The sequence below is a fragment of the Micromonospora sp. WMMD998 genome (assembly GCF_029581235.1).
GTDB lineage: Bacteria > Actinomycetota > Actinomycetes > Mycobacteriales > Micromonosporaceae > Micromonospora.
The window spans coordinates 4,575,993-4,806,678 of record NZ_CP120740.1; the positions used below are offsets into that span (position 1 = coordinate 4,575,993).

General features: G+C 73.0%; 180 protein-coding genes and 3 pseudogenes (2 of these 183 only partly in view). 77 read left to right on the forward strand and 106 right to left on the reverse strand.

The genetic code is table 11. The features are described from left to right. Window positions 1-328, forward strand: partial view of a ricin-type beta-trefoil lectin domain protein gene (locus tag O7619_RS20915; RefSeq protein WP_282282902.1) — the final stretch only. Its footprint begins 1,307 nt before the window's first position; the window shows 328 of its 1,635 coding nt (coding positions 1,308-1,635); its start codon lies beyond the left edge, outside the window; its stop codon occupies window positions 326-328. A gap of 50 nt (window positions 329-378) precedes the next feature. Here O7619_RS20915 and mmsB read toward each other — a convergent pair whose 3' ends face one another. From mmsB to O7619_RS20940, 5 genes are all read right to left on the reverse strand, one after another. Continuing rightward, window positions 379-1,629 (reverse strand): multiple monosaccharide ABC transporter permease, encoded by a 1,251-nt coding sequence (mmsB, locus tag O7619_RS20920; RefSeq protein WP_282282903.1) that lies wholly within the window; start codon window positions 1,627-1,629, stop codon window positions 379-381. Next, a complete protein-coding gene (gene mmsA / locus O7619_RS20925) occupies window positions 1,626-3,164 on the reverse strand; it encodes a multiple monosaccharide ABC transporter ATP-binding protein (protein WP_282282904.1) in 1,539 nt (512 codons plus the stop codon). The genes mmsB and mmsA overlap by 4 nt, the downstream gene beginning before the upstream one ends. An 82-nt stretch (window positions 3,165-3,246) precedes the next feature. Beyond that, complete coding sequence (gene chvE, locus O7619_RS20930) at window positions 3,247-4,386, reverse strand: multiple monosaccharide ABC transporter substrate-binding protein (protein ID WP_282282905.1); 1,140 nt, start codon at window positions 4,384-4,386, stop codon at window positions 3,247-3,249. A gap of 201 nt (window positions 4,387-4,587) precedes the next feature. Beyond that, window positions 4,588-5,931, reverse strand: coding sequence for a PHB depolymerase family esterase (locus O7619_RS20935; protein WP_282282906.1), 1,344 nt, complete (start codon window positions 5,929-5,931; stop codon window positions 4,588-4,590). A 79-nt stretch (window positions 5,932-6,010) separates the two neighbouring features. Beyond that, entirely contained in the window at window positions 6,011-7,387 is a 1,377-nt protein-coding gene (locus O7619_RS20940) for an endo-1,4-beta-xylanase (RefSeq protein ID WP_282282907.1), read from the reverse strand. Window positions 7,388-7,609: 222 nt separating this feature from the next. Between O7619_RS20940 and O7619_RS20945 the strand changes: the two genes are divergently transcribed. From O7619_RS20945 to O7619_RS20970, 6 genes are all read left to right on the forward strand, one after another. Next, entirely contained in the window at window positions 7,610-8,542 is a 933-nt protein-coding gene (locus O7619_RS20945) for an STM4015 family protein (RefSeq protein WP_282282908.1), read from the forward strand. Between the two features lie 42 nt (window positions 8,543-8,584). Further along, complete coding sequence (locus tag O7619_RS20950; protein ID WP_282282909.1) at window positions 8,585-9,664, forward strand: STM4014 family protein; 1,080 nt, start codon at window positions 8,585-8,587, stop codon at window positions 9,662-9,664. Next, on the forward strand, window positions 9,652-10,455 hold the full coding sequence (locus O7619_RS20955) for an STM4013/SEN3800 family hydrolase (protein ID WP_282282910.1): 804 nt from the start codon (window positions 9,652-9,654) through the stop codon (window positions 10,453-10,455). Before O7619_RS20950 ends, O7619_RS20955 begins: the two co-directional genes overlap by 13 nt. Next, a complete protein-coding gene (locus O7619_RS20960) occupies window positions 10,452-11,777 on the forward strand; it encodes an STM4012 family radical SAM protein (RefSeq protein ID WP_282282911.1) in 1,326 nt (441 codons plus the stop codon). The genes O7619_RS20955 and O7619_RS20960 overlap by 4 nt, the downstream gene beginning before the upstream one ends. Further along, a complete protein-coding gene (locus O7619_RS20965; protein ID WP_282282912.1) occupies window positions 11,774-12,643 on the forward strand; it encodes an STM4011 family radical SAM protein in 870 nt (289 codons plus the stop codon). The genes O7619_RS20960 and O7619_RS20965 overlap by 4 nt, the downstream gene beginning before the upstream one ends. A 262-nt stretch (window positions 12,644-12,905) precedes the next feature. Beyond that, window positions 12,906-14,360 (forward strand): arabinofuranosidase catalytic domain-containing protein, encoded by a 1,455-nt coding sequence (locus tag O7619_RS20970; RefSeq protein ID WP_282282913.1) that lies wholly within the window; start codon window positions 12,906-12,908, stop codon window positions 14,358-14,360. Between the two features lie 59 nt (window positions 14,361-14,419). Here the strand turns inward: O7619_RS20970 and rph are convergent, their stop codons facing one another. Next, a complete protein-coding gene (gene rph, locus O7619_RS20975) occupies window positions 14,420-17,017 on the reverse strand; it encodes a rifamycin-inactivating phosphotransferase (RefSeq protein WP_282282915.1) in 2,598 nt (865 codons plus the stop codon). Window positions 17,018-17,240: 223 nt separating this feature from the next. Between rph and O7619_RS20980 the strand changes: the two genes are divergently transcribed. From O7619_RS20980 to O7619_RS21015, 8 genes are all read left to right on the forward strand, one after another. After that, window positions 17,241-18,344 carry a DUF4037 domain-containing protein gene (locus tag O7619_RS20980; RefSeq protein ID WP_282282916.1) on the forward strand — a complete coding sequence of 368 codons (1,104 nt, stop codon included), beginning with the start codon at window positions 17,241-17,243 and terminating at the stop codon, window positions 18,342-18,344. A gap of 153 nt (window positions 18,345-18,497) precedes the next feature. After that, window positions 18,498-22,652, forward strand: a complete 4,155-nt coding sequence (locus tag O7619_RS20985) for a SpoIIE family protein phosphatase (protein ID WP_282282917.1) — start codon at window positions 18,498-18,500, stop codon at window positions 22,650-22,652. After that, window positions 22,649-22,948, forward strand: a complete 300-nt coding sequence (locus tag O7619_RS20990; RefSeq protein WP_282282919.1) for an STAS domain-containing protein — start codon at window positions 22,649-22,651, stop codon at window positions 22,946-22,948. Before O7619_RS20985 ends, O7619_RS20990 begins: the two co-directional genes overlap by 4 nt. Window positions 22,949-23,140: 192 nt before the next feature. After that, the gene (locus O7619_RS20995; RefSeq protein WP_282282921.1) at window positions 23,141-24,304 is read left to right on the forward strand and encodes a sugar ABC transporter substrate-binding protein; all 1,164 of its coding nucleotides are present in this window, start codon (window positions 23,141-23,143) and stop codon (window positions 24,302-24,304) included. Then, window positions 24,301-25,842 carry a sugar ABC transporter ATP-binding protein gene (locus tag O7619_RS21000; RefSeq protein WP_282282922.1) on the forward strand — a complete coding sequence of 514 codons (1,542 nt, stop codon included), beginning with the start codon at window positions 24,301-24,303 and terminating at the stop codon, window positions 25,840-25,842. The genes O7619_RS20995 and O7619_RS21000 overlap by 4 nt, the downstream gene beginning before the upstream one ends. Continuing rightward, window positions 25,835-26,881 (forward strand): ABC transporter permease, encoded by a 1,047-nt coding sequence (locus O7619_RS21005; protein WP_282282923.1) that lies wholly within the window; start codon window positions 25,835-25,837, stop codon window positions 26,879-26,881. Before O7619_RS21000 ends, O7619_RS21005 begins: the two co-directional genes overlap by 8 nt. Before the next feature lie 25 nt (window positions 26,882-26,906). Beyond that, complete coding sequence (locus O7619_RS21010; protein ID WP_282282924.1) at window positions 26,907-28,220, forward strand: enolase C-terminal domain-like protein; 1,314 nt, start codon at window positions 26,907-26,909, stop codon at window positions 28,218-28,220. Beyond that, window positions 28,190-29,071 (forward strand): amidohydrolase family protein, encoded by an 882-nt coding sequence (locus O7619_RS21015; RefSeq protein WP_282282925.1) that lies wholly within the window; start codon window positions 28,190-28,192, stop codon window positions 29,069-29,071. The genes O7619_RS21010 and O7619_RS21015 overlap by 31 nt, the downstream gene beginning before the upstream one ends. A 17-nt stretch (window positions 29,072-29,088) precedes the next feature. Here the strand turns inward: O7619_RS21015 and O7619_RS21020 are convergent, their stop codons facing one another. Beyond that, the gene (locus O7619_RS21020; RefSeq protein ID WP_282282927.1) at window positions 29,089-29,784 is read right to left on the reverse strand and encodes a FadR/GntR family transcriptional regulator; all 696 of its coding nucleotides are present in this window, start codon (window positions 29,782-29,784) and stop codon (window positions 29,089-29,091) included. A 134-nt stretch (window positions 29,785-29,918) separates the two neighbouring features. On the opposite strand from O7619_RS21020, the gene O7619_RS21025 reads away from it, so the two are divergent. From O7619_RS21025 to O7619_RS21050, 6 genes are all read left to right on the forward strand, one after another. After that, on the forward strand, window positions 29,919-30,866 hold the full coding sequence (locus tag O7619_RS21025; RefSeq protein WP_282282929.1) for an aldo/keto reductase: 948 nt from the start codon (window positions 29,919-29,921) through the stop codon (window positions 30,864-30,866). 33 nt (window positions 30,867-30,899) lie between these two features. After that, on the forward strand, window positions 30,900-31,925 hold the full coding sequence (locus O7619_RS21030; RefSeq protein WP_282282930.1) for an alcohol dehydrogenase catalytic domain-containing protein: 1,026 nt from the start codon (window positions 30,900-30,902) through the stop codon (window positions 31,923-31,925). Continuing rightward, a complete protein-coding gene (locus tag O7619_RS21035; protein ID WP_282282931.1) occupies window positions 31,922-32,680 on the forward strand; it encodes an SDR family oxidoreductase in 759 nt (252 codons plus the stop codon). Before O7619_RS21030 ends, O7619_RS21035 begins: the two co-directional genes overlap by 4 nt. Before the next feature lie 64 nt (window positions 32,681-32,744). Next, window positions 32,745-33,572, forward strand: a complete 828-nt coding sequence (locus tag O7619_RS21040) for a hypothetical protein (RefSeq protein ID WP_282282932.1) — start codon at window positions 32,745-32,747, stop codon at window positions 33,570-33,572. A gap of 8 nt (window positions 33,573-33,580) precedes the next feature. Next, window positions 33,581-34,063, forward strand: coding sequence for a hypothetical protein (locus O7619_RS21045; RefSeq protein ID WP_282282933.1), 483 nt, complete (start codon window positions 33,581-33,583; stop codon window positions 34,061-34,063). Window positions 34,064-34,140: 77 nt separating this feature from the next. After that, complete coding sequence (locus O7619_RS21050) at window positions 34,141-35,352, forward strand: MFS transporter (protein WP_282282934.1); 1,212 nt, start codon at window positions 34,141-34,143, stop codon at window positions 35,350-35,352. Between the two features lie 59 nt (window positions 35,353-35,411). On the opposite strand, the gene O7619_RS21055 is transcribed toward O7619_RS21050, so the two are convergent. Together O7619_RS21055 and O7619_RS21060 are read right to left on the reverse strand one after the other, a co-directional pair. Continuing rightward, complete coding sequence (locus tag O7619_RS21055; protein WP_282282936.1) at window positions 35,412-37,601, reverse strand: carbohydrate-binding module family 20 domain-containing protein; 2,190 nt, start codon at window positions 37,599-37,601, stop codon at window positions 35,412-35,414. A gap of 184 nt (window positions 37,602-37,785) precedes the next feature. After that, the gene (locus O7619_RS21060; RefSeq protein WP_282282937.1) at window positions 37,786-38,568 is read right to left on the reverse strand and encodes a methyltransferase domain-containing protein; all 783 of its coding nucleotides are present in this window, start codon (window positions 38,566-38,568) and stop codon (window positions 37,786-37,788) included. A 48-nt stretch (window positions 38,569-38,616) separates the two neighbouring features. Between O7619_RS21060 and O7619_RS21065 the strand changes: the two genes are divergently transcribed. Beyond that, on the forward strand, window positions 38,617-39,180 hold the full coding sequence (locus O7619_RS21065; protein ID WP_282282938.1) for a GNAT family N-acetyltransferase: 564 nt from the start codon (window positions 38,617-38,619) through the stop codon (window positions 39,178-39,180). A 62-nt stretch (window positions 39,181-39,242) separates the two neighbouring features. On the opposite strand, the gene katG is transcribed toward O7619_RS21065, so the two are convergent. The 4 genes from katG to O7619_RS21085 form a co-directional block, all read right to left on the reverse strand. Next, window positions 39,243-41,519: a catalase/peroxidase HPI gene (gene katG / locus O7619_RS21070; RefSeq protein ID WP_282282940.1), complete on the reverse strand. Its 2,277-nt coding sequence runs from the start codon at window positions 41,517-41,519 to the stop codon at window positions 39,243-39,245. Window positions 41,520-41,562: 43 nt separating this feature from the next. Continuing rightward, complete coding sequence (locus O7619_RS21075) at window positions 41,563-41,991, reverse strand: Fur family transcriptional regulator (RefSeq protein WP_282282941.1); 429 nt, start codon at window positions 41,989-41,991, stop codon at window positions 41,563-41,565. Between the two features lie 119 nt (window positions 41,992-42,110). Further along, window positions 42,111-43,118, reverse strand: a complete 1,008-nt coding sequence (locus tag O7619_RS21080; RefSeq protein ID WP_282282942.1) for a glycoside hydrolase family 11 protein — start codon at window positions 43,116-43,118, stop codon at window positions 42,111-42,113. Between the two features lie 337 nt (window positions 43,119-43,455). Continuing rightward, on the reverse strand, window positions 43,456-44,316 hold the full coding sequence (locus O7619_RS21085) for an SDR family oxidoreductase (RefSeq protein WP_282282943.1): 861 nt from the start codon (window positions 44,314-44,316) through the stop codon (window positions 43,456-43,458). Window positions 44,317-44,410: 94 nt separating this feature from the next. Here O7619_RS21085 and O7619_RS21090 point away from each other — a divergent pair, with 94 nt between their 5' ends. Beyond that, window positions 44,411-45,130, forward strand: coding sequence for a TetR/AcrR family transcriptional regulator (locus O7619_RS21090; protein ID WP_282282944.1), 720 nt, complete (start codon window positions 44,411-44,413; stop codon window positions 45,128-45,130). A gap of 39 nt (window positions 45,131-45,169) precedes the next feature. Here O7619_RS21090 and O7619_RS21095 read toward each other — a convergent pair whose 3' ends face one another. After that, window positions 45,170-46,168: a PaaX family transcriptional regulator C-terminal domain-containing protein gene (locus tag O7619_RS21095; RefSeq protein WP_282282946.1), complete on the reverse strand. Its 999-nt coding sequence runs from the start codon at window positions 46,166-46,168 to the stop codon at window positions 45,170-45,172. Window positions 46,169-46,355: 187 nt separating this feature from the next. On the opposite strand from O7619_RS21095, the gene O7619_RS21100 reads away from it, so the two are divergent. Then, complete coding sequence (locus O7619_RS21100) at window positions 46,356-47,729, forward strand: PHB depolymerase family esterase (protein ID WP_282282947.1); 1,374 nt, start codon at window positions 46,356-46,358, stop codon at window positions 47,727-47,729. 102 nt (window positions 47,730-47,831) lie between these two features. Here the strand turns inward: O7619_RS21100 and O7619_RS21105 are convergent, their stop codons facing one another. Next, window positions 47,832-48,809 carry an aldo/keto reductase gene (locus O7619_RS21105; RefSeq protein ID WP_282282948.1) on the reverse strand — a complete coding sequence of 326 codons (978 nt, stop codon included), beginning with the start codon at window positions 48,807-48,809 and terminating at the stop codon, window positions 47,832-47,834. 276 nt (window positions 48,810-49,085) lie between these two features. On the opposite strand from O7619_RS21105, the gene O7619_RS21110 reads away from it, so the two are divergent. Beyond that, complete coding sequence (locus tag O7619_RS21110) at window positions 49,086-49,883, forward strand: helix-turn-helix transcriptional regulator (RefSeq protein ID WP_282282949.1); 798 nt, start codon at window positions 49,086-49,088, stop codon at window positions 49,881-49,883. After that, window positions 49,880-50,071: a DUF397 domain-containing protein gene (locus O7619_RS21115; RefSeq protein WP_282288890.1), complete on the forward strand. Its 192-nt coding sequence runs from the start codon at window positions 49,880-49,882 to the stop codon at window positions 50,069-50,071. The genes O7619_RS21110 and O7619_RS21115 overlap by 4 nt, the downstream gene beginning before the upstream one ends. Window positions 50,072-50,222: 151 nt before the next feature. Here the strand turns inward: O7619_RS21115 and O7619_RS21120 are convergent, their stop codons facing one another. From O7619_RS21120 to O7619_RS21140, 5 genes are all read right to left on the reverse strand, one after another. Continuing rightward, complete coding sequence (locus O7619_RS21120) at window positions 50,223-50,702, reverse strand: hypothetical protein (RefSeq protein WP_282282950.1); 480 nt, start codon at window positions 50,700-50,702, stop codon at window positions 50,223-50,225. 182 nt (window positions 50,703-50,884) lie between these two features. After that, window positions 50,885-52,537, reverse strand: a complete 1,653-nt coding sequence (locus O7619_RS21125; protein ID WP_282282951.1) for a class I adenylate-forming enzyme family protein — start codon at window positions 52,535-52,537, stop codon at window positions 50,885-50,887. An 80-nt stretch (window positions 52,538-52,617) separates the two neighbouring features. Next, entirely contained in the window at window positions 52,618-53,382 is a 765-nt protein-coding gene (locus O7619_RS21130) for an ABC transporter permease (RefSeq protein WP_282282952.1), read from the reverse strand. A 2-nt stretch (window positions 53,383-53,384) separates the two neighbouring features. Further along, window positions 53,385-54,362 (reverse strand): ATP-binding cassette domain-containing protein, encoded by a 978-nt coding sequence (locus O7619_RS21135; RefSeq protein ID WP_282282954.1) that lies wholly within the window; start codon window positions 54,360-54,362, stop codon window positions 53,385-53,387. 61 nt (window positions 54,363-54,423) lie between these two features. Further along, the gene (locus O7619_RS21140; RefSeq protein WP_282282956.1) at window positions 54,424-55,614 is read right to left on the reverse strand and encodes a glycosyltransferase; all 1,191 of its coding nucleotides are present in this window, start codon (window positions 55,612-55,614) and stop codon (window positions 54,424-54,426) included. Between the two features lie 32 nt (window positions 55,615-55,646). Here O7619_RS21140 and O7619_RS21145 point away from each other — a divergent pair, with 32 nt between their 5' ends. The 6 genes from O7619_RS21145 (at window position 55,647) to O7619_RS21170 (ending at window position 63,463) form a co-directional block, all read left to right on the forward strand. Continuing rightward, window positions 55,647-56,585, forward strand: a complete 939-nt coding sequence (locus O7619_RS21145; protein WP_282282957.1) for a 3-oxoacyl-[acyl-carrier-protein] synthase III C-terminal domain-containing protein — start codon at window positions 55,647-55,649, stop codon at window positions 56,583-56,585. A gap of 175 nt (window positions 56,586-56,760) precedes the next feature. After that, window positions 56,761-57,411, forward strand: coding sequence for a hypothetical protein (locus tag O7619_RS21150; RefSeq protein WP_282282958.1), 651 nt, complete (start codon window positions 56,761-56,763; stop codon window positions 57,409-57,411). A gap of 40 nt (window positions 57,412-57,451) precedes the next feature. Next, window positions 57,452-57,940, forward strand: a complete 489-nt coding sequence (locus O7619_RS21155; RefSeq protein ID WP_282282960.1) for a GNAT family N-acetyltransferase — start codon at window positions 57,452-57,454, stop codon at window positions 57,938-57,940. A 12-nt stretch (window positions 57,941-57,952) separates the two neighbouring features. Then, window positions 57,953-58,294, forward strand: coding sequence for an MmcQ/YjbR family DNA-binding protein (locus O7619_RS21160; RefSeq protein ID WP_282282961.1), 342 nt, complete (start codon window positions 57,953-57,955; stop codon window positions 58,292-58,294). Between the two features lie 159 nt (window positions 58,295-58,453). Next, window positions 58,454-59,221: a hypothetical protein gene (locus O7619_RS21165; RefSeq protein ID WP_282282962.1), complete on the forward strand. Its 768-nt coding sequence runs from the start codon at window positions 58,454-58,456 to the stop codon at window positions 59,219-59,221. A 657-nt stretch (window positions 59,222-59,878) separates the two neighbouring features. Continuing rightward, window positions 59,879-63,463, forward strand: coding sequence for a tetratricopeptide repeat protein (locus tag O7619_RS21170; protein ID WP_282282963.1), 3,585 nt, complete (start codon window positions 59,879-59,881; stop codon window positions 63,461-63,463). Between the two features lie 69 nt (window positions 63,464-63,532). On the opposite strand, the gene O7619_RS21175 is transcribed toward O7619_RS21170, so the two are convergent. The 8 genes from O7619_RS21175 to O7619_RS21210 form a co-directional block, all read right to left on the reverse strand. Then, on the reverse strand, window positions 63,533-64,447 hold the full coding sequence (locus O7619_RS21175; RefSeq protein ID WP_282282964.1) for an AEC family transporter: 915 nt from the start codon (window positions 64,445-64,447) through the stop codon (window positions 63,533-63,535). Window positions 64,448-64,483: 36 nt separating this feature from the next. After that, window positions 64,484-65,047 (reverse strand): dihydrofolate reductase family protein, encoded by a 564-nt coding sequence (locus tag O7619_RS21180; RefSeq protein ID WP_282282965.1) that lies wholly within the window; start codon window positions 65,045-65,047, stop codon window positions 64,484-64,486. 96 nt (window positions 65,048-65,143) lie between these two features. Continuing rightward, entirely contained in the window at window positions 65,144-66,160 is a 1,017-nt protein-coding gene (locus O7619_RS21185) for an aminotransferase class I/II-fold pyridoxal phosphate-dependent enzyme (protein WP_282282966.1), read from the reverse strand. A 6-nt stretch (window positions 66,161-66,166) separates the two neighbouring features. Continuing rightward, complete coding sequence (locus O7619_RS21190) at window positions 66,167-67,435, reverse strand: NAD(P)/FAD-dependent oxidoreductase (RefSeq protein ID WP_282282967.1); 1,269 nt, start codon at window positions 67,433-67,435, stop codon at window positions 66,167-66,169. Continuing rightward, window positions 67,432-69,132, reverse strand: a complete 1,701-nt coding sequence (locus O7619_RS21195) for a prenyltransferase/squalene oxidase repeat-containing protein (protein WP_282282968.1) — start codon at window positions 69,130-69,132, stop codon at window positions 67,432-67,434. The genes O7619_RS21190 and O7619_RS21195 overlap by 4 nt, the downstream gene beginning before the upstream one ends. Continuing rightward, a complete protein-coding gene (locus O7619_RS21200) occupies window positions 69,129-70,157 on the reverse strand; it encodes a UbiA family prenyltransferase (RefSeq protein ID WP_282282969.1) in 1,029 nt (342 codons plus the stop codon). Before O7619_RS21200 ends, O7619_RS21195 begins: the two co-directional genes overlap by 4 nt. Next, window positions 70,154-71,173 (reverse strand): polyprenyl synthetase family protein, encoded by a 1,020-nt coding sequence (locus O7619_RS21205; RefSeq protein WP_282282970.1) that lies wholly within the window; start codon window positions 71,171-71,173, stop codon window positions 70,154-70,156. The genes O7619_RS21200 and O7619_RS21205 overlap by 4 nt, the downstream gene beginning before the upstream one ends. 210 nt (window positions 71,174-71,383) lie before the next feature. Then, on the reverse strand, window positions 71,384-72,394 hold the full coding sequence (locus O7619_RS21210) for a methyltransferase (RefSeq protein WP_282282971.1): 1,011 nt from the start codon (window positions 72,392-72,394) through the stop codon (window positions 71,384-71,386). Window positions 72,395-72,531: 137 nt separating this feature from the next. Between O7619_RS21210 and O7619_RS21215 the strand changes: the two genes are divergently transcribed. Further along, complete coding sequence (locus tag O7619_RS21215) at window positions 72,532-73,395, forward strand: TauD/TfdA family dioxygenase (protein ID WP_282282972.1); 864 nt, start codon at window positions 72,532-72,534, stop codon at window positions 73,393-73,395. 9 nt (window positions 73,396-73,404) lie between these two features. Here O7619_RS21215 and O7619_RS21220 read toward each other — a convergent pair whose 3' ends face one another. After that, window positions 73,405-74,595, reverse strand: coding sequence for a cytochrome P450 (locus tag O7619_RS21220; RefSeq protein WP_282282974.1), 1,191 nt, complete (start codon window positions 74,593-74,595; stop codon window positions 73,405-73,407). 126 nt (window positions 74,596-74,721) lie between these two features. Here O7619_RS21220 and O7619_RS21225 point away from each other — a divergent pair, with 126 nt between their 5' ends. Beyond that, on the forward strand, window positions 74,722-75,897 hold the full coding sequence (locus O7619_RS21225; protein ID WP_282282976.1) for a nucleotide disphospho-sugar-binding domain-containing protein: 1,176 nt from the start codon (window positions 74,722-74,724) through the stop codon (window positions 75,895-75,897). A 20-nt stretch (window positions 75,898-75,917) separates the two neighbouring features. Next, window positions 75,918-77,120 (forward strand): cytochrome P450, encoded by a 1,203-nt coding sequence (locus tag O7619_RS21230; protein WP_282282978.1) that lies wholly within the window; start codon window positions 75,918-75,920, stop codon window positions 77,118-77,120. Window positions 77,121-77,154: 34 nt separating this feature from the next. On the opposite strand, the gene O7619_RS21235 is transcribed toward O7619_RS21230, so the two are convergent. Continuing rightward, window positions 77,155-78,564 (reverse strand): condensation domain-containing protein, encoded by a 1,410-nt coding sequence (locus O7619_RS21235; RefSeq protein WP_282282980.1) that lies wholly within the window; start codon window positions 78,562-78,564, stop codon window positions 77,155-77,157. Window positions 78,565-78,630: 66 nt separating this feature from the next. On the opposite strand from O7619_RS21235, the gene O7619_RS21240 reads away from it, so the two are divergent. From O7619_RS21240 to O7619_RS21250, 3 genes are read left to right on the forward strand one after another with little or no spacing between them, the layout of a single operon-like run. Beyond that, a complete protein-coding gene (locus O7619_RS21240; protein ID WP_282282982.1) occupies window positions 78,631-79,368 on the forward strand; it encodes a 4'-phosphopantetheinyl transferase superfamily protein in 738 nt (245 codons plus the stop codon). Continuing rightward, complete coding sequence (locus tag O7619_RS21245; RefSeq protein ID WP_282282984.1) at window positions 79,362-79,643, forward strand: phosphopantetheine-binding protein; 282 nt, start codon at window positions 79,362-79,364, stop codon at window positions 79,641-79,643. Before O7619_RS21240 ends, O7619_RS21245 begins: the two co-directional genes overlap by 7 nt. A 2-nt stretch (window positions 79,644-79,645) precedes the next feature. Beyond that, a complete protein-coding gene (locus O7619_RS21250; protein ID WP_282282986.1) occupies window positions 79,646-80,956 on the forward strand; it encodes a glycosyltransferase in 1,311 nt (436 codons plus the stop codon). 82 nt (window positions 80,957-81,038) lie between these two features. On the opposite strand, the gene O7619_RS21255 is transcribed toward O7619_RS21250, so the two are convergent. The 6 genes from O7619_RS21255 to O7619_RS21280 form a co-directional block, all read right to left on the reverse strand. Beyond that, window positions 81,039-82,289 (reverse strand): beta-ketoacyl-[acyl-carrier-protein] synthase family protein, encoded by a 1,251-nt coding sequence (locus O7619_RS21255; protein WP_282282987.1) that lies wholly within the window; start codon window positions 82,287-82,289, stop codon window positions 81,039-81,041. A 14-nt stretch (window positions 82,290-82,303) separates the two neighbouring features. Beyond that, a complete protein-coding gene (locus O7619_RS21260; protein WP_282282988.1) occupies window positions 82,304-82,564 on the reverse strand; it encodes an acyl carrier protein in 261 nt (86 codons plus the stop codon). 39 nt (window positions 82,565-82,603) lie between these two features. Next, window positions 82,604-83,878: a cytochrome P450 gene (locus tag O7619_RS21265; protein ID WP_282282989.1), complete on the reverse strand. Its 1,275-nt coding sequence runs from the start codon at window positions 83,876-83,878 to the stop codon at window positions 82,604-82,606. Between the two features lie 106 nt (window positions 83,879-83,984). Then, window positions 83,985-84,764, reverse strand: coding sequence for an endonuclease/exonuclease/phosphatase family protein (locus O7619_RS21270; RefSeq protein ID WP_282282990.1), 780 nt, complete (start codon window positions 84,762-84,764; stop codon window positions 83,985-83,987). A gap of 175 nt (window positions 84,765-84,939) precedes the next feature. Continuing rightward, entirely contained in the window at window positions 84,940-87,423 is a 2,484-nt protein-coding gene (locus O7619_RS21275) for an FtsX-like permease family protein (RefSeq protein WP_282282991.1), read from the reverse strand. Further along, the gene (locus O7619_RS21280; protein WP_282282992.1) at window positions 87,420-88,166 is read right to left on the reverse strand and encodes an ABC transporter ATP-binding protein; all 747 of its coding nucleotides are present in this window, start codon (window positions 88,164-88,166) and stop codon (window positions 87,420-87,422) included. The genes O7619_RS21275 and O7619_RS21280 overlap by 4 nt, the downstream gene beginning before the upstream one ends. Window positions 88,167-88,394: 228 nt before the next feature. Between O7619_RS21280 and O7619_RS21285 the strand changes: the two genes are divergently transcribed. Then, a complete protein-coding gene (locus O7619_RS21285) occupies window positions 88,395-88,613 on the forward strand; it encodes a hypothetical protein (RefSeq protein WP_282282994.1) in 219 nt (72 codons plus the stop codon). A 7-nt stretch (window positions 88,614-88,620) separates the two neighbouring features. Here the strand turns inward: O7619_RS21285 and O7619_RS21290 are convergent, their stop codons facing one another. Together O7619_RS21290 and O7619_RS21295 are read right to left on the reverse strand one after the other, a co-directional pair. Continuing rightward, complete coding sequence (locus O7619_RS21290; RefSeq protein WP_282282995.1) at window positions 88,621-89,562, reverse strand: acyltransferase domain-containing protein; 942 nt, start codon at window positions 89,560-89,562, stop codon at window positions 88,621-88,623. 48 nt (window positions 89,563-89,610) lie between these two features. Then, window positions 89,611-90,819 (reverse strand): ROK family transcriptional regulator, encoded by a 1,209-nt coding sequence (locus O7619_RS21295; RefSeq protein WP_282282997.1) that lies wholly within the window; start codon window positions 90,817-90,819, stop codon window positions 89,611-89,613. Between the two features lie 186 nt (window positions 90,820-91,005). Here O7619_RS21295 and O7619_RS21300 point away from each other — a divergent pair, with 186 nt between their 5' ends. Then, window positions 91,006-92,310 (forward strand): hypothetical protein, encoded by a 1,305-nt coding sequence (locus O7619_RS21300; protein WP_282282999.1) that lies wholly within the window; start codon window positions 91,006-91,008, stop codon window positions 92,308-92,310. 72 nt (window positions 92,311-92,382) lie between these two features. Here O7619_RS21300 and O7619_RS21305 read toward each other — a convergent pair whose 3' ends face one another. Then, window positions 92,383-93,420, reverse strand: a complete 1,038-nt coding sequence (locus O7619_RS21305; RefSeq protein WP_282283000.1) for an acetylxylan esterase — start codon at window positions 93,418-93,420, stop codon at window positions 92,383-92,385. 70 nt (window positions 93,421-93,490) lie between these two features. On the opposite strand from O7619_RS21305, the gene O7619_RS21310 reads away from it, so the two are divergent. The 6 genes from O7619_RS21310 to O7619_RS21335 are packed head-to-tail and all read left to right on the forward strand — an operon-like array spanning window position 93,491 to window position 101,414. Continuing rightward, the gene (locus tag O7619_RS21310; protein ID WP_282283002.1) at window positions 93,491-94,480 is read left to right on the forward strand and encodes an ABC transporter permease subunit; all 990 of its coding nucleotides are present in this window, start codon (window positions 93,491-93,493) and stop codon (window positions 94,478-94,480) included. Continuing rightward, window positions 94,477-95,403 carry a carbohydrate ABC transporter permease gene (locus tag O7619_RS21315; protein WP_282283003.1) on the forward strand — a complete coding sequence of 309 codons (927 nt, stop codon included), beginning with the start codon at window positions 94,477-94,479 and terminating at the stop codon, window positions 95,401-95,403. The genes O7619_RS21310 and O7619_RS21315 overlap by 4 nt, the downstream gene beginning before the upstream one ends. 44 nt (window positions 95,404-95,447) lie before the next feature. Then, window positions 95,448-97,082 (forward strand): extracellular solute-binding protein, encoded by a 1,635-nt coding sequence (locus tag O7619_RS21320; RefSeq protein ID WP_282283004.1) that lies wholly within the window; start codon window positions 95,448-95,450, stop codon window positions 97,080-97,082. Then, window positions 97,082-98,629 (forward strand): xylan 1,4-beta-xylosidase, encoded by a 1,548-nt coding sequence (locus O7619_RS21325; RefSeq protein ID WP_282283005.1) that lies wholly within the window; start codon window positions 97,082-97,084, stop codon window positions 98,627-98,629. The genes O7619_RS21320 and O7619_RS21325 overlap by 1 nt, the downstream gene beginning before the upstream one ends. Then, window positions 98,626-99,315, forward strand: a complete 690-nt coding sequence (locus O7619_RS21330; RefSeq protein ID WP_282283006.1) for a DUF624 domain-containing protein — start codon at window positions 98,626-98,628, stop codon at window positions 99,313-99,315. Before O7619_RS21325 ends, O7619_RS21330 begins: the two co-directional genes overlap by 4 nt. Continuing rightward, on the forward strand, window positions 99,312-101,414 hold the full coding sequence (locus tag O7619_RS21335; protein ID WP_282283007.1) for an alpha-glucuronidase: 2,103 nt from the start codon (window positions 99,312-99,314) through the stop codon (window positions 101,412-101,414). The genes O7619_RS21330 and O7619_RS21335 overlap by 4 nt, the downstream gene beginning before the upstream one ends. A 12-nt stretch (window positions 101,415-101,426) precedes the next feature. On the opposite strand, the gene manD is transcribed toward O7619_RS21335, so the two are convergent. Both manD and O7619_RS21345 read right to left on the reverse strand, forming a co-directional pair. Beyond that, window positions 101,427-102,635 carry a D-mannonate dehydratase ManD gene (gene manD, locus O7619_RS21340; protein ID WP_282283008.1) on the reverse strand — a complete coding sequence of 403 codons (1,209 nt, stop codon included), beginning with the start codon at window positions 102,633-102,635 and terminating at the stop codon, window positions 101,427-101,429. 93 nt (window positions 102,636-102,728) lie between these two features. Next, window positions 102,729-104,387, reverse strand: a complete 1,659-nt coding sequence (locus O7619_RS21345) for a cellulose binding domain-containing protein (RefSeq protein WP_282283009.1) — start codon at window positions 104,385-104,387, stop codon at window positions 102,729-102,731. Window positions 104,388-104,644: 257 nt separating this feature from the next. Here O7619_RS21345 and O7619_RS21350 point away from each other — a divergent pair, with 257 nt between their 5' ends. Next, window positions 104,645-106,195, forward strand: coding sequence for a glycoside hydrolase family 43 protein (locus O7619_RS21350; protein ID WP_282283010.1), 1,551 nt, complete (start codon window positions 104,645-104,647; stop codon window positions 106,193-106,195). Window positions 106,196-106,237: 42 nt separating this feature from the next. Here O7619_RS21350 and O7619_RS21355 read toward each other — a convergent pair whose 3' ends face one another. Beyond that, window positions 106,238-106,408: a hypothetical protein gene (locus O7619_RS21355; RefSeq protein WP_281588344.1), complete on the reverse strand. Its 171-nt coding sequence runs from the start codon at window positions 106,406-106,408 to the stop codon at window positions 106,238-106,240. 107 nt (window positions 106,409-106,515) lie between these two features. Here O7619_RS21355 and O7619_RS21360 point away from each other — a divergent pair, with 107 nt between their 5' ends. The 3 genes from O7619_RS21360 to O7619_RS21370 all read left to right on the forward strand — a co-directional run bounded on the left by O7619_RS21360 (window position 106,516) and on the right by O7619_RS21370 (window position 110,600). Continuing rightward, window positions 106,516-106,884, forward strand: coding sequence for an SCP2 sterol-binding domain-containing protein (locus O7619_RS21360; protein ID WP_282283011.1), 369 nt, complete (start codon window positions 106,516-106,518; stop codon window positions 106,882-106,884). Window positions 106,885-106,889: 5 nt separating this feature from the next. Further along, a complete protein-coding gene (locus O7619_RS21365; RefSeq protein WP_282288891.1) occupies window positions 106,890-108,944 on the forward strand; it encodes a glycogen debranching N-terminal domain-containing protein in 2,055 nt (684 codons plus the stop codon). A 69-nt stretch (window positions 108,945-109,013) separates the two neighbouring features. Further along, the gene (locus O7619_RS21370; RefSeq protein WP_282283012.1) at window positions 109,014-110,600 is read left to right on the forward strand and encodes a beta-1,3-glucanase family protein; all 1,587 of its coding nucleotides are present in this window, start codon (window positions 109,014-109,016) and stop codon (window positions 110,598-110,600) included. A gap of 54 nt (window positions 110,601-110,654) precedes the next feature. Here the strand turns inward: O7619_RS21370 and O7619_RS21375 are convergent, their stop codons facing one another. The 5 genes from O7619_RS21375 to O7619_RS21395 all read right to left on the reverse strand — a co-directional run bounded on the left by O7619_RS21375 (window position 110,655) and on the right by O7619_RS21395 (window position 116,296). Further along, window positions 110,655-111,878 (reverse strand): multidrug effflux MFS transporter, encoded by a 1,224-nt coding sequence (locus tag O7619_RS21375; RefSeq protein ID WP_282288892.1) that lies wholly within the window; start codon window positions 111,876-111,878, stop codon window positions 110,655-110,657. Between the two features lie 174 nt (window positions 111,879-112,052). Further along, the gene (locus O7619_RS21380) at window positions 112,053-113,198 is read right to left on the reverse strand and encodes a serine hydrolase domain-containing protein (protein ID WP_282283013.1); all 1,146 of its coding nucleotides are present in this window, start codon (window positions 113,196-113,198) and stop codon (window positions 112,053-112,055) included. Window positions 113,199-113,202: 4 nt separating this feature from the next. Beyond that, window positions 113,203-114,030 (reverse strand): carbohydrate ABC transporter permease, encoded by an 828-nt coding sequence (locus O7619_RS21385; RefSeq protein WP_281588313.1) that lies wholly within the window; start codon window positions 114,028-114,030, stop codon window positions 113,203-113,205. Beyond that, window positions 114,027-114,944 (reverse strand): sugar ABC transporter permease, encoded by a 918-nt coding sequence (locus O7619_RS21390; RefSeq protein ID WP_282283014.1) that lies wholly within the window; start codon window positions 114,942-114,944, stop codon window positions 114,027-114,029. Before O7619_RS21390 ends, O7619_RS21385 begins: the two co-directional genes overlap by 4 nt. After that, entirely contained in the window at window positions 114,941-116,296 is a 1,356-nt protein-coding gene (locus O7619_RS21395; protein WP_282283015.1) for an extracellular solute-binding protein, read from the reverse strand. Before O7619_RS21395 ends, O7619_RS21390 begins: the two co-directional genes overlap by 4 nt. A gap of 211 nt (window positions 116,297-116,507) precedes the next feature. Here O7619_RS21395 and O7619_RS21400 point away from each other — a divergent pair, with 211 nt between their 5' ends. Then, entirely contained in the window at window positions 116,508-117,533 is a 1,026-nt protein-coding gene (locus O7619_RS21400) for a LacI family DNA-binding transcriptional regulator (RefSeq protein WP_282283016.1), read from the forward strand. A gap of 77 nt (window positions 117,534-117,610) precedes the next feature. Further along, window positions 117,611-118,537, forward strand: coding sequence for a glycoside hydrolase family 68 protein (locus O7619_RS21405; RefSeq protein ID WP_282283017.1), 927 nt, complete (start codon window positions 117,611-117,613; stop codon window positions 118,535-118,537). Here the strand turns inward: O7619_RS21405 and O7619_RS21410 are convergent. Genes O7619_RS21410 through O7619_RS21445 form a run of 8 tightly spaced genes read right to left on the reverse strand, consistent with a single transcriptional unit; the run spans window position 118,527 to window position 124,730 of the window. After that, window positions 118,527-119,348: an IclR family transcriptional regulator C-terminal domain-containing protein gene (locus tag O7619_RS21410; protein ID WP_282283018.1), complete on the reverse strand. Its 822-nt coding sequence runs from the start codon at window positions 119,346-119,348 to the stop codon at window positions 118,527-118,529. The two genes, O7619_RS21405 and O7619_RS21410, sit on opposite strands and share 11 nt — an antisense overlap. Further along, the gene (pcaC, locus tag O7619_RS21415; protein WP_282283019.1) at window positions 119,345-119,725 is read right to left on the reverse strand and encodes a 4-carboxymuconolactone decarboxylase; all 381 of its coding nucleotides are present in this window, start codon (window positions 119,723-119,725) and stop codon (window positions 119,345-119,347) included. The genes O7619_RS21410 and pcaC overlap by 4 nt, the downstream gene beginning before the upstream one ends. After that, entirely contained in the window at window positions 119,722-120,501 is a 780-nt protein-coding gene (gene pcaD / locus O7619_RS21420; RefSeq protein ID WP_282283021.1) for a 3-oxoadipate enol-lactonase, read from the reverse strand. Before pcaD ends, pcaC begins: the two co-directional genes overlap by 4 nt. After that, a complete protein-coding gene (gene pcaB, locus O7619_RS21425) occupies window positions 120,498-121,838 on the reverse strand; it encodes a 3-carboxy-cis,cis-muconate cycloisomerase (protein ID WP_282283022.1) in 1,341 nt (446 codons plus the stop codon). The genes pcaD and pcaB overlap by 4 nt, the downstream gene beginning before the upstream one ends. Next, window positions 121,813-122,385: a protocatechuate 3,4-dioxygenase subunit alpha gene (gene pcaG / locus O7619_RS21430; protein WP_282283023.1), complete on the reverse strand. Its 573-nt coding sequence runs from the start codon at window positions 122,383-122,385 to the stop codon at window positions 121,813-121,815. The genes pcaB and pcaG overlap by 26 nt, the downstream gene beginning before the upstream one ends. After that, window positions 122,378-123,130: a protocatechuate 3,4-dioxygenase subunit beta gene (gene pcaH / locus O7619_RS21435; protein ID WP_282283024.1), complete on the reverse strand. Its 753-nt coding sequence runs from the start codon at window positions 123,128-123,130 to the stop codon at window positions 122,378-122,380. The genes pcaG and pcaH overlap by 8 nt, the downstream gene beginning before the upstream one ends. Next, window positions 123,127-123,888, reverse strand: coding sequence for a CoA-transferase (locus tag O7619_RS21440; protein ID WP_348774383.1), 762 nt, complete (start codon window positions 123,886-123,888; stop codon window positions 123,127-123,129). Before O7619_RS21440 ends, pcaH begins: the two co-directional genes overlap by 4 nt. 26 nt (window positions 123,889-123,914) lie before the next feature. After that, window positions 123,915-124,730, reverse strand: coding sequence for a CoA-transferase (locus O7619_RS21445; protein WP_282283027.1), 816 nt, complete (start codon window positions 124,728-124,730; stop codon window positions 123,915-123,917). Between the two features lie 202 nt (window positions 124,731-124,932). Between O7619_RS21445 and O7619_RS21450 the strand changes: the two genes are divergently transcribed. From O7619_RS21450 to O7619_RS21475, 6 genes are all read left to right on the forward strand, one after another. Beyond that, a complete protein-coding gene (locus O7619_RS21450) occupies window positions 124,933-126,105 on the forward strand; it encodes a 4-hydroxybenzoate 3-monooxygenase (RefSeq protein WP_282283028.1) in 1,173 nt (390 codons plus the stop codon). A 165-nt stretch (window positions 126,106-126,270) separates the two neighbouring features. Then, complete coding sequence (locus O7619_RS21455) at window positions 126,271-127,245, forward strand: ABC transporter substrate-binding protein (RefSeq protein WP_282283029.1); 975 nt, start codon at window positions 126,271-126,273, stop codon at window positions 127,243-127,245. Window positions 127,246-127,250: 5 nt separating this feature from the next. Next, window positions 127,251-128,051 carry an ABC transporter permease gene (locus O7619_RS21460; RefSeq protein ID WP_282283030.1) on the forward strand — a complete coding sequence of 267 codons (801 nt, stop codon included), beginning with the start codon at window positions 127,251-127,253 and terminating at the stop codon, window positions 128,049-128,051. Continuing rightward, window positions 128,048-128,872: an ABC transporter permease gene (locus tag O7619_RS21465; protein WP_282283031.1), complete on the forward strand. Its 825-nt coding sequence runs from the start codon at window positions 128,048-128,050 to the stop codon at window positions 128,870-128,872. Before O7619_RS21460 ends, O7619_RS21465 begins: the two co-directional genes overlap by 4 nt. Beyond that, window positions 128,865-129,677 carry an ABC transporter ATP-binding protein gene (locus O7619_RS21470; RefSeq protein WP_282283032.1) on the forward strand — a complete coding sequence of 271 codons (813 nt, stop codon included), beginning with the start codon at window positions 128,865-128,867 and terminating at the stop codon, window positions 129,675-129,677. The genes O7619_RS21465 and O7619_RS21470 overlap by 8 nt, the downstream gene beginning before the upstream one ends. A gap of 38 nt (window positions 129,678-129,715) precedes the next feature. Then, on the forward strand, window positions 129,716-130,603 hold the full coding sequence (locus O7619_RS21475; RefSeq protein WP_282283033.1) for a PaaX family transcriptional regulator C-terminal domain-containing protein: 888 nt from the start codon (window positions 129,716-129,718) through the stop codon (window positions 130,601-130,603). Here O7619_RS21475 and O7619_RS21480 read toward each other — a convergent pair. From O7619_RS21480 to O7619_RS21515, 8 genes are all read right to left on the reverse strand, one after another. Further along, a complete protein-coding gene (locus O7619_RS21480) occupies window positions 130,527-132,050 on the reverse strand; it encodes a long-chain fatty acid--CoA ligase (protein ID WP_282283035.1) in 1,524 nt (507 codons plus the stop codon). The genes O7619_RS21475 and O7619_RS21480 overlap by 77 nt on opposite strands. A gap of 13 nt (window positions 132,051-132,063) precedes the next feature. Beyond that, window positions 132,064-132,516 (reverse strand): MaoC family dehydratase, encoded by a 453-nt coding sequence (locus tag O7619_RS21485; protein WP_282283036.1) that lies wholly within the window; start codon window positions 132,514-132,516, stop codon window positions 132,064-132,066. Between the two features lie 17 nt (window positions 132,517-132,533). Continuing rightward, complete coding sequence (locus O7619_RS21490) at window positions 132,534-133,415, reverse strand: amidohydrolase family protein (RefSeq protein WP_282283038.1); 882 nt, start codon at window positions 133,413-133,415, stop codon at window positions 132,534-132,536. Between the two features lie 37 nt (window positions 133,416-133,452). Beyond that, window positions 133,453-134,379 carry an SDR family NAD(P)-dependent oxidoreductase gene (locus O7619_RS21495; protein WP_282283040.1) on the reverse strand — a complete coding sequence of 309 codons (927 nt, stop codon included), beginning with the start codon at window positions 134,377-134,379 and terminating at the stop codon, window positions 133,453-133,455. Window positions 134,380-134,479: 100 nt separating this feature from the next. Then, window positions 134,480-135,250 carry an IclR family transcriptional regulator gene (locus tag O7619_RS21500; RefSeq protein ID WP_282283041.1) on the reverse strand — a complete coding sequence of 257 codons (771 nt, stop codon included), beginning with the start codon at window positions 135,248-135,250 and terminating at the stop codon, window positions 134,480-134,482. Between the two features lie 30 nt (window positions 135,251-135,280). Further along, a complete protein-coding gene (locus O7619_RS21505; RefSeq protein WP_282283042.1) occupies window positions 135,281-136,234 on the reverse strand; it encodes a PDR/VanB family oxidoreductase in 954 nt (317 codons plus the stop codon). After that, complete coding sequence (locus tag O7619_RS21510) at window positions 136,231-136,437, reverse strand: hypothetical protein (protein WP_282283043.1); 207 nt, start codon at window positions 136,435-136,437, stop codon at window positions 136,231-136,233. The genes O7619_RS21505 and O7619_RS21510 overlap by 4 nt, the downstream gene beginning before the upstream one ends. Then, window positions 136,434-137,477: an aromatic ring-hydroxylating dioxygenase subunit alpha gene (locus O7619_RS21515; protein ID WP_282283044.1), complete on the reverse strand. Its 1,044-nt coding sequence runs from the start codon at window positions 137,475-137,477 to the stop codon at window positions 136,434-136,436. Before O7619_RS21515 ends, O7619_RS21510 begins: the two co-directional genes overlap by 4 nt. A gap of 129 nt (window positions 137,478-137,606) precedes the next feature. On the opposite strand from O7619_RS21515, the gene O7619_RS21520 reads away from it, so the two are divergent. Beyond that, window positions 137,607-138,206, forward strand: coding sequence for a TetR/AcrR family transcriptional regulator (locus tag O7619_RS21520; RefSeq protein WP_282283045.1), 600 nt, complete (start codon window positions 137,607-137,609; stop codon window positions 138,204-138,206). A gap of 13 nt (window positions 138,207-138,219) precedes the next feature. Beyond that, window positions 138,220-138,882, forward strand: a complete 663-nt coding sequence (locus tag O7619_RS21525; protein ID WP_282283046.1) for a lysophospholipid acyltransferase family protein — start codon at window positions 138,220-138,222, stop codon at window positions 138,880-138,882. Window positions 138,883-138,894: 12 nt separating this feature from the next. Here O7619_RS21525 and O7619_RS21530 read toward each other — a convergent pair whose 3' ends face one another. From O7619_RS21530 to O7619_RS21575, 10 genes are all read right to left on the reverse strand, one after another. Then, a complete protein-coding gene (locus O7619_RS21530; protein ID WP_282283047.1) occupies window positions 138,895-140,190 on the reverse strand; it encodes an MFS transporter in 1,296 nt (431 codons plus the stop codon). Then, window positions 140,187-141,452 (reverse strand): lysine 2,3-aminomutase, encoded by a 1,266-nt coding sequence (locus tag O7619_RS21535; protein WP_282283048.1) that lies wholly within the window; start codon window positions 141,450-141,452, stop codon window positions 140,187-140,189. The genes O7619_RS21530 and O7619_RS21535 overlap by 4 nt, the downstream gene beginning before the upstream one ends. 97 nt (window positions 141,453-141,549) lie before the next feature. Continuing rightward, the gene (locus O7619_RS21540) at window positions 141,550-141,762 is read right to left on the reverse strand and encodes an MbtH family NRPS accessory protein (protein ID WP_282283049.1); all 213 of its coding nucleotides are present in this window, start codon (window positions 141,760-141,762) and stop codon (window positions 141,550-141,552) included. A gap of 90 nt (window positions 141,763-141,852) precedes the next feature. Continuing rightward, window positions 141,853-143,073 (reverse strand): cytochrome P450, encoded by a 1,221-nt coding sequence (locus tag O7619_RS21545; RefSeq protein ID WP_282283050.1) that lies wholly within the window; start codon window positions 143,071-143,073, stop codon window positions 141,853-141,855. Continuing rightward, window positions 143,070-150,284 (reverse strand): non-ribosomal peptide synthetase, encoded by a 7,215-nt coding sequence (locus O7619_RS21550; RefSeq protein ID WP_282283051.1) that lies wholly within the window; start codon window positions 150,282-150,284, stop codon window positions 143,070-143,072. The genes O7619_RS21545 and O7619_RS21550 overlap by 4 nt, the downstream gene beginning before the upstream one ends. Further along, complete coding sequence (locus tag O7619_RS21555; protein WP_282283053.1) at window positions 150,281-158,170, reverse strand: non-ribosomal peptide synthetase; 7,890 nt, start codon at window positions 158,168-158,170, stop codon at window positions 150,281-150,283. Before O7619_RS21555 ends, O7619_RS21550 begins: the two co-directional genes overlap by 4 nt. After that, complete coding sequence (locus tag O7619_RS21560) at window positions 158,167-164,424, reverse strand: non-ribosomal peptide synthetase (RefSeq protein WP_282283054.1); 6,258 nt, start codon at window positions 164,422-164,424, stop codon at window positions 158,167-158,169. The genes O7619_RS21555 and O7619_RS21560 overlap by 4 nt, the downstream gene beginning before the upstream one ends. A gap of 669 nt (window positions 164,425-165,093) precedes the next feature. Next, window positions 165,094-166,299, reverse strand: a complete 1,206-nt coding sequence (locus tag O7619_RS21565) for a CoA transferase (protein WP_282283055.1) — start codon at window positions 166,297-166,299, stop codon at window positions 165,094-165,096. Window positions 166,300-166,301: 2 nt separating this feature from the next. Next, on the reverse strand, window positions 166,302-167,771 hold the full coding sequence (locus tag O7619_RS21570) for a dihydroorotase family protein (protein ID WP_282283056.1): 1,470 nt from the start codon (window positions 167,769-167,771) through the stop codon (window positions 166,302-166,304). Window positions 167,772-167,788: 17 nt separating this feature from the next. Beyond that, on the reverse strand, window positions 167,789-169,174 hold the full coding sequence (locus tag O7619_RS21575; RefSeq protein ID WP_282283057.1) for an FAD-binding protein: 1,386 nt from the start codon (window positions 169,172-169,174) through the stop codon (window positions 167,789-167,791). 383 nt (window positions 169,175-169,557) lie between these two features. On the opposite strand from O7619_RS21575, the gene O7619_RS21580 reads away from it, so the two are divergent. Both O7619_RS21580 and O7619_RS21585 read left to right on the forward strand, forming a co-directional pair. Further along, complete coding sequence (locus O7619_RS21580; RefSeq protein WP_282283058.1) at window positions 169,558-170,400, forward strand: aldolase/citrate lyase family protein; 843 nt, start codon at window positions 169,558-169,560, stop codon at window positions 170,398-170,400. 292 nt (window positions 170,401-170,692) lie between these two features. Beyond that, window positions 170,693-171,940 carry a PP2C family protein-serine/threonine phosphatase gene (locus O7619_RS21585; protein ID WP_282283059.1) on the forward strand — a complete coding sequence of 416 codons (1,248 nt, stop codon included), beginning with the start codon at window positions 170,693-170,695 and terminating at the stop codon, window positions 171,938-171,940. Here O7619_RS21585 and O7619_RS21590 read toward each other — a convergent pair. After that, the gene (locus tag O7619_RS21590) at window positions 171,916-172,989 is read right to left on the reverse strand and encodes a LacI family DNA-binding transcriptional regulator (RefSeq protein ID WP_282283060.1); all 1,074 of its coding nucleotides are present in this window, start codon (window positions 172,987-172,989) and stop codon (window positions 171,916-171,918) included. The two genes, O7619_RS21585 and O7619_RS21590, sit on opposite strands and share 25 nt — an antisense overlap. Window positions 172,990-173,434: 445 nt before the next feature. Between O7619_RS21590 and O7619_RS21595 the strand changes: the two genes are divergently transcribed. The 4 genes from O7619_RS21595 (at window position 173,435) to O7619_RS21610 (ending at window position 179,385) form a co-directional block, all read left to right on the forward strand. After that, window positions 173,435-175,507: a cellulase family glycosylhydrolase gene (locus tag O7619_RS21595; protein ID WP_282283062.1), complete on the forward strand. Its 2,073-nt coding sequence runs from the start codon at window positions 173,435-173,437 to the stop codon at window positions 175,505-175,507. Between the two features lie 114 nt (window positions 175,508-175,621). Further along, window positions 175,622-176,878: an ROK family transcriptional regulator gene (locus O7619_RS21600; protein ID WP_282283063.1), complete on the forward strand. Its 1,257-nt coding sequence runs from the start codon at window positions 175,622-175,624 to the stop codon at window positions 176,876-176,878. Between the two features lie 20 nt (window positions 176,879-176,898). Further along, window positions 176,899-177,750, forward strand: a complete 852-nt coding sequence (locus O7619_RS21605; protein ID WP_282283065.1) for a substrate-binding domain-containing protein — start codon at window positions 176,899-176,901, stop codon at window positions 177,748-177,750. Window positions 177,751-177,834: 84 nt separating this feature from the next. After that, window positions 177,835-179,385, forward strand: a complete 1,551-nt coding sequence (locus tag O7619_RS21610) for a cellulase family glycosylhydrolase (RefSeq protein WP_282283067.1) — start codon at window positions 177,835-177,837, stop codon at window positions 179,383-179,385. A gap of 56 nt (window positions 179,386-179,441) precedes the next feature. On the opposite strand, the gene O7619_RS21615 is transcribed toward O7619_RS21610, so the two are convergent. Both O7619_RS21615 and O7619_RS21620 read right to left on the reverse strand, forming a co-directional pair. Further along, window positions 179,442-180,539 (reverse strand): glycosyl hydrolase 53 family protein, encoded by a 1,098-nt coding sequence (locus O7619_RS21615; protein WP_282288893.1) that lies wholly within the window; start codon window positions 180,537-180,539, stop codon window positions 179,442-179,444. A gap of 47 nt (window positions 180,540-180,586) precedes the next feature. Then, window positions 180,587-181,777, reverse strand: coding sequence for a cellulose binding domain-containing protein (locus O7619_RS21620; protein WP_282283069.1), 1,191 nt, complete (start codon window positions 181,775-181,777; stop codon window positions 180,587-180,589). A 144-nt stretch (window positions 181,778-181,921) separates the two neighbouring features. Between O7619_RS21620 and O7619_RS21625 the strand changes: the two genes are divergently transcribed. After that, on the forward strand, window positions 181,922-186,148 hold the full coding sequence (locus tag O7619_RS21625; RefSeq protein ID WP_282283070.1) for an FG-GAP-like repeat-containing protein: 4,227 nt from the start codon (window positions 181,922-181,924) through the stop codon (window positions 186,146-186,148). A gap of 51 nt (window positions 186,149-186,199) precedes the next feature. On the opposite strand, the gene O7619_RS21630 is transcribed toward O7619_RS21625, so the two are convergent. Continuing rightward, window positions 186,200-186,973 carry a hypothetical protein gene (locus O7619_RS21630; protein WP_282283071.1) on the reverse strand — a complete coding sequence of 258 codons (774 nt, stop codon included), beginning with the start codon at window positions 186,971-186,973 and terminating at the stop codon, window positions 186,200-186,202. A 104-nt stretch (window positions 186,974-187,077) separates the two neighbouring features. Further along, the gene (locus O7619_RS21635; RefSeq protein ID WP_282283073.1) at window positions 187,078-188,544 is read right to left on the reverse strand and encodes an endo-1,4-beta-xylanase; all 1,467 of its coding nucleotides are present in this window, start codon (window positions 188,542-188,544) and stop codon (window positions 187,078-187,080) included. A gap of 801 nt (window positions 188,545-189,345) precedes the next feature. Between O7619_RS21635 and O7619_RS21640 the strand changes: the two genes are divergently transcribed. The 6 genes and pseudogenes from O7619_RS21640 to O7619_RS30170 all read left to right on the forward strand — a co-directional run. After that, the gene (locus tag O7619_RS21640) at window positions 189,346-189,687 is read left to right on the forward strand and encodes a hypothetical protein (RefSeq protein WP_282283074.1); all 342 of its coding nucleotides are present in this window, start codon (window positions 189,346-189,348) and stop codon (window positions 189,685-189,687) included. A gap of 127 nt (window positions 189,688-189,814) precedes the next feature. Continuing rightward, the gene (locus O7619_RS21645) at window positions 189,815-190,000 is read left to right on the forward strand and encodes a sigma factor (protein ID WP_282283075.1); all 186 of its coding nucleotides are present in this window, start codon (window positions 189,815-189,817) and stop codon (window positions 189,998-190,000) included. 130 nt (window positions 190,001-190,130) lie between these two features. Continuing rightward, a pseudogene (locus O7619_RS21650) lies at window positions 190,131-191,023 on the forward strand (IS5 family transposase). A 418-nt stretch (window positions 191,024-191,441) separates the two neighbouring features. Next, entirely contained in the window at window positions 191,442-192,392 is a 951-nt protein-coding gene (locus O7619_RS21655; protein ID WP_282283077.1) for a hypothetical protein, read from the forward strand. A 67-nt stretch (window positions 192,393-192,459) separates the two neighbouring features. Beyond that, the gene (locus O7619_RS21660) at window positions 192,460-193,026 is read left to right on the forward strand and encodes a hypothetical protein (RefSeq protein ID WP_282283079.1); all 567 of its coding nucleotides are present in this window, start codon (window positions 192,460-192,462) and stop codon (window positions 193,024-193,026) included. Between the two features lie 119 nt (window positions 193,027-193,145). After that, window positions 193,146-193,542, forward strand: a pseudogene (locus O7619_RS30170) (TniB family NTP-binding protein); the annotation flags it as partial. An 89-nt stretch (window positions 193,543-193,631) separates the two neighbouring features. Here O7619_RS30170 and O7619_RS21675 read toward each other — a convergent pair. Both O7619_RS21675 and O7619_RS21680 read right to left on the reverse strand, forming a co-directional pair. Next, the gene (locus O7619_RS21675; RefSeq protein WP_282283083.1) at window positions 193,632-193,865 is read right to left on the reverse strand and encodes an NmrA family transcriptional regulator; all 234 of its coding nucleotides are present in this window, start codon (window positions 193,863-193,865) and stop codon (window positions 193,632-193,634) included. Window positions 193,866-193,984: 119 nt separating this feature from the next. Further along, complete coding sequence (locus tag O7619_RS21680) at window positions 193,985-194,821, reverse strand: methyltransferase domain-containing protein (RefSeq protein WP_282283084.1); 837 nt, start codon at window positions 194,819-194,821, stop codon at window positions 193,985-193,987. Window positions 194,822-194,960: 139 nt separating this feature from the next. On the opposite strand from O7619_RS21680, the gene O7619_RS21685 reads away from it, so the two are divergent. Continuing rightward, window positions 194,961-195,590 carry an XRE family transcriptional regulator gene (locus tag O7619_RS21685; RefSeq protein ID WP_282288894.1) on the forward strand — a complete coding sequence of 210 codons (630 nt, stop codon included), beginning with the start codon at window positions 194,961-194,963 and terminating at the stop codon, window positions 195,588-195,590. 67 nt (window positions 195,591-195,657) lie between these two features. Here O7619_RS21685 and O7619_RS21690 read toward each other — a convergent pair whose 3' ends face one another. The 13 genes from O7619_RS21690 to O7619_RS21750 are packed head-to-tail and all read right to left on the reverse strand — an operon-like array spanning window position 195,658 to window position 211,734. After that, complete coding sequence (locus tag O7619_RS21690; RefSeq protein WP_282283085.1) at window positions 195,658-196,746, reverse strand: alpha/beta hydrolase; 1,089 nt, start codon at window positions 196,744-196,746, stop codon at window positions 195,658-195,660. Window positions 196,747-196,751: 5 nt separating this feature from the next. After that, window positions 196,752-197,750, reverse strand: coding sequence for an LLM class flavin-dependent oxidoreductase (locus O7619_RS21695; RefSeq protein ID WP_282283086.1), 999 nt, complete (start codon window positions 197,748-197,750; stop codon window positions 196,752-196,754). Further along, window positions 197,747-198,076: a TIGR04076 family protein gene (locus O7619_RS21700; RefSeq protein ID WP_282283087.1), complete on the reverse strand. Its 330-nt coding sequence runs from the start codon at window positions 198,074-198,076 to the stop codon at window positions 197,747-197,749. Before O7619_RS21700 ends, O7619_RS21695 begins: the two co-directional genes overlap by 4 nt. Further along, window positions 198,073-199,077, reverse strand: a complete 1,005-nt coding sequence (locus tag O7619_RS21705; protein ID WP_282283089.1) for an NADPH:quinone oxidoreductase family protein — start codon at window positions 199,075-199,077, stop codon at window positions 198,073-198,075. Before O7619_RS21705 ends, O7619_RS21700 begins: the two co-directional genes overlap by 4 nt. Continuing rightward, window positions 199,074-199,487 (reverse strand): nuclear transport factor 2 family protein, encoded by a 414-nt coding sequence (locus tag O7619_RS21710; protein WP_282283091.1) that lies wholly within the window; start codon window positions 199,485-199,487, stop codon window positions 199,074-199,076. Before O7619_RS21710 ends, O7619_RS21705 begins: the two co-directional genes overlap by 4 nt. Next, a complete protein-coding gene (locus O7619_RS21715) occupies window positions 199,484-200,749 on the reverse strand; it encodes an amidohydrolase family protein (protein ID WP_282283093.1) in 1,266 nt (421 codons plus the stop codon). Before O7619_RS21715 ends, O7619_RS21710 begins: the two co-directional genes overlap by 4 nt. Next, the gene (locus tag O7619_RS21720; RefSeq protein ID WP_282283094.1) at window positions 200,746-202,416 is read right to left on the reverse strand and encodes a hydantoinase B/oxoprolinase family protein; all 1,671 of its coding nucleotides are present in this window, start codon (window positions 202,414-202,416) and stop codon (window positions 200,746-200,748) included. Before O7619_RS21720 ends, O7619_RS21715 begins: the two co-directional genes overlap by 4 nt. After that, a complete protein-coding gene (locus tag O7619_RS21725; RefSeq protein WP_282283095.1) occupies window positions 202,409-204,097 on the reverse strand; it encodes a hydantoinase B/oxoprolinase family protein in 1,689 nt (562 codons plus the stop codon). The genes O7619_RS21720 and O7619_RS21725 overlap by 8 nt, the downstream gene beginning before the upstream one ends. Beyond that, on the reverse strand, window positions 204,094-206,145 hold the full coding sequence (locus O7619_RS21730) for a hydantoinase/oxoprolinase family protein (RefSeq protein ID WP_282283096.1): 2,052 nt from the start codon (window positions 206,143-206,145) through the stop codon (window positions 204,094-204,096). Before O7619_RS21730 ends, O7619_RS21725 begins: the two co-directional genes overlap by 4 nt. Then, complete coding sequence (locus O7619_RS21735) at window positions 206,142-208,163, reverse strand: dipeptide ABC transporter ATP-binding protein (RefSeq protein ID WP_282288895.1); 2,022 nt, start codon at window positions 208,161-208,163, stop codon at window positions 206,142-206,144. The genes O7619_RS21730 and O7619_RS21735 overlap by 4 nt, the downstream gene beginning before the upstream one ends. 2 nt (window positions 208,164-208,165) lie before the next feature. Continuing rightward, window positions 208,166-209,053 (reverse strand): ABC transporter permease, encoded by an 888-nt coding sequence (locus O7619_RS21740; protein WP_282283097.1) that lies wholly within the window; start codon window positions 209,051-209,053, stop codon window positions 208,166-208,168. Then, a complete protein-coding gene (locus O7619_RS21745) occupies window positions 209,053-210,063 on the reverse strand; it encodes an ABC transporter permease (RefSeq protein ID WP_282283099.1) in 1,011 nt (336 codons plus the stop codon). Before O7619_RS21745 ends, O7619_RS21740 begins: the two co-directional genes overlap by 1 nt. Window positions 210,064-210,078: 15 nt before the next feature. Continuing rightward, window positions 210,079-211,734, reverse strand: coding sequence for an ABC transporter substrate-binding protein (locus O7619_RS21750; protein WP_282283100.1), 1,656 nt, complete (start codon window positions 211,732-211,734; stop codon window positions 210,079-210,081). Between the two features lie 373 nt (window positions 211,735-212,107). Between O7619_RS21750 and O7619_RS21755 the strand changes: the two genes are divergently transcribed. Further along, entirely contained in the window at window positions 212,108-213,340 is a 1,233-nt protein-coding gene (locus tag O7619_RS21755) for a cellulose binding domain-containing protein (RefSeq protein WP_282283101.1), read from the forward strand. Between the two features lie 81 nt (window positions 213,341-213,421). On the opposite strand, the gene zwf is transcribed toward O7619_RS21755, so the two are convergent. The 3 genes from zwf to O7619_RS21770 all read right to left on the reverse strand — a co-directional run bounded on the left by zwf (window position 213,422) and on the right by O7619_RS21770 (window position 217,371). After that, the gene (gene zwf, locus O7619_RS21760; RefSeq protein WP_282283102.1) at window positions 213,422-214,915 is read right to left on the reverse strand and encodes a glucose-6-phosphate dehydrogenase; all 1,494 of its coding nucleotides are present in this window, start codon (window positions 214,913-214,915) and stop codon (window positions 213,422-213,424) included. A 263-nt stretch (window positions 214,916-215,178) separates the two neighbouring features. Beyond that, window positions 215,179-216,018 (reverse strand): SAM-dependent methyltransferase, encoded by an 840-nt coding sequence (locus O7619_RS21765; protein ID WP_282283103.1) that lies wholly within the window; start codon window positions 216,016-216,018, stop codon window positions 215,179-215,181. 348 nt (window positions 216,019-216,366) lie between these two features. Beyond that, a complete protein-coding gene (locus O7619_RS21770) occupies window positions 216,367-217,371 on the reverse strand; it encodes a LacI family DNA-binding transcriptional regulator (RefSeq protein ID WP_282283104.1) in 1,005 nt (334 codons plus the stop codon). Window positions 217,372-217,556: 185 nt separating this feature from the next. Between O7619_RS21770 and O7619_RS21775 the strand changes: the two genes are divergently transcribed. Beyond that, complete coding sequence (locus O7619_RS21775; protein ID WP_282283105.1) at window positions 217,557-219,911, forward strand: AbfB domain-containing protein; 2,355 nt, start codon at window positions 217,557-217,559, stop codon at window positions 219,909-219,911. A 156-nt stretch (window positions 219,912-220,067) separates the two neighbouring features. Beyond that, on the forward strand, window positions 220,068-221,603 hold the full coding sequence (locus tag O7619_RS21780; protein ID WP_282283106.1) for a ricin-type beta-trefoil lectin domain protein: 1,536 nt from the start codon (window positions 220,068-220,070) through the stop codon (window positions 221,601-221,603). 118 nt (window positions 221,604-221,721) lie between these two features. On the opposite strand, the pseudogene O7619_RS30175 reads toward O7619_RS21780, so the two are convergent. The 10 genes and pseudogenes from O7619_RS30175 to O7619_RS21825 form a co-directional block, all read right to left on the reverse strand. Continuing rightward, window positions 221,722-221,891: pseudogene (locus O7619_RS30175) on the reverse strand (chitinase); the annotation flags it as partial. 5 nt (window positions 221,892-221,896) lie between these two features. Then, window positions 221,897-222,301 carry a nuclear transport factor 2 family protein gene (locus tag O7619_RS21785; RefSeq protein ID WP_282283107.1) on the reverse strand — a complete coding sequence of 135 codons (405 nt, stop codon included), beginning with the start codon at window positions 222,299-222,301 and terminating at the stop codon, window positions 221,897-221,899. A gap of 375 nt (window positions 222,302-222,676) precedes the next feature. Further along, on the reverse strand, window positions 222,677-223,855 hold the full coding sequence (locus tag O7619_RS21790) for a glycosyl hydrolase family 18 protein (RefSeq protein WP_282283108.1): 1,179 nt from the start codon (window positions 223,853-223,855) through the stop codon (window positions 222,677-222,679). Between the two features lie 19 nt (window positions 223,856-223,874). Then, window positions 223,875-225,143, reverse strand: coding sequence for a glycosyl hydrolase family 18 protein (locus tag O7619_RS21795; RefSeq protein WP_282283109.1), 1,269 nt, complete (start codon window positions 225,141-225,143; stop codon window positions 223,875-223,877). 152 nt (window positions 225,144-225,295) lie between these two features. Next, window positions 225,296-226,015 (reverse strand): tyrosine-protein phosphatase, encoded by a 720-nt coding sequence (locus O7619_RS21800; protein ID WP_282283110.1) that lies wholly within the window; start codon window positions 226,013-226,015, stop codon window positions 225,296-225,298. After that, window positions 226,012-227,088 (reverse strand): acyl-CoA dehydrogenase family protein, encoded by a 1,077-nt coding sequence (locus tag O7619_RS21805; protein WP_282283111.1) that lies wholly within the window; start codon window positions 227,086-227,088, stop codon window positions 226,012-226,014. Before O7619_RS21805 ends, O7619_RS21800 begins: the two co-directional genes overlap by 4 nt. Continuing rightward, complete coding sequence (locus O7619_RS21810; protein ID WP_282283112.1) at window positions 227,085-227,684, reverse strand: nitroreductase family protein; 600 nt, start codon at window positions 227,682-227,684, stop codon at window positions 227,085-227,087. Before O7619_RS21810 ends, O7619_RS21805 begins: the two co-directional genes overlap by 4 nt. 3 nt (window positions 227,685-227,687) lie before the next feature. Beyond that, complete coding sequence (locus O7619_RS21815) at window positions 227,688-228,446, reverse strand: ABC transporter ATP-binding protein (RefSeq protein ID WP_282283113.1); 759 nt, start codon at window positions 228,444-228,446, stop codon at window positions 227,688-227,690. Continuing rightward, window positions 228,443-229,447 (reverse strand): ABC transporter ATP-binding protein, encoded by a 1,005-nt coding sequence (locus O7619_RS21820; RefSeq protein ID WP_282283114.1) that lies wholly within the window; start codon window positions 229,445-229,447, stop codon window positions 228,443-228,445. Before O7619_RS21820 ends, O7619_RS21815 begins: the two co-directional genes overlap by 4 nt. After that, window positions 229,444-230,686 carry the 3' portion of an ABC transporter substrate-binding protein gene (locus tag O7619_RS21825; protein ID WP_282283115.1) on the reverse strand. Its footprint extends 290 nt past the window's final position, so 1,243 of the gene's 1,533 nt are visible here — the last part of the coding sequence; its start codon lies off the right edge, out of view — the gene reads right to left on this strand; it ends in the stop codon at window positions 229,444-229,446. Before O7619_RS21825 ends, O7619_RS21820 begins: the two co-directional genes overlap by 4 nt.

Below are 230,686 nucleotides of genomic sequence, written 5' to 3' on the forward strand. Positions count from 1 at the left end.
CGGCGGCACCGCGAACGGCACCGGCACGCTGATCTGGGACTGCCACGGCAACTCCAACCAGCAGTTCACCGCCAGCGGGCAGACGCTCCAGGTGCTGGGCAAGTGCCTCGACGTGCCGACCAGCGCGACCAACGGCACCCGGGTGCAGATCTGGGACTGCAACGGCGGCACCAACCAGCAGTGGACGTTCAACGGCAACGGCACGGTGAGCAACGTGCGGTTCCCGTCCCTGTGCCTGGACGTCGACGGCGCCGCCAGCGCCAACGGCACCCGGGTGATCCTCTGGACCTGTCACGGCAACACCAACCAGCGGTGGAGCCGGGCGTGACCGTGCGGCCGGCCGGACGGCTTCCCCGCCGTCCGGCCGGCCGGCCGGGCTCAGCGGCTGCCCGCGGCGCGGCGCTTGTTCCAGATGTCGAACGCCACCGCGGCGAGGAGCACCAGGCCCTTCACCACCGACTGGATGGACTGGTCCACGCCCATGAGCTGCATGCCGTTGCTCATCACCGCCATGATCAGGCCACCGACCATCGCGCCGACGACGGTGCCGACCCCACCGGTGACCGCCGCGCCGCCGATGAAGGCCGCCGCGATCGCGTCCAGCTCGAACATGTTGCCGGCCGCCGGCTGGGCCCCGTTGGAGCGGGACGAGTAGATCACCCCGGCCACCGCGGAGAGGAAGCCCATGTTGACGAAGACCCAGAAGTTGACCGTCTTGACCCGCACGCCGGACAGCGTCGCCGCCGGCAGGTTGCCGCCGATCGCGTAGACCTGACGACCGAAGACCGTGCGGCGGGTGAGCAGGCCGTAGATGAGCACCAGCACGGCCAGGATGATCAGCACGATCGGCAGGCCACGCGCGTGGGCGAGCTGCCACGCGAACCACATGACGACGGCGCCGACCACCACCACCCGGACGACGAACAGCGGGAACGACTCCACCGGCTGCTCGTGGCGGATCCGGGCCAGCCGGGTCCGGTAGACGCTCGCGGCGTACCCGACCACCGCGAAGACACCGATCAGCAGCGTGAAGGCGTCGAAGCCCTGCCCACCGAGGAGCCCGTTGAGGAACCCGGCGGCGACCCGCTGGTATTCGGACGGGAACGGCGACAGCGAGATGTTGTCAAGCACCCGCAGGGTCAGGCCGCGGAACAACAACATGCCGGCCAGGGTGACGATGAAGGCCGGGATCCCGGCGTACGCGACCCAGAGGCCGTGCCAGGCCCCGACCGCGACGCCCACGGCGAGGGCGGCGAGGACGCCGACCCACCAGGGCATGCCCTCGCGGATCACCAGCACGGCCGAGACCGCCCCGGTGAGCGCCACCACCGATCCGACGGACAGGTCGATGTGCCCGCCGATGATCACGATGACCATGCCGATCGCGAGCACCAGGATGTAGGAGTACTGCAGGACGATGTTGGTGAGGTTGCCGGGGCTGAGCGAGACGCCGTCGGTGAGGATCGCGAACAGCGCGACGATCACCACGAGGGCGATGTAGATGCCGCTCTGGCGCAGGTTGCCGAGGATCAGCGTCCGCGGGTCGCTGGTCCCGGTGTGCAGGGTGGCGCCCGCACCGGCGTCGGGCGCGGTGGCCTTCGGCGAGGCGGAGGGCTTCGTGCTGGTCATCCGACGAGATCCCTGTCCTTGGTCATGAGTTCCATCAGGTTCTCCTGGGTGGCCTCGCCCACCGGCAACTCCCCGGTGATCCGACCGGCCGCCAGGGTGTAGATGCGGTCGCACATGCCGAGCAGCTCGGGCAGCTCGGAGGAGATGATGACGACGGCCTTCCCGGCCGCCACCAGGCGGTTGACGATCGTGTAGATCTCGAACTTCGCGCCGACGTCGATGCCCCGGGTCGGCTCGTCGAGGATCAGCACGTCCGGGTCGGTGAACAGCCACTTCGCCAGCACGACCTTCTGCTGGTTGCCGCCGGAGAGCTTGCCCACCACGGACATGACGGTCGGCGCCTTGATGTTCATGTCACGCCGGCCCCGCTCGGCGACCTTGATCTCCTCGTTGCCGTCGATCCAGCCGTTGCGCGCGAGCTTGCCCAACGCCGCGGCCGAGATGTTGCCCCGCACGTCGTCGATCAGGTTGAGGCCGTAGTGCTTGCGGTCCTCGGTGGCGTACGCGATGCCGTTGGCGATCGCCTCGGCCACCGTCCTGGTCCGCACCTCGCGGCCGTTGACGAAGATCCGGCCGGAGATGTCCCGCCCGTACGCGCGACCGAACACGCTCATCGCCAGCTCGGTGCGGCCGGCGCCCATCAACCCGGCGATGCCGACCACCTCGCCGGCGCGGACCGAGAGCGAGGCCCGGTCGACCACCAGCCGGTCCTGGGTCGGATGGCGCACCGTCCAGTCCTCGATCCGCAGCACCTCGGCGCCGGGTGTGGACGTGCGGGTCGGGTAGAACGCGGCGAGGTCGCGGCCGACCATGCCCCGGATGATCCGCTCCTGGGTCGCCGTGCCGTCGCTCATGTCGAGCGTCTCGACCGTCCGGCCGTCCCGGATCACCGTGGTCGAGTCCGCGATCGCGGTGATCTCACCGAGCTTGTGGGAGATCATGATGCAGGTGATGCCCTGGTCCCGCAGCCGGCGCAGCAGGTCCAGCAGGTGCGCCGAGTCGACCTCGTTCAGCGCGGCGGTCGGCTCGTCCAGGATGAGCAGCCGCACCTTCTTGGACAGCGCCTTGGCGATCTCCACCAACTGCTGCTTGCCCACGCCGAGCTGGATGACCGGGGTCAACGGGTTCTCGTCCAGCCCGACCGAGCGCAGCAACGCCGCGGCCTCCGCGTTGGTCCGGTGCCAGTCGATCAGCCCACTGCGCCCGCGGCGCTCGTTGCCGAGGAAGATGTTCTCCGCGATCGACAGGTACGGCACCAGCGCCAGCTCCTGGTGGATGATGACGACGCCCCGGGACTCGCTGTCCCGGATGCCCCGGAACTCGACCGGCTTGCCGTCGAGGACGATCTCGCCGTCGTAGCTGCCGGCCGGGTACACCCCGGACAGCACCTTCATCAGGGTGGACTTGCCGGCGCCGTTCTCGCCGCAGATCGCGTGGATCTCGCCGCGCCGGACGGCGAGCGAGACGTCCTGGAGCGCGGCCACTCCGGGAAAGGTCTTCGTGATGTTCCGCATTTCGAGGATGTGATCGCTCATGGAAACCGTCCTGCTCGGGGCCGTCGCGTCGGTACGCCGGTGGACCCGGTGACGCGCTGCGCCACCGGGTCCACCCGGCGGATCAGCCGGCCCGTCCGGCGGCGACCTCCTCGGCGGTCAGGTAGCCGGAATCGATCAGCGCCGACTTGATGTCCTCCTTGTAGACGGTCTGCACCGGCAGCAGGAACGCGGGCACGACCTTGACCCCGTTGTCGTACGCCTTGGTGTCGTTCGCCTTCGGCTCCTCCTTCTTGAGGAACGCCTCGGCGGCGACCACTGCCTGCTCGGCCAGCAGGCGGGTGTCCTTGAAGACGGTCGAGCTCTGGACGCCGTCGTTGATGAGCTTGACCGACGCGACCTCGGCGTCCTGGCCGGTGATCACCGGCATCTTCTTGGCCCCGCCGCGGTAGCCGGCGTTCTGCAGGGCGGTGATGATGCCCCGGGACAGTCCGTCGAACGGCGACAACACCCCGTCGACCTTGGTGCCGTCGTTGTAGCTGGAGGTGAGCAGGTCCTCCATCCGCTTCTGCGCGGTCTCCTGCTGCCAGCGCAGGATCGCCACCTGCTCGATCTTCGTCTGGCCGGACTTCACCTTCAGCGTGCCGGCGTCGAAGTACGGCTTCAGCGTGTCCATCGCGCCGTTGAAGAAGAAGTGCGCGTTGTTGTCGTCGAGCGAGCCGGCGAACAGCTCCACGTTGAACGGGCCGGTCGCGCTGCCCTTCGAGCCGTCCTTGTTCTGCAGCCCGAGACCGACCAGGAGCGCGTTGGCCTGCGCCACGCCGACCTTGTAGTTGTCGAAGCTGACGTAGAAGTCGACGTTCGGGCTGTTGCGGATGAGCCGGTCGTAGGAGATGACCGGGATCTTCGCCGCCGCGGCGGCCTGGAGCTGACCGGTGAGCGCGGTGCCGTCGATCGGGGCGATCACCAGCACGTCCGCGCCCTGGGTGATCATCTGGTCGATCTGCTGCGACTGGGTGGGAATCTCGTCCCCGGCGTACTGCAGCTCGACCTTGTAGCCCTTCGCCTGGAGCTTCTCCTTCACCGAGTTGCCGTCGGCGATCCACCGTTCCGAGGTCTGGGTCGGCATCGACACGCCGATCGTCAGGTCGCTGGGCTTGGCCGAGCTCTTGTCCTCGCCGCCACCCGCGCCCTCACCGCTGCATGCGGCCAGGCTGACGGCGATCGCGACGCCGCCGAGCGCGGCCAGAAATCGTCTGCGCACGAGCTTTCCTCTCCCCTACGTACTCCACGAACCGCACAGGTATTCCTCCCGGGGAGTGTTAACGCTCACAAGTTGCACCGTCAACCGATCGGGCGAAACGCGCATGTCTCGTTCTCGTAACAAGACCACCGTGCGGAGGAGAGGAGAGCCGGGGGCGGCGCGACAACGGGTCGTCACGCCGCCCCCGGGTGGGCCGGGGATTCAGGAAGCCGCGCAGGTGGGCGTGAGGCCCGACGCGGTGCCGTTGCCCTGGAACCCGAACTCGGTGCTCTGGCCGGCGCCGAGCTGGCCGTTGTAGTCCACGTTCGCGAACCGCACCGTGCCGGTGCTGCCACTGGCCGTCGCGCTCCACGTGTTGGTCACACTGGCACCGCCCGGCAGCGTCAAGCTCACCGTCCAGCCCCGGGTGCCACCGGAACCGGCCGTCACCTTGACCGAAACCACGAAACCACCGGGCCACGAGTTCACCGACACCGACGCCGAACAACCACCCGTGCTCGGCGGCGGCGACGTCGTACTCGGCGGCGGCGTGGTCGGACTCGGCGGCGGAGTCGTCGGGCTCGGCGGCGGCGTGGTCGGACTCGGCGGCGGGGTGGTCGGGCTCGGCGGCGGCGTGGTCGCGCCGGTGCCGTCGAAGCCGAGGAACCGCACCGCCTGGGCGGCGTCGAACGGGATCGAGTGGCCGTAGCCCTGGAAGCTGATCGCCTCCACCGGCGGCATGCCACCGGTCGAGCCGTATCGGGTCCGGGTGGCGCTGGCCTGCGGGTAGTCGGTCATGCTCGGGGTCTGGGACACGCCCAGCACGTTCGTCCACTGCTTGATCTGCTCGCCGAAGTTGACGTAGCTGAGCGTGGTGTCCGTGGTGCCGTGCCAGATCTGCATCCGCGGACGCCGGCCGGTGTAGCCCGGATAGGCGTTGCGGACCAGGTCGCCCCACTGCTGCGGGGTCTTGGTGATCCGCCCGCCGGAGCAGTCGCTGTTCCACTCCGAGCCGTTGGTGGTGGCGAAGCAGCCGAACGGCACACCCGACGAGCTGACCCCGGCGTGGAACACGTCCGGGTACAGGCCCGCCATCACGTTGGTCATCATCGCGCCGGACGAAGCGCCGGCGACACCGACCCGGTCCGGGTCGACCGGGTAGCGGCCCTTGACATAGTCGATCATCGACTTGAGACCGACCGGGTCGCTGCCGCCACCGCGCCGCAGCGCCTGCGGCGACGACACGTCCCAGCACTTGCTGCTGCGGGTCACCGACGGGTAGATCACGATGAACCCGTAGCGGTCGGCCAGCGGGCTGTAGCCGGAACCGCTGTGCATCGCCGGACCGCTGCCGGTGCAGTAGTGCAGGACCAGCAGCAGGGCCGGCCGGGACGGGAGCCGGTCCGGCACGTACAGGTGCATCTGAAGGTTCGTCGGGTTGGTGCCGAAGTTGGTGACCTGGGTGAGCGCGGCGGCGGACGCCGGGCCGGCGGCGGTGACGACGGCGACCGCCGTCGTCAGGGCCGTCGCCAGCACGGCCGCGAGTAGCGCGATCTTCGCTCTCATCGGCGGTTCCTCCATGGTGGGGGTACGGACGGAGGCCGCCGGCCCGGCCCACGTGACGTGGGCCGGGCCGGCGGGCGGATCAGCTGGCGGAGCAGGTGGGCGTGAGGCCCGACGCGCTGCCGTTGCCCTGGAACCCGAACTCGGTGCTCTGGCCGGCGCCGAGCTGGCCGTTGTAGTCCACGTTCGCGAACCGCACCGTGCCGGTGCTGCCACTGGCCGTCGCGCTCCACGTGTTGGTCACACTGGCACCGCCCGGCAGCGTCAAGCTCACCGTCCAGCCCCGGGTGCCACCGGAACCGGCCGTCACCTTGACCGAAACCACGAAACCACCGGGCCACGAGTTCACCGACACCGACGCCGAACAACCACCCGTGCTCGGCGGCGGCGACGTCGTACTCGGCGGCGGCGTGGTGTTGTTCGGCGGCGGGGAGGTCGTGTTCGGCGGCGGCGTGCTGGTCCCGCCCGCGTTGAGCGCGTTCAGCACCGACGTGTACGCGGCCTTCTTGTTGCCACTGCAGTCGAAGAGCAGCGCGTTGTCCGAGCCGCGCCACGAGTCGCAGTCCCGCACGCCCCACACGGTGATGCCGGCGCAGCGTGACACCGCCAGGCAGGACCGGGTGACCGTGCCGAAGATGTTGGCCTGGTTGCCGCCGGACATCACGTCCAGCTCGGTGATCTGCACCTCCACGCCGAGGTCGGCGAAGCGCTGGAGGTTGGCCTGGTAGTCACCCGGGATCGTGGTGCCCAGGTGCGACTGGAAGCCGACGCAGTCGATCGGCACGCCACGGGACTTGAAGTCCCGCACCATGTTGTAGACGCCCGTCGACTTCGCGTTGATGCCGTCGGTGTTGTAGTCGTTGTAGCAGAGCTTCGCGCCCGGGTCGGCGGCCCGCGCGGCCCGGAACGCCGCCTCGATCCAGTCGTTGCCGGTGCGCTGGAGGTTGGAGTCGCGACGCCCGCCGCTGCCGCCGTCGGCGAACGCCTCGTTCACCACGTCCCAGGCGTAGATCTGGCCACGGAAGTGGGTGGCCACCTGGGTGACGTGGTTGATCGCCGCGTTACGCAACGCGGAGCCGGACAGACCCTGCGCCCAGCCCGGCTGCTGCTGGTGCCAGAGCAGGGCGTGGCCGCGGACGCTCATCCCGTTCGCCCGGGCGTGGCTGACCAGCCGGTCGCCGCCGGAGTAGTTGAACCGCCCCTGCTGGGGCTCGGTGGCGTCCCACTTCATCTCGTTCTCGGCCACCACGGAGTTGAACTCACGGTTCAGCACCGTCACGTACGTGTTGTCGGACAGCTTGTTGGTGGCGACCGCCGCGCCGAAGTAGCGGCCCTTCTCAGCCGCCGACGCACGCAGGGTGGTGCCGGCGCTGGCGGTGGGCGCCAGCGCCACCGCCATGCCGGCGGCGAGCACCCCGGCCAGCAGGCCGGTGGACAGCAGGGCTCTCGTGGGTCTCATGCAGGATTCCTCTTCCGGGTTACAGCGGTGGTGATGCGACCAGCGCGGCTCGCCCGGAGAGCCTGTGCTGCGGATGCCCTGCCATCGACTGTGAGCGATAACATGCCCCGCGTCAAGTCCGGCGGAGCATCCGAGTACGCCCGCCGGCGGTCGACCGACCGTCGTGTCGGGGCAGCCTGTTACGGTTCCGCCGCCCTTGCCGCTGCCGCACCGGAGGTTGGTGTGATCAACTCTCACGTCTCGTCGTTCGCCGGGTTGCCGGTGCTGCCGTTCACCCCGGGGGCCCCGCTGCCGGCGGATCCGTCCGCCGTGGCCTGGCGTCTGGAGGTCGAGGAGTTCGACGCCGATCCGGCCGAGTTCGCCGGCCTGCTCGCCGCCATGCTGAACGAGGTGCCGGCGGAGGCGGTACGGGCCGTGGTGGTGGGCGAGTGGGGCGAGGCGTACGAACGCCCGTTGCCGGTGGACCTGCTTGTCGACGCGGCGCGGCGGTGGACCGGGCTGCGGGCGCTGTTCCTCGCCGACCTCGTCGCCGAGCAGTGCGAGATCTCCTGGCTCACCCACGGCGACGTCACCCCGCTGCTGGCGGCCTGCCCGGCGTTGGAGGTGCTGGGCATCCGCGGCGCCCAGGGCCTGCGGCTGGAGCCGGTCCGGCACACCGGGCTGCGCGAGCTGCGCATCGAGTCGGGCGGCCTGCCGGGCGCGGTGGTGCGCGCGGTCGGGGAATGCGACCTGCCGGCGCTGCACCGGCTCGACCTGTGGCTCGGCGTCGCCGACTACGGCGGTGACGCCACCGTCGACGACCTGGCGACGGTGCTGGCTGGCGACCGGCTCCCGGCGCTGCGGCACCTCGCGCTGTGCAACGCCGAGCACGCCGACGCGATCGCCGCGGCGGTGGCCGACGCGCCGGTCGTCGACCGGTTGGAGGTCCTCGACCTGTCCATGGGCGTGCTGGGCGACGCCGGCGCGGCGGCGCTGCTGGCCGGTCGGCCGCTGACCCACCTGCGCCGGCTCGACCTGCACCACCACTTCCTCTCCGACGAGGTGGCCGCATCGGTGGTCGCCGCGCTGCCGGGCGTCGAGGTGGACGTCACCGACCCGCAGACCGCCGACAAGCACGACGGCCGGTTCTACTACTTCACCGCGGTCGGGGAATGACCGCCGCCGGCCGCTGCCCGCGCGAGCGGAAACGGCTGTGACATGCGGCTGACCGTCGTGGGTAACCCCGCCAACCGGCGGGTGGCGATGTTCACCCGGGCGGTGCGCGGCGCGGGCCTGCCCGCCCCCGACGTGCTTCCCTGGGCCGACGTGCTGACCGGGGCCGCGCCCCCGCCGGCCGGCGCGGTGGTCCGGGTGGACTCGGCGGGCGAGGACCCGACGGTCGACCGGTTGCTACGGGGTGCGCCCACCGCCGCCCGCCACGGTGAGCTGGTCGGTCTCGCCGACGCGTACGCCGGTCTGGTCGCCGGCCTCGCCCGGGTCGCCGCCGGCGGCGCGGAGCTGCTCAACGCGCCGGCGGACGTCGCGACGCTGTGCGACAAGCGACGCTGCCACGCGGTGCTGTCGGCGGCCGGCGTACCGGTGCCGGCCGCGCTGCCGCCGGTCACCGGCTACGCCGCGCTGCGCGAGGCGATGGCCGCCGCCGGCTGGCCCCGGGTGTTCGTCAAGCCGGCGCACGGCTCGTCGGCCGCCGGGGTGCTCGCGCTGGCGGTCGGCCCGCGCGGCGTGCGGGCCGACACCACGGTCGAGCCCACCCCGGACGGGCTGTTCAACTCGCTGCGGGTGCGCCGCCTCACCGACGAGTCGACGGTCGCCGCGATCGTCGACCGGTTGGCGCCGGACGGGCTGCACGTCGAGCGGTGGCTGCCCAAGGCCGGTCTGCGCGACCGGGTGGTCGACGTGCGGGTGCTCGTGGTCGCCGGCCGACCCACGCACGCGGTGGTCCGCGCCGCCCGGGGGCCGCTGACCAACCTGCACCTCGGCAACGCGCGCGGCGACCTCACCGAGCTGCGGGCGGCGGCGGGGCCGGCGGCCTGGTCCGCGGCGATGGAGACCTGCGAGCGGGTGGCCGCCTGCTTCCCCGGCTCGCTGCACGTCGGTGTCGACCTGATGTTCCGCACCGGGTGGCGCCGGCACGCCGTCGCCGAGGCCAACGCGTTCGGCGACCTGCTGCCCGGCGTGGTCGCCGACGGCCGGGACAGCTACGCCGAGCAGGTGCACGCGCTGACGAGCGGCCGGTGGCGGCGGTGGCGGGCGGAGGTGGCCGGGTGCGCGGCCTGATCGGCAGCCACGACCTGCTCCTGGTCACGCTCGACACGTTGCGCTACGACGTGGCGGCCGAGCTGGCCGCGGCGGGGCGCACGCCACGGTTGGCGCGGGCGCTGCCCGGCGGCCGGTGGGAACGGCGACACACCCCCGCGAGCTTCACCTACGCCGCCCACCACGCCTTCTTCGCCGGTTTCCTGCCCACCCCGACCGCGCCGGGGCGGCACGAGCGGCGGTACGCGGCGGCGTTTCCCGGCAGCGAGACCGCCGGCCCCGACACGTGGGTGTTCGACGCGGCGGACCTGCCGACCGCGCTCGCCGGCGCCGGCTACCACACGCTCTGCCTGGGCGGGGTGGGCTTCTTCAACCGGCGCAGCCCGCTGGGGTCGGCGCTGCCCGACCTGTTCGCCGAGGCGCACTGGGAGCCGGAGTTCGGGGTCACGTCCCCCACCTGCCTGGACGCGCAGCTCGACCGGCTGGCTGAGGTGCTGGCCCGGCTGCCGGCCGGTCGGCCGCTGTTCACCTTCCTCAACGTCGCCGCCCTGCACCAGCCCAACCGGCATCACCTGCCCGGCGCCGAAGCCGACAGCCGGGCCACCCACGCCGCCGCGCTGGAATACGTCGACGGGCGCGTCGACCGGCTGTTCCGCCTGGTGACCGGCCGGGGCCGCCCGGTGTTCACGATCGTCTGCTCCGACCACGGCACCGCGTACGGGGAGGACGGCCACACCGGTCACCGGATCGGCCACGACGTGGTGTGGACCGTCCCCTACGCCGACTTCGTCCTGCACCCGGGAGCATGGTGACAAGCACCGATGAGAGCCTCGACGGCTCCGCCTACCAGCAGTACCTCTACGCCTACCCGCACAAGACCTCCTACCGGCCGCTGCGTCCCCGGCCCCGGCTGGCCGACGTGTGGCGAGCCGAGGCACGCGAGGCGCTCTTCCTCTACCTGCACGTGCCGTTCTGCGAGATGCGGTGCGGCTTCTGCAACCTGTTCACCCGCGCCAACGCGCCGGCCGAGCAGGTCACCGCCTATCTGCGGCAGCTCCGCCGGCAGGCCGGGCAGGTCGCCGAGGCGCTCGGCGGCGACGCCGGGTTCGCGCGCGCGGCGTTCGGCGGCGGCACCCCCACCTACCTCACCGCCGACGAGTTGACCGAGCTGTTCGCCATCGCCACCGGCCCGCTCGGCGCCGGCCTGCCGGGCGTACCGCTGTCGGTCGAGACGTCGCCGGCCACCGCGACCCCGGACCGGCTCGCGGTGCTCGCCGCGCACGGCACCACCCGGGTGAGCATCGGCGTGCAGAGCTTCCTCGAGGTGGAGGCGCGCGCCGCCGGCCGGCCGCAGCGCCGGGTCGAGGTGGAGGCGGCGCTGGCGGCGATCCGCGCGGCCCGGGTCCCGGTGCTCAACATCGACCTGATCTACGGCATCGACGGGCAGACCGCCGACACGTGGCGGCAGAGCCTGGACGCGGCGCTGGCCTGGCGCCCGGAGGAGTTGTTCCTCTACCCGCTCTACGTCCGGCCGCTGACCGGCCTGGGGCGACGTGCGCACGCCCGCGCCGACTGGGACGCCGAGCGGCTGGCGCTCTACCGGCAGGCGGTGGAGACGCTCGGCGCGGCCGGCTACCGGCAGGAGTCGATGCGTCAGTTCCGCCGCGCCGACGCGCCGACGCCGGACGGCCCGGGCTACCGCTGCCAGGACGACGGCATGGTCGGCCTGGGCTGCGGCGCCCGCTCCTACACCACCGCGCTGCACTACTCCTTCGACTACGCGGTGAGCGTCACGCAGGTCCGCGCGGTGCTCGACGACTACCTCGCCCGCCCCACCGAGGATTTCGCGCACGCCGAGTTCGGGTTCCGCCTCGACGGCGCGGAGCAGCGTCGCCGCTGGCTGTTGACCTCGCTGCTGCGCGCCGAGGGCGTCGACGCCGGCGCCTACCGGGCCCGTTTCGGCCGTCCGCCGTCCGACGACTTCCCGCAGCTCGGCCGGCTCGTCGAGCGGGGCTGGGCCACCGACGGGGGGCTGCGGCTCACCGCCGCCGGGCTGGCCCGCTCCGACGCCGTCGGCCCGTGGCTCACCTCCGCCGAGGTGCGGCACGCGATGACCGGGTACGCGCTGCGGTGAACCTGTCGATCCTCTACCGGGGGCCGTTGGCGAGCTGCAACTACGACTGCCCGTACTGCCCGTTCGCCAAGCGGCGCGATCCGCCGGAGCTGCTGCGCGCCGACCGGACGGCGCTGGCCCGCTTCACCGACTGGGTCGCCGCGACCACGGACGTCCGGTTGTCGGTGCTGTTCACGCCCTGGGGCGAGGCGCTGACCCGCGGGTGGTACCGGGACGCGATGGTGTCGCTGTCCCACCTGCCGCACGTCGACCGGGTGGTGGTGCAGACCAACCTGGCGGCCCGGGTCGACTGGCTGGCCGACGCCGACGCCGGCGCGGCGGCGTTGTGGACGACCTACCATCCCGGGCAGGTCGACCGGGCGCGGTTCCTGCGTCGCTGCGCGCGCCTGACCGAGTTGGGCATCCGCTACTCGGTCGGGGTCGTCGGCCTGCCGGAGCACCTCGACGAGGCGCGGGCGCTGCGCGCCGCGTTGCCGCCCGCCGTCTACCTGTGGGTCAACGCGGCCGAGGGGCGCCGCTACACCGCCGCCGAGGAGGCGGTGTGGACCATCCTGGACCCGCACTTCGGGCACAGCGTCCGCCCGCACCTGTCCCTCGGGCAGCCCTGCCACGCCGGCGAGACGGCCGTCTCGGTGCTCGGCGACGGCACGGTCCGGCGCTGCCACTTCATCCCCGAGCCCATCGGCAACCTCTACGACGGGTCGTGGCGGGCCGCTTTGCGGCCACGGGCGTGCGGCAACGCGATCTGCGACTGCCACATCGGATATGTCCACCTCAAGCCGCTCGGCCTCCGCGACGTCTTCGCCGGCGGGGTGCTGGAGCGCATCCCGGCCGCCTGGCCGCCGCCGGCCGAGGCACCGCGCTGACCGGCGCGACGCACCGTTGACATCCACGCAATGTTAACGCAAACATAGACGGGTGCGCCTCCCAGGGAGGCCATCGGGAGCTTGCCACCTCGCACCACCGCCGGTCCAGGGCAGACCGGCGCCGTTCGACGCGCATGGCTGAAGGGCCGCCGGGATCGACACCCGGCCGCTCCCGGAGCGCGATCCACATCGGACGACGCATGTGAGCGTTAAACCGTGGTCAGCCGGGCGTGCCGTCCCCCTCACGGACCGGGAGGTCCCCGTGCCACTCACCAGCCGTTCCCGCCGACGCTGGGCGTCGATCGTCGCCGCCGCCGCGCTCACCCTCACCGCCGGCCTCACCGGCACCCAGCTCGCGTCCGCCGCCGCGGCCGGCTGCTCCGTCACCTACACGGTGTCCTCGTCCTGGCCCGGCGGCTTCGGCGCCAACGTCACCGTCACCAACCTCGGCGACCCGGTCAGCAACTGGCGTCTGACCTGGACCTTCACCGCCGGGCAGACCGTCACCCAATACTGGAACACCGCGCTGACCCAGACCGGCGCCGCCGTCACCGCCGCCAACGTCTCCTACAACGGCGCGATCCCCACCGGCGGCAGCACCACCTTCGGCTTCAACGGCGCAGCCACCGGCAGCAACCCCATCCCCACCAGCTTCGCCCTCAACGGCACCACCTGCACCGGCGGCGTCAGCACCCCACCGACGACCGCGCCACCGACAAGCACCCCGCCCACGACGCCACCACCCACCACCCCGCCGCCGACCACGAACGGCCCCTGCGACATCTACGCCGCCGGTGGCACGCCCTGCGTCGCCGCGCACAGCACCACCCGCGCGCTCTTCGGCGCCTACAGCGGCCGGCTCTACCAGGTACGCCGCTCCTCCGACAACGCCACCCGCGACATCGCCACGGTCAGCGCCGGCGGACCCGCCAACGCCGCCGCGCAGGACTCCTTCTGCGCCAACACCACATGCGTCATCACCTGGATCTACGACCAGACGACCCGGGGCAACAACCTCGGCTACCAGGGCTCCGGCGGCATCGGGGGCGCGGTCCAGCCCGCCGTGGCGAACCGCGAGTCGGTCACGGTCGGCGGGGCCAAGGCGTACTCGCTGTTCATCCCCGGCAACAGCAGCTACTGGCGGGACGGCCGGGCCACCGGCATCCCCACCGGCAGCGCGCCCGAGGGCATGTACATGGTCACCAGCGGCACCCACGTCAACAGCGGCTGCTGCTTCGACTACGGCAACAGCGAGACCACCCGGCGCGCCGACGGGGCCGGGGCGATGGACGCGATCAACTTCAGCACCAGTTGCTGGTTCGGCGGCTGCTCCGGCAACGGACCCTGGGTGCAGGCCGACCTGGAATGGGGTCTCTACCCCGGCGGCAGCCAGTCCTGGAACCCCAACCAACGCGCCTTCACCAGCAAGTTCGTCACCGCCACGCTGAAGAACAACGGCACCAGCCGGTTCGCCATCAAGGGCAGCAACGCCCAGTCCGGCAGCCTCTACACGCTCTACGACGGGTCGCTGCCCCGCGGCTACAGCCCGATGAAGAAGCAGGGCGCGATCATCCTGGGCAGCGGCGGCGACTGCTGCATCGACAACCGCAACCAGAGCGTCGGCACCTTCTACGAGGGAGCCATGGTGGCCGGCTATCCCTCGGACGCGACCGAGAACGCCGTCCAGGCCAACGTCGTGGCCGCCGGCTACCGCTGAGCCGACCCGGCCGCCGTCTCCCGGGCGGGGGCGGCGGCGGCCGGGTCCTTCCGGACGGCTCAGGGCAGGAGTTCGACGTACCCGCCGGAGCCGTGCACCCGGATCCGCCGGCCGTCCCGGATCAGCCGGGTGGCGCCCGGCACGTTCACGACGGCCGGCAGGCCGTACTCCCGGGCGATCACCGCGCCGTGGGTCATCTGGCCGCCCACCTCCGTCACCAGTCCGGCCACCGCGACGAACAGCGGCGTCCAACTGGGGTCGGTGTGGGTCGTGACGAGGATGTCGCCCGGGTCCAGGTCGGCCCGGGCCAGGTCCAGCACGACCCGGGCCCGCCCCTCGACCGTCCCGTGCGAGACCGGCAGGCCGACCAGGGCGCCGCTCGGCACGTCGCCGCGGCGGTACGCGCCGGTGAGCGCCTCGCCGTCGGAGGTGAGCACGCGGGGTGGCGTCAGCGCCTGGTGTGCCCGGAACGTGTCCGCGCGCTCACGGATCAGCCGCCGGTCCACCCGCCGCGTGCGCACGGCCTCGCGGAACTCCGGGAAGGTCAGGAAGAAGACGTCCTCCCGGTCGGCCAGCACCCCGGCCCGCACCAACGTGTCGGCCTCCGCCATCAGCGCCTGCTTGTAGACGAGGTAGCGGCTCACGATGCCGTACTTCGGGTACTCCCGGTAACCGATGAAGGTCCGGACCCGGTCGATCATCCGCCGGGCACGCTCGGCCTTGTCCGCCCCGTCCGGCAGCGCCCGCAGTCGCGTCAGCACCTCCCGGGCCTTCCGCTCCGCCGCCTGCCGGCCCTGCTCGAAGCGCCGGGCGGCGGCGCCGGGCGGGAAGTTCCGGACGTGGTCGAGGATCAGCGGTACGAGGGTGCTCGGGCGCTCGCTCCACCGCGGCCGGGTGATGTCGATCTCGCCGACGCAGCGCATGCCGTACCGGTCGAGGTAGGCCGCGATGGCGTCGCGCGCCTCGACCCCGCCGGGGAGCTTCGGCAACCCGTCCAGGAAGTCGTCCCCGTCGACGTCGCGCAGGAACGCCACCACCTCCGGGTACGGGCGGATGACGTCGGCGACGTCGAGCAGCGCCAGCCCCATCTCCGAGGTGACGTTGCCGGGGGCGGACAGCGTGAGCGTGTCGGCGGCGTTCGGCTCGCCCAGCCACTCCCCCAGGTTGTCGTTGAGCCACCAGGTGGCTTCCATGCCCGCCATGATCGCCTGGATGCTCAGCGGGTCGGTGAGCACCCGCTTGTGTTCCTCGAACGCCTCGGTCAGGAAGTCGAACAACGCCGGCCCGGACCGGGTCCGGATGTCGCGCCGCAGCGCGGCGACGCTGTCCCGGCTGCCCTCGACCAGCGCCGTGACGATGGCCGGATCCGTGTCGATCGTCGCCGGCGGCAGCCCGGCCGGCGGACCGGCGGGACCCGGGTCCGGAAGCGTCGGCACGAAGTCGTCGCGCTCCAGGATCGTCTCCAGCGCGTCCCGGGTCAGCGGGTCGGACCGCGTCATCAGGTCCAGGAAGGCGGCGCGGCCGGTCGGCGTGGCCAGGTGCCGGGTGGCGTCGACGAACAGCCGGCTCCCGGCGGAACGCATGGGCGCCATGGCGGTCAGCCGCCACATCGACAGCCCCAGCGGCTTCATCGCGTCGGTCATCATCTGCTGGTGGCCGACCGACAGGTAGACGTGGTTCTGCCCGTCGTCGACCGCCGGGACGGGGAACAGCGTGGTGATCGGTCGGCTCTGGAGGATCTGGAAGTCGCCGTCGACCAGGCCCCACTCGATGTCCTGCGGGCGACCGAACCGGGCCTCGATCAGCCGGCCGAGCCGGACCAGCCGCAGGACCTGCGCGTCGGTCAGCGCGGGCTGCTCCTGGCGGGCCGGGTCGACCGTCTCGATCCGCGTGCCGCCACCGGGCACGGCGCGTACGGCCCGCCGCTTGGCGGCGATCGTCCGGCGCACGATCGCGCCGTCGCGCACCGCGAACACGTCCGGACTCACCAGGCCGGAGACCAGGGCCTCGCCGAGGCCGACGCCGGCGTCCACCGAGGCGACCCGCCGGTTGCCGGTGACCGGGTCGGCGGTGAACAGGATCCCGGCCGCCTCCGGCAGGACCATGCGCTGCACCACCACGGCCATCCGCACGGCCCGGTGGTCGATGCCGTGGCGGAGGCGGTAGGTCACCGCCCGCTCGGTGAACAGCGACGCCCAGCACCGGCCGACGTGGGCGAGGATCGCGGCCGGACCCACCACGTTGAGGTAGGTGTCCTGCTGGCCGGCGAACGACGCCGTCGGCAGGTCCTCCGCGGTGGCGCTGGACCGGACCGCGTAGGCGGCGTGCTCGCCGAGATCGGCCAGGGCGCGGATGATCGCCGTCGCGACGTCGTCGGGAACTGCGGTTCCCTCGACGGCGCGGCGGATCTCCGCGCTGATCGTGCGGACGGCCTCCCGGTCGTCCGGCCGGGTGCGGCAGAGCTGGTCGAGCCGGTCGTCGAGCGCCGGCACCTCGGCCGTGGCCCGCCGGAAGGCGTCGGTGGTCACGCAGCAGCCGGCGGGCACGCTCACCCCGTCGATCCGGGACAGCGCCCCGAGATGCGCGCCCTTGCCACCGACGACGGCGACCTGCCGCTCATCGATCTCGTCGAATCCGACCACGTAGCGTCCGGTCATTCCGTGCCCCCGTTTGCCCAGGTGAACCGCGTCCGGCCGACGATTCTGCGGCACCACCCAGGTCTTGCCGCAAGCCCCCGGGTGCGATATACGTTAGAAGTGGCAGGAAGCGGTCTCCCTGCCTTTTCCGTGTGCGGCGCGGCCTTTTCTGGGTGCGGCGCGGTCGGCCTCCGACGAGGAGCAGCGGAAAATCCGTCGCCGGCGTCCGGCCCGCGTTGCGAGAATGCCGAGCGTGCCCGTGGACTTCATGCCCGGCGTCGAGCTGTCCCGCCGGCTTCACGACGACGCGGTCCGGCCCCTGCTGTCTCGTCATCTGCCCGACCTCACCTACAGCGCGGCGTTGATCGGCACCGGGTCCGAGGTCCTCGGCTTCGACACCCGGCGGTCCACCGACCACGACTGGGGTCCGCGGCTGCACCTGTTCCTCACCGCCGATGATCTCGCCCGCCACGGCGCCCGGGTCGACGACCTGCTCGGCGAGCGGCTGCCCGCCACGATCGCCGGCTATCCCACCAGCCTGGTCCCCAGCGAGCACGGCACCCGGCACCTGCGCCACACCGCCGGGCCCGTCCAGCACGGCGTCGTGATCGCCGAGCTCGGCGACTGGCTGACCGGCCACCTCGGCTTCGACCCGCTGACCGGCGTCACGCCGGAGGACTGGCTCGCCACGCCCACCCAGACCCTGGCCGAGGTCACCGCCGGCGCCGTGCACCACGACGGACTCGGCGTCCTGGCCGCGGCGCGACGCGCGCTGGCCTGGTATCCCGACGACGTGTGGCGCTATGTGCTGGCCTGCCAGTGGCAGCGCGTCAGCCAGGAGGAACCGTTCGTCGGCCGCTGCGGCGAGGTCGGTGACGAGCTCGGCTCGGCCGTCGTGGCCGCCCGCCTCGTCCGCGACCTCATGCGCCTGCGCCTGCTGATCGACCGGGCCTACCCGCCCTACAGCAAGTGGCTCGGCACCGCCTTCGCCCGCCTCCCCGATACCGGCCGGCTCGCCGCCACGCTGGCCGCAGCCCTGGCCGCCGACAACTGGCGCGACCGCGAGCGTCACCTCGTCACCGCCTACGAGACCACCGCCGCCCGGCACAACGACCTCGGCCTGACCGCGCCGGTCGACCCGCGTACCCGGCACTTCCACGGCCGGCCCTTCCGCGTCCTGCACGCGGAACGCTTCGCCCGGGCGCTGATCGACGCCATCGGCGACCCCGCCCTGCGCGCGCTGCCGTTGACCGGCGCCATCGACCAGTTCGTCGACAGCACCGACGTGCTCGGCCACCGCACCCGCAGCCGTACGCTCACCGCCGCCCTCTACCCGCTCGACCGGTAGCCACGCGCCGGCGCGACCCGCCGCTTGCGGGCGTACGGCCGAACTGTGGCGCTCCCGACCCGGGCCGGCGGCATGGCGGGGACGCCGTCGGGGCAAGAACCCACCGGCATGGCTGATGGGGCACGACGCGAGACGGTGAGGGAGACTCAGGCGATGACCGGCGCTGGCACCGACCCGCGGAGACGGGCCGACGTGTTCGCCGTCGACGGTGAGATCGGTCCGGACCTGGCCCGGGTCGACTGGTCGGGCCATCCGCTGGGGCAACCCGGCGACTGGCCGCACAGCCTGCGCACGGCGGTACGCATCCTGCTGTCCTCCCGCTTCCCCATGTGGATGGCCTGGGGACCGGAGCTGACCTTCTTCTGCAACGCCGCCTACCGGCGCGACACGCTGGGTCGCAAGTATCCGTGGGCGCTGGGCCGGCCGGCGAACGAGGTGTGGGCGGAGATCTGGGACGACATCGGCCCGCGCATCGACACCGTGCTGCGCACCGGCGAGGCGACCTGGGACGAGGGGTTGCTGCTGTTCCTGGAGCGCTCGGGCTACCGCGAGGAGACCTACCACACGTTCTCCTACAGCCCGCTGCGCGACGACGGCGGGGCCCTGGTCGGGATGCTCTGCGTGGTCAGCGAGGAGACCGAGCGGGTGATCGGCGAGCGGCGGATGGCCACGCTGCGGGACCTCGGCTCGGACCCGAGCGTGATCCGCACCGAGCAGGAGACGCTCGCGTTCGCCGGTCGGCAGTTGGCGCGTAACCCGCAGGATCTGCCGTTCACGTTGACGTACCTGTTCGGCGACGACGGGCAGGCGCGGCTGGCGGAGGCGACAGGTGTCGCCGCCGGCCACCCGGTGGCCCCGGCGACGCTGTCGCCGGACGCCCCCGGGGCGCTCTGGCCGGTCCGGGCCCTGACCGAGGGGGAGTCGGTCCGGGTGCCACTGGACGGCGGCGTGTTCGCCGAGCTGCCGACGGGCGGCTGGCCGGACCCGCCGACCGAGGCGCTGCTGGTGCCGCTGCGCCAGCAGGGCGGCACGCCGTACGGGTTCCTGGTGGCCGGGCTCAACCGCTACCGGGCCCTCGACGACGGCTACCGCGGGTTCGTGGAGCTGACCGCCGGGCACGTGGCGACCGGGATCGCCAGCGCCCGCAGCTATCAGGCCCAGCAGCGGCGGGCCGAGGAACTCGCCGAGCTGGACCGGGCCAAGACCGCCTTCTTCTCCAACATCAGCCACGAGTTCCGCACCCCGCTCACGCTGATCATGGGCCCGGTGGACGAGCTGCGCGGCCGGCTCCGGGACGCCGACGAGCCGGTCCGCGAGGAGCTGGAGGTCATCCGCCGCAACGGGTTGCGCCTGGGCAAGCTGGTCAACAGCCTGCTCGACTTCTCCCGCATCGAAGCCGGCCGGATGCAGGCCCGCTACCAGCCGGTGGACCTGGCCGCGGTGACCGCGGACCTGGCCAGCGTCTTCCGCTCCGCGATCGAGCGGGCCGGCCTGTCCTTCGAGGTCGACTGCCCGCCCCTGCCGCAGCCGGTGCACATCGACCCGGCGATGTGGGAGAAGGTGGTGCTCAACCTGCTCAGCAACGCGCTGAAGTTCACCTTCGACGGCGCCGTGCGGGTGGCGCTGCGCGCCGAGGGCGGGCAGGCCGTGCTGCGGGTCGCCGACACCGGCATCGGCGTCGCCGAGGACGAGATGCCCCGGCTGTTCGAGCGGTTCCACCGGATCGAGAACGCCCGGTCCCGCTCCGGCGAGGGCAGCGGGATCGGGCTGGCGCTGGTCAAGGAGTTGATCGGCCTGCACGGCGGCACCATCAGCGCCACCAGCGCGCCCGATCGCGGCACGGAGTTCACGGTCCGGCTGCCGTTCGGCGCCGCCCACCTGCCCGGCGACGCCATCGCCCCGGCCGACCCGGGCCGTCCGCCGGTGTCCGCCGAGTCGTTCGTGCAGGAGGCGCTGCGCTGGTTGCCCGACGACCCGACCTCCGAGGTGGTCCCGGAGGACCCACCGCATGTCGACGGTCCGACGCCGGCCGTCCACGGGCAGGTGTCCGCCCGGGTCCTGGTCGCCGACGACAACGCCGACATGCGCGAATACCTCACCCGCCTGTTGCGCTCCGCCGGCCACCGGGTGCAGGCCGTGGCGGACGGGCAGGCGGCGCTGAACGCCGCCCGTGCCCACACGCCCGACCTGGTGGTCAGCGACGTGATGATGCCCCGGCTCGACGGCCTGCGGTTGGTGACGGCGCTGCGCGCCGACCCCCGGACGGCCGGCACGCCGGTGCTGCTGCTGTCCGCCCGCGCCGGGCAGGAGGCCTCGATCGAGGGGTTGGAGGCCGGCGCCGACGACTATCTGGTCAAGCCGTTCCCCGCCGCCGAGTTGCTGGCCCGGGTGCGGGCGAACGTAGAACTGGCCCGGCTGCGCAACCACCACGCCCGCTGGCGCACCGCGCTCGTCGACTCGTTGCAGGAGGCGTTCTTCGTCTGCGACTCCGACGGCTCGGTCGTCGAGATCAACGCGGCGTTCACCGACATCCTCGGCTACGGCCCCGAGGGTCTTCCCTACCCACCGGTGCAGCCGTGGTGGCCGGACCCGGAGGCCGAGCCCGAGGCGCACCGTCAGGCGTCCGCCGCGTTCTCGGTGCTGCTCGGCCAGAGCCAGGGCACCTACACCGTGCCGGTGACCCACCGCAACGGGCACCGGCTCTGGATCGCGGCGTCGTTCAACCAGGTCGATGATCCGGAAACCGGGCGCCGGGTGATCGTGGGGACGTTCCGCGACGTGACCGCCGACCACTACGCCGTGCAACGCGAGACCGCCCTGGCCGGGGTGAGCGTGCGTCTGTCCCAGGCGGACGACCTGGCCGACGCCCTGCACGGGGTGCTGGACGAGATGCGCAGGCTGTGGCGGGCCACCGCCGTGGTGACCGCCGTCTTCGGCGACTCCGCCGTGCCCGAGGTCTTCGCGACCGACCGCGCGCTGCGCTGGGAGGCGCTACCCGACGAGCGCCGGCAGGCGCTGCTCGCGCTGCGGGACACGCCGCTGCTGACCCCGGTGGCGACCCGGGCGCACGGCGCCGGCATCGCGGTGGAGCACCCGTACGGCACGATGGGGCTCTGGATCGACCTGGGCGAGAAGCGGCCCTTCACCGAGCAGGACCAGACGCTGCTGGCGCTTCTCGCCGGTCACCTCGGTCAGGGCCTGCACCGCGTGCACCAGATCGACCAGCAGCGCGAGACCGCGCTGGCGCTGCAACGGGCGATCCTCGGCCCGGCCCAGTTGCCGTCCGGCTTCGCCGTGCGCTACTCCCCCGCCACGCTTCCGCTCAAGGTCGGCGGCGACTGGTACGACACGGTCGAGCTGCCCGACGGGCGGATCGGCATCGTGGTCGGCGACTGTGTCGGCCACGGCCTCCAGGCCGCCACCGTGATGGGGCAGTTGCGCAGCGCCTGCCGGGCGCTGCTGCTCCAGGACGCCAGCCCGGCCCCGACGCTGATGGCCCTGGACCGGTTCGCCGCCCTGCTTCCGGGCGCGCAGTGCGCCACCGTCTTCTGCGGCGTCCTCGACCCGGCCACCGGGCTGCTGCGCTACTCCAGCGCCGGACACCCACCGGCCATCGTGGTGCGCGCCGACGGCACCCCCCAGTTCCTCGACCGGGGCCGCTCCCGGCCGCTCGCGGTGCGCACCGGGCGGGAACGCCCGGAGGCGGAGGCGGTCGTGCCGGCCCGGGCCACGCTCATGCTCTACACCGACGGTCTCGTCGAGCGCCGCCGCCAGCCGTTGACCGCCGGCATCGACCGGGTCACCACCGCGATCCAGGAGGGCCGGAGCATCCCGGTCGAGGCGCTGGCCACCGAGGTGATGGAGCGGCTCACCCCGGACGGCGGGTACGACGACGACGTGGCCCTGCTCCTCTACCGCCATCCGGGTCCGTTGGAGCTTGACTTCCCCGCCGAGTCGACCCGCCTGGCCGAGGTCCGCACCGCGCTGCGCGGCTGGCTGGACCGGTGCGGGCTCGCCCCGGCGTACTCCTACAACGTGCTGGTGGCCGCCGGTGAGGCGTGCGCCAACGCGATCGAGCACGGCCACCGGGACAGCCCCGGCGGTCGGATCCGGCTCCGCGCCGCCGCCACCGCCGACGCGCTGCGGCTGAGCGTGACCGACAGCGGGCGCTGGCGGGAGCAGAATCGGCCCGCCGACCCGAGTCGCGGTCGGGGGCTGGCGCTCATGCGTGCTCTCATGGACAGCATCACCGTGACGCCGGGAGCCACCGGCACGACCGTCGACATGCAGGCAAGGATCATCCGATGAGCACGGCCCTGACGCTGACCACGAGCAACGGTCCCGACGGCGCGCGCGTACTGACCGCGGTCGGCGAGATCGACCTGAGCAACGCGGCCACCTTCGCCGCCGCGCTCGACGACGCCCTCCGGCCCGACGGGGAGCCTCTCGTGGTGGACCTGACCGAGGTGGAATATCTGGACAGCGCCGGCCTGGCCGTGCTGTTCCCGCACGCCGAGCGCATCGCGCTCGTCGCCGGCCCGGTGCTGGAGCCCCTGCTCACCATCTCCGGGCTCGCGGACCTGACCACCGTGCGGAGTCGCTGACCCGCGTCGACGCGCCCGACGCCTCTCGGAGTTTCAGGCTCATCGATGTTAACGTTAACCACGATGGCCTCGCTCGACGCTGATACATAAGATGTTTGCGTCGATCTCACCCTCGATCGTCATTGACGTTACACGCCGGAAACGCTTAACGTCTGATGTCTGAGGCCGTCACCGTGTTCCGGAGGGATCGCCATGTCCCGTCCCCACCTCACCCACCGCCCGGTTCTGACCACCCTCGGCGCGATCGGCGGCGACCCCGCGACGACTCCCCCGGACGATGGAGGCAGCACCATGATCCGTAGGGCTCTCCTGAGCGCGGGCCTGACGCTTGTGCTCGGGGCGTCCGTCGTGTTCGCCGCCGGCTGCGGTGACCGCACCGGCGGCGGATCGGACGCCTCCCGCCCGATCGTCGGCGTCGACTACCCGCGCTCCGACACCGACTTCTGGAACTCGTACATCAGATACGTGCCGCAGTTCGGTGACGAGCTGAAGGTCGAACTGAAGACCACCAACTCGCAGAACGACATCGCCAACCTCATCTCGAACGCCCAGACGTTCATGAGCCAGGGCGTCAAGGGTGTGGTGATGGCTCCGCAGGACACCGCCGCCATCGCGCCGACGCTGAGCCAACTGCACGACAAGAAGATCCCGGTGGTCACCATCGACACCCGGCCGGACACCGGCAGGGTCTTCATGGTCGTACGCGCCGACAACCGCGCCTACGGCACCAAGGCGTGCCAGTTCCTCGGCACGAAGCTCGGCGGCAAGGGCAAGGTTGTGATGCTCCAGGGCGGCCTCGACTCGATCAACGGCCGGGACCGCACCGAGGCGTTCAACGAGTGCATGCGCACGGACTTCCCGGGCATCACCGTGTTCGGCGAGGCCACCGACTGGAAGGCCGACGTGGCCGCGACGAAGTTGCAGACCCGGTTCGCGTCCGACCCGGACGTCAAGGGCGTCTACATGCAGTCGTCGTTCGCGCTGTCGGGCACACTCCAGATCCTCAAGCAGCGAGGACTCCAGGTGCCGCCGACCGACCCGAAACACGTCTTCGTCGTCTCCAACGACGGCATCCCGGAGGAGCTGACGGACATCGGCAAGGGGCTGATCGACGCCACCGTCAGCCAGCCGGCCGACCTGTACGCGAAGTACGGGCTGGAGTACGTGCGCGCGGCGATCGAGGGCAAGACGTTCCAGCCCGGCCCCACCGACCACGGCAGCACCATCATCGGAGTCCGGGACGGGCTGCTGGAGGACCAACTCCCGGCGCCGCTGGTGACGCTCGACGGCGCGCCGGTCGGGGGTCAGCCCACGCTGCGGTTCGACGACCGGTCGCTGTGGGGCAACCAGGCATGAGCGCCGACCCGCGAACTCTCGACGACGGGCCGGTGGGCGAGCGCCGGCCCGTCGTCGAGGCGGTGCGCGTCACCAAGCGCTTCGGCTCGACGGTCGCCCTGTCCGAGGCGGGCATCGTGGTGCGGCCCGGTGAGACGCACGCGCTGGTCGGGCGCAACGGCGCCGGCAAGTCGACGCTCGTCGGCATCCTCACCGGGTTACAGGCCCCGGACGGCGGGGCGGTGGCGTTCGACGGGCGCCCGGCCCCGCCGCTGGGCGACCGGGACGCCTGGCGGCGGCGGGTGGCCTGCGTCTACCAGAAGTCCACCATCATCCCCACGCTCACCGTCGCGGAGAACCTGTTCCTCAACCGGCAGGCGCGGGGCCGGGACGGGCTGATCCGCTGGTCGCGCCTGCGCCGGGAGGCGGAGCGGACGCTTGCCGCGTGGTCGGTCGAGGTGGACGTCCGCCAACCCGCCGCGACGCTGTCGGTGGAGCAACGCCAGTTCGTGGAGATCGCCCGCGCGCTCTCCTTCGGCGCCCGGTTCATCATCCTCGACGAACCGACCGCGCAGCTCGACGCCGCGGGCATCAGCCGACTGTTCACCCGGATCCGGGACCTGCGCGCCCAGGGGGTCACGTTCCTGTTCATCAGCCACCACCTCCAGGAGATCTACGACATCTGCGACCAGGTGACGGTCTTCCGCGACGCCCGGCACATCGTCACCGCGCCGGTCGCCGAGCTGAGTCGCCCGGCGCTGGTGGCGGCCATGACCGGCGAGGACGTGACACTGCCCCGCGCGGACCACCGGCCGCTGCCGGCCGGCGCGCCGGTACGCCTGTCGGTGCGCGACCTGGTCACCGCCTCCGGCGTCGAACTGTCGGTGCAGGCCCGGGCCGGCGAGGTGGTCGGCCTCGCCGGTGGCGGTGGCAGCGGCAAGGTCGAGGCCGCCGAGGCGATCGTCGGGCTGGCCCGGCGCGCGGGCGGGACGGTGCGCGTCGACGGGCGCGCGGTGCGGCCGGGCAGTGTGCCCGACGCCCTCGCCGCCGGGGTCGGACTGGTGCCGCAGGACCGGCACCGGGAGGGCCTGGTGCCGTCGCTGTCCATCGCGGAGAACGTCACCATGACCGTGCCGGACCGCATCTCCCGGCGCGGGCTGATCTCCCCCGAGCGACGCGACGCCCTGGCCCGCCGGACCATCGCCGACCTGACGGTCAAGGCGGACGGACCGCACGTCCCGGTCGCCGACCTGTCCGGCGGCAACCAGCAGAAGGTGGTCATGGGCCGGGCCCTGGCCAGCGACCCGAAGGTGCTGGTCCTGATCACCCCGACCGCCGGCGTCGACGTACGGTCCAAACAGACGCTGCTCGGGGTGGTGGAGGACGTGCGCCGGCGCGGCTGCGCCGTGCTCGTCGTCTCCGACGAACTGGACGACCTGCGGATCTGCGATCGCGTGCTGGTCATGTTCTCCGGCCGGGTGGTCGGCGAGCTGGCGCACGGCTGGAGCGACAACGATCTGGTAGCCGCCATGGAAGGGGTGGACCTCCACCATGTCTGAGACGCTGTCCGCCGCCACCCCGTCCCCGGCCGTGCCACCGTCGACGCCGCCACCGGCGCCCTCGTCCCGGAGCCTGGCCGTCGCCCGGCTCCGCGACCTGGCCCTGGTGCCGGCGATCGTCGCGGTCGCGATCGTCGGGTGGATCGTCAGCCCGGTCTTCCTCAGCCCCGACAACATCATCAACGTGCTCCAGAGCATGTCGGAGATCGCCATCGTGGTCCTCGCCCAGACCATCGTGCTGATCGCCGGCAAGATGGACCTGTCGTTGGAGTCCACCTTCGGCCTCGCGCCGGGCATCGCCGCCTGGCTGACCGTCGACCCCGCGCTCACCCGGGGGCTGGGGCTGGACCTGCTGCCCGGCGCCTGGTCGGTGCCCGTGGTCCTGCTCGTCGGCGCGCTCGTCGGCGCGTTCAACGGGCTGCTCATCGTGCGCTTCGGGCTCAACGGGTTCGTCGTCACGCTGGGCATGCTGATCGTCCTGCGCGGGCTGCTCACCGGCATCTCCGGCGGGCAGACCTTCTTCGCGCTGCCCGGGTCGATGACGTACCTCGGCTCCACCACCTGGCTCGGGGTGCCGGCGTCCATCTGGGTGTCGCTGCTGCTGTTCGCCGCCGGGGTCGTCGTGCTCGGCTTCACCCGCGCCGGTCGGGCGCTCTACGCGATCGGCGGCAACACCGACGCGGCCCGGGCCGCGGGCATCCGGACCGACCGGGTGCTGTGGATCGCCCTGATCGTGGCGAGCGTCCTCGCCGCGCTGGCCGGCCTGCTGATCAGCGGTCGGCTCGCGGCGGTGCCGGCCGCCCAGGGCAGCGGCGCGATCTTCCAGGTCTTCGCCGCCGCGGTGATCGGCGGTGTCAGTCTCAACGGTGGCCGGGGCAGCGTGTTCGGCGCCTTCACCGGCGTCCTGCTGCTCTTCATGATCATTAATGTGCTGACCCTGGCCGGGGTGCCCGCGCAGTGGACCAACTTCCTCAACGGCGCCGTCATCCTGGTGGCCCTGGTGGTCTCCCGCATCACCGGCGGCAAGGCACAGACCTGAGACCATCCGACCCCGGGAGACCTCGTTGAGCGAACGCATCACGTCCGTAGAAGCCATCGACGTACGGTTCCCGACGTCCCGCCTGCGCGACGGGTCGGACGCGATGAACCCGTTCCCCGACTACTCGGCCGCCTATCTGGTCCTGCACACCTCGGCCGGTGCCGAGGGCCACGGCCTGGTGTTCACGGTCGGGCGGGGCACCGAGCTCGTGGTCGCGGCGCTGCGGTCACTCGCGCCGATGGTGGTCGGTGAGCCGGTCGACCGGCTCGTCGACGACCCGGGCGCGCTCGCCCGCCGGCTCGTCGGCGACAGCCAGATCCGCTGGCTGGGCCCGGAGAAGGGGGTCGTGCACATGGCCGCCGGCGGCCTGGTCAACGCGGTGTGGGACCTCGCCGCCCGGCGCGCCGGCAAGCCACTGTGGCGGCTGCTCGCCGACCTCACCCCGGAACAGGTGGTGGCGCAGGTCGACTTCCGCTACCTGCGCGACGCGCTCACCGAGGACGACGCGCTGGGGCTGCTCCGGGCCGCCCGGGACGGACGGGCCGAACGGGAGCGCCGGCTGCTGTCCGAGGGCTACCCGGCCTACACCACCACGCCGGGTTGGCTGGGGTACGACGACGACAAGCTCGCCCGGCTCTGCAAGGAGGCGGTCGACGCCGGGTTCCGCCTGATCAAGCTGAAGGTCGGCGCCGACCTGGGCGAGGACGTCCGCCGGCTGGGCATCGCCCGGCAGACCGTCGGGCCGGACGTCCGCATCGCCGTCGACGCCAACCAGGTCTGGGGCGTGCCGGAGGCGATCCGGTGGATGCGCGCGCTCGCGCCGTTCGCCCCGTACTGGATCGAGGAGCCGACCTCGCCGGACGACGTGCTCGGGCACGCCGCCGTCCGCGCCGCCCTGGCGCCGGTGAAGGTCGCCACCGGCGAGCACGCGCACAACGCGGTGATGTTCAAGCAACTGTTGCAGGCCGGCGCCGTCGACGTGGTGCAGATCGACGCCTGCCGGGTCGCCGGCGTCAACGAGAACCTGGCGATCCTGCTGCTCGCCGCGAAGTTCGGGGTGCCGGTCTGCCCGCACGCCGGCGGGGTCGGCCTGTGCGAGCTGGTGCAACACCTGGCCATGTTCGACGTGCTCGCGCTCAGCGGCAGCACCGAGGACCGGGCCATCGAGTACGTCGACCACCTGCACGAGCACTTCACCGACCCGGTGGTCGTCCGGGACGGCCGGTATCAGGCGCCCCGCGCGCCGGGCATGAGCGCGGAGATGCTGGCCGCCTCGCGGGCCGCCTACCGGTTCCCCGACGGCGCGCGGTGGGCCACGGCGACGGCGACCCGACCGTGATCATCGACGCGCACCACCACCTGTGGCGGCCGGAGCGCGGCTACGGCTGGCTCGACGCGCCCGGGCTGGACACCATCCGCCGTCCGTTCACCCCGGCGGACCTGACCGCCGAGCTGACCGCCTCCGGCGTGGACGGCAGCGTGCTTGTCGAGGGTGGACGGTGCCACCGCGACGAGGCGCCCGAGTTCCTCGGGTACGCCGCCGACACGCCACCGATCCTCGGCGTGGTGGCCTGGCTCGACGTGGCGGCCGACGACGTCGCGGCCACCATCGCGCGCTACCGGGGGCTGCGCGGCGGTGAGTTCCTCGTCGGCGTGCGCTCCCAGGTGCAGGGCGAGGCGGACCCGGACTATCTGGACCGCCCCGACGTGCTGCGGGGTCTCGCCGAGGTCGCCGCCGCCGACGTCGCGTTCGACCTGGTGATCCGCGCCGACCAGATGCCGGCGGCGGCCCGGGCCGCGCGTGCGGTCCCCGGGCTGCGCCTCGTGCTCGACCATCTCGGCAAGCCCCGGATCGACCAGGGCGAGGTGGGGTTGCGGAGCTGGCGCGACCCGCTCGCCGCGCTGGCCGACAACGCCAACGTCACCGCCAAGCTGTCCGGCCTGGTCACCGAGGCCGCGCCGGGCTGGTCAGCCGCCGACCTGGCGCCCTTCGTCGAGGTCGCGGTGGACGAGTTCGGCCCGGCTCGTCTGATGTTCGGCTCGGACTGGCCGGTCTGTCTGCTGCGGTCCGACTATCCGGGCGTGCGCCGGGCGTTGGAGAGCGCGCTGCCGCCGCTGCCGGACCGGCACCGCCAGGAGATCTTCGCCGGCACCGCCGTGCGCACCTACCGCCTGGAGTCACCGGCGTGACCACACGACGCCGCGCCTCAGCCGGCCGCCGCCTTGGCCGCCAGCACCGTCCGCAACCACGCCTCGGAGGTGTTCACATGCATCAGCGCGCTGGCCTGGGCGAGCAGTTGGTCCCGCGACCGCAGGGCGAGGTAGATCGCGTGGTGCTCGTCGATGGTCGTGTGCGCGGCGTTCGCCTCGATCAGACCGCGCCACACCCGGGCCCGCAGGGTGCGGCCGGACAACCCGTCCAGCAGCGAGGTGAGCGTCTCGTTGCCGGTCGACGCCACCACGGTGTGGTGGAAGGCGGTGTCGAAGGTGATCAGCTTCTCGGCGTCGCCGGCCGCCGCGCGCATGTCCTCCAGGATCCGGGCCAGCTCGTCGAGCCCGGCGTCGGTCATCCGCAGCGCCGCCATCCCGGTCGCCACCGGCTCCAACATCCGGCGTACCTCCATCACCTCCAGCAGCGTGTCGTCGCGCAGCAACTCCACCGCGACGCCGAGGCCCTCCAGCAGGAGCCGGGGCGCGAGGCTCGTCACGTACGTCCCGTCGCCGCGACGCACGTCGAGCACCCGGGCCGACTCGAGCACCTTCACCGCTTCCCGCACGCCGCTGCGCGACAGGCCCATCTGCGCCGCCAACTGCGGCTCCGGTGGCAGCCGGGCCCCCGGGGGCAGCTCACCGCTGGAGATCATGCCGCGGATCTTCGCGATCGCGTCGTCGGTAAGTGCCATCCACGCCCCCTCCGGACCGGCTCGCCGCGTGCGGTCGCACCGACCGCGTCCGGGGTGGCGAGCCTCGGCGACGCTCCCCACTATAGAGACGTCGGATCTTTGTCCCGGTCGTGGCCGAAGGGAGCGTGATCGGCGTGCGGTACCGCCCCCTCGGCCGGACCGGCCTGGAGGTGTCGATGCTCGGCTACGGCGCCTCACCCCTCGGCGGGGTCTACGGCCGGATCGACGAGCAGGACGGCATCCGCGCCGTCCGCACCGCCCTCGACCTGGGCGTGAACATCATCGACGTGTCGCCGTACTACGGCGCCACGGTCGCCGAGACGGTGCTCGGCCGGGCGCTGCGCGGCGTCGACAGGTCCGGCTACGTCCTGGCCACCAAGGTCGGCCGGTACGGCGAGGCGGCGTTCGACTTCTCCGCCGCGCGCGTCACGGCGAGCGTCGAGGAGAGCCTGGACCGGCTCGGCACCGACCACCTCGACCTGATCCAGTGCCACGACATCGAGTTCGGCGACCTCCACCAGGTCATCGCCGAGACGCTACCCGCGCTGGAGAAGCTACGCGAGGCGGGGAAGGTCCGGTTCCTCGGCGTCACCGGCTATCCGCTGGCCGCGCTCACCCGGGTCGCCGCGGCGACGCCGGTGGACACCGTGCTGTCCTACTGCCGCTACACGCTGCTGGACCGCGCGCTTGCCGACAGCGCACCCGGGTTCGCCGCCCTCGGCACGGCGGTGATGAACGCGTCGCCCCTGGCCATGGGGCTGCTCTCGCGGCGGGGCGCGCCCGACTGGCACCCGGCGCCGCCACCGGTGCGGCGGGCCGCCGCGGCGGCGGCCGAGCTGTGCGCCCGCCGAGGCGTCGACATCGCGCAGGTGGCGCTGAGCTTCGCCGCCGCGCCGGCGGCGTTCGCCACCACCTTCGTCGGCACCGCGAGCGCCGGGAACATGGCCCGCAACGTGCGCTGGGCGCTCACCGAGACCGACCCCGACCTGCTCGACGAGATCGAGACGCTGCTGGCGCCGGTGCTCGGCTACGCCTGGACCAGCGGCCGGGACGAGAACAACCCTGCCACCGGAAGGGCGTGACGTGCGACGACCAGGCGACACCGAGGAGGCGGCGTGAACCGCAGCGCGCACTACGTCGGCGAGCGGAGCTTCGTCGTCGAGGACACCCCGTCGGTGCCGCCCGGCCCCGGCCAGGTGCGCATCGCGGTCGCGTACACCGGGATCTGCGGCACCGACCTGCACATCGCGCACGGCGCGATGGACCAGCGGGTCCGCCCGCCGGCGGTGCTCGGCCACGAGATGTCCGGCCGGATCGCCGAGCTGGGGCCGGGCGTGGACGCGCACCGGGTGGGCGACCCGGTGACCGTGATGCCGCTGGACTGGTGCGGGCGGTGCCCCGCGTGCCGCGCCGGCCACCCCCACGTCTGCCACCGGCTCACCTTCGTCGGCGTCGACTCGCCCGGCGCGATGCAGCGCTCCTGGACGGTCCCGGAGCGCATCGTGGTGCCGCTGCCGGCGGACCTGCCCCTGCCGCGGGCCGCGCTCGTGGAGCCGACCGCGGTGGCCGTGCACGACGTCCGACGCTCCCGTCTCACCGCCGGCGAGCACGCGGTCGTCATCGGCGCCGGGCCGGTGGGGCTGCTCATCGGCGTGGTCGCCCGGGGCACCGGCGCCACCGTGACGGTCCTGGAGATCGACCGGGACCGGCGTGCGCTCGCCGCCGACCTCGGGCTCACCACGCTGGACCCGGCGTCGGTCGACGTGCCGGAGGCGATCCGGGAGGCGACCGACGGCGCGGGCGCCGACGTGGTGTTCGAGGTGTCCGGCTCGGACACCGGGGTACGCCTCGCCACCGACCTGCTGGCGGTACGCGGACGTCTGGTGGTGGTGGCGATCCACCCCACCCCGCGGCAGGTGGACCTGCACCGGGTCTTCTGGCGCGAGCTGGAGCTGATCGGCGTGCGGGTGTACGAGCCGGACGACTACGCCGAGGCGGTCCGCCTGGTGCACGGCGGCCGGGTGCCCGCCGACCGGCTCATCTCCCGGATCGTGCCGCTGGACGAGGTGTCGCGGGCGTTCGAGGCGCTCGCGGCCGGCGGCGACGTGAAGGTGCTCGTCGACTGTGGAGGGGGCGCGTGAACCCGTTCGATCTCAGCGGCCGGGTGGCGGTGGTCACCGGCTGCCGGCGCGGCATCGGCCTGGCCATGGCGGAGGCTCTGGCCGCGGCCGGCGCCGACGTGGTGGGGGTGAGCGCCGCCCTGGAGGAGACCGGCAGCGCGGTGGCGGCGCGGGTGGCGGCGCACGGGCGAACGTTCGTGCCCCGCCGCGCGGACCTGTCCGACCGGGCCGCCGTGCGCGACCTGGCCGGTTGGCTGCTCGCGCGCGGCCCGGTGGACATCCTGGTCAACAACGCCGGCACGATCCGCCGCGCGCCGGCCGCCGAGCACTCCGACGACGACTGGGACCACGTGCTGGAGGTCGACCTGTCCGCGCCGTTCGTGCTGGCCCGGGAGATCGGCCGGGCCATGGTCCGGCGCGGCTCCGGCAAGATCATCTTCACCGCGTCGATGCTCAGCTTCCAGGGCGGGGTGACCGTGCCGGGTTACGCCGCGGCGAAGTCCGGCATCGCCGGGCTGACCCGGGCGCTGGCGAACGAGTGGGCGCCGCACGGGGTGAACGTCAACGCGATCGCGCCCGGCTACATCGCCACGGACAACACCCGCGCGCTGCGCGAGCAGCCGGAACGCAACCGGGCCATCCTGGACCGGATCCCGGCCGGACGCTGGGGGCGACCCGACGACCTCGGCGGCGTCACCGTCTTCCTCGCCTCCGACGCGGCGGCCTACGTGCACGGCGCGGTGATCCCGGTCGACGGCGCCTGGCTGGCCCGCTGACCCCGGCCCGACCCCGCGGTGGCCGGGATCTCCCCGGTGGCGGCGCGGCGGTAGCGTGACGCCCGTGAACGGGGCATCGGTACGGGAGAAGCCGGGATCCGGCCGACGGCGACGGGCCGCCGTCGCGGTCACGGTCACGCTGGCGCTTCTCGGGTGCGGTGTGCGCCCCGGCGCCGAGCCGGCGAGGGACGACGCGCCGGTGTCGGACGCCGTGCGCCCCACCGACCCGGCGGCGGCTGCGGCGGAGCGCCTCAACCAGGCGCTCGGACACCGCGACCGGATCCGGGACGCCGCGTCGATCGCCGCCACCGAGGTCGTGACGGAGGTCGCGACGCCGCCGCCGGGCGCCGACCCGGCCGTCCGGCAGGAGGCCCTGGCCTGGTCGGGTCGCGTCTACGCGGACGAACTGGCGACCATCGACGTCCGGTTCGTGTCCCTCGGGGAAGGGCCGACGACCCGGCCCGGCGAGAGCAGCCACCCCGCCGGCCGGATCACCCGCTGCTACCGCTACGAGCTGCGGCTCTACCGCTACACCACCTATCGCGAGATCGACTGCCCGCCAGGTGCCGCTCCCCCACCGCCGACCGCCGCGCCGGTGCCGGCGCTGCCGGACGACGGGCGCGAGCGGCTCACGACGGTGCTGCGCACCGCCACCCCGGCGACGCTCGCGGGCGCGGTGCGGGCGGCGTTCCCGCAGGAGTGGATCACCGTGGACACGATCACCCACGAGGGCGCGCTCGTCGCCGCCGTGGGCGTACCGCAGGAACGGCAGTGCCTCCTGCTGGTCCGCACGCCGGCCGGAAAGATCGAGGAGCCCGGGTACGACCGGATCTGGCTGGAGCCCGGCGAGACCGGCTGCCGGACCGCCCTGTACGTGGCCCCGCCCCGCTGACCGTCACGGTGGCGTCGACGGACCTGTCCCTCCTGTCCGAGATCGGGGCCGCCCGCGCCCGGTTGGACGAGCGGGAGCTGGAGCTGATCGACCGGGCCCGGCACGACGGCGTCACCTGGGCGGAGATCGCCGGCGCCCTGGGGCTGAGCAGCCGGCAGGCCGCCGAGCAGCGCCGGCAACGGCTCGTGACGGCCCGCCGCGCGCGGCTGGGGCGACTCGACCGCACCTGGTCGGCCGAGGTGGTGGGGCTGCGGGCAGCCGTGACCGATCTCGATCGGTGGATCGCGGCGGACCGGGCGTGGGACGGCCGGTTCCGCCGGGCGGCGCTGGTGCGTCGTACCTGCGCCTCGGCCCTGGACGCCGCGCCGGGACCGTTGTTCGCGCTGGCCGCGTACCTCGTCGGGGACCTGGCCGGGGTCGGACCGCGACTGCCGGCGCCGGCCCGCGGGGCCGCCCGCCGAATCGCCGCCGCGCTGTCAACAAGGGATTGACGCATGCCGGCGGCATTGCGCCGGCTCCGCTCAGGAATTCAGGATGTGAGTCCACCCCGCTCAACTCCGGAGGGCTCATGCGCCGCAACGCCGTGCTGTTCGTGGCCATCTCGGTGCTGTCCGGGCTGGGCGGCAGCGCCATGGCGCTCGTCGCCGGCATCTGGGTGCTCGACCTCACCGGCTCCACCGGGCTGGCCGCACTCGCCGGGCTCTGCGTCTACGCCCCGGTGCTTGCCGGTCCCTGGCTCGGCGGGCTGCTCGACCGGGCGCCCCGACGACCGTTTGTCATCGCCGTCCACCTGGCCCTGGCCGCCACCCTGCTCAGCCTGCTCGCAGTCCGCGGGCCGGGCGAGACCTGGCTGATCTTCGCGGTCTCGGTCGCCTACGGCGTCAGTTACGTGCTGATCGACGCCGGCGAGACGGCGCTGCTGCCGGCGGCGCTGCCCCCGGCGCGACTCGCCGACGTCAACGGCTGGCGGTCCAGCGCCCAGGAGGGCATGAAGCTGGTCGCGCCGCTGGCCGGGGCGGGCCTCTACGCCTGGCGGGGCGGGCACCCGGTCGCCGTGCTCAGCGCCGCCGTGCCGCTGCTGGTCGCCGTGCTCTACGGCGCGCTGCGGCTGCCGGCCACGGGCGTCGACGCGGCCCCGGTCGACGACCCGGCGCCGGCCCGTCCGTCCGGCCCCCGGGCCGGGCTCGCCGTCCTCCTCCGCCGCCGCGCGGTGCGCGTACCCGTGGCGTTGGCGGCGGTGTCGATCGCGATGTCCGGCTTCACCACCGCGGCGCTCTACGCCGTGGTGATCGAGGAGTTGGCCCTGCCGTCGACGTTCCTCGGCGTGCTGGCCAGCGCGCAGGGCGCCGGTTCGGTGCTGGCCGGGCTGGTCGTCGGCCGGCTGGTCCGCCACTGGGGCGCGTCCGCCGTCGGCGTCGCCGGCGCGGTCCTGTTCGCCGCCGGCTGCCTGGCCCGCTGCCTGCCCTGGTGGCCGGCCACGGTGGCCGCCTCGGTGGTGGTCGGGGTCGGCCTGCCGTGGGCGCTCGTCGCCGCCGTCACGGCGGTGCAGACGCACACCCCGCCGGCGCTGCTCGGACGGGTGGCCGGCACCGCGAACACGGCGATGTTCGGGCCGATCACGCTGGCCATCCCGCTCGGCGCGGCGGCCGTGCACGCCGGCGGTCGGCCGCCGCTCGTCGTCGCCGCCGTCGCGTGCCTGGCCGCCGCGCTGGTGGCAGTCGTCGGACGCCGTCCGCTGGGACGGCCGGTGGCCCGGCTCCGGCCGCGCGCGGGCTCATGACCTCGGGGGTACGGCGCGGCCCGTCCCCGCCGGAGGAGGACGGGCCGCGCCGTCGGCCGCTACCGCCAGGTGTCGGTGTTGCTCCGGGTGCCGCCGGCCGGGGTGGTGAAGGTCCGGTTCGCGCCGGACTCCCAGGTCACGGTCCCGTCCGGGTTCTTCCTCACGTACTTGTACTCGACCGCGGTGTTCGGCGGCAGGTCGACCGTCGCCCGCCAGATCGGGTAGGTCGCCGGGGAGAGCGCGACCGCGTTCGCCGGGTTCCACCCGCCCAGCGCCGCGACGTTGCCGACCACGAACACGTTCTGGCCGTAGGTGGTGGTCGCGGTGACCGCGAACGAGGTGGCCACCGCCGTCGAGACGGTGTCGCCGCGGAACGTCCCGGTCACCGCGTACGTGCCGGCGGCCGGTGTGGTGAAGCTTCGGTTCGCGCCGGACTCCCAGGTCACCACCCCGGCCGAGGTGATCTTGACGTGCTTGAACTCGACCGCCGTCGACCGGGGCAGGTCGACCGTGGCACGGTAGGCGCCGCCGCCCTGCGCGGCGAGCCTGACGCCGTTGGCCGGCGTCCACGAGCCCAGCTCGGGGACGCTGCCGACGACGTACACGTCCTGGCCGGCGGCCGGGGTCGCGCTCACGGTGAACGTGGTGGCGACCCGGTCGGAGGGGCTGGTGGTCGGGCCGGCCGTCGGCGAGGCGGTGGCCGACGCGGTCGGCGACGGGTTCGCGCCCGGCCGGGCGTTGACGTGCACCGCGACGGCGCCGTTCGCCGGAATGGTGACGGCGGCCCGGCCGCCGGAGACGGTCACCGTGGCGCCGGTGCACCCGGCGGCGGTGGCGCCGCCCGCGATGACGTCGCAGTACCGGCCGTCGGCCAACCCGGTGGCGAACGTGGCGGTGGCGGCGGAGCCGGAGTCGTTGATGCCGATCCAGGCCCGGTCGCCCCGGTGGAAGCCGATCACGTTGTCGTTCACGGTGGTGAAGTCCGAGACGCTTTTCACCGGCCGGGCCGCGTTGGCCCAGCCGACCATGCCCCTGATGCCGGCGCTGCGGGTCAGGCAGTTCCACGCGGCGCCGCAGACCGTGTCGGTGACCCGCCCGGAACTGTCGCTCGGCGGGGACTGGTTCCGGTTCGACCAGGTGAAACTGTCGTAGACCGACGGTTTGCCGTGCGGGTACGCCAGCGCGAAGTAGTTGGCGAGCACGTAGTCGGCGCCGTCCTTGTAGGACAGCACCACGCCGTCTCGTTCCAGGTCGTGGTTGGTGACCATGGCGAAGACGTTGGCGCTCGGCGCGTCGAGGTTCCAGTTCGGCACGTTCGCCAGCGTGGAGATGGAGCCGAGGAACGCCGAGCGGATGCCCTTGGCGTACCCGAAGTCGAGCACGTCGCCGTTGCCGACGTACGCCCGGGCCTGCAATGCCGGGTTGCTCGCGCCGTCGAAGATCTCCTGGGCGACGTACGGGCGGCGGCCCTCGACGACGGTGTCGTCCAGCTTGCCGAGGATCGCCGCGAAGTCGTCCTTCTTGACGTGCTTGACCGCGTCGACCCGGAACCCGTCGACTCCGAGGCCGATCAGGTCGTTCAGGTAGCCGGCGATCCGGGTGCGGACGGCGTCCTTCTCGGTGTAGAGGTCGGACAGGGAGAGCAGCTCGCAACTGGTCACCTGGGCCTCGTTGTTCCAGTCGCTGATGCCGCCGCCGGTCGGGCAGTTGTCCCCCGGCCGGTGGAAGTCCCCGCTGCCGTAGGGCACCGCCGGGTAGCTGTAGCCGGTGAACTCGGTGCCGGCGTAGCCGCGCGTGCCGGCCGGGTTGTTGGTGCCGGCCATGTGGTTGACCACGGCGTCGACGTAGACCCGGACGCCGGCGGCGTGGCAGGCGGTGACCATCGCGGCGAACTGCTGCCGGTTGCCGAACCGGCTGTCCAGCTTGTACGACACCGGCTGGTACACCTCGTACCAGGGGTGCACGCCGTCGGGGCTGTTCGGCAGGCTCACCGACTCCTGCGGCGGGGCCACCTGCACCGCGCCGTACCCGGCGGGGCCGAGGTGGTCGGTGCAGGCGGCGGCGACCGAGGTCCAGTTCCATTCCCAGAGGTTGGCGGTTACCTCGCTGTCGTTGAGAACGGTGGCGGCGCGGGCGGGGGTGGCGGTGGTGGCAGCGGCGACGACGGCCGCGCCGCCGGCCGCGACGAGCGCGGCGGCGAGCAGCAGGCGACCGGCGCGGCCACGGGGGTGTGGCCTGACGGATTCCATGGCAGGGGGACCTCTTCCGGTGCTCGAAAGGGCTCACGGGGGAAGGACGGCCGTCCAGGTGCGACCACGATGCGGCATCCATGAAAGTCTTTGCAATACCTTGCGGCAACTTTTTAGAAACTTGCAAGCAACACCCCCTCCCCCGCCCCCGCCCTCCCTCCCGGGGCGTCGTTCGGGCCGTCAGTCAGGTGACCGTGGCGGCGGTGAGGAAGAAGGTCACCGCGTAGGTGAAGCGGCGGGCGGCGACGGCCTCGTCGAACTGGTCTTCGAAGGCACGGGCGTCGGCCGGGTCGAGTGCTCCGCGTCGCGCGGCGGTGGCGGCCCAACTGCGGAGGCCGAGCACGTTGTCGACGGCGGTCGGGTTCCGCACCAGCAGCGTTCGGGGTTCCACGGCGACGTCGACCAGGCCGTGTCCGGCCAGGAGGCCGGCGTGCTGATGGGCCAGGGCGCCGTTGCGCAGGAGGACGTCGGCCCGGAACCGCAGCACACGCCGCGCCAACCCCTGGTCGGCGATGTCGAGCACCTGGGTGTCGTAGTCCGGGTCGGCGAGAACGACACGGCCACCCGGCCGGACGACCCGGACGAGCTCCCGGATCGCGGCGTGCGGATCGGCCAGGTGTTGCAGCGTCCGGTCGGCCCACGCCCCGTCGAAGGAGTCGGCGGGAAACGGCAGGTGATGGGCGTCGGCGACGGCGCACCGGGTCAGGCCGCGCGCCCGCATGGCGGCGGCCATGGTCCGCGCGTGGTCGACGGTCACGACGCTGACGTCGTGTTCGTCCGTCAGGGCGGCCGCGCCTGCCCCGGTGCCGGCGCCGACGTCGAGGTAACGACCGCCGGGCACCGGGTGGAGCAGTTCCCGGACCCGCCGCTGGTACGACCGGTAGAACGGTTCCCCGCCGAGACGGTCGAGCACCCCGACCCACGCGCCCGGGGTCGGCTGGCGGTCGACGTCGGTGAACCCGTGCACGAGCGAAATCCTATTGGCTGCCCGGCGCGCTTCCCGCATGATCGACTCGTGGACACCTACCTGGAGACCGAGCGCCTGGTCCTGCGCCGATTCACCGCCGACGACGCGGAGCTGCTGATCGAGCTGGACAGCGACCCGGCGGTGATGCGCTACCTGACCGGCGGCAGGCCCACCGCGCCGGAGATCATCCGCGAACGCCACCTGCCGAACATCATCGCCGGCTACGAGAGATGGGGCGGCGACCTCGGGCTGTTCGCCGCGCACGAGAAGGACGGCGGCGCGTTCATCGGCTGGTTCATCCTGCGCCCCGCGCCGCAGGGCCCGCTGCACGAGGTCGAACTCGGCTATCGGCTGCGGCAGGCGGCCTGGGGCAACGGCTACGCCACCGAGGGCTCGCGGGCGCTGCTGGGCAAGGCGTTCACGACGCTCGGGGTACGCATGGTCTGGGCGGAGACGATGGCGGTGAACCACGGTTCGCGCCACGTCATGGAGAAGGTCGGCATGACGCTCGTGGACAGCATGCCCACTCCCGCCGACCTGGACATGATCGAGGGCGCCGAGCACGGGGACGTGCGGTACGAGATCACCAAGGAGCGCTGGGAGCGGCGGTAGCGGGACGAGCCCCGGTCGGTCCGTGACGGATCGACCGGGGCTCGTCGGGTGGGACAGGTGGATCAGGACAGGTCGAACCGGTCCAGCTCCATCACCTTGGTCCAGGCGGCGACGAAGTCGGTCACGAACTTCTCCCGCGCGTCGTCGCTGGCGTAGACCTCGGCCAGCGCCCGGAGCTGGGAGTTCGAGCCGAAGATGAGGTCGACCGCGGTGGCGGTCCACTTCACCGTGTCGGTGGCCAGGTCGCGGATCTCGTACACGTGCTCCTCGGACTCCGACGCCTTCCACCGGGTGCCCGGGGAGAGCAGGTTGGTGAAGAAGTCGTTCGTGAGCACGCCGGGCCGGTCGGTGAGCACGCCGTGCGCCGCGCCGCCGACGTTGTTGCCGAGGGCCCGCAGACCACCGACGAGGACGGTCATCTCCGGCGCGGTCAGGCTGAGCATGTACGCCCGGTCGACGAGCAGCACCTCCGGCTCGGTCTTCTCACCCGGCCGCAGGTAGTTGCGGAAACCGTCGGCGCGCGGCTCCATCACCCGGAACGCCTCCACGTCGGTCTGCTCCTGGCTGGCGTCGGTGCGACCCGGGTGGAACGGCACCGTCACCTCGACCCCGGCGTCCCGCGCCGCCTTCTCGACCGCGGCCGAACCGGCCAGCACGATCAGGTCGGCGAGCGAGATCCGGGCGCCGCCGGCGGCGTTGAACTCCCGCTGGATGCCCTCCAGGGTCGCCAGCACGGTGGCGAGCTGCTCGGGCTGGTTGACCTCCCAGTTGCGCTGCGGCTCCAGCCGGATCCGGGCGCCGTTGGCGCCGCCGCGCTTGTCGGTCGAGCGGAAGCTCGCGGCCGAGGCCCAGGCGGTGGAGACGAGCTGGGCGGTGGTGAGACCGGAGTCGAGGACCTTCGCCTTGAGCGCGGCGATGTCGGCGTCACCGACGAGCTCGTGGTCGGCGGCCGGGACCGGGTCCTGCCAGAGCTGCGCCTGGGGGACCCACGGGCCGAGGAAGCGGCTGACCGGGCCCATGTCGCGGTGCAGCAGCTTGTACCACGCCTTGGCGAACGCCAGCGCGAACTCGTCCGGGTTCTCCAGGAAGCGGCGCGAGATCTTCTCGTACGCCGGGTCGACCCGCAGCGACAGGTCGGTCGTCAGCATCGTCGGCCGGTGCTTCTTCGACGGGTCGTGCGCGTCCGGGATGATCGCCTCGGCGTCCTTCGCGACCCACTGCTTGGCCCCGCCCGGGCTGGTGGTCAGCTCCCACTCGTAGCCGAAGAGGATCTCGAAGAAGCGGTTGCTCCACTGCGTCGGCCGGTCGGTCCAGGTCACCTCGAGGCCGCTGGTGATCGTGTCACCGCCCTTGCCGGTGCCGTGCGTGCTCAGCCAGCCGAGGCCCTGCGCCTCCAGCGGGGCGCCCTCGGGCTCCGGGCCGACGTGGTCGTCGGCGACGCCGGCGCCGTGGGTCTTGCCGAATGTGTGACCGCCGGCGATGAGGGCGACGGTCTCCTCGTCGTTCATCGCCATCCGGCGGAAGGTCTCCCGGATGAAGTGCGCCGCCGCGGCCGGGTCCGCGTTGCCGCGGGGGCCCTCCGGGTTGACGTAGATGAGGCCCATCTCGGTCGCGCCGACGCCGGCGGCCATCTCCTTCTCGGAGGCGTAGCGCTCGTCGCCGAGCCAGGTGTCCTCCGGGCCCCAGAAGATCTCCTCGGGCTCCCAGACGTCCTCGCGGCCGAAGCCGAAGCCGAAGGTCTTGAAGCCCATCGACTCCAGCGCGACGTTGCCGGCCAGCACCAGCAGGTCGGCCCAGGAGATCTTCTGGCCGTACTTCTGCTTGACCGGCCAGAGCAGCCGGCGGGCCTTGTCCAGGTTGGCGTTGTCCGGCCAACTGTTCAGCGGGGCGAACCGCTGGCCGCCGTCGCCGGCGCCGCCACGGCCGTCCTCGATCCGGTAGGTGCCCGCCGCGTGCCAGCTCATCCGGATCATCAGGCCGCCGTAGTGGCCGAAGTCGGCCGGCCACCACTCCTGCGAGGTGGTCAGCACCTGCGTGATGTCGCGCTTGAGCGCCTCGACGTCGAGCTTGGCGAACTCCCGGGCGTAGCTGAAGTCCGCCCCCAGCGGGTTGCCCTTGGACGAGTGGGCGTGCAGCACCGACAGGTCGAGCTGGTTGGGCCACCAGTCCCGGTTGGTGCGCGGGCGGCCACCGGTCTTCGGGGTCGGCGAGTCGATCGCCGGGTTCTCGCTCTCACTGCCGGTCGCGGTCGCGGAGTCGTGCGCGACCGGGCAGCCGGCCGCCTCCTTGGCGTCCACGCCCTGGGCGCTGACGGGCCCGTTGTCCTGGGTGTCGCTCATCTGTTTCCTTCCGAACTGGCGGATCATTGGCCGAACTGGCTGATCAGGTGGCGGTGCGGTCGGTCGCGCAGTCGGGGCAGGTGCCCCAGTAGACGACCTCCGCCTCGTCGACCACGAAACCGTGGTCGTCGGCGGCGGTGAGGCAGGGGGCGTGACCGACGGCGCACTCCACGTCGGCGATCGTGCCGCACGAGCGGCACACGATGTGGTGGTGGTTGTCTCCCACCCGCGACTCGTAGCGGGCGACGGCGCCGGCCGGCTGGATGCGGCGCACCAGCCCGGCGTCGGTGAGCGCCCGGAGCACGTCGTAGACCGCCTGGTGGGAGACCGTGGGCTGGTCTGCCCGGACCAGCGCGATCACGGTGTCGGTGTCGACGTGCGGATGGTCCCGCAGGGCGGCGAGCACCGCCAGGCGGGGCCGGGTCACGCGCAACGAGACCGCCCGCAACTGGGTCTCGAAGTCGGACGTCATGCCCCGAACATAGTCCAGTCTTCTGGAATGAATCAAGTTTCCGCCCGGGTGTGTCGGCCGGCACACACGACGGTGGGGGCGCCGCTGTCGCGGCGCCCCCACCCGGGCGAGAGGTCGACTCAGCTAGCCGAACAGGTCGCCGTCGGCGTGTTGCTGTTGCCGTTCTTGTAGAGCGTGATGCCGAAGTTGTTGCCGTTGCCGTTCGGACGTGCCGTGAGCGTGCCGCTGGTGCCGCTGATCGACGCGTTCCAACTGTTCTGCAGGCTCTGCCCGCCCTGGGTCTGGATCCGCACCGTCCAGTTGCTGCTGCCGCTGACCGAGAACGTCGTGTTGAACCGGTCACCCCACTCCTCGGCCCGGTTGACGCTGACCGTGCAGCCGCCACCGTTGTTCGGCGGCGGGGTGGTCGGGTTGGAACCACCGGAGCTGTCCACCGTGATGTTGGAGTTTCCGCTGCTCTGATAGCCCTCGGTGGCCAGGATCTGGTAGTCGTGGTTGCCGAGGTTCATGCCGAGCCGGGACCAGGCGCTGAAGTGGTTGCCGGCGGAGATGGTGCCGCCGACCCGCTTCGACTGCCGGACGCTCCAGTACTGGTAGAAGGTCTTGTTGTCGCCCTCGATCGACGGCGCGTTGACCCGCTGGGTGCGGTAGATGTCGTACGTGCCGCCGTCCGAGCTGACCGAGCCCATGTAGCCGCTGCCCGGCGGGCGCCAGCTACCCCAACTGTCGACGATGTAGTACTCGATCAGGGGGTTGTGGGTCCAGCCGTACAGGGTGAGGTAGGCGTTGCCGGACGGGTTGAAGCTACCGGAGTACGTGACGTTGCGCGCGGTGCCGGGATTCCAGCCCTTGCCGGCCACGAAGTTGTTGATGCCGCTCCACTGGGTGCTGTACTGACCGCCGTTCCCCATGGTCATGGAGACGTTGCCACTGTCCTTCCAGAAGGAGAAGAAGTAGCCGTTGTTGGTGCCGGTCTGGTTCGACGTGACGGTCGTGTCGGCGTAGGCGGGACCGGACAGGACCGCAGTGGTGCCGGCGGCGGCGAGCGCCACGGCGCAGACTCCGCCGAGAAGCATCCTGAGGCGTCCGCGCCTGCGGCTGCCCGAGCGGACGGGGGCGTCGTTCATGGGCGTGTTCCTCCCTGTGGTGGCGGGGGCGCGGCCGGCGGGTGGCAGCACCACCACCGGCCGACGAACCTCGATCGCCATCGAGGCGAGTCGATGGCCACAGTATTGGAGCCGCCGTTCACTGTGTCAACAACTTCCGGAAACATCATGGAAACCGGTGATGGCGACACAGAGATCACCGAAGCCGGGTTTGCGCTGGAAGACGGCGAGTTGAAGCGCTTCGACAGCGAACTTTCCGCGCCCCTGCCCGCCGCCGGCCGGACGCCGACGAGGTTCGGGCTCCGAAAATTTCGGAGACTTTCCGGATCAGAGGTTCGCACCCGGACGACCACCGCCGTCAGGAGTCCGACGCGACTCCGGCCGCCTGCCGCAGGGCGTCGCGCGCGTCGCGTGGCGCACGGCCGAGGAGGTCGCCGAGCAGCGGGTCGACGCCGGCGAAGAAGCCGTCCCGCGCGGCCCGGTAGAAGCCCAGCAGGAAGCGCGTCCGGGGCTCCGGCACCCCGGCGGCCACCTGCGCGGCGATCCAGTCCGCCTCGTCCGTCGACTGGTACCGGATGGTCCGCCCCGACATCTCGGAGGCGATCTCGGCGATCTCGGCGAAGGTCGGCGCCGCGGGCGCGGTCAGGGTCGTCGGGCCGTCGTACCCGCCGTCGGAGGCGAGGATGACGGCGGCGGCCTCGGCGACGTCCTCGCGGGCGGTCCAGGACACCGGACCGTCGCCGGGGACGGCGATCACGCCGGTCTCGCGCCACGGGCCGGCGAACCACGGGAGGCTGTGGGCGTAGAACCCGTTGCGCAGCGAGGTCCAGGCGATCCCGGAGGCGGCCAGGATCCGCTCGGTGGCGAAGTGGCTTCGCGCCGGAGGGAACGGGTTGTCCGGCGCGGCGGCCTGGTGGCTGGTGTAGACGATCCGCTTCACACCGGCGTCGACCGCGGCGTCGACCGCGGCGCGGTGCAGGCCGGTCACGTCCGCGACCGGGTCGTTGGACGAGACGAGCAGAAGCTGGTCGGCGCCGGCGAACGCGGTCGGCAGGGAGGCGGGGTCGGCGTAGTCGCCGCGCCGGACCTCGACGCCGCGCCGCGCGAAGCGCTCCGCCTTCGCGGTGTCGCGCACGGCCACCACGATCTCGGTCTCGGGCAGCCGCTCGAGCAGGTGGTCGACGGTCGCGCCGTTCAGGGCTCCGGTCGCTCCGGTCACGATTATCACTGATTTGCCTTTCGGGTTATCAACGGAAACACGCCCACCGTAGCGCCTGTGACCGTTGATAGCAAGTAAGTGTTATCGTTGGTTCATGGGTGATGGGGTCACGAACCGGACGGGCACGCGGACGGCGATCGTCGACGCCGCCGCGTGGCTGCTGCACGCGGGCGGGCCCAGCGCCGTGACGACCCGCGGCGTCGCGGAGCGAGCCGGGGTCCAGGCGCCGACCATCTACCGCCTGTTCGGCGACAAGGACGGTCTGCTGGAGGCCGTCGCCGAGCAGGTCTTGACCACGTTCGTCCAGGACAAGGCCGCCGCGGCGGCTGCCGCCACGGCGGCCGACGTCGACCCCCTCGACGACCTCCGCGCGAGTTGGCGCCGACAGATCGAGTTCGGCCTCGCCAACCCGGCCGTGTTCCGCCTGCTGAGCGACCCGGAGCGCGCATCCGACTCGCCGGCCGCCCGCACCGGCAGGCGGATCCTGGAGACCCGCGTCCACCGACTGGCGGCAGCCGGCCGGCTCCGGGTCCCCGAGCCGCACGCGGTCGACCTCATCCACGCGGCGGGCGTCGGGACCGTACAGACCCTGCTGGCGACCCCGCCGGAGCGACAGGACCCCGCCCTGGCCGACGCGATGATCGACGCCGTCCTGGGCCGGATCCTGACCGACCCCCCCGCCGAGCCGCCGGACGGCCCCCGCGCGACGGCCGTCGCCCTCCGCGCTCTCGCGCCGCGGCTGGGGGTGCTCAGCGACGCCGAGCGCCACCTGCTTGTCGAGTGGCTCGACCGCGTCAGCGGGCGCCCGACGTGACCGGCAGGTAGCACGCCGCTCCCCCGCGCCCCGCGCTCGTCACGCCAGCGACGCGCCCGGAGCGCCCGTCAAACCCGGCGGCGCGGCGCACGGGTGCGCGCGTACCCCGGCAAGCAGGTCGGCGGTGGTGTGCGCCCGGACCTCCGGCGACGCGCCGGCGGCGTGCGCCGCGACGACCGCCCGGACGTGCCGCTCGGCGGGTTCGGCCAGGCCGTCGTAGACGGCCGCGAACAGCTCCCGGGCCGCCTGCCGGGGCCACCCGGCCGGCAGGAGTTCCAGCGGCAACCGCGGGTCGAGCGTGGGAAACCGCCGGTAGGTGTCCATCACCTCGGTGCGCGCCCGCACCGCCGCCTCGCCGTCGACCGACCCGGTCCGGGACGCCAGCGGGGTCCACCGGCGCAGGAACTCGTCATACTGCCGGCTGATGGCGGTGATGTCCCAGGCCTCGATCGGCGGGCGTCCGCCGGCCGCGTCCAGCTCCGCGTGTCGGCCCCGGAAGACCGTGACCGCGCCCAGGGTGAGCTGGGCCAGCCGCGCCCGCGCCGCCCGGGTCAGCTCGTGCGGCGAGATCCACAACCCGTCGTACAGCGGCGCGTAGCCGAGCCAGCGGAGCTGGCCGCGCAGCGCCCGCCGCTGCGCGCTGTGGTCCTGCGGCAGCGAGAACGCGACGATCGTCCAACACCCGTCCCACGGCGCCGCGGGCGAGGTGGAGGCGAGGATCCAGTGCCCGCCGGCGGAGAGGCTCGCGGCGACGGACCGGCTGAGCCGGTAGGAGCTGTTGCGGCCCGCCCGGCTGCGCTCCAGCACGCCCCGGCGGGCCAGCCGGCTGATCGCGGTCCGGGCGCCGGCGCTGCTCACCCCGGCCTCCGCGAGCAGCGCCACGATCGCCGCGGACGGAAGAGCCGCCCGGGTACGCAGGGTGTAGTCCGCCATCAGCGTCACCGCGACGCCCTGCGGCGCGGTGCCGGACTGCCGCCGGGGCAGCCGTACCGACGGCTCGTCCGGGTAGATCTCCTCGATGTCGAACGCGCTGGCCACGGGCGCTCCGGACTCGGCTCGGGGACGGGACCTCGACTGTAGACGGACCACGCCGGCGCCATGCACATCGTGATACGTCGATTGACACTTCGCGGACCGGCGAGAACACTATGTGCTACCCGACGCGGAGCCGGGCAGGGCGCACCACAGACGACCTCAACCTGCACAGGTGATCGAAGGAGTCTCCGTGAAACTCAGAGGCAAGATGCTGCTCGCGCTGGCCGCCACGCTGGCGGGCGCCAGCCTGGTCATCCCGGCCATGCAGCCCGCGTACGCGGCGTCGCTGACCGAGGTGACAAGCTTCGGCGACAACCCGGGGCGGATGCGCATGCACGTCTACGTCCCGGACAACCGGCCGGCGCGGCCGGCGACCGTGGTGGCCATGCACGGCTGCGGCGGCTCCGGCCCGGGCTTCTACTCCGGCAGCGAGTTCGCCTCGCTCGCCGACCGGTACGGGTACATCGTGATCTACCCCAGCGCGACCCAGCAGGCCGGCTTCGGCAACTGCTTCGACACCTGGTCCGACGCCGCCAAGCGCCGCGGCGGCGGCAGTGACCCGGTGTCGATCGTCTCGATGGTCCGCTACGTCCAGCAGCAGTACGGCGCCGACCCGGACCGGGTCTACGCCACCGGCAGCTCGTCCGGCGGCATGATGACCAACCACATGCTGGCGCTCTACCCCGACGTGTTCAAGGCCGGCGCGGCGTTCATGGGCGTGCCCTACAACTGCTTCGCGAACGCGGCGGACTACCCGCCGGGCAGCAGCCAGTGCACCGGCGGCAACATGAACCGGACCCCGCAGCAGTGGGGCGACGCGGTCCGCGCGGCGTACCCCGGCTACTCCGGTCCCCGCCCCCGGGTGCAGCTCTGGCACGGCACCGCCGACACCCTCGTGCCGTACTCCCTGCTCCAGGAGACCATCGAGCAGTGGACGAACGTGTTCGGCCTCAGCCAGACGCCCACCTCCACCGACACGCCGCAGGCCAACTGGAACCGGCGTCGCTACGCCGACGCCAACGGCACCGTCCAGGTCGAGGCGTACAGCGTCCAGGGCGCCGGGCACAGCCTGCCGTCCGGCGGCATGGCGGCGGTCGCCATCGCGTTCTTCGGTCTGACCAGCACGCCGAGCCCCACCACGTCACCGACCACCTCGCCCAGCCCCACCACCTCGCCCAGCCCCACCACCTCGCCGAGCCCCACCACCTCGCCGACGCCGCCCCCGACCACGCCGCCGCCGGGCTCCGGCGCCTGCCGGGTCAGCGTCGACCTGAACGCCTGGAACACCGGGCTGACGGAGAACATCACCATCACCAACACCGGATCCGCCGCGGTGAACGGCTGGTCCCTGGGGTTCACGCTGCCCGGTGGACAGAACATCACCTCGGGCTGGAACGCGTCGTACTCCCCCAGCTCCGGCCAGGTGACGGCGCGCAACCTCTCGTACAACGCCACCATCCCGGCGAACGGATCGACCACCATCGGGTTCCAGGCCACCCACACCGGTAACACCGGCCGCCCGAGTTCCTTCACCCTCAACGGCGCCACCTGCACCCTCGCCTGACCCCGTCCCCGTCCCCCCGTCCCGCTGATTCACGGAAAGAGTGGCTATCCGGGCCTGGATAGCCACTCTTTCCGTGAATCGGGGGGGTGGGGGTACGGGCTGTCAGGGCAGGGGGGTGTTGCGGGCGGTCACCCAGAGGTCGTACCACTCCTCGCGGGTCAGCTCCGGCGCGCGCCCGGCCGCGTCCCGGCAGGCGCGGATGCGGTCCGGGGTGGCGGTGCCGATCACCGGCGTCACCCGCGCCGGATGCCGCTGGATCCACCACAGGACGATCGCCTCCGGCGTGGTGCCCTTGGCGTCGGCGAGCGCGGCGACCCGCTCGGCGGTCTCCCGGTCGGCCGGCGTCCGCCCGGCCCCGGTGAAGCGCCCGCGCGCCAGCGGAGCCCAGGCCTGGACGCCGATCCGGTGCGCCCGGCAGTGTTCCAGCGTGCCGAGCGGGAAACCCGTCCCGGTGGACTCGGCGGTGTTCACCAGGACGCCGGCCTCGACCCAGTCGCGGCGCGCGAGGCTCATCTCCAACTGGTTGACGACCAGCGGCACGTCGAGCGACGCCTGGAGGTGGGCGATCTGCGCCGCCGCCATGTTCGACACGCCGAACTGCCGCACCAGGCCCTGCCGGTGCAGCGAGGTCAGCGCCTCGGCCACCTCGTCCGGGTCGGCCAGCGGATCCGGCCGGTGCAGCAGCAGCACGTCGAGCACGTCGGTGCGCAGCCGGTGAAGGCTCCGTTCGACGCTGTGCGTGATGTGCGTGCCGCGCAGGTCGTAGCGGCCCGGTCCGTCCTCGCCGGCCAGGCGGATGCCGCACTTCGTCTGGATCTGGACGCGCGAGCGGAGTTCCGGCGCGCGGGCGAGCACCTCACCGAAGACCGCCTCGGCCTTGCCGTTGCGGTAGATGTCCGCGTGGTCGAACGCGGTGACGCCGATCTCCAGGGCGGCTTCGACCGCCGCCTGGGCCGCCGCGATCTCCGGCGCGCCGTACGGTTCGTCGTCCCACCCGCCGCCCAGCCCCATGCAGCCGTAGATCAGTCGATTGTCGCGGATGTCGGCACCCGCGGGGGAAACGTGCTGGTCGTCGGCCATGAGTCGTGGATAGCACAGGGTCCGGCCATCGGCGCGGCGACTCCGCGGATGACGTGGGTAGCGGGGTGGCCGGACGCCATCTCGGCGAAGTGGTGTGGTCCGAGCGCGGGGATGCCACCACTTCACCGGATTGGTGTCCCCGACGGCCCGCCTCGGTGACAGGAGGTGAACGCTCGACTACTTTGGATCAATGCCCGACGTGTCCATGCGGGTCAGGACCGGCGGCGTCGGGCCAGCCGTGGGTGAACCGCCGCGAGGACGGAGATCGGGGAGACGATGGGGAGCGCGACCAACTATGTGATCGGCGAGCTGCGCCTGTTCCGGGCGTCGGTCGAGATGAGCCAGGAGGAGTTCGGCCGGAAGATCGACTACTCCGGGTCGCACGTCAGCGGGGTGGAGACCGCCGGACGCGCCCCGACCAAGGAATACATGCGGACGATCGACGAGCGGTTCGACACCGGCGGCCGGTTCGAGCGGATGCTGCGCGCGCTGGGGTCGCTCGACACCGATCCGGCGTGGCTGCGGGAGTGGATCGTGTTCGAGCGGGAGGCGACCACGCTGCGCTGGTTCGAGCTGGCCTACCTGCCGGGCCTGTTCCAGACCGAGCGGTACGCCCGCGCGACGCTTGCCGGCGGCCGGTTCACCCCGGAGGAGTGCGACCGTATCGTCGCGGGCCGCGCGGAGCGGCAGGCGGTCCTGACTCGGCCGCATCCGCCGCAGCTCATCGCCGTCATCGACGAGTCGGTGCTGCGCCGGCCGGTGCTCGACGCCCCGGGGCTGATGGCCGAACAGCTCGACCGGCTGGTGGAACTGGCCGTGCTGGAACACGTCCAGGTGCACGTGGTGCCGGTCGACGCCGGCATGTACCTGGGTCTGGCCGGGCAGTTCATCATCGCGGAGCTGCCCGACGGCGCCCGGGTTGCTTACGCCGACAACCAACTCAACGCGCAGATCGTCGAGGCGTCGGCCGACATTGCTAGGCTCGCGAAGACGTGGGAGATCGTGCGGAACGAGGCACTCCCCCGCCGGCAGTCCCTCAAGCTGATCAAGGAAGTGGCGAAGTCATGGAACTGACCACCCCTCAGTGGCGGAAGTCGACCCGGTCCGGCGGCAACGGTGGAGCGTGCGTCGAGGTCGCCGACAACCTGCCGGGCGTCGTGCTGGTCCGCGACACCAAGGACCGCGACGGCGGCACCCTGCACGTCGACGCCGGGTCCTGGCAGTCCTTCGTGGACCTGGCCAAGCGGCTCGGTCCCGCCTGACCCGTCCGCGTCGATGCCCTCCGGCGTCACACCGGAGGGCGCCCTGCCGTCGGGTCGGCACCGACCACATCGACCTCCCGACCCGGCCGGAGCAGCGCTCGCGCAGACCTACGCCGTGGTCACCGCGCCGGCTCGGGCGGCTTCGGGTCGGTCAGGTCGAGGTGAGGCCGCCCGAAATCAGCCCGACCACGCCGCAGCAGAGCGGCACGATGACCGCCAGCGCGACAAGCGCGACGGTGTAGTTCGACCAGAGGCCGAAGCGGGTCACGTCGGTGCCGTAGCCGTCGTGCACCCGGTTGCGCCAGGCGCCGAAACGGAACGACAGGTGATGCGCCGCCCCCGGCTGGGCCACCAGCGACGTGGTGACGATCGGGACGCCCATGAAGTCGGTGTACCGGACGTCGTGCGGGCCGGCCGGGACCGCGATGTGCCAGGTGCCCTCGCCGGGGATCGGCACCACCAGCTTGTCGACCTTGAAGCGGCTGGTCGTCGGCACCGGGATCGCGTACGGCCCCCGGTTCACCGAGACGACGAGCACCGCGTGGCCCGGCGGCGGCGCGATCGGTTGCGGGTAGGCGGTCAGCGGGGCGGCCGGCCACGGCTGGTACGGCTGCGCGGGTAGGTAGGACACGGCTGCCGATTCTGGCACGGCCGCGCACCCCACGGCCGATCAGTGGTCGGCCCGGCCCGTTCTTCGGCGTAGCCGATCACCTCTGCCAGGGCCAGCGCCGTGGCCGCGTCCCCACGTCGCGGACACCCATGACATTTCACCCGCCATCCGCGCAGGCCCGGCGGCTCCGGGGCCGACGCCGGCTATCCGGCGGCCGGCGCTCCGGCGTCGGCCAGCAGCCGCTGGCGCATGAGGAACTTGCGCACCTTGCCGGTGGGTCCCATCACCACGCCATCCTCGGGGACGGTCACCACCCGCCGCAGCGTCGCGGCCACGGCCGGGCCCAGCGCCGCCCGGACCCGCTCGGTGCGGTCGAGCGTCGGATCGGCGTCGTCGGCGAGCAGGAGCAGCACGTCGGTGACCGTCCCGCCGCCGTCGGCGGTGGCCGCGACGACGGTGCAGTCCCGCACGTCCGGGCAGTGCGCGAGGATGCGCTCCTCGGACAGCGCGGTGTAGAGCCACGCGCCGTCGCCCAGGTCGACCGCGTCGCTGGCCCGGTCGACGTGGTGGTAGTCGCCGTTCGGGTCGCGGTACATCAGGTCGCCGGTCAGGTAGTAGCCGTTCAGCCGGGTACGCCAGGTGGTGACCGAGTCGTTCCAGTAGCCGATCGCGAGCGTCGGCGACTTCAACCCCACGTGCCCGACCTGCCCCTCCGGGACCTCCTCGCCGGTGCGTACGTCCAGCAGGGCGATCTCGGCGAACGGGTACGGCTTGCCGACGCAGCGGTCGTAGCGGTCGCTGCCGAGCCGGTGGGTGATCCGGAACGCGCCGTGGCCCATCTCGGTGGAGCCGAGCATGTCGACGAACTTGGAGCCGGGCACGTCGACCATGCCGTCCCGGGTCCAGGTGGGGTGGCTGCCGACGGCGACCAGCCGGCGTACGTGCGACTCGTGCGCGCAGTCGCCGGTGTTGAACCAGTTGCGCACCGAGCTGAGGTCGCGGGTGCTCAGGTCGACACGGGCCAGCTCCGACCAGGTCACGGCGAAGCCGAACACGCCGGTCGGGCGCCACCGCTCGATGGCGTCGAGGATCGTCTCGGCGCTGCGCGCGAACGGGCCGCCCTGCGCCGACAGGCAGAGCAACTGGTAGCCGTTGCAGAGCGCCTGGTTGAGCGTGATGATGCCGGCGGCGTGCGCGGCCGGCAGCGCGGACATCTCCCGCACCTCGCCGTACGGCCGGGACTCGGTGAGCCGCACCGCGCGGATCGCGGCGAACAGGCCGTGGTGCGAGTGCACGATCGCCGCCGGCACGCGGGTGGTGCCCGAGGAGTGGGTGATGGCGACCGGGTCCTCCGGGTGGTGCCGGTGGTGCGGCGGCGCCTGCGCGGGGTCACCGGCGCCGGTCTCCGCCGCGTCGCCGAGGATCGGCACGCCGAGGTCGTGGTCGCGCAGCGCGGCGTGGTCGGCGTCCACGACGACACCGACGCCGCGCAGCCGGCGGACGAACTCGGCGGCCAACTCGACCGGCATGTTGCCGTTCATCAGCGCCGGGATGGCGCCGAGCCAGGTGAGGGCCAGGAAGGTGAGGAACACGTCCGGCGCGGACGTCACGTACACCGCCACCGGGTCCCGCCGGCCGATGCCGCGCGCGGCGAACCACGCCGCCCGGGCGGCCACCCGCTCGGTGAGCGTGGCGAGCGACAGCGGGGTCCAGGCGGGGATCCCGTCCACGTCGACGTCGAACGTCACCCGGGGCATCCGCATGTCGGCCCCGTGCTCGGCCAGCCGCAGCAGAACGTTGCCCGCGCCCAGTTCCTGGTCCGCCGCCAGGGTCGCCCGGAAGTTGTCGGCACCCAACGCGTTGCCTCCTCACGTCGCCAGGACACGATCAGGCTAGAGCGCCCGCCACGACGAGACAATGGTCGATATCCGGGCGCTCAGGAGACCTCGCGGTTGAACAGGTGCGACGACCAGAGGAGACTCGCGGCGGCCAGCCCGACCATGATGAGCGCGCCCTGCCACACCACGGTCTGGAAGATCTGGCCGGCGAACAACGCCCGCATCCCGTCGGTGGCCCAGGCGAACGGGTTCCAGAGCGCGACCCGCTGGATCCACATCGGCGCGAGCACGAGCGGGATGAGCACGCCGGCGAGCAGCGAGATCGGCTGACCCACGGTGTTCACCAGCACACCGAGGCTGTTCTCGTTGCGGACCAGCAACGCGATGTCGTACGAGATGGACGTGCTCAGCAGCACCATCACACCCAGCAGCCCGTACGAGACGAGGAGGTTGGCCAGGTGCACGCGCAGGCCGAACGGCAACGCCACGAGCGTGACCACGACGGCCTGCGTCACGTTGAGGCACACGTGCATCAGCGCCCGGCCGAGCAGCAACGCGGTGCGGCTCACCGGCGTCACCCGGCACCTGTCGATGATGCCCGCGCGCAACGCGCTGAGCAGCCCGTAGCCGGCGAACAGGCCGCCGAACAGCCCCATCGCCACGAACAGGCCGGGCACGTAGATGCGGTAGGCGTCGGCGTACGTGGACGCGCCCCGGTCGACCATCACCACCTTGAGGAACGGGGCGAAGAGGACGAGGTAGGTGATCGGCTGGGCCAGGCTGAACGCGACCATCACCGGGTTGCGCACCATCAGGCCGGCCTCCTGCTGGAAGATCAGCCAGGTGTCACGGACGAGTCGCACCGTCACTCCTCAAGCGAACGGCCGGTCTTGGCCAGGAACACGTCGTCCAGGCTGGGCCGGCGGGTCTCGATCGCGCCCGGCTCGATGCCCCGGTCGTAGAGCGCCCGCATGATCTGCGGGATGGCCGTGGCGGCGCTGTCGACGTAGAGCCGCAGGGTGCCGTCGACCGGCTCCGCCGAGCGCACGTAGGGCGCCTCGGCCAGCAGCTTCGTCGCGGCCGGCAGGTCACCGCCGGCCGCGTCGACGAGGTCGGGCGCGGCGAAGTCGATCGCCACCACGTCACCGGAGATCTCGCGCTTCAGGTCGGAGGGCGTGCCCTCGGCGACGATCAGGCCGGCGTCGATGATGGACACCCGGTCGCACAGGCTGTCCGCCTCGTCCAGGTAGTGCGTGGTCAGGAAGATCGTCATGCCCTCGTCGCGCAGCCGCCGCACCTCCTGCCACATCCGGGTCCGGCTGGGCGGGTCGAGCCCGGCGGTGGGCTCGTCCAGGAACATCACCCGCGGCGAGTGGATGACGCCGAGCGCCACGTCGAGCCGGCGGCGCTGCCCGCCGGAGTAGGTCCTGATCTTCCGGTCGGCGAAGTCGTCGAGCTGGAACGCGCGGATCGCCGCCGCCGCCAGCTCCTGCGCGACGCTCTTGGACCGGCCGTGCATCCGCGCCTGGAGCACCAGGTCCCGACGGGCGGTCGAGTCGTCGTACGTGCCGCTGGCCTGCGCCACGAACCCGATCCGCCGCCGCACCTGGGCGGGCGAGCGCAGCAGGTCGACGCCCGCGATCGTGGCCGCTCCCCCGCTGGGCTTGAGCAGCGTCGCCAGCATCCGCAGGGTGGTGGACTTCCCCGCGCCGTTGGGGCCGAGGAAGCCGACGATCTCGCCGCGCCGCACCGCGAAGTCGACGCCGCGTACCGCCTCCACCGTGCTGGCGCCACGGCCGCGACCCACCCGGAACGACTTGCGAAGGCCGGTGGCCTCGATCATCGAGCCTCCTCGTGCGGCGGCCACGCCGGACCGGCCCCGCCACGGCGCTCGCGCGGGTGCGTCAGGTCAGGCTAGTGGGGCCCGGAGCGTTGGACAACGGTCGATGTGCGCGGGCCAGCTCGGCGAGGTGCGCGGCGGCGGTCCGGGCGCCGCCCGCCGCGGCGAACGACTCCCCCACCCGGCGCGCCCCGGCCCGGTACGCCGGGTCGTCGAGCACGGCGGTCACCGCCGCGGTCAGCTCCGCCGGGGTGGCCGCGTGGAAGGACACCTCGACGCCGGCCCCGGCGCGCGTCACCTGCCGCGCCACGGCCGGATGGTCGTGCCGGATCGGCGCGACCACCACCGGCACGCCGTGCGCCATCGCCTCGGAGACGGTGCCCAGCCCGCCGTGCGAGACCACGGCGTCCAGGCGCGGCATCAGCTCCAGCACCGGCACCCGGGGCACGACGAGCGCGTGCGCCGGCGGGTCGGGCACCAGGTCCGGCCCGGCGGTGAGGACCACCTGGAGGCGGTCGGCGAGCGGCGCGGTGGCGGCGAGCGTCCGGTGGAAGAAGTCGCGGGCCAGGTGCTCGGCCATCGTCCCGACCGTGACCAGCAGGTGCCGGCGGGCCGGATCCCAGGCGTCCCAGGCGAAGTCGGGCGCGTGCGGACGCCGGCCCAGGGCCGGCCCGACGAGCACGCACCGCGCCGGCAGCGCCGCCGGACCGGTGAGCGCCGCCGTGGTCAGCCCGATCACCAGGTACGGCGAGAAGCGCAGATCCAGCGTCTCGTCGACGGGCAGGTCGGTCATCGCCCACACCCGCGTCAACTGCGCCCGCACGTAGTCGGCGAACTCCGGCATCTCCTCGGCCGGCGGGGTCAGCTCCAGCATGCCGACGCAGAACGTCGCCCACGGCAGCCCGTGCCGGTACGCGGCGAGCGCGCCGGCGAGCGCGTACTGGTCGGCGACCACCACGTCGGGCCGGTAGTCGACCACCGCCCGCTCGGCCGCGTCCCGGATGAAACGGTTCGCCGGCAGCACGTGCCCCTCCCAGAGGCTGCGCACCGAGGCCATCCCCGACCCGGCGTCCGGCCGGTAGTGACGCTTGCCGGTGGGATAGAGCGTGGCGTCCGCGCCGATCATCGGCCGCAGGTCGCTGCGCGGCCCGCACCACGCCACCTCGTGCCCGGCGTCCGTGAGCTGCTGAGCGATGGCGTAGGGCGCGTTCAGATGCGAGTGCACCGGCAGCACCACGAAAAGGAACCGAGCCACGTCGATATGATGGCACGCGTGACGGTGTACGGATGACGGCGATCGACGCCGTCTCGGTGTTCGTGCCGAGCCACCGGGTGCCGATCGAGACCCTGGCCGCGCCGCTGCGCCTGACCGAGATGCAGATCCGGCTGTTCCGGCGGTTCCACGGGCTGACCGAGGTGCGCCGCGACCCCGCCCGGTCCCTGCCCGACCTGCTGCTGCGCGCGGTCGACGGCCTCACCGCGCTGCGCGGCGCCGAACACCGGGTGCGGTTCGTCCTGTACGGCCGCGCGTTCCCGGTGGTCAGCCCGTACCCGGCCAACCCGCTGCACGACGTCTGCCGGGCGCTCGGCCTGGGCCACGCGCTCGCCTTCACCCTGACCCAGCAGTCCTGCGCCAGCGCGCTCACCGCGATCGAGGTGGCCGGCCGGCTGCTCGCCGCCGAACCGCACCAGCCGGGCGAGGAGCCGCTCGCGCTCGTCCTCACCGGCGAGAAGGCGTTCACCCGCGACGCCCAGTTCATCCCGGAGACCTCGATGTTCAGCGAGGGCGCGTCCGCCTGCCTGGTCAGCGCGCACGGCGGCCGGGACCGGCTGCTGTCGTACGCCTGCGCCCAGCGCGGCGAGTTCGACGTGGCCGGCGGCGAATCCCCGGCCCGGTTCCAGCGCGCGTACCGGCCGGCGCTGGCCGACGTGATCGGCCGCGCGCTGGCCGACGCCGGGGTGGGGTTGGCGGACCTGCGGCTGGTGCTGCCGCACAACGTCAACCTGATGACCTGGAAGCGGCTGTGCAAGCTGATCGGGCTGCCGCTGGACCGGGTGCTGCTGGACAACATCACCGGGGCCGGGCACGTCTTCTGCGCGGACGCGTTCGTCAACTACCGCACCGCGCGGGAACGCGACCTGCTGCGCCCCGGCGACCGCTACCTCGTCGCGGCCGTCGGCGCCGGCGACGGGGCGACGTTCGCCGCCATGGTGTTCGAACACTGACCGGGGAGGCATCCTGACCCACCTGATCCGGGCCGCGCGCCGGGAGTTCACCGGCGCGACCGAACTGCTCGTCGACCCCGACCTGCGGGACCGGACCGCCGAATACCTGACCGACCTGACCCGGCCGTACGGCCTGCGGGTCGACCCGGCGGCGCTGGGCCAGTCCTACGGGGAGATGGCCGCTTCGCTGATTCCGGCGCTCGTGCCCGACGACGAGCCGGTGGACCTGCTGGTGCTGGCGTTCGCCGTGCACGACGCGCTGCCCGGCCGAGCCACCGCCGCCTACCTCAGTCACGTCTGCCCGGGCACGCCGATGTCGTTCGCGCTCTGCGACCAGGGTCCGGCGGCGGCGTTCACCGGGCTGCGGATCGCTCTCGCGCAGCCGGCGGGCCGCCGTTCGTTGGTGCTCGCCGTCGAGCAGTCCGTCCTGCCGTACGACACCGGGGTTGCCGTGCCGGAGCGGCACCGGGCCGTGGCCCTGCTCCTCGGCGGCGGCCCGGCGGGCGCGCGGGTGACCGCCGTGCGGCAGTACCCGGACGTCGGTCCGGACGACGCGCCCGGCCTGGCAGCGGCCGAGCTGCGCGGGCTCGGCGCGGGCCGGCCGGACGTGGCGGTGGTGCTGGGGGCGGGGCTCGCCGGGGTCGCGACCGGTGGGAGCCCGGTCACGGTCGTGCCGTCCGGGCAGCCGATGACCGGCGTGTGGTGGGCGCTACTGGACCGGCTCGACGACGGCCCGGGCCGGGTCGGGACGGTGGTGGCCGCCGACTACCACCCCGACCTGCGCTACCTGTGCCTGGTCGGGACCTCGACCGACGGCCCACAGTAGGTTGTCCGGCAGGGGCGTCCAGCCGAGGGAGGGCCGCGCGATGGCAGATGACGGCGATCTCGTGCTGCGTGCCGCACGACCCGACGACGCCGAGGCGATCGCCGCGCTGTGGCACGCCGGCTGGCGGGACGGGCACGCCGGGCACGTCCCCGACGAGCTGCACCGGCACCGGCGGCTCGCCGACTTCCGCGACCGGGTGCCGCCCCGCCTGCCCACCACCACGGTCGGCGCGCGGGACGGGCGGATCGTTGGGTTCGTCACCGTTCACGAGGACGAGGTGGAGCAGGTGTACGTCGCCGGCCCGGCCCGCGGCACCGGAGTCGCCGCCGTGCTGCTCGCCGCCGCCGAACGGGCGGTCGCCGAACGGTTCGACACCGCCTGGCTGGCGGTCGCCGTTGGCAACACCCGGGCCCGCCGGTTCTACGCCCGCAACGGCTGGCGCGACGCGGCGGCCCTGGACTACCCCGCCGAAGCCGGCGCCACCCCCGTGGTCGTCGCCTGCCGGCGGTACGAGAAGCGCGTCCGGTGAACCAGCACGCCCATGGTCACCGTCGCTGACGTCCGCGCGCTGGCCCGGACCCTGCCGCGCAGCAGCGAGCACCTGATCCGCGACCAGGTCAGGTTCCGGGTCGGCGCCATCGTCTACGTCGCGTTCTCTCGAGACGAGACGACGATGGGCTTCGCCTACCCGAAGGAGCAACGCGACGGGCTGATCGGCGCCGAGCCGGACCTGTTCTTCCTGCCCCGCGCGTCCGAGCAGCGCTTCAACTGGGTGTGCTGCCATCTGAACCGGCTCGACCACGAGCACATGACCGAGCTGGTGACGGAGGCGTGGCGGATGGTCGTGCCCCGGTTCCTCGCCCGGCAGCGACTCGGCAGTTGACGGGGTGGCCCGTCCGCCGGGCGGAAGGCGATCACCGTGCCCATCGCGGCGGCTGTCCCGCAACGCTCCGGCTCGATTCTGACGGCCACGGCAACCGGTGCGGGACATCATCGCCCGGGTCAACGATGATCTCTGCCGGCGGCCATGCACACTGGACTCATGCTGCTGACATTCGTGGCGGCCCTTGCGGCGTGTGCGGGCGGCGCGATCGCCGGCCTCATCGTTGACGTCATGACGGACAAGTCCCACCCGAAGGGACGCAGGTTGGTCATGTTGCTTGCGGCGCTCGTTGTCTTCGCCGGCGTCCAGGCGGTGGCGCAGACCCACTCCCCACCGGAATCCGACACGCCTTCCCAGGGCGCTGCTCCGACGACCGAACCGGCATCGACCACCCCGCCAGCCACACCGACATCCGCACCGACACCGACACCTGCGCCGCCGACCACCGAGCCGTCTCCGGTGATGGCGACCTCCCTGCTCGACCTGCCCGCCGTCGACGAGGACACCAGCAGCAGCATCGACCTCGACGACCCCGGCACGCTGGAAATCGACGGCACGACGTACGGTCGCGCGTTGGTCTACCAATGCTCGCTCTACTGCGACGGACCTTCTCCGCAGGTACGCGAAGTGACTCTGGGCAGGAAATTCAGCCGGTTCACGGCCACGGCTGCCGTCCTGGACACCAGCACCGGCAGGCACCGAATCGACATCACGCTGGACGGGCACCCGCCCAAGACATTCGCCGTTGCGCCGGGAAGCCCCGCCTCGATCAACGTCAGCGTCGCCGGCGTCTCGCGACTGCGCATCCAGTTGTACGCCCCGGGAAAGCTCAAGAGCCCGTTGCAGGCGGGCGCCGACGCCGCTGGCGGCAACAACGGCGGCGGCCTGCCCGGCATCGCCCTCGGCGACCCGACCCTGCTCCCCTGAGCGCATGCATCCACCGAGCGCCCCGGCAACACGAGTGGCGGCGGCTACCGTGCCCTGATGGCCATGTCCTCGCACCTCGCCCGGCTCCGGACCGTGATCGGCCACCTCGCCACCTGACGGCGGCGAGCCGCAGGGCGTGGGCAACTCCGCGAACCCCAGGCTCAGCCCTGACTGAGCGGACCGCACCGCCGTCGGCGTGGCAAGCATGTCGCCGACAAGGCACTGTCATGCCGATGAGCGGATGCCATTCTGGGACGATCGACTGTGTGTTGGCCTGATCACCTTGAGTATCGTGCTGGTGTGCTTCGGGCTGGGTTGAGGTGGGTCGGGCGCTACTGGTGGGTGGTGCTGGTTCCCGCTGCGGTCGCTGCGGCGGCGGTGTGGGCGTTGGTCACGGACGACAAGCCCCTCTGGACGGTGGTCGCGGGCGTAGCGGCGGCGGTGGTGGGAGCGTTCGCGCCGTCGGTCCTGGAGTGGGTGCGGGTCGCGGGGCAACGGCGTGAGCGGCGGGATCAGGCGGTCGCGGGGGCGTTGGTGGCGGAGCTGCCGGAATCGGTGGTGTGGCTTCTGCGTCCGCAGGCGGCGGTGGTCGGTTTCGTCGGTCGTGGGTGGCTGCTGGCGGCGTTGGACAGGTGGTGCGCGGATCCGCACGCGAGCGTGGTGCGGCTGTTGGTGGGTGCGGGCGGGGTGGGCAAGACCCGGTTGGGGCGACACTTCGCCGGCCGGTTGACGGGCTGGGAGTGCTGGCCCGTGGCTCCCGGTGGGGAGGCGACGGTCACCGGGCAGCTTGAGACGGGTGACCGGCCGGGCCGGTTGCTGCTGACGGTGGACTATGCCGAGACCCGTGAGCCGCAGGCGTTGGCGCACCTGTTGTGCGTCGCGCAGCGGGCCGGTGGTGTGCGGGTGTTGTTGCTGGCCCGGTCGGCCGGGTTGTGGTGGTCGTCGCTGTCGGCGGCGTATCCGTCACAGGCGCATCTGGTGGACGCGTTGACTCTGCCGGTGAACGTCATAGAGGTGCCGGCTCGCATTGAGGACCACACCCCGCAGCAGATCGTGGCCGAGGCGATGGTGGCGTTCGCCGTCCGGCTGCGTCGCCGGCCTCCGGGTGATGTTCCAGCGGCTGGGCTGGGTCCTGACGTCCCGGTGTTGCGGTTGCATGCGCAGGCGCTGTTGGCGGTGTTGGGCGGGCCGCGTGGTGATGACCGGTACGACGTGCTGGCCGAGGTGCTGGGCCATGAGGCCCGGTACTGGCGGCACCGGGCCCGTCGCGACGGTCTACCAGGTGCGGGTGAGCCGAATGCCGACGCCGTGTTGCGGCGGTTGGTCGCCGTGGCGGCGCTGCTGGGTGCGGACAACCGTGAGCAGGCCGTGGAGTTGGTCCGCCGGGTGCCGGGCCTGGGCGGGGCGCAGCCGGAGGTGGTCAGCGGTTACGTGGACTGGTTGAACGGTCTGTATCCGGCGGTGGGGACGGGCGGTGGGCTGGGGACGTTGCAGCCTGACCTGCTCGCCGAGAACCTCGCGGTCGCGGTCCTGTCCGAAAGCACGCCGGCCGAGCGCAGCAGGATCCTGCGAGGGTTGGCTCCCGGTCAGGCGGTGCAGGCGTTGACGGTGCTGAGCCGCGCGCGTAGCCACCAGTCCGATGCTGCGGAGATGATCGACGTGGCGCTGACGGCGGATCTGCCGGTGATGACGGAGGCCGTGCTCCAGGTCGGCCTTCAGTTTCCCGGAATGCTCGCGTCGCGGGTCGCGGCCCTGCTCGTCACGGCTGAACTCGATCCCGACTGGGTCCAGCGGACAGCGCGGCGGGTGCCGTACCCCTCGATCGAGTTCGGCCAGATCGCGGTCGCATTGACCACCCACGCCCTGACCGCCCCGACAGTGGAGACCGAGTCGGACGGCCGCGCATCCCTACTGACCGTGCACGCTATCCGGCTGGCGGAGGCAGGGCGGCGGACGGAAGCGTTGGAAGCCAGCCAGGAAGCCGTCGACCTCTACCGGGAACTGACCAACGACAATCGCGACGCCTACCTACCCAACCTCGCCACGTCCATAAGCAACCACGCGATTCGGTTGGCGGAGACAGGGCGGCGGGCGGAAGCGTTGGAAGCCAGCCAGGAAGCCGTCGACCTCTACCGGGAACTGACCAACGACAGTCGCGACGCCTACCTACCCGACCTCGCCACGTCCGTGAACAACCACGCTGTTCAATTGGCGGAGACAGGACGCCGGGCCGAGGCGCTCGCCGCCAGCCAAGAAGCCGTCGACCTGCGCCGGGAACTCACCGACACCAACCGCAACGCCTACCTACCCAACCTCGCCACGTCCGTGAACAACCACGCTGTTCAATTGGCGGAGACAGGACGCCGGGCGGAAGCGTTGGAAGCCAGCCAGGAAGCCGTCGACCTCTACCGGGAACTGACCGACACCAACCGCGACGCCTACCTACCCAACCTCGCCGGGGCGGTGAACAACCACGCGATTCGGCTAGCAGAGGCAGGACGCCGCACCGAGGCGCTGGAAGCCAGCCAGGAAGCCGTCGACCTCTACCGGGAACTGGCCGACACCAACCGCGACGCCTATCTACCCGACCTCGCCGGGGCGGTGAACAACCATGCTGTGGGATTGGCCGAGACAGGACGCCGGGCCGAGGCGCTAGCCGCCAGCCAGGAAGCCGTCGACCTCTACCGGGAACTGACCGACACCAACCGCGACGCCTACCTACCCAACCTCGCCGGAGCGATGAACAACCACGCGATTCGATTAGCGGAAACAGGCCGGCGCGTCGAGGCACTAGCCGCCAGCCAGGAAGCCGTCGACCTGCGCCGGGAACTGACCCACACCAACCGCAACGCTTACCTACCCGACCTCGCCACGTCCATGAACAACCACGCTGTTCAATTGGCGGAGACAGGACGCCTGGCCGAGGCGCTAGCCGCCAGCCAAGAAGCCGTCGACCTGCGCCGGGAACTGACCCACACCAACCGCAACGCCTACCTACCCAACCTCGCCGGAGCGATGAACAACCACGCGATTCGGCTAGCAGAGGCAGGACGCCGCACCGAGGCGCTGGAAGCCAGCCAGGAAGCCGTCGACCTCTACCGGGAACTGACCGACACCAACCGCGACGCCTACCTACCCAACCTCGCCACGTCCATGAACAACCACGCTGTTCAATTGGCGGAGACAGGACGCCTGGCCGAGGCGCTAGCCGCCAGCCAAGAAGCCGTCGACCTGCGCCGGGAACTGACCAACACCAACCGCAACGCCTACCTACCCGACCTCGCCACGTCCATGAACAACCACGCTGTTCAATTGGCGGAGACAGGACGCCGGGCGGAAGCGTTGGAAGCCAGCCAGGAAGCCGTCGACCTCTACCGGGAACTGACCGACACCAACCGCGACGCCTACCTACCCAACCTCGCCACGTCCATGAACAACCACGCTGTTCAATTGGCGGAGACAGGACGCCAGGCGGAGGCGCTAGCCGCCAGCCAGGAAGCCGTCGACCTCTACCGGGAACTGACCGACACCAACCGCGACGCCTACCTACCCAACCTCGCCGGAGCGATGAACAACCACGCGATTCGATTAGCGGAAACAGGCCGGCGCGTCGAGGCACTAGCCGCCAGCCAGGAAGCCGTCGACCTGCGCCGGGAACTGACCCACACCAACCGCAACGCTTACCTACCCGACCTCGCCACGTCCATGAACAACCACGCTGTTCAATTGGCGGAGACAGGACGCCGGGCCGAGGCGCTAGCCGCCAGCCAAGAAGCCGTCGACCTGCGCCGGGAACTGACCCACACCAACCGCAACGCCTACCTACCCAACCTCGCCGGAGCGATGAACAACCACGCGATTCGGCTAGCAGAGGCAGGACGCCGCACCGAGGCGCTGGAAGCCACCCAGAAAGCCGTCGATCTCTACCGGGAACTGACCGACACCAACCGCGACGCCTACCTACCCAACCTCGCCACCTCCCTGTGGACCGTCGGACACGTGGCGCGCATTCTCGGAGAGACGTCGGATCAGATTCTCGATGCGGTTGCCGAAGGGGTGCGCTACTTCCAGGAACTCGCCGCCACCGAACCGGAGGCGTTCGCGGCACGCCGAGACGCGGCGGTAGCCACCTTGGCCGACCTACGAAACAGCGCCGTCAGCCAGCACCCCAAATTGACACCACCCAGGTCATCCCACGCCGACGAGGCAGCGGTCCGACACCGCCCAACTGGGAACCCTTGACCGGTCACATCCACACGCGCTCCGTGCCCCAGATCGGACATGCCGCGAGTCGCGCGTCGCTGGGGAGTCCTACCCGAGCAGCGCCGCCACCGCGGCCAGGGTGGCGAGCGACAGCGTCGTGGTCACCGCCACCGCCCGGTTGACCACCGCCTCGCCGACGCCGTACTCCTGGCTGTAGACGAACGTGTTCTGCGCGGTCGGCAGGCCCGCACACACCACCACGGCGAGCACCTGCGGCGCGGACAGGTGCAGGGCCAGCCCGGTCGCGTACGCGATGACCGGCTGCGCGACGAGCTTCAGCGCGGTGATCACGGCCAGCTCGACCGGCGCGGCCCGCGACGGCGCCGTGCGGTGCAGTGACGCGCCGAGCGCGACCAGGGCGGCCGGCACCGCGGCGCCGGACAGCAGGGTGAGCGACGCGCCGACGGCGGCCGGCGGACGCAGGCCGGCGGCCGAGCACGCGACACCGAGCAGCGACGCCAGGATCACCGGGTTGCGTACCGGCAGGGAGGCGATCCGGCGGACCCGGGCTCGCGCGGCCGGGTCGCGGTGGCGGTCCAGGGCGACCAGGATCACCGGCGTCACCACAAGCACCTGCAACAGCACCACCTCCGCCAGGAACGACACGTCGCCGATGATCTGGGTGGCGATGGGGATGCCGAGGTTCGCCGAGTTCACGTATCCGGCGGCCATGCCCCAGATCGGCCGTTCGCCGGGTCCGCGACCGAACAGCCGGCTCGCGCCGGCCCAGCCGAACCCGACGACCGCGACCGTGCTCACCGCGAAGGCGAGCAGCGAGCGGCCGGCGAACCCGGCCAGCGGCGCCCGGGACAGGGCCAGGAACAGGGCGGCCGGCATCGCGAGGTGGAACACGAACCGGCCGAGCACCGACGCCGCCGCCGCGCCCAGCAGCCCCCGGCGACAGGCCGTGTAGCCGACCGCGGTGAGGATCCAGATCGGTACGAACGCCGACACCAGGCTCATCCGGGCGTCACCGGCGGACGGGCGTGGTGGCCCCGGTCAGAGGGCGAGCGGGCGGTAACGGAGGAGGACGACGCCGTTTCCGAACCGGCGCTGGTCGAGGAACTCGTAGTCGGTGCGTACGCCGGTGGGCAGCCCCGGCTTGCCGCCGCCGACGGTCGTGGGCCAGACGATCAACTGGCACTCGTCGACAAGTCCGGCGCGGATGGCCTGCGCCGCCAGGTCGGCGCCGCCGATGGTGATGTCGCTGCCGGCCGTGGCCTTCAGCCGGCGTACGGCGGCGGGGTCGAACCGGCGTTCCACGCTGGTGCGGGCCGTGGCCGCCGTGGTGAGGGTCGTCGAGTAGACGATCTTGTCCGCCGCCTGCCAGACGTTCGCGAATTCGGCCATCAGGTCGGATTGCGCGGCCAGCGCGGCGTCGGTCTCCCAGACGGCCATCGACTCGTACAGGCGCCGCCCGTAGAGGAAGGTGCCCACGGACCGCAGGAGGTCGGTGGTGAACGTGAAGACCTCGTCGTCGGGCGGGAGCCAGGCGAAGACCCCCTTCTCGTCCTCGATGTAGCCGTCGATCGACACGTTCGTCACGTAGATCAGCTTCGCCATGCCTCTGCCTTCCGGTGCGCGTGGGACCCGTGGGGATCCTCTCGCCCGTTCTACGAACGACCCGGCCCGGATTCGACGGCACGGCGGGAAAAAGTTCTAGAAGCCCTCGGCGAGCAGCTCCCGGACGAACGCGCGGAGCCGGTCGTTCGCCTCGTCCGAGCCGACGGTGATCCGCACCCCGGCCCCGGGCAGCGCCATCACCAGGATCCCGGCCGACCGGGCCCGGTCGGCGAAGGGCACGGCCCGCTCCCCCAGCGGCAGCCACAGGAAGTTCGCCTCGCTGGGCGCCACGGTGAGCCCGAGGTCGCGCAGCGCGTCGGTCAGGCGGGTCCGCGCCGTCACCAGGTCCGCGCACCGCCGGGTCAGCTCCGACTCGACCTCCGGCGTCAGGCTGGCCACGGCCGCCGCCTGGGCGAGCGCGTTGGGGAAGAACACCGCGCCGGTCATCGCGGCGGCCGGGACCAGCCGGGGCGGCAGCACGGCGTAGCCGATCCGCAGCGCGGCCAGCCCGTACGCCTTGGAGAAGGTGCGCAGCACGCAGACGTTGTCGTACGCCCGGTACAGCTCCATCCCGTCCGGCGCGGCCGGGTCGCTGACGAACTCCCGGTACGCCTCGTCCACGATCACCGGCACGTCGGCCGGGATCCGGTCGAGGAACGCCTCCACCCGGTCCCGGCGCAGCGCCGCCCCGGTCGGGTTGTTGGGGTGGCACAGCAGCACGCACCGGGTCCGCTCGGTGACCGCGTCCGCCATCGCGGGCAGGTCGTGGTCGTACCCGTCGAGCGGCACCGGCACCGCGCGGGCGCCCGCGTTGCGGATGATCAGCGGGTAGCCCTCGAACGACAGGGCCGCGTGCACGACCTCCGGCCGGGGGCCGAGGGACTGCACGAGGTGCTGGCACAGCCCGGCCGAGCCGGGGCCGACCAGGATCGCCTCCGGCCCCACCTCCAGGCGTGCCGACAGCGCGGCCACCAGCGCGGCGGCGGTGCGGTCCGGATACCGCTGGAGGGCGGCGGCGCCGTCGGTGACGATCCGCCGGACGCCGGGCAGCGGCGGGTACGGCGTCTCGTTCATCGACAGGTCGACCGGGGCGATGGTGGTGGCAGGTGTCATGGTGGCTCACTTCTCCGACGGCGCCGGTGCGGAACGGGTGTGTGCGTGCCGGTCGGTGAGCACGCCGAGCTGGTGGAGCCGGTCGACGAGGGAGAGCGGTCGCAGGTCCGTGCCGGAGAGGTTGCCGGCGGTGAGCCCGAGCAGCCGGGGGTTGGCGGCGGTGCGGCGCATCATCCGCGCGCCGAGCAGCTTCGGCAGCCCGGACACACTGGTGATCATGCGGGAGGCGTTGTGGCTGACGGTCGCCACGTGGTCGAGGCGGGGCCGGCGGGCGGCCTCGTACGCCCGCAGCGCCCGGTCCACCGCCGCCGGTTCCGGCGTGCCGCCCTCGGCGGCGAGGCCGGCGGCGAGCGTCTCGGCGTCACCGAGGGAGCTGTTGACGCCCTGCGCCGCCATCGGGTGCACCGCGTGCGCCGCCTCGCCGAGGAGCGCGAGGCCGGGCACGGTCAGACGCGCGGTGCGCAGCCGGTAGACGGCGAGGAGCTGCCGGCGGTGCAGGCTCGCCCGGATCGCCGGCGCCAGCGGGCGGACCGCCGGCACGTCGGCGAGCAGCCGGTCGCACCAGCCGCCCAGGTCGGCGCGGCCCCGGAACTCGTCCGGGGTCACCTGGACGTAGAGGCGGCACCGGCCGCCCGGCAGCGGATAGACCAGGCAGAGGCCGCGGCCGGTCCGGTAGGCGGTTACCTCGTCGGGCACCTCGGCGCCGGCCACGTCGAAGGCGACCAGGCCGTGCGGGTACTCGCTGCGCCGCGCCGCGATGCCGACGGCCCGGCGCAGCGGCGAGGACATGCCGTCGGCGGCCACCACGAGCGCCGCCGGGATCTCCTCGTCGGTCCCGCCGCCGGAGACCCGGACGCCGGTGACCCGGCCGGCGTCGTCGCGCCGCAGGCCGGTGACCCGCCGACCCCACCGCAGGTCCACCGTGGCGGGCAGCCCGTCGGCGAGCACGCCGCGCAGGTCGCCGTAGTCGGCGCAGAGGATCTCCCGATACGCGCCGGGCAGGCCGGTGTAGTCGAGGCAGAGCAACGGCTCGCCGTACGGGTCGCGGATGGCCAGCCGCCCGACGGGGCGGGCGCCGGTGGCCCGCAGCGGGTCGAGCGCGCCCCAGGAGTCGAGGATGCGGACGGTCTCCGGCTGGAGGATCTCACCCTTGGCGATGGCCGCCGGGGTGCGCTGCCGGTCGAGCACGACCACCCGCAGGCCGAGCGCGCCGAGCGCGCGGGCGCTGGCCAGCCCACCGGCGCCGGCGCCCACCACCACGACGTCGGCGCTCATCGGGCGACCGCACCGGGCGCGACGTCCGGCCGCCCGGCGGTGGCCCGGCGGTGATCGCCGAGCGCCCGCAGCGCGAGCGCCTGGGTGATCACCGCGTTCGGGTAGCGCATGTGGTGGCGGATGTAGTTGCACACCCGCGCCGCCGGCCACCCGCCGTCCGGCCCGGCGGCCGACACCAGCCAGGCGACGCCCCGGCCCGCCGCGGCGGCCACCTCGGGATCGCCGGTGGCGAGCAGGCCCTGGACGGCCCAGGCGGTCTCCTCGACCGTGCCGGGCGTGCCGTCGCCCGGCCCCCACGAGCCGTCCGGGAGTTGGGTGTCGCACAGCCAGCGGACCGCCCGGCGGACCACCTCGTGCCGGGCGTGGCCGACACGCGACAACGCGCCCACCACCACCGCCGTGCCGGAGGTGTGGTCGCGGTACCAGAGGTTCTCGAACGTGCCGTCCGGCGCCGCCCGGGTCAACAGCCAGGCCGCGGCGCGCGCGATCGCCGGGTGGTCGTCCGGGTGCCCGGCGTCGTGCAGCGCGAGGACCGCCTGGCTGGTGATGGCCGGGCAGGGACCGTCGTTGGCGAGCTGGGTGTCGCGTACCCACAGGCTCCACGAGCCGCGGCTGTCCTGCCGGTCGACCAGCCAGGCCAGGCCGCTACGCAGGACCGGGTCGGTGTCGGCGTCGGGATAGCCGGCGAGCGCGGACAGGATCTCGGCCGACTCCAGCGTCACCGGCCAGCCGCCCACGTTGGAGTAGCTCCACCCGCCCGGCGGCACGTCCAGCACGTCGAACGCGGTCGGCTTCTGGGTGGCGTGGAAGACGTCGCGGGTGGCGCGCAGCCGCGGGTCGGCGGCGTACCCGGCGGCGACCAGCCCGGTCACCGCGTAGCCGGAGCGGGTCAGGTCCAGGTTCGCCACCGCGTCCCAGGCGCCGTCGGGGCGGACCGCCCGGCGCAGCCAGCCGACGACGGCCCGCGCGATGTCCGGCGCCTCGCCGCTGCGGGCCAGGCCCAGCAGCACCAGGGCGGCCGGCCACGGGTCCTCGCTCAGCGCGCCGGTGCGGCCCTCGTGGTCGAAGATGGAGCGCAGCAGGCCGACCGCCACCGGCCGGGCCCGGCGCAGCGTGGCGCGGCGCAGCCGGCCGGCGGGCAGCAGGTCCGCCTGCATCAGGGCGAGGCCGACGAAGGGCGCGGTGCGGAACGACAGCCGCCGGCGGCGGATCCGGTCGAACAGGACGATCTCCAGCGGCAGCCGGCGCAGCGGGCCGGCCTCGGCGGTCATCCCGGCCATGGTGAGCAGTTGGCGGCAGAGCAGCGAGATGGCCCGGTCGGTGACGGCGTCGACGCCGCCGAGGGCGGCCAGCCGGGCCCGGCCGGCGGCGATCGCCTCGACGCTCGCCGCCGGCGCGCCGAGCGCGAGCGCCGCGACCGCCACGGCGGTGGGCACCACCTCGCTGTCCGCGCCGACCACGCCGCCCCAGCCGCCGTCGTCGTGCTGCTGCCGGCGCAGCCACGCGGCGCCGGCGTCGACGAGGTCGGCGCTGCCGGTCGGGTCGGCGGCGTGCAGCGCGGCCACCGCGCCCGCGGTGCCCAGCACCGACGCCGGCGGGTCGTCGCCGAAGACGCCGTCGGGGCGTTGCCGGCGCAGCAGCGCTTCGGCGCCGGCGGCGATCGCCGTCCCGACGGCCTCGGCGGTCACCTCGGTCATGTCGCGTCCTCCAGGGGCACTCGACGGTGGGCGGCCAGGGCCAGGCCGGCGGTCGGCGGACCGAGTTCGTGCCGGACGCGCATCCCGCGCTGCGCCCACCAGGTGAACGCGAGCATCGGCAGCGCCAGCAGGAGCTGCACGGCGACGCCGAGGCCGAGGCCGACCACGGCCGAGGCCAGCAGGACCCGTTCGACGACCAGGACGGAGTGGGCGCGCAGCGCCACCAGGACGGGCATCCCCGCGCCGCGGGCCACCAGCGGCATCCACGCGGCGACGCCCACGACCACGACGACGAGCAGCGTGGCCAGGTAGGCGGGTCGCGCGTCGCGGTCGGCCAGCAGGCCGGCGGCGAGCGCCGCGCCGATGGTGACGGCGTGCAACGCCACCACGGTCCGGACCGCGAACGGTACGCCCCGGCGCACCGGCAGCGTCTCGTAGCCGCCCGCGCGGTCGCCGTCGATGTCACGCAGCGCCCCGACCAGGTTGGACATCGCGTCGTGCGACCAGAACGCGACGATCAGCGCCAGCAGGACCGCCCATGCCGGGAACGGGTCGGCCGGCAGGCCGACGGCGAGCGCGCCGTAGAGGAGCGCGACCGCGCCGAGCGCGCCCCGGACCAGGTTGCCGGCGATCCCGCGCGCCTTGAGCCAGCGGCTGTACGCGACGATCCCGCACCCGGCCAGCAACGCCGCCGCCGTGGTGCCCCAGCCGCCCGCCAGGGCCAGCGCCGCGAGGACGGCGAAGCAGGCGCAGCCGCACGCCAGTGCCGTCCGCGCGCCCAGCCGGCTCGACGGGATCGGCCGGTGCGGTTTGCTGCCGGCGTCCAGCTCGCGGTCGAACCAGTCACCGAGGTAGTGGCCGCCGAGCCAGCCGGCGGTGGGCGCGGCCCAGGCCGACAGCAGCCGCCACGGGTGGTGCGGGCCGGCGGCCACGGCCGCGCCGCCGAGGCCGACCAGCCCGACGTACCAGAGCGTGTAGGGCCGCCAGGTCTCGACGTGCGCCCGCAGTGCCCGGGCGACGCTCACGGCGTCTCGCTCGTCATCCAGGCCGCGATGCCGGCGAGCACGTCCGCGCTCGCCGACGGCGCGAGCACGGCCAGTTCGGCGCGGGCGCGTTCGGCGTGCTCCACCATCCGCCGGCGGGCCCGCGCCACCGCGTCGACCTCGCGCAGCAGCTCGGTGACCCACTCGACGTCGCCGGGGCCGGCGCCGCGCCGGTGCAGCACCGCCATCAGCTCGACCCGGGCCGTGTCGGTGGCCGCGTCGTACGCCAGCAGCAGCGGCAGCGTCGGCCGGCCGTTGTTGAGGTCGCTGGTCGCCGGCTTGCCGGTCTGCTCCGGGGTGGCCACGTAGGACAGCAGGTCGTCGCGGATCTGGAACGCGACGCCGAGGTGCTCGCCGTAGCGGGCGAGCGCGGACGCCACGGCGGGTTCCGCGCCGCCGAGGAGGGCGCCGATGTGGCACACCGCGCGGAACAACGAGCCGGTCTTCAGGCGGATCATCTCCGGATACCAGCGGGCGCCCGCATCCAGGTCACCGACGAGCTGCGCCTCGATCGCCTGCCCCCGGCACAGGTCCTGCCCCGCCTCGGCCAGCGCGGTGAGCGCGGCGACGACCTGGCCGGGCGGGACCGCGCCACCACCGTCCACGATGGCCCGGAACGAGGAGAAGATGAGGTGGTCGCCGGCGACGATGGCGTTCGGGATGCCGAACGCCACCGGGACGGCCGGTCGGCCACGGCGCATCGTGTCGGCGTCGATGATGTCGTCGTGCACGAGCGTCGCGACGTGGAGGTATTCGGTGCCGAGCGCGGCGGCGAGCACGTCCCGGGGTGATCCGCCCACCGCCTCCGCCGCGTGCAGCGTCATCATCGGGCGCAGCAGCTTGCCCGGCGGCAGCAGCGCGTACCGGGCGATGGTGACGAGTTGGTCGGTCGTCTCCGGCCAGCGGCGGCCGAGTTCGGCGTGGAGCAGTCGCCCTGATTCGCTTCGGGCGAGGTCGTCGATGAAGGGTGGATATCGCGTGAATCCAGCAACGGTCATGACGCGTCGACCCTTTCACGAAGGCTCGGCTAGTCGCCACGCGAGACGTTACCGGCCGGAACTCCGGTGAACAACCATCGATAAATACGCCTATCCGTCGGCGCTGGTGAATGCGATGACGATAATCTTCGCCAAATTGGCCGATGCGCCGCCAAATGCGTCAATGGCCGCGCGCACCGGTGGGTATGGGACGCCCCGTCGCGGTGCGGCTCAGGCCGCGGCGAACTCCATCAGCGTGAGGCCGCCGGAGCCGTGGAAGGTCCGCCGGGGCGCCAGGCCCGCGGCGGCGGCCAGCGCGGCGTGCTCGGCCACCCCGCGCTCCCGGCCGCCGACGAGCACCAGCATCCGCAGGTCGTACGGGGACAGGTGCGGCACGTGCGGCACGGTGGGGAGCACCTCGATGACGAGCACCCGGCCGGTGTCACCGGCCGCCTCGGCACAGCGGCGCAGGATCGCCGTCGCGTGGGCGTCGCTCCAGTCGGTGAGCGCGCGGGACACCACGTACACGTCGCCGCCGGTCGGCAGCGCGGCGAAGAAGTCACCGACCACGGCGTCGACCCGGCCGGTGAGACCGTGCTCGGCGAACGTCGCCGTGGCGGTCGCCACCGGCTCGTCGCGGTCCACCAGCGTGCCGCGCAGGTGCGGGTGCGCGCACAGCAGCTCCCGCAGCAGCCCGCCGGAACCGCCGGCGACGTCGACCACGTGCGTCACCTCGGGCCAGGGATAGCACGTCGCCACCTCCGGCGCGGTGATGCGCTGCTGGCTGAGCATGACCGCGTCGAAGTAGGCGCGGTGCTCCGGGTGCGCGTCGAGGTCGGCCCAGAAGTCGCGCCCGTGGACCGCCGCGTAGCCGGGGCCGCCGGTGCGGATCGCGTGCGGCAGCCCGGCCCAGGCCAGGTCCATCCGGGCGCCGAGACCACCGAGGTCCAGGTCGGCGCCGTGCCCGCCGCCGTCCCGGTCGCACAGCAGCGCGCCGACGTCGGTGAGCGCGAAGACGTCCGGCGACACCTCGGCGAACACGCCCCGGTGGGTCAGGTAGCGCAGCAGGCGGCCCAGCGCGGCCGGGTCGGCGTCGCACGCCGCGGCCAGCTCGGTCAGGCCGGTGACACCGGCCGCGATCCGGTCCGGCACCCGCAACGTCACCGCCGTGCGCACCGCGAACGGGGTCGCCAGATCGCTGAGCCGGTCGAGCCGCGCCGCCGCGTCACCGTCGATCGCCACCAGTTCCCCTCCCCGTTCACCGGCCCCGAATGATCCCAAGTTCGCGGCCGGCGCGTCAACGGCGACGGTGGTGAGGACATTCACCAGCGTGGAAGAATGCGCGGACGGGCCGTCGCGCGCAGACCGGAGGACCATCGATGACCACTTCCCTTGCCCTCGACGTCCGGCCCGTGACCGGCGCGCTCGGCGTGCAGGTGCGCGGCCTCGACCTGAACACGCTCACCGACGAGGGTTTCGCGCGCGTCCACGACCTCCTGCTGAAGCACCACGTGGTCTTCCTCGCCGGCCAGGCCGGGCTGACGCCGGAGGCGCACGTCGCGTTCGGCCGCCGTTTCGGCGAGGTGGAGCTGCACCCCTACCTGCCCCGCCTCGACGGGCACCCGGAGATCGTGCTGATCGACTCGGAGGACGGCGGGAAGGTCGACGTGTGGCACACCGACATGACGTTCCACCAGAGCCCGCCGATCGCCTCGGTGCTGCACCTGATCCAGTTGCCGGAGGTCGGCGGCGACACCATGTGGACCAACCAGCACCTGGTCTACGAGGCGCTCTCCGCGCCGCTGCGGGACCTGCTCGACGGGTTGACCGCCATCCACGTCATCCGGATCGGCACCGAGTTCACCAGCCGGGCGGAGCATCCGGTGGTGCGCGTGCACCCCGAGACCGGCCGCCGCTCGCTCTACGTCAACCGCCTGTTCACCTCGCACATCCCGCAGCTCACCCGCAACGAGAGCGACGCGCTGCTGGAATACCTGTTCGGGTTCTCCGAGAGCCCGCAGTTCACCTGCCGATACCGCTGGCAGGCCGGGGACGTCGCGGTGTGGGACAACCGGGTCACCCAGCACTACGCGGTGAACGACTACGACGGCATCCGGCGCGGGCAGCGCATCACCGTGCTCGGCGACCACCCGAGCGGCGCCCCGCCCCGGTGGGAGCACCACATCCCGGCGCCCGGCCAGCGCTACTGGCCGGACCGGGTCAACGCGGTGGAGAGCTACTGAACGCGCCGGTCACCAGGTGACCGGAAACCACGCGATGCCGCCGTTCATCCGGTCGTGCCGCCACGGGATCTCGTCGATCGGCACCGCCGGCGCCAGCCCCGGCATCCGGGCCAGCAGCGCGCCGAGCGACAGCTCCACCTGCATCCGGCCCAGCGCCGTGCCGAGGCAGAAGTGCGGCCCGAAGCCGAACGTCAGGTGCGGGACGGTGGGCGTCCGGTCGATGTCGAAGACGTGGGGCTCGGGAAACTGGCGGGGATCACGGTTGCCGGCCCACGGGATCGCCATCACGCAGTCGCCGGCCCGCATCGCGACGCCGCCGAGGACGAGATCCTCCCGCACCACCTGGACCCGGAACATGGCGCTCACCGACGTGTAGCGCAGGATCTCGTCGGTCGCCGAGGCGAGCTTCTCCGGCGCCGCGCGCAGCTTCGCCAACTGCTCCGGGTGCTGGAACAACGCGCGCAGGCCGGCGCTCGTGGAGTTGATCTCCAGCCCGCCGAGCAGCACGCCCATGGCCAGCTCGACCAGCTCGGCGTCGACGAGTTCGTGCGCGTCCTGGCCGAGCACCCACGCGGAGAGCAGATCGTCGCCGGGCTCCGTCCGCTTGCGCGCCACCTGCCCCGCCAGGTAGGCCCGCAGCTCCGCCTGCGCCCGCGCCGCGCCGTCCGAGCCGTACGCGGTGACCGAGTTGAGGCCGGAGATCCAGCCGTAGAACCGGGGCCGGTCGACGGCCGGCACGCCGAGCACGTCGCACACCACGAACACCGGCAGCGGCGCCACCAGCCCGGCCACCACGTCGGCCGGGCGCGGACCGGCGAGCATGGCGTCGACGAGCCCGTCCACGATCCGCCGTACCCGGGGACGGAAGGTGGAGATGCGGCGCGCGGTGAACGCGCGGCCGGCGACCCGCCGCACCGCCGCGTGCGCCGGACCGTCCATGTTCAACTCCCGGGGGCCGGCGGCGCCCGGCGCCGAGGTGGCGCCCGGCGGGAGCCGGGAGAACCGGGGGTCGGCCAGGACCGTGCAGCAGTGCTCGTAGCTGAGCACCAGCCAGGCCGGCCGCCCGTCGGGCAACCGCACCCGACTGACCGGGTCGGTGACGACCATGTCGAGCAGGTCGGCGGGGAGGTCGCCGGTGAACGGCGCGAACGGATAGGGGCGCAGCGCGGAATTGACCGGCACCCGGTAAGACTCCACCACCCGTTAGTCCGGCGTCAATATCTATTGACGTCGGCGACGACCTTCCGCGGACGGACTCCGATCGCCTAGCATCTGTGGTCCAGGACTGCCGTTTCGCGTGCGGATTGGTGGCATTTGACTGCGGCCATGCGAATTCTGATGTCGACGTGGGGCTGGCGGTCGCATTTCTACGGCCTGGCCCCACTCGGGTGGGCGCTCCAGGCCGCCGGGCACGAGGTGCGGGTGGCCAGCCATCCCTCGATGGCCGCCACGATCACCGCGGCCGGGCTCGCCGCCGTGCCGCTGGGCGCCGACGTCGACTTCGCCGAGGCGTTCGCCGGCCGGATCGGCGCGGTGGGTCCGCTGGACCGGGCCGCACCGCCGGGCCACGTCGAGCCGGAGATCACCGCCGACGGCGGCGTGGTCCGGTTCGCCGACGCCCTCCTCGACGACCTCGTCGACTTCGGCCGGGCCTGGCGGCCGGACCTGCTCGTCTGGGAGCCGTTCAACCTGGCCGCCCCGGTGGCCGCCGCCGCGCTCGGCGTACCCGGCGTGCTGCACCTGTGGGGGCCGGACTCCTCGGTGACGCTGCGGCTCGACCAGGAGTCGGTGATCGGGCCGCTCGCCGCCCGGGTCGGCCTCGCCGCCGACGACGTGGCGCTGAACGGCGACCTGACGCTCGACCCGGCGCCGCCGCCGCTGCAGGTGCCGATGACCCGCCCGGGCCGGCCGGTGCGCTTCGTCCCGTACAACGGGCCGGCCGTGGTGCCGCCCTGGCTGCGCCGCCCGGCGGACCGGCCCCGGGTCTGCGTCACGGCCGGCACCATGATGGCCGGCGTCGGGCTGCACGACCGGCTCGACCTGGCCCGGGTCCTCCGGTCCGTCGCCGAGCTGGACGTCGAGGTCGTGGTGGTGGTCGAGCCCCGCCAGCAGCGCGACCTGGGACCGCTGCCGGCCAACGTGCGGCTGGCCGACGCGCCGCTGGCGCTGCGGCTGGTGCTGCCGACCTGCGCCGCGCTCGTGCAACAGGGCGGCGCCGGCACCACCATGACGGCGCTCGCGTACGGCGTGCCGCAGCTCATCCTGCCGCAGGTGACCGACCATCACTTCAACGGCGAACGGCTGACCGTCACCGGCGCCGGCGCCTGCCTGCCGTCCGGGCACGCCCGAGGCGCCGCGGTGCGGGACGCCGTCGCGGACCTGATCGGCGACGGGCCCGCGCGGGCCGCGGCGGCGCTGATGCGGGACCGGATCGCCGCGCTGCCCAGCCCCGCCGACGTGGTGCCGGCGCTGGCCGCCCTCGCCGAGCGCACCCCGACCTGACCGCCACGAAGGAGTCGCAGATGACGCAGCAGCAGCCCGTCCCGTACCCGCTCGCTCCGGCTCCCACCATCTACCACCCGTCACCCGACTACACCCGGCTGCGCGAGACCTGCCCGGTGGCCCGCGTCGAGTTGCCCGACGGGGCGTCGGCCTATCTCGCCACCCGGCACGCCGACGTACGGCGGGTCTTCACCGACCACCGGTTCAGCCGGGCCGCCGCGGCCGGACCCAACCGGCCGACCCGGGAACTCGGCTCGCTCGCCGAGGACTCGCTCATCGGCATGGACCCGCCCCGGCACACCACGATGCGCCGGGCGGTGTCGCACGCCTTCACGGTCCGCCGGGTGGAGGAGCTGCGGCCCACGGTGGCCACGCTCGTGGACGGGATGATCGACCGGATGGAGGCGGCGGGACGCCCGGCCGACCTCATCACCCACCTGTCCGCGCCGCTGCCGATCTACGTGATCAGCAAGTTGTTCGGCATCCCGGAGGCGGACCAGGAGCGGGTGCGGGAGTGGTCCGACGCGCTCGTCGGCGACTGGGACGCCGACCCGGCCGCGCCGCAGGCCGCCCTCGACGCCTTCCGCGAGATGATCGTCGAGCGCCGCCGCCGGCCCGGCGACGACCTGATGAGCGCGCTCATCGCCGCCTGGGACGAGCACGACGACCTCACCGAACGGGAGCTGGTGTCGGTCACCGCCGGCATCTTCGTCGGCGGGCACGAGACCACCACCAACCAGCTCAACCTGTTCCTGCTCGTGCTGGCCCGCCACCCCGAGCAGTTGGCCGGGCTGCGCGGCGACGACCCGGCCGCGGTCGCCCGCGCGGTCGAGGAGCTGTCCCGCTTCATCCAGCTCGGCGACAACGGCGTGCTGCTGCCCCGGGTGACCACCGAGGAGGTGGAGCTGGGCGGCGTACGCCTGCCGGCCGGGTCGGCGGTGATGCCGGCGATCGCCTCGGCCAACCGGGACGCGACGGTGTTCCCCGGCGCGGACACGCTCGACCTGGACCGCGCGCACAACCCGCACCTGGCGTTCGGCGCCGGCCCGCACCACTGCCTCGGCGCGGCGCTGGCCCGGATGGAGTTACAGGAGGCGCTGGGCGCCCTGCTGCGCCGGCTGCCCGGCCTGCGGCTCGCGGTCGACGAGGCGGAGCTGCGGTTCCGGCCCGGCCTGGTGGTGCGCAGCCTGGAGTCGCTGCCGGTGACCTGGGACGACAGGTGAGCGGCGGACCGGCCGGTCAGCGCCGGCCGGCCGGTCAGCCGCCGGTCGACCCGGGGGTGACCCGGGTCGGCGCGGCGGCGTCGAACGCCGCCTCCACGGCCACCTCCTCCACGCCGCGCAGCAGCCGCTCCGCCCGCGCCTCGGTGAAACACGCGAAGTCGAAGATCACCTGAAGGAACACCGTGTCCGGCTGGTCCTCGACGGTGAGGAAAACCTGCTCGTGGAGGTGGTCCAGGGGACCGTCCCAGACCAGGAACGTCTCGTCCGCCTTACGCCGGACCGCCTCCACGGTCACCGGCTCGTCCCGGACGCCACCGTCGGCCGCCGCGCGGGTGGTCACCCGCCGGTCGTTGATCCGGCACGTCACCCGCGCCGGATAGCCGCGCTCGGCGTCCAGCCGGGCCTCCAGGTCGGTGAGCCCCACCGGGTCGTAGTAGGCGTACATGCCGGCGGTCACCGACGCCCGGCGGGCCCGGGCCACCACCTCGTCCACCGTGGCCCCGGCGGTGTCGACGGTCAGCACGCCGTTCTGGCTCAGCGGCGCGATCGCCTCGGCGAAGCCCGGCCGGAACCGGTTGCCGACGATGAGTTTCGCGGTGAGCGGGCTGACGCCGGTGGCCCGGCCGATCGCCACGGCGATGACCGCGAGCAGGACACGCGAGGTGTCCGTCCGGGTCCGCCGCGCGATGGCCCGCACCGCCAGGTACGCCGCGGGCGAGCTGAACCGGCCGTGCCAGTACCGGTGCCCCTGCCGGCCGCCCGCGGTGGGCGCGCCGAACGTCAGCGGCGGGATGGACCGCAGGTGCGCCGCCCAGTGCCGGACCGCGCGGTCGCTCACCCGTTGCAGCGGCGGCGTCGCCTCCCGCCGCCCCAGGTCGAGGATCTGCACGGTACGCGGGTCGCGGGCGCGGCGGACCGCCGGCTCGGCCAGCCCGAGGTCGGCCAGGAGCAGCGAGGTGGCGGTGCCGTCCACCACGAGGTGGTCGAACGTCAGCACCCGGTGCACGAGCGCGCCCCGGTGCCGGACCACCGCCATCCGCACCGACCAGTCCCGGTAGAGGTCGTACGGGGCCAGCAGGCGGGCGTGACCGAGCTGGTAGGCGAACGCGGCCACGTCGGCCGGGTCGGCGTCGTCGGGGACGTCCACCACGTCCAGGACCGTCTCGCCGGAGCCCGACACGACCTGGCACGGCCCGCCCCGGTCGTCGACGCCGAGCCGCATCCGCAGGGCCGGGTGCCGGGCCATCAGGTCGGCCAGCTCCGCCGCCATCTGCTCGACCGTGGCACCCGCCGGCACCGGGTGCGCGCCGGAGACGTTGTGCGTCCACCCGGTCTCCCGCATGTCCTGCATGATCGCCTTCTGTCCCCAGGTGAGGGGCGCGGCGCCGGCGCCCGCTCCGGCGAACGGAACGGGGACCTGCGCCTCGGCCGTCTGCGCGATCATCGGCCTATCAGAGCAACGCGCATCGGCCGGTGTCAACGTCCGACCGGAGCGGTTACGCTGCCGTCCATGCGGGACGCCGTACGGGTCTGGGTCCTTCCGGTCACGGCGCCGCCCGCCGAGGTGGCCCGGTGCCGGGCGGTGCTCGACCCGGCCGAGAAGGCCCGAGGCGCGAGGCTCGGCGACGAGGCGCTGCGGGACCGGTTCGCGGTCGCGCACGGCGCGCTGCGGATGCTCGCCGCGCGGACCGTGGGCGCGTCGCCGGAGGCGCTCACCTGGCGGCCCGGCCGGCACGGCAAGCCGGCGCTGACCGGGCCGTGGGCCGGCCTGCACACCAGCCTGTCCTACTCCGGCGACCTCGTCGCGGTGGCGATCAGCGCCGGCCGCCCGGTCGGGGTGGACCTCCAGCACCCGCCCGCCGGCCGGGACCCGGTGCCCCTGGCCGCGCGCTTCTTCCACCCCGGCGAGGCCCGGCACGTGGCCGGCGGGGCCGACGCCGCCGAGCGGGCGCACCGGTTCACCCGGCTGTGGGTCCGCAAGGAGGCGGCGGTCAAGGCCGCCGGGGGCCGGCTCTGGCCCAACCTGGCGGTGCCGGTGCACCCGGACGACGTGATCTCCTGCGTCGACGTGCCCGCCCGGCAGCGCCTGACCGACCTGGCCACGCCGGCCGCTTACCGGGCGGCGGTCGCGCTCGCCGGTGACGCGCCGTACCCGGTCGAGTTCCACCCGTTGACACTCACCGATCTTCTTTGCTCTGATGACTCCATGTTGGAGCGCACGCTCGATCCGCGGGGCCATCGGTGCTAGAGCACGACACGTCGACCACGTCCCCGTCGCGCGAGCGGATCGTCGCCAGCCTGACGGCGTTGTTGACCCGCATGCTCAGGCCGGACGCCCCGGTCACCGAGCGGACCCAGTTGATGGACGAGCTGGGCCTCAGCTCCTCGCTGGCGCTTGAGCTGCTGCTGGAGCTGGAGGACGAGTTGGAGATCCAGATCGACGTGGAGGATCTGGACGAGGACCAGATGGCCACGCTCGCCGACCTGGCGGACCACATCGTCGCCAACTCCACCCCGCGTTGAGCATGCCGGCCAGCCTGAGCGTGGTGGTGCCCGCGCACGACAACGGCGCCGCCCTCGACGCCACCCTCGACTCGCTCACCCGGCAGACCCTGCCCCGCGACGAGTTCGAGGTCGTCGTCGGCGACGACGGCTCCGCCATGCCGCTGCGCCCGGTCGCCGAGAAGTACGCCGACCGGCTCACCGTCGACTACGTCCGCAGCGAGCACAACCGGGGGCGCAGCGCCAACCGCAACGCCGCGGCGGCCCGGGCCCGCGCCGACACGCTGATGTTCCTGGACGCCGACACGGTGGCCCACCCCCGGCTGCTGGAGCGGCACCGGGACTTCCACGCCGCCCGTGCCGGCCGACCCGGGGTCCTGCTCGGGGCACGCCACGACCTGGACTGGGCGGGCGCGGACGCGCTGCGCCGGGGCGAGCCGGTCGAGCCGGCGATGCTGGACGCCGAGCGCGGCGACCCGCGTCTGGAGGACACCTCCCACCCGCAGCGGATGCGGGACTTCCCGAGCGCGCCCTGGGTGCTCGGGTTGACACACAACGCCTCCGTCGACCACGAGTCGTTCCGGCGGGTCGGCGGCTTCGACGAGGCCATGGTCAAGTGGGGCTTCGAGGACCTGGAGTTCTTCTACCGGGTCTTCCACCTGCACGGCGCCCCGCCCGAGCTGTTCCGGCTCGACGTCGACGCGCTCTCCTACCATCTTCCGCACTTCCGCCGGACCACAAACGGGCTGGCCTCGATGGACAACATGAAATACCTGCTGCGCAAACACCTGCGCTACGACGTCGAGGTGCTCTACGCGATCAACACGTTCGGCCGGCACCTGGGGCGCATCCGCCTCTACGGCGACGCGATCGACGCGTACCGCCGGGGTGGGCTGGGGCGACCGGAGGCGCTGCCCGCCGCGACCCGCGACGAGCTGGCGACCGCCCGGGCCCTGGTCGTCGGCAACGGCGTGTCCGCGCTGACGCTCGGCGCGGGCTCGCACACGTTCGACCACGCGGCGCCGCCCGGCGACACCAACTCCCACCTGCTCGGCACCGTCCTGCAACAGTTCAAGACCGGCTCGCTGGACCTGATCGTCAACGTGGACCTGTGGCGGTGCCTGCTCCCCGAGGACCTGCCGGCGTTCCTGACCCGGGGGCTGCTCAAGGCCGACCGGATCGAGCTGGTCGCCACCCACAGCGACCTCGACCAGCGGGCGCTGCTGCCGGTGCCGTTCGTCGCCGACCTCGACTACGTGGTCGACATGCTGACCCCCCACTTCACGCTCACCGCAACCACCCACCCCACCGCCACCGTCCTCACCCTCCGCTGACCCTCCCCCCTTCCCCGCCCCCACGGGCCGCTTTCACGGAAAGCGGGGCTATCACGCGCGGAATAGCCCCGCTTTCCGTGAATCAGCGCGGGAGGGGGGTGGGGTGGGGGTGGCCCAGGACGAGGCTCACGTTGTGGCCGCCGAAGCCGAACGAGTTGGACAGGACGGCGTCCACCGCGGCCTCCCGGGGCTTGCCGCGGATGTGGTCGAACTCGCCGGCCGGGTCCGGGTCGTCCAGGTTGTGCGTCGGCGGCAGCAGACCGCGCCGCAGCGCCTCGACGCCGATGGCCGCCTCGATCACGCCGGAGACGCCGAGCATGTGCCCGGTCACGCCCTTGGTCGAGCTGAGCGGCGGCGAGTGCGCGCCGTACACGTCGGCGAGCGCGGCCAACTCGGCCGCGTCGCCGGCCTTGGTGCTGGTGCCGTGCGCGTTGACGTACCCGATGTCGTCGGGACACAGGCCGGCGTCGCGGACGGCCATCCGCATGCAGTGCGCCGCGCCCGCGCCGTCGGGGCGCGGCGTGGTCGGATGGTACGCGTCGTTCGTCGCGCCCCAGCCGAGCACGTCGGCGTGGCGGCGGGCGCCCCGCGCGGCGGCGTGCGCGGCGCGCTCCAGCACCAGCACCCCGGCGCCCTCGCCGAGGACGAGGCCGTTGCGACGGCGGTCGAACGGCCGGCTCGCGACCGTCGGGTCGGCCCAGCCGCGGGCAAGCGCCCGCGCGTTGCCGAAGGCGTCGGCGAACGCCGGGAACAGCGGCGCCTCCGCGCATCCGCAGAGGACCACGTCCGCCTCGTCGGCGCGCAGGATCCGCAGCGCCTCGCCGACGGACTGGGCGCCGGCCGCGCACGCCGTGCCGATCGACGAGGTGTAGCCGCGGATGCCGTAGGTGATGGCGATGCGGGCCGCGCCCATGTTCGGCAGCGTGCCGGGCAGCATGTACGGGCTGACCCCGAACCGGCCCCGCCCGGCCCGGCTGAGCACCTGGTCGGCCAGGGTGGACAGGCCGCCGACGCCGGAGACGATGACCGCCGCCCGGTAGGGGTCCACGTCCCGGCCGATCCGCAGGCCCGCGTCGGCGAGCGCGTCGCCGGCCGCGCGCAGCGCCATCACGATCGAGCGGTCCACGACGCGGGACTCCGGGCCGGGCAGCACGCTCGCCGGGTCGATCGGCGGGGCGAACGCGGCGACGTCGACCACCCCGTGGACCGGGTGGTCGGCGGGCGGCCGGGACAGCCCGGACCGCCCGTCGCAGACCGCGTCGAACACCTCGTCCGAGGTCGCGCCGACCGGGCTCACCAGCCCGATGCCGGTGACCGTCACGCGCTCGCGCACGCCGCGACGCCCGATCAGTGCGCCGACGCCGGCTGGATGCGCTGGTCCACCGTCCGGCAGAACTCGGCGAGGGTCATCATCGCGAGCATCTCCGCCTCGTCGTCGTCGAACGCCACCCCGAACCGGTCCTCCACCCGCACCGCCAGCTCGGCCAGGCCGAGGGAGTCCACGTCGAGGCCGGCCGGGCCGAACACGGTGTCGTCGTCGACGTCACCGACGTCGTATTTCATCTCGGTCAGGGCGGCGAGCAGGAACGCGCGGATCTCATCGGTCATGGCCGGTGTGTCCTTTCCACAGCGTGAAATCGACCTTACTCAATCGGCATGGTTTGGCAAGGCGCCGATCGGCCGACGCGCGGTCGGCGCGGTCAACCGCACCGGCAGGCGGTCGTACCCGCGCAGCATGAGCTGGCGTCGCTCGCCGGGCTCGGCGGCGAGCGCCAGCGCCGGGAAGCGGTCGAGCAGGCGGGGCAGGACCAGCCGGCCCTCGGCCCGGGCCAGGGCGGCGCCGAAGCAGTGGTGCGGCCCGGCGCTGAACGCCAGGTGCCGGTTGTCCGGCCGGGACGGGTCGAACGAGTCGGGATCGGGGAACCGGCCCGGATCCCGGTTGGCGGCGCCGGTCAGCACCACCACCGTCGCGCCGGCCGGCACCGGCAGGCCGGCGACCTCGGTGTCGGCGGCGGCGTACCGGAGCGCGAAGTGCACCGGCGGCTCGTACCGCAGGATCTCCTCCACACAGGACGCGGCGAGCGACGGGTCGGCGCGCAGCGCGGCCACGGTGTCCGGACGCTCCAGCAGCAGGACCAGGCCGCTGCCGAGCAGGTTCGCGGTGGTGCGGAACCCGGCGTTGTACATGATGATCAGGTTGGCCAGCAGCTCGTCGGCGGAGAGCTGGTTGGGGTCGCGGTCGCGGATCCGCACCAGCGCCGAGACGAGGTCCTCGCGCGGGCGCGCCCGGCGCTCGGCCACCAACCCGGTGAAGTACGCGGTCAGCTCCGTCGCCGCGACGTTCGCGGCCCGCACCTCCCGCATCGAGCGGCGGCCGATCTCCAGCACCGCGTCGAACGTCCGGACCCGGGGCGGGAACCACGCCCGGTCCCGCTCCGGCACCCCCAGCAGCTCCCCGACCACGTCACTCGGCAGGCGCAGCGCGAACGCCTCCATGAAGTCGACCGGCCGCCCGCCCGCGCCCGCCGCGTCGAGCCCGTCGAGCAGTCCGTCGGCGATCCGCTCGATCGCCGGCTCCAGCGCGACCACCCGGCGCGGGGTCAACGCCTGGCTGAACAGTTGCCGGACCCGCAGGTGGTCGCCCGGCGCGGCGTTCAGCATCGACGTCTGGAGGATCCGGATCGCCGGGTGCGCGCGCCAGCGGGTGCCGGCCCGGTCCAGGTAGTCGGCGCCGAGCACCCGGAAGACCGGATCCCGCAGCACCCGGTTGACCGCCCGGTAGCCGTGCACGACCAGGGCGTGCGGGTCGTCGGGCCGCAGCGCGACCGCCTCACCCAGGTCGTGCAGCCGGGCGTAGAACGGGTAGGGGTCGCGCCGCACCTCCTCGCCGAGCAGGTCGTCGAGGGAGATGGAGACACCCATGGCCGCTCCTCGTGAGGCACCGACGTGACGTGACCCTAGAGTCACCGACACCGATGTGTCCACGGGGTCCCACGAACGGCCCGATGCCCGCCCGACCCGGGATCGGTCAGCCCGGCGGCCGGCCGATCGCCAGGGTGGCGAGCAACGCGGGATGGTCGGTCGACCCGCGCATGTCCACCGACCGGCGGCAGCAGATGGTCACGCCCCTTGTGGTCAGCAGATGCTGCCGGGCGCCGTCGTCGATCCGCCGGTAGTCCGGCGGCACGCACGCCCGCACGTCCGGCTCGCCGCCGGCCCGCAGGTTGAGGTCGCCACCGAACAGGCTCGGCGCGGGACCGGCGGCGCGGCGGATCGCCGTCGCCACCGCGCCGAGCAGGTGCCCGCACTGGGCCAGCGCGACCGCCCCGCTGGTGTTCGCCAGGTGGGTGGTGCAGGCGTGCAGCAGTCCCGCGGACCCGACGCACAGCCACACCCGCTCCTCCGGGTCGGCGCGGTCCTGCGTCGGATAGGTCCCGCGGCGCACCACCGGCCGGGCCCCGCCGGTGTCGAGGCGGGCCAGCACGCCGATCCCGTACGGCTCCCCGTTGTCGCAGCGGGTGGCGGCGCCGCTGGGCCGGTCGCCGGCCGCCTGGAACGCGGACACGACCGTGCCGCCACGGTGGACGGTGGCGAGCGACCGTGCCAGCGTGCCCACGTCGTCCCGGCAGATCTCGTTGAGGGTGACCACGTCGGGTCGTTCGGCGGCGATCACCTCGGCCGCCCGGGGCACCGCCCGGCCGGTCCAACAGCCGGCGCGCCCACTGTTGCAGAGGTTCATCTGGAGCACCCGGAGCGTCCCCGGGCCGGTGGCGCCGGCCGTCCCCGATCCGGCGGGCAGTCCGGCCACGACGAGCAGGCACACCACGGCAAGCGCCCGGCGGAAACGCCGGGAGGCGCGGGCGGTGGGCTGCTCGGACAGCGGGGCTCCGGCGGGTGGCGGTTCGGCGGGTGCCCATGATCCTACTGCCGGTCCTCGGCCCGCGCGGGTGCAGGTGCGCCGCGCGGGCCGACCGCACGCCCGGCTACTCGCGGACGCCGATGTCGTCGATCGGCGGGGTCCGCAGCATCCGCCGGACCGGCCACACGGTGGTCGCCAGCGCCAGCAGCGTCGCGCCGCCGAGCACCGCCACCACACCGAGCGGCGGCACGTACGGCACCGGGTTCCCGGTCAGCGCGTTGACGATCGCGCCGAGGGTCAGCGCCGCGATCGACGCGCCGACGAGCACCGCGGTGCCGAGCAGCCCGACCTGTTCGGCGTGCACCATCCGGCGGATCTGCCGGCGGGTCAGGCCGACCAGCCGCAACAGCGCCAGCTCGCGGCGGCGGGCCAGCGCGGCCAGCACCATCGTGGTGGCCGCGGCCAGCGCCGCGTAACCCACCATCACGCCGATGAGTAGCCGGTTCAACCAGGCGCCGAGCGCCAGATCGGTGCCGATCAGCCGGGTACGGGTGGCCGCGTCGCGCACCTCGCCGCCCGGGTGCCGGGCCGACCAGGCGGCCAGCGCGGCGTCGGCGTCCGGGCCGGCGCGGACCAGGATCTCGTCGACGGTGGCCCCGGCGGTGTGCCCGGCGACCGTCTCCGCCGCCAGCGTGACGTCGCCGAAGCCCAAATCGCGGCCGTAGACCGCGACGACCCGCAGCGTGACCGGCGTGCCGTCGCCCAGCCACAGGTCCACCCGGTCGCCGACGTGCCGGCCGGACGCGGACGCCTGCGTCGTGGACAACGCGACCGTGCCCGCGCCCAGCCCGGCGAGGTCGCCGTCGCGCACCGCGAGGTCCATGGTGGAGGTGAGCCCGGCCGGGTCGACCGCCTGGGCGGCGACCGGCTCGATCCCGTCGAACGCCCGCACCACCACCTGGGTCCGGCGTACCCCGGTGGCCGCCCGCACCCCCGCCAGCCCGCGGACCTCCCCGGCGGCGTCGGCCGGCAGGCCGCCCGGGGCGACGAGCACGCGCTCGGCGAGCGTGCCCGCGCCGCTCTGCGCGACGGTCTGCCGTTCCAGGTTGGTCTGGAGGAACCAGACCGAGCCGCCGAACCCGACCGACAGCACGAGCGCGGTCAGCACGGTCGCCATGCCCCGCGCGTTGGCGCGCAGGTTGGCGGCGGCCAGATAGCCGCTCACCCACGAGGCCCGCGCCAGCACCGGCGTCAGCAGGCGCGCCGCGTACGTGTTCAGCAACGGCGCGAGCAGCGCCACCGCGATGACGAACAGGTAGAGCATGCCGACCGCGCCGGTCAGCGCCGCCGTCGCCCCGGCGCCGCCGAGCGTGAACCCGCCGGCGGCGACGGCCGCCGCCAGCGTCAACCCGCCGGCGACCGGCCGGACCCGACCGACCGGGCGGGGCTCGACGGCGACCTCGCCGAGCGCCTCGACCGGTCTGATCGCGGCGACCCGACGCCCGGCGACGAGCGCGGCGAGCACCGCCACCAGAACCGCCGTGCCGACCGCGGCCGGCACCGCGACCAGGCCGCCGGTCATCGGGAAGCCGGCCGGGACGAACCCGCGGTCGACCAGTTCGCCCTGCACCCAGCCGGCGGCCAGCAGACCGGCCGGCGCGCCGAGGGCGGAGCCGACGAGCGCGAGCAGCGCGGCCTCGGCGACCAGCAGGCGGCGCACCTGGCCCGGCGTGGCGGCGACGGCGCGCAGCAGCGCCAGGTCGCGGCGGCGGTGCCGCACGGACAGCCCGATCAGGCCGGCCACCACGAAGACGATCAGCAGCACCACGTACCCGCCGAACGCCGCGCCGGCCGTGACCAGCAGGGACCGGGCCGCCAGGTTCGGGGTCTGCTCGGCCTCCCCGCGCGCCGCTCCGGCGTACGTCGTCGCGCCGCCCGCCGAGGCGATGCGGTGGACCGCGTCGCGGACCGTGCCGGGGTCGGCGCCCGGCGCCACCCGCACGCCGATCGCGTCCACCCGGCCGGGGCGCGCGGCCAGCCGGGCGGCCTGCGCGTCGGTGAAGAACACCGTGGCGGCACCGGTGTCGGCGACGGCGCTGACCCGGTACGACCGGGCGGTCCCGCCGACGACGAGGTCGAGGCGGTCGCCCGGGGTCACACCGAGCCGGGCGTCGGCGAGCACCTCGTCGTCGGCGCGGGGCGCGACGCCGGCGGCGATCGGAACGCCGGTGAAGGCGTACGTGGCCCAGCCGTGCCCCTCGGCCGGGGGCGCGCCGATCGGCACCCGGTCGTCGCCGGTCACCGCCGCCACGCCGGGCACCTGCCGGATCCGGTCCACCAGGGCGGCGTCCACCGTGCCGCCCTCGGGCAGCGCGACGGTGCTGGTGGCGGTGTCGCCACCGAACTCCTCGATCGTCTGACTGACCGTGCGGTGGGCGACGACCAGGTCGGCGCCCGCCCAGAGCCGGGGCTCGGGCCGGAAACGCAGCCCGGACTCCACGAGCGTGCCCATGGCGACCAGGATCATCACACCGGCGACCAGGGCGAGCAGGGTGGCGGCGGCCGGGCCGGCACGGTGCCGCAGCAGCCGGGCGGCGAGCGCGGTCATCGGGCGGCCCGCCGGTCCAGCGAGGCCAGGTGCTCGGCGATGCGGGCGGCGCCGAGCTGCGGCAGGTCGCCGACGATCCGGCCGTCGGCGAGCACGAGCACGCGATCGGCGTACGACGCGGCGACCGGGTCGTGGGTCACCATCACCACGGTCAGCCCGTGTTCGTCGACGACCGCGCGCAGCAGCGTCAGCACCTCCGCCGCGGTGTGGCTGTCGAGCGCGCCGGTCGGCTCGTCGCAGAAGATCACCTCGGGGCGGGTGGCGAGCGCCCGGGCGATCGCCACGCGCTGCTGCTGGCCGCCGGAGAGGGCCGCCGGCCGGTGGTGCAGCCGGTCGGCCAGCCCGACCCGCTCGACCACCCGCGCCAGCCAGTCCCGGTCCGGGCGGACGGCGGCCAGCCGCAGCGGCAGCACGATGTTCTCCTCGACGGTGAGCGCGCCGATCAGGTTGAACGCCTGGAAGACGAAGCCGATCCGGGTCCGCCGCAGTTCGGTGCGGCGGGTCTCGGACAGGCGCGTGAGGTCGGTGTCGCCGACGAGGACCCGCCCGGAGGTGGGCCGGTCGAGGCCGGCGGCGGTCTGCAACAGCGTGCTCTTGCCGGAGCCGGAGGGCCCCATCACCGCGGTGAAGGTGCCTCGGCCGAACCCGACGTCGACCCCGGCCAGCGCGTCGACCCGGCTGCGGCCGGTCTGGTAGACCCGGGTGAGCTGTTCGACGCGGACGGCCGCGTCGGTGGTCGTCATCGGACTTGTGGTCATCATCCTGGTGGCCTCTCTCCGTGTCCTCGCCGGTGGGGCGAGGACGCACCAGGAACGCTAGGCAGACGGCGGGCCGATCACGATCCCGTGAGCTGCCGGACCCGGGTACAGCCTGCGGTACCGCCGACTGTCGCGCCTGCGGGATCGTCCGCGCCGCGCGGCCGGCCTAGCGTCGACGGTGTCGTCCCGACATCACCGAGCAGGGAGGCCACCATGACTGATCCGTACCGCATCGCCGAGGCCCCGGACGCCACGCCCAGGAGGCCGGGCGGCCGGCTGCGCCCGCTGCTGTGGCTCGCGCTCTTCCTCAGCGCGGCGGCCAACGCGGTGCTGACCAGCACCCTCGACAGCCCGTGGGTGGGCTCCGGGTTCGGTCTGGTGGCGTTGCTCTGCGCGGCGGCGCTGATCGTGCACCACCGCCGGCACCGGTGACCGGTGGTCAGATCGGGAACCGGCCGGTGCACCAGCGCCAGTGCCGGCCGGCGGCCAGGTGGTCCACCACCGCGCGTTGGAGCGCGGTGTGCCGGGGCAGCCGGTGCAGCGGCGTGTCCAGGGTGCGGAACACGAACCGCACCACCTCGACGTCCGCGTCGATGCCCTCCGGCTCCTCGTAGGGATCCAGCGTGAACCGCCGCTGGAACCGGACGATGTTGGAGTCCTCCGGCAGGTATTCGCGGAGCTGCGGGTCGAGCAGCCAGGAGCCGCAGGAGAACTCCGTGTGCGACTCGTCGGGAAAGTGGCGCGGAAAGAACGCGCGGGCCTCGTCGAGCGACGCGTCGATCGCCTCGGGGGCCAACGGCCCCGCCTCGGGGATGTGCAGGCCGATGGTGTCGCCACGCTGGTGCTGCAACCGGCCCAGCTCGTAGATGCCGCCGCGCGCGTGCAGCGTCAACCAGCTCTGCATGACCGGCCAGCCCGCGCCGCCCATCCGCCGGTCGACGGCGAGGTTGCGGCCCAGGTCCGCGAGCGTGGCCCAGGACACCGCGTCCGGGACGCCGTGGTCGCGGTGGTAGGCCCGGACGACGTCGACCAGGGCCAGGTAGGCGTACACGTAGAGGTGCCGCCAGGCGGGACCGCGTTCGCGCGGCAGCGCCGGGCCGGGTGGCAGCCACTCGTGGCCCCCGAGGTCGGCGCGGACCAGGGCGATCGTGCGGTCGAGCAGCCAGCGCAGCTCCGGGGTCCACAGCGGGGAGTCGGGCTCCGGCCAGCCGGCCATGATCTCGTCGGCGTCGTCCGGCGGCACCGCGAGCCGGCGCAGGAGCGCGGGCGCGTCGGCGCGGTCGGGCAGCGGGGCCGACGGCCGGTCACCGGCGAGCCGGCGCACCCGGTCGACCTCCTCGACCGGCGCCCCGAGCCGGACGGCGGTGTCCTCGGCATCCACACCGACGACCCTACCGACGCCGGTGCCGCGGCCCGCCGGCCGGGGGGATCAGGGCCGGACGGCGTCGAGGAGATGCTCCGTCCGGGCCAGGGCCGCGGCCCCCAGCAGATGGGCGGACGCGCCCAGGGAACCGGAGGAGATCCGGACCGAGGCGGCCATCATCGGCGGGGTGTACTGGTCGACCGCCTCCCGGATCCCCGCCGCGATGATGTGCGAGGCGGCGCCCAGGGCGGCGTCGACGACGACGGCCTGGGGGTCGACGAACACCACGAAGTCGGCCACGCGACGGCCCAGGGCGCGGCCGAACCCGCGCAGCGCCCGGATGATCCCGAGTTCTCCGGCGGCGACCGCCGCGTCGAGGTCGCCCACGGTGAAGGTCCGGCCGTGGGCGGCGGCCAGTTCGCCGAGCAGCGCCGGGATGCTCGTGCTCTGCCAGAAGCAGCCGCGGGCCCCGCACTCGCAGAGCTGTCCGCCGTCGTCGGAGTGGAGGTGGCCGATCTCGCCGGCGAGGCGGGAGCCGCCCCGGTGCAGCCGGCCGCCGATGACCAGGCCGGCGCCGGTGCCGTTGGTCAGGGAGATGTGCAGCACGGTGTGCGCGCCGGCGCTGTCCCCGTGGACGGCCTCGCCGAGCGCGGCCAGGTTGGCGTCGTTCTCGCCGAAGACGGGCCGGCCGAGGTGCGCGGCGAGGACGTCCACGGCGGGTCGTCCGTCCCACTCGCGGAAGCGCCGCAGGTGCGACCCGCCGAGCGGGTCCGCGCCGGGCGGCGCGGCGAGCGGAGACCCGCCGGGCGGCGCGGCGAGCGGGGACGGACCGGGGAGGCCGAGAACCGCGAGCGCGATGTCGCGGGGCGTCACCCCGGCCTCGGCGAGGGCCTGATCGAGCAGGCTCAGGGCCGCGCCGGGCGGGGCGGCGTCGGCCGGGCCGGGTACGGCCGCCAGGACCTCGCCGTCGGGCCGCACGACCCCGCCGAGGAAGCCGTGCGCCGAGGCCACGACGACGGCGAGCAGGCCGGGTGAGGTGGCGAGCGACCACGCCCGCGCGGGCCGCCCGCGCGTCGCCCGCTGGACCGGATGTTCCACCACCAGGCCGGCCGTCCGCAGGCGGTGCAACGCGTGTACGGCGCTGCTGCGCGCGACCGGAAGCTCGGCGCAGAGCTCGGCGACGGTGCGTCGCCGGCCGTCGGACAGCGCCCGCAGGACCGCCCGCGCGGTGCCGGTGGCGCCACTGTCGAGGTCCGCGTCGGGGGTCAGTGCCACAGCCGCATTTATAGCTGCTCCACCGGAATGGCGCTATCACCAGCCTCCACTTACGACAACTTCGTCGTAAATAAAGCGCGATGACCAGGCTCTTTTCGTCTATTGATTGTTTCCAGGGTGTTGCGTACCGTCCCTGCCAGGGCGCCCCCTTTCCCAAGCGGCGCGCACCGATCGGAGGGACCAGCAGTGTCGAAGCGAGCATTCCTGAGCGGGGCGGCCGTCATCGCCGGCGTGGCCCTGATCGCCCCCGGCAGTGCCGTCGCCAAGCCGCCCGGCGGGCATGGCGACGGAGTCCGGAACGTCATCCCGATCACGCAGATCCTGTCCTACGGCCAGAAGGTCACGGCCGTCGCGGTCGAATACTCGGCCACGGTGAACCCACGGACGCTGGACGAGGACACCTACACCGTCTCGGACAGCCTCTACAACTTCCGCTTCGACCCGGTCGCGGACCTCACCGACCCGGCCAAGCGAGCGGACCGCACCATCACCGCCGTCTACACCAACGACACGCCGAGTTTGAACGCGGACCGGCAGTCCGACCGCGGCAGGTTCGTGGTCATCGAACTCGACCAGCGGGATCCGGGCGGGAACACCGTCATGGCGACCGGCAACTTCGTGACGATCAACAGCGACCTCCAGACGCGGGTCGTCCAGAACGAGGACGTCCACGCCCAGCCCGGAAAGGCCGGAAAGGGTCACGGCCCCCGGCTGGCCGCGGGCTCCGGCAAGGCGTACCGACCCACCCGACCCGCCGTCAACCTGCTGGCCGACGACTTCGTCTACAAGCGGTTCACCACCACCGGCGGCACGATGATCCCCTACGCCTACCACCTGCCCGAGGGCTACGACCCGGCCAAGCGGTATCCGGTCGTGGTGATCCTGCCCGGACAGGGCATGGGCTTCAACGGAAGCAACGAGGGCGTCCAGGTCGCCGCGGACATTCCCGCCACCGCCTGGCTCCAGGAGAAGTGGACCGGCAGCACCGAGGACGTCATCGTGCTGGCGCCGCAGAACCAGCGGGTCGGCACCGCCGCGGCCCAGGCGGAGGTCATGGTCGAGTTGCTCACCGCGTTCACCGGGCAGTTCGCGGTGGACCAGGACCGGATCTACGCGTCCACGGTGTCGTACGGCTCGACCCTCGCCTGGTCGGCGCTCGCCACCCACCCGGGGCTCTTCGACGGCGCGCTGATCACCGGCGGCTTCGCCGCCAGCGAGGCCCAGGCCACCGCCGTCGCCGCCTCGGCCACGCCGGTCTGGGTCACCCACGGCACCCACGACCACCTGCTCAACGTGGTCACCACCGGGCAGGCCTCCTACAACCGGATCTGGAACGCCTACGTCGCCCTGGGCAAGACCCCCGCCCAGGCCAACGCCCTGATCAAGTACACCGAGTACGCCGACTCGGCGTTCTACGAGCCGGATCACCACCTCGCCGCCGCGCCCACCTACGAGGACCGCACCATCCTGCGCTGGCTGCTCGCCCAGTGACCCCCCACGCCTGACCCGCACCACCACGCCGGCCCCGACCGCTCCCCCCGCGGTCGGGGCCGGCGTGTCACGTCAGCCGGCGGACGCCGCGGCGACCGGGGACCGGAGCACCGCGTCGAGCCAGCGCAGTTGGCGCCGGACGTGCACGGCCTCCCCACCCTCGTGGCCGTTGAACGGGTAGGTGTGCAGTTCCCGGGCCGGCCGGTCGGCCCGGCCGGCGGCGACGCCGTACTGGTCGTGAGCCGCGAGCCCGCCGGCCGGCGGGCAGACGGTGTCGCGCAGGCCGATCCCGAAGTGCGCCGGCGCGGTGGCCCGCCGGGCGAAGGTGACGCCGTCGACGTAGGACAGGGTGCGCCGGACCGCCTCCTCCGCCTCGCGGTGCACGGCGAGATACCGGCCGATCTCACCGTAGGGCGAGGCGTCGGTCAGCTCGATGGCCCGCTGGATGTCGCACAGGAACGGGGCGGTGACGAGGAGCGCGGCCAGGTCGTCGACGAGACCGGCCACCGCCAGCGCGAGCCCGCCGCCCTGGCTGTTGCCGACCGCGACGACGCGGGTCGGGTCGGCGCCGGGCAGCGCGCGGGCCGCGTCGACCGCGCGGACCGCGTCGGTGACCAGGCGGCGGTAGTGGTAGTCCTCGGGGGTCAGGATGCCCCGGGTGGCGATGGTGGGACCGCCGGGCGCGGCGTGCGGATCCGGGGTGTCCCCCGAGGCGTGGAGCCCGGCCTGGCCCCGGTTGTCCACGAGCAGGTGGGCGTATCCGGCCACCGGCCAGGTCAGCCGTTCGCCCGGTAGGCCCCGGCCGCGGCCGTAGCCGGCGTACTCGACCACCGTCGCCGGTGGCGCGGGCACGCCCGCGGGACGGGTGTACCAGGCCCGGACCGGTTCGCCCGCGAAGCCGGCGAATGTCACGTCCCACACGTCGACCAACCGCAGATCGGTGGGCTCCGGCCGGACGTCGACGAGAACCGGCGTGGTCGCCGCGGCGGCGAGGGTGGCTTCCCAGAACCGGTCGAAGTCGGCGGGCTCGACGACTGTCGGTGGGTGCCGTCGGAGGTGGGCCGGGGAAAGATCGATCGACGCTCTTGACACACCAACAACGATACCCATAAATTTCCGAAAGGCTTACGGGGCATTACCGGAAAGTATCGGTCGCGCGCTCCGGACAGGGAGGGTGCGGGTGTTGTCCGAAACCGTGCGGCCGGCGCCCGACGCGCGGCCCGGCACGTCGCCCCGGACGACGCGCGCCCCCGGCCGCCGGCCCGGACGTCCACCCTGGCGGCGGGCCCTGCGCCGGGACTGGCAGCTCTACTCGCTCGCGGTCGGGCCGCTGCTGTTCTTCCTGACGTTCCGCTACCTGCCGATGCTCGGCAACGTGATCGCCTTCCGGCGCTTCCAGCCCGGCGGCAGCCTCTTCGGCGAATACTGGACCGGCCTGCGCTACTTCCGGCTGTTCTTCACCGACCCGACGTTCTGGAGCGTCTTCACCAACACGCTCGTGCTGGGCGCGCTGACCCTGCTGTTCTGCTTCCCGCTGCCGATCGTGCTCGCGCTGCTGCTCAACGAGGTCCGCAGTCGCGTCCTCAAGCGATTCGTCCAGTCGGTGTCCTACCTGCCGCACTTCCTGTCGATCGTGATCGTGGCCGCCATGGTCATGCAGTTGCTGTCGGTGGACGGCACGGTCAACCAGATGGTCGGCGCCGTGGGCGGAAAACCGGTCCAGTTCCTCCAGCAGGCCGAGTGGTTCCGCACGATCTACGTGTCGTCCGAGGTCTGGCAGACCGTGGGTTGGGGCACCATCCTCTACCTCGCCGCACTCACCACCATCGACGGCGACCTCTACGAGGCGGCCCGGATCGACGGCGCCAACCGGTGGCGGCAGACCTGGCACGTCACGCTGCCCGGCATCCGGCCGACGATGATGACGCTGCTCATCCTCAACATCGGCACGTTCATGGCGGTCGGCTTCGAGAAGATCCTGTTGCTCTACAACCCGCTCACCTACCCGACGGCGGACGTGATCTCCACGTACCTCTACCGGGTGGGCATCGTCTCCGGCAACCTGAGCTACGCCGCCGCGATCGGCCTGTTCGAGGCCGTGATCGGGCTGACGCTCGTGCTGTCCGCGAACGCGATCTCGCGACGCACGGTGGGGACGAGCCTGTGGTGACCACGGCCGCCCGCGCACGGGGGCGGGCGAGCCGGCCGCGGGGTCCCCGACCCACCCGGGGCTACCGGATCTTCCAGGCGGTCAACGCCGTCGTCCTGACCGCCGTCGTGGTGGTGACGGTGTATCCGTTCCTCACCATCGTGGCCCGCTCGCTCAGCGACAACGCGTACATCGTCGCGGGTGAGGTCAATCTGGTGCCGCGCGGCTTCAACCTCACCGCCTACCGGGTGGTGATGTCCGACCCGACGTTCTGGATCAGCTACCGCAACACCGTCTTCTACACCGTGGTCGCCACGATCATCTCCGTCGTGCTGACCACCTGCTACGCGTACGTGCTGTCGAAGAAGCACCTGCGGGGCCGCACCGCGCTGGTCGGGATCGCCGTGTTCACCATGTTCTTCACCGGCGGCCTGATCCCCAACTACGTCCTGGTCACCAGCCTCGGGCTGAAGAACAGCGTCTGGGCGATCGCGCTGCCGAACGCCATCAACGTGTTCAACCTGCTGGTGATGAAGGCGTTCTTCGAGAGCCTGCCGGTCGAGTTGGAGGAGGCCGCCGCGGTCGACGGGCTGAACACCTACGGCACGCTGCTGCGGATCGTGCTGCCCCTGTCCAAGGCGATGGTCGCCACCATGGTCCTGTTCTACGCCGTCTCGTTCTGGAACTCCTGGTTCGCCGCGTTCCTCTACATGGACCGGCAGGACCTGCTCCCGGTGACCGTCTATCTCCGCAACCTGCTGGCCGGCGCGACCGACGCCACGCAGACCGGCGGCGGCCTCGGCAGCGCCAGCGACGTCGTGCAGTCCGCCGCCACCATCCAGTCCGTGACCATCGTGCTGACGGTCCTGCCGATCCTCGCGGTCTATCCGTTCATCCAGCGCTACTTCGTCTCCGGAATCATGCTCGGCGCCGTCAAGGGATAGCCGCGCACGCACCGCCTTACCACGGAAGGAACACCATGGTCCAGATGTCCCGACGCCAGGTGCTGTTCGCCACCGGCGCGGCCGCCGTCGTCTCCCTGGCCGGTTGCGGCGACGACGCCCCCGACAAGAAGGACCTCGACCGCAACCGCGCGGGCGCGATGGACAAGTACGGCGTCGGGGACCAGTTCACCGCCAGCGAGCCGCTCACCTTCTCGATCCTCTACAACAACCACCCGAACTATCCGCTCAAGACCGACTGGCTGTTCTGGAGCGAGCTGGCCAAGCGCACGAACGTCAAGCTGGACCCGGTGGCGGTCCCGCTCAGCGACTACGAGCAGAAGCGCAGCGTGCTCGTCGGCTCCGGCGACGCCCCGCTCATCATCCCGAAGACCTACCACCCGCAGGAGAACCAGTACGTCTCCTCGGGCGCCATCCTCCCGGTCAGCGACTACCTCGACCTGATGCCGCACTTCAAGGAAAAGCTGGAGAAGTGGAACCTCCAGCCGGAGATGGACACGCTTCGGCAGGAGGACGGCAAGTTCTACCTGCTGCCCGGCCTGCACGAGAAGCCGTGGCAGGACTACACGCTCGCGGTCCGCACCGACGTCCTGGAGGAGCTGAAGATCCCGTCGCCGACCACGTGGGACGAGGTCTACACGATGCTCAAGGCGATGAAGGCGGCCCATCCGGACCTCTATCCCTTCTCCGACCGGTTCGGCAAGCCCAACCCGGCCGGCAACCTGCTGAACATGCTCGCCCTCGCGTACGGCCTCCAGGGCGGCGGCTGGAACTACCAGCCGACGAGCTGGGACGACAGCGCGGGCAAGTACGTCTTCACCGGCGGCTCGGACCGGTGGCGTCAGGTGGTGGAGTATCTCCACAAGCTGGTCGCCGAGGGGCTGCTCGACCCCGAGACGTTCACCCAGACCGACGACCAGGCCCGCCAGAAGCTCGCCAGCGGCAAGTCGTTCGTGATCAGCGCCAACGCGCAGTCCATCGTGAACGACTACCGCCCGGACAGCGCGAAGCTCAACCCGAAGGCCCGCTTCGGGAAGATCATGTTCCCGATCGGCCCGGCCGGTCCGGTCAATCCGGCGAGCCGGCTGGAGAACGGCGTGATGATCTCCAGCAAGGCCCGGGACAGCAAGAACTTCGTGGCCATGATGCAGTTCATCGACTGGCTCTGGTATTCCGACGCCGGCGAGGAGTTCGCCAAGTGGGGCGTCGAGGGCACCACGTACTCCCGGGACGCCTCGGGCAAGCGCACGCTCGCGCCGGACGTCGACGTGCTCGGGCTCAACCCCACCGGCAGCAAGCACCTCCAGAAGGACTTCGGCTTCTACAACGGCGTCTTCGCCTACGGCGGCAAGCTCGATCTGGTGCAGTCGTTCTTCTCCCCCGAGGAACTGGAGTTCCAGAAGGAGATGAACGCCCGCAAGCCCGCGCCCTGGGTGACCCCGCCGCCCGCGCCGCTCAGCGACGAGGAGCGGGAGCAGACCACGCTGTGGGCCACCGCGCTCAAGGACCACGTCACCGCGAACACGCTGAAGTTCGCGCTCGGCCAACGGCCGCTGAGCGAATGGGACGCCTACGTCGCCGAACTGAAGGGCAAGAACGCGGAGGCGTACACCGAGTTGGTCAACAAGGCGTACGAGCGGTACCGCAAGAACCACGGCTGATGCGGGTCACCGTTCCCGAGCGGCCCACCGGTCGGCTGCCCGGAGCCTGGCGCGCGTGCGTCGGCACCGGGCGGTTCGACCTGGCCCTTCGGCGCGACTATCAGGACTCGCTGGCGCTCGTGCAGCGGGAGATCGGCTTCCGGCACATCCGCGGGCACGGCCTGCTCAGTGACGGCGTCGGGGTGCACCGCCCGTACGAGCACCGGGGCGAACGCCGGGTCCGGCACGCCTTCACGTACGTCGACCAGGTCGTCGACGCGTACCTCGACCTGGGCATCCGGCCGTTCGTGGAGCTGGGCTTCATGCCCTCGGCGCTCGCCTCCGGCGAGCAGACGGTGTTCTGGTGGCGGGGCAACGTCACGCCACCGCGCAGCCTCACCGAGTGGGGCGACCTGGTCCGGGCCACGGTGGCCCACCTGGTCGACAGGTACGGCCTCGACGAGGTACGCGGCTGGCCGATCGAGGTGTGGAACGAGCCCAACCTGACCGACTTCTGGCAGGACGCCGACCGGGCCGCCTACCACCGCCTGTACGAGGTGTCGGCGCACGCGGTCAAGGAGGTCGACGCGGCGCTCCAGGTCGGCGGCCCGGCCATCTCCCCCGGGGCCGACGAGTGGTGGGAACCGTTCGCCGAGTTCGTCACCGACCGCGGGGTGCCCGTCGACTTCGTCAGCCGGCACGCCTACACCTCGGGCCCGGCGCGGCACGTGCCGTTCGGCACCCGGCAGGCGTTGGCCCCGGCGACGGAGTTGCTCGACCAGTTCGCCGCGCCCCGCCGGCACCTGGCCGGGACCGCGCTCGCCGACCTCCCGGTGCACATCACCGAGTTCAACTCCTCCTACCGGCCGGACAACCCGATCCACGACACCGCCTTCCACGCCGCCTACCTCGCGCCGGTGCTGGCCGGCGGCGGGGACCTGGTCGACTCCTTCTCCTACTGGACCTTCAGCGACGTGTTCGAGGAGGCCGGGGTGCCCACCGCGCTGATGCACGGCGGCTTCGGCCTGCTCACCCATCGGCAGGTCAAGAAACCCACCTACCACCTGTACGCCTTCATGGCCCGGCTCGGCGACGCGGTGCTCGCCCGCGGGCCGGACCATCTCGTCACCCGGCACCCGGACGGCCGGGTCGCGGTGCTGGCCTGGGCGCCGGTGGACGTCACCGGCCGGGAGCCGTCGCCCGAGCGGCACACCCTCGCGCTGTCGGTGCCGCTCGGTCCGCCGGGCACCGCGTCGGCGTTCCAACTCCGCTCGTCGGTGAGCGAGGACGCCGGCAACGTCTGGGCGGCCTGGCGGGAGTTGGGCAGCCCGCAGTCGCCCCTCCCCCGGCAGCTCGACGTGTTGCGGGAGACCGCCGAGCCGGCCCGCAGTCACCGGGCCCTGCCGGTCACCGCCGGGCGGGTCGACCTCGACCTGACCCTCGGCCGGCACGAGGTGACCCTCGTCGAGCTGACCCCGGTGGTGGACGAGACCCCGCCGTGGTGGGACGACCGGCTGCTCGACCCGGCCGACGAGCCGGCCGGCGCGGCGCCCGAGGCGCGGCCGTGAGCGACGCGGTGGGGAGCCGGCGGGAGTTCGGCGACGGGCCGTTGTCGCGGGCCGCCGCGGTCGTCTACACGCTGCTCGCGGTGGAGCTGTGGCTGCTGCTCGGCGTGCTGCCCGGGCTGGTCGCGCTGGTGCTGCTCGACCGCGACGCCAGCAACCTTCCCCTGGTCGCGCTCGCGCTGCTGCCGGTCGGCCCGGCCGTCTCGGCCGCCCTGTACACCCTGCGCCACCAGCGCTCCGACCTGACCGACCTGCGCCCCGCCGCCGCGTTCCGCCGGGCCTACCGGGCCAACCTGCCGGGCGTGCTGCGGGTCTGGGCGCCGACGCTGCTGTGGCTGGCCGTCATCGCGGTGAACCTCGCCCACCTGCCCGCCGCGGCCGTACCGGGCTGGTGGGCGGCGCCGCTGGCGCTGGTCGGGGCGGGGGTGGTGCTGGCCGGGGTCAACGCCCTGGTGATCGTCTCGCTGTTCGACTTCCGCACCCGCGACGCGGTCCGGCTGGCCCTGTACTTCCTGGTCCGCCGGCCGGGCGTCACGTTCGGCAACGCCGTGCTGCTGGCCGCGGTCGCCGGCGTCACCGCGGTCCTGTCCGAGGCGGTGCTCGCGTTGCTCGCCGCGCTCGTCGTGCTGGCGCTGCTGCGGATCAACGAGCCGATGATCGACGACGTCCGGAGGGATTTCACCTCGTGAGCGTTCCCACCGGCCAGGCGTCCGCCGACCCCGGCGAGCTGACCTGGCACGCCGCCTGGCTGCCGCCGGAGGCGTTCCGGGCCCTCGGTTCGCGGGACGTGCTGGTGCACGGCGGCGGCCCGCTCGTCGACACCGTCCTCGACGAGGTGACGCGGGCCTGCGCCAGGTACGGCGGCCGGGTCTGGCACTCCCCGCCCTGGGACGTCGACGCCGACCTGGTGCTCGCGTCGCGCGACGACGGTCCGGTGGCGAACGCGGCGGCGGAGGCGGCCCGGCTCCGCGCGACGCCGGCCGTGGACGGCGTCGGCAACGGTTCCCTCGGCGACGAGGGCTTCCTGCTGGCCCGGGTGAACGGCGTGACGGTGGTGCTGGCCGACGCGCCGGCCGGCCTGCTGTACGGGCTGTTCCACGTGGTCCGGCTCGGCGCGGCGGCGTTCGACGACGACCGTCCCGCACGGCGGCACCAGCCCGCCCTGGCCCGGCGGATGCTCGACCACTGGGACAACGTGGCCGTGCACCCGGTGTCGGGTCAGATCGAGCGCGGCTACGCCGGCGGCTCGATCTTCTGGCGCGACGGCGCCGCCCGGCGCGACCCGGCCCGGCTGCGCGACTACGGGCGTCTGCTCGCCGCCTGCGGTGTCAACGCGATCTCGGTGAACAACGTCAACGTGCACGACACCGAGGCGCGGCTGCTGACCGACCGCCTCGACGACGTGGCCGAGATCGCGGACGTGCTCCGCCCGTACGGCGTCCGGGTGCACCTGGCGGTGACCTTCGCCGCCCCGGTGGTCCTCGGCGGCCTGCCCACCGCCGATCCGCTCGACGACCGGGTGCGGGCCTGGTGGGTCGCCGCCACCCAGCGGGTCTACCAGCGGATCCCGGACTTCGGCGGCTATCTGGTGAAGGCCGACTCCGAGGGCCGACCGGGACCGTTCACCTACGGGCGCGACCACGCCGAGGGCGCGAACCTGCTCGCCGACGCGCTCGCCCCGCACGGCGGCGTGGTGCGCTGGCGGGCGTTCGTCTACAACCACCACCAGGACTGGCGGGACCGGTCGACGGACCGGGCCCGGGCCGCCCACGACCACTTCACCCCGCTCGACGGGCGGTTCCGGGACAACGTGATCCTCCAGGTGAAGTTCGGTCCGGTGGACTTCCAGGTGCGCGAGCCGGTGTCACCGGTGATCGCCGCCATGCCGGCCACCCGGGTGGCGGTGGAGTTGCAGGTGACGCAGGAGTACACGGGCCAGCAGCGGCACGTCTGCCACCTCGGCCCGTGGTGGGCCGAGGTGTTGCGGTTCCCGCCGTGGGGCGAGGGCGGCGCAACGGTCGCCGACGTGGTCGCCGGGGACGCCGGTGGCGGCCTGGTCGCGGTCGCCAACGTGGGCGACGACCCGTTCTGGACCGGACATCCGCTGGCCCAGGCGAATCTGTACGCCTTCGGCCGGCTCGCCTGGGATCCCCGGCTGGACCCCGGCGCGATCCTCGACGAATGGATCGAGCTGACCTGGCTGCCGACGACCACCGGCGACCCGGAGCTGGTGCGCCGGACGCTGCACGAGATCATGGACGACTCCTGGCGCACCTACGAGCGCTACACCGCGCCGCTGGGCGTCGGGTTCATGGTCCGCCCCGGACACCACTACGGTCCGGACGTGGACGGGTACGAGTACACCGCGTGGGGCACCTACCACTTCGCCGACCGCGACGGCGTCGGGGTGGACCGCACCCGGGCGACCGGGACCGGGTTCACCGGCCAGTATCCGAAGCCGTGGTCGGACGTGTACGAGTCGCTCGAGCGGTGCCCGGACGAGCTGCTGCTCTTCTTCCACCACGTCCCCTACCGGCACGTCCTGCACAGCGGGCGCACCGTGATCCAGCACATCTACGACACGCACTTCGCCGGCGTCGAGGAGGTGGCGGCGATGCGCCGGCGGTGGCAGGCGCTCGCCGGGGCGGTCGCGCCGGCGGCGTACGAGCGGGTGGCCGAACGCCTCGACGAGCAGTTCCGCAGCGCCGTCGAGTGGCGGGACCAGGTCAACACGTACTTTTTCCGCAAGTCGGGGGTGCCGGACGCCCACGGTCGCCGTATCCACTGACCCCGGACGCGCTCACCAGGGGTGGACGGTGCCGTCGGTCAACCGGTTCACCGGCAGGTAGGCCGGCGCGTACGGGTAGCGGGCCGCGGCCTCCTCGTCGATGTCCACGCCGAGGCCGGGGGTCTCGGCGGGATGCAGGTAGCCGTCGTCGAAGTGGTAGCCGTGCGGGAAGACCTCGTCGGTGAGCGCGGTGTGCCGCATGTATTCCTGGAGGCCGAAGTTGGGGATGGCGAGGTCCAGGTGCAGCGCGGCGGCCATGCAGACCGGGGAGAGGTCGGTGGCGCCGTGCGAGCCGCTGCGGACGTGGTGCAGCGCGGCGAGGTCGAAGATGCGGCGCAGGTGGGTGAGACCGCCGGCGTGGACCACTGTCGTGCGGACGTAGTCGATGAGCTGTTCCCGGATGAGCTGGGCGGTGTCCCAGACGCTGTTGAAGACCTCGCCGACGGCGATCGGCGTGGTGGTGTGCTGCCGGATGAGCCGGAAGCCCTCCGGCAGGTCCGCCGGGACCGGGTCCTCCATCCAGGTCAGCGCGTACGGTTCCAGGCTCTTGCCGAGCCGGGCCGCCTCGATCGGGGTGAGCCGGTGGTGCACGTCGTGCAGCAGCCGGAGGGTGGGGCCGAACTCGTCGCGGACCCGGGCGAACACCGTCGGCACGTGCGCCAGGTACGCCTCGGTGGACCAGGTCGTCTCCGTCGGCAGCGCGGCGTCGGCCGGCTCGTAGAACATCTTGTCGGCGCTGACGCCGTAGGTGCGGGGCAGGCCGGGCACGCCGCACTGCACGCGCACCGCGCGGTAGCCGAGGTCGACGAAGCGGGCGACCTCGGTGAGCACCTCGTCGACGGTCTCCCCGTTGGCGTGGCCGTAGACCGTCACGCCCTCCCGGGACCGGCCGCCGAGGAGCTGGTAGACCGGCAGCCCGGCGACCTTGCCCTTGATGTCCCACAGCGCGGTGTCGACCGCCGCGATGGCGCTCATGGTGACCGGCCCGCGCCGCCAGTACGCTCCCTGGTAGAGGTATTGCCAGGTGTCCTCGATGCGGGCCGGGTCGCGCCCGATCAGCAGCGGCACGACGTGGTCGCGCAGGTAGGACGCGACGGCCAGTTCCCGGCCGTTGAGGGTGGCGTCGCCGACGCCGGTGACGCCGTCGTCGGTGAGGATCTTCAGGGTCACGAAGTTGCGGCCGGGGCAGGACACGATCACCCGTGCGTCGACGATCCTCATCCGTCCATTATCCCCGAGTGATCGGTCAAGGTCGATTCGGGCCGGGGAGCGGTCGTGGCGTTGCGCCGCGACCGCTCCCCCGCCCCCATCGGGTCAGGCGACGTCGCAGCTCTGGCCGTTGAGGGTGAACGCGGTCGGCTTGGCATTGCCGCCGGACCAGCCGGCGAGGAAGCCGAAGGTCACGGTGCCGCCCGGGCTGATGGCGCCGTTGTAGGCGACGTTCGTGGCGGTGACCTGCCCGCCGCTCTGGGTGTAGGTGGCGCCCCACGCCTGGTTGATCTGCTGGCCGTTGGCGAAGGACCACCGCAGGGTCCACCCGTTGACGGCGCTGGTTCCGGTGTTGCGGACCGTCACGTCGCCCTGGAACCCGTCCGGCCACTGGCCGGCGATCGCGTAGGTGACCTGGCAGGCGCCGGTGGGCGGCGGTGGGGTGGTCGGCGAGGCGGTGGGCGACGGGCTGGTGGTCGGCGTGGTGGTCGGGGTCGGCGTGGGGCTGGGGCTGCCGGACCCGCCGCTGACCCGGTAGACGACGGTGCCGTGGCCGGGCACGCTCGCCGAGATCGCGCCGGTGCTGCTGGAGGTGGTGTTGGTCCACGCGTCGCGCAGCGTGAAGGAGCTGCCCGACAGCCCGACGGCCGCCGCGGTGGTGGAGATCGTGGTGGTGCCACTGCCCTGGTTGAACAACGCCACCGCCACATCACCGTTGGCCAACCGCTTCGCCAACACCCGACGGGTACCGTCGAACGACACCTGCGCCGCCTGCAACGCCAACGCATCCTGACTGATCCCGATCAACGTCGGATTCTTCAGAATCGCCTGCGTCGCCGCGTTCATGTTCCGCAGATCATTACCCGCGATCAACGGCGACGCCATCACTGCCCACAACGCGAAATGACTCCGCATCTCCGTGTCGGTCATCCCACCCCGACCCACCTCCAACATGTCCATGTCGTTGAACGCCCCCGGCTTCGCCCGCCCCGCAAGCGGCACCGTCACGTCCACAATATTCTGAATCCCCATCGGATACCCGTTGGTCTGACCCGAGTTCCACGTGTTCGTGATGTCCTCCGTGGTCCGCCACATGTTCGCCACATCACCCCAGTCCCGCTGCGGACCCGTCTTCGAGTGCACACTGTTGGAGTTGATGCTGTACACGATCGGCCGACCCGTCCCCGCCAGAGCATCCCGCATCAGGTTGAACACCCGCACCTGCTCATCGATCGACCCCGACGGCGAACACCAGTCATACTTCAGATAATCCACCCCCCACGCCGCGAACTGCCGCGCGTCCTGCACCTCATGCCCCTGCGCCCCCGTCGACCCCGGATAACTGTTGAAATACTGCGCACACGTCTTCGTCAACGGACCCTGATAGATCCCGAACTTCAACCCCCGCGCATGAATGTAGTCACCCAGGGCCTTCATCCCCGACGGAAACCGACCCGGATCCCCCTGCAAATTCCCCGCCGAATCCCGATTCGGATTCATCCAACAATCATCCACCACCACATACTGATACCCGGCATCCCGCATCCCCGAACTGACCATCGCATCAGCCATCTGCCGGATCAACGACTCACTGATGTTGCAACCAAACGTGTTCCAACTGTTCCACCCCATCGGCGGCGTACGAGCCGCACCGTTGTCGAGGGCGAGCGCCTCGGGTGTGCGCAGCACGGTGGCGGCTCCGGCCGTCACCAGCAGCAGTCCGGCCGCGAGCGCGGTGGCCGTCCGGCGACCGCGAGCGAGCATCCTCATGCCTACCATCCCTTTCGGAGCAGGTGGCGCACCGCTCGCCGGGACGCACGTGAGGCGACAGGGCGCGCGAGCGCTGCGCTGTTAGCGCTAACAAGGTGCTGCCCGTCGCACCATGACGTTCGAGGTACCGCATGGGGTCGGCCACCGGACTCCCCGCGGTCGCCGTCCCAGGGCCATAGGGTTTCGTGGATGGGTCAGCGGCGTCAAGACGTCTGACGTTATCGTGAACATTTCGTCGGGGGTGGTCGCTCGTGTCCGCAGGCTCGTCCTACCGCAATCCGGTCGTGCCCGGCTTCTACCCCGACCCGAGCGTCTGCCGGGTCGGGGAGGACTACTACCTGGTCTGCTCCAGCTTCGAGTACGCCCCGGGGGTGCCGCTGCTGCACAGCCGGGATCTGGTCAACTGGCGGCAGATCGGCAACGTCCTGGACCGGCCGAGCCAGCTACCGCTCCCGCCGGACACCGTGGCGTCCCAGGGCATCTTCGCGCCCACCATCCGCCACCACGACGGCCGGTTCTGGGTGGTCACCACGAACGTCAGCGTGGGCCGGCACCTCATCGTCTCCGCGCCGGATCCCACCGGCCCCTGGTCCGAGCCGGTCTGGTTCGACCTGCCGCACGTCGACCCGTCGCTGGCCTGGGACGAGGAGGGCAACTGCTGGCTCACCACCTCGGGTGTCGACCTCTACCGGATCGACCCGGAGCGGGGCCGGGTCCTGGAGGGCCCGATCCACCTGTGGTCGGGCACCGGCGGCCAGTATCCGGAGGCCCCACACCTCTACCCGATCGACGGTTGGTGGTACCTGCTGCTCTCCGAGGGCGGCACGCACACCGGCCACGCCGTCTCGGTCGCCCGGTCGCGCAGCCCCCGGGGCCCGTTCGCGCCGGCGCCGGCCAACCCGATCCTCACCCACCGCGGCACCGACCGGCCGGTGCAGGCCACCGGGCACGCCGACCTGGTCCAGGCCGCCGACGGCAGTTGGTGGATGTTCCTGCTCGGCATCCGGGCCCGGGGGCAGTGGCCGCCCTACCACGTCCTCGGCCGGGAGACCTTCCTCGCGCCGGTGCGCTGGGTCGACGGCTGGCCGGTCGTCGACCCCGTCCAGGAGGTCAGCCCCGCGCCCGCCGGCACCGCCCCGGCCCGCGCGCCCCGGGCCGACGCCGGTCCACACCGCGACGACTTCGACTCGGCGGTCCTCGCCCCGGAGTGGATCTCGCCCCGCTCCCGGCCCGACGCGGCCTGGTCGCTCACCGACCGGCCCGGATGGCTGACCCTGCACGCCACCGGGACGACCCTCGACCGCGCCGGCGCGACGATCGTGGGAATGCGCCAGCGGCACCACGACTGCCGCGCCAGCGCACGCCTGGACCCGGGTGGCGGCACCGCCGGGCTCACCATCCGGATCGACGAGGCACACCACTACGACCTGGAGGTCCGGGACGGCACCGTGCGGGTCGTCGGCCGGGTCGGGCCGTTCCACCAGGTCTTCGCCACGCTCGCGGTCGACGCCGGTCCGCTCGTCCTGACCGTCGCCACCCGGACCCACGACCTCCGCCCGCCGACCGTGACCTCGGCCGCCGAGCCGGTGGCCGGCGCCGCGCCCCTCGGCGTACGGCCCGCCGGCTGCGACATGGTCACGTTCGAGGTGGCCACCGCCGACGGCACCCACCTGCTGGCCGAACTCGACGGCCGTTACCTGTCCACGGAGGTCGCGGCCGGCTTCACCGGGCGGGTCATCGGCATGTACGTGACGGCCGGCACCGCCGCGTTCGACTGGTTCGAGCAGCGGCCCTCGGCGTAGCGGGCGTGGTCGGCGGACCGGCGCGGGGCCGCCGGCCGCGGGTCAGGCCGGTTCGGGGACGCCTCCGGGCTCCCCGTCGTCGGGCATCGGCTCGACGGGCGCCTCCGGCAGCTCGTCGGGCGTCTCCGGAAGGAGCTCACCCGGATCGTCCGGCACGTCCTCGCGTGGGTCCAACGGCGGGTACACCTCGGGGTCGAGATCGGGATTCGTCATCGACCCATTATCGGACGAGACCACCGGCGTCGCCCGACGAGCAGGTTAGCGTGCCGGCGCAGGGGGTACCCGCCGAGCGCTCCGGCAGCCGCTCCCGAGGAGGCCAGATGACGTCGGCCGACGCCTTCTTCGACCAGTTGTCGGCGATGGGGTACGACACCCGGCTCGGCAAGGTCTGCGGAAGCGTCCGGATCGACATCCGCGGCGACGGCGGCCTGCGGCACTGGCGACTCGACATCGACCGGGGGCACCTTCGCGTCAGTCACGACGCCGGCCCCGCCTCGACGGTCATCACCACCTCGGAGCGGACCGCGGAGGCGATGGCGGCGGGCGGGATGAACGGGCTGGCCGCGATCGCCCGGGGCGAGATCCTGGTCGACGGGGATCTCGCCCTGGCCCTGCGGATCGGGCGGCTCTTCCCGTCGCGGGCGGAGGCGGGCGCCCGGCCGGACGGGCCCGACGGTGGTGCGGGATGAAGGACGTGCCGGGCACGGTGTCGTGCATCGACGGCAACACGTTCATCGTGTCGGACAGCTCCGGCGACATCGAGTCCTCGACGGCCGCGCCGGTCGGCCTGTTCACCGCCGACAGCCGCTACCTGTCGCACTGGGTGCTCACCGTGAACGGCGAGCGGATGACGGCCCTGTCGGTGGACGACAGCCACTATTTCGAGGCGGCGTTCTTCCTGGTCCCCGGCGGCCAGATGGACTACGTGCAGGCGGACGTGTCGGCCATCCGGCGACGGCGCATCGACGCCGACCTGACCGAGTCGATCACCGTCTTCAACTACGGCGAGCAACCGCGGGAGGTGGACGTCCGGCTGGAGGTGGCGGCCGACTTCGCCGACATCTTCGAGATCAAGTTCGCTGTCGGCGCCAAGACCGGCGAACTGTACACCGAGGTCGCGCCGGACGGGTTGCGGCTGGGCTACCGCCGCGACACCTTCCACCGGGAGGTCGTCATCACCGCCGACCGGCCGGCGACGTTCACCCCCGACGACATCCGGTTCACGGCCCGGCTGGAACCCGGCGCCGACTGGTCGGTCCGGCTGCGAGCGGAGATGCGGGCGTGGCGGCCCGACGGCGTCGACCTGCGGGCCGGGCTCCGCGCCCTGCGGTCGGACGCGTCCGTCCTGCCCGAGAGCGTGCGGGCCTGGCTGGCCGCGGCGCCGACCCTGGACACCGACAGCGCCACCCTGCGGCAGGTGTACCACCGCAGTCTGGTCGACCTGGCGGCGCTCCGCTTCGCGCCACTCTCGCTCGGCGGCGCCACCGTGCCGGCGGCCGGCCTGCCCTGGTTCATGACGCTGTTCGGCCGCGACAGCCTGCTCACCTGCCTCCAGAGCCTCCCGTTCACGCCGGCGCTGACCCCGCCGACGTTGCGCATCCTCGCCTCGCTCCAGGGCGCGCGGGACGACGACGTGCTGGAGGAGGACCCCGGGCGGATCCTGCACGAGCTGCGCTACGGCGAGTCCGCGGCGTTCGAGGAGCAGCCCCACTCGCCGTACTACGGGACGGTCGACGCGACCCCGCTGTTCGTGGTGCTGCTCGACGAGTACGAACGGTGGAGCGGGGACACCGCGCTGGTCCGGGAACTCGAACCCGAGACGCGCGCGGCGTTGGCCTGGATGGCTGGTCCCGCCGACCTCACCGGCGCCGGCTACCTGTCGTACCAGCGGCGCAACGTGGAGACGGGGTTGGAGAACCAGTGCTGGAAGGACTCCTGCGACAGCATCTCCTACGCCGACGGCCGGTTGCCGGGCTTCCCCCGGTCGACGTGCGAGGCCCAGGGGTACGCCTACGACGCGATGATCCGCGCGGCCCGGCTGGCGCGTGAGATCTGGCACGACGCGGCCTTCGCCGACCGGCTCGAACGGGAGGCGGCGGCGTTGTACGAGCGCTTCAACCGCGATTTCTGGCTGGAGGATCGCGGTTGGTACGCGGTGGCCCTCGGCCCGGACGGCACCCCGGTGGACAGCCTGACCTCCAACATCGGGCACCTGTTGTGGAGCGGGATCGTGCCATCGGAGCGGGCCGCGCGGGTGACCGAGCATCTGATGAGCCCGGCCCTGTTCTCCGGTTGGGGCGTCCGCACGCTGGCCGAGGGGCAAGGCCGCTACAACCCGCTGGGTTACCACACCGGCACCGTGTGGCCCTTCGACAACTCCTTCATCGCCTGGGGGCTGCGGCGCTACGGCTTCACCGACGAGGCCGGCCGCATCGCCGAGGGCATCATCTCCGCCGCGGCCTACTTCGATGGACGCCTGCCGGAGGCGTTCGGCGGCTTCGACCGCCGGACCACCCGCTACCCGGTCCGCTATCCGACCGCCGGCAGCCCGCAGGCCTGGTCCAGCGGGGCTCCGCTGCTGCTGCTGCGCACCCTGCTCGGCCTCGATCCACACGAGGACCATCTCGCCACGATCCCGGCGCTGCCGGCGATGTTCGACCACATCGCCCTGCTGGACGTGCCCGGCCGCTGGGGCCGGATGGACGCCTTCGCCCGGCACCGGCCGGACAATTCGCCGGAAACGTATTGACAAACATTGTTTCCAGATAGACGCTGAGAGAGCGCTCTCCGCCGCTCTCCGCCACCAACGAGGTGTCCCATGCGTCTTCGGAAACGGCTGCTCGCCGCCGCGTCAACCCTGCTCGTCGCGCTGGGCAGCGGCCCGCCCCTGGCCGCGCCCGCGCAGGCGGTCGGCCCGAGCCTGCTGCCCGTCACCGTCACCAACACCACCGGTCGCGCCGACGCCGTGCACCTGTACGTCATCGGCACCCAACTGTCCACCGGCCGGCTCGGCTACGTGACCGCGTCCGGCGCGTTCGTGGCCTGGACCGGCGGGCAGATCCCGCCGTCGCCGGCGCCGGACGCCTCCATCCCCGGCCCCGGCAACGGCGGCAGCACCACCCTCCGGTTCCCGCGCGGCTTCTCCGGCCGCGTCTACTTCGCGCTCGGGCAGAAGCTGACGTTCCTCCTCACGCCCGACGGCCTCGTGCAGCCCGCGCCGTGGGCGGCCGGCGACGCCAACCGCGACATCCTCTTCGACTGGAGCGAGTTCACCTACAACGACTCGGGCCTGTGGCTGAACAGCTCGCAGGTCGACATGTTCGCGGTGCCGCACGCGGTGACCGTGACCGGGTCCAACGGCGTCACCCGGCGGACCGGCGACGTGGTGGCGAACGGGCGCAACGCGGTCATCGACGGGATCCGGGCCCAGTCCGGCTGGGCCAACACCGTCCAGACCCGCTCGGACGGCACCGTGTTGCGAGTGCTCGCCCCCGGCAAGGCGGCCGGCGCCGGCCTGCTCAGCGCCACCTACCTCGACTCCTACATCGCCGCCGCGTGGAACGCGTACACCACGAAGACGCTCACCGTGGCGCCCTTCGCCGACCAGCCGTCCGTCCGCTACTACGGCCGCACCTCGGGCACCACCATGACGTTCACCAACGGCAGCGGTCAGGTGGTCGCCTCGTTCACGCGCCCCTCGTCGGCGAGCGTGTGGGGCTGCGACGGCGACCTGCCCGCGCCGAACGACCAGGTCGTCGGCCCGATCTCGCGTACGCTCTGCGCCGCGCTGAACCGCGGCACGCTCGGCACGGTCGACACCCAGCCCAGCACCGACGCCGCCGCCTTCTACCGCAACTCCCCCACCAACCAGTACGCCCGGTTGATCCACGCCAACATGGCCGACGGCAAGGCGTACGCGTTCGCCTTCGACGACGTCGGCGCGTTCGAGTCGCTCGTGCACGACGGCGACCCCCGCTCCGCCGGACTGATCCTCAGCCCGTTCGGCGGCGGCTCGACGAGCACCGCGACCGCGCTGGTGAGCAGCCTCAACAACAAGTGCGTCGACGTGCCCAGCTCGAACTTCGTCGACCGCGCCCCGCTGCAGATGTGGAACTGCAACAACACCAACGCGCAGAAGTGGACGTTCAGCGGTTCGGCGCTGCGCAGCCAGAACGGCAAGTGCATGGACGTCGACGGCGGCTCGACCGCCAACGGCGCGGTCGTCCAGCTCTATGCCTGCAACGGCACCGGGGCCCAGCAGTTCACCCTCACCGCCGCCGGTGACCTGGTCAACCCCCAGGCCAACAGGTGCGTCGACATCAAGGACCGCAACACCGCCGACGGGGCCCGGCTCCAGTTGTGGGACTGCAACGGCACCACCGGCCAGAAGTGGCGCAAGGGCTGACCGCACCCGGCACGACGGACGGGGCTCGGCCGGCGGCCGGGCCCCGTCCGCGTGTCAGTGCGCGACCACGACCCCCGGGGCGGGCTCCAGGTCGGCGAGCCGGGACGGCCGCACCACGACCAGCAGCACCGCCAGCGCCGCCACCATGCCACCGGTCACCACCAGGGCCATCGCCACCGCGCCGGTGCCCAGCACGCCGACCAGCGGCGCAGCCACCGCGCCCACCCCGAACTGCACGGCGCCGAGCAGCGCGGACGCCGTGCCGGCCGCCTCGCCGTGCCGGGACAGCGCCAGCGCCGGGGCGTTCGGCATCGCCAGGCCGGCTGCCGCCAGCACCACCCACAACGACACCAGCAGGGCGGGCAGCCCACCGACGTTCGTCGCGGCGAAGGCCAGCAGGGCCAGCCCGGCCAGGGTCCCCACGCCCAGCGAGACCACGAGGATGCGCTGCGGCGGGAAGCGGCGCAGCAACCGCACGTTGTACTGGGTCGCCCCGATCAGGCCCACCGCGCCCGCGCCGAACGCCAGCGCGAACTGCTGCTCGTCGAGCCCGTACCCCTGCTGGAGCACGAACGACGAGCCGGCCACGTACGCGAACAGCGCTGCCATGGCCAGGCCGGCGACCAGGACCAGGCCCACGAACGCGCGGTCGCGCAGCAGCGAGCCGTAGAGGAGGACGGTGTCGACCACGCCGCCGCGACGGCGGCGCCCGGGCGGGAGCGTCTCCGGCAGGCCGAACGCGGCGACCACGGCCAGCAGCACACCGAAGACCGCCAGGACGACGAAGACCCCCGGCCAGTCCGTCCAGCGCAGCACGGCCCCGCCCAGGGTGGGGGCGAGGATCGGCGCCGCGCCCATCACCAGCAGCAGCCGGGAGAGCAGGGTGGCGAACGCCGCGCCGCTGAACAGGTCGCGGACCACCGCCATCGCGACCACCGCGGTGGCGGCGACGCCGAGGCCCTGCACCACGCGCAGCGCCCCGAGGACGGCGACGTTCGGCGCGACGACGCAGAGCGACGACGCCACGACGTGCAGCACGAGGCCGGCGATCAGCGGACGACGCCGCCCGACCGCGTCCGACAGCGGGCCGATCAGCAGTTGGCCGACGGCGAGCCCGGCCAGCGTACCGGTGAGGGTGAGCTGGACCGCCGCCGAGGTGGTCGCGAAGTCCGCGACGATGGCGGGCAACGCGGGCAGGTACATGTCGATGGTCAGCGGACCCACCGCGATCAGCGAACCGAGGACCAGCACGAGCCGCAGCCGCTGCCCCCGGCCCATCAGGTCCCCGGGCATGGAGGTGGCGGTCGACCGCCGGTCGGTGGCGACATCGGTCATCGGGGTGGCCTCCGCCCGGTCAGGGCGCGGCCGGGCGGGATTCGGTGCGACAGTCACACCTGGGTTCAGGTCCCGTCCCGCCGGCCCCATTCCCGTCTGCGCGAGAGGTTACCCGGCTCACAGGCAGTCGCGCACCGCCGCGCTGAGCAGGTTGGCCCGCTCGTCGTCGATGCCGCCCATCTGGTTCACCACGTAGCCGAAGCCGAGCTGGTGGGTGTCGTCGGCGAAGGCCAGGTGCCCGCCGGCGCCGTCGTGGCCGAAGCTGCGTACCCCGAGCATCGGGCGCGGCGCCGCGTGCACCAGGAAGCCGGTGCCCCAGCGGTGGCCGGCGTCCGGCAGCCCGTACACCTGCTGGCCGGCGGCGCGGACGGCGAGGGCGTCGTCGACGGACGCGGGGGTGAGCAGGCGCGGGCCGGCGGCGGACCCGGCGACGCAGGCGGCGTAGAGGCGGGCCAGGCTCTCGGCGGTGCTGACCGCGCCCGCGCCCGGGACCTGCGCGGCCTGGATGGCCGGGTCGTTGAAGCTGACCAGGCCGCTGTCGTCGGCGGGGAAGGCGAACGCGCCGCCCATCGTGATGCCGCGTTGGGCGACCGGATGGTCGGCCGGACCGGGCTCACCGGTCGGGGCCAGCATCCAGGCGACCCTGTCGCGCTCGGCGGCCGGCAGGCCGATCCAGGTACGCAGGCCGAGCGGCTCGCCGATGGTGCGGGCGAACCAGGCGCCGGGCAACTCCCCGGTGATCCGGCGGATCACCTCGCCGACAAGCCAGCCGTAGGTCATCGCGTGGTAGCTGTGCGCCGTGCCCGGCCGCCACAGCGGGGTCTGCGCCTCGATCGCCTCGATCACCGGGTCCCAGGCGAGCACCTCGTCGAGGGTGAAGGACCGGTCCAGCGCCGGCAGGCCGGCCTGGTGGGTGAGCAGCCAGCGGACCGGGATCTCGTCCTTGCCGTGCCGGCCGAACCCGGGCCAGTAGCGGACGACGGGCGCGTCCAGGTCGAGCCGGCCCTCCTGCACCAGCCGGTACGCGCAGATCGCCATGATCCCCTTGGTGACGGAGAAGACGACCGCCGGCGTGTCGGCGGTCCACGGCCGGCCGGAGCGGGGGTCGGCCGTCCCGCCGTACAGGTCGACGACCGTGCGGCCGGCGACGTGGACGGCGACCGCGGCGCCCACCTCCCCGCGGCGGGCGAAGTTGGCCCGGAACACGTCGGCGACCCGGCCGAAGCCGTCGTCGGCGTGCCCGTGGATCTGCGGGTCGGTCACCTCGTCATCCCTTCACGGAGCCCTGAAGGAGGGCCTTGATGAACTGACGCTGGAAGATCACGAACACGATGAGGGTCGGGGTCATGATGAGCAGCGAGCCGGCGCAGAGCAACACCAGGTCGGTCCCCCACTGTCCCTGGAAGGCGCCGAGCGCGCCGGCCATCGTCCGCTTGGTGGCGTCGTCCACCAGGACGATGGCGAGCAGGAACTGGTTCCAGGTCCAGAGGAACAGCAGGATGGTCAGCGACGCGACGGCCGGGCGGGCCAGCGGCACGTGCACCCGCCAGAAGAGCTGCCAGGTGTTGCTGCCGTCGACCCGGGCCGCCTCGGACAGCTCCCGTGGCACGTTGATGAAGTGCGCCCGCATCCAGAACACCGCGAACGGCATGTAGAGGCCGACCAGCGGCAGGATGATCGCCCATCGGGTGTTGAGCAGGCCCAGGTCGCGGATCTGGTAGTAGAGCGGGGTGACCACGGCCTCGAAGGGCAGGGTGAGGCCGAGCAGCAGCAGGCCGAAGGCGAGGTGGCCGCCGGGCACCCGCAGGTGGCCGAGGCCGAAGCCGGCCATGGTCGCGATGAGCACCGCGAACGGCACCACCCCGGCCACGATCAGCATGCTGGATTTCAGCAGGGCGCCCATGTTCGCGGCGGTGAAGGCGTCGGCGAAGTTGCCCCACTGCGGGTCCGACGGCCAGGCCAGGCCGGTGGGCACGGTGCCGCGCGGTTGCAGGGCCGCGGACAGCATGCTGAGGAACGGCAGCAGGGTGACGACCACGAGCGCGATCAGGAAGATCCGCCCGGTCAGCCGCTCACCACGACCGGTCAGGTTCATGGTTTCTCTCCCCGGGTCAGCCGTTGGATCGGCAGCACGCACACCAGGACCAGCAGCATCAGCACCACGCCCAGGGCCGAGGCGAGCCCGACCTGCCGCTGGGAGAAGGCGAGCCGGTAGATCTCCAGGCCCGGCACGGTCGTCTCGATGCCCGGGCCGCCGCTGGTGGAGATGTAGACGATGTCGAAGCTGGCGAGCGCCGCGATGACGGTCACCGTGAGGCAGATGCCGATCTCCTGGCGCAGGCTGGGCAGGGTCACCGCGAAGAACTCCCGGATCGAGCCGGCGCCGTCCATCCGGGCCGCCTCGTAGAGCGACGGGTCGATCTTGCTCATGCCGGTGACCAGCAGGATGGTGCAGAGGCCGAGCATCACCCAGGCCCCGATCACGCCCACGGCCGGCAGCGCGGTGTCGAACTCGCCGAGCCAGGGCCGGGTGACCGAGCCCAGTCCGACGGCCCGCAGCGCCTGGTTGACCAGGCCGCTGGAGGACATCATCCAGCTCCACGCGATGCCGGCCGCCACCAGGGGGATCACCTGGGGCAGGAAGAGCACGGTACGCACCATCGCGCCGGCCGGCCCGGTGGCGATCCGCCGGACCAGGCTGGCGACCACCAGGCCCAGCGCCACCGGGACGAAGCTGAAGAAGATGATCAGGATGAACGCGTTCCCAATGATCTTGAGCAGGTCCCGGTCGGTGAAGACGGTGACGTAGTTGTCGAGCCCCGCCCAGGTCGCCGCGCCGATGCCGTTCCAGCGGTAGAACGAGTACTGCACGGTGAGCAGGAGCGGGCGCAGCACGAAGAACCCGTACATGAGCAGCGCGGGCAGGACCCACAGCCAGCCGCTCCACCGGGCCGCGCGGCCCCACCGCTTCCGGTGGGGCCGCGCGGGTGAGCCGAGGGCGGTGGTCACCGGGACAGTTCCTTCTCGTACTCGGCCTGGACCGCCTTCACGTACCCCTCGGGCGTCTGCTGGCCGGCGACCAGCTTCTGCATCTCGGGCGTGATGGCCGCGGCGAAGATGCCACCGGTCGCGTTGGCGGTGAAGTCGACCGCGCCGTTGTCGGCCCCGAGCTGCTGCGACGCCTTCAGCGTCTCGGCCAGCACGGTGCCGTCCTGCACCGGCGGCAGGGACAGCTCGGCCGGGCCACCCGGGGACGAGCCGCCGACGTTCACCGAGATCTCCCGGGCCTTGTCGTTCGTGTGCACCCAGTTGAGGAAGAACGCCGCGGCGTCGGGGTGCTTGGCCTTGGCGCCGACCCCGAAGGTGTTCGGCGCCGACATCGCCACCCGCTTGGCGTCGGCGGTCTCACCCGGGAAGAGGAAGAATCCGACCTTGCCGGGGAGCTGCTTGTCCAGGTTCGCCGACTCCCAGTCGCCGTTGAACATGAACGTGCCGTTGCCCTTGCCGAACTCGCCCATCATCGCGGTGTAGTCGATGGCGTTCGCGTCCTTCGGGAAGTAGCCCGCCTGGGCCCACTTCTGGATGGTCTGGGTGGCCTTCAACGCCGCCGGGGTGTCGAAGGTGGCACCCGGCTTCTGGAAGATCCAGTCGGCGATCCGGGCCGGGTCGCCGTACTGGTTCTGCAGCGCCTGGTGCGGGAAGTTGATGCCGGCGGTGTTCTTGTTGAACTGCATGATCGGCTGGAGGTTCGCCGCCTTCGCCTTGGCCAGCAGGTCCTCGAACTCGGCGACGGTGGCCGGCGGCCGGGTCATGCCGATCTTCGCGGCCTGGTCCTTGTGGTAGAACACGCCCGTCACGCTGTAGCCCAGCCCCATGCCGTACAGGGAGCCCTCGCCCCGGACGCCACCCTCGCCGATCCGTAGCTGGACCAGTTGCGAGGCCGGGAACCTGTCCCACCCGTACGCCTCGAAGTAGGGGTCCATGTTCTTCAGCAGCCCGTCCTTGACCAGGTCGGCCATGGTGGGCAGCCGGATGATGTCGGGCGCGTTGTCCGAGGCGAGGACCCGGGGCGCGTTCTCCACGATGACGGTGAACTGGTCCTCGCGGACGTTGAACGTGACGTTCGGGTGCTGCTTGGTGAACTCGTCGGCGAGCGCCTTGGCCAGCGGGAAGCCGGTTTCGGCGTACATCTCCAGGGTGATCTTCTCCGACCCCAGCTCGGTGCTGACCTTGGCGTCGGCGTCGTTCGACGTCGTCTGCTCCCCGCCGGGCGGGCTGCAGGCGGTGGCGGCCAGGCCGGCGGCGAGCAGTGACGCCAGCACTGCGAACCGGCGGCGGGTCATCCTCGGGAACTCCGGCACGTCGGGCCTCCTATGTCGCGGCGGAACGGCTTCGCTAAACTGATTTAGCAGAGCATGCGCGGGTGAGCTGAGGCTGTCAAGAAGCAGTTGGCAACGGTCCGGAAACGACACGTTCACGGATCGGGCCGCCGGGAGACCGGCGTCGGGTGCCGCGACCGGACGCATCATGATGGGCAGCAGCGGCGGACGGATCGCCGGGATCGGAGGACTGATGGGCCGCAACCGCGCCACCCTGGCCGACGTCGCCGAGCGCGCCGGGCTGTCCAAGACCGCCGCGTCGATGGTGCTCAACGGCCGGGAGGGCACCCGACTCTCCGCCGAGGCGCACCAGCGGGTCTTCGCGGCGGCCGAGGAACTCGGTTACCGGCCCAACGTGGCCGCCCGCAGCCTGCGTACCCGCAAGACCGCCACCATCGCGTTCGTCTCCGACATCGTCGCCACCACCCGCTTCGCCGGCGGCCTGATCCGGGGCGCGCTGGACGCGGCCCGCGAGCGCGACCACGTCCTGCTCATCACCGAGACCCAGGGCGACGCGGCCTTCGAGCGGTACGCGATCGAGGCGATCCTGGACCGCCAGGTCGACGGCGTGATCTACGCCGCCATGGCGACCCGCCGGCTGACGGTGCCGCCGGCGATCCTCGGGGGCCGGGTGGTGCTGCTCAACGCCACGAGCGCGGAGCCACTGCCGTGCGTGCTGCCGGACGACGAACAGGCCGGCGCCGCGATCGCCGAGACCCTGCTCGGGCTCGGTCACCGGGACCGGATCGCGCTCATCGGCCGCAACCGGCAGAAGGAGAACGACCCGGAGATCTCGCTGGCCGCCGCCGCCCGGCTGCGCGGCATCCGGGGCGCCCTCGCCGCCGCCGGCGTGTCGCTGCTGACCGAGGGCTTCTGCCCGGAGTGGCAGCCGGAGCACGGCCACACCGCGACCCGCGCGCTGCTGCGGCAGCCGGTCCGGCCGAGCGCGGTCATCTGCATGAACGACCGGCTCGCCTTCGGCGCCTACCAGGCGCTCGGCGAGGCCGGCCTGCGCGTCCCGGACGACCTCTCGGTGATCTCCTTCGACGACGATCCGATCGCCACCTGGCTGCGCCCGAAGCTGTCCACCGCCGCGCTGCCGCACGAGCAGATGGGACGCCGGGCGGTGGAGTCGCTGCTGGACGGCGACGGGCACGAGCCGGCGTACGTGCCGATGCCGCTGCGCCGCCGCCGGTCCGTCGCCGCGCCGGCCGGCTGACCACCGGCCGGCTGACCACCGGGCGGCGGGCCACCGGGCGGTGGCCGCTAAACCGATTCACTGATAGCTTTCCCGCCATGTTACGTCTGCCCGACCACTGGGTGTGGGACAGCTGGTACGCCCAGGACGACGACGGTTCGTGGCACGTGTTCTTCCTGCGTGCCTCCCGGGCCCTGCTCGACCCGCACCGCCGTCACCGGCGCGCCTCGATCGGCCACGCCGTCTCCACCGACCTGCGCTCCTGGCGGCTGGTCGCGGACGCGCTCGTGCCCGCGGAGGAGCCCGGCTGGGACGACCTGGCCACCTGGACCGGGTGCACGGTCCGCGGCCCGGACGGACGCTGGCACCTGTTCTACACCGGCGTCGGGCGGGCCGAGGACGGGCTGGTCCAGCGGATCGGGCTGGCCGTCTCCGACGACCTGGTCACCTGGCGGCGGCACGGCGACGCGCCGATCGTGGAGGCCGACCCCACCTGGTACGAGGTGCTCGACCGGGAGATGTGGTACGAGCAGGCGTGGCGCGACCCGTGGGTCTTCCCCGACCCCGATGGCGACGGCTGGCACATGCTCGTCACCGCCCGCGCCAACCAGGGCCCCGCCGGCGAGCGGGGCGTCATCGGCCACGCCACCTCACCGGACCTGCTCGACTGGACCGTCCGGCCCCCGCTGTCCGCGCCGGCCGGCTTCGGGCACCTGGAGGTGCCGCAGGTCGCCGTGGTGGACGGGCAGCCGCTGCTGCTGTTCTGCACCAACGCGGTCGCCGCCGGCCGGGGACCGGCGCACCAGCTCTGGGTGGCCGGCGCGCCGACCGTCCGCGGGCCCTGGGACGTGCCGGCGGCCCGGCCGGTGGAGCTGCCGCACCTGTACGCGCCGCGGCTGGTCCCGGACGCCGGCGGCTGGTCCCTGATCGGGTTCGTCGACCAGGTCGACGGCGCGTTCGTCGGCGAGCTCAGCGACCCGATCCCGGTCCGCCACGACCCGGCCGCCGGGCTGGTCACCCGGTGACGGCCCCGGCCGCCGCCGAGGCCGGGCCCGGACCGGCCCGCAGATCCTCCTCGATCCGCCTCGCCGCGGCCAGCAGCGGCGGGAGCAGATCCCGCCGGATCACCTCGAAGGACCCCCGGGTGGCGTGCGCGGACACGTTCACCGCCGCCACCACCGACCCGTCCTCGCCGTGGATCGGCGCGGCCAGCGACCGCAGCCCCTCCTCCAGCTCCTGGTCCACGATCGCGTACCCCTGGGCGGCGACCCGGGTCAGCACGGCGCGCAGCTTCGCCGGGTCGGTGACGGTGCGCCGGGTCAACGGACGCAGCTCCGCGGTGGCCAGGTAGTCGCCCAGCCAGTCCGCCGGTTGCGCGGCGAGCAGCACCCGGCCCATGGACGTGGCGTACGCGGGGAAGCGGGTCCCGACGCTGATCCCCACCGTCATGATCCGCTTGGTCGGCACGCGGGCGACGTAGACCACCTCGCCGCCGTCGAGCACCGACACCGAGCAGGACTCGCGCACCTGCGCGACGAGCGCCTCCATGTGCCGGCGGGCGATGTCGGGCAGGCCCAGGCCGGACAGGTAGGCGTAGCCGAGGTCGAGGATCCGCGCCCGCAGCGAGAAGAGACGGCCGTCGGTGTGCACATAGCCCAACTCGACCAGGGTGAGCAGGAACCGGCGCGCCGCGGCCCGGGTCAGACCGGTCCGGCGGGCCACCTCGCTGAGCGTCAGCCGCGGATGGTCGGCGTCGAACGCCCGGATCACCGCGAGGCCACGCTCCAGCGACTGGACGAACTCCGGCGACCTCGCCGCCTCGCCGCTCACGCTCACCCGGCCTCCCGCCGCAGGGTCTCCCGGGCCACCGTGAACGCCCGGTTCGCCGCCGGTACGCCAGCGTAGACGCCGACCTGGAGCAGGACCTCCGCCACCTCCTGCTCGCTCAGCCCGTTGCGCAGCGCGGCCCGGACGTGCATCGCCAACTCCTCGTCGTGGCGCAGGGTGGCGAGCACGGCGAGGGTCACGCAACTGCGGGTACGCCGGTCGAGACCCGGCCGGCTCCACACCTCGCCCCAGGCGTAGCGGGTGATGAAGTCCTGGAAGTCGGCGGTGAACCCGTCCGTGCCGGCGACCGCGCGGTCGACGTGCGGATCACCGAGCACCTGCCGGCGTACCGTCATGCCCTGCTCGTGCCGCTCGCGGTCGTTCATCGCTCATCCGGCCTCTCGTCGAAGTGGTCCAGCAGGAGCCGGCACACCCGCTCCGGCTGCCCGACGTTGGCCAGGTGCGCCGCCTCGCCGACGACTTCCAGCCGGGCCCCGGGGATCCGCCCGGCGATGTCGCGGGCGTGCCCGACCGGCGTGGCCGCGTCGTCCGCGCCCGCGATCACAAGCGTCGGCGCGCCGATCCGGCCGAGGACGGGGCGCAGGTCCATCGCGGCGATCGCCTCGCAGCAGGCGGCGTACCCGGCGGGGGGCGTCGCGGTCAGCATGGCCCGGAACGCGGCGACCACGTCCGGCCGGGCGGCGACGAAACCCGGGGTGAACCAGCGCGCCACCACCGCGTCGGCGATCGCCGGCAGGCCGGCGGCCCGGACCGTCGCCGCCCGTTCCCGCCACGGCCCGGGCGGGCCGAGCGACGCCGACGTGCACAGCAGCGCCAGCCGCCGCAACCGGTCGGGCGCGTACGCGGCGAGCCACATGCCGACCATGCCGCCGAGCGACAGCCCCGCGTAGTGGACCCACGGCACGCCGAGGCCGTCGAGCGTCCGCAGCAGCTCCCGGCCCAGGAGATCCAGCGAGTACGGGCCCGGCGGCACCGCCGAGCGACCGTGGCCCAGGTGGTCGTACCGGATCACCCGGAACCGGCCGGCGAGCGCGGCCACCTGGGGTTCCCACATCGCGCCGGCAGTGCCGAGGGAGCTGCCAAGCAGCAGCACCGGCGCGCCGGCCGGCCCGTCCGACGTGGTGTGCAGCCGGGCGGTCACCGTGGCGCGTCCCGGGCGGCGGCCAGGGCCCGGTCGACGAAGTGGCCGGCCGAGCCGAGCCAGCGGAACGGGTCGAGCGCCTCGTCGACCTGCGCCTCGGACAGGTGGGCGCGGATCTCGGGGTCGGCGAGCAGCGCGGCCCGGAACGACGGCGCGGCGGCGGCGCGGGTGACCAGGTCGTGCGCGACGCCGCGACCGACGGCGGGGGCCAGCCGCGCGGCGACGGCCTCGGCGAGCACGAGGCCGCCGGTCGCGTCCAGGTTCGCCCGCATCCGCTCCGGACGCACCCGCAACCCGGCGAGCATCCGGGCGCACCGGGCGGCGGCGCCGCCGGCGATGTGCAGCAGGTCGAGCAGGGGCTCCCACTCGGCGTGCCAGCCGCCGGCGGCCCGCTCGTGCTCCTGCGCCGCCGCGGCGAACAGGGTGGCGACGAGACCCGGGCCGCGCCGGGCCGCGGCGGTGACCAGGATCGAGTCCACCGGGTTGCGTTTGTGCGGCATGGCCGAGGAGCCGCCCCGCCCGTCGCCGCCCTCGGTGACCTCGCCGATCTCGGTCTGGGCGAGCAGCCCGACGTCGAGCGCGACCTTGCCGGCGGCCACCAGGAGCCCACCCAGTGCGGCGGCCAGGTCGAGCCGGGGTTGGCGGCGGGTGTGCCAGGGCAGCGGACTCGCGGGCAGGCCCAGGCGCGCCGCGAACCGCTCGGCGACCTCCGGACCGGCCGGGCCGAACGCGGCCAGGGTGCCGACCGCGCCACCGAGTTGCGCGGGTTGCGCGACGCCCGCCTGCCGCAGCCGGTCCCGGGCCCCGACCAGACCGGTCAGCCAGCCGGCGGCCTTCAGCCCGAACGTGGTGGGCGCCGCCTGTTGCCCGAGGGTCCGGCCGACCATCACGGCGTCCCGGTGCGTGTCGGCCAACCGGGCGGCGGCGGCGAGCGCGGCGTCGAGGTGACCCGACAGCGGTCCGAGCGCCCGCACGGTGACCAGGACCAGCGCGGTGTCCAGGACGTCCTGACTGGTCGCGCCGGTGTGCACCCAGGCCCGGGCGTGCTCGGGCACCGCGGCGGTCAGCTCGCGGACCAGCGGGACGACCGGGTTGCCGGCGGCCTCGGCGGCCCGGCCGAGCGCCGCCGGGTCGAACCGCTCGGCGTGGCACCGCCCGACGATCGCCTCCGCCGCCGCGGGCGGCGCGATGCCGGCGTCGGCGGCGGCCCCGGCGAGCGCGGCCTCCACGTCGAGCATCGCCTGGAGCAGGGACACGTCGCCGAGTTCCGCGTCCACGTCCGGGGCGCCGGAGAGACCGCCGAGCAGGCCGTCAGACGGCGAAGAAGACGGTCTCACGGTCACCCTGGAGGTGGATGTCGAAGCGGAACCCGTCCGGCGCGGCGCTCGCCAGCAGCGTGTCCCGGCGGTCCGCGTCGACGCCGCGCAGCACGGGATCGGCGGCGTTCGCCGCCGGCTCGTCGGGAAAGTAGAGCCGGGTGACGAGACGGTGCAGCAGTCCCCGGCCCAGCACCGACAGGGTCAGGTGGGGGGCCTCGACACCGCCGTCCGGGTCGGGCAGCGCACCGGGCCTGACGGTCAGCAGCCGATAGCAGCCCTGCTCGTCGGTCTCGCTGCGGCCGAACCCCCGGAAACCCGGGAGCGCGGGTGGCCGGGCTCCGCGCGGGTCGTCCGGGTGGTCGAACCGGCCGTCCGGGTCGGCCTGCCAGCTCTCCACCAGCGCGTCGACCACCGGCGCGCCGGCGCCGTCGACGATCCGGCCCCGGATCCAGAACGCGCCGGGCGTGCCCTCGGGCACCACGTACGGGCCGTCGGGCCAGCGCAGACCGATGTGCAGGTACGGCCCGACCGTCTGCGCGGGCGTGACGCCGAGCCGCTCACTCATCGTCGTCACCGTCCTCGAAGGGAGTGCCCTCCCGGCCCCGCAGCACGATGTCGAACTCATAGGCCAGAGCCCACTCGGGCACCGTGGCGGCGTGGTCGTACCGGGCGACCATCCGTTGCCGGGCGGCCGGGTCGCGGACCGCGTTGAAGATCGGGTCCTGGACGAACAACGGGTCGCCCGGGAAGTACATCTGGGTCACCAGCCGCTGGGTGAACGCCCGGCCGAAGAGGGAGAAGTGGATGTGCGCCGGCCGCCAGGCGTTGTCGTGGTTGCGCCAGGGGTAGGCGCCGGGTTGCACGGTGACGAACCGGTAGCGCCCCTGGCCGTCGGTGAGCGCCCGGCCCACCCCGTCGAAGTGCGGGTCGAGCGGCGCCGGCCAGGTGTCCGCCGCGTGACGGTACCGGCCGGCGGCGTTGGCCTGCCAGATCTCCACGAGCGTGCCGGCCACCGGCCGGCCGTCGCCGTCGCGGACCCGGCCGTGCACGACGATCCGCTGGCCCTGCGGCTCGCCGTCGTGCTGGCGGGTCAGGTCGTGGTCGAGCGCGCCGAGACGCCCCTCCCCCAGCAGCGGCCCGGTGACCTCGGTCAGGCGCTGCGGCAGGTAGGCGAGCGGCTGCCGCGGCGCCCGCGCCACGGTGGACCCGTAGCCGGGACTGAGCAGGGGTGGATGGACGTCGACGTCGTCCCGCCGGTAGCGCGGCAGCACCAGGCCGCGGCCGGTCTGGTGGGCGGTGTCGTGGGTCATGGTCCTCTCCCGTCCGGCGCGGGTCGCCCGACCCTGGTCGCCTCCAACGCCCGCAGCACGTCGAGCTCGTGTGCCGTCGGTGGCTCCCCGGTGACCAGCCGTTCGGCGACGGCCAGGTCCCAGCCGGTGGCCGCCCGGGCCCGCTCCGGGGTCACGCCGGGATGCAGCCGGGTCAGTGTCAGCTCGCAGGTGACCGGGTCCGGTTCGAGGACGCCGAGGTCGGTGATCACCAGTCGGGGACCTCCGCCGCGCAGGCCGAGCCGCTCCCGGTCGCCCGGGCCCGAGCCGTAGCCGACCGAGGTGACGAAGTCGACCCGCGCGGTGAACGTCCGCGGGTTCTGCCGGACGATCACCACGACCTCGCCGCAGGAGGCGGCGATCTCCGGTGCGCCACCGGCGCCGGGCAGGCGGACCTCGGGAGCGTCGTAGTCACCGCCGATGACCGTGGTGTTGATGTTGCCGTACCGGTCGAGCTGCGCGGCGCCGAGGAAGCCGACGTCGATCCGGCCGGGTTGGAGCCAGTAGTTGAACACCTCGGGCACCGACACCACCGCGTCGGCCGTGTCGGCGAGGACACCGTCCCCGATGGACAGCGGCAGCCGGTCCGGTTTCGCGCCGAGGCAACCGGACTCGTAGACGAGCACCAGGTTCGGGGCGTGGGTGGCCCGGGCCAGGTTCGCCGCGGTGCTCGGCAGCCCGATCCCGACGAAGCAGGCGGCGCCGTCGCGCAGTTGCCGGGCGGCGGCGACGGTCATCATCTCGTCCGCCGTCCACTCCGCCGCGCTCACGGGGTGCCGACCAGGCGCACGTGCCGGTCCAGCCAGGCGCGGAAGGTGTCCCGGTCCCGGCTGACCGCGTCCCAGGCCCGGTAGAAGTCGTTGTCCCGCGTCGAGTAGCCCTGGGCGTAGGAGGGGTGCGCGCCACCGGGCGCCTCGGCCACCGCGGTGACCGCCCACCCGGGCAGGACGACCTGACCGGGCACGGGTGACAGCTCGTCCACGACCTCCTCGACGGTGACGAGCGACCGGTGGGCGGCGAGCACCGCCTCCTTCTGCACGCCGGTGATGCCCCACATCTGCACGTTGCCGGCCCGGTCGGCGCGCTGGGCGTGCACCACCGTCACGTCGGGACGCAGGGCGGGCACGGCGGTCAGGGTCTCCCCGGTGAAGGGGCAGGTGATCGGCCGGATGTTCGCGGTGTGCCGGGACAGGTCGGTGCCGGTGTAGCCGCGCAGGACGGCGAACGGCAGCCCGGACGCCCCGGCCACGTAACGGTTCGCCATGCCCGCGTGGCTGTGCTCCTCCAGCTCGAGCGGACCCGGCCAGGCGTGCCGCACCGCGTCCCGGAAGCGGTGCAGCGACCCGACACCCGGGTTGCCGCCCCAGGAGAACACCAGGCGGCGGGCGCACCCGGCGCCGATGAGCTGGTCGTAGATAACGTCGGGAGTCATCCGCACCAGGGTCAGGTCGCGCCGCCCCTGCCGGATGATCTCGTGCCCGGCGGCGAACGGAATGAGGTGGGTGAACCCCTCCAGGGCCACCACGTCGCCGTCGCGGACCAGGTCGGCCACACCGTCGGCCAGCGGGACCAGCTTCGCCATGAGCCTCCCCCGCCCTGTTCGCCATGCGGACTGTCGTGCTGAGAACGAACGTACGACGGACAGCGACATCCGTCAACGCCGTTGACGCGGGCCGGACCACGTGCCAACGTTCAGAACGAGAACAGCCGTTCGGTCAGCGAACATGTCGACGGCCCTGACCGATCGGATCCCACCCGTCCTGACCTGTGCGGAGGCGCCCGAGATGCGTACCCAGATCGGTATCGTCGGCGCCGGGCCGGCGGGACTCATGCTGTCGCACCTGCTGCACCTGCGCGGGATCGAGTCGGTGGTGCTGGAGAGCCGCAGCCGGGACCACGTCGAGCACCGGGTCCGGGCGGGAGTCCTCGAACAGGGCTCGGTCGACCTGCTGTGCCGCACCGGCCTCGGCGATCGGCTCAGCCGGGAGGGGCTGCGGCACGAGGGCATCGAGCTGCGCTTCGCCGGGGAGTCGCACCGGGTGCCGATGACGGAGCTGACCGGGCGGGCGATCACCGTCTACGGGCAGCAGGAGGTGGTCAAGGACCTGATCGCGGCCCGACTCGCGGCCGGCGGCGCGATCCACTTCGAGGCCGAGGCGGTACGCCTGGACGGCCTGGACACGGACGCCCCGACCGTCCACTTCCGCCGGAACGGGCGGGACGAGACGCTGCGGTGCGACTTCGTGGCCGGCTGCGACGGCTTCCACGGGGTCAGCCGCGCCGCGGTGCCCGACGGGGTGCTGAGCACGTACGAGCGGACGTACCCGTTCGCCTGGCTGGGCGTGCTCGCCGCCGCCGCGCCCGCGGTGGAGGAACTCGTCTACGCCCACCACGACCGCGGTTTCGCCCTCTACAGCATGCGCTCACCGGAGATCTCCCGGCTCTATCTTCAGGTGGCTCCGGACGAGGACATCGCCGCGTGGCCGGACGAGCGGATCTGGGCGGAGTTGCGGACGCGGCTGGAGACGGTGCCGGGCTGGTCGCTCAACGAGGGGCCGGTCCGGGAGAAGTCGATCACGCCGATGCGGAGCTTCGTGGTCGAGCCGATGCGGTGGGAGCGGCTGTTCCTGGCCGGGGACGCGGTGCACATCGTGCCGCCGACCGGCGCGAAGGGCATGAACCTGGCCCTCGCCGACGTCGCGCTGCTCGGGGACGCCTTCGCCGCGTGGTACGACCGGGGGCGCACGGACCTCCTGGCGGGCTACTCGGCGACGGCGCTGCGCCGGGTCTGGCGGGCGCAGCACTTCTCCTGGTGGATGACCTCGATGCTGCACCGGTTGGAGCGGGACGACCCGTACGAGGCGAAGCTCCAGACCGCCACGCTGCGATACGTCGCCACCTCCCGCGCCTACGCCACCAGCCTGGCCGAGAACTACGTGGGACTGCCCGTCGTTTAACTTATCCATGACGGGCGTCAGATTTTCTTGACTTTCGATATCGACGTGACTGACCATTTCCACCACAGCGGCGTGCCCCCACCCAGCGGTAGTGCACCTGTAGGCCCCGAGGCATCCGCCGGCTTTCGACGCACCCACCACCCCCGCCCAGGAAGGGTCTCGTCAATGAAGAAGGTCATGGCTCTCGGGCTGATCGCCGCCACCGTGATCGCCCTCACCGGATGCACCGACTCCGACGCGCAATCCCCGTCCGACCAGGGCTCGGGCGAGTTGCGCCAGGTCCGGGTCGCGGCGCTGCCCATCACCGAGACCGCCGCGCTGTGGGGCGGCATCAAGGCGGGCATCTTCGCCGAGCACGGCCTCAAGGTCGAGGTGCTGCCCGCCCAGGGCGGCGCGCAGGCCATTCCCGCCCTGACCAACGGCGACATCGACTTCGCGATCGGCCAGCCCTTCGGCCCGTTCCGGGCCGACCTGGGCAATCTCGGCGTCGTCATCATCGGCAACTACGCCTCCTCGTACGCCGACGGCGACGACATCAACGCCGTGGTGGCCTCGGCGAAGTCCGGCATCAAGCAACCGGCCGAACTCGCCGGCAAGCGGGTCGCGGTCAACAGCCTCGGCGCCGCCGGCGACGTGACGATCATGGCGGCGGTGGAGAAGGACGGCGGCGACCCATCCAAGGTCAAGTTCGTCGAGGTCGCCTTCCCGGACACCCCGGCCCAACTCCAGGCCGGCAACATCGACGCCGCGTGGGTGCCGGAGCCCTTCGTCACGCAGTTGAAGAACCGGGGCGACACCGTGGTCGTCGAGCCCTACCAGGCGGTCGTGCCCGGCCTGGCCACCCTCACCACGATCACCACGAAGGAACGCACCGAGAAGGACGCCAAGCTGATCGCGGACTTCTCGGCCGCGATGAAGGAGACGCTCGCGTGGGCCGAGGACCCGGCCAACGAGCCGGCCGTCCGGCAGGCCATCAAGGACAACCTCGAACTGCCCCCGCCGGTCGCGGAGTCGGTGCGGCTCCCGGCGTTCGGGTGGGAGGTCGACCGGGCGAGCCTGCGCACGCTCGCCGAGCTGGCACAGAAATACAAGGTGCTCGACAGGCAGCCCGACTTCGACCGCCTCATCCAGCAGCAGTAGCCGGCGTGGGCGTCCTCTCCGGCCGGGGCCGGCGCGCGTCACGCAGGGCGGTGCTGGGCGTCGCCGGCCTGGCCGGGTTCCTCGCCCTCTGGCAGTCGATCCCCGCGCTGGGCCTGATCGACCCGCAGTATCTGCCGTACGTGACCGACGTGCTGGCGCGGTTGTCCGAACAACTCGTCGACCTCGCCTTCTGGCGTCGGCTGGGCAGCACCATGACGTCCTGGGCGATCGGCCTGAGCCTGGCGACGGTCGCCGCCGTCGTCCTCGGCACGGTCGTCGGCCTGGTGCCGCCCCTGCGGCGCGCCACCCACACCACCGTCGAGTTCCTGCGACCGATCCCGTCGGTCGCCCTCATCCCGCTCGCCGTGCTGATGTTCGGCATCCAGATGCGGGCCGCCCTCGTCATCATCGTCTACGCGTCGTTCTGGCAGGTGTTCGTGCAGGTGATCTACGGGGTGGCCGACGTCGACGCGGTCGCCCGCGACACCGCCCGCAGCTTCGGCCTGACCCGGCGGGAGCAGTTGTCCCACCTCGTCCTGCCGACCGCCCTGCCCTACCTCATGACGGGTCTGCGGCTCGCGGCGGCGGTCGCGCTGATCCTCGCCGTCACCGCCGAGATGGTGATCGGGAACCCCGGCCTCGGGCGCATGATCGAGCTGTCCCGGTCCGCCGGGGACGCCACCGGGCTGTACGCCCTGGTCGTGGTCACCGGCCTGCTCGGGCTCGCGGTGAACCTGGTCTTCCGGTTCGTCGAACGCCTGACACTGTCCTGGCACCAGTCGGTACGCGGCGAGGAGGCGCGGTGACCGCGTACCCCGGCCGGATCGCCGCCGCGCCGCGCGGCCCGGGCGTCGGCGCCCGGATCGGGGCGGGCCTGCTCCACGCGCTCGGGCTGCCGATGCTGCTCCTGGTGGGCTGGGCGCTGGTGGCGACCAGGGCGACGAGCGGGTTCTTCCCCGGCCCGGCCGAGATCGCCCGAGCCTTCGTGGACACCTGGGTCGGCCCGGCCTTCGTCGAGGACGTGCTGCCGAGTCTCTGCCGCCTCGGCCTCGGTGTCACCGGGTCGATCGTGCTCGGCGTCGCCGCCGGCACGGTGATCGGCCTGTTCCCGTGGCTGCGCGACCTCCTCGAACCGCTGCTGGAGTTCTTCCGGGCCATCCCGCCGCCGGTGCTGATCCCGGTGGTCATGCTCCTGCTCGGCATCACCGACACGATGAAGGTGGCGGTGATCGTCTCCGGCGCGCTCTGGCCGATCCTGCTGAACACGATCGAGGGGGTCCGGGCGACCGACAGCGTCATGACCGAGACCGCGGCCTCGTTCCGGATCACCTGGTGGGAGCGGTTGTGGTTCCTCGTGCTGCCCGCCGCCGGCCCCCGCATCATGACCGGTGTCCGGCAGGCCCTGTCGGTCGCGCTCATCCTCATGGTGATCTCCGAGATGTTCGCCTCGTCGTCGGGGCTCGGCTACCGGATCGCCTACTTCCAGCGCAACTACCTCATCGCCGAGATGTGGAGCGGCATCCTCCTGCTCGGCCTCGTCGGCGTTCTCCTCGCCGTCGTGTTCGGTCTCGTCGAACGGCGCGTCCTGCGCTGGTACCACGGAGTCAGGGAGGCCAGCCGTGCCTGATCGGAGCACTCTGCTGCGGGTGGAACACCTGCGGAAGGTCTACGGGTCCACGACCGGGGACGTGGAGGCGATCGGCGACCTGAGCTTCACCATGGACGCCGGTGAGCTGGTCTGCATCGTCGGGCCGTCCGGGTGCGGCAAGACCACGCTGCTGAAGTGCCTCGCCGGCCTGCTGCGCCCCACGAGCGGCCTGGTCGAGATGGACGGCGCGCCGGTGACCGGGCCGAGTCCCGCCATGGCCGTCGTGTTCCAGGAGTACGGCCGCAGCCTCTACCCGTGGCTGACCGTGCGCGGCAACGTCGAGCTTCCGCTGCGGCACAAGAAGCTGCCCCGGGCCCGACGGGACACGCTGGTCGCCGACGCGATCGACGCGGTCGGCCTCGCGCACGCCACGCGCAGCCACCCGTGGCAGCTCTCCGGCGGGATGCAGCAGCGGGTGGCGATCGCGCGGGCCATCGCGTACGAGCCGGAGATCCTGATCATGGACGAGCCGTTCGCCGCGGTCGACGCCCAGACCCGCGCGGACCTGGAGGACCTGGTCCGCGAGCTGCACGCCAGCCGCCGGATCTCGACGCTGTTCGTCACCCACGACATCGACGAGGCGGTGTATCTCGGTCAGCGGGTTCTAGTATTGTCCACCTCGCCGACCCGGGTCCGGGAGGACCTGGCGATCGACCTGCCGCCGGAGCGCGACCAGATCACGACCCGCGCCCTGCCCCGTTTCACGGAGCTGCGGACGCACGTCTACGACCAGATCCAGCGGGCCCGGCGCGGACCGGCGGTGGCCCCGCGATCCGCTCGGTGACCGGGGCCGCCACACCGGCATCGCCGAGAGGGAGGGCTGTGCGTAGTCGTCAACCGAAGCAACTGCTGCTCGCGTTCTTCGGCGAGCACGTCGTCGACGGCGCCACCGGGCCGATCCGGGCGAGCGTGCTGATCGGCGTGCTGGAGGGCGCCGGCGTCGCCGCGCCGGCGACCCGCGCCACCCTCGACCGCCTCGTGCACAGCGGCATCCTCGCCCGCGCCCGCAGCGGCCGGGAGACCCTGTTCTCGCTGACCGAGCACGGGGCCGCGGTGCTGCGCGAGGCGAAGGACCGGGTCCGCGGGCCGCGGCCGTTCGACCCCCAGGGCAGCGGGTGGACGCTTGTCACCTTCACCATCCCGGAGGGCCAGCGGATGCTGCGGCACCGGCTGCGCTCGACCCTGACCTGGGAGGGCTTCGCGCCGCTGCGGGACGGGCTCTGGCTGGCGCCCGGCGAGGTCGACCTCGCCGGGTCGTTGGAGCCGCTGCGGCAGGACCTCCCGCCGCACTCGGTGGTGGCGTTCCACGCCCGCGAACTCGACGGGTTCCCGATCGGCGAGAGCGTGCGCGCGGCGTGGGACATCGAGGCGATCCGGCGTCAGCACCTCGCGTTCATCGAGGTGTGGGACGACCCGGCCGCGACGACGATGGCGCCCGGCGCGCTGACCGTGCGGACGATGCTCGTGGCGGACTGGCTCGCGCTGCTGCGCGCCGACCCGAGGCTGCCGGCCGAGTTCATGGACGCGCAGTGGCCGGCGACCCGCTCGGCGGAGACCTACCGGCGCACGCACGAGAAGCTGGCCGAGGCGTCCGCCGCCGAGTTCGCCGACCTCGTCGCGGCCCCGGGCGGGGTCAGGCGCCGAAGCGGGCCCGCAGCTCGGCCTTCCGCACCTTCCCCGACGCGGTCCGCGGCAACTCGTCCACGATGACGACGTTCTTCGGCAGCTTGTAGCGCGCGAGCCGCCCGTCGAGGTGGTCGCGTACGGCGTCGGTGTCCAGGGACGCCCCCGGGCGTACGGTCACGACCGCCCACGGCACCTCCCCCCACCGCTCGTCCGGCACCCCGATGACCGCCGCCGAGGTCACCCCGTCGATCTCGGCGAGCAACTGTTCGAGTTCGGCCGGGTAGATGTTCTCGCCCCCCGAAATGATCATGTCCTTGAGCCGGCCGGAGATGTGGAGGTAGCCGTCGGCGTCCAGGTGGCCCAGGTCGCCGGAGCGGAACCACCCGTCGGCCGTGAACACCTCGGCGGTCACCTCCGGCAGCCCGTGATAGCCGGGGAAGACGTTGGGGCCGGCGATCTCGATCTCACCGACCTCACCGGCGGGCGCCACGGCGCCCGTCCCGTCGGTGATCCGCACGTCGGTGAAGAAGTGCGGCAGGCCGACGCTGCCCTGCTTGGCGCGGGTCATCGCCGGCGGCAACGCGGTGACGCCCGGCGCGGCCTCGGTCATGCCGTAACCCTGCGAGAACGACAACCCCCGCGCCTCGTACGCGTCGAGGACGCGGGTCGGCACCGCCGAGCCGCCGCAGGTGAGCTTCGCCAGCGTGGACAGGTCGGTCGCGGCCCACGCCGGGTGGTCGGCCATGAGCTGGTAGGTGGTCGGCACCCCGCTGAGCATGGTCACCCCGTGCCGCTCGATCCGGGCCAGCGCCCGGCCCGGCTCGAAGCCCTTCTCGAGGACCATGGTGGCGCCCTTGAGGAAGACGGGCAGGGCGCCCATGCCGAGCGAGGCGACGTGGAACAGCGGCGAGATCATCAGCGCCACGTCGGTCGAGACGACGTCGTAGTCGACCACGCAGTTGAGCGCGACCCAGGTGAGGTTCCCGTGGGTCAGCACCGCGCCCTTGGCCCGACCGGTCGTGCCCGAGGTGTAGATGATCGCCGCCGGGTCGTGGTGGTCGGTGCGGACCGGGCCGGCGAAACCGGCGGCGGCCCGCGCCAGCCGGGCGAGCCCCGGCCGGTCCGCGGTCCCCGCACCGGTGACGATGACGTGCCGGTTCCCGGCGGCGAGCCCGGCGGCGGCCACCGGCCCGGCGAACTCCGGGTCGTGGATGAGCACCCGCGTGCCGGAGTCCGTGACGACGTGGGCGATCTCGGGCGGCGCGAGCCGGGTGTTGACCGGCACGAAGACGGCGCCGAGCTGGGCCGCGCCGAACATCACCTGGAGGAACTCCGGGCTGTTCTCGCCGAGGTAGGCGACCGCGTCGCCGACGCCGACGCCCCGCTCCCGCAGCGTCGCCGAGACCCGGTCCACGGCGTCGGCGAACTGGCCGTACGTCATGGTCGACAGGTCGCCGTGGATGAGGGCGACCTTGTCCGGGGACCTGAGCCGGCGCCTGGCCACCCAGGCGCCGATGCCGTGCTGACGCATCGTCGCCTCCGGCTCAGGCGTGGAAGCGGTACAGCCCGCGCGCGACGACCGCGGGCTTGGTCCCGCCCTCGATCTCGATGGTCTGGTCGACGGCGAGCTGGTAGCCGCCGCGGACCTCGGTGACCTCGACGACGGTGGCCCGCATGCGCACCCGGGAGCCGACCATGACCGGCGCCGGGAAGCGCACCCGGTCGAGGCCGTAGTTCAGCTTGGTGGACACGCCCTTGACCTCGAGCAGCTCGGTCCAGAGGGGTACGGCGAGCGAGAGGGTGAGGAAGCCGTGCGCGATCGGCGCGCCGAACGGGCCGCTCCTGGCCCGCTCGGGGTCGACGTGGATCCACTGGTGGTCGTCGGTGGCGTCGGCGAACAGGTTCACCTGGCCCTGGGTGACGGTCCGGTAGGCGGTGTGACCGAGGTCGGCGCCGGCCAGGTCGGCCAGCTGGTCGTAGGCGATGGTGGTCGTCATGGCGCTTCCTCTCGTCGTCAGCGGGCGAGGCCCAGCAGCCGGACCGCGTTGTCCTTCAGGATGCCGGGGAGCACGTCCGGCTTCAGGTCGGTGGCGGCCACGTCGCGCAGCCACCGGTCGGGGGTGAGCAACGGGTAGTCGGTGCCGAAGAGCACCCGCTGCCGGAGCAGGGAGTTGGCGTGCCGCACCAGCTCGGCCGGGAAGTATTTCGGGCTCCAGCCGGACAGGTCGATCCAGGTGTTGTGCTTGTGCGTGGCCACCGAGAGCGCCTCGTCCTGCCAGGGCACCGACGGGTGCGCCATGATGATCTGCAACTCCGGGAAGTCGGCCGCGACCGGGTCGAGCAGCATCGGGTTGGACAGGCCGAGCCGCAGGCCGTAGCCGCCCGGGAGACCCGCGCCGATCCCGGTCTGTCCGGTGTGGAACAGCGCCGGGACGCCGGCCCGTTCGAGCAGGCCCCACAGCGGCGCGTACTCGTCGTGGCTCGGGTCGAACCCCTGCACCGTCGGGTGGAACTTGAAGCCGCGTACGCCCTCCTCCTCGATCAGCCGGGCGGCGAGGTCGAGGGCCGCCGCGCCGGTGCGCGGGTCGACCGAGCCGAAGGGGATGAGCACGTCGGCGTGCTCGGCCGCCGCGCGGGCGATGTCCACGCTGGACAGCGGCGGATGCCTCAACTGCGTGCCCGCGTCCACGGTGAAGACGACAGCGGCCATGTCGCGCTCGCGGTAGTACCGCGCCACCGCGTCCACCGCCGGCCGGGGCCCGTCCGTGCGGAAGTATCTCGACACCGCGGCGACGAGCGGCTCGGGCAGGGAGGCGTGACCGTGGTCGTCGACCTCGATGTGCACGTGCATGTCGATCGCCGTGACGGTGTCGAGGTCGATCGCGGGTCGGTACATGGGCGGCAACCTCCGTCGGCCGGGCCGGTCGGCCGGGTCAGGAGGTCGCCGGCGCGAACTCCGCGGGGAGTTCCGGGAAGTGTTCCCCGACGCTCTGGGTGGCGCCGGCGAAGGTCGTCGGCCACGCCTCGACCAGGGCGTCGTAGGTCCAGCCGCCCTCGCGGTGGGCGGTCAGCGCCGCCTCCGGGTGGGTCCACACCTGGAGCCGGTCACCGCCCACGCCGATCACCTGCCCGGTCACCGAGGCCGCCGCGTCGGAGCCGAGGAACGCGATCAGCCCGGCCACGTCGTCCGCCGTGCCGAAGCCGAGATCGCGCCGGAAGAACGCCGGCATCGGCTCGCCGTCCGCCTCGGCCCGCACCGCCGCCGCGAAGTAGGGAACGGTGGCGGTCATCGCGGTCGCGGCGACCGGTACGACGGTGTTGGCGGTGATGCCGGCCCGCGCGAGTTCGAGCGCCCAGGTGCGGACCATGCCGACGATGCCCGCCTTGGCCGCCGCGTAGTTGGTCTGCCCGATGTTGCCCCGCTGCCCGGTGGGCGACCCGACGCAGATGATCCGCCCGCCCGCACCGGCGGGGCGCATGTGCCGCACCGCCTCGCGCACGGTGGTGAACGTGCCGCGCAGGTGCACCTCGATGACCGTGTCGAAGTCGTCGTCGGTCATCTTCCACAGCATGGTGTCGCGCAGGACACCGGCGTTGGTGACGAGGATGTCCAGCCGCCCGAAGTGCTCGACCGCCGTGCTGACGAGTTCCTTCGCGGTTTCGGTCGGGCCGACCGGTGCGACCACCGCGACGGCCCGGCCGCCGGTCTCCTGAACGGCGGCGACGGCGTCGGCGGCGGCCTGCTCGTCGACGTCGTTGACCACGACCGCCGCGCCGCGCCGCGCCAGCTCCCGCGCGTAGGCGAGGCCGAGGCCCCGGCCGGATCCGGTGACGATGGCGACCTTGCCGTCCAGTGACATGGGTGCTCCCTTTCGTCGATGCCGATCTGAGCACGAGCCGTGGCGGCGCAGGGGAAACGTAATGCAAATTCTGGCCGGGCGTCAACGTTTTGCAATATGTCTATGTCGCCGGCCACCCGGCGCGGCGGGAGTCGCCGAGCGCCCGGGACAGCGCCCGGCCGGCGGCCTGGACCAGCGGCGCCAGGGCCACCGGATCCGCCCGGTCGTGCGCCACCACGAGCGAGATCGCCGCCACCACGCCCTGCGGGCCGTGGATCGGCGCGGCCACCGAGAGGGCGTCCGTGGTGACCTGACGGTCGCTCACCGCGTACCCGGTCCGGCGCACGTCGGCGAGGCAGCGGCGCAGCCGACCCGGGTCGGTCACGGTCAGCTCGGTGTACCGCTCCAGCGGCGCGGCCAGCACCTGCTCCTGGACCTCGGCGGGCGCGTGGGCGAGCAGGACCAGCCCGACGCCCGTGGCGTGCAACGCGAAGCGGCCCCCCACCCGGGTGAGCACCGGCACCGCGTCCCGTCCGGCGAGGCGTTCGATGAAGACGACCTCCAGGTCCTGCCGGACGGCGAGCTGGACGTTCTCGTGGGTCACCTCGTACAGGTCCTCCATCACCGGCAGGGCCAGTTCCCGCAGCCCGAGGCCCCTCGGCGCGAGCGAACCCACCTCCCACAACCGCAGGCCGATCCGGTAGCGCCCGTCGTCGCCACGCTCCAACGCCCCCCACGCGACGAGTTCCGCCGCCCGCCGGTGGGCGGTGGGCAGCGGCAGCCCGGCGCGCCGGGCCAGCTCGCTCAGGGTCAGCGCCGGCACGGCCGGACTGAACGCGCCGAGCAGCGCCAGCACCTTGCTGGTGACCGACCGCCCCGGCTCCGCGCGCACCCCACCATCATCGCCGTCCACGCCGGCCGGTCACAGCTCCAGTACGAGCCGGGGCGTACGGGCCCGGGAGACACAGATCATCATGGTGTCCCCGGCGGCCCGCTCCTGCTCGGTGAGCAGGCTGTCGCGGTGCTCCGGCGCACCGGCGAGCACCGGGGTCTCGCAGGTGCCGCAGGTGCCCTCCCGACACGACGAGAGGACCGACACGCCGGCCTCCTCCACCGCCCGCAGGATCGACGTGCCCGGCGGCACGGTCACCGTCCGCCCGGAGCGGACCAGCTCGACCTCGAAGGCCGTCTCCGCGCCGCCGGGGCTGGCCGCCGGCGTGAAGCGCTCGACGTGCAGGCGGCCCGGCGGCCAGCCACGACAGTGCTCCGCCACGGCGTCGACGAGCGACTCCGGGCCGCAGCAGTAGACGACCCGGTCGTCGGGCCGACCCAGCAGCCCGGAGAGGTCGGGCAGCCCGGTCTCGTCCCGCGGGTGCAGGCTCACCCGGTCGCCGTACCGCTCCCGCAGGGTGCTGGCGAAGGCCATGGTGGCGCGGCTGCGTCCCCCGTACACCAGTCGCCAGTCCGCGCCGGCGGCGTCGGCGGCGGCGACCATCGGCCGGATCGGGGTGATGCCGATGCCCCCGGCGACGAAGAGATAACGCGCCGCCGCGACCAACGGGAAGGTGTTGCGGGGCCCGCGCGTCCGGACCGTCGCGCCGACGGTCAGCCGCTCGTGCACCAGCCGCGAGCCGCCGCGCCCGTCCGGTTCCCGCTGCACGGCGATCCGCAGCGCGGACCGGTCCGCCGGGTCGCCGCAGAGCGAGTACTGGCGGATCAGCCCGGCGCCCAGCTCCAGGTCGATGTGCGCGCCCGGCGTCCAGTCGGGCAGGTCGCCACCGCCCGGACGGCACAGGCGCAGCTCGACGACCCCGGCCGCCACCGGGTCCCGGCCCGCGACCAGCAGCTCGACCCCGACCTGTTCCGCCCCGGTCACACCGGCACCGCCGGCCGGCTCGCCGGCCCGGGCGTCGGCGCGGTCGTGGCCCGGTGGCCGCGCGGGTGGGCGAGCAGCCACTCCCACAGCTCGACCGGCTCCTCGGCGACGCGCTCGGCCCCGCAGTGGCAGACCCCGCGCAGGGTGTCCGTGCCGGGCATCCAGTGGATCCGGTAGACCCGGTCCCCGGGGCTGGCGCTCACCGCGCCGCTCCCGCCTTCCCCGACTCGACCAGCCGGGCCAGCAGCCGCCGGGCGGCCAGGCCACCGGTGTCGATGTTGATGCTCAACTCCTGGTACCGGTCCGGTTCGGCGGCGATCACCCGCTCCAGGATGTCGAGCGCCGCCACGTCCTGCATGACCACGGTGTGGTTGCTCCGGTGGAGATAGTCGCTCACCGACTCGTCGTCGATCGCGAAGTCACGCGCCACCGCCCAGAAGTCGTACGTGGTGTGCTCCGTCGACGGGGTGATGGCGTACACGATCTCGGCGTGGAAGGCTCCGCTGTCCTCGCCCTCGGCGGGCGGGTAGTGGCCCTGCGGCGCGATCCGGCTGTGCAGGAGATAGAGGCAGGGCGGGTGGTACTCGATGTCCTGCCACCTGGTGATCCGGCCGGTGATCCCGGTCGAACGCGCGTAGAACGGCGGACACTCGGCGTCGTCCATGTGCCGGCTCACGTGGACGACGCCCCGCTCGTCGTCCACCTCGGTGGTGATCGGGGTGTTCGCCACCTCGGGCGTGCCGATGTAGCCGCCGTGCAGGTAGGTCTCGTGGGACAGGTCCATGAGGTTGTCCACCAGCAGGCCGTACCGCGCGTTCAGCGGCGCCATCCCCCGCACCACCGCGTACCGCGGGTCGGCCAGCCACGGCGCGCGGGGAATCGCGGCCGGGTCGGCCCGGTCCCGGTCGCCGATCCACACCCAGACGAGGGAGTCCTGTTCCACCACCGGATACGACGCGACCCGGGCGGTGCGCGGGATGCGCTGCTGCCCGGGTACGAAGACGCACGCGCCGGTCGGGTCGTAGGTGAAGCCGTGGTAGCCGCAGACGATCGTGTCGCCGTCGAGCCGGCTCTCGGACAGCGGGTAGCGGCGGTGCACGCACCGGTCGGCGAGCGCCACCGCCGCCCCGGCGCCGGTGCGGTAGAGCACGAGCGGCTCACCGAGCACCGTGCGGGCGAGCAGGTCCCGCCCGACCTCGTTGCCGTAGGCCGCCACGTACCACTGGTTGCGCGCGAACACCATGCGGTCGACCTCCTCGCGGACGAACGTCGATGTGTTCGCGGATCCTCCCGCGCGGCGGCGCCGACCGGGAGCCGGGCTTTCACTGAGTGGAAGGTAGACACTGTCTACCGACCGTGGTAGACACTGTCCATGCCGCCGCCGGACAGCAGCCTCCGCACCCGCCTGGTCTCCGTCGGCGTGGACCTGCTCGCCCGCGAGGGCGCCGAGGCGCTGACGCTGCGCGCGATCGCCCGCCGGGCCGGTGTCTCCCACGGCGCGCCACGTCGCCACTTCCCGACCCACCTCGCCCTGCTGGCGGCCATCGCGCAGGAGGGCTACCAGCAGCTCGGCCGCGAGGTCGCCGAGACGCTCGCCCGCCAGGGCGACGCGGATCCACACCGGCAACTGCTCGCCCTGGGCCGGCTCTACCTGACGTTCGCGCGCACCCACCGCGGCATGTTCGAGCTGATGTTCCGGCACGACCTGCTCCGGGGCAACGGCGTCGGGCTGCGGGAGGCCAGCGAGGGACTCTTCGGCGTCCTGGTCGACCTGGTCACCCGGGCCCGGCCCGACGGTCCGGGCTCCCCCGCGCCACCGGTCGTCGCCGGCGCGCTCTGGGCCAACCTGCACGGCATCGCCGAGCTGGGGCAGTGGGGCAGTCTCCAGCTCGTGGTGCGCGACGACGATCTCGAACCGCTGCTGCGGGCCGCGCTGGCGGCCCACCTCGGGCGCGCCGCGCCCGTGGACTGACCGGGAGGATCACGTGCTGGTGCAGACGGGCACCCGAAAGGTGCTGGCGCCGCTGGCCCGGCTGGCCTTCCGGCCGGTGGTGGAGGGCCGGGACAACGTCCCGAGGCACGGCCCGGTGATCCTGGCCGCCAACCACCTGTCCTTTCTCGACAGTGTGGTGATCCCGCTGGTGGCGCCCCGACCGGTCGCCTTCCTGGCCAAGGCCGAATATTTCCGGCAGCCCGGCGTGAAGGGGTGGCTGACCCGCACCTGCCTCACCGGGATCGACGCCATTCCGGTGGAGCGGGGCGGCCACCGCTCGGCGCAGGAGTCGCTGCGGGTGGCGCTCGACGTGCTCGCCGCCGGGCGCGCGTTCGGCATCCACCCGGAGGGCAGCCGGTCCCGCGACGGGCGGCTCTACCGCGGCCGGACCGGCGTCGCCTGGCTCGCGCTCGCCTCCGGCGCGCCCGTGGTCCCGGTCGCCGTGCTGGGCACCGACCGGATCCAACCCGTCGGCGCCCGGCTGCCCCGGCCCGGGCGGATCACGGTGCGGTTCGGCACGCCACTGCGCTTCACCCGGCCGGCAGGCGGCAGCGACGGGCAGGCCCGCCGGGCGGTCACCGACGAGATCATGGCCGCCATCCAGGCGATGTCCGGTCAGGAGCCCGCCGGCCGGTATCTGGAGCCGGTGGCATAGGACCCGGCCGGGTCAGTCGACTGTGCTCATCGACCTGATGCCGCTGCTCAGCGTCGCGGTGACCGCCGAGACCCCGACCAGCCCGGCGAAGACCAGCATCGTCACGGCGGCCGGGAAGTGGGCCAGCAGCAGCCCCGCCAGGCCGGGCGCGAGCGCGGCGGCGGAGGTGGCGGCCAGGAAGATGACACTCACGACCCGCCCCTGGAGCCGGTCCGGGGTGATCGCCGCCTGATAGCCGAAGAGCACCGCGTTGGCGGTCGGGCCGAGGAACACCGCCGCCGCCAGCGGCACCGCGGCCAGCACGCTTGTCGACACCAGCGCGCTGCTCGCCATCAACGCGGTGGTGGCCCAGCACAGCACGATCACCAGCGCGGGCAGTCGCAGCCAACGCTGCACCGCCGGCGCGGCGAGCGCGCCCAGGAAGCCGCCCAGCCCGAAGATCGTGCTGGCCAGGCCGACCAGGACCGAGGGGGTGCCGGAGCGCTGGAGGGACACGATGATCGTGAAGATCATCCCGGTGAAGGCCATGTTCAGCGGCGCGGCGATCACCAGCAGCGCCCGCAGGAACGGGTTGGCCAGCACGAACCGGACGCCCTCGGCCGCCGCCGCGCCACCGGACTGACGGACCTGCTCGGTGCGGGGCTGCTCCATCGGCCGGCGGATGAGCAGCACCGCCAGCAGGGAGAGCAGGTAGGACAGCGCGTTGCCGACGAACGGCAGGGACCGGCCGAGCCCGTAGAGCAGGCCGCCCAGCGGCGGCCCGGCGAGCTGGGTGCCGTAGGAGCGGGCCTCGTTGCGCGCGACGGCGGTGGACAGTTGCGCACCCGGCACGAGGTTGCGCACCGCGGCGTGCTCCGCGGTGCCGAAGACCGCGTTGGCGCCGGCGCCGATCACGGTGACCACGAGGACCAGCGGCAGGTTGGCGATCCCGGCGAGCACCGCGCCGGCCAGCGCCAGGTAGACCACCAGCCGGATCACGTCACAGGCCACCAGCAGCGTACGGCGGGAGAAGCGGTCGGCCACGACGCCGGCCGGCAACCGGCAGGCGAGCGTGGTGAGCAGCCCCGCGCTGCCGACCAGACCGGCCTGGGCGGCCGAGCCGGTGAGGAAGAGCACCAGCAGCGGCATCGCCAGATTCGACATGGCGGCGCCGAGGTCGGAGAAGCACTGGCTGATCCAGAGCAGGTTGAAGTCGCGGTTGCGCCAGAGGCTGGCCGGGCGCTCGGCGCCCGGCACCGGCGGATCGGTGACGGTGGCCATCGGCTCCTCGTCGGATGTGGTCGGGGCCGGCTGCGTGGCGGCGCTCATGCCGGCCACCAGGAGCCGTGCGGGGGACGCAGGTCGTCGAACCATTCCGCGGCCGGATCGTACCGGGCGAAGAACTGCCGACCCACGTGGGCCGCGTCGCGGGCCTGGATCATGCGCAGGCTGAACAGGTCGGCCCCGCCGACCCGCACCACGCCGTCGACGAGCACCTTGCCCGGCGCGGCCGACATGACCGGGCCGCGCGCGGTGCGGGCCAGCCCGGAGACCGACCGGACCGCGTCGGTGTAGACCTGCCAGGCCCGCTCCAGCGGCACGCTGAAGTAGCTGCGCGCCCCGGTGTCCCGCTCCACGAACATGTAGTACGGGACCATGCCCAGCTCCACCGAGCGCTGCCACATCGCCGCCCAGTCCCCCGCCCGGTCGTTGACGTGCGCGATCAGCGGGGCCTGGGTGCGGATCACCGCGCCGGTGGCCCGGATCCGGGCGATGGCCCGGCGCACCTCGTCGGTGTCCAGCTCCCGGGGGTGGGAGAAGTGGGCCATCACGGCGACGTGGCGGCCACCGGCCACGATCCGCTCGAAGAGGCGCAGCAGGTCGTCGGCGTCCGGGTCGGTGGTGAACCGGGCCGGCCAGTACGACAGCGCCTTGGTGCCGAAGCGCAGCGTGCGGATCCGTTCCAGCGCCGGGTCCAGCAGCGGGGACACCCACCGGTCCAGCACCGCCGCGCTCATGATCATCGGGTCGCCGCCGGTGAACAGGACGTCGGTCACGCCCGGATGGTCGGCGAGATACCCGGCGACGTCCGCGACGTCCGAGGCGGCCTGCCGGATCTCCGCGTTACCGACGAACTGGGCCCAGCGGAAGCAGTAGCCGCAGTACGAGTGGCAGGTCTGCCCCTGCGACGGGAAGACGAGCACGGTCTCGGCGTACTTGTGTTGCAGGCCGAGCAGCCGGCGTCCCCGGTGGATCGGCACGTTGGCCTCCAACTGGTCGCCCGGATTCGGGTTGAGCCGCGCGTGGGCGTCCCGGGCCGCCTTGCGGATCACCCCCGGATCGGCCGCGGACAGGTGCAGCGCCGACAGGTGGTCGTAGAGATCCGGCGGCAGCATGTCCCGGTGCGGGAAGGTGAGCCGGAAGATGGGATCGTCCGGGACGGCCGACCAGTCGATGAGCTCGTCCACGACGTACTGGTTGACCTTGAACGGCAGCACCGAGGAGACGACCCGCAGGTCGTGCACGTACTCCTCGGGCATGCCCCGGACGCCGGCGAGCCGTGCCAGGCGTTCGTGGGAGTAGACCTTCATCACCGTCGCCTCGTTGTCAGCGGGATGGGACAGGAACGGCCGCCGTCGGACGGCCGGGTCGGGACGGTTACCCGGACCGCCCCGACCCCGGTACGGGTCAGCCCCGCGCGGCGGCCATCCGCTCGCGCAGGCTCTTCGGCCGCATGTCGGTCCACACCTCGTCGATGTGGGCCAGGCAGTCCGCCCGGGCGCCGGAGAAGCCGGTGGCGGTCCAGCCCGCCGGCAGCTCACGGTCGGCGAACCAGATCGAGTACTGCTCCTCGTGGTTCGTCACGACCCGGTAGGTGCGGTCATCGTCATCGACGGCCATCGCCGTTCTCCTTCTCGTTCGGTTCGGACCCCGGTCGGGTGACCGGGAGGTGTGCGGCGCGGGCGGCCCGGCGGTGGGCCCCCGCGGGAACTACAGGCGGACCGGCAGCGCCTGGAGGCTGCGGTTGAGCAGCGAGGGCTGCCAGCGCGCCTCGGCCGTGGCCAGCGCCAGCCCGGGCGCGGCGGCCAGCAGGTCGGTGAGCGCCGCGCCGGCCACCAGCCGGGCCAGCGGCGCGCCCAGGCAGAAGTGCCCGCCCTGCCCGAAGCCCAGGTGCGGGTTCGGCTGCCGGCGCAGGTCCAGCTCGTCGGGGCGGTCGAAGCGGGACGGGTCCCGGTTCGCCCCGGCGGTGACCACGTAGAGCCGCTGCCCGGCCCGCAGCCGCGCACCGGCCAGCTCGACGTCGTCCCGGACGTGCCGGATGGACATCTTGGACGGTCCGTCGAAGCGCAGCAGCTCCTCCACGGCCACCGGCGCCAGCTCCGGATCGGCCCGCAGCAGGGCGAGCTGGTCGGGGTGGCGCAGCAGGTTCCAGGTGCCCACGGCGATCAGGTTGCTGGTGGTCTCGCCGCCGGCGAACGCGACGTGGGTGAGCATGGCGACGAACTCGTCCTCGCTCACCGACTCGCCCACCAGGCCGTTGGCGAGCGCGGCGCTGATCAGGTCCTCGCGGGGCGCGGCCCGGCGGGCCCGGACCAGCGCCCGCAGGTAGTCGAAGAGGTCCAGCAGGGCCCGCTGCGAGCGGTCGTTCTCCTCTGGCGACTGCACCGCGCCCAGGGCCAGGTCACCGACCTGGATCGCCCAGCGCTGGAACATCGCGGTGTCCTCGACCGGCACGCCCATCCAGGCCGCCGCGACGGTCGCCGGAAGCGGCCGGGCGAACTCGGTGACCAGGTCGATGACGTCACCGGCGCCGGCCCGGACGGCGAGCCGGGTCACCGCCTCCTGCACCATCGGGCGGTTGCGACGCACCTGCCGGGCCCCGAACGCGCCCCGGAAGACGGCGCGCAGCCGACGGTGCTCGGGCGGGTCGACGAAGACCATCCACCCCGCCATGATCGAGAAGGCGCGGGCGGCCTCCGGGCTGAGCAGGTCCGGCGGGGTCTGGGCCAGCATCGGCCCGATCCGGTCCGCGGAGATCGCCGGCTCGGTGTAGCACGCCGTCGCCGCGTCGTAGCCGGTCACCAGCCAGGCCCGGTGCACCGGGCTCCAGTGCACCGGCTCGGCGGCCCGCAGCTCCGCCAGGTACGGGTACGGGTCGGCGACGAGGTCGTCGTCGAGCAGGTAACGGTCGGTCAGAATGGCGGTCGTCACGTGGTACGCTCCAGCAGCTCGGCGGCGAGGTCGGCGACGGCCGCCACGCCCGGGTCGGTGACCATGCTCCGGTGGGTGCCGGGCAGGTGGTGCACGGTGAGCGCGTCCGGGAACATCTCCCGGCAGCGCTGTTCGTAGGCGGGCCCGTCCTCCCCGGCGACCACCGACGGGCGGCCCGGACCGGCGGTGGTCGCCTCGGCGGTGACCAGCAGGTGCGCCGGCCCCCGGTAGGGCCGCGGGCGGTAGCCGGCGGCGGCGCGCAGGAGCGCCGTCCACATCGCCACCGGCCAGTCCGCGCCGAGTTCCGCCTCGGCCTCGTTGACCCCGGCCGCCACCAGCGTGGTGACCAGTTCCCGTTCCTGGCTGAGCCGGGCCGGGGTGCCCGGGGTCAGCTCGCGGATCGCCGCGCGCATCGCCACCGCCCGGTCCAGCAGGTCCAGCGCCTCGGTGACCGCGAACGTCCCGGCCTCGTCGGGCACCGCCGGTTCGAGCAGCAGCAGCACGTCCACCCGCTCGCCGGCGGCGGTCAGCCGGACCGCCATCTCCTGGGCGATGTTCGCCCCCATCGACCAGCCGAGCAGGGCGTACGGGCCGTGCGGCTGGTGCGCTCGCAGCTCCCGCAGATAGTCGTCGGCCAGCCCGGTCATGGTGTCGGCGTCCACGCCGCCGTCGATGCCCCGGGCCTGGAGGCCGCGCACCGGCCGGCCGGCGGGCAGCGCCTGGGCCAGCGGCAGGTACCAGGCGACGCTGCCGCCGCTGGGGTGCACGCACCAGAGCGGACGTCGGTCGGCGTCCCCGTCGCGCAGGGTCACCACCACGCCGGCGTCGCGGTGGGCCGCCGTGCCGGCCGGGCCGGGTCGCCGGGTGGCGAGCACGTCGGCCAGCGCCGCCACCGTCGGGTGCTCCACCAGGTCGGCCACCCCGACCGGCAGGCCCAGGTCGCAGGCGCGGGCGGCGAGCCGCACGATGGCCAGCGAGTGCCCGCCGAGGTCGAAGAAGTCGTCGTGCACGCCGACCCGGTCCAGCCGCAGCGTCTCCGCCCACAGCTTGGCCAGCGTCGCCTCGACCTCGGTCCGCGGCTCCAGGTACGGGCGGTCCGGCTCGCTCGCCGCCGTCGGCGCCGGCAGCGCCGCCCGGTCGAGCTTGCCGTTGCCGGTCACCGGCAGCGCGTCGAGCGTGACGAACGCGGCCGGCACCAGGTAGGCGGGCAGCCGGTCCCGCAGCCAGCGGCGCAGTTCGGCGGCGTCGGGCAGGTCCAGCCCGGCCACCGGCACCAGGTAGGCGACGAGGCGGGCGTCGCCCGGCCGGTCGGCGTCGGCGGCGTGGGCGGCCACCGCGGCCACCGCCACGTCCGGCCGGGCGGACAGCACCGCCTCGATCTCGCCCGGTTCGATCCGCCGGCCCCGGATCTTCACCTGCCCGTCGACCCGGCCGCCGAAGTCGAGGCTCCCGTCGGCCCGCCACCGCCCCCGGTCACCGGTGCGGTACAGCCGACGTCCGCCGCCGGCCGGGTCGGGCACGAACCGGTCCGCGGTCAGCCCGGGCTGCCCGAGGTAGCCCCGGGCCAGGCACTCCCCGCCGAGGTAGATCTCACCGGCCACGCCGACCGGCGCGGGGCGCAGCGCCTCGTCGAGCACGAGGACCGTGGTCCGGGCCAGCGGCCGGCCGATCGGCACGCTCACCGCGTCGACCGGCAGGTCCCGGACCTGGTGCGCGGTGACCACGAAGATCGCCTCGACCGGCCCGTACCCGTTGACGACGCGCAGGTGCGGCCAGCGGGCGGCCACGTCCCGGCAGTGCGGCGCGGACGCCGCCTCCCCGCCGAAGACGAGCTGCCGCAGCTCGCCCAGCTCGTCCGGCGCCTCCTCGACCGTCAGGTTGAACAGCGTGGTGGTGAGGAACGCGGTGGTCACGCCGTGGCGGCGGATCGCCGCGCCGATGCCCGCGGGGGTGACCGGCTCGGCCGGGTAGAGCGCGCAGGTGCCGCCGTGCAGCAGCGGGCCGAAGATCTCGAAGATCGCCGCGTCCCAGTTGACGCTGCTCAGGTGCAGCACGGTCTCGTCCGCGCCGAGGTGGGCGAAGTCCTGCCGCAGCAGCGAGTCGACGACGGACCGGTGGGTCACCGCGATGCCCTTGGGCCGCCCGGTGGAGCCCGACGTGTAGAGCACGCACGCCAGGGCGTCGGCGTCCGGCGCCGACGCCGGCGGGTCCGCCGGCTCGGCGGCGAAGGTCTCCTCCGCGAGCGTGAGCACGGTGGAGATCCGCGCGGGCACCTGGTGCCGCCAGGCGGGCTGCGCCAGGACCAGGTCGACGCCGGCGTCCGCCGCGAGCAGGTCGAGCCGGCGGCGCGGGTCCCGCGGGTCCATCGGCAGGTACGCCGCGCCGGCCTTGAGGATGCCGAGCATGCCGACGATCAGGTCCACCGACCGCTCGGCGCAGAGCCCGACCACCCGCTCCGGCCCGACGCCGTGGCGGCGCAGGTGGTGGGCGACCCGGTTGGCCCGTGCGTCCAGCTCGGCGTAGCTGACCGGGCCGTCCGGGGTGGCCAGCGCGACCCGCCCCGGCCGGTCGGCGACCTGGGCGGCCAGGACGTCGACCAGGCTGCGCGGGTCGTGCGTGGCGGCGGCGACCCGGGGTCGGGTCCGCTCGGTCGGGGTGGGCGCGCCGGGCGGCGCGTCCGGGTCGTCGACCATCCGCGCCAGCAGCGCGCAGTACGCGTCGGCCAGCCGCGCCACCTCACCGGGGGACATCCGGCCGGCGTCGGCCTCGAAGGAGACCCCCTGCGGGCCGGTGGTGACCATCAGCCCGAAGTTGGTCCGGGCGATCTCCTCGATCTCCTCCTTGTGCTCGCTGCCCAGGGCGTGGAAGTGCACGTAGTTGAAGGCGGTGTCGACGAGCACCTCCCCGGCCCACCGGCCCCGTTGCAGCTCGGCGAGGGGGAACCGCCGGTGCGGCAGGAGGTCCCGCTCGGCGGCGAAGACGTCGCGCAGCAGCCCCACCCAGCTCGTGGCGGACGACCGCAGCCCGAACGGCACCACGTTGAGGAAGAGCCCGCGCATGCCCTCCGCGCCGGCCCGCTCCAGCCGCCCGTTGGTGGCGAAGCCGGTGGCGTACGCCGGGCCGTCGGCGAGCTGCCCCATCAGGTGGTGGTAGGCGGTGAACAGGACCGTCTTGCGGGGCACCCCGGCGCGGGCGGCCAGCGCGTCGATGCCGGCCGTCAGGTGCCGGTAGTCGCGCAGCACCTCGCAGGTGGACTTGTCGGCCGGCTCCGCGCCGACCGAACGCGGCACCCGCACCGGCGGGAACTGCTCCACCATGGCGTCCCAGAACGCCCGGGCGGCCGGGTCGGCGACCGCGGCCCGTTCGAGCGCCACGTACTCGGCGAAGCGGGGCACCGGACCGGACGGTGGCTCCTGACCCACGCCGGTGACCGACCGGCGGTGCCGGTCGACCAGCTCGGCGATGAGCGAGGTCAGGCTCCAGCCGTCCAGCACGGCGTGGCAGTCGGTGATGGTGAGCCGGTACTCGGCGTCGTTGAGCACGTGCACGTGCAGCCGGATCAGCGGCGGCTCGGCCAGCTCGAACCAGCGCACCGACTCGGCGTGCAGATGCTCCCGGACCCGCCGGAGCTGGACCTCCTCCGGCAGGCCGCGCAGGTCGTCCACCCCGACCGGCAGCGTGGCCCGCTCGTGCACCAGTTGCAGCGGCTCCTCGTAGGAACCCCAGTCGAACCCGGTACGCAGGATCTCGTACCGGTCGACGACCGCGTCCGCCGCCGCGCGCATGGCGGTGGCGTCGAAGCCGGCCGGCTCCTGCACCCGGAAGCTCGTCACGTTGTGGTAGGCGCCCTTGCCGGCGTCGGCGAGCAGCTCGTAGAGCATGCCCTGCTGCATCCGGGTCAACGGGTAGGCGTCCGCGAGGCCGGCCGGCAGCCGGTCCCGGTCGGCGGGCGCGACCATCGCGAACCGCTCCACCGACGGCGTCCCGGCCGGGTCCGCGGCGCGCCGGTCGGCGGCGGCGTCGACGGCCCGGGCCAGCTCGCCGAGCGCCTGGTGGGCGAAGACGTCACGCAGCGACACGGGAACGCCGCGCCGCTCGGCGAGCCCCACCACGCGCAACGCGAGGATCGAGTCGCCACCGAGGTCGAAGAAGCGGTCGCCGACGCCGACCCGGTCGACGCCGAGGGCCGTGCACCACACCTCGGCCAGCAGCCGCTCGGTCGGGGTGGCCGGCGGCACGTGCGCACGCGCGGCCCCGAGGGTGGCGCCGTCGGGGTCCGGCAGCGCCCGCCGGTCCACCTTGCCGTTGGCCGTCAACGGCAGCGCCGGCAGCACGGTGAAGGTCGCCGGCACCATCGCCTCCGGCAGCCGCTCCCGCAGCCGGCGCCGCAGCTCGTCGCCGGTCAGCTCGCCGTCGACGACCAGGTAGGCGTGCAGCCGGTGCTCGCCGCTGCGGTCCCCGCGGGCCACCACGGCGGCCTGGCCCACCGCGTCGTGGCGCAGCAGGGCGGCCTCCACCTCGCCCAACTCGATCCGGTGCCCGCGGATCTTCACCTGGTCGTCGGCGCGGCCCCGGTACTCCAGCTCGCCGTCGGGCAGGTGGCGGGCCCGGTCGCCGGTGCGGTAGAGCCGGGCGCCGGGGACGGCGGAGAACGGGTCCGGCACGAACCGGTCCGCGGTCAGCCCCGGTCGGCCGAGGTAACCGCGGGCCAGGCCGGCGCCGCCGACGTACATCTCGCCGGTGGCGCCGACCGGGACCGGCCGCAGGTGCCGGTCGAGCACGTGCACGGTCAGGTCGCCCAGCGGCCGGCCGATCGGGGAGGTGGCGTCACCGGCCAGGTCGTCGGCGGTGACCAGGCGGTGCGTGACGTGCACGGTGGTCTCGGTGATGCCGTACATGTTGACCACCCGCACGCCCGCGCCGGGGCCGTCCAGCCAGCCGTCCAGCTCGGGCAGGTCGAGCTTCTCGCCGCCGAGCACCACGTGCCGCACGCCGAGGTCGGCCAACGGCCGGTCGCCGAGCGCGGCCCGCAGGTTGCGGAACGCGCCGGGGGTCTGGCTGAGCATCGTCACCCGCTCGTCGGCGAGCAGCCCGGCGAACCGCCGCGGGTCGCGGGCGGTGGCCTTGTCCACCACGACGACCGTGCCGCCGCGGGTCAGCGCGCCCCACAGCTCCCACACCGAGAAGTCGAAGGCGTACGAGTGGAACAGGCTCCACACCCCGCCGGGCGGCAGGTCGAGCGCGTCCACGCAGGAGTCCAGCAGACGGACCACCTGCCGGTGCGCGACCCCCACGCCCTTGGGCCGGCCGGTGGAACCGGAGGTGTAGATGACGTAGGCGAGATGGTCGGCGTCGGTGACCGGCGACGGGTCCTCGGTGGAGGCGGAGGCGAGGGCCGGATCGTCCAGGCGCAGCAGCCCGGCCGGCGCCACGGGCACCCGGTCGGCGAGGTCCGGCGAGACCACGGCCAGGCGTACCCCGGCGTCGTCGACCACGTAGGACAGCCGGTCGCGCGGGTGCTCCGGGTCCAGCGGCACGTACGTCCCGCCGGCCTTGAGGATGCCGAGGATTCCGACCGCCAGGTCGGCGTCGCGGCGCACGCAGAGCGCCACCGGGGTCTCCGGCCCGACGCCGGCCGCGCGCAGCCGGTGGGCGAGCTGGTTGGCCCGCGCGTTGAGGGTGCCGTAGTCGACGCGCCGCCCGCCGGCCACCACGGCGACGGCGTCCGGCGCGGCGGCGACGTGCCGGGCGAACCGTTCGTGCAGCAGGTCCGCCGAGGGGTAGTCGCCCGCCGGGGCGCCCCAGGCGGCGAGCTGCCGGCGCTCCTCGTCCGGCAGCAGGTCCAGGTCGGCCAGCGGGGTGTCCGGGTACGCGACGACCTGCTCCAGCAGCCGCCGGTACTGCGCCGCCCACCGCCGGACCGTCGCCGGCCGCCACAGGTCCGACCGGTGGAAGAACGCGGCGGCCAGCCCGTCCGGGCGGCGCGCGGCCTGCAGGATCAGGTCGAACTTGACCGCGTCGAGGTCCAGGTCGAACCGCGCCCCGGTGACCTCGCCGAGGCGTACCGGCCGGTCGTCGTCGGCGTCGTCGAGGCTGAACATGGCCTGGAACAGCGGGGTCCGGTCCAGGCTGCGGTCCGGGGCGAGCAGGTCGACGACCCGCTCGAACGGCGTCTCCTGGTGGTCGTACGCGCCGAGCGCGTCGGCGCGGACCCGGTCGAGCAGGTCGGTGAAGGACGGGTTCCCGGCCAGGTCGGCGCGCAGCACCAGGGTGTTCACGAAGAAGCCGACCACCTGCTCCACCTCGGGCCGGTCGCGGCCGGCGACAGGCGTGCCGACGCCGAAGTCGACCTGACCGGCGAGCCGGCCCAGCACCGCCTGGAACGCCGCGAGCAGCGCCATGTAGAGGGTCGCGCCGCGCTGCCGGGCGAACCGCTCCAGCGCGTCGACCAGCTCCGCCGGCACGGTGACGTCGCAGGCCGCACCGGTGGTGGAGCGGTGGGCCGGACGCTCGCCGTCGGTGGGCAGTTCCAGCGGCGGCAGCCCGCCCAGCCGGTCCCGCCAGTAGGCCAGGTCCCGGTCCCGGCGTCCCTCGCTGGCGGTGCGACGTTGCCAGGCGGCGTAGTCGGCGTACCGCACCGGCGGCTCGGGCGTGGGCGTCCCGGCGTAGCCCGCCTCCAGGTCACGCACCAGCACACCCGTCGACGCCCCGTCCGCGACGACGTGGTGCAGGGTCAGCAGGACCACGTGGTCGGTCGGCGTGAGCCGCCACCCGGTGACCCGGAACAGCGGCCCGGTCTCCAGGTCGAACGGCTCCGCCGCCACCTGCCGGGCCGCCTCGGCGACCTCGGCGGCGTCGTCCGCGTCCCGCCAGTCGACGCCCGGCCAACCGGTCACGATCTCCTGCCGGACCACGCCGTCGTCGACGCTGAACCGGGTCCGCAGCGACTCGTGCCGCCGCACCAGGGCGGCGAACGCCGCGTCGAGCCGGTCGCGGTCCAGCGGCCCGGTCAGCCGCCACGCCACCGGGATGGTGTACGCCGCGCCGGCGCCGTCGAGCCGGTCCAGGAACACCAGCCGTTCCTGCCCGAACGACACCGGCAGGTCGCGGGTGCCGTCGCCGCGGGTGATCCCCGCCGGGGCGGCACGCCCGGCGTCTCCGGCGAGCCGCCGGCGGAGCAGCTCCTGCTGGGCGGGGGTGAGCGCGGTCATCGGGTTTCCTCCAGTTTCCGGGCGAGCCGGGCGATGGTGCGGGCCTCGAAGAAGATGCGCAGGGTCAGCGGGCCGGTCAGCCGGTCGCGCAGCCGGGAGATGACCCGCAGCGCGGTGAGCGAGTGGCCGCCGAGGGCGAAGAAGTCGTCCTCGACGCCGACGTCGGGCCGGTCCAGCAGCTCGGCCCAGACCTCGGCGATGGCCCGCTCGGTGTCGGTGCGCGGGGCGACCCGGATCGCGCCGGTCGGCCCGGCACCGACCTCGGGCAGCGCCGACCGGTCCACCTTGCCGTTGCCGAGCAGCGGCAGCGCGTCCAAGACCAGCAGCTCGGCCGGGATCATCGCGTACGGCAGCGCGGCCTCCAGGTGTCGGCGTAGGTCCGCCTCGGTGACACCGTTGCCGGGGGCGCGTTGGGCGTAGCCGGCGAGCCGCCAGCCGTTCGGCCCGTCCGGGCGGGCCACCACGGCCGCCGCGCCGACCGCCGGGTGGCCGGCGAGCGCGGCCTCCACCTCGGCCGGTTCCACCCGGACGCCACGCACCTTGACCTGCCGGTCCAGCCGGCCCCGGAACTCCAGCGTCCCGTCGGCCAGCCAGCGCGCCGCGTCGCCGGTGCGGTACATCCGCGCGCCGGGCGGTCCGGCCGGGTCCGGCAGGTAGGCGGCGGCGGTGAGGCCGGGCCGGTTGCGGTAGCCGCGGCTGACCCCGGACCCGCCGATGTGCACCTCGCCGAAGACGCCCACCGGCGTCGGGCGCAGCGCCGCGTCGAGCACCCGCACGGTGGTCCCCGGCATCGGTACGCCGATGCCGACCGACTCGTACCGCCGGCCGGGGTCGAGGTCGGCGACGGTGGTGGTGACGGTCGCCTCGGTGGGGCCGTACTGGTTGACCACCCGACGCAGGCCGGGCAGCGCCTCGTGCACCCGGGCCAGCAGCGCCGGTGTGCACGGCTCCCCGCTGAGCACCAGCAGCCGCAGCGCGGGCAGGGTCGCCGCGCCGACGTCACCGGCGTCGAGGAGCTGGTGCAGCAGCGACGGGACCATGCTCAGCAGCGCGGTGGGCGCGGGCCGGCCGGGCAGGTCGGCGGCGAGCGTGGACAGGTCGGACCGTCCGGCCATCAGCACTGTCGCGCCGACGGTGAGCGGGCCGACGCAGTCGCGCAGGAACGCGTCGAAGCTGGGCGAGGCGCGTTGCAGGACCACGTCGTCGGCGTCCAGCCGGTAGTGGGCGGCGATGGTGTCGAGGTAGGCGGTGACGCCGCCGTGCTCGGCCAGCACGCCCTTCGGCTCGCCGGTGGAGCCGGAGGTGTAGACGACGTAGGCGAGCTGCTCGGGCCGGGTGTCGACGTCCGGCGGGGTGGCCGGCCGGTCGGCGAGCGCCGCGCCGGCGACGGTCTCCGGGTCGAGCACCAGCCGCACCCCGGCGTCCCGCTCCAGGTGGGCCAGGCGGCGCGCCGGCAGCTCCGGGTCGAGCCCGACGAACGCCCCGCCGGCCTTCCACACGCCGAGCACGGCGACCACGGTGTCGACGCACCGGGGCAGCCGCAGCCCGACCCGGTCCTCCGCGCCGATCCCCCGCTCCCGCAGGTGGTGGGCGAGCCGGTTGGACCGCCGGTCCAGCTCGGCGTAGGTCAGCTCGCCGCCGGGGCCGACCACCGCCACCGCGTCCGGGGTGGCCCGCACCTGACCGGCGATCCGGTCGAGCAGTGAACGGAACGGCTCGGCCGGCCGGACCGCCGCCGGGGCGGTGGTGGCCTCGACCAGCGGCAGGTCGTCGATCCGGGCCGCCGGGTCGGCGGCGACCGCCCGCAACAGCCGGACGTACGCGCCGGCCATCCGCTCGATCGTGGCGGCGTCGAAGATGTCGGTGGTGTAGTCGAGCGCGCCGGCCAACCCGTCCGGGCCGTGCACCAACTCCAGCGTCAGGTCGAGCTTGGCGGCGCCCCGGTCCACCGGCTGGGCGACACCGGTCGTGGCGCCGAGCCGCAGCGTGTCCAGCGTCCAGTCGTTGTAGCTGAACAGCGCCTGGAACAGCGGGGAGCGGCTGAGGTCGCGGTCCGGGCTCAACTCCTCGACGAGCCGGCCGAACGGGAGCTCCTGGTGCTCGTACGCGGCGAGCGCGTCGTCCCGCACCCGGTCGAGCAGGGCGGCGAAGGTGGGCCGGCCGGACAGGTCGGCGCGCAGCACGAGCGTGTTGAGGAAGAACCCGACCACGTCGCGGACCTCCGGGCGGCCCCGACCGGCGACGGGCGTGCCGACCGCGAAGTCGGTCTGCCCGCTCCACCGGCCCAGCAGCGCCTGGTAGGCGGCGAGCAGCGTCATGAACAGCGTCGCGCCGTGGGCCCGGCTGAGTCGTTCCAGCGCGGCGAGCAGGTCCGGTTCGACGGTGAACCCGACGCTCGCCCCGGCGCCGCCGCGCGCCGACGGGCGGGGCCGGTCGGTGGGCAGCTCCAGGGTGGGCAGGTCGGCCAGCCGCCGGCGCCAGTGGTCCAGCTCGCCGGCCAGGCGGTCGCCGGCCAGGCGGTCACGCTGCCAGGCGGCGAAGTCGGCGTAGCGCACCGGCGGGCGGGGCACGTCCACCCCGTCGTAGCCGGCCTCCAGCTCGCGCACCAGCACTGCCGCCGACCAGCCGTCGGAGACCGCGTGGTGCATGGTGAGCAGCAGCAGGTGGGCGTCGCCGGCCCGCCACAGCACGGCCCGGAACAACGGCCCGGTGGTCAGGTCGAACGGCCGCCGGGCCTCGTCGGCCAGGTCGGCCTCCGCGGCGGCCATGGTGGCCGCGTCGCGCCGGTCCAGGCCGGCCCAGCCGGGTGTGACGTCCTGCCGGACCACGCCGTCGACCAGGGTGAACCGGGTACGCAGCGACTCGTGCCGGTCGACCAGCGCGTCCAGCGCGGCGGCCAGCCGGTCGGCGTCCACCGGCCCGGTCAGCCGCCAGGCCAGCGGAATGGTGTACGCGGCTCCGGCGCCCTCCAGCCGGTCGAGGAACACCAGCCGTTCCTGTCCGAAGGAGACGGGCAGCCCGGCGGTCTCCCGGCCCCGGGTGATCGGGGCGAGCACCGGGTCGGCGTCGGCGAGCAGGCGGGCCAGCCCGGCGATGCTGCGGGCGGTGAACAGGTCCCGGAAGGTGATCTCCCGGCCGGTGCGGGCGGCCACCGCGCCGACCACCTTGATGGCCAGCAGCGAGTGCCCGCCGAGGGCGAAGAAGTCGTCGTCCATGCCCGGGTCGGCGACGCCGAGCACCTCGGTGAAGATCTCCGCGAGCTGGCGTTCCCGCTCCGTCGCCGGCTCCCGCCGCCCCGCCCCGGTGGCGTAGGTCGGCTCGGGCAGGGCGGCCCGGTCGAGCTTGCCGTTGCCGGTCAGCGGCAGCTCGTCGAGGACCACCACGGCGGCCGGCACCAGGTACGCCGGCAGGGTCCGCCCCAGGTACGCCCGCAGGTCGCCCAGCTCCGTCGGGTCGGCGGCGACGTACGCGACGAGGCTCAGCGCGCCGGCGCGGTCCCGGCGGGCGAGCACCACCGCGTCCCGGACCGCCGGGTGGCGGCGGGCCGCCGCCTCGACCTCGCCCGGCTCCACCCGGAAACCGCGGACCTTCACCTGCCCGTCGGCGCGGCCGACGAACTCCAGCACCCCGTCGGCGGTCCACCGCACCAGGTCACCGGTGCGGTAGACCCGGCCGCCCGGCGCGCCGAACGGGTCGGGCAGGAACCGCTCGGCGGTGCGGGCCGGCGCGCCGACGTACCCCCGGGCCAGTCCGGCGCCGCCGAGCAGCAGCTCGCCGACCACCCCGACCGGGACGGGCCGCAGCTCCCGGTCCACCACGTAGGCCGTGGTGTGGTGGGTCGGCCGGCCGATCGGCACCCGGCCGGCGTCGCCGGCCGGCGCGGTCACCGGGTGCCAGGTGGCGAACGTGGTGCACTCGGCCGGGCCGTACATGTGCCGCAGCCGGTCGGGACCGACGTGGGCGAGCAGCCCGTCCACGGTGGCCGGGTCGGCGGCCTCGCCGCCGAACAGCACGTGCCGCAGCCCGCGCAGCGCGTCCGGGCGTTCCCGGGCGACCTGGTGGAACAGCGCGGTGGTGAGGAACAGCGTGGTGACCCGGTGCCGCGTCAGGTGCTCGGCCAGCGCGGCGGTGGAGAGCGCCACGTCGGGCGGGGTGACCACGATCGTCGCGCCGGCGACCAGGGTGGCCCAGACCTCGAACGTGGCCGCGTCGAAGATCGGGTTGGCGGCGAACGCCACCCGGTCGTCCGGCGTCAGGTCCAGGTATCCGCCGTCGTGGACGGTGCGGACCAGGTTGCGGTGGGTGATGCCGATGCCCTTCGGGCGGCCGGTGGAGCCGGAGGTGTGCACCACGAAACCGAGTTGCCCGGGGTCGACCGGGACCGCCGGGTCGGTGGCCGGACGCCGGTCCAGGTCGGCGGCGTCCCGGGCCAGGTCGACGACGCGGCAGTCCAGCCCCGCGCCGTCGTGGTGCCCGGCGGCGGTGACCAGCAGGGTGGCGCCGGCGCCGGCGACCATGTGCCGGCTGCGCTCGGCCGGCTGGTCGGCGTCCAGCGGCAGGTAGGCGCCGCCGGCCCGGAGCACGGCGAGTTGGGCGCGGACCAGCTCGGCCCCGCGAGGCAGGCTCACCGCCACCACGGTTTCCGGGCCCACCCCGAGGTCGACCAGGTGGTGGGCGAGCTGGTTGGCCCGCCGGTCCAGCTCCGCGTACGTCCAGACGGTCGCGCCGTCGACCACGGCGGGTCGGGCCGGGTCGGCGGTGACCCGGTCGGCGACGAGGTGGTGCAGCGGTCGGGCGGGCAACGCCGGTGTCGCCGCGGTGCCCGCCGCCAGCAGCGCGTCCCGCCGGGCGGGGTCGAGCACCGGCCAGTCGCCGAACCGGGCGCCGACGTCGCCGGCCAGCGCGTCGAGCAGCCGGACGTACGCCTCGGCGAGACGCGCCACGGTGTCCGGGCCGAACAGGTCGGTGGCGTACTCGAACAGGCCGGTCCGGGTCCCGTCCGGCGCCTCGTCGACGAAGAGGGTGAGGTCGAACTTGGCGGTCCGCCACCCCAGCGGCAGCTCGGTGACGGTCCGGCCGGGCAGCCGCAGCGCGGTGACCGCGGTGTCCCGCAACGCGAACATGGTCTGGTAGACCGGCGTCCGGCTCAGGTCGCGCTCGGGGCGCAGCTCCGCGACCACCTGCTCGAACGGCACGTCCTGGTGTTCGTAGGCGCCGAGGGTGGCCTCGCGGACCCGCCCGACCAGCTCGGTCAGGGTGGGGTCGCCGGTCAGGTCGGCCCGCACCGCGAGCGTGTTGACGAAGAAGCCGACCACGTTCTCCACCTCGGCGCGGGACCGGCCGGCCACCGGCGTGCCGACGGCGAAGTCGTGCTGCCCGCTCCACCGGCCCAGCAGCGCCTGGAACACCGCCAGCAGCACCGTGTGCAGAGTGGTCCGCTGCTCCTGGGCGAACGCGGCGAGCCGGCGCAGCGCGTCCGGCGGCAGCGCGAAGCGGTGGGTGGCGCCGTCCGCGCCGAGCACCGCCGGCCGGGGCCGGTCGGTGGGCAGCTCCAGCGGCGGTACGCCGGCCAGGGCGTCCCGCCACCAGTCCAGCTCGGCGGCGAGCCGGTCCGGGCCGAGGTCGGCGCGCTGCCAGCGGGCGAAGTCGGCGTACCGCACCGGCGGCGCGGGTGGCGTCGCGCCGGCGTAGAGGTCGCCGAGTTCGCGGGCGACGACGCCGAGCGACCAGCCGTCGGCGACGACGTGGTGCAGCACCAGCAGCAGCACGTCGTGGTCGGGCAGGCGGACCAGCGTGGCCCGCCACAGCGGGCCGGTGGCCAGGTCGAACGGCTCGCGGATGCGCGCCGCCGCCACCTCCTCGGTCCAGGCGTCGGCGTCGACCCGGGCCAGCTCCACCGCCGGCTCCGGGTCCACCACCGGCACGTCCCCGGGGAACCGGGTCCGCAGCGCGTCGTGCCGCGCGGCGAGCCGGTTCAGGGCCCGGCGCAGGGTGGCCTCGTCGAGGTGACCGTCGACCCGCCAGGCGACCGGGATGACGTAGCTGGGGCTGTCCGGGTGGATCCGCTGGAGGAACAGCAGCCGTTCCTGGCCGAACGAGGCCACCGCGGGCGCGTCGTCGCCGCCGGCCACGAGCGCCGGCGCGGTGCCCCCGTCGGGCGCGGCGGTGACGGCCTCGGCCAGGTCGGCGACGGTCAGCCCGCCGAACAGGTCCCGGATGGACACCTCGACGCCCAGTTCCTCGCGGAGGCGGGCGATCAGGCGCACGGCCAGCAGCGAGTGCCCGCCGAGGGCGAAGAAGGTGTCGTCGACACCGACCCGGGCGACCCCGAAGACGTCGGTCCAGACCTTGGCGAGGCGTTCCTGCGCCGGGTTCTCCGGGGCCCGGTACGCCACGGCCAGGTCGGGCCGGTCCGGCGCGGGCAGCGCCTTGCGGTCCAGCTTCCCGCTCGGGGTCAGCGGCAGCTCGGCCAGCGGCACGAACGTCGACGGCACCATGTAGCCGGGCAGCCGCTCGGCCAGCCGCTCGCGCAGCGCGTCCAGGTCCGGCCGGTCCCCCACGACGTACGCGACGAGCCGCTTCTCGGCGGCCTCGCCGGTGGCCACCACCACCGAGGCGCGGACGCCCGGCTGGTCGTCGAGCACCGCCTGGATCTCACCCAGCTCCACCCGGTTGCCGGCGAGCTTGAGCTGCTCGTCGACCCGGCCGAGGTAGTCGACCACGCCGGGGCGGTGCCAGCCGGCCAGGTCGCCGCTGCGGTACATCCGCCCGCCCGGCTCGCCGTACGGGTCGGGCAGGAACCGCTCGGCGGTCAGGCCCGGCTGGCCGAGGTAGCCGCGCGCGAGCTGCACCCCGGCCAGGTACAGCTCCCCCGGGCCGTCGCCCGGTGCCGGGCGCAGCTCGGCGTCGAGGATGTGCAACTGGGTGTGGTCGACCGCCGCGCCGATCGGCACGCTCGCGCCGGACCACTCCGGTTGGCAGGCCCACGCGCTCACCTCGATGGAGGCTTCGGTCGGGCCGTAGAGGTTGTGCAACTCCACGTCGGGCAGGGCGCGCAGCACCCGGTTCTGCAGGTCGGTGGGGAGCGCCTCGCCGCTGGCCAGGATCCGGCGCAGGCTGTGGCAGTCGCCGACGCCGGGTTCGCCGACGAACAGGGCCAGCATGGTCGGGATGAAGTGCGCGCTGGTGATGCCGCGCCGCCTGATGGTCTCCACCAGGTAGCGGGTGTCCCGGTGCCCGCCGGGCCGGGCGATGACCAGCCGGGCGCCGACCATCAGCGGCCAGAACAGCTCGTGCACCGACACGTCGAAGGCGTACGGGGTCTTCTGGAGCACCCGCTCGTCGGAGGTCATGCCGTACTCGTGCTGGCCCCACCGCAGCCGGTTGACCACGCCCCGGTGCTCGACGACCACGCCCTTGGGCCGGCCGGTCGAACCGGAGGTGTACATGACGTAGCAGGCGTTGCGCCCGTCGACGGCGACGTCGCACGGCTCGTCGGACTCCGCGTCGGTGTCGGCGAGCGTCAGCTCGGGCAGGCCGGGCAGGCCCAGGTCGACGTCCATGCCGGGGCCGCGGACCAGGACCTTCGCGCCGCCCTGACCGGCCATGTAGCTCAGCCGGTCGGTGGGCAGCTCCAGGTCCAGCGGCAGGTAGGCGGCGCCGCTCTTGAGCACGCCGAGCAGCGTGACGAGCAGGTCCAGGGACCGCTGGGCGCCGACGGCGACCACCGTCTCCGGGCCGGCGCCGGCCCGGCGCAGGGCGTGGGCGAGCCGGTTGGCCCGCCGGTCCAGGTCGCGGTAGGTCAGCTCCGCGCCCTCGAACTCCAGGGCGACCGCGTCCGGGGTACGCCGGACCTGCGCCTCGACCAGAGCGTGGATCGTGCTCATAGGTTCTGCTCCTTCAGTGCCTGCTCGACGTCCTCGCTGCTCATCGCCGCGATCTCGGCCATCAGCCGGTCCTCCACGGCGGCGGCGAGGCGGGCCACGGTGGGCTCCTCGAAGAGGGTGCGGACGGCCACCTCGCAGCCGAAGGCCGCGCGCAGCCGGATGGCGACCCGGGTGGCGAGCAGGGAGTGGCCGCCCAGGTGGAAGAAGTTGTCGTGGATGCCGATCCGGTCGACCCGCAGGACCTGCCGCCAGATGTCGGCGACCGTCTCCTCGGTCGGGGTGCGCGGCGGTTCCGCGTCGGCGGCGGGCGCCGGCCGGTGTCCGGCCGGGTCGGGCAGCCGGTCCCGGTCGACCTTGCCGCCGACCGTGCGCGGCAGCTCGTCGAGGACGATCAGCACGGCCGGCACCATGAACCCGGGCAGCCGCTGCGCCAGCCGGTCGCGCAGCTCGTCGACGGTCACCCCGGCGCCGGTCAGGTAGGCCACCAGCCGGTCCTGCCAGGCGACCACCACGGCGTCGCGGACGCCCGGGTGCTCCCGCAGCCGGGCCTCGACCTCGCCCACCTCGACCCGGAACCCGCGCACCTTCACCTGGCCGTCGGCCCGGCCGTGGAACTCCACCTGCCCGTCGGCCCGCCAGCGGACCAGGTCCCCGGTCCGGTACAGCCGGCCGCCGGGCTCCGGCCCGTACGGGTCCGGCACGAACCGCTCGGCGGTCAGCCCCGGGCGGCCCAGATAGCCGCGGGCCAGTTGGGTGCCGCCGACGAACAGCTCACCGACCGCGCCGACGGGCACCTCGGCGAGGTCACCGTCGAGCACGTACAGCGCCCGGTCGCCCACCGCGCGGCCGATCGGCACGACGCCGTCCACGTCGGCCGGCACGTCGTAGACGGTGGCGCTGATCGTGGTCTCGGTCGGGCCGTACGTGTTGACCACGGACACGTCCGGGTGGTGCCGGCGCCACCACGCCAGGTCGGCGGGGCGGACCGCGTCCCCGCCGAGCACCAGCAGCCGCAGCCGGGCCGGACTCCAGGTGGGCGCGGTGGTGCCGTCGCCGGTGACCTCGGCGATCAGCTCGGTGAGGTAGCCGGGGACCACCTCCATCACGGTCACCCGGTGGCGTTCCACGTCGGCGACGATCTGGGCCGGCGCGACCAGCCCGTGCTCGGGCAGCACCAGCGCCGCGCCGCAGGACAGCGCCGGGAAGATCTGCTCGATCGAGGCGTCGAACGCCAGCGCGGCGAACTGCAACACCCGGTCGTCCGGACCGAGCCCGAACCGCCGCCGCATCCGCGACACGTGCGCCGCCATCGCCCCCCGCGACACCCCGACCCCCTTCGGCCGACCCGTCGACCCCGACGTGTAGATCACGTACGCGAGCTGCGCCGGATCCACCGCCACCTGAAGGTCGTCGTCCCGGCCACCGTCCGGCAGCGGCCCGTCCAGCACCACGGACGCCCCCACGTCGGCGGTGACCAGGTCGGCCCGCTCGGCCGGCCACGCCGGGTCGACGGGCACGTACGCCCCGCCGGCCTTCAGCACCCCCAGTACGGCGGCGAGCATGTCCACCCCGCGCGGCAGCCGGACCACCACCGGCGTCTCCGCCCGCACGCCCCGCTCCCGCAGCCCCCACGCGACCCGGTTGGCCCGCGCGTTCAGCTCCGCGTACGACAGCACGCCGTCGGCGGCGATCGCGGCGAGCGCGCCCGGATCCCGGCGGGCCCGGCCCTCGAAGGCCACCACCGGGTCGGTCACCCGGCCGGGCGTCTCGGCCGCGCCGAACCGCCGCAGCAGGGCGGTCTCGGTGGCCGGCAGCGCGGTCGCGCCGATCCGGGTGTCCGGCGCGGCGGCCACCACGGCGAGCAGCTCCTGACACCGCCGCACCAGCCGGTCGATGGTGGCCGCGTCGAACAGGTCCGTGCGGTACTGCACGAACCCGCCGGCCGCGCCGGGTTCGGTGGTGAACGTGACCATCAGGTCGAACTTGGTGACGTCGAACGGGATCTCGGCGGGACGCAGCCGGGCGGCGCCGAGCCGCGGCGCGGCGATCGCCCGCGCCTCCAGGTCGAACATGACCTGGAACAGCGGGGACCGGCCCGACTCCCGGTCGGGGCGCAGTTCCTCCACCACCCGCTCGAAGGGCAGCTCCTGGTACTGGTAGGCGTCGAGCGCCCGGTCCCGCACCCGGCCCAGCAGCTCGGCGAAGGTCGGGTCGCCGCCGGTGTCGGCGCGCATGACGAGGGTGTTGACGAAGAACCCGATGACGTTCTCCACCTCGGGCCGGGTACGCCCGGCCACCGGCACCCCGACGCCGAAGTCGTCCTGCCCGGTCCACCGGGACAGCAGCGCCTGGAACGCGGCCAGCAGCGTCATGTAGAGCGTCGCGCCGTGCCGGCGGCCCAGCCGTTCCAGCCCGGCCACCAGCTCCGGGTCCAGGGTGAACTCGTGGGTCGCGCCGGCCCAGGAGGGGTGGGCGGGCCGGGGACGGTCGGTGGGCAGTTCGAGCGCCGGCAGTCCGGCCAGCCGCTCGCGCCAGTGCCCCAGCTCGGCGTCGAGGCGGTCACCGGTGAGTTCCCGACGCTGCCAGCCGGCATAGTCGGCGTACTGCACCGGCAGCTCCGGCAGGGCCTCGCCGGCGTACGCGGCGCCCAGCTCGCGCACCAGCACGCCCATCGACCAGCCGTCGGAGACGATGTGGTGCATGGCCAGCACGAGCAGGTGGTCCTCCGGCCCGAGACGCCAGACCAGGGCCCGGAACAGCGGGCCGGCGGCCAGGTCGAACGGGCGGTGCAGCTCCGCCCCGGCCCGGGCCACGGCGGTGGCGTACGGGTCGACGGTCGCGGTCACGTCGTGCCAGTCGGCGGTCACCTCGCCGGCCGCGGCGACCCGCTGCGTCGGCGACGTGCCGACCACCGGGAAGGTGGTCCGCAGCGACTCGTGCCGGTCGACGAGCTGGCGCAGGGCCCGGTCGAGCCGGCTCCGGTCGAGCGGCCCGTCCACCCGCCAGGCCAGCGCCGCCATGTAGTCGGGCGCGTCCGGCTCCAGCCGGTTGAGGAACCACATCCGTTCCTGGGCGAAGGAGAGCGGGAAGTCGCCGCTGCGGCGCAGCCGGGTGATCGCGGACGCGGGCGCGGACGCGGGGTCGGCGGCGGCCGGCGGCAGGGCGGCGGCGAACTCGGCGATGGTCGGGTGGGCGAAGAACGACCGGACGTCGACCGGCCGGTCGAGCGCCTTCACCAGCCGGGCCACCGCGAGCGTGGCGAGCAGCGAGTGGCCGCCCAGGTCGAAGAAGTTGTCGTGGACGCCGATCCGGTCGACCCGCAGGACCTGCCGCCACACGTCGGCGATCGTCTCCTCGGTCGGGGTACGCGGCTCGGCGAAGCCGTCGGTCACCTCCGGGCGGTGTCCCTCCGGGTCGGGCAGCCGGTCCCGGTCGACCTTGCCGCCCACGGTGCGCGGCAACTCGTCGAGCACCACCACCACGGCCGGCACCATGAACTCCGGCAGCCGCTGCGCCAGCCGCTCCCGCACCTGCGCGCCGGTGACGCCGGCGCCGGCCAGGTAGGCCACCAGCCGGTCCTGCCCGGCGACCACCACGGCGTCGCGGACGCCCGGGTGCTCCCGCAGCCGGGCCTCGACCTCACCGATCTCGACCCGGAACCCGCGCACCTTCACCTGGCCGTCGGCCCGGCCGTGGAACTCCACCTGCCCGTCCGGCCGCCACCGCACCAGGTCCCCGGTCCGGTACAACCGGCCGCCGGGCGTCCGCCCGAACGGGTCCGGCACGAACCGCTCGCCGGTCAGCCCCGGCCGGCCCAGATAGCCGCGCGCGAGCTGCGTGCCGCCGACGAACAGCTCACCCACCGCGCCCACCGGCACGTCGCGCAGCGCGGCGTCGAGCACGTACAGGTCGCGGTCGGCGAGGGCGCGGCCGATCGGCACGGCGCCGGTGAGGCCGCGCGGGACCTCGGCGACCGTCGTGGTGACGGTGGTCTCGGTCGGCCCGTACGCGTTGAGCACCGCCACGTCGGGGCAGCACGTGCCGAAGCGGTCCACGTCGGCGGGTCGGACCACGTCGCCGCCGAGCACCACCGTCCGCAGCGCGCGCGGCCCGGTCCCGCCCCGCTCGGTCAGCTCGGCGACCAGTTGGCCGAAGTACGCCGGGGGCAGGTTGACGAGCGTGACGCCGTGCCGGTCCAGCAGCGGCAGCAGCGTGGCGGGCGCGACGAGGCCGTGCTCGGGCAGCACGAGCGCCGCGCCGCTGGACAGCGCCGGGAAGATCTGGTCGATCGAGGCGTCGAACGCGAGCGCGGCGAACTGCAACACCCGGTCGTCCGGACCGAGCCCGAACCGCCGCCGCATCCGCGACACGTGCGCCGCCATCGCCCCCCGCGACACCCCGACCCCCTTCGGCCGACCCGTCGACCCCGACGTGTAGATCACGTACGCGAGCTGCGCCGGATCCACCGCCACCTGAAGGTCGTCGTCCCGGCCACCGTCCGGCAGCGGCCCGTCGAGCAGGATGTCGAGGCCGGCGTCGGCGCGGACGACGTCGACGCGCTCGGCCGGCCAGGCCGGGTCCAGCGGCACGTACGCCCCGCCGGCCTTCAGCACACCGAGCACGGCGGCGAGCATGTCCACCCCGCGCGGCAACCGGATCCCGACCGGGCGCTCCGGTCCCACGCCCCGCTCCCGCAGCCACCACGCCACCCGGTTGGCCCGCGCGTTCAGCTCCGCGTAGCTGACCGTCGCGTCGCCGGTCAGGGCGGCAGCGGCGGCGCCGTCCCGGCGGACCCGGTCGGTGAGCGCGTCCACCGGGTCGACCACCCGGCCGGTCACCTCGGCCGCGCCGAACCGCCGCAGCGCCGCCGTCTCGTCCGCCGGCAGTTCCACCGCCCCGACCCGGATCCCCGGATCGGCCACCACGGCCGCCAGCAGCTCCCGGCACCGCCGCGCCAGCCGGTCGATGGTCGCCGCGTCGAACAGGTCCGAGCGGTAGACGACGGTCATCGCCAGCTCGTCACCGCGAGGCTGGGCGAACAGCGACACCGCGAACAGCGCCTTGGGCCGGTCGACCTCGAAGTCGGTGAAGCGCAACGGGCCGGCCGACGGGCCGTCGCCGGGCACGTTCTGCATGGCGAACCAGGCGTCGATGAGCGAGTCGGTGTCCGGCCGGTCGGGGCGCAGCTCCTGGACCACCCGTTCGTACGGGACCTCCTGGTGGTCGAGGGCGTCGAGGGCGTCGTCGCGGACCCGGGCGAGCAACTCGGCGAAGGTCGGGTCGCCGGCCAGCCGGGCGCGCAGGACCACGGTGTTGACGAACAGTCCGATCAGGTTCTCCACCTCCGGGGAGTTCCGGCCGGCCACCGGCGAGCCGATGCCGAAGTCCCGCTGCCCGCTCCACCGGGACAGCAGCACCTGGAAGGCGGCCAGCAGCGTCATGTAGAGCGTCACGCCGTGCTCCCGGCCGAGCCGGTGCAGCCCGGCCACCAGGTCCGGGCCGAGGACGAACTCGGTCGTCGCCGCCGCGTGGGAGGGGTGCTCCGGGCGCGGCCGGTCGGTGGGCAGGGTCAGCGCGGGCAGGCCGGCGAGCTGGCGCCGCCAGTGGTCCAAGTCGGCGGCGAGCCGGTCGCCGTCGAGTTCCCGACGCTGCGACTGCGCGAAGTCGACGTACCGGACGGGTAGGTCGGGCAGCGGTTCCCCGGCGTACGCGGCGGCCAGCTCGCGGGCCAGCAGGCCCACCGACCAGCCGTCGGAGACGATGTGGTGCATCGCGGCCAGCAGCACGTGCTCGGTGTCGGTGAGCCGCCAGGCGACCACCCGCAGCAGCGGGCCGGTGGTCAGGTCGAACGGCCGGTCGGCCTCGGCGTCGGCCTGCCGGGCGATCTCGTCGGCCGAGGTGGCGTCCCGCCAGTCGATGGTGAGGTCGACCGACGGGGTCAGGACGACCCGGGGCGTGCCGTCGCTTTCCCGGAAGACCGCGCGCAGCACGTCGTGCCGGGCGACCACCGTGTCGAGCGCGGCCTGGAGTCGCGCCCGGTCGAGCGGGCCGTGCACGCGCCACATCGGGGTGGTGACGTACGCGGTGCCGTGGCCTGAGTCCAACCGATCCAGGAACCACATACGATGCTGGGAGAACGACGCAGCGTATTCATTCTGGACGCAGTTCGCTAGCTGTCGCAATTCAAATTCCCCTCGGCTGGAAACTGGCAGGCGACGGGCCTGTTCACGATCCGACAGAGCAGCCCGGCGCACTATTCAGCCGGGCACAGAAGCCCAATGCCGCCCATTCACCATGAGGCAGGAGGTGTGGCGAAGCGGAAGCTGCCACACGAGCAACTCACCCCGCCGATCAGATTGATCTAGTAAGTGGCCAGGTCACACACCATGTTGTGTCACCAAGTGTCGGGATTTGCCCCGCTACGACCACACCGTAGAGATCATTTACCCACTCCCCCAAGACCTTTACGATCATTAAGTTCGTCGGCCGCAGTGGATCCCCCGACATCTGCGGACAGCACTCATTCTGCAACGACCGACAGCCATTCCGCAAATCCTCGGCTGTCGGGAAGCGGATGATCAGGACGCCGATCGGGCGCGTCCGGGCGCTAATGACGGAGCCCTATTCAGGGTCAGATTCCCACCGTTGCACCAGTTGAGCGGCGGGATCCGGACGACGTGGGCGGCGGCGGCCCCCGGCCGCGACGACGGGGCCGCCGGACGAAAAATTTCTTCGCGTTCGGCGTGTCGCACGGCGCTCAGGAACACCGTCCCCGCGACCGCCCGACGGCGACGACCGCCAGCCGCCCGCGCCGCTCGTCGCCATGGTCGTGGTGATGGTCGCGGTGCTGCTCGTCGTCGCCGCGGGGGCCGGGCACCGGCTTCCCGTGTCAATGTCGACCCTCGTCGTTCCGCTCGGCGGAACTAACCGAGCACGCCGCGCTCCCGCAGGGCCGCCAGCTCCGCCGCCGACAGACCCAACTCCTCGCCGACCACCGCGTCGGTGTCGGCGCCCAGCGCCCGCCCGGTGAACCGGATCCGGCCCGGCGTACGGCTCATCCGCCACAGCGCGTTCTGCATCCGGATCGGGCCCAGGTCCGGGTCGTCCACGGTGGTCACCAGCTCCAACGCCCGCACCTGCGGATCGTCGAGCAGCTCGCTCGGCGCGTAGACCGGCCCCACCGCCGCCCCCGCCTCCGCGAACCCGCGCAGCACCTCGTCGCGGGTCCGCGCCCCGATCCACTCCCCCACGTAACCGTCGAGCAGGTCGGCGTGCTGGGCCCGCTGGCGGCCGGTGGCGAACCACGGCTCGTCGATCACCTCGGGGTGGCCGACGAGCGTCAGCACCCGCCGTGCGATGCTGCCGGCGCTGGTGGACACGGCCACCCAGTGCCCGTCGGCGGTGCGGTAGGTGTTGCGCGGGGCGTTGTTCGCCGACCGGTTGCCGGTGCGCTGCTGGTCGACGCCGAGCTGGTCGGCGTAGATCACGCCCGGCCCGACCGCGGTCATGATCGGACTGAGCAGGTCGAGGTCGATCTCCTGCCCGCGACCGTCCTTCGACCGCTGGAACAGCGCCATCGAGACCGCCGCCGCGCCCGCCATGCCGGCGATCGAGTCGGCCAGGCCGAACGCCGGCAGCGTCGGCGGGCCGTCCGGCTCGCCGGTCAGGTGGGCGAACCCGCTCATCGACTCGACAAGCGTGCCGAACGCCGGCCGCGCCGCGTACGGGCCGGACTGGCCGAAGCCGGTGACCCGCAGCAGGACCAGCCCCGGGTTGTCGGCCGAGAGCACGTCGTAGCCGAGTCCCCAGCGTTCCAGCGTGCCGGGCCGGAAGTTCTCGATCACCACGTCGGCGGTGGCCGCGAGCTTCCGGAAGATCTCCGCTCCGGCCGGATCGCCGAGATAGAGCCCGACGGTCCGCTTGTTGCGGGCGATCATCTTCCACCACAGCGGCTGGTCGTCCTTGGCCAGCCCGTGCCCGCGCATGCCGTCGCCCCGACCCGGATGCTCGATCTTGATCACCTCGGCGCCGAAGTCGCCGAGCACCTGCGCCACGAGCGGACCGGCCAGGATCGTCGACACGTCGAGCACGCGCAGGCCGGCGAGCGGCCCGTCGGTTCCGTCGGACATGGTCACCCCTGGTACGGACGGTGGACGTAACGGCCGCTCGGCGGGCCGACGACGGTGCCGGCGTCGAGCACCCGCCGCCCCCGGACCCACGTGTCGGTGACCCGCGCGCCGATCTCGAACCCCTCGAACGGCGTGTACTCCTGGGTCGACGCCGAGTCGGCCGCGCGCACGGTCCAACTGGCGTTCTCCACCAGGCACAGGTCGGCGTCGAAGCCGACCCCGATGGTGCCCTTGCCCGGCAGGCCGTAGCGGCGGGCCGGGTTCCACGCGATGAGCTGGGCGATCCGCTGGTGCGACAGGCCCCGCCGGCGCCCCTCGGAGACCAGGCCGGGCACCAGGTACTCGGCGCCGCCGAAGCCGGACTTCGCGGCGAAGACGTCGTCGCGCGGGTCGCCGAACTTCATCTCGTCCTTGCAGCAGGCGTGGTCGCTGACCACCCAGTCGACGCTGCCGTCGAGCACGTACTCCCAGAGCGCCTCCACGTCCTCCCGCGGGCGCAGCGGCGGGTTCACCTTGCCGCCCAGCCCGTGCGCGGTGTCCACGTCGGCCAGCAGGTGACCGATCGTCACCTCGCGGCGGAAGTCGACGTGCGGGAACGTCTTCGCCATCAGCATCGCGGCCCGCAGCGCCTTGCGCGAGGACAGGTGCAGCAGGTTGATGGTGGGCAGTCCGGTCTCGTCGGCCAGGAACGCCGCGATCGACACCGCGAGCCCTTCCGAGTGCGGCGGTCGGGACGCGCTGTAGGCGGCCAGGCCGGACAGCGACGGGTCCTGCTCGACCAGCCTGGTGTAGGCGGTCATGATCTCCGCGGTCTCGCAGTGCAGCGACAGCGACACGTGCGGGGCGGCCTCGGTCAGCTTCTCCCGCGCCGCCTGCACGCCGCGCATCACGAACTCGAAGTGCGCCAGGTCGTAGCGCTCCTCCGGCGGGATCATCAGGAACGAACTCTGGTCGGTGGAACGCCCGTGCAGCCCGTGGCTGCCGTAGAACATGAAGATCTTGAAGGAGGTGACGCCGAAGTTCTCCACGATCGACGGGATCTCGTCGATGTGCTCCCGCATCATCGGCGCGAGGTGGAAACCGTAGTCGATGAACGACCGGCCCTCCGACGCGGCGAGCACGTGCGGGAAGAACTCCGCGTACGAGCCGCCCCGGTTCAGGTAGTACTGCCCGGTCCGCATGTAGGTCAGCCCGGTGGTCACACCGCCCTGCGCGCTGGCGCGGCTCTCCGTGGCGGTGTCCTCGGCCAGCGGGTTGTAGATCCCCCAGTGCTGGTGCGCGTCGACCGCGCCCGGGTACGCGAACCGGCCGCGACCGTCCACCACGACCTGCGCCTCGTCGGCCGGGATGTCGGCCGCCAACCGCACCACCTTGCCACCGGCGAGGCCGATGTCGAGCCGGTCGCCCTCCGGCGAGCCGGCGTCGGGGCGTACCACGGTGACGTTCTTGATCAAAGTCTCCAGCGGTTTCATGCGGTTCCTTCCGTGGTTCAGGCGTGCGTGGTGCGGGACCGCCCGGTGGCGGCGACGTGGTTCGCCGCGAGGTAGGCGAGGCCGAGCGCGGGCAGCAGGCCGTTGCCGGCGAGGTAACCGGCCGCGCCGTGACCGGAGATGCCGGCCGCGGCGCCGCCCGAGGCGTACAGCCCGGGGATCGGCCCGCCGTCCGCGCGCAGCACCCGGGCGTGCTCGTCGACCACCAGGCCGCCCTGGGTGTGGAAGAGCGCCGGCACCACCCGGGCGACGAGGTACGGCGGTTCCAGCGGGGCCTCGAAGACGGCGCGGCCGAACCGGTCGGCGCGCTCGCCCCGGGCCACCGCGGCGGTCTCGGCGAGTTCCGCGTCCACCGCCTCGGCCGGCAGCCCGGTCACCGACGCCAGGGCGGCGGCGTCGGGGGCCTCCCGCAGCGCGCCCGACTCCACGCTCTGCCGGAAGTCGGTGAACGCCAGGCAGGCGTCGTGGATCCGGCGGTCGAGCACCAGCCAGCCGGCCGCGTCCGGGCGGGCCGCGAGCGCGGCGGCGTACTCGGAGTAGCCGGTGGTCTCGTCGCCGAACCGCCGGCCGGTGGCGTCCAGCAGGAAGCCGCCGTGCATCACGGTCGCCCAGCCGACGAGCGTCGCGGCGCTCGCCGAGAGCGCGGCGTGCCCCTGGTAGGCGTCGAGGAAGGCGCTCTGCGCGCCGAGCGCGGCCCCGATCCGCAGCGCGTCGCCGCGGGACGTCTCGCTGCCGTGGTAGACCGCCCGGGCGATCTCCGGCAGGTGCTCGGCGACGAGTGCCCGGTCCGCGCCGTAGCCGTTCGTGGCCAGCAGCACCGCCCGGGTCGGGATCTCCTCCCGGGCGCCGTCCGGCCGCTCGACCACGGCGGCGGACACCCCGTCGCCGTCCACCAGCACGTCGACCAGGCGGGCCGGCACCAGCAGGTCGATGCCGGCCCGGCTCACCCGCTGGACCAGGTGGTCGAGCAGGACGGTGCCGTGCCGGCCCTCGACGGTGTGGCAGCGGTCGACCGAGTGACCCGGGTAGTGGAAGTCGGTGACCAGGGACAGCTCCAGCCCGACGTGGTCGGTCAGCCACTCGACCAGCTCGGCGCTCACCGCGCCGAGCGCGCGGGCGAGCCGCTCGTCGCCCTGGCCCTTGGTCTTGCCGGCGACGTCCGCGGCGAACATCTCGGCCGAGTCGTCAATGCCGGCCGCCCGCTGCCAGCGCGAGCCGGCGCCCGGGATCATCGCGGTCGACATCGAGGTGTTGTTGCCCCGGCGGAAGTGCTCGCTGGCCTCCACCACCAGCACGTCGAGGCCGAGCTGGGCGGCGCGCAGCGCGGCCACCAGGCCGCCGCCGGCGCCGGCGACCACGAGGTCGGGCCCGGGCGGCCCGGTCACGGGGTCCCCTGGGCCACGATGGTGGCGAGCGGCGCGACGAGCGTGCCGGCGGGTCCCGACCCGCCGAATACGGCGAGGGCCAGCGGCAGGCTCAGGGTCCTGGTCTTCCTCATGGCGCCAGCTCCCGGGGGTGACCGCGTTCCGCAGCACGGAACATCGTATGGGGCATGATGTTGGCACTGCCCGTCTACCTGGTCAAGGGCTAGCCTATTTATCTTCCTCATTGCAGCTTGGAGGCGTTTTTGGGGGTTGACCATCCACTCAGCCGGTGCTGAAATTGTGTTCCGCTGACGGGAACAGCGCACCGGGAGATGGCACGTGGCAGAGAGTCAGGGCACCGAGACGGCGACCGTGTCGCTGGGCTGGTCCGGCGGGCTGCCCGAGTGACCCCACGATCCTGGCTCTACGTGCCCGGCCACCGCGCCGACCGGGTGGCGAAGGCGCTCGCCGCCGGCGCCGACGCGGTGGTCGTCGACCTGGAGGACGCGGTGCCGCCGGCGGCGAAGGCGGCGGCCCGGGACACGGCGCTGCGGCTGGCCGCCCAGGGCGCCCACGAGCGGCAGGTGTGGGTGCGGGTGAACGACCCGGCCGGGCCCTGGGGCGAGGCCGACATCGACGCGCTGGCCGGGCTCCGCCTGGCCGGTCTGCGGGTGCCGCGCTGCGAGGACCCGGAGGTGATCCGCCAGGCCGCCAGCCGCGCGGGGCTGCCGCTGCAACTCCTCCTGGAGAGCGCCGCCGGGCTGGCCCGGGCCGCCGAGCTGGCCACCGCGCACCCCCTGGTCGCGGGACTCGGGCTGGGCGAGGCCGATCTCTCGGCCGACCTGCGGGTGACCGGCGACGACGGGTTGGCCTGGGCGCGCGGCTGGGTGGTGGTCACGGCCCGGGCCGCCGGGCTCCCCTCGCCCGTGCAGAGCGTCTACACCGACGTCGCCGACCTCGCCGGCCTGCGCGCCAGCACCGAACGGGCCCGGGCCGCCGGCTTCGTCGGCCGCTCGGTGGTCCATCCCCGACAGATCCCGGTCGTGCACGAGGTCTTCACCCCGACCGCCGCCGAGGTGACGGCCGCGCGGGCCGTCGTGTCCGCCGCCGCGCACGCCGAGGAAGCCGGCGAGGTGGCCGTGCTCGACGCCGACGGCCGGTTCGTCGACCCCGCGGTGGTACGCCGGGCCCGGCTCGTCCTCGACATGGTCGAACCGACCGCACCGCCACCAGGAGGAACAAGGTGACCACACGTCACGGGCATGCCGTGCTCGCCGAACCACCCCCGGTTTCCGGATGAGCCTGATCGCCGGCACCGCGACATGGTCCGCCCGGCCGGCCTCACGGCGTCGGCCACGGTCCGCACCGCGCGGGGTAATCCGAGCGACCCGCTGACCGTCGACGCGGCGACACCCTGACCCGGGTGGCCGCCGAGGTCGTCGGCACGTTCTGCCCCTGACCGCCGGCCCTGCTGTCGGTACCGTCCTGTCTAATGGCTGAGCCACCCTGTCCCCTGGGGTGACGCCGGAGAGGACGCGCGTGAGCAGCCTGGAGTCGCTGCGGCAGTTGCTGCAGCAGTCGCACCACGCCCGCCCGGACGACCTCCCGGAGATGGCGATGCGGGCCGCGCCCCTGCTGGACGCGCGGGTGCTGGTGATCTACCTGGTCGACCACCAGCAGCGGCTGCTGCTGCCGCTGCTGGGCGGCAGCGCACCGGCCCGCGAGCCGATCGACGTCGACGGCACCCTCGCCGGACGCGCCTTCAGCACCGCGTCGACGTACGTCGGCGGCAGCGGCGACGACGGCGTACGGGTCTGGGTGCCGGTGGTCGACGGCAGCGAACGCATGGGCGTGCTCGAGGTCGTCGCCGACGCCCCGTTGAGCGACGACGGTCTCGACGACTGCGGCGCGGTCGCGACGTTGCTCGCCGAACTGATCACCACGCGCAGCCTGTACAGCGACCGGATCGAGCTGATCCGACGGCGGCAACCGATGCAGCTTGCGGCGGAGATGCTCCGCGCGCAACTGCCGCCGCTGACCTTCTCCACCGGGCATTTGATCATCAGCGGCATCCTCGAACCGTGCTACGACGTGGGTGGTGACGCGTTCGACTACGCGGTCAACGGCGACACCGCGCACCTGGCGCTCTTCGACGCCGCCGGCCACGGCTCCAGTGGTGGGATGCGCGCGGTGGTGCTCGTGTCCATCGCCCTGGCCGCCTACCGCAACGCCCGCCGGACCGGCCTGGACCTGACCGACACCTACCACCTCATCGACGACACGGTCCGGGCCCACGACCGGTACGGCATGATCACCGCAGTGCTCGCCGAACTCGACCAGCGCAGCGGCGTCCTCCGGGTCATCTCGGCGGGTCACCCGAGCGGCATCGTGCTGCGCGACGGCCGGGTCGCCAAGGTCCTCCCCACCCCGACCGCCCTACCGGTCACCCTCGGCGACCGCCGTCCGCCGGTGGTCGTCGAGGAGCCCCTCGAGCCCGGCGACCACGTGCTGCTCTACACCGACGGCATCATCGAGGCCCGCACACCCGACGGCGAGGCCTTCGGCATGGAGCGGCTGGTGCAGTTCACCACCAAGGCGTTCGCCGACCACCTCCCGCTGCCCGAGACCGCCCGCCGGCTCGTGCACGCGATCCTCGAACATCAGGACGACTGCCTCCAGGACGACGCGACCGTGCTGCTCGCCGAATGGCGCAGCCCGGCGCCCGACCGCTCGGACCTGGAGCCGCTGGCCGCGACGGCGCGTCACCCGTTGCTGACGGAGTCGTGACCGGGGGCGGCCGTGCTGCTCCGCGTGGTGAGCGTGGTCGCCAGCTCGATCCCGGTGCTCGGCGTCCGCTCGCCGCGCCCGAGTGCGAGCGCCAGCTCGGTCGCGGCCACCGCCATCTGGGCCAGCGGCTGGTGGACCGTGGTCAAGGGCGGATCGACGAGCGCGGCGATGGGCAGGTCGTCGAAGCCCACCACGCTCAGGTCGGCCGGGATCCGCAGCCCGAGCTGGCGCGCGGCGTGGTAGACGCCCACCGCCTGGAGGTCGTTGCTGGCGAAGATCGCCGTCGGGCGGTCGGTGCGGCCGAGTAGACGCAGCGCGGCGACCCGGCCGCCCTCGACGGTCAGCTCGGCCCGCTCCACCAGGTCGGCGCCGACCGGCAGCTCGGCCGCCTCCATCGCGGAGCGGTAGCCGTCGAGGCGCGCGCGGCAGCACAGGATCCGGTCCCGGCCGACGATCATCCCGATCCGGCGGTGTCCCAGGTGGATCAGGTGCCGGGTGGCCGACCGGCCACCCGCCCAGTTCGTCGCTCCGACGAAGGGGACGCCGTCGGGCAGCTCGCCGGTGGGATCGAAGACGACGAAGGGGATGCCCCGGGCGCGGAGCTGGTCGCGTTGCTCGCTGGAGAGCTGGGCGACGGAGATGACGCAGTCCGGCCGGCGGGCCAGGGTGTCGTCGATCCAGTAGCGGACCGCGCTGCGCCCCGGCCCGAACTCGGTCAGCACGACGCCCACCCGGTTCTCCCGGGCGACCCGCTCCACGCCGCGGATGACCTCGACGCCCCACATGTGTTCCAACTGGTCGAAGACCAGCTCGACCAGGTTGCTGCGGGTGGACGCGGTCGGCCGGCGGTAGCCGTACCGGTTGATCAGCGCCTCGACGCGGGCCCGCGTCTCGGAGGCCACACCGGAACGCCCGTTGATGACCTTCGATACGGTCGGGACCGACACCCCGGCGGTCTCCGCGATATAGGAGATCGTCACCGGTCGGCCGGGGGCGCCGCTCGCGTCGGCCCGCTCGGCGACCGCCTTGTCCGGCTCGGCGTGCGACAACCTGACTCCTCCCACGCCGGTCCCGGCGGGTCGGCGTCGCAAGGATATCGCCCTGTCCGGTCTGCGCGCCGCACCGCCGCCGGCCGTGCCCGGAAACTTTCTCGGCGGGGATGACGGCTTTTCCGGTCCGCGGGCCAGGGGAGTCACGCATTGACGCTCATCAGGGAGGGGCGTAGCGTTCGGGCCGAAACTTTCGCTCCATGATGGAAAGTTTCTTCGGCTGCGGGAGCCGTGCGGCGTTTCGGCGGAGGCAGAGGGCAGCGTCCGCGAGAACCACCCTGCGCGCGTCGCGCGCGTCTCCGCTCGCGTCCGGGCGGAGACCGCCACGGCACCGCAACCGAACCGCGCCGCCCGGGCCGGCGATCGACCCGTGGCGCCGCCCACAACGGCAAGAGAGAACGCGATGAGTCTGCAGCGCATACGAAGAACTCGCCTCCGTGTCGGCATGCTCGCCGGCAGCGTGGCAGCGGTGCTTGTGGCATCGATCATGGTGCCGGTCGGCGCCCAGGCAGCCGCTGGCTGCCGGGTGTCGTACGCGGTGTCGTCCCAGTGGCCGGGCGGGTTCACCGCCGCGGTGGACGTGACGAACCTCGGCGACCCGGTCAACGGCTGGCGGGTGGGGTGGACGTTTCCGTCCGGGCAGCGGGTGACCCAGGCGTGGAACACCACGGTCACCTCGTCGGGCAGCCAGGTCACCGCGACCAACGTCAGCTACAACGCCGCCATCGGCACGAACGCCACCGTGTCGTTCGGCTTCAACGGGTCGTGGTCGGGCAGCAACACCGCGCCGGCCGCCTTCACCCTCAACGGCGTCGCCTGCACCGGCACCGGGGGCACGCCGTCACCGACCGCGAGCCCGTCGTCGACGCCCTCCCCCACCCCGACGCCCACGACCTCGCCGTCGACGCCACCGACCACGCCGCCCCCGACCGGCGACCCGATGGCCACGGTGGCCGCGATGCAACCCGGCTGGAACCTCGGCAACACCCTCGACGCCATCCCGGACGAGACCGCCTGGGGCAACCCCCTGACCACCCAGGCGCTCCTGCGACACGTACGGTCCCAGGGCTACCGCAGCATCCGGCTCCCGATCACGTGGAGCAACCACCACGGCCCGGCGCCCGACTACACCATCGACGCGACGTGGCTGAACCGCGTCCGCCAGATCGTCGACTGGTCCCTCGCCGAGGACCTCTACGTGATGATCAACCTGCACCACGACTCCTGGCAGTGGATCAACACCTATCCCGCCGACCGGACGGGCGTGACGAACCGCTACCGGGCGCTCTGGACGCAGCTCGCCACGACGTTCCGCGGCTACTCACCGAAGCTGGTCTTCGAGAGCGTCAACGAGCCGCAGTTCGCCGACATCACCGACGAGCAGGGTGACACCGCGACGCGGGAACTCAACGCCGAGTTCGTCCGCCTCGTGCGCGCGACCGGCGGCAACAACGCCACCCGGCTGCTGGTCCTGCCCACCCTGCACACGAGCGGCGAGCAGGCCCGACTGGACGCGCTCGCCGCCGGCATCGACCAGCTCAACGACCCCAACCTCGCCGCCACCGTGCACTTCTACGGATGGTGGCCGTTCAGCGTGAACATCGCCGGCGGCACCCGCTACGACACGAACGTGGAGCAGGACCTCGTCGGCACGTTCGACCGGGTCCACGACACCTTCGTCGCCCACGGCATCCCGGTCATCATCGGCGAGTGGGCGTTGCTCGCCTGGGACCACACCCGACCCGGCATCATCGAACGGGGTGAGTTCCTGAAATACCTCGAAGCGGTCGGCTACCACGCCCGCACGCGCAACCTGACCACGATGCTGTGGGACGCCGGCCAGTTCCTGAACCGCGCCGAGCTGCGCTGGCGCGACCAGGGCGTGTACGACATGCTCAAGGCGAGCTGGACCACCCGCTCCGGCACCGCCTCCACCGACCAGGTGTACGTGCCGCGCACCGGCACGATCAGCGCCAGGTCGGTCACGCTCAACCTCAACGGCCTGACGTTCCGCGGTCTCTGGCAGGGCGGCACGCAGTTGGCCAACGGCGCCGACTACACCGTCTCCGGCAACACCGTCACGCTCACGTCGGCGGCGCTGACCCGCCTGGCCGGCAACCGGGCGTACGGCGTCAACTCCAGCATCGAGGCCCGCTTCTCCCAGGGCGTGCCCTGGCGGATCGACATCATCAGCTCCGAGCCGCCCACCCAGTCCGCCGCCACCGGCACGACCAGCTCCTTCGCCATCCCCACCCAGTTCCGCGGCGACCAGCTCGCCACCATGGAGGCCACCTACGCCGACGGCAGCCCCGCCGGCCCGGCCAACTGGACGCCGTACAAGGAGTTCTGGAGCAACTTCCAACCCGACTACACCGCCGGCACCATCATCCTGAAGCCGGAGTTCTTCGCCGAGGTGAACGACGGCACCGTCACCCTCACCTTCCACTTCTGGAGCGGCACGAAGATCTCGTACCGCATCACCAAGGCCGGCACGACCGTGACCGGCGCCGCCACCTGATGCCCGGCGGTGCCGCGGAATTGTCCCGCCGCGGCACCGCCGTCGGCGGGCCCCACGGCATCGGGATCCCTGTATGCTTCCCTCGGCCGACCCACCAGCCGTGGCAGAGAAGCAGTGAGCGGACCAGCAGCGAGCAGCAAGTCAGTCGTTCTCGACGCGATCCGGGCGGCCGGCACGATCAGTCGGGTCGGCCTGATCAAGACCACCGGCTTCACCGCGCCGACGATCTCCAACCTGGTCCGGAAGCTGATCGACGAGGGCCTGGTGGTCGAGACCGGTCATGCGAAGTCGACCGGGGGCAAGCGGCCGGTCCTGCTCCAGCTCGACCACACGTCCCGGTACGCCGTCGGCGTGCACCTGGACCACGGCGTCATCACGTACGCCCTGACCAACCTCGGCGGCACGGTGGTGGCCCGGATCTCCCGCCCGGGCGCCGGCGCCGAGAAACCCGCGGTCGTCGTCGCACGGATCGCCGCCGAGATCGCCGCGCTGATCGACGGCGTCGGCGTGGAACCGGCCCGGATCCTCGGTGTCGGCCTGGTGTTTCCCGGCCCGGTCGACGCCGCCCGGGGCATCGGCGGCCCGCCGGACGCGGGCCCGGCCCCGGCCATGCGGCAGTGGACCGGGTTTCCGCTGGCTTCGGCGCTGGGGCAGGTGACGGCGCTGCCGGTGGTGCTGGACAACGACTCGACCGCGGCGGCGCTCGGCGAGCACTGGACGGGCGGGTTCGGCGCCGCCACCTCGGCCGCCGCGCTCTACATGGGCACCGGCATCGGCGCCGGACTGGTCATCGGCGGCGTCACCTACCGGGGGCCGAGCGGCAACGTCGGCGAGTTGGGGCACGTGTGCGTGGCCGCCGACGGACCACGGTGCTGGTGCGGCGCCCAGGGGTGCGTGGAGGCGCTGGCCGGGCCGGCCGCGGTGGTCGCCGCCGCCCGGTCGGACCCGGCGGCGGCCCGCGCGACGGGTCTCGCCGTCCCGGCCCGGCGGCCCTCGGTGGTCGCCGACTTCGCCGCGATCAGCCGCGCCGCGCGACGGGGCGAGCCGCACGCGCTGGCGTTGCTGGAGCGGTCCGCCCGGCACGTCGGCGTGGCCGCCCGGACCCTGGCGAACCTGATCGACCTGGAGGTGCTCGTGTTGACCGGGCCGAGCCTGGCCGCCGCCGGGTCGGTGTATCTCCCGATCGTCCGGCACGAGCTGCGCGCCTCCTTCTCCCGGGGCACGCACACCGTCGACGTCCGCCTCTCCCGGTCCGCCGCCACCGCGTCGGCCGTCGGAGCCGCCGCCCTGGTCCTCGAATCCGAACTCGTCCCGCTGGGTTATGGTCCACGCCCGCCGGAGCGGGGCCGACCGACCGAGTCGGCGAGCTGACGAACCGGGAGGCGCGCGGAATGGACGACGTGTGGCGGACGAGCGCGGTGGGCCTGGTGCTCGCCCGGCCGCCCCGCCTGCTCGGCGCCGAGCCGTTCTTCATGGAGTTCATCGCGGGCATCGAGGAACGGCTCGCCGAGCACGGGCGATCGGTGTTGCTGCACGTCGTCGCGCACCACGCCGCCGAGATCGAGGCCTACCGCAGGTGGGCACGGCAGCGCCTGGTCGACGCGGTGGTGCTGGTGAACCCGTCGGCCGACGACACCCGGCCGGGGGTGCTGCGGGACCTCCGCCTGCCCGTCGTGGTGGCGGGTGAGCCGACCCCCGACACCCCGGCGGTACGCCGGGACGACGTCGGATCGATGCGGGCGGCCCTGGCGCACCTGGTCGACCTCGGGCACCGCCGGATCGCCCGGGTCACCGGGCCCGGCGCCCTCCTGCACACCCGCACCCGCACGGCCGCCATGCGCTCGGCTGCGGCGGGGGCCGCGGTCGACGTCGTCGTCGTGGAGGGCGACTACTCGGAGGAGTCCGGGGCGACGTGGACCGCCCGGTTGATGGACGCCCCCGAGCCACCCACCGCGATCATCTACGACAACGACCTGATGGCGGTCGCGGGCCTGCGCGCGGCCACCGAGTCGGGCCGTCGGGTGCCCCACGACGTCAGCCTCATCGCCTGGGACGACTCCAGCCTCTGCCGCCTGGCCTCGCCCGCGCTCACCACGATGAGCCTGGACGTGCACACGTTCGGCGGGTTGGTGGGCGAGTCCGTGTTGCGGCTCGTCGGCGGCGAGGCGGTGCCGCAACGGTGGTGCGACACCGAGACCGTGGTCGCCCGGGGGACGACCGCCGCGCCCCGGCCAGCACATTGATCAGCTTGACTTAGTGAGGTTAATAAACAAAGCTCCGAGACGCGCTCCCATCGACGCTCCCCTCTAGCACTCAGGAGAGCATCAATGACACGTCGTCATGCCCTGCTGGCATCGGCCGCCGCCGGCACGCTTGTCGCCGCCAGCATGGTCGCGGTCACCCTGCCCGCCTCGGCCGCGACCACCGGATGCACGGTCGCCTACACCGTGCAGAGCCAGTGGACCGGCGGATTCACCGGCAACGTCGCCATCACCAACCTCGGCTCCGCGCTCACGAGCTGGACCCTGACGTTCGACTTCCCCACCGCCACCCAGCGGGTCACCCAGGGCTGGAGCGCCACCTGGTCCCAGTCCGGCGCGCGGGTCTCGGCGGCCAGCCTGAGCTGGAACGGCTCCCTGGCCACCGGCGCTTCGACCACCATCGGCTTCAACGGATCGTGGAGCGGCGCCAACCCCGTACCCACCTCGTTCGCGCTCAACGGCACGACCTGCACCGGCTCGGTCAGCCCGTCCCCGACGACGACGCCCACCGGCCCACCGACCACGACGCCGCCGACCACCACCCCGCCCACGACCACGCCGCCGACCACCACTCCCCCGACCACCACCCCGCCGGGCGGGGCCGCGCCGAGCCTGCGCGTCTCCGGCAACCGGCTGGAGACGGCGGGCGGCGCCACCTACCGCCTGCTCGGCGTCAACCGGTCCAGCGGTGAGTTCGCCTGCGTACAGGGCAAGGGCATGTGGGACAGCGGGCCGGTCGACCAGGCGTCCGTCGACGCGATGAAGGCGTGGCACATCCGCGCGGTCCGGATCCCGCTCAACGAGGACTGCTGGCTGGGTCTCTCCGGCTCACCCAGCGGCGCCACCTACCAGCAGGCGGTCAAGGACTACGCGAAGCTGCTCGTCGCCAACGGGATCAACCCGATCCTCGACCTGCACTGGACCCACGGCCAGTACACCGGCAACATCTCGGCCTGCTCCGACGTGAACGCCACCTGCCAGAAGCCGATGCCGAGCCGGCAGTACACGCCGCAGTTCTGGACCGGCGTGGCGAACGCGTTCAAGGGCAACGACGCGGTGCTGTTCGACCTGTTCAACGAGCCCTACCCGGACGCCGCCAACAACTGGTCCGACATGACCGCCGCCTGGAAGTGCCTGCGCGACGGCGGCACGTGCACCGGCATCACCTACCCGGTCGCCGGCATGCAGGAACTGGTCGACGCGGTACGCGCCACCGGCGCCACCAACGTGCTGCTGGTGCCCGGCCTGACCTGGACCAACGACCTGTCCCAGTGGCTGACCTACAAGCCGACGGACCCGCGCGACAACATCGTGGCCTCGTGGCACTCGTACAACTTCAACGCCTGCGTCACCGAGACCTGCTGGGACAGCCAGATCGGCGCGGTGGCCGCGCAGGTGCCGGTGCACGCCGGTGAGATCGGCCAGGACACGTGCGCCCACGACTACATCGACCGGCTGATGACCTGGCTGGACCGCAACCGGCTGGGCTACACCGCGTGGACCTGGAACCCGTGGGGTTGCAGCGGCGGCAACGTGCTGATCGAGGACTACACCGGCACCCCGACGAAGAGCTACGGCGAGGGCTACCGCGCTCACCTGCTCACCGTGACCCCGTAGGGAAACCTCATCCGTGGGGGTGGGTACGGCGACGCCGCGCCCACCCCCGCAGCCGGTCAGGGCGTCCAGCGCACGTTCGGGTTGATCCGGCCGGACCAGTCGAAAACGGCCATGTTGTCCCACTGGTTCCCGGTGCCGTTGATGTTCGCCGGGTCCCAGCCGTTACCCCGGACGGCGTACCAGGTCGGCTCCCAGTAGAAGACGCCGATGGCCCCGGCGTTGCGGGCCGTGTTCTGGACCCAGTCGAACTCCTGGGCCTGCCCGGTCCAGGTCGCCCCGATGCCGTCGCAGGTGGCGTCGCCGATGGCGTTCGGCTCGCTGTCCGCGTTGGCCCGGGTGAAGGGGTACGCGGTCTCCACGATCACCACCGGCCTGCCGTAGCGCCCGCGCAGGTCGACGATGTTGTTGTAGAGGTTCGCGAGGCTGCCGTGCCACATGCAGTAGTACGACAGGGCGGTGATGTCCCACTGCACGCCCTGGGCCCGGATGCCGTCGTAGAACCAGCGGGCGTTGGCGTTGCTGTCGGCGTCGGCGGTGTGGATCATCACCGGGATGCCGCCGCCGCACGCCTTGGTCGCGTTGTAGCCCTGCTTCAGCAGGCCGGCCAACGGGGCGAAGTCGTTGTTCACGACCTTGCCCTCGTTCCACAGCATCCCGACGTTGATCTCGTTGCCGATCTGCACGCTGTCCGGTGGGGTGCCCTGCCCGCTGAGGCTGGCGCAGACGTCGTAGGTGAAGTTGTACACGTCGGTACGGAGCTGGCTCAGGTTGTGCCCGGCCCAGGCGGCCGGCTTGTACTGCTTGCCGGGGTCGGCCCAGGTGTCGGAGTAGTGGAAGTCGATGAGCACCTTCAGGCCCTTCGCCCGGGCCGCCCTCGCCTGGACCAACACCTTGCTCTTGTTGTTGTAGCCGCTGACCGGGTTGTTCCAGACGCGCAGCCGCACGTAGTTGACGCCGACGGACCTCAGGATGTCCAGCGGGTCACGGGCGACGCCGCCGGCGTCGTAGTATCTCGCGCCGAGATCCAGGCTGCGCTGCAACGAGGAGACGTCGGCACCCCGCATGCTGAGCGTGTTCGCGGCGGAGACGGGCGCGGGCGTGCCGCCGAGCGTGGCGCAGACGGCAAGGACGCCGGCCGTGACGGCCCCGATCAGGGCCCGGGGGTGGCGTGTGCGCACCGGAACTCCTTCTTGGACAGGACTCAGCCCACGACGCAGGGAGCGCCGTTGAGCGTGAAGGCGGTCGGCGGCGCGTCGCTGGCGCCCCACCGTCCCTGGAAGCCGAAGCTCGCGGAGCCGTTCGACGCGAGCACGCGGTTCCAGTCGACGTTCCGGGCGGTGACGGCGGCGCCGGTCTGTCCGACCGTGGCGTTCCACGCGGAGGTGACCTGCTGGTCGCCCGGGAAGCCGAAGCTGACGATCCAGCCGTCGATCGGTGCCGCCCCGGTGTTCTCGACCGTCACCGTGGCCACGAAACCGCCCGGCCACTCGGACTGGTTCCGGTAGGTCACCCGGCAGGTCGAGGGCGGCGGTGGCGACGGGGTGGACGTCGTCGGCAGGGAGACGGTGTTGGACGCGATCGACACGTTGCCCGCCGCGTCCCGCGCCCGGACGTAGTACAGGTTCCGCAGCGGCGTCGACGGTGGCAGCGACGCCGTGTACGTCGTTCCCGGCACGGTGGCGATCAGCGTGGAGGTGAACCAGCCGTCGAACCGGTAGACGTTGTATCCGAGCACGCCGACGTTGTCCGTCGACGGCGACCAGGACAGCGTGCCGGTCGAGGCGGTCACCTCGCCGACGGTCAGGTTCTGCGGCGCGCTCGGCGGCGTGGTGTCCGGGCCGGTGTCCGTCACCGGGGTGACCACGGTGAGCGTGTCCGTCCAGGCCGAGCGGTGTCCCAGGCTGTCCCGGGCGGCCACCCGGAACGAGAACTGCCGGCCCGGCCCGACGTAGTTGCTGATCGTGGTGGTGGTGACGTTCCCGATGCTGGCGCTGTAGATGACGTCGCTGAACACCTGGTAATACGTGATGTCGTAGCCGACGACGGCGCAGCAGCCGGGCTTGGCGGCCGTCCAGGTGAGGGTGACGGATCCGGTCCGTACCTCGCTCGCGGTCAGGTTCGTGGGCGCGGTCGGCGGGAACGGCGACGTGTTCGGCGTGCTGGGCGCCGTGGTCGGCGTCGACGGCGGGGTTCCGCTCGGGTCCGCGACGGACACCGCGGCCCCGCCGGGGGCCGGGGCGACCCCGGGGTACGCGGCGGACGCCACGGTGCCGGCGGACGCCGCCGGCACGACGCCGAGGGCGGTGCCGAGGACCGCCGCCGACAGCACGACGGCGGCCAGCGGGCCCGGCCGCAGGCGACGGAGCAGTGTGGACGGAGAGACGCCTGTCATACCTCGACGATGCCGGTATTACATCGATGATCGCCAACGTATCTCACGCCTCGGTCAGCACGGCGCCTCGATTGTCGAGCAGCGCTGCGGGACTGTTCATCGCGGCGACACGGCGAAAGAACATCCAGGCGGTTGAATACTGCCGTGCAGAAGCTTCGGTTCGCGATATCCATCCTGCTCTCCGTGGCGATGGTGGTGGCCGTCGGCGCCGCGCCCGCACGGGCCGCCACCGACCTCACGCTCACCCTCACCGCGTCGGACATGGGGCTGGACCCGGCGGTCATCCGTCAGGTCGTACCGCAGATCCAGGCGGAGATCCGCCAGGACGGCGGGCTCGGCGCGTCGATCAAGAAGGATCTGCGGGATCATCCGCCCGGCGGGGTGGCCACCCTGGACATCTCCTCGGTGCCGGATTTCGACGGCGCGCTGACCCTGACCCCGGACGGTGCCGGGATGACGATCACGGTGCCGGCCGCGGAGGTGCGGTCGTCGTCGTGGTGGAGCCAGCTCGTCGCGCTGACGGTCGGCGCTCTCGCCGGCTACGGGCTGCGGGTGCTGTGCATCGGATGGCTCACGGCCTCCGGGGTGGGCGCGGCGACCGTGCCGCTGGTCTGCACCCCGATGCAGGGGGCCATGACCGGTTTCGTCAGCGGCCTGATCGCGCACGCCTTCGCGGGCGACCTGGCGACCGGCGGGGCGTGGGTGGACATCATCATTCGCACGATCGTCGGCCTGATCGTCGGCTTCGTCTGGGAGAAGTGGGCGTCCGGCTTCGCGAAGAACTATCTGCCGGGCGCGCTGAAGAACATCGGCCAGTGGATCCTCACCAAGGTCCCCGCGCTCCAGGCGGTCTTCGGCGCGCCGATCGCGGTGGCGGCGGAGGAGGCCGCCGAGCTGGCGATCGAGTTGGAGGAGCAGCTCGCCTGGGAGATGCGCGGCTGGAACGTCGAAGGCCGGCCGCTTCCGGACATGCTGCCGCCGCCCACCCCGGGGCGGCTGTTCGTGCGGGGCGCCGACCCGAGCGTGATCCGGGTCGGCAACACCTACCACTCGGTGGAGTCTGGTGGCGACGGCCTCTACACGAGGTCGGCGCCGAGCCTGGCCGGGCTGGGCGACGTGCCGCCCCGCAAGGTCTGGAGCAACCCGGGCCTGGCCGAGCTGTGGGCGCCGCAACTCGTCGCCGTCGGTGGCCGCTACCACATCTACTTCTCCGCCGGGGCGGGCGCCGCCCACCGGATGTACGTCATCAGCTCGTCGTCACCCACAAGCGGCTACGGCGCCCACCAGAAGCTGAGCCTGCCCGACGACAGGTGGGCGATCGACGGGGCGCCGTTCACCTTCGACAACCAGCTGTGGTTCGTGTGGTCGGGCTGGGAGGGCACCGCGAACGTCGAGCAGAATCTCTACCTCGCCCGGATGAGCAACCCCACCACCCCGACCGGGCCGCGGTACCGGATCTCGCAGCCGCGGGAGTCGTGGGAGCGGGTCGTCGGTGAGCCCTTCGTCAACGAGGGGCCGGAGCCGATCGTCGACCCGAACGGCCAGTTGCACATCGTGTACTCGGCCAACGGCTCGTGGAGCGACCAGTACTGCCTCGGTGACCTGCGGCTGCGCACGGGCGGCGACCCGACGTACGTGTGGGACTGGTACAAGTCGAACGGTTGCGTGCTCGGTTCGAACGCGGCGACCATGATGTCCGGGTCCCGTGCCATGCGCAACGCCGACGGGCCCGGCCACCACAGCTTCGCGCTGCCCGGCGGCGACGCGCGCAACGGGGTGCCGGCCGGGTCGAGGGGCCGGTTCCTCTATCACGGCGTGCCGGCGGGCATGACCTACAAATGGGACAACCGGGTCTGGTACGAAGGTGCCTTCACCTGGTGGAACGCCATCCCCTACGCCCGGCAGAACGTGCCGGGCGCCACTGTCGACACCGGGTACAGCCTCGGGATGACCGAGGATCCGGACGGCCCGTTGCCGGCGCCGCCGCCGGTGCCGACGCCGGCGCCGGGCAACGTGGACCTGCGTGTGCTTCCCCTCGGTGACTCCATCACCTTCGGGGTCGGTGGCACCCCGGCCGGGACCGGTTACCGGGCCCGCCTGTGGGACCAACTGGCGGCCAAGCCCGGTGCGCTGGACTTCGTCGGGTCGGTGGACTCCGGAGAACTGCCCGACACCGACCACGAAGGGCACCCGAGGTGGCGGATCAGCCAGATCGACGAGCTCGTCGGCGACTGCACGGTGCGCCGCTACCGGCCCAACGTGGTAACGCTGCACATCGGCACCAACGACATGGCGTACGGCGTCGACCTCGCCGCGGCGCCGGCGCGGCTCAAGGCGCTCATCGAGCACATCCTCCGGCTGGCTCCGGAGACCACGGTGCTGGTGGCCACGCTCGTGCCGTCGTCGACGAGCGTGACGAACAGCCGGATCCAGCAGTACAACGCCCGCATCCCCGGCATCGTCGACGAGCTGCGCGCCGAAGGACGGGCGGTACGGCTGGTCAGCATGAACGCGGTGACCACCGCGGACCTGACCGACTCGTTACACCCGAACAACACCGGCTACCGCAAGATGGCCGACGCGTTCGGGCGGGCCGTCACCGACGCCCTGGCCGAAGGGCTCATCCGGCCCCCGGTCGCCGGCGACTCCTCCCCGTGCGGCAGCCCGGCCGGCAACCCGCCCGAGGGGCCCCGCCCGCCCGGCTGGAACTGGGTGGGTGAGATCGCCTCGGGCACCGGCCCCCGCGAGGAGGTCCGCTTCGCCGACCTCAACGGTGACGGCCGCGACGACTACCTGCTCGTCGGCGAGCAGGGACAGGTCCGGTTGTGGCTGAACCGGCGTAGCGGTGACGGCTTCGGCTGGCAGTTCCGGGGCGAGGTCGCCGCGGGCGCTGGCGCCCGCGCCCAGGTCCGGTTCGCCGATCTCGACGGCGACGGCCGCGACGACTACCTGGTCCTCGGCGACCAGGGCCAGGTGCAGGCGTGGCTCAACACCGGCACCGGCGACGCGGTGTCCTGGACGGCCGTGGGTACGGTCGCCCCCGGGGTCGGCGCCACCCGTGACCAGGTCCGCTTCGCCGACATCGACGTGGACGGCCGCGCGGACTACCTCGTGGTCGGTGATCAGGGCCAGGTGCGGGCCTGGCTGAACGCGTACGGCGCCGGCGGCTGGGGGTGGAGTTACCAGGGCGAGGTCGCCTCCGGAGTGAACTCGACCCGGGACCGGGTCCGGTTCGCCGACCTCGACGGCGACGGCCGCGACGACTACCTGACGGTCAGCGACCAGGCGCAGATCCGTGGCTGGTTGAACGACGTCGGCGGCGCGCGGCCGTGGATCTATCAGGGCGACGTCGCCGGCGGCGTCGGCGCGACGAGCGCCGAACTCGTCCTGGCCGACGTCAACGGCGACGGCCGCGACGACTACCTCGTCGTCGGCGAGCAGGGGCAGGTCCGCGCCTGGCTCAACGACAGGTACGGCCGCCCGGACCCGTGGGACTGGCAGGGCCTGATCGCGACCAGCGGCGTCGGCCGGGAGCAGGTACGCCTGGCCGACCTCAACGGCGACGGCCGCGACGACTACCTCGCGGTGGGTGCGCAGGGCCAGGTGCGGGCCTGGCTCAACGTGCGCGACGGTGACCGGGTCGGCTGGGACTGGCGGGACGAGGTCGCCGCCGGCGCCGGCCCACGCGAGCAGGTGCGGTTCGCCGACCTGAACGGCGACGGCCGCGACGACTACCTGCTCGTCGGCGACCAGGGGCAGGTCCGGTTGTGGCTGAACACGGGCACCGGCAACGGCGTGGCCTGGACGTCAGCGGGTCAGGTCGCCACCGGCGCCGGCGCCCGCGACCGGGTGCGGTTCGCCGACCTCAACGGCGACGGCCGCGACGACTACCTGGTCCTCGGCGACCTCGGGCAGGTCCAGGGCTGGCTGAACACCGGCACCGGCAACGCCGTGGCCTGGACGGCACAGGGTGAGGTGGCCGCCGGTGTCGGCGCGGCCGGAGACACCGTCACCTTCGCCGACCTCGACGGTGACCGCCGCGACGACTACCTCGTCATCGGCGCGTACGGGCAGATCCGCGCCTGGGTCAACAACCGGGGTGGACCCGGCTCGGCCTGGCTGTCGCTCGGTGAGGTCGCCTCGGGGGCCGGCTACCCGGGTAGCCGGGTGGAACTCGCCGAGATCAACGGCGACCGCCGGGCCGACTACCTGGTCCTCGACGACCAGGGCGGCATCCGGGCCTGGTTCAACGACGGTGCGGCCGGCGGGCCCGCGCCCGGCAACCCGACCCCGCTGCCGGGCGACCCGAGCCCGCCGATCCCCGGCGACGGCTCGGACCCGCCGCTCTGCGTCGCCAACCGCTGTTCCTGACCGACCACGCCGGCGGGGCGGGCACGGAGACGATCCGTGCCCGCCCCGGGCTCAGCAGCCGAGCCGCTTGCTGGACAGGGCGATGTCGTCGATCCAGAGGTCGAACGCGCCGGGCGTCGTGCCGCCCTGGTAGAGCTGCCAGCCGATCTTCACCGTGTCGACGGTCGGCAGGACGAAGGGCACGTCGTTGCCGCCGTGCTCGGTCGTCGAGGCGGTCAGCTCCGGGTTCGCCACGCCGTCGATCCACACCGCGACGCGGTTGTCCGCCGCGTCGAGCTTCCACTCGACGCACTGCCAGGTGTCCTCGGTGACCGGGGCGGACTCCCGCCAGTTGGTCCAGTCGCCGGTCGGGCCGCCGTCGGCGCCGATCCCCCAGAAGGTGCCGGGGACGGTGGGCGCGTACTGGCCACCGATCGGACGGACCACCTCCGCGCTGCCCGCGCCGGTCGCCTCCACGAGGGTGAAGTGCGCCCAGTCCGGGGCGGTGGGGAAGGCGTCGACGCGCAGCCGCATCCGCCCGTAGAAGCGGTTGCCGGGCGCGGCGAAGTCGTCGACCCGCAGGAAGGCGCGTCCGTTGTCGACCGTATGGACGTGCAGCACCTGGTTGCCACGGCGGGCACGCTCGACGGTGAGCGTGCCGTGGCGGGTGTCGACGCCCCACCTCAGCGTGCTGGGCCCCCCGGGCGGCAGCCGCTCGAAGTCCTCACAGAAGAGCACGCCGCGGGGGCAGGAGCGGGGGGAGGCACCGGACGCGCCGGCCGGAACGCTGCCGGCCGCGGTGCCGAGGATCAGGGCGGCGCCGAGCACCGCGAGGAAACTACGCATGGTCGTCCTCCATGGGTTGACGGCCGGTCGCACACCCGGGCCCGGAGCCGGTGGCTCCGGGCCCGGTCCGCGTCCCGGCACGGGGCGCTGGTGCGTGTCGTCGGTCAGGGGCTGGTGCAGGAGAGGTTGCCGGGCGCCGCGTTGCTGCTGCCGTTGACCAGGAAGCCGAAGGTGGTCGAGGCGTTCCCGCCGAGAGACCCGTTGTAGTCGGCGTTACGGACGCTCACCGTCCCGCTGGTGCCGGTGTTGATGCCGTTCCAGATGTTGGCGAGCGTCTGCCCACCGGCAAGCGTCAGCCGCACGGTCCAGCCGTTGAGGGTGGCGGAGCCGTTGTTGGCCACGGTGACCTCGCCCTGGAAGCCGCCGCCCCAACTGTTGACCGTCCGGTACGTCGCGGTGCAGGCGCCCGGCGGCGTGCTGGTCGGCGGGGTGCTGGTCGGCGGGGTGCTCGTGGGTGGCGTGCTGGTCGGCGGCGTGCTCGTCGGCGGGGTGGTGGTCGGCGGGGTGGTCGTGCCCGGCACGGTGGTGGAGGCGGAGTTGAGCGCGTTGAGGACCGCCGTGTACGCCGCCTTGGGGTTGCTGTTGCGGTCGAACAGCAGCGGGTTCTCGTTGCCGCGCCACGAGTCGCTGTCCCGGATGCCCCAGGTGGTGATGCCGACGCAGCGGGGGACACTCGCGCATGCCTGGGTCAGGCCCTGGTACTGGCTGGTCGAGGCGTTGGTGACGTCGGCCTCGGTCAACGCCACGTCGACGCCGAGGTCGGCGAAGCTCGACAGCGTCTGCTGGAAGTTGCCCGGCAACGAGCTGCCGCCGGTGAAGTGGGTCTGCAGACCGACGCAGTCGATCGGGACGCCACGGGCCTTGAAGTCCTTGATCATGTTGTAGACGCCCTGCGTCTTGCCGTACGTCCAGTTCTCGATGTTGTAGTCGTTGTAGCAGAGCTTCACGCTCGGGTCGGCGGCGCGCGCGGTCCGGAACGCCACCTCGATCCAGTCGTTTCCGGTGGACTGCAGGTTCGACGACCGCCGGCTGCCGTTCTCGGCGAACGCCTCGTTCACCACGTCCCAGTAGGCCAACTTGCCCTTGTAGTGGGCCATCACGCCGTTGATGTGGTCGATCATCGCGGTCCGCAGGGCGCTGCCGCTGAGACTGCCCCAGAACCTCGGCTGCTGGGCGTGCCAGGCCAGGGTGTGGCCACGGACCCGCATGCCGTGCTGGACGGCCCAGTTGTAGATCGCGTCACCGGCGCGGAAGTCGAACTGACCCCGGTTGGGCTCGGTCGCGTCGGGCTTCATCTCGTTGACGGCGGTCATCATGTCGAACTCGCGGTTCGCGATGGTCAGGAAGCCCTGGTCGTTGAGCCGGTCTCCCCCCATGGCGGCGCCGAAGTACCGGCCACTGCGTTCGGCGGCGGCCTTCAGCGTGGTCCCGGGCGGTCCGCTGAGGTCGGCGCTGGCGAAGGTCGCCACGGCCATCGAGGACACGGTGATCGCCAGCGCGCAGGCCCCGCCCAGAAGCAGCCTGGTGGCGGCCCTGGTGCGGCGTTTCGGTCGAGCGGGTACGTCGTTCATCTGTGCTTTCTCCTCGGTGTTCTGTCCGGTCCGCTCGCGCTGGACCGGCAGGCCGCAGGGGACGTCGAGCCGGCATGACCCGGCCGCGTCCGAATCGGTGGCCACCGGCCGGCTACCCGGTCCGTCCGGTGGATGGCGAGCACTCCGCGTGGTACGCCCGGGCGGAGTGACGCTGCCCTGTCGCGATGCTATATCGAATCAATTCGATCTGCGACGGGTGTCCCCGATCGCGCGACGACCGCCTGGCCCTGTCAGCCCTGGCCGGCGGCATGAACCGGTGCAGGGCGACCGGAATGTTGAGATCCCGATCGCCGAACACGAACCAGGACGTAACGGTCTTCCAGGCGGGCTTCTCGGCGGCCAGGCCGGCGGGGAGCGGGGTACGCGGCGAGCACGTCGCCGAGAGTGGACGAGTTCGACCGGAGGGGCCCGCCCGTTCGCCGAAGCGGCCCGGGACCACCTGCGCGCGTCCGGGGAACCGAGTGGCCGGCCGCACCGGCACCCCAGCGGGGGCAGATGCCCGCCCAGGAGTTGCAGATCGCGATCCTGGCCGGGCAGGGCAGGGCATGAGCAACCAGGAGATCGCGCAGCGCTTGTTCATCTCCCACCGGTCCGTCGGCTCCCACCTGGACCACCTCTGAGAGGGTGAGATCGCCGATCGCCGCCCTGTTCCACAGTCATCGTGCGGTTGGCGTCGTCGTCGGACAGCCAGGGCTCCGGGTCGGTGGCATCGGCGAGCCGGAGCACCACGGCGGCCCACAGGCGGGGCAGTCCGGGCCGGGCCGGCGACGGCAGGCCCACGTGCGCCAGCCCGAAGATCAGTTCCTGCACCTCCGGCGGGTACGGGTGCTGGGCGACCTGCACCACGGGCGCATCCCGGCCGGCGCGGTCTACATCGGCCGCGCCGCGCCCGGCCTGCGAGCCAACCCGTACGCCAACCCGCACCGCGCCGGCATCTGCCGCAGCGAACAGGACCAAGCCGACGCGGTCACCGCGTACGCCGTCGACTCGACGGGCAACCGGACCTGGCCGCCGCCGCACGCCGCGACGTTGCCAGCGTCGACCTCGTCTGTTGGTGCTCCGCGCGAGCTTAGCGCGGTGCGGGCAGTAGCGATCATGAACAAAAATTTGCAAATCGGATGAAGGCTAGCTTTTACCTATTTACATCGATAAGTTGGGTTGCTGGAGTAGCGCGGCTTCTTAGGCGTACACGTACGCGCCGGCCCCGCTTGCTGCATAGCCGGAATAGCCGGGGGAGGCGACGCTGGCGATGACGAACGGCATAGACGAGGTGGAGTTCGAAGGTTTTGTCCGTTCGATCCAATATTGGCTACGGCGTGAGGCCTATGACATCTGCGGCGACTGGCACGAGGCGGAGGATCTTGTTCAGGCGACGCTGTTCAGGGTGTACCAGCGCTGGAGCCGTCTGGATCGGAGAGCAGGACTCGGCGCCTAGGGCCTGTGTCGAAGTCGGTGCCAGGGCTTGAGTTGTTGGGTGAGGGTCTTGGCGTGTCGGTGTTCGAGATGTAGCGAGGTCTCCGGTATCTGGTTCAGCGACCAAGCAGAACCCGAACACCGGAGACCTCGTGGACACCCTAGCGGTGACGAGGCGGCATGACCTGACCGACGCACAGTGGGCGGCGCTGGAGCCGTTGCTGCCTGCGGGGCGTCGGCCGGGTCGGCCGTCGACATGGACGAAACGGCAGCTCATTGATGGGATTCGGTGGCGGGTACGGGTTGGTGCCCCGTGGCGGGACGTCCCGGAGTGTTACGGGTCCTGGGCGGCGGTGTACGCGCTGTTCCGGCGTTGGCAGCGCGATGGGACCTGGGCGACGATCCTGACCGTGTTACAGGCCCTGGCTGACGGGGGCGGACGCGTCGTGTGGGACGTGTCGGTGGACTCGACGGTCGCTCGGGCGCATCAGCACGCCGCTGGGGCGCGTAAAAGGGGGATCTGCAGGTCGAGCCGCCGGGCGGGGTCACGGTCGAGCCGGACGACCATGCGCTCGGTCGCTCGCGCGGTGGGCTGACCACGAAGGTGCACCTGGCATGTGAGCAGGGGCAGAAGCCGCTGTCGATCGTGTTGACCGCCGGGCAGCGCGGGGACAGCCCGCAGTTCATCCCGGTGCTTGACGGGATCCGGGTGCCCCGTCTCGGCGGTGGCCGGCCCCGGACCCGCCCGGACCGGGTCCTGGCTGATAAGGCGTACACGTCGAAGGCCAACCGCCGCTATCTGCGTCGACGTGGGATCGCCGCGACGATCCCGTCGAAGGCCGATCAGGACGCGAACCGGCGTAAGAAGGGGTCCAAGGGCGGCCGGCCACCGGCCTTCGACCCCCAGCGGTACCGGCAGCGTCACGCCGTGGAGTGCGGCATCAACCGCCTCAAACGCCACCGTGCCGTGGCCACCCGCTTCGACAAACTCGCCGTCCGCTACGAGGCCACCGTGCACATCGCCGCGATCAACGAGTGGCTGTGACCGACTTCGACACAGTCCCTACGCCCACCGTGTCCTTGTCCGCAACTTTCTGACTGAACGTCGTCGGTCGCGCTGGCGACACGAGAGCACCACAATGTCCATCACTGCAACAGATACCCTGCTGGCCCCTGCATCGCACAACGCCGTCGATGATCGCCGATCCCTGCTGCCCGTCTTGCAGCGACTAGGTCCGCGCCAGCGGGCCGTTATCGCCCTGCGCTTCTTTGGTGATCTCAGCGTCACGCAGACCGCGCAGGTGCTCGGGTGCACGACGGGAACGGTGACCAGCCAGACGGCACGAGCACTCAAGGCTCTGCGCCGCGATCTGGAAAGTCGACCGCCGCCGCGTGCAGCATGCGACGCCCGACCTCGCGTGTACGTAGCAACATTCATCGATGGTTAATGGAGGAGCCAGTCAATGAAGTTGCATCGCACACTCGCCACCGTGACCGCCGCACTATTAGCCGGTCCGATGCTGATGGCGGTAGCGGCGCAGGCCGCACAAGCGGACGAAGAGAAGGCTTGGAGCCCTGCACTGCTGTCTACCGAGCCGCTGTACAGCGGCTCGGCCGTCCGCCTGCGCTATACCGAAGGGATCACTGTCGTCGCGTCCGCCGGCGCGAAGGTGATCTTCACGGGTTCCATGTCTCCCACCACAACGCAGGACGGTCGGCGCGTTTACGACCGTGAGGTGCATATCGTAGACCCGCAGGGCTTAGGCCAGTCCTCGGCCGAGGCCGCCGCATACTCGGCTGCGGGCCGCAGCGTCTATGCCGACGCACTCGCTGCGGGATTCAGCCCTGCCAGGGCGCGACAGGAGGCACAACCACAGGGCGTCGCACTCCTGGACGAGCCACCGATTGCGGCCTCCGGCTGCGTCTACAGCGAGACAAACACCCCGGACCCCGATTTCGAGTGGTCCGGCTGCTACAAGCTGTACAACGTGGATGATGCAGACGCCTCAGCTTGGTACGGGGCGGGCTCCGGGACAGCGCACGGCTGGGGCACCGGCGTGCTCGGCGGCGGCAAGGAACTGCAGAAGGGATCCACCGAGATCACCTGGTCCGGTTCCGGCGTTGAGATCATCGAGGCATCACCGTCGGCCAACCAGAACGGGATCAACTGCGGCCAATTCACCGTCGGTCTGAGCCAGGTCGTCGAACTCTCCTACCAGGTGCCGCTTTGCAACGACGGCTGGAACGTGACCTGGAACCAGACGGTCCACAAGGTGGAATGGCACGGCGGGAGCGCCGGCGGTTCCAACGACAGCCGCAGCGCGTCGGGTGCCAGCACGGTGCGGCTGCCGTGGAGCACTCCCACCGTGTACATGAACTACCGCATCGGCTGGCAATACGCCTGCTTCTGCTGACCTGACAACTTCGTCCCCGCGGCGGCTATTGGTCGCCGCGGGGACATCTAGCCGGAATACTTAAGACATGCGCACTCGCATCATCGCGATCGTCGTAGCCGGCCTGCTCGCCGTGCAGGGTTGCGCTGCCGGGCATCCCGCCCCCGCCAGGCGTCCGCCGACCACGGGCCGCCCCGTGGTGTTGGACGCGCGTATACCCGGCTGGGAGACCTCCGCCTGGTTGGCCGAGGGCGCGTTCTGTGTACGTGCGGCCCGCGCCGGAGGGCAGCACGAAAAAGGCAAGGAGAACGAGAGCGTCTTCTGCGACCCCGCGCCCTCGGCGCTGGACAGCAAGGGTCCACCGCTGCTGCCCGCCAAGCCGCTGCCCTACCCCGCGCCGTTGGACCCACAATCGCGGGAGATCATTCTGGTTGGAGCCGTGCGCGGTGCTGTCAACAGCGTCTCCGTGACCATGTTCGGCGAGACTGCCACGGCCGCTGTCCATCCGCTGCCCGCGACGGACGGTCGCCAGGTCGGCGCCTATGCGGTCTGGCTTCCCCGCGGCGACGCCAAGCCCGACGGGATGGACCTCGCCGATATCACCGCCGTTGTCGGCCGCGACACCACTGGCCAGATCGTAACCCAGATCGACTGACAGTCCCTTGTCCGAGCGCACCCTCGACGGCCTCGCCGGCGCCCGCGGGCGCCGGCGGCCAGAAACCTAAACTCTGCTCGCGCCGAGTGGTCCGGACCACGCCCGGTCCGCCCTCAGTAATCATTCGGTTCCTGGGCAACGAGTTGCGCATCCCCCTGGTCGGGGTCGGCGCTCATGAGGCGTACCTGGCGATCTGTTCCGACGACCACCTGGAGAACCGGTTCGAGCCGTTCCCCCGGCCGCGGTGGGAGCCGAACGCAGAGGCGTGCTCGCTGCTGGCCATCTCGCCACCTCGTTCCCGCTGCGCCGCCCTCACCGATCGCCACCGAGGATATGGCTGCCTACCTGCTGACTCGCAGCGAAGGCACGATCGGTGAGCTGGCCCGGCTGCTGACGGATGCGGCGATCGCCGCGATCGACTCCGGCGAGGAAGCCATCAACCAACGCACCCTGCTGCTGGTTTCCTACCTTGGGCCTACCGAGCGGCGCCGCCTGTTCGAGCGGGAGTTGGTGTGACGCTTCGGTGGCCGCTGCATCCGCAGCCCGGCCCGCTGGAGGCGTTGTCCGTGCCGGAGCGCGGCCTGCCCCGGCGTGCGGCGTCGGTCCTAGCGGGCCAGCCAGTCCCGGTAGGTGGTGGTGGCGAGGACGGCGTCGCGCGGGGCGATCAGGACGTCACCGGGCACCGCGCCGAACATGCCCGCGGCACCGTCGGTGACGACGGTACGGGGGTCGTCCTTGGCCGCCAGGGTGATCCGGCCAAGTTCGTCGAGCGGGAAGACCTCAGGGCCGGCCACGTTACGAACGCCGTTCAGCGGCTGCCCCACGGCGACCTCGGCCACCCCGCGCCACGTCGGCCGAGGCCATCGGCTGCACAGGGGCGCCGGGCAGTCGTACCGTCTCTCCCCCGGTGGTCGACGGCCGCGGCCACCGGCCCGGCAGCGAGCCGCCGGCCCGCACCCTAGGACGGCGGGCGCCGTCCCCATGCCGAGATCAGCGGCGCGAGCGTCAGGTCGAGCTCGCCGGCGTCGACGGCGGCCAGGTGCGCGTCGATCTCGGCGTCGTCGGCCAGCCCCGCCGCGAGCAGGTCGGCGCGGACCATGCGCACCGTCGCGGCCTCCAGCCGGTCGCAGGCCACCCCGCCGACCGGGAAGCACCCGGCCGCCGCCACGTCGACCAGGCCCGCCGCGCGCAACGCCCGGGGCAGCGTCCGGCCGAAGCGCAGGTCGGCGCCGCGGCGGGTCATCAACTCCCGGACCGCGCGCCGCAACCGGTTGGCGCGCCGCTGCGCCGGGCCGACCTCGTCGAGGCAGGCCAGCGGCTGCAACTCGGTGTCGGCGTCCTCCACCAGCAGCCAACCGCCGGGCCGCAGCGCCGCCGCCATCGTCGCCAACGCCCGGGCGCGGTCGGGCAGGTGGACGAGGACGAGCCGGGCGTGCACCAGGTCGAACGTGCCCGGCTGCGGCGGTGGGTCCGCGACGACGTCGTGCCGGCGCACCTCGTACCCGCCGTGCGGGTCCAACCAGGCCGGGTCGATGTCGGTGGCCAGCACGTGGCCGGTCGGCCCGACGGCCGTGGCGAGCGCCTCGGGAATGCCGGGGCCGCCGGCGCCGACCTCCCAGCAGCGCCAGCCCGGTCGCGCGCCGAGCCGGTCGACGTGCCCCCGGGTGACGCCGTCGAACAGTTCGGCCAGCCAGGTGAACCGTTCGCCCGCCTCCGCCCGGGCGTTGTCGAGCAGGTAGCGGTGGTCCGCGGTCGGGTCCGGCCCGGGGTCGACGCCGGGCTGCGATGAACTCATGACCGCATTCTCCCGCCGACCGCCGCGGCGAGGGGAAATGCGACCGGCCACCCCTCGCACACCCGCGGGCATGTTCGATAGCATCGAACATCTCGGGCGGGCTCCCCGCCACCGGTGACAGGAGGTCCACGTGCGGTCCATGGACACCCGGCCGCAGCCGGCCGGCGCCGGTGGCGCCGGGGACGAGAGCACCCCGGCCGGCGTGGTCGGGGCCCGGATCCGGCGCTACCGCAAGGAGCGCGGTCTCACCCTGCGCGGCCTCGCCTCCCGCGCCGGCCTGTCGATCGGCTTCCTGTCCCAGGTCGAGCGGGGGATCTCCTCGATCGGCCTGACCGCGCTCGGCAGCGTCGCCAAGGCGCTGGACCGTTCGGTGGCCGACTTCTTCGACGCCGGCACCGGCGCGTCGGACAGCAACGTCTCCCCGCTTCCCCGGCATTTCACGTTGACCAGGGCGGAAACGCCGGCCACGCAGTACGTGTCCGGGCAGCAGACCTATCGCATGCTCTCCGACCGGGGGCCGGACCTGGTGCTGGAGCCGATGCTCGTGCACATCGCGCCGGGCGGGCGGCGGGAGAACGCGTACGGGCACCGGGGCGAGGAGTTCGCCTACGTCATCTCCGGTGAGCTGCTCTACGAGGTGGAGGGCGTGGAGCACCGGCTGCGCCCGGGCGACAGCGTGCACCTGCGTTCGTCGGTGCCGCACCAGATGTACAACGACACCGACTCGGTGACCACGGTGGTCTCGGTGGTCACGCCCCGCCTGTTCTGAGGCACGCCGAACTCCACGTTTGTTCACGTTGGTGAACACGGAGGGCGATTCGGCACCGGGCCCGGTGTCAGCGACCCAGGTGGGCGTCCACGGCGGCCATGGTGTCCTGCCAGATGTCCGCGCCGCTGTCGATGACGGCGAAGTGGTCCCCGGGCTGTTCGAGATGGCGGACGGCGTCGCCCGCCTCGGCCGCCGCCACGGCGTAGCGACGGTTCGCGTCGACCAGGTCGGGGCTGTCCGCCGTCCCCTGCACGAGGAGGGTGGGCACGCCGACCGGCAACCGCAGCATCGGGTCGCTCTCGGCGTACCGCCGGGGCGCGGTCGCCGGTGAGCCGCCCAGGGCCGCGGAGATCGCGCCGTCGCCGAGGTGGCGTCGCTCGCCCTCGGTGAGGTCGAGCACCCCGGCCAGCGACACCGCCAGGGCGACACGTGGCCCGCCCGCGCGGCCGGCCAGGTCCGCCGCGGCCCGCAGGGCGAGCTGCCCGCCGGCCGAGTGGCCCAGGACCACGACCCGCCCCAGGTCCAGCGGCCGGTCGGCGGCGAGGTCACGCAGCGCGGCGAGGCCCGCCTCGACGTCCCGCGTGGTCGCGTCCCAGCCGTGCCGGTCCGGGCGGCGGTACTCCACGTTCCAGGAGGCGTAGCCGCGGTCGGCCAGGTCGACGGCGAGGGCGTCCATCAGGTCCGCGCCCCAGACCGACCGCCAGAAACCGCCGTGCAGCAGCACCGCGACCGGCGCGGGCGTGTCGTGCGGTACCGGCAGCCGCAGGTCACCCCACTGCTCCGGGTGGGACCCGTAGGCGACCCGGGTCGCGGGCGCGCGGAAGCGGTGCACGGCGTGCCGGACCGCCCACACCACGCCCCACGCTCCCCGGCCGGCCAGGTGGACCGCGCCGGGCACCGGCGGCTCGACGGTGAGGTCGTACCAGACCGCGTGCGGCGGCTGCGCGCCGATCAGCGCGCGGGCCGGCGGGGTGGGGCCGGGCAGCACCACCACCGGCCCCTCCGGCGCGGCGAGCCGCGACCGCAGTTCGTCGGTCGAGGCGGCGGCCACGACCTCGCCGGTGACGTCCAGTTCGGCGCAGGCGCCGGCGACGAGGGACGTCAGCAACGCGGTGTCGGCCACCAGGCCCGGACCGATCACGACGGTGAGCAGCACCGGGCTCACCTGCGCAGCAGGGGCAGGACGGCGGAGCCGAGCAGGTCCACGCCGCGTTCGTCGGTCAGGCCGTGCGGCGTGCCGAACTCGACCCGGCGGACACCGGCGTCGATGAGCGCCTGCGCCTGCGCGGCGACCTGCTCGGGGGTGCCGGAGAAGGCGAACCGGTCCAGCACGTCGTCCGGGATCGACCGGCCGGCGGCCTCGTGCTCGCCCGCGTCGACCAGCTCGCCGACCCGCTTCACCAGGTCGTCGGGGAGCGCCACGGTCGGGTCCAGCTCCGCCACGACCGCCAGGTACATCGCCACCTCGGTGCGGGCCTTCGCCCGGGCCGCCGCGCCGTCGGTGTCGACCACGGTCACCGCGCCGAGCACGATGCCGACGTCGGCGACGTCGCGCCCGGCCCGCTCCGCGCCGGCCCGGAGCCGCTCGCGGATCACCGGCACCATGTCGGGGTTGGCGCTGCCACCCACCTTGATCTCGTCGGCGATCCGGCCGGCCAGGGCCGCGCCCTGCGGGCCCCAGGCGCCGAGCAGCAGCGGCGGGTCGGGCCGGTGCACGGCGTACCGCAGGGCGGTGCCGGCCGCCAGCGAGAAGACCCGGCCGTCGAACCCGCTCCGGTCGCCGCGCAGCAGGCGGCGGACGACCTCGACGGCCTCCTCGATCGTGGTCAGCGGTCGCGGCTGCGGTAGGCCGACCGCGCCGAGCCAGGTCCCCCGGGCCAGCCCCAGGTAGGCCCGTCCGTGCGAGGCCAGGTCCAGGGCGGCGAGCTGGCCGGCGATCTCGTACGGGGCCATCGAGTACGGGTTCAGGCAGGCCGTGCCGAGGCGTACCCGTTCGGTCGCCTGGGCCATCTCCAGCAGCGGGAAGATCGGCGGCTGGTACATCAGGTCGCCGAAGACGGTGAGCACGTCGAAGCCGTGCGACTCGGCGGCGCGGGCCAGCCGGGCGTAGACGCCGGCGGGCTTGTCGCTCTGCAGGCCGAGTCCGATCTCGACGGTCACGTCAGCTCCGCCGAGTTCATCCGTCGCCGGCACGTCCGTTCCACCTTCATGACCAGCCGCTCCTCCGGATCGGGGCAGATGAAGTGGGAGTCCTGGTCCAGCCAGTCCCCCGGCGCCAGGTCACGCTGCTTGGCGGCGAGGAAGGGCAGCACCGACGCGAGCGCGTACACGCAGAAGTGCTTTCCCTCGGGGATCCGCAGGTGGGCGCTGTTGGTCAGGTCGAAGTGGTCGCCGACGGCCATGCCGCACACCGACCGGCCCTCGATCCGGTCGACCGTCACCCGCAGGTCGTAGATCTCCATGTCGCCGTCCGCGGTGTCGCTCACGGCCCCTCCCCTTCGTCGATCCGCACGATGATCTTGCCGGTGGTCCGGCGTTCGGCCAGTTCGGTGAGCGCCGCGGGCGTCTCCTCCAGCGACACCACGCGGCTGACCGGCGGCCGGACCGCGCCGGAGGCGCACATGTCGAACAGCTCCTGATAGGCGGACTCGACCGCGGACGGCCGCTGCCACGGATACTGCGACCCCCAGGAGAGGCCGACGAGCGTCGCGTTCGCCGCCATCAGCCGCAGCGGGTCGACCGCCGGCGGCGCGCCGCCGGCCGCGCCGACCGCGACGAGGCGGCCCTCGAAGGCGAGGCAGTCCCAGGAGCGGGCGAACACGTCGCCGCCCACCGGGTCCACCACGACGTCCACGCCCCGGCCGCCGGTGGCCTCCCGCACGGCGGGCACGAAGTCCCCGGCGGTGTAGTCGACGGCCACCTCGGCGCCGTGGTCGCGGCAGATCGCCGTCTTGGCCGGGCCGCCGGCGGTGGCGAGGACCCGGGCGCCGCGCGCCACTGCGAGCTGGACGACGGCGATGCCGACACCGCCCGCGCCGGCGTGCACCAGGACGGTCTGCCCGGCGGTGACGCCGGCCCGTTCCAGCGCGAACCACGCCGTCTGGTAGGTGACCGGCAACGCCGCCGCGGTCACCGGGTCGACCGTGGACGGTCGCGGCACCACCACGGCGGCGTCCACCGTGACCGTGGTGCCGAGCGCGCCGCGCGGCAGCGCCGGGCAGGCGAGCACCTCCCGGCCCAGCAGGTGCTCCGCCCCGGCGCCGGCGGCGACGACCCGCCCGGCCACCTCCACGCCGGGCGTCATCGGCGGGTCCGGCCGCACCGGATACTCGCCCCGGCACAGCATCACGTCGAGGAAGTTCAGGCCCACCGTCCGCACCGCGAGCCGCACCTCGCCGGGGCCGGGCGGCGGGTCGTCGGGCAGGTCGGCGACCGACAGCACGTCCGCCGGCTCGCCGGTCCGCTCCGCCACCAGCCGGCGGATCATGCCGCGCCCACCGGATCGCGCACCAGCTCGGCGTGATGGTGCACGATCACCCAGCGGCCGTCGATCCGGCGCACCACGTCGGTGACCCGGGTCAGCTCCGGCGCGTCGTCCGGCCCGGGCTGCGAGACCAGCACGTACCGGGCGACGCCGCAGTCACCCCAGACGTCGATGCGCTTGTCCCGCGCGGCGAGCACCGCCAGCCGGGGCCGCTGACCCGCGGCGTCCCGCCGCGCGCGGTAGTCGTCCAGCTCGGCCCGGGTCCGCAGCGGCCCCGGCAGGTGCGTCTCCCAGGTGGTCACCTCGGGATGCAGGTGCGCGTCGAACCGCTGCCGGTCCCCGGCGAGGAACGCGGCGTACATGTCATCGATGCCGGCGGCGATCTCCGCCGCGCCCGCCTCCGCGAACGTCATCGCGTCTCCTCCTGGTTGCGGTCGTCGCGGGCGATCTGCCCGCCCTTCATCACCCACCGCACGTCGCGGAACGCCGAGGTGTCGGCAAGCGGGTCGGCGTCCGTGGCGATCAGGTCGGCCAGCTTGCCGGCCTCGACCGTGCCGAGGTCGGACTCCGCGCCGAGCCACCGGATCGGGCCGAGCGTGCCGGCGTGCAGCGCCCGCGCGGTGCCGATCCGCTCGGCCATGAACTCCAGCTCCCGGACCGAGGCGGTGGTGCCCTCGAACCGCCAGAACGGGGGCATGTCGCTGCCGAGCAGCACCTCCACCCCGGCGGCGACGGCCAGGTCGAAGCTCTCCAGGTGCCGGGGACCGGCGCCGAGCGACCGGCACTGCATCCACTCCGGCACGCCCAACTCGTCGAAGAACTCCTTGCAGCGGGTCACCAGCAGCGTCGGTACGAGCGCGGTGCCCCGCTCCGCCATCCGCGCCGCGACCTGCGGGGTGAGCTGGTAGCCGTGCTCCACGCAGTCCAGCCCCAGCTCCACCGCCGCGCCGATCACCTCGGCCGGCCCGGCGTGCGCGGTCACCTTGCGACCCCACGCGTGCGCGGTCTCGATCACTGCGGTCATCTCGTCGGCGAAGAGCTGGGGCGTGTGGATGCTCTCGTGCTCGCCGGCGATGCCACCCGAGATCATCACCTTGATCAGGTCGGCGCCGGCCTTGATCTGGCTGCGGACGCCCTGGCGGAACCCCACCGGGCCGTCGCATTCGAGCGTGTCGTTGCTCTCGTGGCCGTGCCCGCCGGTGCAGACGAGCGCCCGGCCGGCGGTGTGGATGCGCGGGCCCGGGGTGCGGCCGGCGGTGATCGCCCGCCGCAACGCGAAGTCGGCGTGGTCCTTCTCCGCCACGCAGCGCACCGTGGTCACGCCGGAGTGCAGGGTGCGCCGCGCCCCGTCGGCCATGTAGTGGGCCAGGTCGTACGGGCCCATCCCCTTGACGTTGTCGCCGCCCGCGCCGGGCAGCGACAACGAGAAGTGGGTGTGCATGTTGACCAGACCGGGCGTCAGGTACGCGCCGTCGAGGTCCACCTCCGTCAGCCGGCCGGCGGTCCGCGCCTCGGCGGCCACCTCGGCGTACGGCCCGACGGCGGCGATCCGGTCGCCGCGGACCCACACCCCGGCCCCGGTCACGGGCGTCATGCCGGTCACCACGCGGGCGTCGAGCACGGTGCAGTTGCCGAGCAGCAGGCTCGACGGCTCGGGGGAATAGGCGGCACTCACGCGATCACTCCATAGACGTCTCGGGCGGCCCGCGGGGAGACGTAGCCCTCGGCCACGTCCCGCCGTACCGCCTCCGGATCCCTCGACCCCGGGTCGCCGTGCCCGCCGCCACCGGCGGTCAGCACCGTCACCCGGTCCCCCACCGCCACCGGGGTACGCCTGGTGCTCACCCGGTGCTCCCGGTCCGTACCGGGGAAGACGATCACCTGGTTCGGCTCCGGCTGCGCGCCGCCGGCCAGCGCCCACGGCGCGCTCTTCGTCTTCTTGACCACCATCAGGAACTCGCCGGGCGTCACGAACCGGATGTCCCGCCGCAGGCCGCAACCACCCCGGAACCGGCCGGCGCCGCCGGAGTCGGTGCGGATCTCCACCCGCTCGAAGAACATCCCGGTCTTCGCCTCCAGCACCTCGACGGGTGTGTTGCGCGCCTGGGTCTGACACAGGTGGTTCGCCGGTCCGATCCCGTCGTGCCCGGGCGTGCCGCCCCACCCGACCGGGTCGTTGTTGCTGACGGCGAACATCTGCCCGGTGTCCGGGTGCCGGCCGACCATCATGAAACCGGGCACGTCGCCGCCGGAGGAGGCGGCCAGCCGGTCCGGCATGCCCTGCGCCAACGCCTTGAGGATCAACTCCACCGCGACCGTGCCGGTCCACTGGGTGAACGTGGCGGCCGGATATTCCGCGTGGAACAGCGAGCCGGGTTCGGCGCGTACCCGCAGCGGCGCGAAGTGCCCGGCGTTCGTCTGCTCGTGGGGCGTGGTGACGCCCTTGAACGCGACCCGGCAGGTGGCGATGGTGGCGCCCAGCGGCAGGTTCACCGGCCCGGGCACCGCCGGCGACGACCCGGCGAAGTCCACCGTGAACTCGCCGTCGGCGACCGTGACGGTGACCCGCATCCGGATCGGCTCGTCGGAGACGCCGTCGTCGTCGAGCCAGTCCTCGGCGGTCCAGGTGCCCTGCGGCAGGGCGGCCACCGCCTCGGCGGCCTGTTCGGCGGCGACGTCGATCACCCGGTCGACCACCGCGTCCACCACGGCCGGGCCGTAGTCGCGGTACAGTTCGGTGATCCGCCGCTCACCGGTGCGCAGCGCGGCGATCTGCGCGTTGAGGTCGCCGAGCACGAGGTCCGGCATCCGCGAGTTGAAGCGGATCAGCTCGTGGATCTCGGGCACCGGCTCGCCCCGGGCATACACCTTCGTGCCGGGGAAGACGATCCCCTCCTGGTGCATGTCGGTGGAGTCGAGCACGTAACCGGGATCCTTGGCGCCCAGGTCCATCCAGTGCGCGCGGATGCACAGGAAGCCGATCAGCTCCTCGCCGCCCGGCAGCACGACCGGCGCGAACATGGTCGCGTCGTAGGTGTGCGCCGCGTTCCAGTACGGGTAGTTGAGCAGCACCACGTCGCCGCGGTGCAGGTTCTCCCGGCCCACGTACTCCACGCCCCGGCGCAGCGAGTAGTCGTTGGCGCCGAGGAAGCGGGACAGCCCGGTCGACTCCGCGACCAGCCGCAGGTGCCGGTCGTAGATGGAGATGCCGAAGTCGTACACCTCGTAGATGACCGGGTTGAACGCGGTGCGCACGAGCGCGGCCCGCATCTCCTCGGCGGCCGAGACGAGGTGGCTGCGGACGACCTCGACGGTCGCCCCGTCGACCGTCGGCTCACCCATCGACGTCCACCCCGTAGACGTCCCGGGCCGCCTCCGGCGAGACGTAGCCCTCGGCCACGTCCCGCCGTACCGCCTCGGGGTCACGGCTGCGCACGTCGCCGTGCCCGCCGCCACCTGCGGTCAGCAGCGTCACCCGGTCCCCCACCGCGACCGTGGTGCGCTTGGTGCTCACCCGGTGCTCGCGGTCGGTGCCCGGGAACAGCACCACCTGGTTCGGCTCCGGCTGCGCGCCGCCGGCCAGCGCCCACGGCGCGCTCTTCGTCTTCTTGATCACCGTGAGGAACTCGCCGGGCGTCACGAACCGGATGTCCCGCCGCAGCCCGCAACCGCCCCGGAAGCGGCCCGCGCCGCCGGAGTCGGTGCGGATCTCCCAGCGCTCGAAGAACATCCCCGTCTTGGCCTCCATCACCTCGATCGGGGTGCCCCGGCCGGTGCTGCCGGAGACGTGGGTGGCGGCGTCCATCCCGTCGTGCCGCGCGGTGCCGCCCCAGCCCACCAGGTCGTTGTTGCTGACCGCGAACATCTGCCCGGTGTCCGGGTGCAGGCCGACCATCATGAAACCGGGCACGTCGCCGCCGGAGGAGGCGGGCAGCAGGTCCGGCATGCCCTGCGCCAACGCCTTGAGGATCAGCTCCACCGCGACGATGCCGGTCCACAGCGTGAACGTGGGCTGCGGATAGACGGCGTGGAACAGGCTGCCCGGCTCGGCCCGCACCTCGATCGGCGCGACCGTGCCGGCGTTCGACGGCTCGTCGCGCGAGGTGAGCGACTTCAGCACGACCTTGCAGATCGCCTCGGTCGCGCCGAACGGCATGTTGATCGGCCCGCGGGTGGCGGCGGCCGAGCCGGCGAAGTCGACCACGAAGCGCCCGTCGGCGATGGTCACGGTGACGCGCATCTTCACCGGGTCGTCGGTGATGCCGTCGTCGTCCACCCAGTCCTCGGCGGTCCAGGTGCCCTGTGGGAGGGTCGCCAGCGCCGCGCGGGTTCGGGTCTCCCCGTCGGCGATGATGCGGTCGATCGCCTGGTCGACGCTGTCCCGGCCGAACTTCTCGACGATCTCCAACATCCGGCGCTCGCCGGTACGCAGCGCGGCGATCTGCGCGTGTAGGTCACCGAGCACCGCGTCGGGCATCCGCGAGTTGAACCGGATCAGCTCCTGGATCTCCCGCACCGGCCGCCCCCGGGAGACGACCTTGGTGCCCGGGAAGATCAATCCCTCCTGGTGCATGTCGGTCGAGTCGAGCACGTAACCCGGGTCCTTGGCGCCCAGGTCCATCCAGTGCGCGCGGACGCAGAGGAAACCGACCAGGTCGCCGTCCGCGTCCGGGTCCGCCGGGTCGGGCCGGAACACCGGGGCGAACAGCGTCGCGTCGTACGCGTGCGCCGCGTTCCAGTACGGGTAGTTGAGCAGCACCACGTCGCCGCGGTGCAGGTTCTCCCGGCCCACGTACTCCACGCCCTTGCGCAGCGAGAAGTCGTTCGCGCCGAGGAAGAACGTCAACCCGGTGGCCTCGGCGACCAGCCGCAGGTCGGCGTCGTACATCGACAGGCCGAAGTCGTGCACCTCGTAGATGACCGGGTTGAACGAGGTGCGGATGAGCGTGGCCCGCATCTCCTCGGCCGCCGACAACAGATAGCTGCGGACGACCTCGACCTGGGCTCCGTCGAGCGTGGTCATGCGGCCTCCTCCAGGGTGACGAGCAGGTATCCGTGGTCGTCGACGGTGACCCGCTGGCCGCTCGGCACCACGGTGGTGGAGGTGCCCTCGTCGATCAGCGCCGGCCCGCCGAAGGTGTCGCCCGGCTCCAGGCCGGCCCGGTCGTAGACGGCGAACGGCACCACCGCGTGCCGCCCGAAGTCGTAGGCGTCCCGGTGCGTCAGCAACGCCTGCGACGGGTCGCCGTCCCCGCGCGGGAGGGTCGGCAACTCGGGCCGGTCGGTGCGGCCGATGCCCCGCACCCGCAGGTTGAGGATCTGCAACGGGTTGCCCATGGTGTGGCCGTACCGGGCGCGGTGCGTCTCGTCGAACGCGGCGCGGACCGCGTCGCGGTCCAGCTCGCGCCCGACGGTCACCATCAGGCTGTGTTCCTGGCCGAGGTAGCGCAGCTCGAACTGCCGCTCCAGCACCGCCTCACCGGCCGGCACGCCCTGCGCCCCGAGCGACGCCACCGCCTCGGCCTCGACCGCCTTGAACAGTTGCTCCAACTCCGCCAGGTCCGCGTCGTCGAGCGTGGCCATCACGGTACGGCTGAAGTCGTTGACGATGTCGGCCGAGAGCATGCCCCACGCGGAGAAGCCGGACGGCGCGAACGGCACGATCACCTCGCCGATGCCCATCTCCCGCGCCAGCAACGGGGCCAGCAGCGGCCCGGCGCCGCCGAACGCGAGCAACGCGAACCGCCGGGGGTCGTGGCCCCGCTCGACGGTGATCTGCCGGACCGCGCCGACGGTGCGGGCCAGCAGCACGTCGAACACGCCGGCCGCCGCGTTCTCCACGCTCAGGCCGAGCGGCTCGGCGAGCTGCTCGGCGATGGCGGCGCGCGCCTCGGCGTCCCGCAGCCCCATGGTGCCGGCGAGGAAACGCTCCGGGTCGACGTAGCCGAGCACCACCGCCGCGTCGGTGACGGTCGGCTTCGTGCCGCCGCGGCCGTAGCAGACCGGCCCGGGGTCGGCCCCGGCGCTCTGCGGGCCGACCTTGAGCAGCCCGTGGTCGAGCCAGGCGATCGAACCGCCGCCGGCGCCGATGGTCCGGATGTCGTACGTGGGGATGAGCAGCGGGAAGTGCTCCAACTGGGCCTCGTACGCGGCCACCGGGCTGCCGCGCTCGATCACGCAGGCGTCGAGCGAGGTGCCGCCGATGTCGAACGTGAGCACGTTGTCCCGGCCCAGTTCGGCGGCGACGTAGGCGGCGCCGACGATGCCGCCGGCCGGGCCGGAGAGCACGGTGTGGGTGGGTGCGGTCTTGGCCACCGCGCTCGTCATCGAGCCGCCGCCGGACCGCATGATCAGGAAGCGTCCGGCGAAGCCGCGCCCGGCCAGCCCGGCCTCCAGCTCGTCCACGTACCGCTCGAAGATCGGCCGGATGTACGCCTCCAGCACGGTGGTGCTGGTCCGCTCGTACTCCCGGTACTCGCGCACGATGTCAGTCGACAGCGACAGGCTGACCTCCGGGAACTCCTCGTGGATGAGGCGTGCCGCCGCCCGCTCGTGGCTCGGGTCGAGGAACGAGTGCAGGAAGCAGATGGCGATCGAGGTGACCTGCTGGTCCACCACGAGCGTGCGGGCGGCGGCCCGGACGCTCTCCGGGTCCAGCGGCTCCACCTCCTGCCCCCGGTGGTCGAGCCGGCCCCGCACCCCGGCGGTGAACCGGCGCCGCACCAGGCTTTCCGGCCGCTGGTACTGGAAGTCGTACATGTGCTCGGACGGCACGTTGCCGCGACCGATCAGGAAGATGTCCCGAAAACCCTCGTTGGTGATGATGCCGGTGCGACCGCCCCGGCGTTCCAGCACCGCGTTGAGTCCGAGCGTGGTGCCGTGGATGAACAGCTCCACCTCGGACAGGTCGGTGCCGAGCGCGGTGATCGCGGCGAGCACACCGTCCGCGGGCCGGGCCGGGGTGGTCGCCGCCTTGCGGAAGCGGACCCGGTTGGTGCGCGTGTCGAGTTCCATGGCGTCCACGAACGTCCCGCCGATGTCGACGGCGAGCCGGATGGGGCGACGGGTCATGGCGTGCGGGCCTGCCTTCCGATGAGGGCGGGAAGCTCGGGTACGCGCCAGCAGGCGGCCCGGCTCTCGCCGTACGACTGAAGCTCCTGCCGCTCCGATCGGCACCGGTCGGTGACGAACGGGCACCGGGCCGCGAGCGGGCATCCGGTGGCGGCGTCGGCTTCTTCCAGGTCCTTGACCAGTTCCACGGCCCCGCCGTCGCCGGCCGTCCCGGCGAGGCGGGGGGCGCTGTTCAGCAGCGCCCGGGTGTACGGGTGCCGGGGCGTGTCGAAGACGACGTCCACCGGCCCCTCCTCGACGACCCGGCCGAGGTAGAGCACCACGACGCGGTCGGCAAATCCCCGCACCGTCGCCAGGTCGTGGGAGATGAACACCGAGGCGCGGTCCGCGTCGGCGGCCACGTCGGCGATCACGTCGAGGATCTGCGCCTGGACGGTGACGTCCAGGGCCGAGGTCGGCTCGTCGAAGACGATCAGGTCCGGCTCGCCGACCAGGGCGCGGGCGATGCCGATCCGCTGGGCCTGGCCGCCGGACAGCTCGTGCGGATACCGCTGGAGGACCGCGCGGTCCAGTTCCATCCGGTCCAGCACGGCGGCGACCCGCGCGGTGCGCTCCGCCGGGGACAGGCCCGCGGCCCGCAGCGGCTCGGCGATGGCGTCGCCGACGGTACGGCGCGGGCTCAGCGAGCCGATCGGGTCCTGGAACACGAGCTGGGCCCGGGTGCGCGCCCGGCGCAACGCCCGGCCGCGCGGCCGGGACCGACCGGCCTGCTTGACCAGGGCCTGCCCGGCGACGGTGACCGTGCCGGACGTGGGCGCGACCAGGCCCATGACGAGCTTCGCGAGGGTGCTCTTGCCGCAGCCGCTCTCGCCCACCACGCCGAGTGTCTCGCCCGGGCCGAGCCGCAGCGTGACGCCGCGCAGCGCGTGGTGCCCGCCGGAGCCGAACCGGCTGCGGTAGACGACGTGCGCGTCCTCGATCTCCAGCACGGCGGGCTTCGGGTCCGGTCCGGCCGGTGCCCCGACGGCCGGCGGCGTGACCGGTCCCGACGGCTGGTCCGCGTCGAGCGGCCGGGTCTGCGGGTGGAAGCACGCGAGCGACCAGTCGCCGGCGAGCGGCCGGGTGGCCGGACGCTCGGCCGAGCAGGTGCCGTCGGCGTGCGCGCAGCGGGCGACGAACGGGCAGTTCTCCGGTGGCCGGGTCAGCAGGGGCATGGCGCCGGGGGTGGCGACGACCGGCCGCCCGCCGACGTCCGGCACCGAGCGCAGCAGGGCCCGGGTGTACGGGTGCGCGGGCTCCCGCAGCACCTGCGCGGCCGGTCCGCTCTCCACCACCGTGCCGGCGTAGAGCACCACCACCCGGTCGCAGACCTCGGCGATCGAGGCGAGGTCGTGGGAGATCAGCAGCACGCCCCGGCCGTCGGCGTCCGCCGCCTGCCGGAACTGGCGCAGGATCTCCCGGGTCAGCGTCACGTCCAGGCCGGTGGTCGGCTCGTCGGCGATCAGCAGGTCCGGGGCGCAGCCGGTGGCCAGCGAGATCATCACCCGCTGGGCCATGCCGCCGGACAGCTCGTGGGCGTACGCGTCGAGCCGCCGCCGCGCGCTGCGGATGCCCACCGACTCGAACAGCTCGCGCGCCGCCTCCCGGGCCCGGTCGCCGGACATCTCCTGGTGGGTGGCGAGCCGGTCGACGAGCTGCTTGCCGACGGTGCGGGTGGGACTGAGCGCGCCGCGCGGGTTCTGGAAGCAGATCGCCGCCCCCCGCCCGCGGTGGGCGGCGAGCGCGGTGTCGTCCATGCGCAGCACGTCCGCGTCACCGACGAGCACCCGGCCGGTGGCGTGCGAGCCGCCGGGCAGCAGCCCCACGACGGCGCGGGCCACCATGCTCTTGCCGCCGCCGCTCTCGCCGACCAGGCCGACGACCTCGCCGGGGCGCACGGCGAAGGTCACGCCGCTGAGCGCGGCGACCTGCCGGCCGGGTCGCCGGATGGTCACGGAGAGGTTCTCGATCGACAGCATGGTCACCGCCGCTTCGCGTTGGCGCGGTCCTGCAGGCCTTCGCCGAGCAGGCTGAACCCGAGGACGCAGACGAACAGGGCCAGGCCGGGTGGGACCGAGGTCCACCACCGGCCGCCGACCACGTCCGCGGCGCCCAGGCTGATCATCGCGCCCCACTCCGCCTCGGGGATGTTCACGCCCAGGCCGAGGAAGGAGAGACCGGCCAGGGTGAGCATCGCCCAGCCGCAGTTCAGCGGCGCGATCACCCGCACCGGGGTGAGGCTGTTGGGGAGCAGGTGCCGCCAGAGCACACCCACCGGCGACGCCCCGGAGGTGATCGCGGCGTCCACGAACGGCAGTTCCCGCAGCGACCGCACCTCGGCGCGGACCAGCCGGGCGTACGCCGGCGCGTTCACCGCCGCGATCGTGATGATCAGGTTGATCGTGCCGTTGCCGAGCAGGGCGGCCACCGCCAGCGCCAGGATGAACGTGGGGAACGACTGGAAGATGTCGACCACCCGCATCAGCACGTCGTCGAGCCAGCCGCCGACGTAGCCGGCGACCAGGCCGAGCAGGGTGCCCACGACCACGGCGAGCGCGACCGCGGCCAGCGCGATGCCCAGGTCGAGCCGGGCGGCGTAGAGCATCCGGCTCCAGACGTCCATGCCGTTGCCGTCGGTGCCGAGCAGGTGGCCGCCGCCCGGGGCGACCAGGGTGTTCGCCGGGTCGATCTCGGTCTCGCCCCAGGTGCTGAGCAGCGGCGCGAACACCGCCACCACCGCCACCACCGCGAGGATGGTCGCCCCGACGATGATCATGCGGCGGGCGAACCGGCTGTCCCGCTCACCGCCGGCGACGACCGTCGGCGCGGCTGCGGCCCCGCCGTCCGCGACGGTGCGCAACTCGGCCATCAGAGCCTCACTCTCGGGTCGAGGATCGCGTGGACCACGTCGGCGATGAGGAACACCAGCACGTAGCACAACGCGATGACCAGCACCGACGCCTGCACCACCGGGTAGTCCCGGTAGAGCAGGCCGCGCAGGGCCCACTGGCCGAAGCCCTGCCACGAGAACACGTACTCGACGAGCACGGTGGAGCCGATCGCCGTGCCGAAGACCAGCGCCGCCAGCGACGGCAGCCGGACCAGCGTCGCCCGCAGCAGGTAGCCGCGGTGCAGCGTCCGGTCGCGCAGCCCGTGCGCCTTCGCCGCGGTGTACGGCTCGGAGTGCAGCACCTCCAGCGCGGAGGCGCGGACGCTGCGCAGCAACGGCGCGACCACGCCGACGACGAGGGTGAGCACCGGCAGCACCAGGTACGCCGCGGCCGAGGCGATCGCCGGACCGTTGGCGGTGAGGACGGCGTCGACCAGGTCCGCCCCGGTGAGCGGCGTGAGGCCGGTGTCCGGATCGACCCGCCCGCTCGGCGCCGGGAACCAGCCGAGCACGCTGTAGCCGACGAGCACCAGCACCAGGCCGAGCCAGAACTCCGGGACGGAGTTGCCGGCCAGGGCGAACATCCGGACGCTGTGGTCGCCGACCCGGTTGGCCCGCTTCGCCGACCAGATCCCCAGCACGGTGGCCACCACGAGCGCGATGGTCACCGAGATGACGACGAGTTCCAGGGTCGGCCCCACCCGCAGCGCCATCTCCGAGCCCACGGAGCCGCCGCTCTGGATCGAGGTGCCGAAGTCACCGGTGAGCAGTCCCCGGAGGTAGTCCAGGAACTGCTGCCACAGGGACTGGTCCAGCCCGAAGCGGGCGCGGGCCGCGGCGGCGTCCTCCTCGGTGGCGTTCGGCCCGAGGATGCTGCGGACCGGGTCGCCGGGCAGCACCCGGACCAGGAGGAACGCCAGGACGACCACACCGAGCAGAACGGGGATCAGTTGGAGTAGCCGCCTGACGACAAACCGGAGGATTCGCATGGGTGGGTGACGTTCCTAGGCCGATGCGCTCAGGTAGCGCAGGCGGGCGAGGCCGTCCATCGGCTGCACCCAGCCGGCGACGGACTCCCGGACGGGCAGGTTGAAGTTGGGCTGGCAGATCACCACCCACGGCACGTCGGCGGCGAGGATCTCCTGGACCCGCTTCCACAGCGCGTTGCGGGCGCCCGTCTCGACGGTGGTGTGCGACTTCTCGTAGATCTGCTCGATCTCCGGGTTGCTGTAGTTGGAGTAGTTGAGGTTGGCGCCCTTGACGAAGCTCGTGGCGAGCATGTATTCGACGTCGTCCACCCAGAGCTGCCCGGAGGTGAGTTGCAGCGGGATGTTCTTCTTCGTCCGCCGCTCGCCGAGCGTGGCCGGGTCCAGCGGGGTCAGCTTGAGCCGGATGCCCGCCTTCGCCGCCTCGCCCTGCACCTGCACGGCGATCTTCTGCTGCTCCTCGTTGTCGGCCTCGAAGACCAGCTCGGAGTCGATCGACGCCTGACCGGCGGCGGCCATGGCGGCCTTCGCCTTGTCCAGGTCGTGGGTGAACGGGTAGCCGACCTCGTCGTACCCGGGCATGTCCAGCGGCACCGGGCTCTTGGCCGCGCGGGCGTCACCGCCGTACACGTTGGTGATGATCTGCTCGTACGGCACCGCCCAGGCGAGCGCCTTACGCACGTTCACGTTGTTGAACGGCGCGGCGGTGACCGACATCTGGATGGCGACCTGGCGGTTGCTGGCCGCCGAGATGACCTTGATGCCGGCCGCCTTCTTGAGGTCCTGGATGTCGCGCTGGCTGATGCCGAGCGCGATGTCGATGTCGCCGGCCTGCAACTGCAACCGCTGGTTGGACGCGGCCGGCACGACCGAGATCCGGATGGTCGACGTCTTGGCCGGGTCCGGGCCCGGGTAGCCGGTGTTCGCGCTGAGTTCGATCTCCTGGCCCTGGGTGGCCTTCGCGACGTTGAAATAGCCGCCGGTGGGCGGGTTCTTCGCGAACCACTCCTTGGCCCAGGGGTCGCTGGCGCCGGCGCGCTTCTTGGCCTCGACGGAGTCGAAGACGTACAGCGAGATCGCCTGGATCTGCCGGGTGAGGGCGCTGGGGAACGCCTGGTGGAACTCGACCGTGTAGTCGTCGACGACCTTGACCTGGTCGGCCTCGGTCAGGCCGATGGTGCGGTAGATGCCCGCGACGTTGGCCTGGGCGGCGAACGCGCGGTCCTTCGACCACTTCACGTCGGCGGCCGTCATCTCGTTGCCGCTGGCGAACTTCACGCCGCGACGCAGCTTGAGCGTCCAGACCTTCTGCTCGGCGTCGGGCTCGAACGACTCGGCGAACGTCGGGATGACGTTCTGGGTGTCGAGGATCTTGCTGCCGCCGGCGTCGGTGACCCCGTAGTCGATTAGGTAGGGGAAGACGTTCTTGTAGAGCATCAACGCGGTCAGGTCGAAGCCGACGAAGTCCTGGTCCCAGCTCGACAGGTAGCTGGAGACGGCGATGCGCAGCGTCGTGGCGGTGGCGCCGCCGGACTTGCCGTCGCGTGACGTGTCGCCGCTGTCCGCGGCGCAGGCGCCGGTGGCGAAGAGGAGCGCGACGCCGCCACCCAACTGCAGGACGCCGCGGCGGGAGAGCGCGGGCGAGGAGGCGCCCGGACGAGGTGAACGAGCCATGAGTAGTCCTCCCGGAAGCACGAGGCAGACGGCCCGAGCTGCGGACCTTCCTGGTGTTCTACCGGATTTAGCAGCAGTGAACAAGAGGGTGAACGGCGTTCACCGAGACGTCTACCGAATCGACATCTCAACCCGCTCGAACTGCGGGATAACCCGCGCACCCGGTGTTCACCAAAGTTCACACAATCGTTACCCGCCGCGGTCGGATCCCGTCAGCCGGGACAAAATATTGACACTTGTCTCTGTCGCGGGGATGGTGGCCGCATCCCGTTCCCGCCGGCGCACATGTGGGTGGCCCACGTCGGTCGAGGCGCGAACGGCCAACCGCCACCGGCCCGCAGGCAGCGCCGTGGCGACACCCGCGGGAGGACGTATGAGACGGACATCGAAGATCTGGGCGGGGCTGGCAGCCGCCGTTCTTCCGGTCACCGCCGTGGTCATGGCGCTCGGCGGGACGCCGGCCGACGCGGCGGTCGGCGGCTCCGGCCCCTATCCCGCCGACTACGAGACCTCGGCCACCCTGGCCAACCACACCATCTTCCGACCCCAGACGCTCCCGTCCGAGCGCCTTCCCATCCTCGTGTGGGGCAACGGCGGCTGTTCGGCCAACGGGCTCTCCCAGGGCAACTTCCTCCGCGAGATCGCCTCCCACGGCTTCCTCGCCATCGCCAACGGCGCGCCGAACGGGTCCGGCTCCACCACCTCCCAGATGCTCACCCAGTCCATCGACTGGGCGGTCGCGGAGAACTCCCGGACGGGCAGCAAGTACTACAACCGGCTCGACACCTCCAAGATCGCGGTAGCCGGCTTCTCCTGCGGCGGGCTGGAGGCGTACGCCGTCTCCGCCGACCCACGGATCACCACGACCGGCATCTTCAGCAGCGGCCTGCTGAACGACGCCGACGACTACCAGCTCCGGAGACTGACCAAGCCGATCGCCTACTTCATGGGCGGGCCCAGCGACATCGCCTACCCGAACGGCATGGACGACTGGGGCAAGCTGCCGGCCGGACTGCCCGCGTTCATGGGCAACCTCAACGTCGGACACGGCGGCACCTACGACCAGCCCAACGGCGGCGAGTTCGGCCGGGTGGCCGTGCTCTACCTCAAGTGGCGCCTCAAGGGCGACACCACGGCCGGGCGCACCTTCGTCGGCCCCGACTGCGGCCTGTGCCACACCCAGTGGACCGTGCAACAGAAGAACCTGACGCTCGACGACGACCCGCCGCCCACCAGCCCGCCGCCGACCACGCCCCCGCCCACCACGCCTCCGCCCACCACGCCGCCGCCCACCACTCCCCCGCCCGGCGGCGGGAGCTGCGCCGCGGTCTACTCCGTCCAGGACCAGTGGAACGGCGGATTCGTCGCCAACGTCACCGTCACCGCCGGCGCCGCCGCGCTCACCGGTTGGCGGGTGACGCTCAATCTGCCCGGCGGAGCGTCGATCACCTCGATGTGGAACGGCGTCGCCAGCGGCGCCAGCGGGACGGTCACCGTCACGAACCAGAGCTACAACGGACGAATCGCCGCCGGTCAGTCCACCAGCTTCGGGTTCCAGGGCACCGGAAACGGCAGCGGAGCCACCGCCACCTGCGCCGGAAGTTGACGCCCGGCGACACCGACCACCGACGACGCCGTACCGGTCCGGCAGAGCGCCCGGACCGGTACGGCTCCTCGGCCGGCCGGGCTACGCGGAGTTACGCCATCTGCGGCCGTGCCGGCCGATGAGCCGGTCGGCGTCGGTCGGGCCCCAGGAGGCGGCCTCGTAGGTGGGAATCGGCGAGTGGTCCTTCGCCCAGTTCTCGATGATCGGGTCGACGATCCGCCAGCACTGCTGCACCTCGTCGCTGCGGATGAAGAGCGAGGCGTCACCGACGAGCGAGTCCAGGAGCAGGCGCTCGTACGCCTCCGGGGACTCCTCGGCGAACGTCTGGTCGTACGAGAACTCCATGGTGGCCGTGCGGACCCGGAAGGAGTGACCCGGCACCTTGGCACCGAAACGCAGCGAAATGCCCTCGTTCGGCTGGATCCGCAGGATCAGCGCGTCCGCGTCGAGGCCGGTGAGCTGGTCGGTCGGGATCGGCAGGTGCGGCGGGCGCTGGAACTGCAGCGCCACCTCGGTGAGCCGGGCCGGCAGGCGCTTGCCGGTGCGCACGTAGAACGGCACCCCGGCCCACCGCCAGTTGTCCACGTTGAGCCGCATCGCGGCGTACGTCTCCGTCCGCGACAACGGGTCGACGCCGGGCTCCTCCCGGTAGCCGGCCATCAGCTCCTCCCGGGTGCCGCCCCGGGTGTACTGCCCACGGACCGCGGCCTCGGCGATGTCCCGGTCCGTGGGGAGCCGGATGGCCTGCAACAGCTTCACCTTCTCGTTGCGCAGGCCCTCGGCCTCGAACGAGGCCGGCGGCTCCATCAGCGCCAGCGCGAGGACCTGGAGCACGTGGTTCTGCACGATGTCCCGCATCGCGCCGGCGTCCTCGTAGAAGCCGCCGCGAGCGCCCACGCCGAGCGTCTCGGCGACGGTGATCTGCACGTGGTCGACCCAGGAGCGGTCCCAGATCGGCTGGAAGATCGAGTTCGCGAAGCGCAGCGCCAACACGTTCTGGACGGTGTCCTTGCCCAGATAGTGATCGATCCGGAAAACCTGGTGCTCGCCGAACGCGCCGTGCACGACGCCGTCGAGCTCGCGGGCCGTGACCAGGTCGCGCCCGTACGGCTTCTCGATGACCAGGCGGGAGAAGGAGCCCTCGCGCGGCTGGTTGAGCCCGACACCGGCCAACCCGTTGATCACCGGCTCGAAGGCCCCGGCCGGCGTCGACAGGTAGAACAACCGGTTGCCGGAGGTGCCCCGCTGCGCGTCCAGCTCGTCGAGGGTGGCCACGAGCCGCTTGTAGGTCTCCGGGTCGTCGTAGCCGCCGGCCACGTACCGGACGCCGCCTCGGAGCTGGCGTCTGCTGGCGAGGGTGCGCCCGCCGAGGGCGCTCTCGGCGAACTGCTCGTCGGTCATCGGCGTACGCGCGACGCCGACCAGCGCGAACTGGTCCGGAAGCCGCTCGTGCCGCGCCAGGCTCTCGACCGCGGGCAGGAGCTTACGCCGGGTCAGATCACCGGAGGCGCCGAAGATCACCAGCGTGGCCGGTGGGGCACTCCGCTCCTGGATGAGCTGCGGTGCGTGGTCCATGGTCTGCGTTCCTCCGGGCATCGGGGGTGTCGGGTCGGGTGGTGACGGTCGAACCGGCCCGGAACGTGACGCGGTCACGGATCAGGTGATCGGTGCCGCGCGGCAGTGTCCGTGCCAGCGCTCGTACGTCAGCCACGGCGACCATGGTGCAACCGTACGCATGAGGCCCGGCCTCGCGCTGCACCGGCCGGTGGACATGCCCGGATGACAGACCACCCGGCGTAGCCGGCGACGATGACGATCGGCGGCTACGTCGCGACGGCCTACGGCTTGCGGGCGAGCAGCCCGACGAAGGTGTGGTAGGTGTCGGTCTGCTTCGGCGCGGGCGTGCCCGGATCCGGACGCCACTCGGCCAGCGGCACCAGGCCCGGCTCCAGCAGCGTCAGCCCGTCGGCGAAGGAGAGGATCTCCTCGTCGGTGCGCCAGCGACCGGTGCCCAGCGACTCGTTGAAGACCCGCTCGACCTCGCGGGCCTTACGGGAGCCCTCCGGGTCCCGCTCACCCGGATCACGGAAGTGCGAGATCGCCACGTAGCTGCCCGACGGCAACGCCTCGATCAGCTCCGCCGCCACCGCGCGCGGATCCTCGTCGTCGCCGAGGTGGTGCAGGATCGCGAAGAGCAACAACCCGATCGGCCGGTCGAGGTCGAGGAACCGGCGGACATCCGGATCGTCGAGGATCTCCTGCGGTCGCCGGACGTCGGCCTGAATCACCGTCGCCGTGCCCTCCGCGGCGAGCAGCGCCCGCCCGTGCGACAGGACGATCGGGTCGTTGTCCACGTACACCACCCGGGCGCCCGGGTTGTGCTCGGTGGCCACCTCGTGCACGTTGCCCTGAGTGGGCAGCCCGGACCCGATGTCGAGGAACTGGTCGATGCCGGCCTCGGCGACGAGGAACCGGATTACCCGGCGCAGGAAGGCCCGGTTCGCCCGGCCGGCGGCCGGCCCGTCCGGCGTGATCCGCAAGGCGTGCTCGGCGACCTTCCGGTCGACCTCGAAGTTGTCCTTGCCGCCCAGGAAGTAGTCGTAGACCCGGGCCACGCTGGGAACGGTCAGGTCGATTCCGGGGGGTGCGGCCTTGTCGCGGGTCAACTGCGTCTCCATCCGATTTTCATCAGCGCACCGGGTTCGGTCGGCGGGCGCTTCCGGACCTTGCCCGAGAGTGTAGCGACCGGCCGGTGTGGACTGTCGCCCCGCTGGTACCGCTCCCAGCGCATCCGCCCGGTGACCAGGGAGCACCCCGAACGGCTCGGGCCGGCGTGTCGGGCCGGGCGAACGGTCCGGAGCGGCCTCGGCGGCACGAGGAGGCACGGGAAGCACTCCTTCGGACACGATGAGCTACATCTCTCTATGTCGATGAATGCCTGAGGTCGATCGATGACCGCTACCGGCGGAAGCTCGGGATGGGCCGGGAAACCCCATACAAACCCATAACCGGGTTCTCTCACCCCGTCAGCGGCCGGTGCTCTCCCGCTCGACGAGGTGGAATGCGGGCTGCACGTGCGTCGGCGGGCCCTCCTCACCCTCGATCCGGGCCACCAACCGCCGGACCGCCAACCGGCCGATCCCCCGCTTGTCCGGGGCGACGGTGGTCAGCGTGGGGTTGCTGAAGCGCCCCTCCTCGATGTCGTCGATGCCGGCCACCGCCACGTCGTCGGGCACGCTCCGGCCGGCCCGGGCGAGCGCGTGAAGGGCGCCGACGGCGATCAGGTCGTTGTACGCGAGCACGGCGTCGGGAGGACTGTCCAGGGTCAGCAGGTGGCGCACGGCGTGCTCACCGTCCGCCCGGCCGAAGCGCTCCGTGGGTGCGACGAGGCGGACGTCGTACGGGATCCCCGCCGCGTCGAGCGCCTCCCGGTAGCCACGGATGCGCAGGTGCGCGGACTGCCGGTCGTCCACCGGCGACGCGCCGACGAACGCGATCCGCCGCCGGCCCAGCGCGACCAGGTGCGCGGTCGCCGTCCGACTCGCCGCGACGTTGTCGATCGCGACGTGGTCGTACGGCACGTCGTAGACCCCCTCCCCGATCAGCACCAGCGGCATCCGGGCCCGCCGGGCCAGCACCTCCGCCCGCCCGATCGCCACCGGGCTGAGGATGAGGCCGTCGATGACGTGCCGCTGCGCTCCGTCCAGGAGCGTCAACTCCTCGCCGCGCCGGGCCGCGGTGTTCTCCATCAGCAGCGTGTACCCGAGATCGGCGGCCTCGCGGATGGCCACCTCGGCCAGTTCGGCGAAGTACGGGTTGGTCAGCTCGGGAATGGCGAGCGCGATCAACCCGGTGCGCCCGCGGCGCAGGTGCCGCGCGCTCAGGTTGGGGGTGTAGCCCAACTCGTCGACGGCTCGCTGCACCCGCCGCCGGGTCTGCTCCCCCACCGGCCGATAGCCGTTGACCACGTTGGAGACGGTGGCGAGTGAGACGCCCGCCCGCTCGGCGATGTCCTTCAGGCTGACCCCCATGGGCCGTCCCTCCCGTGCGGGGATGAGGTGGGTGACGCGACGCAATATATCGATGGGTGAGGATTGACGGGCTGCCCGCCGGGGCTCTATAACGTTATACGAACGGCACGATCGGCCACCCCGACACCCACCGCCCGCCGCCAGCGGCGCAGCTCGGCCCTGACGGCCCGTTCGATGGAGACGGCATGACACGTCCCGGTCCCGTCCGCCTCACCGTCCCCCTACTGGCCCTTCTCACCCTGGTCGCCGGCCTGCTCACGGTGCCGGCCGCACCGGCGCGCGCCGTGCCGGCCGCGACTCCGCCTCTGACCACCCCCTGGACCGCCCAGGCGCTCACCGGGCAGCCGCTGCCGGACTACCCGCGACCGCAGATGACCCGGCCGGACTGGCTCAACCTGAACGGCGAATGGCAGCTACGCCAATCCGCCACCGACGACGCCCCCCGGTTCGACACCGATCTGCCCGAGCGGATCAACGTGCCGTTCCCGGTGGAGAGCGCGCTGTCCGGGGTGCGGCGCGCCGCCGGCGACAACCGCAACTACCTGTTCTACCGGCGGACCGTGACCGTGCCCACGAGCTGGAACGGACGCCGGGTGCTGCTCCACTTCGGCGCCGTCGACTGGCAGACCACCGTCTGGGTCAACGGCGTCGCGGTCGGCGGCCACACCGGCGGCTACGACGCCTTCACCTTCGATGTCACCGGGCAGTTGCGGGGCGGCGCGAACGAGATCGTGGTGAAGGTGTGGGACCCGACGGACAGCCGGCAGAACGGGAGTCTGCCGCCGATCGGCAAGCAGACCAAGCAGCCCGGCGGCATCTTCTACACGCCGAGTTCGGGCATCTGGCAGACGGTGTGGCTGGAACCGGTGCCGACGGCCTCGATCAGCCGGGTCGACCTCTCGCCGAGCCTGGCCGACAACACCCTCCGGGTCCGGGTTCTCACCCGCGGGGACGTCAGCGGTCACCGTGTGCTCGCCGAAGCGCTCGACGGCGCCGCCGTGGTCGGCTCCGCCACCGGCGGCTTCACCGAGTTCAAGGTCCCGGTGCCGAACGCCCGTCGCTGGTCGCCCGACGACCCGTTCCTCTACCACCTGCGAATCACGCTGCGTGACGCCGCAGGCGGTCAGGTCGACCGGACCACGCACTACTTCGGCATGCGCGAGATCACCACCGGCGTGGTCAACGGCGTCCTACGGCCCAAGCTCAACGGCCAGTTCGTCTTCCAGACCGGCACCCTGGACCAGGGATTCTGGCCGGACGGGCTCTACACCGCGCCCACCGACGCCGCGCTCGCCTTCGACCTGCAGAAGCACAAGGACCTCGGCTTCAACATGGTGCGCAAGCACATCAAGGTCGAACCGCAGCGCTGGTTCTACCACGCCGACCGGCTCGGGCTGCTCGTGTGGCAGGACGTCCCGTCACTCACCGCGCAGGACATCAACGCGACGGACGCGCAGCAGGCGCAGCTCGAGATCGAGGCCCGCGAGATCGTGGACGAGCATCGCAGCTCGCCGGCTGTGGTCACCTACACCGTCTACAACGAGGGGTGGGGGGAACGCGCGCTTTCCGACACCCGCCGGGTCGCCCAGAACGTCAAGAACCAGGACCCGACCCGGCTGGTCAACGCCCACAGCGGCCACAACTGCTGCCAGTCGTTGGGCGATCCCGGCAACGGCGACATCGACGACTGGCACGTCTACCTGGGGCCGGACTCGCCGGTGCCGTCGAGCAGCCGGATCGCCGTGCTCGGCGAGTTCGGCGGCCTGGGCCTGCGCGCGCCCGGACACGAGTGGAGCCCGAACGGCAGCTTCTTCGCCTACGAGTGGCAACCGAACTCCACCGCGCTCACCGACCGCTACGTCGGCCTGGTGCAGGGTACGCAGAACCTGATGCTCGGCAAGGGGCTGAGCGCATCGGTCTACACCGAGATCGCCGACCAGGAGGGTGAGCTGAACGGGTTCCTCACCTACGACCGGCAGGTGGTCAAGATGGACCAGGCCCGGGTACGGGCCGCCAACCTGGCCCTCATCACCGCGTCGAGGTCGGTCGGCAGTTCGGCGCCGGTGGCGCTGCCGCTGAACACCAGGCGTTCCTTCCAGGTGACGACTCCCGGGTTCACCAACCGGTTCCTGCGGCATCGGAACAGCCTCGCCTACACGGAAATCGTGGACGGGAACAGCCCGGCGTTGCTCAGGAACGACGCGACGTACACGGTCCGGTCGGGCCTGGCCGACGCGGCGTGCTATTCGTTCGAGTCGGTCAACTTTCCCGGGCAGTTCCTCCGGCACCAGGACTCGCGCGTACGCAACTCGCCGAACGACGGCTCGGCGCTCCTACGCGCGGATGCCACCTGGTGCGCCCGGGTGGGGGTCACCGGAAGCGGGGTCTCGTTGGAGTCCTACAACTTCCGCGGCAGGTACCTGCGGCACTACAACTCCGAGGTCTGGCTGAGCGACGGCACCGGCGGGCAGGCGTGGAACTCGCCCGCGCTGTGGGCCGCGGACAGCACCTGGAACATCACCACGCCCTGGGCGCCCTGAGCGGCGCGGTCCGGGCGCCGGCACCGCGTCGGCGTCCCGGACCGGCACGCTGATCGAGAAGTATCTATTGACAAAGAATGTTTACTGTTTAACCCTGAGAGCGCTCTCTCGCGCCCTCTGGCACGGCGCGACGCCGCACCTACCGGAAGGAGTTCGATGATCAGGACAATGGCGCTGCTCACCGCCGCGACGCTCGCGCTGCCGATGCACGCCGCCGCACCACAGGCGGCTTCCCCCGCCCCTCGGGTGGGCACGCAGGTGTCCGGCCTGCCGGCCGAGATGGCCGCGGCGATGCGCCGCGATCTGCACCTGACCGACGACCAACTCACCACCCGCCTCACCAGCGAGGCCGCCGCGGCGGTGGTCGACCGACGGCTGCGCGCCCGCCTCGGCGCCCGGTACGCCGGCTCGTGGCTGGACCCGGACGGCCCGCTCACCGTCGCCGTCACCGACGAATCCGCCGCCACCACGGTACGGGCCGAGGGCGCCCGGCCCCGGCTCGTCTCCCGGACGCTCACGACTCTCACCTCGGCCCGCACCACACTGGACCGGCACGCGCGCCGCCATCCGCCCGGCGCCGCCGTGCGCGGCTGGTACGTGGACGCCGCCGCCAACGAGGTCGTGGTGCGGGTCGCGCCGGGCCAGGAGCACACCGCCCGGGCGTTCGTCGGCGGCAGCGGCCTCGCCGGCACGCCCGTCCGCTACGCGACGGCTCCCGACGCGCCACGCCCCCTGTACGACATCCGGGGCGGCGACCAGTTCCTCATCAACGGCAACGTGCTCTGCTCGGTGGGCTTCGCCGTCACCGGCGGCTTCGTCACGGCCGGACACTGCGGGGCGACCGGCAGCCCCACCCGCGGGTTCAACAACGTGGCGCAGGGCACCTTCGCCGGCTCGTCGTTCCCGGGCAACGACTATGCCTGGGTGCGCACCAACGGAGACTGGACGCCACGCCCCTGGGTGAACAACTACGCCGGGGGCAACGCTCCCGTCGCCGGCTCCCGGGACGCGGTCATCGGCAGCTCGGTGTGCCGGTCCGGACGGACGACCGGCTGGCGCTGCGGCACCCTCCTGGGCCGGAACGAGACGGTCAACTACGCGCAGGGCGCGGTCTACGGCCTCAGCCGCAGCAACGCCTGCGCCGAGGGAGGCGACTCCGGCGGCGCCTGGCTCTCCGGCGACCAGGCCCAGGGGGTGACCTCGGGCGGATCCGGCAACTGCTCCTCCGGCGGCACCATGTGGTTCCAGCCGGTCAACGAGATCCTCGGCGCCTACGGGCTGAACCTGGTCACCACCGGCGGTGGCGGCGCCGGAACCCGGATCATCAGCAACTGGAACAACAAGTGCATCGACGTGCCGAACTCGAACTTCTCCGACGGCGTCCCCCTGCAGACCTGGAACTGCAACGGCACCGCGGCGCAGAGCTGGACCTTCACCGGCGGTAGCCTGCGCACGCAGAACAACAAGTGCATGGATGTCGCCTGGGGCTCCCGGGACAACGGCGCGGTCATCCAGATCGCCAACTGCAGCGGCAACGCCGCGCAGCAGTTCGTGTTGTCCGCCGCCGGGGACCTGGTCAACCCGCAGGCCAACAAGTGTGTCGACATCAAGGACTGGAACGGCAACGACGGCGCGCGGTTGCACCTGTGGGAGTGCGGCGGCACCGCCAACCAGAAGTGGCGCACCGGCTGAGTCGCCAGCCTCCCGACGGCGTCCCGTCCGGCCGATCCGAGGACCGGGCGGGACGCCGTGCCGCGCCGCTCAGGTGATGCGACTCCCGCAGACGTACGCCAAAGGCACCGGCCGCAGGTCAGGGCAGCGCCCTGAGGAACGGGCCGTGGTTGGGCCGGAACTCCCAGGCGTCGTGGCGGTCCCAGTTGACGGACCAGGTCATCAGGCCCCGGAAGGTGGGATTGGTTCCGCTGCGGGGGTGTACGCGCCACGGTTCTGGCCCCGGACCGGGCAGGTCACCGCCTGTTGCTCGCTCAGGGCCGCTGGCTGGCCAGCTTGCCCTCGAAGAACTCGTCGGCGAGATACTGGTCGGCGGAGAAGTGCCGGCCGGAGGCGAGCTTGCCGTCCTCGAAGGACCAGAGCACGGTCCAGCCCATGACGACCTCCGCACCGTCCCGGTCGCCGTGCACCCACTGGGTCTCCACCACGTGGTCGTCGTTGGCGCCGGTGATCAGCTTCTCCGGGCGGAAGCCCATGCCGCCCATCCGGTCGAAGAACGCCACCACCTCCTCGCGGCCCCGCTTCACACCGGACATCGGGTTGCGGCCCGGAAAGAACCAGGACACGTCATCCGTGGTCACCTTGGCCAGGGCGGCCATGTCACGCTTCGAATACGCCTCGAAGAAGCGTTGGATGATGTCCAGGTTGGGATGCGTCACGGACCTGCCTCCAGGTGACACGGATCAGAACGGGCACGCGGGCCGGGATCCGGGCCGAGGTCGCCGCCCAGGGCCGGCGCACTATACCTATCACAACCGCGGCAATCGGGTCGGGTGACGGGGACAGCGCGTGTCAGCCGGTCGCACCCGCCTTGTCGCCGCTCTCGACGCACTCCCGGAGGTTGTCCGGGATCGGCGTCCACCCGGTCACCGGCCAGCCGCGTCAGGGTGAAGGCGATCCGGGCGTACGGGCGGAACGCCGCGCCCTCCCCCGCTCGTGCCGGACCGTGGAGGACAGCAGCCCGGGGCGGCTCGTGGACCGGTCACGACGCCCCCGGCGCGGACCGCCGGGGACGTGCGTGGTCGTCCGACGCCTCAGAAGCCGGCGGTGATCCGGCTGAACTCCCAGTCGCTCTGGGCGATGCCGCTGCAGTTCGACACCACGCCGCCGCCGGCGCAGCCGCGGTCCCGGTTCACCGCCCAGAAGGTGAACCGGGCGAGCCCGCTGTTCTTGGCGTAGTCCCGGATCCGCGTCCAGGTCTGCGGGGTGGTGACCTCCTGCTGGTCGGACAGACCGTTCATGCCGGAGATGCCCATGTGCGCGTACGCCGTCTTGTCGCTCCAGCCGAACGTGGACTTGAGCTGGTTCTTCAGGCCCTCCGCGGCGTTGCGGGTGCTGGTGTACATGTCGCTGCCGCCGCCGAAGTCGAACGGCATGATGGTGAAGATGTCCACGTTGGCGTTCAACGCCCGGGCCTGGTTGATAAGCCGGACGCCGTGCGCGTTGGGGCCGCTCGTGGTCGTGCCGAAGGTCAGGATCGTGGTGACGCCCGGGTTGTTGCGCTTGATGATGCCCAGGGCACTGACGATCCGGTCGGCGACCGTGTAGTTCTCGAACTCGTCGTAGTTCTCGATGTCGATGTCGATGGCCTTCAGGCCGAAGGTGTTGATCACCTTCTGGTACGCGCCGGCGAGGGCCTCCGGGGTGGAGCAGTTCGGGCCGAGCTTGTTGCCCTGCCAGCCGCCGATCGACGGGACGATGCTCGCGCCGGCCGCCTTGGCCTGGTTGATCCAAGACTCGTGGACGCCGCCGGTCAGCCCGCCCTCACCGTCCCAGACCGGGTTGCAGCCGTTCGCCAGCACGAACGCGACGGTGAACGCGCGGACCCCCTGGCCGGTGATCGTCGACGGGGCCGGCGGGTTGCCCCAGCCGGGGTAGACGTACGGCGCCGCCGCCATCTTGCCGGCCGGCGGCGGGTTCGTCGGCCCGGTGGGCGGCGGGGTGGTCGGGGTGGTGCCGCCACAGGCGCCCTGGTTGGCCCAGACGTCCCACTGGCCGCTGTGCGTGGCCGGGTTCTCGTTCTGGGTCCACCACTTGGCCTGGTAGTTGACGCCCTGGTAGGAAGCCTGACCGCCGCCGACGTACACGGCGGACGACGACCAGGCCGGGTAGCAGGCCGCAGCCGCGCTGGACGTGGTCATCGGGGCGATCGCGAGCGCGGTGGCGGTGACCGTGACGGCGGCCAGGGACAGGATCTTCTGCCTGAGTTTCATGACACTCTCCTGCGGGGGTTCAGGGAAGGGTGGTGAGGTGGGGCCGGATGGTGGTGGCGAATCCGTTGCCGTTGGTGACGTCCCAGTTGACCGACCACGTCATGGCGCCACGGATTCCGGGATAGGTGCGCGGCGGCCTGAAGGAGCCGCAGTTGGTGCCCTTGGCGAGACAGTCGAGGGCCTGGTTGACCACCGACGGGTTGACGTAGCCGCCACCGGCGGCGCTCGGCGCGGCCGGCAGGCCGAGGGAGACCTGGTCCGGCCGGAGCCCGTTCTCGAGCTGGATGCAGGCGAGCGCGACGAGGAAGTTGACCGATCCCTGGCCGTACGCGGCGTTGTTGTCGCAGCCGAGCATCGCACCGGAGTTGTAGAACTGGGTGTGGACGACGGTCAGGATGTCCTTGATGCTCAGCGCCAGTTGGAAGTACTGACCGCCGGTGCTCTGCATGTCGATGGTCTGCGGCGCCATCGTGATGATCAGATTCGGGTTCGTCCGGCTGCGGATGTCCCGCAGCGCCTGGGCCATGTACGTCGCGTTGACGCCGTTCTCCAGGTCGATGTCGACGCCGTCGAACCCGTAGGCGCCGATGAGGTTGACGATCGAGGTGGCGAAGTTCGTGGCGGCGCTGGAACTGGCCACCGAGATGGTGCCGCGCTCGCCGCCGACCGAGATGACGACCTTCTTGCCACGCGCGTGCAGGGTGGCGACGTCGGCCTTGAAGTCGGCGTTGGTGTAGCCGCCGAGTGAGGCGCTCAGACCCGCGTCGATGGTGAAGGACACCGCGCCGGGCGTGCTCGTGGCGTCGGCGAAGGCGACCGCGACCAGGTCGTAGTTGGCCGGTACGTCGCGGAGCCGGATCTCCCGGGCCGGGTTGTCGAAGTTCTGCCAGTAACCGGTGAGGAAGTGCTTCGGCAGTTGGCCGTTGCCGGTCGGTGGGGGCGTGGTGGCCGACGGGGTGGTCGTGGGCGGTGGGGTGGTCGGGGGTCGGGTGGTCGGCGTCGTCGTGGTCGGCGGTGGCGTGGTCGGCGGGGTGGTGCCGCCGCAGGCGCCCTGGTTGGCCCAGACGTCCCACTGGCCGCTGTGGGTGGCCGGGTTCTCGTTCTGGGTCCACCACTTGGCCTGGTAGTTGACGCCCTGGTAGGAAGCCTGTCCCCCACCGACGTACACGGCGGACGACGACCAGGTGGGGTAGCAGGCGGCGGACGCGGAGGCGGACGACGCCAGATGGACGGTGGCGCCACCGGCGGCCAGCACGGCGGCCAGGGCGAGGAGGGCGGGGCGACGCATGGGGGTGGGCCTTCCGGATCGGATCGGGACCGGCGCCCTATTATTAAGACTCCTAACAGTAAAGGTCCATAGTTAGACCACCGTGGATTTTTATCGACGCCGCCCCGCACCCCACCGCAGGCCGGCGTCACCCACACCCGGGGTCCCCTGGGTCAGCGCTCCACCAGGTTGGCCCGCAGCGCCGTGATCTCGTCGGCGCCGAAGCCCTCCGTCGTCAACCAGGCGGCGACGCCGCCGTGCCGCTGCTGGACCCGCGCCAGGAAGTGCCGCATCGTGGCGGGCTCCGCGGTGTGCGCCTCCTCGGGCAGCGACGCGATCCGCTTCTCCCAGGCCGGCAGCGCCCGCGTCTGGTTCCGGATGGCCACCAGATGTTCCCGCGAGCGCGCGTAGTCCTCGATCACGTCACCGGGACGCACTCCGAGCGCGGCGAGCAGCACGGCGACGACCACGCCGGTGCGGTCCTTGCCCGCGGTGCAGTGCACCAGCAGCGGCTGGTCGCGGGCGTCCACCGCGTGCCGGACCGCCGCGATGATCGTCCGGGCGGACACGACGAGCATGTCGGCGTAGTGCTCGGCCAGGCGCACGCTGGGGTCCGGATGCACCGGCCGCAGGCTCGACCGGCCGAACGGCAGGTGCATGACCCGCAGCCCGCTGGTGAGCCGGTCCCGTTCGCTGGTCTCCGCGATCTCCCGGCGGCCACGCAGGTCGATCCGGATCCGGATGCCCGTCGCCGCGCGGAAGACCTCCGCCTCGTCCGGGCCGAGGAAGACCGGGGTGGCGCTGCGGTAGAGCGCGCCGGAGCGTACCCGCCCGCCCTGGACGGTCGGCAGGCCGCCGAGGTCCCGGAAGTTCAGCGGGGCGGGGCGGCTCATCGGGCGGCGAGCAGAAGGTCGGCGAGATCCTCCCGCTGGGTCGCCGGCCCGTCGAACAGCAGCTCGCTGCTCTTGGCGCGCTTGAAGTAGAGGCCGATCGGGTGCTCCCAGGTGAAGCCGATGCCGCCGTGCACCTGCACGGCGGTGGCGGTGACCCGGAAGTACGCCGCGGAACAGAACGCCCGCACGGTCCGGGCCTGGACGGCGAAGGCGTCGTCGTCCAGGGTGTCGTCCACCGCGAGCACGAGCGACCGCATCGACTCGACGTCGAGCAGGCGCTCGGCGCACAGGTGCTTGACCGCCTGGAAGCCCCCGACCGGCCGGCCGAACTGCTCCCGGGTCAACGCGTGCTCGACCGTCAGCTCCAGCGCGCGGGCCGCGCCGCCGGCCTGCTCCGCGGCCAGCGCGACCAGCGCCTGGTCGCGTACCCGGGCCACCACCGCGGCCGACTGCCCGGGCCGGCCGAGCCGCCGGGCCCGGACGTTGTCGAACCGCACCACCGCCTGCCGGCGGGTCGGGTCCAGCACGGGTGACGGCTGCACGGTCACCCCCGCCTCGGCCGGGTCCACGGCCAGCACGTCGACACCGTCGGCGGTCCCGGCGACCACGAGCAGGAGCGACGCCGCCCCGGCGTCGACGACGTGCGGCGCGGTGCCGTCGACCACCCAGGCGCCGTCGGCGCCGGCCCGGCCGCGCAGGTCACCCCGGAGCGCGACGGCCGTACGCAGGGACCCGTCGGCGATCCGCGGCAGCCAGCCGGCGCGGGCCCGTTCGTCGCCGAGGCGCAGCACCAGCTCGGCGCCGAGGGCCACGGTGGCGAAGTACGGGCCGCCGTACAGCACCCGGCCGAGTTCCTCGAACACGAGCCGCGACTCCGCGCCGCCGAACCCCTGCCCGCCGTACGCCTCGGGGATGGCCACGCCGGGTAGTCCCAGCTCGTCCGCCATCCGGTGCCAGGTCGCCGGGTCGAAGCCCACCGGATCCGTCATGAGCCGTCGTACCTCGGACTCCGGCGACACCTTCGTCAGGAAGCGGCGCAGCGAGTGGCGGAAGTCGTCCTGGTCGTCGGTCACCGGGTCGCCTCCCAGGTGTCCCAGTAGACGACGGACTCCAGCGGACGCCGCCGCGCCTCGCCCCAGCGGCCGGTCGGCACGCCGATCGGGATCAGCGCCCAGGTGATCGCGTCCGAGGGCAGGCCGAGCACCTCGCGCACCTCGTCGGCGGCGTGCCGGTGCGTGGTGGTCAGTGTCGTGCCCAGGCCCAGCGCCCGCGCCGCCAGCATCAGGTTCTGCACCGCCGGGTACACCGACGACGGCTCGTCCACGGTGGTCACCGGAACGATCAGGGCCGGCGCCTCCCCCATGTGCTCGGCCAGGTGATCCGCCGAGCGCAGCATCCGGGCCTGCCGCTCGGCCGCCTCCGGGTCGGCCGGCACGCGGTCGTCGTACCGCCGGCGGACCGGCGCCCAGCAGGCCCGGTAGATCTCACCGAGGCGGGCACGGCGCGCGGCGTCGGTGACCACCACCCAGCGCAACCATTGGGCGTCGCCGCCGGACGGCGCGCAGTGGGCCGCGCCCAGGATGGTCCACAGTTGTTCGTCGGTGACCGGCGCGGTGGGATCCAGCCGGCGCATCGCGCGCGTGGTCCGGATCGCCTCGAAGACGTCCATGGGTCAGGCTCCTTCGGCGGAGTGCATCAGGCGGCGTTCCAGGCTGGGGGTCGCCGAGATCAGGGCACGGGTGTAGTCCGACTCGGGCCGGTGGAGGACCCGGTCGGTCGGCCCGTGTTCCATCACCGTGCCGTGACTCAGCACCAGGACCCGGTCGGCCAGGTGGCTCACCACGGCGATGTCGTGCGAGATGAAGATGATCGCGATGCCGAGGTCGGCCCGGACCCGGTTGAGCAGGTTGAGCACGGTGGCGCGGACCGACACGTCGAGCGAGGACACGGCCTCGTCGCAGACCAGCACCTTCGGTCCGGCCGCCAGGGCGCGGGCGATCGAGACACGTTGGCGCTGGCCGCCGGAGAGCTGGGTCGGGCGGCGGTCCGCGTCGGCCTCGCTGAGCCCGACGTAGCGGACGTACTCCATCGACGGTTCGCGGAGCCGACGCGACAGCCGGCGGTTGACCGCGCTCACCTCGGCCATCGACCGCCAGACCGGCAGCCGCGGGTTCAGCGCCCCGGCCGACTCCTGCACGATCATCTGCACCGACCGCGGTCCGCCGGCGAGGTGCTCGACCGTGCCCTCGGTGGGCGGCAGGAAGCCGGCGATGATCCGGCCGAGGGTGGACTTGCCCGAACCGGACTCGCCGACGACGCCGAGCACCTCGCCGCGCGCCACCTCCAGGCTGACGTCGGAGAGCACCCGGTGGGCCCGGCGGCCCGTACCGTAGTCCTTGGACACGTGGGAGACCCGCAGCACCTCGCTCATCGACACACCTCCGCCCGGTCGGCGCCGGTGGCCACGGTGGTCCCGCCGAGCGGGTGCCGGCACCGCACCAGGCTCTCCTCGACGGTCCGCAGCTCGGGGTGCTCCCGGCAGTCGTCGGCGGCCCGGTCGCACCGGGCCGCGTAGTTGCACCCGCCGCCGGTCCAGTCGCCCGGCCGTTCGGCGGTGATCTCCGGGAAGGTCCGCAGCCGGTCGCCGCCGAGTCTCGGCACGCAGTCGAGCAGCGCCTGCGAATAGGGGTGCCGTGGCCGGCTCAGCATCGCGTCCACCGCGCCGACCTCCTTCACCTCGCCGCGGTAGAGCACCATCACCCGGTCGCTGACGTCACCGAGGACGCCGAGATCGTGGCTGATGAAGACGGCGCTCAGTCCACGTGCGGCGACCAGCTCCCGGATCAGGACGAGGATCTCCTTCTGCAGCGAGACGTCCAGCGCCGTGGTGGGTTCGTCGGCGAGGACCACGTCGGCCCCGCAACTGAGCGCCATCGCGATCATCACCCGCTGGCACATGCCCCCGGAGAGCTGATGCGGGTAGCTGTCCAGGACCCGGTCGGGGTCGAGCCGGACGTCGCGCAGCGCTCCCGCCGCCCGCGTCCGGGCCTCGGTCCGGTCGCCGGGCAGGTGCGCCCGGATCACCCGGACGATCTGGTCACCCACCCGGCGCATCGGGTGCAGCGCCGAGACGCTCTCCTGGAAGATCATCGCGATTCTCCGGCCGCGGATCGCGCGGAGCCGGCGGCCCCGGAGCCCGACCAGTTCCTGGTCGCCGAGGCGGATGCTTCCGGTCACCTCGGCGTCCGGCGGCAGCAGGCCCAGTGCGGCGAGGGCGATGGAGGACTTGCCGCTGCCGGACTCCCCCGCCACGCCGAGGACCTCACCGCGGCCGACCGTGAAGGAGACGTTCCGCACCGCGGGCTCGGGGCTCCCCGCGAACCTGACGCTCAGGTCGCGGATCGTCAGGGCCGCCGGCTCCGCGCCGGTCACTTGCGGGTCACCGTCGACATGTCCGGACGGCCGCTGGCGTTCGGCTCGTAGCCGGTCACCTGGTCGGACAGGCCGACGATCATGGGTACGGTGAACAGCGGCGCGAACGGCGCGACCTCGACCACCTTCTTGGCCAGTTCGGTCGCGGCGGCCTTGCGCGGCTCGAAGTCGAAGGTGGTCAGCAGCTTCTCCTGGAGCTGCGCGGTGCCGAAGTCGGTCTTGCCGGCGTTGTAGAAGGAGTCCGGGTTGAGCAGGCGACCGTAGGTGATCGCCGGGTCGGCGTGGCCGGTCCAGCCGGACAGGAAGCACGGCGCCTGGTCCTTGGTCCAGAACGCCTCGGTCGCCGCGGCGGCGGTCTCGGACTGGATGGTGACGTCGATGCCGATCTTCTTCAGCGAGTCGATGATGATCGGGCCGCTGGTCTCGTAGTTCAGGCCCGGGAAGGTCAGGCACTTCATCGCCACCCGCTTGCCGCCGGTGGCCTGGGTGACAAGCGCCTTGGCCTTCGCCTCGTCGTAGGCGTAGGTGGGCGTCATCGACGCGTCGTGGTAGGGGTGGGTCGGCGGCAACGCCGTCCAGGTCACCTCGGCGGCCTCACCGCTGGCGGCCTTGCGGATGACATCCCGGTCGAGCGCGTAGTTGATCGCCTGCCGGATCTCGACCTTGTCGGTCGGCGGCAGCTTCGCGTTGAAGTTGATCATCGTTTCGGAGTAGGCCGGACCGACCACCACCTGCTTGCCCGGCACCGTCTTCAGTTTGTCCACGCTCAGCGGCGGCACCGAGATCGCCACGTCGACGACGTTGCTCTGGAACGCCGTGACCATGGCCTGCGGATCCTTGAACACCTGCCAGTTCAGCGTGGGCGCCGCGCCCTTGTCACCCCAGTACCCGTCGTTGCGCTTGTAGTTGACCGCGCTGCCGGTCTGCAGGCTCTCCAGCGTGTACTTCCCCGCCCCGACCGGCCGGGCGGCGAAGTCCTTGCCCTCCTTCTCGACGGCGGTCGGGGACACGATCATGCCGGCCCGGTCACTCAACGCCGTCGGGATGGAGGAGTCCGGCCTGCTCATCGCGAGCAGCACGGTGTTCGCGCCCTCGGTCGTGATGGTGGAGACGCTGGCGATGTCCTTGCCGTTGGCGGACGCCTTGAACCGCTCCAGGCTCGCCTTCACGGCGGCGGCGTCCAGCGTCGTGCCGTCGGAGAACGTGACGCCCTCACGCAGCACGAGCGTGATCGAGGCG

What these genes read in the sequence shown, in the direction of transcription:
- pcaG (WP_282283023.1), bottom strand. Translation starts at nt 122,385, where the DNA reads ATGAGTGAGCGGCTCGGCGTCACGCCCGCGCAGACGGTCGGGCCGTAC.
- O7619_RS21660 (WP_282283079.1), top strand. Translation starts at nt 192,460, where the DNA reads ATGCGCACTCGCATCATCGCGATCGTCGTAGCCGGCCTGCTCGCCGTG.
- O7619_RS21370 (WP_282283012.1), top strand. Translation starts at nt 109,014, where the DNA reads ATGCGTCTTCGGAAACGGCTGCTCGCCGCCGCGTCAACCCTGCTCGTC.
- mmsB (WP_282282903.1), bottom strand. Translation starts at nt 1,629, where the DNA reads ATGACCAGCACGAAGCCCTCCGCCTCGCCGAAGGCCACCGCGCCCGAC.
- O7619_RS21195 (WP_282282968.1), bottom strand. Translation starts at nt 69,132, where the DNA reads ATGACCGAGGTGACCGCCGAGGCCGTCGGGACGGCGATCGCCGCCGGC.
- O7619_RS21740 (WP_282283097.1), bottom strand. Translation starts at nt 209,053, where the DNA reads ATGGCCGAGTTGCGCACCGTCGCGGACGGCGGGGCCGCAGCCGCGCCG.
- O7619_RS21450 (WP_282283028.1), top strand. Translation starts at nt 124,933, where the DNA reads ATGCGTACCCAGATCGGTATCGTCGGCGCCGGGCCGGCGGGACTCATG.
- O7619_RS21770 (WP_282283104.1), bottom strand. Translation starts at nt 217,371, where the DNA reads ATGGGGGTCAGCCTGAAGGACATCGCCGAGCGGGCGGGCGTCTCACTC.
- O7619_RS21135 (WP_282282954.1), bottom strand. Translation starts at nt 54,362, where the DNA reads ATGATCGAGGCCACCGGCCTTCGCAAGTCGTTCCGGGTGGGTCGCGGC.
- O7619_RS21155 (WP_282282960.1), top strand. Translation starts at nt 57,452, where the DNA reads ATGGCAGATGACGGCGATCTCGTGCTGCGTGCCGCACGACCCGACGAC.
- O7619_RS21175 (WP_282282964.1), bottom strand. Translation starts at nt 64,447, where the DNA reads ATGAGCCTGGTGTCGGCGTTCGTACCGATCTGGATCCTCACCGCGGTC.
- O7619_RS20990 (WP_282282919.1), top strand. Translation starts at nt 22,649, where the DNA reads ATGAGCACGGCCCTGACGCTGACCACGAGCAACGGTCCCGACGGCGCG.
- O7619_RS21515 (WP_282283044.1), bottom strand. Translation starts at nt 137,477, where the DNA reads ATGGTGTTCGCGCGCAACCAGTGGTACGTGGCGGCCTACGGCAACGAG.
- O7619_RS20940 (WP_282282907.1), bottom strand. Translation starts at nt 7,387, where the DNA reads ATGAGACCCACGAGAGCCCTGCTGTCCACCGGCCTGCTGGCCGGGGTG.
- O7619_RS21705 (WP_282283089.1), bottom strand. Translation starts at nt 199,077, where the DNA reads ATGATCCGCCGGCTGGTGGCGGAGCGGACCGGCGAGCCGGCGGACGTG.
- O7619_RS21795 (WP_282283109.1), bottom strand. Translation starts at nt 225,143, where the DNA reads ATGCGTCGCCCCGCCCTCCTCGCCCTGGCCGCCGTGCTGGCCGCCGGT.
- O7619_RS21565 (WP_282283055.1), bottom strand. Translation starts at nt 166,299, where the DNA reads ATGTCCGACGGAACCGACGGGCCGCTCGCCGGCCTGCGCGTGCTCGAC.
- O7619_RS21400 (WP_282283016.1), top strand. Translation starts at nt 116,508, where the DNA reads ATGGGCCGCAACCGCGCCACCCTGGCCGACGTCGCCGAGCGCGCCGGG.
- O7619_RS21165 (WP_282282962.1), top strand. Translation starts at nt 58,454, where the DNA reads ATGCTGCTGACATTCGTGGCGGCCCTTGCGGCGTGTGCGGGCGGCGCG.
- mmsA (WP_282282904.1), bottom strand. Translation starts at nt 3,164, where the DNA reads ATGAGCGATCACATCCTCGAAATGCGGAACATCACGAAGACCTTTCCC.
- O7619_RS21680 (WP_282283084.1), bottom strand. Translation starts at nt 194,821, where the DNA reads ATGAGTTCATCGCAGCCCGGCGTCGACCCCGGGCCGGACCCGACCGCG.
- O7619_RS21240 (WP_282282982.1), top strand. Translation starts at nt 78,631, where the DNA reads ATGCGGGACGCCGTACGGGTCTGGGTCCTTCCGGTCACGGCGCCGCCC.
- O7619_RS21540 (WP_282283049.1), bottom strand. Translation starts at nt 141,762, where the DNA reads ATGGCCGTCGATGACGATGACCGCACCTACCGGGTCGTGACGAACCAC.
- O7619_RS21730 (WP_282283096.1), bottom strand. Translation starts at nt 206,145, where the DNA reads ATGACCCGTCGCCCCATCCGGCTCGCCGTCGACATCGGCGGGACGTTC.
- O7619_RS21800 (WP_282283110.1), bottom strand. Translation starts at nt 226,015, where the DNA reads ATGAGCCGCCCCGCCCCGCTGAACTTCCGGGACCTCGGCGGCCTGCCG.
- O7619_RS21405 (WP_282283017.1), top strand. Translation starts at nt 117,611, where the DNA reads ATGTTACGTCTGCCCGACCACTGGGTGTGGGACAGCTGGTACGCCCAG.
- O7619_RS21645 (WP_282283075.1), top strand. Translation starts at nt 189,815, where the DNA reads ATGACGAACGGCATAGACGAGGTGGAGTTCGAAGGTTTTGTCCGTTCG.
- O7619_RS21275 (WP_282282991.1), bottom strand. Translation starts at nt 87,423, where the DNA reads ATGACCGCGCTCGCCGCCCGGCTGCTGCGGCACCGTGCCGGCCCGGCC.
- O7619_RS21495 (WP_282283040.1), bottom strand. Translation starts at nt 134,379, where the DNA reads ATGTCACTGGACGGCAAGGTCGCCATCGTCACCGGATCCGGCCGGGGC.
- O7619_RS21185 (WP_282282966.1), bottom strand. Translation starts at nt 66,160, where the DNA reads ATGACACCTGCCACCACCATCGCCCCGGTCGACCTGTCGATGAACGAG.
- O7619_RS21555 (WP_282283053.1), bottom strand. Translation starts at nt 158,170, where the DNA reads ATGAGCACGATCCACGCTCTGGTCGAGGCGCAGGTCCGGCGTACCCCG.
- O7619_RS21735 (WP_282288895.1), bottom strand. Translation starts at nt 208,163, where the DNA reads ATGCTGTCGATCGAGAACCTCTCCGTGACCATCCGGCGACCCGGCCGG.
- O7619_RS21265 (WP_282282989.1), bottom strand. Translation starts at nt 83,878, where the DNA reads ATGGGTGTCTCCATCTCCCTCGACGACCTGCTCGGCGAGGAGGTGCGG.
- O7619_RS21775 (WP_282283105.1), top strand. Translation starts at nt 217,557, where the DNA reads ATGACACGTCCCGGTCCCGTCCGCCTCACCGTCCCCCTACTGGCCCTT.
- O7619_RS21320 (WP_282283004.1), top strand. Translation starts at nt 95,448, where the DNA reads ATGTCCCGACGCCAGGTGCTGTTCGCCACCGGCGCGGCCGCCGTCGTC.
- pcaC (WP_282283019.1), bottom strand. Translation starts at nt 119,725, where the DNA reads ATGAACGACCGCGAGCGGCACGAGCAGGGCATGACGGTACGCCGGCAG.
- O7619_RS21710 (WP_282283091.1), bottom strand. Translation starts at nt 199,487, where the DNA reads ATGACGTTCGCGGAGGCGGGCGCGGCGGAGATCGCCGCCGGCATCGAT.
- O7619_RS21605 (WP_282283065.1), top strand. Translation starts at nt 176,899, where the DNA reads ATGGACGACGTGTGGCGGACGAGCGCGGTGGGCCTGGTGCTCGCCCGG.
- O7619_RS21000 (WP_282282922.1), top strand. Translation starts at nt 24,301, where the DNA reads ATGAGCGCCGACCCGCGAACTCTCGACGACGGGCCGGTGGGCGAGCGC.
- O7619_RS21080 (WP_282282942.1), bottom strand. Translation starts at nt 43,118, where the DNA reads ATGAACGACGCCCCCGTCCGCTCGGGCAGCCGCAGGCGCGGACGCCTC.
- O7619_RS21235 (WP_282282980.1), bottom strand. Translation starts at nt 78,564, where the DNA reads ATGATCGCGCAGACGGCCGAGGCGCAGGTCCCCGTTCCGTTCGCCGGA.
- O7619_RS21520 (WP_282283045.1), top strand. Translation starts at nt 137,607, where the DNA reads ATGCCGCCGCCGGACAGCAGCCTCCGCACCCGCCTGGTCTCCGTCGGC.
- O7619_RS21020 (WP_282282927.1), bottom strand. Translation starts at nt 29,784, where the DNA reads ATGGCACTTACCGACGACGCGATCGCGAAGATCCGCGGCATGATCTCC.
- O7619_RS21570 (WP_282283056.1), bottom strand. Translation starts at nt 167,771, where the DNA reads ATGAAACCGCTGGAGACTTTGATCAAGAACGTCACCGTGGTACGCCCC.
- katG (WP_282282940.1), bottom strand. Translation starts at nt 41,519, where the DNA reads ATGAGCGACACCCAGGACAACGGGCCCGTCAGCGCCCAGGGCGTGGAC.
- O7619_RS21355 (WP_281588344.1), bottom strand. Translation starts at nt 106,408, where the DNA reads ATGACGAATCCCGATCTCGACCCCGAGGTGTACCCGCCGTTGGACCCA.
- O7619_RS21745 (WP_282283099.1), bottom strand. Translation starts at nt 210,063, where the DNA reads ATGCGAATCCTCCGGTTTGTCGTCAGGCGGCTACTCCAACTGATCCCC.
- O7619_RS20935 (WP_282282906.1), bottom strand. Translation starts at nt 5,931, where the DNA reads ATGAGAGCGAAGATCGCGCTACTCGCGGCCGTGCTGGCGACGGCCCTG.
- O7619_RS21440 (WP_348774383.1), bottom strand. Translation starts at nt 123,888, where the DNA reads ATGATGACCGTCGCCGCCGCCCGGCAACTGCGCGACGGCGCCGCCTGC.
- O7619_RS21205 (WP_282282970.1), bottom strand. Translation starts at nt 71,173, where the DNA reads ATGACCGTTGCTGGATTCACGCGATATCCACCCTTCATCGACGACCTC.
- O7619_RS21385 (WP_281588313.1), bottom strand. Translation starts at nt 114,030, where the DNA reads ATGAACCTGACCGGTCGTGGTGAGCGGCTGACCGGGCGGATCTTCCTG.
- O7619_RS21005 (WP_282282923.1), top strand. Translation starts at nt 25,835, where the DNA reads ATGTCTGAGACGCTGTCCGCCGCCACCCCGTCCCCGGCCGTGCCACCG.
- O7619_RS21790 (WP_282283108.1), bottom strand. Translation starts at nt 223,855, where the DNA reads ATGAAACTCAGGCAGAAGATCCTGTCCCTGGCCGCCGTCACGGTCACC.
- O7619_RS21145 (WP_282282957.1), top strand. Translation starts at nt 55,647, where the DNA reads ATGACGGCGATCGACGCCGTCTCGGTGTTCGTGCCGAGCCACCGGGTG.
- rph (WP_282282915.1), bottom strand. Translation starts at nt 17,017, where the DNA reads ATGACCGGACGCTACGTGGTCGGATTCGACGAGATCGATGAGCGGCAG.
- O7619_RS21230 (WP_282282978.1), top strand. Translation starts at nt 75,918, where the DNA reads ATGACGCAGCAGCAGCCCGTCCCGTACCCGCTCGCTCCGGCTCCCACC.
- O7619_RS21075 (WP_282282941.1), bottom strand. Translation starts at nt 41,991, where the DNA reads ATGACGTCCGACTTCGAGACCCAGTTGCGGGCGGTCTCGTTGCGCGTG.
- O7619_RS21110 (WP_282282949.1), top strand. Translation starts at nt 49,086, where the DNA reads ATGGGGAGCGCGACCAACTATGTGATCGGCGAGCTGCGCCTGTTCCGG.
- O7619_RS21050 (WP_282282934.1), top strand. Translation starts at nt 34,141, where the DNA reads ATGCGCCGCAACGCCGTGCTGTTCGTGGCCATCTCGGTGCTGTCCGGG.
- O7619_RS20995 (WP_282282921.1), top strand. Translation starts at nt 23,141, where the DNA reads ATGTCCCGTCCCCACCTCACCCACCGCCCGGTTCTGACCACCCTCGGC.
- O7619_RS21260 (WP_282282988.1), bottom strand. Translation starts at nt 82,564, where the DNA reads ATGACCGATGAGATCCGCGCGTTCCTGCTCGCCGCCCTGACCGAGATG.
- O7619_RS21720 (WP_282283094.1), bottom strand. Translation starts at nt 202,416, where the DNA reads ATGGGTGAGCCGACGGTCGACGGGGCGACCGTCGAGGTCGTCCGCAGC.
- O7619_RS21750 (WP_282283100.1), bottom strand. Translation starts at nt 211,734, where the DNA reads ATGGCTCGTTCACCTCGTCCGGGCGCCTCCTCGCCCGCGCTCTCCCGC.
- O7619_RS21655 (WP_282283077.1), top strand. Translation starts at nt 191,442, where the DNA reads ATGAAGTTGCATCGCACACTCGCCACCGTGACCGCCGCACTATTAGCC.
- O7619_RS21160 (WP_282282961.1), top strand. Translation starts at nt 57,953, where the DNA reads ATGGTCACCGTCGCTGACGTCCGCGCGCTGGCCCGGACCCTGCCGCGC.
- O7619_RS21550 (WP_282283051.1), bottom strand. Translation starts at nt 150,284, where the DNA reads ATGACCGCGCTCACCCCCGCCCAGCAGGAGCTGCTCCGCCGGCGGCTC.
- O7619_RS21285 (WP_282282994.1), top strand. Translation starts at nt 88,395, where the DNA reads ATGACTGATCCGTACCGCATCGCCGAGGCCCCGGACGCCACGCCCAGG.
- O7619_RS21535 (WP_282283048.1), bottom strand. Translation starts at nt 141,452, where the DNA reads ATGAAGGTCTACTCCCACGAACGCCTGGCACGGCTCGCCGGCGTCCGG.
- O7619_RS21105 (WP_282282948.1), bottom strand. Translation starts at nt 48,809, where the DNA reads ATGGCCGACGACCAGCACGTTTCCCCCGCGGGTGCCGACATCCGCGAC.
- manD (WP_282283008.1), bottom strand. Translation starts at nt 102,635, where the DNA reads ATGAGGATCGTCGACGCACGGGTGATCGTGTCCTGCCCCGGCCGCAAC.
- O7619_RS21325 (WP_282283005.1), top strand. Translation starts at nt 97,082, where the DNA reads ATGCGGGTCACCGTTCCCGAGCGGCCCACCGGTCGGCTGCCCGGAGCC.
- O7619_RS21305 (WP_282283000.1), bottom strand. Translation starts at nt 93,420, where the DNA reads ATGGGTATCGTTGTTGGTGTGTCAAGAGCGTCGATCGATCTTTCCCCG.
- O7619_RS21225 (WP_282282976.1), top strand. Translation starts at nt 74,722, where the DNA reads ATGCGAATTCTGATGTCGACGTGGGGCTGGCGGTCGCATTTCTACGGC.
- O7619_RS21490 (WP_282283038.1), bottom strand. Translation starts at nt 133,415, where the DNA reads ATGTACCGACCCGCGATCGACCTCGACACCGTCACGGCGATCGACATG.
- O7619_RS21375 (WP_282288892.1), bottom strand. Translation starts at nt 111,878, where the DNA reads ATGGGCCGGGGGCAGCGGCTGCGGCTCGTGCTGGTCCTCGGTTCGCTG.
- O7619_RS20985 (WP_282282917.1), top strand. Translation starts at nt 18,498, where the DNA reads ATGACCGGCGCTGGCACCGACCCGCGGAGACGGGCCGACGTGTTCGCC.
- O7619_RS21630 (WP_282283071.1), bottom strand. Translation starts at nt 186,973, where the DNA reads ATGCGTAGTTTCCTCGCGGTGCTCGGCGCCGCCCTGATCCTCGGCACC.
- O7619_RS21620 (WP_282283069.1), bottom strand. Translation starts at nt 181,777, where the DNA reads ATGACAGGCGTCTCTCCGTCCACACTGCTCCGTCGCCTGCGGCCGGGC.
- O7619_RS21685 (WP_282288894.1), top strand. Translation starts at nt 194,961, where the DNA reads ATGGACACCCGGCCGCAGCCGGCCGGCGCCGGTGGCGCCGGGGACGAG.
- O7619_RS21455 (WP_282283029.1), top strand. Translation starts at nt 126,271, where the DNA reads ATGAAGAAGGTCATGGCTCTCGGGCTGATCGCCGCCACCGTGATCGCC.
- O7619_RS21090 (WP_282282944.1), top strand. Translation starts at nt 44,411, where the DNA reads ATGGGTGATGGGGTCACGAACCGGACGGGCACGCGGACGGCGATCGTC.
- O7619_RS21480 (WP_282283035.1), bottom strand. Translation starts at nt 132,050, where the DNA reads ATGCGTCAGCACGGCATCGGCGCCTGGGTGGCCAGGCGCCGGCTCAGG.
- O7619_RS21635 (WP_282283073.1), bottom strand. Translation starts at nt 188,544, where the DNA reads ATGAACGACGTACCCGCTCGACCGAAACGCCGCACCAGGGCCGCCACC.
- O7619_RS21815 (WP_282283113.1), bottom strand. Translation starts at nt 228,446, where the DNA reads ATGAGCGAGGTGCTGCGGGTCTCCCACGTGTCCAAGGACTACGGTACG.
- O7619_RS21345 (WP_282283009.1), bottom strand. Translation starts at nt 104,387, where the DNA reads ATGCTCGCTCGCGGTCGCCGGACGGCCACCGCGCTCGCGGCCGGACTG.
- O7619_RS21180 (WP_282282965.1), bottom strand. Translation starts at nt 65,047, where the DNA reads ATGGCGAAGCTGATCTACGTGACGAACGTGTCGATCGACGGCTACATC.
- O7619_RS21755 (WP_282283101.1), top strand. Translation starts at nt 212,108, where the DNA reads ATGAGACGGACATCGAAGATCTGGGCGGGGCTGGCAGCCGCCGTTCTT.
- O7619_RS21765 (WP_282283103.1), bottom strand. Translation starts at nt 216,018, where the DNA reads ATGGAGACGCAGTTGACCCGCGACAAGGCCGCACCCCCCGGAATCGAC.
- O7619_RS21360 (WP_282283011.1), top strand. Translation starts at nt 106,516, where the DNA reads ATGACGTCGGCCGACGCCTTCTTCGACCAGTTGTCGGCGATGGGGTAC.
- O7619_RS21250 (WP_282282986.1), top strand. Translation starts at nt 79,646, where the DNA reads ATGCCGGCCAGCCTGAGCGTGGTGGTGCCCGCGCACGACAACGGCGCC.
- O7619_RS21610 (WP_282283067.1), top strand. Translation starts at nt 177,835, where the DNA reads ATGACACGTCGTCATGCCCTGCTGGCATCGGCCGCCGCCGGCACGCTT.
- O7619_RS21530 (WP_282283047.1), bottom strand. Translation starts at nt 140,190, where the DNA reads ATGAGCGCCGCCACGCAGCCGGCCCCGACCACATCCGACGAGGAGCCG.
- O7619_RS21055 (WP_282282936.1), bottom strand. Translation starts at nt 37,601, where the DNA reads ATGGAATCCGTCAGGCCACACCCCCGTGGCCGCGCCGGTCGCCTGCTG.
- O7619_RS21485 (WP_282283036.1), bottom strand. Translation starts at nt 132,516, where the DNA reads ATGACGACCACCATCGCCTACGACCAGCTGGCCGACCTGGCCGGCGCC.
- O7619_RS21150 (WP_282282958.1), top strand. Translation starts at nt 56,761, where the DNA reads ATGGCCGCTTCGCTGATTCCGGCGCTCGTGCCCGACGACGAGCCGGTG.
- O7619_RS21215 (WP_282282972.1), top strand. Translation starts at nt 72,532, where the DNA reads ATGACCACTTCCCTTGCCCTCGACGTCCGGCCCGTGACCGGCGCGCTC.
- O7619_RS21280 (WP_282282992.1), bottom strand. Translation starts at nt 88,166, where the DNA reads ATGACGACCACCGACGCGGCCGTCCGCGTCGAACAGCTCACCCGGGTC.
- zwf (WP_282283102.1), bottom strand. Translation starts at nt 214,915, where the DNA reads ATGGACCACGCACCGCAGCTCATCCAGGAGCGGAGTGCCCCACCGGCC.
- O7619_RS21810 (WP_282283112.1), bottom strand. Translation starts at nt 227,684, where the DNA reads ATGGACGTCTTCGAGGCGATCCGGACCACGCGCGCGATGCGCCGGCTG.
- O7619_RS20980 (WP_282282916.1), top strand. Translation starts at nt 17,241, where the DNA reads ATGCCGAGCGTGCCCGTGGACTTCATGCCCGGCGTCGAGCTGTCCCGC.
- O7619_RS21780 (WP_282283106.1), top strand. Translation starts at nt 220,068, where the DNA reads ATGATCAGGACAATGGCGCTGCTCACCGCCGCGACGCTCGCGCTGCCG.
- pcaH (WP_282283024.1), bottom strand. Translation starts at nt 123,130, where the DNA reads ATGACCCACGACACCGCCCACCAGACCGGCCGCGGCCTGGTGCTGCCG.
- O7619_RS21190 (WP_282282967.1), bottom strand. Translation starts at nt 67,435, where the DNA reads ATGAGCGCCGACGTCGTGGTGGTGGGCGCCGGCGCCGGTGGGCTGGCC.
- O7619_RS21595 (WP_282283062.1), top strand. Translation starts at nt 173,435, where the DNA reads ATGCTCGCCGGCAGCGTGGCAGCGGTGCTTGTGGCATCGATCATGGTG.
- O7619_RS21725 (WP_282283095.1), bottom strand. Translation starts at nt 204,097, where the DNA reads ATGACCACGCTCGACGGAGCCCAGGTCGAGGTCGTCCGCAGCTATCTG.
- O7619_RS20950 (WP_282282909.1), top strand. Translation starts at nt 8,585, where the DNA reads ATGCGGCTGACCGTCGTGGGTAACCCCGCCAACCGGCGGGTGGCGATG.
- O7619_RS21445 (WP_282283027.1), bottom strand. Translation starts at nt 124,730, where the DNA reads ATGGCGAAGCTGGTCCCGCTGGCCGACGGTGTGGCCGACCTGGTCCGC.